Raw genomic sequence first — 185,899 nt, forward strand, 5'->3', positions numbered from 1 at the left:
GGTTCTTTTAGTTATAACCAATATTTGATTAGCCGAATATTACAGCAAGAACAGTCGGGTGTTAAGCTTTGGGCCAAAGCTATTGAATATACCAGCAATCCCGATCAAGAGAGGATTTCACAGAATTTGTTAGAAGCCGCCCGATATCTCAGGCAGGAATCATTTGTGCCTGACAGTGTCATCAAAATGATTGAAGCCGCAGAGGCAGACCGGGCTTCTCAAACTTTTGTGACCCAGGAAATTGTGCTCAGCGAAGATCGTTTCCTGGTTCCACGGATTATTGTTGATGAGCAGGGTGAAATTATTTTCAGTAACCATGTAGATGCAGAGCTTGATCAGGATTTGATCAATCACTATGCCTCCATGAATGATCCTATAGAAGTAAAATTGGGGAGTAATGAGAACACCCAGGTCCAATACGTTTATTACGGAGAAAGTCCAACAGTGCGATATCTGCGCTATTTCCCGTACATACAGCTTAGCCTGCTGGCATTATTGCTTGGTATCGGCTTTGTGAGTTACCGTACGATCAGTCGGTCGGAGCAATCGAATTTATGGGTGGGTATGACAAAGGAGGCTGCTCACCAGCTGGGAACTCCCTTGTCAAGTTTATATGGATGGGTTGAGCTGTTGCGGGAAGAGAAAAAAGAAGACGATTTCACCCAGCGTATTTGTAATGAATTAGAAAATGATGTGATTCGCCTGCAGGGCGTCGCTGAACGATTTAATAAAATTGGGTCAGAACCCGAGCTTAAATACCAGCGGCTGAAGCCTATTGTACAAGAGGTTGTAGATTATATGAAACACCGCCTGCCTCAGCTGGGTGAGCATGTAGATGTGCTGTGTCAGTTAGATTCCGGAGTGCAGGCAAACATTAATCCGGATCTTTTTCAGTGGGCCATGGAAAACCTCATAAAAAATGCAATGGATGCTATCAAAACGTCGGCTACCAAGGCTCAGGTTTCCGTAAAACTGCATCGGGTAGAAAATGAAGTGTTCTTGGATATTATAGATTCCGGAGTAGGGATAGAAAAGAAATTTCAGAAAGAAATTTTTAAACCGGGCTACAGTACTAAAAAAAGAGGCTGGGGCTTAGGGTTGAGTTTGACTAAACGGATAATAGAAGGGTATCACCATGGTAAGCTGACGATCCATGAAACCGAAGTGGGCCGGGGAACAACGATGCGTATTATTCTTACGGTAGACATGAGCGAGCTTGAAGGAGAAGATCTTGCCGCATCAAATGCTTAGCAGTCTGTCGAGGGGATGATATAGCTTAGAAAAAAGGGCCAGACCAAATCCAAGAATGAAACTTGGTTACTTGGCTGTTAATCCGGCTGGTAACCGCGCTGTTTGGCATATTCCATGAGCTGAGATTTCAACAGGTTTCGTCCCCGGTGCAGACGCGAGCGGATTGTTCCGATAGGTACGTCCAGCATATTGGATATTTCCTCGTACGTAAAACCCTCTACATCACAAAGTAAGACGACCGTCCGAAAATCTTCGGGCAGCTCATCCAGGGCATTGGAAATGTCATCGTCAATAAGTTCGCGGAACATTTTATCTTCCAGATCCGAAGTATCAGTGCGTTCTGCTCGGATGGTCTCATAAAAAGTTGCTACTTCGTCGTAATCAACTTGGTTGGGTTTCTTAGACTGCTTCCGGTAATTATTGATATACGAATTTTTGAGGATACGAAATAGCCAGGCTTTGGCATTGGTTCCCTTTTCGTAGCTGTCGAAAAAGCGGAAGGCCTTTACGATAGTATCCTGCACAAGATCCTCAGCATCGCTGGGGTCTGATGTTAGACGTAACGCAAAATTATACATAGCATCCAGATGTGGAATAATTTCTTCTTCAAAATCTTCCTGCTTCTGAACTTCTTCTCTGGTTAATTCGGGCATCCGATTTTGTCAGCTTTAGATTGCCAAACTCATTTAAAGTCAACTTACTTCTATTGACTACATCACTGCCATATATCTTACAAATCGCAGATACGATTTTTCCTTTAAATCAATGTTTAAATATTATATAGATTTTGTTCTTAAAATTATAATCAGTTTAGCTGATCACCCTCATAGCTAAAGCAAATATATTATAAACATACCGAGAATTATGGAAGTTTCCTTAAAGAAAATATTACCTTTTGCTTTTAAAATACGATTCCACCTAAGAAAGGTTGCAAATTGATAGAAATAGTTGCCTGTGAGGGGCTTAGAATGCTATTACCATCAAATCATAGATAGCATGCGTCCATGCAGCCATACCGAATCCGCGCCATATATAAATGGCATTGAGGGCCAGGCCAAAGAGGAAACGAAAGAGGAACGATCCGAGCGTGAAAGGGTCACCCATGGATCCTATAAAATGGAGCAGGCTGAAGATCGCAGCGGCCAGTAAAATAGCGGTGATATAGGCACTCATTTGTTTAGAGAAAAGAAGCTTGAATAGCCACAAAAGTCCAGAAACTAAAATAACTCTAAAGAACAACTCCTCATACAAACCCGCTCCAAGCGATAAGGCCATTTGTTGCAGTAGGGTCAAACTCTCAATTGGAGAGGATTGCACAATCTGCAAAAGATTGCTCACGGCGGTGGAAATTAATATAGAGAGTACGAAGGCATAAAGCGTAGCTTCAAAGAGCATACCACCGAAATACGATAACCGGAGGGAAGTAAGCTTTTTATGCTCTCGATAGAGAACATAAATACCAATGAGGGCTACAAAGATCAGGGTGATGGAAATGACATCCTGGCTGAAGTTAGCAAATAGGGTTTTGATCCATACATCAACCGAAATCCGGACCACTTGCTCACTATCTGGTTGCGCAATAAAGATCAACACCTCATACAAAAGCAGGAGGGGAAGGCTAATCAGATAGCTATACAGCAGTGTCTGGGTGGTAGAAAAATACCGCTTTATCGATTGATTAATCTTGGCCATTTAGTTTTGATAGATAGTAGCAGCCGCTGTTGTTCCCGATAAATCTAAAGCATTCCAGGCAGCAGCTGATAATTTAAGTCCATCGCCCGATATTCGGTCATTGATACGCACAAATACACCATGGGGTGTATTAGCCCCCTTTACAAATATTACTGACCCAAGCGCAATATTAGCATGAGCTGCCGTAAGAGCATCCGGATTATATAATTCACCGTTGGTTGTTGGCGAGGCTTTATCGGCATCTTGATAATGAGAAACGCTGACGGTCCCCAGGCTATTCATTGAAGAAGGAGAACTTTTTTTGACATACGGATTTTTAAACGACTTACTGGGTGGTGCTAAAACAGTTACCTGCTGACCATTTCGAAGTTGGGAAGAGCCAATGCCCGGATTTAGTACCCTGAATTCTTCTTCATCCATCCGAAATTTTTCCGTCAAATCAGCTACTGTCGTTGATCCTCTGCTCACCCGATGAGTCATAAATTTACCCTGTGCCGATGATGTTTCAGCAGAGGAGATCGACGGCGTAGAGGATACGGAACGAACCGTCAATTGTTGGCCTACACGGATGGTATTAGAGGAAAGGTTATTTAGCTTTTTAAGCTCACTAACCGACATTCCGTGATTACGGGCAATCTTAAACAGGGAGTCATTATTCTTGACGACGTAATAGGTGTTTTGCTGAGTCTCCTGGTTGGTCACAATAGATTGTTGGGGCTTGTCGACCACCGTAGAGGGATAGATAGTTAATGTTTGCCCAACACTTAGATTATTGGCTGCAAGGTCGTTCCAGGATTTTAATTCCGCGATGGAAACCTGATACTTTTTTGAAATAGAGAAGAGCGTCTCTCCACTGGAAACAGTATGCGTTTGAGCCTTTCCGGTAGTCGATTCATCGGCTGTTACTGTACCCTCTTTACGCACGATGATAGACTGGCCTACCGACAACTCGTTGGCCGATAGGTTATTCCACTTTTTAAGCTGTTCTACCTCAACGTTATATTTTTCTGCGATGCTGAACAGCGTTTCCCCCTTCTGAATGGAATGAGTAGTGGTTTGCTGCGCAACCGAAGAAAGAGGCACACTGATAATAAGAGCTAAGCCCAATAGACAAGATTTAACGTTCATAGAATTACTGCTCCTCTATTTCGATTTTGACATTGAAAAGAGCTTCCTCCAGCTCTGACTGAGTCCGTTTCTTATTCATTTTTTTAGCTTTTGGGATGCCCTGCTGATACATTTTTCGGGCATCTTCGAGGCGATCATGAAGTTCGTATAACTTTCCCAGGTGATAATAAACGCCTATATACTCTGGATCGCTTTCAAGAATATCTTCAAACAGGATACGCGCATTTTTGTACTCTTCCTGTTTTTGGAATTCCAGAGCCAAGGCAAACTTTGAAAAAGAATCACCGGGATTCTTCTTTATCTGCCGTGCAAGCTGTTTGATTTTTGATTTATTATCACTGGCCATGATTGATTACTTAGAATATATTTAATGGATGTAGTTTTGTTGGATTAGCCTATAATGGCTAACAGGGTAATTCCCCGCATCCACACCAAAGAGCAATTAAAACAAAGTTCTTATTACCCTGAACGACTAAAACATAATTAAATTATAACTCTGCAGCGAGTATTTGGGCGATAATATCCTGGCAACCCCACCCTAATGCTGTTGGTATCGTTCTTCAATTTCTTCCACAGAGTCTCCGCCGAATTTTTCTAAGAAGGCATTTGCCAAAACAGGAGCGATGACGCTTTCCATAACCACAATAGCCCGAGGAAGAGCACAGACATCCGATCGTTCGTAACGGGTATCTTTCTCTTCTTTTGTGTTCATATCTACGGTTGAAATAGGGGTGAGCATGGTTGGAATTGGTTTCATAACGCCACGCACTATCAAAGGCATCCCTGTTGAAATGCCGCCTTCAATGCCTCCCATGCGGTTGGTTCGACGTTTAAATTTGCCATCTTCATGGGTGATCTCATCGTGCACTATTTGACCGTGCCGGCGACCAGACTCAAAGCCCTGGCCAATTTCTACTCCTTTCATAGCCTGCGTGCCCATCACGGCTTGTGCCAGTTGACCATCCAGCTTGCGATCCCAGTGCACGAAGCTGCCCAAACCCGTAGGCAATCCGGTAACCAGAACTTCCCAATGGCCGCCCAATGAGCTGCCCTCTTTACGCCGGACGATGATCTCATCCCGCATCTGTTGGGTCAGTTCTTGATCCAGGCAACGGACTTCGGATTCATCTGCTGCACGGAAAACCGATTCGGCTCCATCATCCAGCATTGGGTCAACAAGGTTACGCACGTCTTCCCAGGGATCTTCATAGCCAATACTGCCAATGCAGGTAACATGGCCACCAATTTCAATGCCAAAATGTTTTAAGAGCTTGCGTGCAATGGAGCTACATGCTACCCGCATGGCCGTTTCACGGGCACTGGATCGTTCAATGGAGGGACGGATATCATCATAACGGTATTTCTGGACCCCGGTGAGGTCGGCATGGCCCGGGCGGGGCACCGTAATAGGATCTACATCGCTGCCATCACCTTCTTTGGCCATCACTTTAGGCCAATTCGCATCATCTTTTTCAAAGGCACGGTTGGGCATTTGAAGGGCTATGGGTGCGCCTGTGGTTTTGCCGAAACGGACCCCCGATAGAATTTCAGCGCGGTCTTTTTCAAAAGCCATACGTCCGCCGCGGCCGTATCCTTTCTGGCGGCGAGCCAAATGTAAAGCAATTTCATCTTCTGTGATAGGGAGTCCTGCTGGGATTCCTTCAATTATTCCTGTCAGCTGTGGTCCGTGTGATTCGCCAGCTGTTAAATATCGTATCATGCTGAGTTAGTCTGTTCTTGGTGTGAATTTAAATGTTCGGTGAATTCATGATGGGAGACCCGTTCCGATAGGGATCGGTAATCGTCGCATCCTTCTTCGCGCAGATGTTTGATGCGTTCAACGTCTCCCAACACTATAAGAGAGTCGCCCGCTGAAATATGATCTTTGCTCCCCGGATTAAACCGAATGTTATCACCGTTATCCGGGATAATAGCAATAATGACAACAAAATACTTTTGGCGGATCTGAGCTTCAGCAAGGGTCGTTCCGTCAAACTCGGAACCTTCAAAGACTTTAACCTCATCAAAAACATGATCCTGAACCTGGTTGGCCGAGGAGCCACTCTGGATGCGGTTTATAAACTGGTCTACATTGGGTCGCAAGATGACATTGGCCATGCGATCGGCACCAATTTCATAGGGCGAAATAACTTTGTCGGCTCCGGCCCGAATAATTTTTTTTGTATTTTGATGCTGATTGGTGCGCACTAAAATAAAGATATTCTGATTAATTTCTCGCGCAATGAGGGTTACAAAAACGTTATCTTGGTCGCGTGAGAGTGTGCAGATGAGCCCGCGAGCTCGCTCAATACCGGCCTCTTTTAGTACGGTCTCATCCTGGGCATCCCCGGCAACATAAAGAAGCTGATTGTTACGGATACGTTCAATGCTGCTTTCCCTGTTTTCAACGACAACCAAGGGAATGCCTGCTTCTTGCAGTACCTCTGCAATTCGGTGGCCAATACGTCCATAGCCCGCTACAATATAATGCTGATTCATCTTTTGTAGTTGCTTCTTCATGGCTCTTTTCCTAAAAATTTCGCTTTCAAATATTAACTGTGTGGTCTGAGAGGCGATATATGAGATAACACCAATACCCATCAGGAACAGAATCATCGTCAAGACACGCCCGCCCGCTGACAAATTAGTCAGCTCTGAAAAGCCGATGGTTGTAATAGTAATAAAAGTCATATAGAAACCATCGAAAAAGTTCATACCTTCCACAAAATGATAGCCAACGGAGCCGACGAAGAAAATAATGGCCAAAATAATAAACGCCAGCACGATGCGCAGTGCTATAAAATTATCGATGACGTCACTATAAAACTTCTGCATAAAGCTCATACCATTGAGAATTCTTTCATGCTCGTAATATAGTTTAAAAAATAAAGCGCACGAAATGACAACCACCGAGAAATTTAATAGTTTCCATCGTTGATTTAGCAAAATATATAAAATGGAAGCACTCGAAAAATTAGGACGATATAGCTTGCTCTTGTATCGCTCGTTGCGGTCGCTGGGTGAGGTAAATACATATAAGAAGAATTTAGTGCATGAACTGCTCAAGATAGGTTACGAGTCGGTTCCCATTGTACTTTTGACCGGCGTTTTTACAGGTGCTGTGATGACCATCCAGACAGCCTACCAGCTTGATATTGCCTTTATCCCCATTTCTATTATCGGCGCTATTACTTCAGAGTCACTGCTGATCGAGCTGGCAGCAGTTATTACCAGTTTGGTGTTGGCCGGAAAGGTAGGCGCACGCATAGCCACTGAGCTGGGAACTATGCGCGTGAGTGAACAGATCGATGCTTTAGAGTCCATGGGGTTTAACTCGGTTTCCTTCTTGGTACTTCCCCGTGTATTGGCAGGGCTCGTCATGTTTCCCATCCTGTATATTTTTGCCAGTGTGTCCGGGGTGATCGGGGGCGTTGTCGCCGGATATTTGTCCGGGGCCGTCTCTCCGGCAGAGTTTATGACAGGCGCTCGTGAATTTTTCTTCCCCTGGGATGTCACCTTTGGTATCCTGAAAGCCTTTGTATTTGGTTTTGTAATTACATCGGTATCCTGCTTTAAAGGGTATTATGCCAGCGGTGGCGCTGAGGGGGTAGGCAACAGTACTACACAGGCTACGGTTTTAAGCTGTATTTACGTATTATTAGCAGACTTCGTACTTGCAGCGGTGTTCTTATAATCTTGTAAGCATTTATGATAGAGATACGCAATCTCAAAAAAAGTTTTGGTTCAAACCTCATCTGGGAAGATATTTCTTTCAGTATTGAGGGAGGTGAGACGGTTGCCATAATCGGGCGTTCCGGTTGTGGGAAGTCTGTTCTGATGAAACACCTGAATGCCTTGATGTATCCCGACTCAGGAGAAGTTATCATCGATGGAAAAAATATCTTTGACCTGGAATATCTGGAACTTCGAAAGATGCGCCAGCGTTTTGGCGTGCTCTTCCAGGGGTCGGCGCTGTTCGATTCGCTCAATACCTTCGAAAATATTGCGTTTCCGCTACAGTATTTTTCTGACTTGGACCAACAGAGTATCAAAAAGAAAGTTGAAGAAGCCCTGAAGATGGTAAATCTGGAAGGCACCGGTGATCGGTCTACGGCCGAACTTTCGGGTGGTATGCGTCGGCGTGTAGCTCTTGCCCGGGCCACAATATTGCAGCCGGACTTTTTAATATATGATGAGCCGACATCCGGACTTGATCCACAGACATCCGAAGAAATTAATCAGCTCATTATATCGATGGCTGAAAACTTAAGCATTACTTCAATTGTTGTAACCCACGATATCCACAGTGTTTTGAAGATTGCGGATACCGTAGCATTTTTGGAAGATAAGGGCCTGTGCTGGTATGGCTCTATTGAAAAAATGCAGGAGAGCAATAATCAACAATTGTTAGATTTTGTAACTGCCAGCGAGTATCAAATTAGAAGATAACAGGTGATATTTTGAAAATGAGTAATGAACTAAAAGTTGCACTAACCATTTTAGCAGCCATCATTGTTGGCTTTTTTGGGTATCGTATAATGGGCGATATGCCCTTGTTCAGGCAATCCAAAATTATCAACACCAAGTTTGCCCAGGCCGATGGTTTAACGCCCGGTGGGTACGTGTACATTAACGGAGTAAAAGTAGGATCCGTGAAAAGCATGAGCCTGACGGAAGGCGACAGCGTACAGGTAAAGATGAGCTTTGACCTGGGAATCGATATTCCCAGAGACTCAGAGGCTCACCTTCAATCTTCCGGCTTGCTCGATGAAAAGGCTATTGTTCTCGAACGCGGAAACTCCCGGGAATACCTGGACCATAACGACCGGATAAAGGGCATTTATGACGGCGGTATGATGGAGACGCTCAAGCAGGAAGGAGAGCAGCTAAGCGAGGATGTTTCGCAGTCTTTTCAGAAGCTCAACAGTCTGCTTGAAGAGCTGAATCATATGTTTGATGAAGAAGCCCAGGGACGTATCGATACCACATTGACGAACCTGCAATCTTCTACCGAAGAAGTCACTACTATGCTCCGTAACAAGCGGTCGGACCTCGAAAAAAGTATCGGGCACGCTCAACAGTTTCTGGCTAATATGGATACGGTAAGTGCACGTAATAAGACGCGCATTGATTCAGTTATGGTCGGGCTTGATCGATCTATCGGTGAGCTTGAAATTTTAAGCCGCGATTTGACTAAAACCAACCGTCAGCTGCAGCAAATCCTGACAAAAGTGAACAATGGGGAAGGCAGTCTTGGGAAATTAGTCAACGACCCCGGTCTGTATGATAATCTGGAGAGTCTCTCCGGTGAAATGGATCTCCTGATCAAAAATATCAATGAAGATCCCGGAAAATACCTTAAGCACATGCGGTTGATCGAGGTCTTTTAAACAAATAGTGACACGCTGGAAGTAATCATATCAGCTAAAATAGCTTATAAACTTTTGTAGAACGCTAAATTGCTCTTAGCATAGGCTTCTTGTATATTTGGAGGTTTATAGGCAGATGATTAATTCTGTACTGAATAGCTTTTTTGAAAAAAATTTAAGACGATATACGAGGTTTTACTTATGGGTGTAATGGATAAAATGAGGAAAAGTACCGGAGTCATTTTGTGGGTGCTTATCTTCTCATTTGGGTTATTATGGATGTTGGCGGACACGAACTTTTTTGATGTGCTCCAGCGCGGATCCCGAACCCTTGGCGAAGTGAATGGCGAAACGGTATCACTGGAAGAGTATAATAGCCGAATTAATTATTATACAGAACAGTATTCCCAACGAACCGGCAATTCTGTTAACGCAGAAATGCGGGCTAATTTTGAGCAACGGGCGTGGGACGAAATTGTTACCGGTAAGCTGATGCAGCAAAAGATGGATGAGCTGGGTATCAAAGTGACGGATCAAGAAGTTATCAATATGATTACCGGTGAGAACCCCGATCCCTTTATTCGTCAGCAATTTCAACGGGAAGATGGCACCATTGATCGCGTAGCGCTTAAGACCGCCATCGAGTCGCCGGAAAATAAACAGCTTTGGATTGCTGTTGAACAGCAGATGCGCCAAAAGCGCCGCCAGCAGAAGATGAACAGTTATCTTCAGTCGTCGATGGAGATCAGTCAATATGAAGTTGAGCAGCAGTACCTGCGCGATAACACCATGGCTGATATCTCTTTTGTGCGTTTCCCTTATGCGGAGGTTTCAGAAAGTGACATCTCAGTAACGGATGACGATCTTAGGAGCTATTATGATAATCATCAGTCAAAGTTCGAGCGCAAACAGTCGTATCGGTTTAACTATGTGAGTTTTGATAAGAGACCAACCAAAGAAGATACCGCTCGCACCTTAAAAGAGATGAAAACCTTGCGGCCCGACTTCGCCAGTGCAGAAAATGATTCTCTTTTCTTAAATCAGTATCAGTCAACGACGCCCTACAGCGCACAAATGGTCGCCAAAGAGGAAGTTCGGGAGCTGTTTAGCCCCGTTCTTGAGTTAGAAGACGGCGAAGTGAGTGAGGTGATAACGAACCAAGGACGTGTGTTTTTGCTCAAAAAGCTTGAAGAAACCGGATCGGAAGTTAAATTCGTGACCTTCAGTATGGATGTCACGGCAGATCCCATTGCAACGGTAGACAAGCAAGCTAAAGAAGCAGATGACTTTAGTTTCTTTGCCGAAGAAGATGGATTTGAAACGGAGGCAGAACGCCGTGAATTAAATCTGCAGGAGGGCTTTGCCACTAAGGGAACCAACTTTATTTCTGGTATTGGCCAAAGTCGTCAAATTATGAATTTCCTTGAGAGTGCTGATGAAGGAGACATTTCAACACCACTCGAACTTTCTCAACAGTTTGTGGTATTGCACGTGGAAGAGGTTTCTCCAGAAGGTGTACAGCCGTTTGAAGAAGTCAAAGAGCAAATACGCAGTACGGTCATCAGCAATAAACGCAAAGAGCAGGTCACAAAGCGTGTTGAGGACCTGCTGGCCCAAAATAGTGACTTGTCTGCTTTAGCAAGTGCTGCTGGCAAAGAGGTGGCTTCAGCCGAAGGGTTGGCCATGAGTGTTTCTACCATTCCAGGAGCAGGGCGTGAACCTTCCGTGATTGGCGCAGCCTTTGGGTTGGAAGAAGGCCAGCAATCAGGGCCGGTTGAAGGAGTTAGTGCTGCATTTGTGGTACGTGTTGATAATTTACAAGAAGCTGATATCGTCAACTTAACGACCTCCCAGCGAAGTGAAATCCGGCAGTCGCTGCAGCAGCAGAAGGGCGCTGTGTTTATGCAGACTTGGGTTGAGCAGCTTAAGAAGGGCGCGGATATCGAAGATAACCGATCGCAGGTGTTAAGAGGTTAAAAGTTTTATTTACATAAAGAGTATTAGGGCAAGAGGGAATGCTTCTTGCCCTTTTTTGTTTTAATAGGCAAAGAGATCTAAGCTGCTGATTGATATATGACAGAAGTAGATAAAAAATGGATGCGACTGGCACTCGAGATAGCAGAGCGGGGGGCGGGGCATGTATCCCCTAATCCCATGGTTGGGTGCGTGATAGTCTCCGAAGAAGGAGAAAAAATAGCTCAGGGATATCATGAGCGCTATGGTCAGGCTCATGCAGAGCAGAATGCGGTGGATGCCGTCAAAAATCCGAAATTATTAGAGAATGCGACGGTCTACGTAACGCTGGAACCGTGTGCCCATCAGGGCAACACTCCGCCCTGTTGCGAAATGCTTGCTGAGTTGCCCATCAAACGCGTGGTGGTAGCAATGCAAGACCCAACGCCCAAAGTTGCAGGTAAAGGGATTCAACACCTGCGCAATCATAATATTACAGTGGATGTCGGCCTGTTGACTAAAGAGGCCAAACGACTTAATGAATTTTTTCTGCACCATCAAACGTTTAACCGTCCATTTGTTACACTCAAAATAGCACAAACACTGGATGGCTATATAGCGGCCCCGGATGGTAATTCAGAATGGATAAGCGGGGAACATGCACGAGCGATGGTGCATCAATGGCGCAGCCGGTATGATGCGGTTATGGTAGGGCGAAATACAGCCTTATTGGATAATCCCCGCCTTACGGTTCGCCATGTGGAGGGGCGACAGCCCCGGCGCATTGTGATTGACGGCCCCCTTGAACTGCCGGATGATCTGAATTTGTTCACCGATCAGTATGAAGATAAAACGATTGTCTTAACGCACAATGAGGAGAAATACCGTAACGAAGCTGACCCGATGCTCAATATGCTGAAATCGGACTACTTCCGGGGACAGACGTTGCTTGTCGAGGAAAAAGATGGCCACACTGACCTCAAGAAAGCATTGCGGGAGATCGGGGGGCTGCCCCTTACGTCCGTTTTAGTGGAGGCAGGCCAAAATCTTGCCTCGGCACTACTAAGAGAAAAACTGGTTGACAAGGTAGAGTGTTTTATTGCCCCTAAGATGCTGGGGGGCGGTACAAAATCCGTCTTGGGAGTGGGCATTAACCGGATGGAAGAGATTATGGAGTTTCGAGATGTCCAGTGGAAGAAAGTAGGACAAGACCTTTTGTTTAGGGGCTATTTTTAAACCGATACAATAACGAACAGACAGATGTTTACAGGAATTATTAAAGACGTTGGTAAAGTGATAAGCATTCACCCGCTGGATGGCGGCAAAGAGTTAACTGTTGCCAGTAATTTTGCCGATGAGTTAGCCGTTGACCAGAGTATTAGCATCAATGGGGTTTGCCATACCGTAACCGACTGCAGCGACACTACCTTTACCGTGCAGAGCGTGGAGGAGACGCTGCGAAAGACCAACATTGGGGCTTTGGAAGAAGGTGATGTACTCAACCTGGAACGCTCATTGCGACCCGATCAGTTGTTAGACGGCCACTTGGTGCAGGGGCATGTAGATGCGACCGGAACCATTGAAGAGATTGAGCAGGAAGGCACCGACTATCTTATTACCATATCCTATCCTGCAGAGCACCAGTCGCTGATTGTAGGCCGCGGAAGTATCGCCCTGGATGGCATTAGCCTGACGGTGGCCCGAACGGAGCAAAATCAATTTACGGTTGCTATTATTCCTTATACCTATGAACATACTAACCTGAAAGCCAAAAAAGCAGGTGACACGGTAAATCTGGAGTTTGATGTGTTGGGCAAGTACGTGGTCAACTACCTGCAAAACCGCGGCGAATAAATTCTTCAGCGGCCCCAAACTTTTGGGAAATAGTCCGAATGGAATAAGGTTCCGCGAGGGCAGGAGCTCAGTTTTACGGGGCAAACACTATGAAGCTATGTAACAAAGGACCATCCTCATCTTTAGCACGGGGATTCGAGCTGGTTCATACTCATCCGATGAGTGGTAAGCCTGGCTCTCATTTGAGATTCCTTGTCACCATTACTACTTCTCCCGTACACGCAGCAAAGTCTGAACTTTGATAAGCGAAATGAATTTGGCTCTACAGTCCGGCTATCCTTTTTTCTGTTTTTCCATACCCCTGACACTTTAAAGTTGACCTCCATGGCTGTTGGAGATACTAATAACCATTGTACCCATTAACCAATAACAACACTTAATAACCGCCAAAACCTCGGGGTGGGCGCCGCCCTGTGGAGGTGGAGCTGCGTTCCAGGTTGTTAAGAATAGGAAGTTTCTGGATAATCCCTTGCAGGCGTCCGGCATTGATTCGCAGGGAGAAGAAGTAATATTGGCTGTCACCAAAGGGGTTCATGGTGAATGAAAGATCCCAGCAGTGCAGGTTACGGCTGAGCGAGAATTGAGAAGGCGTGAGTTCCTTTCGCACAAAATCGTAACCCACCTGGGTACGGAAATCCCACTTCGGAGTTAATTTAAGATTGATGTTACTGGCATTGATCGTCGCCGAAGTGCGATTGTTCCCCGTTGGATTTAAATTCCACCGATAGCTAAAATTGACGTTGAATGAAAAGGGAGAGTTAAAGTCTTGTACCGGTTGGGTGCCAAAGTGAGGATCCACCGGGTGGAACATACGCTGATTGAGCGGATCATAGGTCGCGGGGAAGTATGTTTTTTGATCTCGGGGCTGTAGCCCGCCGCTTTTTCCCCAGCTAAATGAATAGCTGGTGCTGGCGTTAAAGCTCGTCATTTCAAAAGGTTTACCGGAATTGGTAAGTAGATAATCGTCAATCTTTCGGCCGTCTTCGTCGCGTTCATAAAAATTAAAGTTCGCACCAGCCCGGATACTCAATCCTTCAATAATTCGGGCTGAAAAAGAGGTATTAAGGTCGGAAAGCTTGATACTGTCGGCGGCAAAGTTATAATTGGTGTTCATGCTAAGCTGGTCAATAAGCCGAACGACTTCTTCTTGCTTTTCACCGGTGGAATCTCGACTCACCTTTTTGGCTTCAAAAGTGTTGTTGATGCTGATGCCCAGCGAGCGTTGCTCTCCCATTCCCGGGCCTCTAAAGACTTCGTTTTCAAAAATGGAGTAGCGTTCTTCTGGAACGGTGCCATCTTCTCGTTCAGGACCCGTCTGCACCGTGCGGTAGAATCCCCAGAAATCATCACTAAAGTCAGGGCGATAGCTGAGCGAGAGGGAGGGCCGAAGGGTATGCCGGAAGGCCTCCAGCTTGCCGATCTTGGCATTGGCCATCCCATAGACGGTAGTAGAAAAGCTCAGGCTGGTAGAAAAGTCACGGGCGGTGTTAAAACCTCGAATCTTGTGTTCAACCACTTCGTTGGAGTCCGGTAAAAACACTTTACGAGTGCTGGTAGGAAACCAGTATTCATTATAGTTGGCATTTGCGCTCAGATTTAAAAATGGGCTTGACAAAAGCTGTCCCAGGCTAAAGTCAACCTGTTGCTGAAAGCCATACTGAATATAGTCATCATCGTCAGTCGCCTGGCGATAAATATTAGGATCCGTAAGAGCCTCGAACCAGTTATAACGGGCCGAATCGCGGCGAGTAGGTTGGTAGTTGAACTCTGAGTCAAACGAATTTTTATAGCTCACCGATAAGTTCTCGTACCATGCACTCTCTTCGGCCGTGGTCTGTTCATTTTCAAAAGGAGAAAACCGTTTCAGGCTAAAATTGAAATTGGGACCTGTCAGGCGTGTAGTATTAGTCTTAAAATTTTGATTCTGGCGTATGGAAACATCAAAACGGTAGGTATTTTCCGGGTGCTGGTACCGGTAATTAACGTTGGAACTGGTGCTGGTTTCAGCTCGGTCATTCGGATCGTAGGAATTCTGCTGAAGGTAGTCGGCTGTGCGCAGGTTAATGTTAGCACTCAAACTGGCATAAGGAGAAAAATCCTGCTGATGGTTGAGCCGCAATTGTTTTTGCACCGTCGTTTGATAGCCCGGATCTGTAGGTTCAAGGCCAGAATTATCATGGGAATACCCAATCTGAACATTGCCACTGTACTTATCTCGATTTCGGTAATTGAGACGTGAGTCTACAAAGTAGGAGCCGGAGGTAAAAATATCGAAAGAGACCTGGCCGGTAAGGTAGTCATTGAAATATTGAAACCAGCCAATATTCTGCAGGCCAAGTCCGCGCGTTTCCTTCTGCTGGAAGGCATAGGTGGCTTCCAGAAGCCCCGATTGTTTTTGGTCAAATTTACCCGGCAGGTATCCAAAAGGAAAGACAAGTGGGTAGGGAATATCCAGGATGAACAGCCGGGCTCGTTCGAAGAAAATCTTTTCCTGATCCACTACTTTCATACGGTCGGCCCGGATGTAGTAGTGAGGGTGGTCAAGCATGCAGGTTGAGTATTTGGCATCCTCCAGGAAGACCACATGAGGGGCCGTTTTTTTAACTTTTGTGCCAATGATATTACCATCCTGAATATTGACGCGCGCCACCTCGAATCGTCCTTTTTCGGTCTGATAATTATAATCAATACGGTTGCTGCGGACCTTGTCATTCTCACGAATGAGTACGGGGTGCGAGAGTGTATCTTCAGGACTGGGAGAATTAGCACTCACAATATTGTTGTCGATATTCATCGAAACTTTTCCGGCCTTCAGCTGCCCGGATTGGTGAGCGACCGAGGCTGAGCCATGTAATGTAGCAGTACGACTGGTATCGAAGACAAAAACGAGAGAGTCTGAAGACTGGAAGTTAACCTGTCCCTCTTGTTCGGGTGTTGGAGCTACTCCCTGTGCTGAGGTCCCTTGCCCTGCTCCCTCCGGTATTCCCTGTGTAGAAGTTGGCCGGTTACGTTCCTGTCCGGTATTGGGTTGATCCAGAATTTGAGCATACGAAGAAATATGTACGCCCAGGATAAGCACTAACAAGATGCCGCTTTTCCAGCAAAAAAGACGGCCTAAATATGTTAAGCAGTTATCCATTAGAAAAGTACAGAAACAGGGGTTACGGTTGGAGTATATCGCTTAAATAATACAACATCATAAAAGCCTACTTAGTATAAGGCAGAAGTGATAAGAAATGAAGTATTAAAATAAGAGTAAAACTATTCTACTTCTTTAATTTTATATACTGTTTCGCCCTCTTTTTTCATGCCGTATTCTTCCCGGGCAATACGTTCCAGCAGGGTTGGGTCATTTTTTAAGTCTTCAATCTTTTCTTTGAGGATCAGTGTCTCTTTTTGGAGTTTTTCCTTTTTGGATTGAAGTTCATCCATCTGGTAGTTGAGCTGGATGCGTGTCCACAGGCTGTATGTATCGATAAAGGCAAACCAAATGAATATAAAGCCTCCCAAGATGAGGGCCAGGAATGACTTTCGCCAGCGCAGGGGATTTAAATTCTGAAGATTCATATAGCCTCTATCCGATAAATTAGCAACAATAACCTGTTAAGAAAATACGACAAAAAGTAGTTGAATCGCAATAAGCGGCACAGAATAACTTAAGCAGGTTACTGTTTAGTTGCGTCCGGGGGTAAAAGCTTCTTCAAAGTGTTTGATTTCCGGTGCTTCCCCAGAAGCCTGCAAAACAGAAATTACATCAAATCGGATAGGAGCGCCATCCATTTTACGCTCATAAACCCAGGCTTCGGCGGCTTTATAGACGTTCTGTTTCTTCTCTTCATCAATGTACTCTTCCGGTTCTCCATACTGGTTGGATGAGCGTGTCTTAACCTCTACAAACACAATGCAGGAGGCATTATCATAAGCAACAATATCAACTTCTGCGTGTTCGAAATGATAGTTGCGTTCGAGGATGGTATATCCATTAGACTCCAGAAAAGCTACGGCAAGGTCCTCACCTTCGTCGCCAATTTCGCGCGTCGTTTTATTACTCATGATCTTCAGGTTTGATGGAAGGAGATGAGGGTTCACGGCCGGTGATGGAGTGTTTCATTTCTGCAAGCTTAACAAGATGTTTAAGGAACTTAAGGTTGCGCTTATTAATGTAGGGCAGCAGCGCTTCGGTAAAGCGTTCAAACATTTCCAGGAACTCGGTAAAGCTTTCGATGCGCTCACGGAAGTCTATCTCTTCTTTCGAAAGCGACTCCTTATCTTCAAAGAGCTGCAGGCATTCATTTAAATTTTCGCGGATAGGAGCTACTTCGCGCTGTTGTCGTTCCCGAATGATGGTAGCCACAATATTCCAGACTTCCTTTTCGGCGGTGTAATAATCCTTGCGGCTCCCCTTGAAATGTACTTTATGGATGAGCTGCCACTGCAGCAGGTTCCGCAAATTCATATTGGCATTGCCGCGGCTAATATCCAGCTGGGCCATAATGGCATCCGTATCCAAAGGATCGGATTCCGCGTAGAGCAGGGCATGGATCTGGGCCATCGTCTTGTTGATGCCCCAGGCCGAAGCCATCTCACCCCAGAGCAGCACAAATTGCTCCAATGCTTCTTCATGGGTATGGGATCGTTCTTCGGGCACAATAAATAAAATTTCATTTAGGATTTTTGTACAACCACTTTGTCATCCTGAACGAAGCGGAAAGCCCTCCGTTGAAATGATGATTGTATTCAATATAACACTTCGAAAAGCCTCCGTTAGTCTGCTGTAGCTTTATCAGTGGATTTCTTCGCAGTGCTCGCACCATTCGTCTTGTCGGCAGCTTTAGCTCGTTTTTCTTTACGGTCACCGTCTTTATAGTCGGTTACGTACCAGCCGTCGCCTTTATAGACAACACCGCCGCCACCCGAAATAACGCGTTTTACTTTCTGGCCGGTCTCGGGACATTGTTCCAAAGCATCATCATTAATGCTTTGTTTAATTTCAAAAGTGGTTCCGTCTTCTCTTTTGTATTCGTATGTGGGCATAATGTTAATATTTTACCATAATAAATCGTGAGTTACATAAAAGGGAAAATCCCTTAAGGGGTTCCCTAAATGAGGTGGTTTATACCTCATGAGTTGGATCTCAATATAGCATAAAGTGTGCCAAACTTTATGATTGGTCATATTTTCAGGCCAAGTCAGCCAATCCGTTCGCCAATCGATCCATAGCTTCTTCCAGATCCTCCATTGCCGAGGCGTAGCTAAGGCGCATCCCATTAGGCTCCCCAAAAGCATCACCGGGGACGGCTGCTAAGCCTTGCTCTTCAATCAGGTACAAGCATAGATCAGTGCTGGTCTTGATGCTGTCACCGCCTTTGGTGGTTGTGCCCAGATAGTGGGAAATGTCGGGGAATACGTAGAAAGCACCGGACGGCTTAAAGCACTTAACACCATCGATAGCAGAAAGACGTTCAACGATAAAGTCGCGACGTTTCTTGAAGGAGGCTTTCATTTTATTGACCGCAGAAAGATCCCCGCGGTAGGCTGCTTCACCCGCCTTTTGGGAAATGCAGGAGGGAGCCGATGTTTCCTGGCTCTGGATTTTGGCAACGGCATCCACAAACTCCTGTGGACCGGCCATATAGCCCAGGCGCCAGCCCGTCATAGCAAAGCCTTTAGAAAATCCGTTGATATACACCGTTCGGTCTTTCAGGTCCGGGGCTACATTCAGGATGCCGACATGATCGCCGTCAAAGACGATATACTCATAAATTTCATCCGTAATGATATTCACTTCCGGATGATCGCGTAGTACTTCGGCAATAGCTTCCAGCTCTTTGGCCGTATAGCAGGTGCCTGAAGGGTTGGAAGGCGAGCAGAGGATCAGCGCCTTGGTGCTATCAGTAATGGCTTCTTCGAGTTGTTCGGCACTCATCCGGTAGTTGTTTTCGAATGACGTTCGTACCGTTACGGGCGTACCATCCGCCATCTTAACCATCTCGGGATAAGAAACCCAAAATGGAGCCGGGATGATTACTTCATCTCCTTCATTGAGCATCGCCAGCAAGCTGAAACCCAGCGCCTGTTTACCGCCATTGGTACAGATAATTTGTGACGGATCGTACGAAAGATCGTTATCGCGCTGCAGTTTGATAGAGATGCTCTCACGCAGCTCTGGGGTTCCGGTATTCATTGTGTAGCCGTGAAACCCATCCTTAATGGCCTGGATAGCTGCATCACAAATATGTTCCGGCGTTTTAAAGTCCGGCTCGCCGGCACTTAGCGAAATGATAGATTTGCCCTGCCGTTTGAGCTCCTTGGCTTTGGAGGAAATTTTCAGGGTTGCGGATGGAGCAACGGCTTGAGCGCGATTAGAAATCATTGGTTTAATTCTTCAATTTTGATATTCAATTTAATAAGAGACTGAAAATAGAAAAAAGTGGGCTCTAATTCTAAAAGGACTTTGGGATAGTATTGTTTCTTTTTAAGGCTATTGTTTGTTAAGTCGGAATGTAAAAAACTTTCATTCCTCGGTCGTTAGGTATCTTACGTTGGATGGTATTATCACGCTTCGGCTTTGGCCATTTGTTGTAGCAAAATTTGTAAGTCCGGGATGTTGAGGGAGAAGGGAAACCATTCGCTGCATCACAGCTTAACAAAACGAGAGACATGGTCTGATAATTCATGGCACGAAGCTCAAAGCCTCGTGCCATGAACATAATACAAATAGAAAGGGAGGAGAAGGCTTATTCTGCTTCTATTTTAACTTCTTCCTCTTTCTCTCCCAAGAACGGGTAGTCGGTATAGCCCTCTGCTCCGCCGCCGTAAAAGGTCTTCTGGTTCGGTTCATTAAGCGGGGTATTCTGTTTGAAGCGCTTTGGAAGATCCGGGTTAGCCAGGAACAGACGAGCAAAAGAGACCAAATCCGCCTTTCCATATTCCACCAATTCAATGGCTTCCTCACGGTTATAATTGCCGTTAGTCATAAGAAGCCCGTCATAAAAGGAACCGTAATACTCCAGCACATTTTGTGCCAGGTGGGGATGTCCACTTAAGTCAGCCAGTGGTTCTACGAGCTCCAGATAGGACAACTCATAGTCTGTGTTTAACCTGCGGATGATGTATTCATACAGCTCTTTAGGTTGGGAAATCAGATTATCCCTGTCATAAAAATAAATTTACTCATTGTGGGTGATTTCATAGATTGATTAGAGTGAGATGAGAGGTACGGCTTTGTAAGTTAGAATAAATGAGGGAGTCTATGAATAACGAAACCACGGAAGAATATTCGCTGCAAGAACAGGTTGAGGATCACGAGTCCACAATACAACAAAAGTACGGTACCTTTGGGGGTGTATTTGTTCCAACACTGTTGACCATCTTGGGGGTGATCCTGTTTTTGCGGCAAGGATGGGTGATCGGGAATGCCGGCTTGCTGGGCGGATGGCTGATTATCACCCTGGCCTTTATCATCGTTACATTTACAGCGCTGTCGATGTCGTGCATTACCACGAATATACGTATAAAGGCTGGCGGAGCCTATTCCATTATTTCGCAGTCATTGGGACTGGAGGTGGGGGGCAGTGTAGGCCTGCCGCTGTATCTGGCACAGACCTTTGCAATTACCATGTATATCTTTGGTTTCCGGGAGGGTTGGCTGTATATATTCCCAGGTCATTATGCCCTTCTCGTCGATATCATTGTCTTCGGCTTGTTATTTACGGTGGCCTATCTGAGTGCTCAGCTGGCTTTTCGTATCCAATATTTAATTTTGGCAGTCATTGCCGGTGCCCTTATTTCAGTGATAGCCAGTGTCTTTTCGGGGGCAATGGAATACAACATCCAGTGGTGGGGAACTTTTCCCGGGGCTCCGGACGATAATTTCCAGGGAGGAAGTTTTTGGGTAGTATTTGCTGTTTTCTTTCCAGCCGCAACTGGTATTATGGCCGGGGCCAACATGTCGGGCGAGCTCAAAAATCCCAAAAAAAGTATCCCGCTGGGCACGCTCACAGCTATTGGTATTAGTTATTTAGTATATATGGCCTCCGGTTATTGGATGGCCCGGGTGGCCCCGGTGGATGAGCTGGTGAGCAACTATAATGTGATGATCGATTATGCCTTTTGGTCGCCTATGGTGCTGTTCGGGCTGCTGGGTGCCACTTTTTCATCGGCATTGGCTTCTATCGTGGGAGCACCTCGAATTCTGCAGGCGCTGGGCGATCATAAAATCTTTCCGCGAGGGGAGGTCTTCTCAAAGCTGGCAGATAATGGAGAACCACGCAACGCGATTATGATGACCGGAGGGCTGGTATTGGCAACCTTGATGGTACGAGATCTGAACACCATTGCACCACTCATTACGATGTTTTTCCTGATCACCTATATGATGATTAATCTGGTGGTCTTCATCGAGCAACGGATGGACATGATCAGCTTTCGACCGACGTTCAAAATACCCAAGTTTGTGCCGTTTTTGGGCACCGTGGGGTGCCTGTTTACCATGTTTATCATCAACTCTACCTTTGGACTCATTGCCCTCGGCTTTGTCATTATTACCTACCTGTACCTGACCAACCGTGAGCTGCATGTGCCACACGGCGATATGCGGAGCGGTCTTTTTGTATCTCTGGCCGAATGGGCGGCGAAGCGGGTATCCGGGCTCCCGGAAAACAACGAGCGCGCGTGGAAAGCCAACCTGCTGGTGCCGGTACGCAGTGCTCGGGAATTGCGGGGCAGTTTCAGCCTTATCCGCAATCTGGTGTATCCCAAGGGATCGGTAAAGCTGGTGGGCATGAGCGGCAATAACGAAAGCAGTGCGTTCCGGGATTCGCTGATGGATTTTGCCATCTCCTTTAGCCGAGAAAATGTTTATACCCAATGGAGTATTATCGACTCCGATGATTTTAAGGATGCCGTCCTTAATTCCCTGCAGACGCTGCAAGGCACCTTCTTTAGGCCCAATATCCTGTTTCTCCGTTTGCCAACTTATAAACGATATGATGAAGAGCTCTACGCCATCATCAACGAAGCCCGGAATAACAATATGGGGATACAGCTTTACGTAGAAGACCCTATTGCACAGCTGGGAAGAAGTTCCTCCATTAATGTGTGGGTCAGGGAACAGAGCCCAGAATGGGATCTGAGCATGGAGCTGGGCAACATGGACCTGGCCCTGCTGACGGCTTATAAGCTCAAGGTAAACTGGAAGGCTGAGATGCGGATTATCACTGCAGTTGAGCAAGCACAGGTTAAGGAGGCCTACCGCTATCTCAAAAACCTGCTGGAAGCAGCACGCCTTCCCGATGTGCAGGCTCATGTTCAAATCGGTACCTTTGCAGAAGCTATACAGCATGCCCCCCAAGCGGACCTTGACCTCCTTGGCTTACCCAAAAATCCTGATTTGGATGAACTCCGTTCCTACGTAGAGCAAACGCAGTCGGCCTGCGTATTTGTGGCCGACTCGGGCAATGAGAATATTTTGGCGTAGGGTTTGTTGATTAAGGAATAATACCCGGTTTCAGGCCACACAAAAAATCCCCGCTGCTTCTTGTCTTGTTGAAGGAAGAACAAACGGGGATTATCGATCTAAAGCCTTAGAAATTAATAAGAATAGAAATTTAGTTGTTACTCATTACTACTCATCTGTTCCATCGGCATGGCTTCAGAAACGGCCAGGTATGAGGTGCTGTTGTGAACTAAATCCAGGTATTTTTTCATAACGGCCATGGCTTTGTCCATTCCGCCTTCCTGCTTCGCCATTTCAGCCCACCATTTTTCGTCATCAGGCGTTACCTCCCAGTCCATATCGCTGATGTTATCCATCTTCCAAATAAACATCATGTCCCATTCTCCGGATTTGAATTGCATCATTTGGGGACCTTCGGTCTCTGATGACATACCGGCTTTCATAAAGTGGTCATGGATAAGACTTTTGGCTTCATCCATACTACCGGGTTTGAATTTTACCATTACCACCTGGTGCCAGGTGTGGCCTTCCATTTTCTTCGCTTTGGGAGTTTCCATTTCCTGGGCAAAGCCGGATAGACTGGACATTGCCATAAAACATAGGAAAAGCGTCCCTGCAAGTAATTTGTTCATGTTGTTTACCTCCCTCTTTTATTTATGGGTAAGTTATATAAGAACAATAATTTATACGTTAGATAATTAATTATTCACAGGCAATAAGATTAATAATTATTAATGGAAATAGGGCCTGTTTTAATTGCCATGATAGACAAAGGATTTCCGCCATTTACGGGATTATTGCTGGAATAATTTTCGTCCTTTGGGGGTAAGTTGGTCCTTAAAGACAGATTCGGGTACAAAAATATCAAAAGAGCCGGCCGCATATGCTGCCACTTGGTAGGGGGGAAAGAAAATTTGGAGCCCCGTGGGATGTCCATTAGGGCCGGGGCGAGCCAGCAGGAAGTGTTGGAAAAAAGGGAAGTCGGGCGCTGTGCCGTCGTTGATCCAGCCCAGGGAACTCATTGAAAGTTCTTGGGTGGAATCTGCGGAGTCGGTGAGAACAGATATTCTTTGTGTAAGCTCGGATACAATTTTTTTGCGGCTATACTCGCTGACCGGATGTAAGGCCGTAGAATCCGCAAAGAGGTCGGTTAACCGGATGAAGTGCTTACCGGAGTTATCGTAATTTACCGTTTTATAAAAGTGGTTCCCGTGGGCGCCACCGGTATAGGTGTAGCCTTGCCCGAGAATACTGGTAAACCGTTTCGTGGAATCAAATACCGTAAAGTCAAGGCTCAGCTGCCAGGGATAAATAGGCCCATCAGGAATGGAATCCTGTTGAAAGAAAGAGATGAAATCTGTTCGTTGGCTTTGGGCATATCCCTGGAGTTCCCTTCGGAGCATATCATTATAACGAATGGCTGCAGGAAACCGCACCTCGTAAATATAGTGGTCGGTAGAATCCTGCACTTGTAAAGGCAAATCTTTGTTGATTGGATCGGGCGCCGGTTCCTGGTCACATCCGCTGGTTATACAAATAGCAAGGATAAGCATAAGGGAGCAAAGACAAGAGGTGATATCAGAATGGGAATTGGTCATAGTAACATATTTTGGAGTTGTCATCCGGATGAAGATTGCGATAAGGTACATAATAGCGGGGAAATTCTCAGTGTGTAGCTCAGATATTTGCCTATTAAGCAATGCAGGAGGATAAGATCCATCACGATTGACTGTTCCATTTTAGGAACAACTCAATAATGGGATCTATAAACCTCAGCAAGGGAATTTATTCCGCGTATCGTTGATGCGGGCAATAATATACAGGTGCATTCGTACAAAGAGGCAAGCACTGGCAGAGCGTTTTTGATCACTATTTATCATATATTAAAGACAAAATTATGATATTTACCACTCACCGACTTTCTGTTATTATGTTAGCGTTGTTTATTGGTTTTGTTACGAACTGTAATAACAACTCAGGCCCTGATAATGAAAGTCCACATTATTTTGAGTTTACTCACCAGGGAGAAGAAATCAACTATACTTTTGTAGCTAAGACCTCCAGCCCGGAGGTAATCAGCAAGGTAGAGGATGAATTATCGAAGCCGATGGATCAACGTAATCTGCATATCCATGGGACGATTGCCCGCGGAAGCAAGGAGTATAACAGTCGTTGGAGTTGGCATTTTGTGCCCGGACAGTGGGACCTTGTTGAGGTTTCAGCCGAAGTGTGTGACGGCCGGCCCGGAATGGTAGAAGAAGACCTTGACTATTGGGTGGATCAAGTCGGTACTTTTTGCCCGTGGTCCTCCGTTGTTTCTGCGGAAGCTAAGGTAGAGTAAGTCGTCTATTACTGTATTATGATCGTTTCAAAATCCGGTTGAGTATGGAAATGATATACCGCCCCCTTTTCCTCAGAAGTACGACTAAATAATACCGCTTCACCATCCACATTGATTTCTTCTGGTTCAAAGGGCAGGCCAATAATATTAATTTTAACCTCGCGATAAGGTGGGGCATAGGAACCTTCGCGATCAGCTGTTAGTTGTAACGAATCCTGCTCCTCATCCGGATACAGGTTAAATTTGGTATAGCGATAATACCCTTTGGCATAGTCATATCCTTCTTCGGAATCCTCATACAGCTCGCTGGTTGATGGCTGGTGTCCATAGTAAATGTTGAGATCCAATGTTTTGGGATCTCGCTCTTGGGTATATTGCATGACCTCACGGAGTGGGAGTACGGTTCCAGCCTTAACGAAGAATGGGATATCAGTGATGGGGGCATCAATATTATAGCTGTGTTTCCCTACATAGGGTTCATTGGTGCGGTAGTCGTACCAGAGTCCATTGGGAAAGTAAGTTTTCACCACTTTTTTACCTTTGGCAAGCACCGGGGAGACGAGGATATCCGGTCCAAACATAAAAGCGTCGGTTTGATGGATAGACCGAGCGTCAGACTGATCCTCGTAGGCTAATGGGCGAAGGATAGGCGTACCTTTATTGATATGGTCGTAAAAGGTAGTATACAGATAGTGCAGTAACCGGTAGCGAAGCTCAATAACCGATCGGTTGATATCGGTATATCTTTCTCCGTAAGCCCACGGTTCTTGGTCAGAGGTGGGTTTTCGTTTCTTCTTTTGTTCTATTTCCTGTTCATCAACGGCAGCGGACCCATCCACATTAAAGCCCATAGTATGATTGCGGAAGAGTGGGTGAAAGATACCCAACTGCAGCCACCGGGTAAAAAGCTCAGGGGTGGGATCATCTACGAATCCCCCGATATCCGTTCCCACAAAAGAGTAACCCGAAATGCTGAGGCGCTGGCACTGTTCGTTAGCCAGCTTTAGATGATCCCAGCTGGCTATGTTGTCGCCGGTCCACAGGGCCGCAAAGCGTTGGCCGCCCGCAAAGTTGGCTCGGGTAAGCAGAAAGGGACGTTTTTCAGCATTATGCTGTTTAATTCCCCGGTACGAGGCACGGGCCATCTGCATGCCATAGATGTTATGAGCTTTCTTGTGGCTGCAGGCATGGCCATCGTAATCATGGCGGATGTTATCGGGAAATGTTTTATGGTCCACCTCAAAGACGGCCGGCTCATTCATGTCATTCCAGATACCGCTTACCTTTTTTGCTGCAATGTGATCTTCATACAGATCGGCCCACCAGTCGCGTACTTTGGGATGGGTAAAATCCGGAAAGGCGGATGTGGAAGGCCAGACCGGTGCCAGGATTGTTTCCCCATCGGGACGTTTGCAAAAGAAATCGTTTTCCTTACCCTGCTGGTACACAAAATAGTCCTTGTCGGCTTTAATACAGGGATCAATCATTACAATGGTCTCAAAACCCTGTTCTTTAAGATCCTCAATCATGGCTTTAGGATCAGGGAAATGGTCATTATTCCAGGTGAAACAGCGGTAGCCATCCATATAGTCGATATCAAGGTATAGGGCATCGCATGGAATTTGTTTACTGCGGAAGGTGTCGGCAAGCTCTCGTACACGCGATTCGGGATAGTAGCTCCATCGGCATTGATGATAGCCCAGTGCCCACATCGGGGGCATATCGGGCGTTCCGGTTAGCTGAGCATAGCGTTCTGAGACGGTTGTCAGCTCGGGACCATAGATAAAGTAGTAGTTCATAATACCGCCTTCGACCGAGAAGCTGGTCGTCTTTTTCTTCTTCTTGCCGAAGTCGAAACGGCTACGGTAGGTATTGTCAAGGAAAATACCATAAGCCTGACCGTCATTGAGTGCCATATAAAAGGGAACGCTTCGATAGAGCGGATCGTCGCCACGTTTATATTCGAAGGCATCGGTATTCCAATTTTCAAATGCCTCTCCTTTTAATTTATCTTTACAGACTTTGTCACCGAGACCAAAGTAGTGGATGTTCTCGGAATGCTGCTTGGTAATTTTTATTTCCCGGATGCCCTTCATAATGCTTTCCCGTCGATAAAAGCCCGCTTTATCCTGGCAAAGCGCATTGCCCTCGGTATCATAAAAATGGACCAGCAGGTTTTTCTTGCTAACGCGACAGACTAAGGCCTTGGTAGTAATTATGAAGGTTTCTTGTTGCTCTTCGAGGATAAAATTGGGCTCCGGGGGGGTAAATTCTGGATCTACTGCATAAGAAAAGTCGGATCGAAGATCGCCCTCCAGGTAATACTTCAGCTGAATGATTTCCGGGGTGTGAACGGTAAGGTGTAGTTCGATCCCATTGGCCGTGGTAAAGGTAATATGGGGTCCTTTTTGATCAACATTTTCAATTTGATCCGGACGGTGTTTGGAGATGACATCGGGTTGGCGACCGTCATCCGCTTCTTCTGTAACAGTTGATTCTACAGGTTCTTTTTTGGCCATAAAGCAAGCAGTTAGTAGTGGTAATTACATAGAATATTGTTTTGATAATGTATCAGGGAGACAGAAAATAGCCTTTAGCAAGCTCCGTATAAGTTTCTACCTGATTGGTGACCCATTGATGGTCGTAATTTAGTTCTCTTGCCATCAGCTTTGCTACGGGCTCGGCTATCTCTATACTTGCCCGTGCATCCAACAAGAGGGCCCGGGTTCGGCGGGCAAGCACATCTTCTACGGTACGGGCCATTTCACTACGGGCCGCCCATATTACCTCGGCCGGTGTGTAAGGCAGGTTTGGATGCAGTTGTGGGTTACCATCGGCTTGTTCAGAAGCAATTTTCTTAAGGGCAAGAGCATCCGATCCGTAGAGTTCAAAGGGATCGGCCGCATCAGAATTTTTTAGCCAGCCATGCAGGCGAAGGTTATCCGTAATAGATTCCCGTTCATCAAGTCCGGCTACCATAGTGGCCTCGTCGATGGTGTCTTCAGCCATTTTGCGGTATGTAGTCCACTTTCCCCCGGCAATGGTCACTAACCCGGAGGGATCTATAATTAGTGAATGGTCCCGAGAAATGGAAGAAGTATCTTTGCTATTTTTATTGGCGACCAATGGACGAATACCGGCAAAAACACTTAGTACATCCTCGGGTTCTGGATCCTTGGTAAGATACCGGGCGGCATGAGTGAGCAGGAATTCGACCTCCTCTTCTTTAGCACGCGGTTCCAGTGAGGGAGCCTCAATGGGCGTATCGGTAGTGCCGACAATAATCCTATCGTGCCAGGGTACGGCAAACAGCACACGCCCGTCATCTGTTTTTGGAACCATAATCGCGCTTTCCCCCGGCTGAAAGGATTCATCCAGCACAATATGTACGCCTTGACTGGGACGTATCAACTCGCGATTATCGGGGTCGTCCATCTTACGTATGCTGTCGGTAAAGATTCCTGTGGCGTTAATAACCGCACGGGCCTGTAGTTCAAAGGTATGGTTGCCTTCCCTGTCTTCTGCCTTGACGCCGGAAATCAGGCCATTGGCTTTTAGCAGGTCGGTTACTTCCATATAGTTGATCCCAATGCCATCATGGTCGAAAAGTGTTTGTAGTAAATTGATGGCCAGACGAGAGTCATCGAATTGAGCATCGTGATAAATGACGCCTCCGTTCAAGTCATCTGGTTCGAGCGTCGGTATTTTGGCTAAGGTCTCTTCCTTCGACAGGTTTTCGGATGGACCGAGCCCGAGGTCGCCGGCCAGTTTATCATATATTTTTAGTCCAATACCATAAAACGGGCCTTCCCACCAGTCGTAGTTTGGGACAATGAACGATTGATTCTTGACGAGATGCGGAGCGTTTTGGCGCAGTAGTCCCCGCTCCCGAAGCGCTTCCAGCACCAGGGATACGTTGCCCTGTCGCAGGTAGCGAACCCCGCCGTGGACCAGCTTGGTACTGCGGCTGGAGGTGCCTTTGGCAAAATCATGTTGCTCCAGCAGAAGGGTACGATAACCGCGTGAAGCTGCTTCTACGGCAGTTCCAAGTCCCGTGGCTCCTCCCCCGATAATGATGAAATCCCAAATCACGGGGTCATCCTGGAGTTGTGTGATAAGCTCGTCTCTATCCAAAGTCATAAATATTCTGGTCTATGTTGTGGCTTATCATAAAATAATCCCGCTATATCAATTCCTTTGCCCTTAAATTATATCGCAATTAAAGATTTAGATTTTAAAAAAGAAAATGAAAAATAGGTAAGTTCATAATTTCATCAATAAATCGGAATAGGATTCAGCTACCAGATCCTTATTTGAAATATTGAGCAGCTGCATGTATTTGCGGCACTGTTTGTGCAACTTTTTTTTGCCTATGGTGTTATCTTCGTCGATGGCTTCAATTTCTACAAAGTGACCCAGCTGCTCAACGTCATCAATATGGAACTTCACGTTATCGATAAAGTAGATCTCGCGCTGCTTATCGACGATGGTTTTTACATCCAGCGCATTTTGAAGTAGTTCTTTGAGTGCTTCAGGATGTTCGGCGGGCACCAAGTCGATATCCGAGGCTTCGGGAGCTTTGGAATCAGAACGACGATAGAAAATGAGGTTCTGTTCGATGGTTCCCTGCCGTAGCTTTAGCCGTCCATCGGGTACATCAAAATAGGTGTCTATTTGGTGGTCCTTGCCTTTGTACTCAGCACCCTGTAGTTCGAGCTTCTTACGGATCATGGCCGGATATTTACAGCGTGCTTTAATTTCTATATTAAGGAGTGACATGCTGTGAGTTCTAAGTGTTAATTTGAAGATACATGAGGTAGAATCAAGAGCTTGGTTCTCGGATTGTTTTCTCGGTAATCGGTCCGTTATAAAGATACAAAAGCCCCATCACAATACCCCACTGCACTACGATGGTGGCTACAGAAAAGGCACTGAGAGGATTATACCAGGTATCTGGTGCGTAAGCTGTAATACTTAAATAGATCCACCAGATGAGTAGCGAGATTACTTCTACTGGGACCACATATTTGATGATGACCTGCCACCAGCCACCGAGGGTGTATTTTTGCTCGCCATTATTGACGATTTCGTTTCGGAATCGTTCGGGACCAAAGCGGATGATAGCGAACGACATAAACGCCCCGGAAACCAGCAAGCCGACGCCCCAAACAAAATCCTGATTAGCCAGGATATCTACGGATAAAGCCGAGGGCATTCCGAATAGGAAACCAGCGATACAGATAAACACGGTCGCCTTGTTGCGGGAAATGCCCATATCTACAAATACGCGGCTTGCCAGTTCTATCATGGAGATGAGGGAGCTGAAGGCGGCGAAAGTGAGTCCAAGGAAAAATAAAATTGCAAAAACAGGTCCACCGGCCATCTGGTTGAAAAGCTGGGGCATCCACATAAAGGTTAATCCGGTGGATGCCGGACCGGAAGTGCGCATGACTTCAAGGATTTCGCCATTGCCCATGCTGCTGCCGAGGGTCCCGAAGACGGTGGCAAAAATAGTCATGGCAGCCAGCAAAGACACAATGTTGTTGCCAATGCCCGTTTGGAAAGCACTGATAGTAATGTCATCCTGCTTGCGCATATAAGCTCCGTAGGTCAGGATAAGTCCCCAGGCGGCGCCGGTATCCCAAGCATTCTGGGTGAGCGCTTCGAGCCATAGGCTGGGTTGGGAGAGGGTAGACCAGTCGGGTGTAAAAAGATACTCAAGCCCCTGCATGCTTCCAGATAACGTAACAGCGCGAATTAATGAAATGACAACGACGAGCAGTAGCGAAGGGATGAGGATTTTGTTAATACGTTCGATGGAAGAAATGCCTTTGACAACGACAATGCCCCCCATAATCATCATCAGCGCATGGAAAACTGAAGGCCACATTGACCCCTGGAAGCCATCCCATACTACTTGGGCCTGGTCTACGCTGGTAGGCAGATTAGAACCAATGGATTCGACCAAATAAAAGAGTGACCATCCGGCCACCACACTATAGTAAAACATGATGGCAGTGGCCACACAGCCGATAAAGCCGCCCATCCAGCCAAATTTACGGCCCACCAGTTTTATGAATGAACCAATTACGCCTTTTCGCCCGTGCCGGCCGATACCATACTCAGCGATGATCAGAGGAATGGAAAAGAGGAAAAGGCAGCTGATCCAGGCGATCAAAAAAGCCCCGGCCCCTTCTGCCCCCCCGTTTTGTGCGGCAATACGGGGGAAGCGCCAGATATTACCGGTCCCAACGGCAATGCCCAAGACACTTAAAATTAGACCCAGTTTCGATGAAAAAAGGTCACCCTTCGATTTATTGGAACTCATAAAAATAAGTGGATAGTTAAGGTTGCCATGATATATGTAGCAGTAAGCTTCTATTTTTAATCATTTTTTTGACGAGTGGCAACCGTAAGAATGAAAGAATTACCAGATTTTAAAAGTTGGTTTCAATCGATAACCGCATTACGTATAATAGAAATGTTTTCTGAGGCCAGATTATAAATTGTTGTAAACATTGGCATCCTCTTTTGGAAATAGTCCGGCAGGCAATTATCCTATTAAAAATAGTTAGATATATCTAACTGAGCATAGATACGTAACGAACATCAAAAAATGATCAACTACCATGCGGTTATTGTCATATTCACTAATTAAAAGCTTGGCTTCTTTCGTCGCTCTATTCAGTTTAGTAATGGTTTATACCACAATCAGCTGGGCGCAGCAGCGAACATTACCCGCCGATACGACGATTGTCTCCACCGATGAAGTGACGGTCAAGGGAACTGAAGTGCCTTACGAAGTGACGGTTGGCACACAGCCGGTGTTTGGGGATGACGGTAAAACAGATGCTTCATTATTTTATACCTACTACCGACGCACAGATGTAGAGGACGATGATAACCGTCCGATATTTATTTCCTTTAACGGTGGCCCCGGGGCTGCCTCGCTATGGATGCACTTGGGCTATACCAGTCCCAAGCGCCTGAAGGTAAGTGATGAAGGATACCCCGTACAGCCGTATGGCGTGGAAGACAACCCGCAGTCGATTATTGACGTAGCCGATATTGTGTACGTGAATCCGGTGAACACAGGCTTCTCTCGTATCCTGAATGATGGCAAGCGGGAGCAGTTTTTTGGTGTAAATGAGGATATTGATTACCTGGCCGACTGGATTGACACTTTTATCTCTCGGCAAGAACGATGGGAATCGCCCAAATACCTGATTGGCGAAAGTTATGGTACGCCACGAGTATCAGGCCTCGCCGGCGAACTGCAGAGCCGGCACTGGATGTTTCTGAATGGAGTGGTCCTCGTTTCCCCAACCGGGCTGGGCATGGAGCCGGCAGGCCCTTCGCCGCGCTCTTCAGTGCTAAAACTGCCTTACTACACCGCAGCAGCATGGTATCACAATCAGTTGCCGCAGGATTTGCAGCAGAGAGATTTGGATGACCTGCTACCCGAAGTTGAGGAATATACGATTGAGGAATTTTTGCCGGCCCTATCCCGTGGAGGCTTTATCGAAGAGAGCCGTAAACAGGAAGTGGCCAGCCAGGTAGCACGTTATGCCGGCCTCAACGAATCGTTTGTGCTCGATCATAACCTTGCTGTCCCTGCCATGGCTTTTTGGAAAGAACTGCTTCGAGAAGAAGGTTATACGATTGGTCGTTTAGACTCCCGCTACAAGGGCATCGATAAGACGGACGCCGGCGACCGCAATGATTATTGGCCCGAATATTCTTCCTGGAAGCATTCCTTTACGCCGGCTATCAATTATTATTTGCAGGAGAAACTCGGTTTCAAGACCGATTTACAGTATTATGTGGCTGGACCTGTGCATCCGTGGAATGACGATGGAAACCGAACCGGCGAAATGCTGCGGGGTGCTATGGCTGAGAATCCAAACCTGGAGGTTTTAGTACAGTCAGGTTACTTTGACGGGGCAACGGATTACTTCTCCGCCAAATATGTGATGTGGAACCTGGATCCCAGTGGTAAAATGCGGGACCGATTGCAGTTTGAAGGCTACCGCAGCGGACACATGATGTACCTGCGAAGCGAAGATCTGGAAACATCCAATGAAGATATCCGGGAGTTTGTGCGAGAAAGTATCCCTGAGGAGGGCGTGCCTGCTCAGTACGGAAATTAAGGGTAGGGGATAGGTTTAAACAGGCTTGGCAAAACCTAACCATCTTGTCGTTTTGAACTCGTTTCAGAATCTCACATACCCCAAATAGCTATTCAAAAGAGATCCTGAACTAAATTCAGGATGACAAGCTTGTTTTGCCAAGCCTGCATGAAGGGAATCCCAATCCTATACACTTTTTCAACTCATCGTAAAAAAAGAGAGCCTGCAAAAGGCTCTCTTTTTCATTGCAAACGTTAGAAATAGGCTTTTGGAAATAGATTTTAGCGGATAAAAACGGGTTCGTTCTTATCTTCGGTATGCTCTTCACTGTAGCTGTAATCGTTGCCGTTAAAGCCCAGCAGACCTTCATAAGAATCCACATCATTTTCAATGAGGTAGCGCGACATCGTACCGCGATTCTTTTTAGCGTAGAAGCCAATGACTTTTAAATCTCCGTTTTTGAAGTCCTTAAACTTCGGGGTTACAACATCTACTTTTAAGTTGTGGGGTTGCAGCGCTTTAAAGTATTCCTTGCTGGCCAGGTTGACAAACAGCTCATTATCTTCAAGTTCGTCATTTAATGCTTCGGTCAGGCTGTCTCCCCAGAAGTCATACAGCCGGTCATGACCGTTGACTTGTAACTTAGTGCCCATTTCCAGCCGATAAGGTTGCATCAAATCCAGTGGACGTAGAAATCCATACATTCCAGAAAGGATACGCAGGCTATTTTGAAGGGTGTCGATATGCTCATTATCAATAGAATAAGCGTCCAGCTCTTTGTAAGCCGATCCGTCAAAGGCATAAATGCAGGGGCGCGCATTGTCTTTGGTAAAAGGTGTGGAAAATTTTTGATAGCGCTCGTAGTTGAGGTTGGTGAGTTTCTCACTGATGCTCATCAGATCCGCAATCTCATCTTTTGATTTGTCGGCCAGCACATTATTCAACGTTTCTGCTTCCTCTAAAAACTGTGGCTGTGTGGCCTCATCAACAGGAAGCTCTCGTTCATATTCTAATGATTTAGCTGGTGAAATAACGATTTTCATGGTACAGAATTAAAATTGGATAGATTAAAGGAGTTAACATTTCATGGAAGGTAACCCTTCTGAGGACAGGTGTAAAACAGAGGGAAGAATTAAATCGTTCTAAAATCTACATACGACCCGGGATGAAAGTCTGTAACTTGTGTCGAAGCCAAAGATAACTGGTCCAAGTTACAAACTTGAACCAGTCTGAAGATTCGCTTTTGGGTAGCTATAGGGGCGCAGACTCAAGCCTGAGACTTCCGGAAGGGCCTGTTCAAAACCATTGAAAATACGGTTTGTCATTGTCCCGACGGTTCGGGAAAGCAATCTCCGAATTGAGGCTTTAAAAGGAGGTTGCCGCACTTCGTTCGCGATGACAGTGAGGTTTTGTAAAGCCCCTTCCATAGGATAAGCTTATTTTAAGGTAATTCTTTTGCCCGTTTTTACGGATTCATCGCAAGCCAGCACCACCTGGAGGGTCTGAACGGCTGCCCGCATGTGATCGGTCAGGTCCAGATCTTCCCGGATGGCGTTGATAAAATGCTGTTGCTCAAAATAGCAGAGTTCATCATGACCCGGTTCATCGGGGGTTTCTAACAGTTCATCTTCTTTGGTCAGTTTACTGTTTTCATCTACATCAGAGTGATGTACAAGCAACGTATTGACTTGGGTATGTTCTTCGATATCAGCCGACTTACCGCGAGGGTCGCCCTCGGTACTTTTCGTAATACTGACGCTGCCGCCCGGCCCCATCACATCTTTGATAAAATAGGCCGTTTCGCTGATCATGGGTCCCCATCCGGATTCATACCAGCCGACGGATCCATCGGAGAAGGTAACCTGGAGCTGCCCATAATTGTACATATCTTCGTCGATCTCTTCAGTTAAGCGCGCGCCTATGGCATGGACGGCCGTGGGATCGGCTTCCGTCATTTGGCACATCATATCCACGTAGTGAACACCGCAATCTACGATTGGAGACATCGCTGACATGAGATTCTTATGTACTTGCCACTCGGGCCCGGTGCTTTGTTGGTTGAGATTCATGCGCATCACCAGGGGTTTGCCCAATTTCTTGCTTTCAGCCACGAATTGCTTCCACCCGGGATGGTGGCGCAGAATGTAGCCTACCAGCAGTTTTTTGTCTGCTTTCTCAGCAGCATCTACAACGGCCTGGGCTTCCTCCACCGTTTCCGCCAAAGGCTTTTCCACAAATACATGAGCACCAGCCTCTAACCCTTTAATAGCATATTCGGCATGGGTCCCCTGGTAGGTGTTGATCGAGACGGCATCCGGTTGCGTTTTTTTAAGTGCTTGTTCATAGTTATCAAAGGTGGGCAAGCCTCCGAGTTCTTCGGAAAGTCGCTTTCGGCTTTCAGGTCCCCGGCTGACGAGCCCCACGATGGTTACGTCATCCAGCCTGTGATAAGCTCTTGCATGGGAAGTCCCCATATTGCCGCAACCGACAACTAAAACGGAAATGGTGTCATTTCGCATACTAAAAAATTTTTATTTCAATTTTGATTGAACTGTATCAATCCATTCCAAAATGGCTGATCAGAAGATAAACATATAGGCTTTCAAAAACATAATAAGTAACAAAAAGTAAAAGCCTGAAGATTTATTTATCGTTTGTTGAAAATAAATTTATTTTTCACTTCATTACTTATGATATGGGATTAGTTTATGAAATGAAATAGTAGGAGCTAACTCATTCAATTCTTTTTAAATTCTTGATAAGGTCAAAATCTAAAAATATCTGGATAATTATCTATGGATGATAAGCAAAGTCGCCGCGAATTTCTTTCTACAGCAGCCTGGAGTGCTGTAGGCACGATAGGTGCTGCCGGTCTTCTAACCAACTGTGCCAGTACGAATACGGTACAAGGTTTGCGTGAAGAGAGTCAACTTTCCCTTCTGAATGAAGCTCCGGCAGGAGAAACGCTGCGCGCTGGTTTGGTTGGCTGTGGCGGTCGTGGTACCGGTGCAGCTGTTAATTTTGTAGATGCCGGCCCCAACCTGGAAATTGTTGCTTTGGGTGATGTTTTCGAAGATCAGCTAACGAAATGCCGCACTCGCCTGAAGAAAGCCCGGGATATTAATGTGCCGGAAGAAAATTGTTATGTCGGCTTCGACAGCTACCAAAAAGTGATCGATTCCGGAGTAGATATTGTGCTATTTGCCACGCCCCCACATTTTCGGCCCATGCATGTTGATGCGGCGATTGAAGCTGGAAAGCACGTTTTCCAGGAGAAGCCCGTAGCCGTAGACCCCGTGGGAGCGCGAGCGATGATGGCAACCACTCAAAAGGCCCGAGAGAAGAATCTTTGTATGGTAAGTGGTACCATCCGCAGGTATCAAAAAGACTTTATGGAAACGCAACGAAGAGTCGCCAATGGCCAAATAGGTGAGGTGATCAGTGCCAACATTTTACGCAATGGTGGAGCTATTTGGTGGGTAGAACGCCAGCCGGAATGGTCCGATATGGAGTATATGCTGCGTAACTGGCAGAGTTTTAGCTGGCTGTCCGGGGATCATTATGTAGAGCAGTTTATCCACGAGCTGGATGTCATGAATTGGCATATGGGCAGCTGGCCGGTTAAAGCCTCTGGTTATGGAGGATCTAACCATCACGCCTCCGGTGATAAATTTGACCATTTCAGCGTTTCGTATATTTATGAGGATGGACGACGGGTCAACTGTTCAACCCGCCAGATTAATGGATGTGATAACTCCAAGATCCAGCATATTACCGGCACCAAAGGATATGCCGATGCAACGGGCTCGCTCTACAATCATGACGGGGAGCTTATTTGGGAATATCCTTACCCGGAGCGTGATGCTGAAGATGCAACTTGGAAGGTTAAGAATCCTTATGTACAAGAGCATATAGAATTGGTTAATGGCATCAGAACCGGAAACTATATTAATGATTCTGAGACCATGGTTAAATCTACGCGGATGGCGCTTATGGGACGGATGGCTGCTTACACCGGAGAAGATATTACGTGGGATGAGGTGGTCAAATCTAATCTTCGACTGGGTCCCGAGACCTATGAATTTGGTCCGGTGGAAGGTATTTCCGCCAAGCCCCCAACCGTAGGATCTTCTCCTTCTTCCGTGCAACGCTACACGTAGAGTAATAATATTTGATTTATGGATAGAAAAGAATTTGCCAAGCAGGCTCTGTGTGCAACCGCTCTATTTTCTGCAGCACCGGCACTGGGTGTTGCCAGCAAGCAGCCATCGCCCCTGGATGAAGCAGTACCTTCTTTTAAGCCTCTGTTTAACGGTAAAAACCTAGATGGTTTTGTGGATGTCAATACCTCTGAGGATACCTGGTGGGTAGAAGATGGCATCCTGAAAGCAACCGGCCAGCCTATTGGGGTCATACGTACTGAAAAGCAGTATCAGAATTTTATTCTGGATGTTGAGTGGCGCCATATGGAGCCCGGAGGTAATTCCGGGGTCTTCGTGTGGGCCAATGGTACCCCTCATGAAGATAATCCGTATCCCAAAGGAATGGAAGTCCAAATGCTCGATACGCAATGGGCAGAAATTCATGACCGCCCGATAGAGTATGTGCACGGACACCTTTTCCCGGCCATGAACCTTGAAGGAACGATCCCGGATAATCCCTCCGAAATTGAAGGTCGAAGCTATGCGCTGGAGAATAGAGTGAATGCCACGGGAGAGTGGAATCGATACATTGTGGTTTGTGTGGATGGGACCATAAAACTATCCGTAAATGGAAAATTCGTCAACGGTATTCGGTCAACAAAGCGGAAGAAGGGATACATTTGTCCCGAGTCGGAAGGGGCGGAAGTCCATTTCCGAAAGATGGACATTATGGAACTGCCCGGTGGAGTCATTTCCCCCGATCAAGTGGCTCCGGTTGTTGGATAAAAACAGTAATAATGTTTGTGTAAGGCCACAGAGAATTATTTAATAGCAGGAATCTGCCCGCGTAACTCTCCTTTTCTGTGGTCAGCACTTATGATATTTATAAACAGTTCGCCATTCTTTAAAAGTGGTTTCTGTGCCTCACTAAGCGTATAGGTATTGGCCTTCTTTTTGAGGACGCCTCCGGTTCGTTCATCATTCAGATCAACCGTTAAGCGGAAAAGCATATTGCCGTATTCTCCTTCTTTGCCGATCATGATATAAGCACCTGTATACGTACTGGTAAGATCAGAAAACTCGCCGTTAACCCAGAGTGTATCGCCTTTGGCAGAAACGGTGATCAATCCTGAACCCGAGGTTGCTACTGAAGGTGAGTGTTTGTATCCGGCAAGAATAACCCTTTTGGTCTGTTGTGCTTTGGCAGGCTCTGGCTGCATCCCAAAGTATACTACTATTATCAACAACGATATGGATAAAAAACGAATAGCTTTCATAATACTACGTTTTTTATTGCTGAGGTAATAGTATAACTAATTACTTAGGCAAATTATTACCATGAATAAGTTACTTATTTTGGGATAAGGTTAGCAAGAAGCTTTTTTAATAGGGGGGTAGAGAAATACCCTACTTTGGAGGGAAAATAACGGGAATGGAATACATTTGAGCATTCTCAGCTTTCCCCGAGGGATTTGCCCGCTCGAAAACCAGTCGTCCCCGCTGGTCGTCAGGAGCATCATACGTTAAGGTCGCTTCAAAAGGGACAAACTGTTCGGTCATCCAGTCTTCCTTTGCCTGGGCTGCTGTCTCGGCTAAAAGGTTATTGTGGGCATCGTATAATTTTATGGTAAAGCTGCCTTCAAAGTACCAGTACCCTTTGGCTTTACCAATAACCGTTAGTGGTGAAGTGACATCCATATTTGGGAGTGGTTTTTTCACTTCAATCATATCACGGGCCGTCTCTTTTTCCCCAATTTCCTCAAGCGTCAGGTTTCCTAACATGTGGTGGATAATTTCGGCATCATGATTATTAAGGGTGCCTTTTCGAACAACTTTATCGCCTTCCAGGAAGTCACACTCTTCCATGGACTTCTGTTGGTCCACCTGCTCATCATAGCAAAGGGTTTTCGAATTCGTCATCCTAATTTGAGCAAAAATAAATCCATTCTTAGACCAGTTGGCAGGAGGCGCCTGGGGGACGATAAAATAAGCCCAGGGAGTACCATCCGCTAAATGCAGAATTTTTGATTTTGTTGTATCAACTTCAAAAGAGAGAGATGGAGCATTATTTGCTTTGGTAAAAGAGGTGTACTGACTATTAGGCAATTCGGTGCCAATACCTTTGGGCCAGATGGTAATGTAAGAGTGCTGAGGTTCTGCATGGACATTGATTGGAAGTTGTCCTTCGGGCTCTGTGTTCTTACTGAAGATGTTAATCGCAAAGTCGCCTACCTTTAAATCGGACTGTTCAACTACAACCCATGATGTTGGGATTTCCAAGCGTAGGTTATAGGTAGCATTGGAGTATGTTTCCATTGCCGGGGAAGCATCTTGAGCTTTTTTAGAGGAAGAACATCCTAATAGAAGTGCGCAGCAAGTAAATAATAACGAATAGCATGAAACCCTATAACTCATAACGATAGCTGTTAGTTAAGGTTGTGTGGCATTATAAGCGCATTGGCACGGTTAAGTTCCCATAGGAATTTATGGCCTTATAAGTTTATAAAAACAACTATAGATAACCAGGCAGGTTATCTATAAGTCTTAAAGTATAGACTCTTAGGTTTTAAAAATCTATATTATCTGATCTTTATTAGGATAGCTTGAAATAGCGTATCCTGTATCTCAAAACGAAAGCATATTAATGATTAAATAACTATTGAATGAATTGGATTGTATTAATTGCGCTTTTTGCATGGCCCCTTATTTGGATTTCGTCGGTAATGATGTTTGGCGGCCCGGGAGCCAGTAATGAAATAAGCACCTATATTTCAGTTATCGTTGTCTTAAGCTATCCCATTGCGATATTTGGCCTCTATTGGCTATTTGATCGGTCGTTTTTTGGCATAGCAGGAAGACAAATGTTTTTAGTCAGCTTGATTGTTGTGCCGACACTACTCTACATGAGTGGCTACCTACAGGATGCATGGAACCTTTCGCAGGGGATACGCAATGAAGGCTATTCCAACGTTCAGGAAACCGTATATTTTAATGGTCAGGAGTTGAAGGAGGCCGATAGTGAGAGTTTTGAGATCTTGAGAATGGCGTTGCCTGCTATCCGAACAACTCCTTATGCCAAGGATAATGAACATGTTTATTATGACGGCGCGAAGCTTGAGAACGCAGAAGCTTCCACATTTGAAGCCTTGTCGCAAAGTACGGGTAGTATTTATTTTAAAGATCAGCATAATGTATTTTATGCTGAGGACCTCTACCAGAAGCCTGCCGTGGTAGAAGGGGCCGATCCGGCCAGTATTGAGCTAATAAGGGAGGAGCATTCGGATTACTGGCGAGATAATGAAAAGGTTTTTTATGCTGGCAAGGAGATAGTTGGGGCAGATCCCGTAAGTTTTAAGCTCGCACCCCGCGCCGATAACCATTATTGGCAGGATAATTCTTCCGTTTATTTTAATGGTAAACCACTGGCTCATGCAGATCCTGAAAATTTTAGCTCTTTTAAAAAAGAACCTTATCATTTCACCCGATCTTTAGGGCAAGATAACGATGGTTATGTTTATTGGCGCGGCCGCCTGTTGCCGGGAGCAGATGCAAGCTCTTTTAAGGTGTTGAACCATGAGATTGGCATGGATGATGATCACTTGTTCCGCCAAACAGAGGTGATGCTGACGGATTATGATGCCTCCTCTTTTAGGTTACTGGAAGATGATGCCTATCTCGGCAAAGATGTAAACCATGTTTATAACTTAAGTAAGGGACATGCAGGGATTATTGAAGGAGTTGATCCCAATACCTTTGCTGTCTTAGGCAAAGGGTACCTTAAAGATCATCAGTATGTTTATTATCGAAAGGACTATGAATCTAAAGTAGTTGTAGTGGAAGAGGCTGATGCCAGCAGCTTCGTTATTGCCACCGATGTAAAAGGAAAAGCTGATGCCCGGGATACTGATCGTTACTTCCACCAGGGAAAGCCATTGCCAGCATCAACAGATTAGTCGTGGCTTGCCATCCTGTCCGTCGGTTGACGCATCAGAATGACAAGGTGGGATAATTTTATAAGGATCGTTTTTGGGATTATAAAAACATTACTCTTTATCCCTAAACCACTGGGCCAGCTCATCCGCAGATTTAGTATTGAGGATGCGCTCCTTCTCAAACTTTCCTTTTCGGGCAATGCGTACGCCATAGGGAATGTCATCAATACCATCAATGCTGTGGGCATCTGGATTAATGGAACTCATCAGCCCAACTTCTTTGGCTTTATTCCCATGTCGCCAGTCGAGGTCGAGACGCCAGGGGCTGGCATTGATTTCGATAGCGGTATTATGCTCTGCAGCTAATTCGATGAGCTTGTTTATATCCAGGTCGCTGCCGTCTCTTTTAAGTAACAAGCGGCCGGTCGGATGTCCTACAATGCGCGTGTAGGGATTGGTGATGGCATTCTGAAAGCGGGTCATCATCTTATCGCGATTCATTTCCAGTCCCGAATGCACACTGGCAATCACAAAGTCAAAGCCTTCGAGCAGCTCATCGTCATAATCAAGGCTCCCATCACTCAGGATGTCGGATTCAATACCCTTAAAGATGCGGAAATTTTGTCCCTCATCGGCAAACTGTTCGTTTAGCTCATCAATCTCTTCCCACTGCTGTTTCACTTCGTCCGCCTTCAGTCCACCGGCATAAGCAGCAGTATGCGAGTGGTCGGTAATGCCCAGATATTCGTATCCCCGTTCCATGCAAGCCTCGGCCATATCCTTGATGGAATACTTGCCGTCGCTCCAAGTGCTGTGTGCATGAATGACGCCCCGGATGTCATCATCCGTGAGCAGGTTCATCTCTTCATTATTTTCAAAGAAATCAATCTCCCCGCGGTCTTCCCGAAGTTCAGGGGGCACAAAATGCAGGTCTAATTTTTGATAAATATCCGTTTCTGAGGAATAGTCAATCGGTGCATCAAAATTGGTATTACCTTTATCATCCAGCTCAAAAAGGCCGTATTCATTTAGCGAGAGACCGCGTTCACGGGCTCGCTGGCGAAGTACTACGTTGTGTTCCTTGCTGCCCGTAAAATACATCAGTGCCGCTGGAAATTGTTCGGGCTTCACGATGCGAAGGTCCACCTGTCGTCCATCCTGGGTACGGATAGAGCTTTTGGTGTCGCCGCGTCCCAATACATCTACCACCAGTTCATGGTCAACAAAAGCATCAAAAAGATCAGAGATATGTTTCTCTTTGGCCCCAATGAGAATATCAATATCACCAATGGTTTCATTGGAACGGCGGAGTGAACCCGCTACTTCAATGGCTTCTACACCTTCCAGGTCCTTAAGGAAATCATACATGGGACGAGCAATTTCGGTGGCCTGATCCAGGCGGCAGCGTTCATCAAACTGTTCCATCCATTCAATAGATTTCAGGATTTTCTCCGCCGATTTCTTCCCGAGACCATCCAGTTCGGCTACCCGACCGTCTTCACAAGCTGCTTTCAGTTCCTCAAGCTCCGAGATCCCCAGTTCTTTATGGATTTTAGCGATATTTTTAGGTCCCAGACCCGAGATATCCAGCCACTTGATGACGCCCTCCGGAATACGCGAGCGCAGTTCTTCGAGTACTTCAATAGTACCATTTTCCGCATACGATTGAATGTCTTCCGCAATAGATTTACCAATGCCCTTGATGTCAGTCAGGTTGCCATCCTCAATATAATCATTAATATCGTCATTAAGCGATTCAATGGTCTGAGCAGCACGATCAAAAGCAATAGCACGGAAGCGGTTTTCGCCGGCCAGCTGCATCAGTTGATAAATTTCACGCAATCGTTCGGCAATTTCCTGGTTGGTTACGGACATGTAAATGATTTTAGTTCATTGAAGTATGTGAGCATCGGCAAACAAAAAAAGAATTGAATCATTCCCTTTTTACTTGCATGTTAGAGCACTAAAATTAACAAATTTAGGCCAAGGTATCGTGAAAAAATCTGCTGTTTTTAATAAAATTCTGCTGCTGATCATCGGCATCGTAGGGCTTCAACAAATAGCTTTCGCTCAAGAAAGTACGGCCGCTGAACATTATTTGTTTTCCTATTTCGTAGGCAATGGTGAGGATGGGCTGCATCTGGCCCATAGCACCGATGGGCTAAAATGGAAGCCACTGAACGCAGGGGAATCGTTACTAACTCCTCGCGTGGGCGAAGATAAGCTGATGCGGGACCCGTCCATCGTGCAGGGACCGGATGGTACTTTTCATATGGTATGGACGGTCAGCTGGGGCGAACAAGGGATTGGTTATGCCTCTTCGGAAGACCTTATCCACTGGTCAGAGCAACAATTTATTCCCGTGATGGAACACGAGCCCGATGCCTTAAACTGCTGGGCGCCGGAGCTATTTTATGATGAGCAGAGCGATCAGTTTGTTATCGTTTGGGCCACTACTATTCCCGGAAAGTTCCCCAAAACAGATGGGCAGGATGGCGATAAATACAATCACCGGCTTTATGCGGTAACCACGAAAGATTTTTCTACCTTCAGTGATACCGAATTATTCTATGACCATGGATTTAATGTGATTGACGGTGCCATTTTTAAGGCAGGTGATCAGTATGCCATGCTCTTAAAAGATGAAACGAATGAGCCTTTTCCGGTACAGAAAAATATCCGCCTGGCGTTCAGCGACCATGCTACAGGGCCATGGACAGACGCTACGAATCCGATCACCGGTGACTACTGGGCTGAAGGCCCGACGGTTCTTAAGATTGATGGAAAGTGGCACGTCTATTTTGACAAGTATATCGAAGGTCAATACGGACTAATTGTGTCGGATGATTTAAAGGAGTGGCAAGACCTTTCTTCTGAGCTTCAGATGCCAGAGGAAATGCGTCACGGTACGACTTTCAAGGTATCCACGGAAGTTGCTAATAAACTACTAAACCAGTTAAATTAAGACCATGAGTAACTATAAGAACCGATGGATAGTTGGGGTTGTTGCACTCGTGCTGCTTGGAAGCTGTAGTGCGCAACCTGAGGTTAAACCATCCAAGCAAAAGGTGTCGGCTATACTTAATGGGTGGCATCAGGCGGCTGCGCAGGCAAACTTTGATCAGTATTTTAGCTATTTTTCCGGTGACAGTGCAATTTTTATGGGTACGGATGCCACCGAGCGGTGGACCATAACCGAATTTAAGGAGTATGCGAAGCCGCATTTTGAGCGGGGACGTGCCTGGAATTTTACTCCGGTAGAACGGCATATTTATTTTTCCAATGATGGAGCAACCGCTTGGTTTGATGAGTCACTGGACACCCCGAATTTAGGGCCGGCACGTGGGACCGGGACATTGGTTAAGCAGGATACAACCTGGAAGATTGCCCACTATAATTTATCGATCCCGATTCCTAATGCTATCGCTGATACGGTGATAAAACAGGTAGAAGAGGCATTGAAGGATACGAGTAGCAAATAAAAATCTACCTTAGCTGTTCCAAGCGTCCACGCTTGGAACAATATATAATGGTGATAAGCGTGGACGCTTATCACAGCAGGGGCAATTATTAATATTTTTATCGGTTTTTATGTCATATCGTAAATGTTGGCTTGTTTTAATCTTTATTTTCCTGAGTATTTCTGCACACGCTCAGTTGCAATCTCCTTCTGAATTTTTGGGATATGAGTTGGGCAGTGAGTGGACGCCCCATCATAAAGTGATGGATTATTTTTGGCATGCAGCCGAACAGTCGCCCTTGGTTGAAGGAGAATCGTATGGCGAAACATACGAGGGTCGGCAGCTGATGGTAGTATATATCGCCAGCGAAGAAAATGTAGACCAGCTGGAGCAGATTCGCACCGATAACTTAAAACGAACCGGATTAATCGACGGGGAGCCTGCCAATAACCAAACGGCTATTGTATGGTTAAGCTATAATGTACACGGCAACGAGACTTCCAGCAGCGAAGCAGCCATGAAGACGCTTTATGAGTTAACCCGTCCGGATAACGATCGCACTAAGCAGTGGCTACAAAATACGGTCGTCATTATGGATCCCATGCTTAATCCGGATGGGCGGGATCGCTACGTACACTGGTACAAAGAAACGGTTGGGGCGGATCCGAATATCCATGAAGCGGCCCGCGAACATCACGAGCCCTGGCCCAATGGACGAACGAATCACTATTATTTTGATTTAAATCGCGACTGGGCCTGGCTAACGCAGAAAGAAAGTCGACAACGGTTGGCTAAATACCAGCAGTGGATGCCGCACATCCATGTAGACTTTCATGAGCAGGGACACAATGCACCCTATTACTTTGCCCCGGCCGCCAAGCCCTTCCACAATGCCATCACTGACTGGCAGGAAGAATTTCAGTATACCATTGGCAGAAATCATGCGAAGTATTTTAATGAAAACGGCTGGCTTTATTTTACCCGCGAAGTCTTTGATCTGTTTTATCCCAGCTATGGCGATACGTATCCTATTTTTAACGGGGCCATAGGCATGACGTACGAGCAAGGCGGGCAGGTAGGCCTTAGTATTAAGCTGCAGGAAGGGGATACCTTAACGCTGGATGACCGGCTGACCCATCATCACACTACCGGTCTTTCAACCGTTGAAACAGCTTCTAAACATGCGGGCGATTTGGTTCGTGAATTTGAGGAATATTATGAGCAGTCAAATACAGAGCCTGCAGGTAAATACAAGACGTTTATAATCAAAGGCGATAACAATCCAGACAAAATACGCAGTCTCTTTGCGCTGCTGGATCGCCACCAGGTACGGTACGGAAAAGCAAAAACAGACCGTTCACTGGAAGGCTATAACTATGCGACCGGCAAATCAGAGGATATCCAAGTTACAGAAGATGATTATCTTGTGAGCGCCTTTCAGCCTAAATCCGTACTGGCACGGGTGTTGTTTGAACCACAGCCACAGCTCGAAGATTCTGTAACCTACGATATCACTGCCTGGGAGCAGCACTATGCTTTCGGGTTGGAGGGATATGCACTGACCGAGCGACTGGAAGTTGAAGTTGCTGATACCCCACAACAAGCCAATCCTGATCCGGTTTCGGTTACCGGCCAGCCGTATGCCTACCTGTTGCCGTGGAAAGATATTGCAGATGCCAAGGCACTGGCAGCATTACTCAAAGAAGATATCAACGTTCGTTTTACGCAAAAAGAGATTAGGCTGGATGGGGAAACCTATCAGCCTGGTACGCTCGTGATTCCACGGGCTGACAACCAAAATCTGAATCCACAATTTGATCAGCTTGTTCAGCAAGTGGCTACGGAACACCATCGCGACCTTGTTACCGTATCAACCGGATTTGCAGCCTCGGGAGTCGACTTTGGATCTTCTTCGGTCCGCTACCTGGCAAAACCTCATGTAGCATTGCTAAGCGGCCGGGGAACATCATCCAACAGGGTGGGAGAGGTGTGGCACTTTTTTGATCAACAGGTCGACTATCCATTGACGATGATCAATACGGATTATTTTGAAAATATTGATCTTGATAACTATGATGTGCTTATTTTGCCAGCTGGTCGGTATAGCGATATTCTGGGTGAGGGTAAGATGAAAGAGCTGAAGGCATGGGTTTTATCCGGTGGAAAGTTGATTGCACTGGGTAGAAGTAATGCCTTTTTAGCCGGAAAAGAAGGCTTTAAACTCAAGAAAAAAGAGATTGAGACCGATTCCTTAGATCAACAAAGACGTAATACTTATGGTGGGAATCAGCGTAAACGTATTTCCGAGTTCAACTCCGGTTCCATCTACAAAATTGCTATGGATCCAACGCATCCACTGGCATTCGGCTATGGCGACGATTATTTCTCCTTAAAACGTAATGCTGCCGCATACGGCTTTTTAGAAAACGGCTGGAATGTGGGCTTCGCAAAAGAAGATGCCCATATGAGTGGTTTTATAGGCTATAAAGCCAAAGAAAAGCTTCAAGATACGCTTACGTTCGGCGTACAAGAGATGGGTGAAGGCTCCATAATTTATTTGGTAGATAATCCCTTATTCCGGGCTTTCTGGCACAATGGAAAGCTGCTCTTTGGGAATGCGGTGTTTTTGGTTGGGAATTAGTCTGTGGGTTATGAGTAGTGAGTCTTGAGTGTCATGCGATTTATATTTTTAGGCCATGAAGAAATAACGTAAACAAGATCCCAAGCTATGGAGAGTTTTGTGAACTTTGTGCCTGCTGCGTACCATTTTGAAGTGTTGGATTATATTATTTCTGGAGTAAGTTTATTGTACAGAAGTAGAATGGCTTGTTGAATCCAAGTGGATAATAAAATCGTAACTTTTAGGCAGAATAGTTGGTCTATAATAGATTGTTGGGTTGCCAGCGTAAACACCTCCTATTTGCAGGAGTCCATGTACTTTAGATAACCAGTTATTTAGAGCCGAGTTAGGTTCTAAAGCATCTATATTAAAAATAAAGTTGTCATCCTGACCCAGAGAGAATAAGTGATTAATGGAACCTTGGGTCGGGGAACTCTCTATCGCGTGAAACTCAAGCCCGGTTCGCTTATTTCTGACAAAATCAACTCCTTTAGCCCTAAAGGTTCCTTTGTTAAAACTAAAGCCAATACTTGTGTAGTCGTCTCCCATTTTTTTGTCAAGATGATAACCCATGATCGGAATAGGCGGAATGAGCGTTAAGAGAGACTTCGATTCTGATATATGTCCATTATGGGCCCATACCGCTATTTTGGTTTTCTCACCAAAGAGTTGGGAAGCCCAAATAGCATTTTCAGCCATATACTTATCCCGCAGACTGCGGTCATTACGTTTTTGACGGGCGTATAAATTTTGGTGCACTTGTTGTAAATTTCTTACCAACCGATACATAGTTTGATATTTAAAATCGGAAGAAGCCAGGATCATTTCTTCTTTCACGGCCTCCATCTTTCGCATAAGGTAGTCCAGGGTATCTGATATAGCTTTCCGTTGGTTTTCCGTCATTTCCTGATAGCTGTTCCTTGTTTGGCTTCGTGATCCTGCCGTCAGTTTCTTAATGTTCTTCAAAACCGATTGTGTCTCCACAGTGAGTTCAGGCCGGGCTGCTTTGATGTATCCTTCAATAAGAGTTGGCTGGTATGACATATAATTCGTGTTCAAACCAATAATATGCACTCGTTGTGAAAGTGGTTTTCCTTTATTAAAAGAGCGCATCCACGTTAGTAATGCCTCGACCTCCTTTGTTTTCCACGTCCAGAAATGCATTTTGTCTGCCATAATTTGTGCAATGTCTCCCGACCGGCCCTGCACATAATTATTAAGGTAAATAGCCTCCCCCATATCAGCTTCAAAGGCAAATATTCTGAAATTGTGTTGCTCTGCCAAGTACCGGAAAATTTTGTGTTTCAACTGGAAAAACTCTTTGGTTCCATGTGTGGCTTCTCCCAGGGCAACAATTTTACTGTGCCCCGCCTCACTTAGGGGAGCGAGATCGGAAAGCGAAGATGTAGGTACCGGGCTTTCAAGGGGATGGGTGTGATCGTTTAACTGCTTGACCAATTTGTCCAACTGCTGGTCTTTTTCGGGAGCAGATTGTTGGCAGGAAACGATAAAAAAGAGAAGTAATACCCCAACCGGTAATAGTTTTTCAATCATGATATGATTTTAGCAGTATAACATTGAATTAACACGCCGTATGGCGTAGAAAACGGGGCATTAAACGTATGGACTCATAACTCAAGACTCCCCACTCACTACTCAAAACTCATAACCAAGCCTTTTCAGATCCATTTCTGCCGCTATGTATCCAAAGGCATTCCATTGGTCACTTTCATAGACTTCCCGGAACAGTTCTTTAGCACGCTCTTTGCGTCCGTTAATGTAGTGCCAGTTACCCAGTCCATATTGCAATGTTACTTTTTCAAGGGAGGTCCCATTTTGCAGCTCTTCCAACAGCATATTGGGACTAAATACGCCTTTGAATACCAGTAGCAAGCGATGGTAATTTTCGTTTTCTATGATATCCATTTCCTCAGATATTGGTTCCAGTATATCGCCCGCTAGATCATCCAGGCCGGCGCGTCGAAGCGTCATATAAAGCCAATAAGAAGCGGCTACATCCATGTCATCGTTTGGAGACAGCCGCAGGCACTCCTCAAAAGCATTTTTAGCTTTCGTATAGTCACTTTTTAAGTAGTAGGCCAGCCCCAAGTGATACCAAATATTCGTATGGAGCGTACTCCGGGGATTATCTTGATCATTAGGGATGCCATCGGGCTCAACCTGATCTTCTTCTCCATATACTAATTCCCCTGCCCGTTTAAGATCTTCAATCGCTTGATCAAATTGCCGAATCGTGATGTAGCGATGTCCCCGGTGTCGATAAAGTCGCGCATCTTTGGGATGTGTTTCAATGCCTCCGGAAAATATCTGAATTGCTTGTTGGTAATTTCCCAGGTAGGCAGTTCGGCGTCCATACCAGATGATATTTTCAATATTATCCGAATTCGTTTCATAATTCGATCGGGCCGTTTTGAGATTGCTCTCAAACCTGCTTTTAGTCTCAGGGGTCAGGGGAGGGGCATACAAGGTATCTCCCAGGGCTGTAATAGCTTGGTATTTTACATGTTGGCTATTTGGAGTTGATGGTTCCTCGGATGAACAGCCGATCGTAATAAAAATACAAATGAAAAGAGCAAAGCTAAGATATTTCATAGTCATGGAGAATAGTAATGGAATAGTGTTCTTCATTATGGATAATTTCACGATGAAGATCAAAAACAGTTTTATGTGCTTCTGATAAAGATGAATGTAAAGTAGCCTTTGCACGGCACATTATGAATTAGGGAGAGCTATTCTGCTTGGTCAATCTCCCTAAATCCCTCTTCTCCAAGAGGGACTTTCCTATTGCCAACTCGAAGCGTAATGCTTTTTATAGTTGTTAATTCTTGAGTTCCTCCTTGGAGAAGGAGGTCAGGAGGATTGATAGTTAGTATTTTTATACCATAAGAGGCCTATATAAGATTTTCTACCATGGTATGGAGGTTTTGCAAAACTCTATATTATCCGTTGTGAAGGAGTTCCGTTCCTGAAACTCATATCTTGCAACCTGCCTCCTGCAACTTTCTTTTGAAGGTGAAGGGCCTCCGCAGGATTAAAATACAGCAGACCCAGCATTTTGTATTGAAGGTCAACATAACAGTCCTTATCTTTGCGGCACACAATTGAACCCACGGTTGGGGGTGCTTGCAACAGCAGGCTGAGATCATACCCTGAGAACCTGACCCGGTTAACACCGGCGTAGGGAAACCCGGCAGCCTTTTGCTGCCTGTGATCAGCATTTCTTGCAAGTTCATCTCCCGCTCTTATCATTTCAATAAGACGGAGGAACTTATGTTTACGAAACAGTTACTACGCACAGCCTTTCTGTGCACTTTTATGGCGATGAGCACGATGCTTATGGCCCAGCAAACCATCACCGGAACCATTTCGGACGCCCAAACGGGGGAGCCGCTCCTGGGAGCTAATGTCCTGCAAATGGGTACTTCAAACGGAGTATCAGCAGACGGTGAAGGAGCTTTCAGGCTTACGCTATCTGATAGTGGACGAGCACAAATCAGGATTACGTTTGTTGGCTATCAAACTCAGAAGATTGCTCTTGAGGAATACGAGTCGCCGATCCAAATTGCATTAAAGCCGCGAGCTATCATTAGCAACGAAGTTTTTGTTGAGGCTCTACGTGTTGATGAAGGATCGCCTATGGCGTATGAAAATATCGACCGCACGGAAATCCAGGAGAAAAATTTAGGCCAGGATATGCCCTACATGCTCAGTGGCACCCCCTCGGTCACTACCACTTCGGATGCCGGTGCGGGCGTCGGTTATACGGGGCTGCGCATACGCGGTGTGGACCAGGGGCGTATTAATGTGACGATCAACGGTATACCCGTTAATGATGCCGAATCACATGGCGTTTGGTGGGTCAATATGCCGGATTTGGCCTCATCGGTTGAAAATATCCAGGTGCAGCGCGGAGTGGGAACGTCCACGAACGGATCAGCGGCCTTTGGGGCAACCATGAATATCCAGACTTCCCAAATGCAGCCCGAAGCCTATGGCAAAGTTAATACTTCGGCAGGATCTTTTAACACAAAAAAAGCTAATGTGATGTTGGGATCCGGCCTGATGGACAACGGCTGGCAGTTCCAGGGGCGCTTATCCAAAATTACTTCCGACGGATATATTGATCGGGCGGCATCAGATTTGAAATCGTTCTACCTGTCAGCCGCTCATAACGGAGATCGTAGCTTATTGCGGGCGGATGTGTTTTCCGGGCAGGAGGAAACCTACCATGCGTGGAACGGCGTTTCAGAAAGTAGACTGCAAAGCGGTGACCGGACCTATAATTCAGCCGGTACCGAAAAGCCAGGGGAACCGTACGAAGATCAAACAGACAACTATCAGCAGGACCATTATCAATTGCACTACTCCTACCAGTTGGCTGATAATTGGAATGCTAACGCTTCGCTGCATTACACCTATGGAAGGGGATATTACGAGGAGTATAAAGCCAATCAAACCCTTAGTGATTACAGTATAAATCCTATTCAATTACCGGATACCACAATTGCTCAGAGTAACCTGGTACGTCAGTTATGGCTGAAAAACCATTTTTATGGAGGCGTATTTTCAACGGATTATGAGAAAGAAGATCAGTGGTCCCTTACCTTAGGTGGTGGATATAATGAGTACGATGGCGATCACTATGGAGAAGTCGTTTGGTCTCAATACATAGGAGATAGTGAAATTGATGAACAGTATTATCTTAACAATGGGTTTAAAACCGACTTCAATACCTACTTAAAAGGTCAGTTTTATCTGACGGATCAGCTTACCGCTTTTGCCGATGCCCAAATTCGGCGCATCACCTACAAGTTTTTGGGTAAGGATCGCCAGCAGGGACCCAATGGCAGCGAGCAGGTTGTTGATGTACAACAAGCTGATGAACTGACGTTTTTTAACCCTAAAGTAGGGTTAAGCTATCATTTTTGGGAACACCATCGGGCGTATGCTTCCTTCAGTGTCGCTAATAAAGAGCCGACGAGGGATGAATACGTAAACTCTACTCCCGAAAACCGTCCGCGCCATGAATCGCTCTACGACTGGGAGGCGGGTTACAAAGGGTCGTTTGAGCAATTTTTTGTTGAGGCCAATTTTTACTACATGGATTACAAAGACCAGCTTATTTTAACCGGAGAAATAAATGATGTGGGATCTTACACCCGTCAAAATGTGCCGGACAGTTACCGGGCGGGGATTGAATTGCAAGCCGGCGTACAGCTGTGGCCTTTCCTGGAATGGTCGGGCAATGCAACCTTGAGTCGAAATAAAATCCAGGGCTATACCTATTACCTGGATAACTACGATACCGGCGGGCAGGAATCTATCCGTTATAAGGGTCCCGATATTGCCTTTTCTCCAGATTTTATAGGGAATTCGAAACTACGGTTCAATTATGATCAGTTTTCCGCCGAATGGTCCACCAAATATGCTTCGCGGCAGTATCTGGATAATACGCAGAACCGTGGTCGGTCACTGGATGCTTATATCCTCAATGATGTCCGATTAGGCTATAGTTGGAATAACACTCCAGTGCTGGAAAATATTGAAGCTACGTTATTGGTCAACAATGTGTTGGATGAAATGTATGAGTCCAATGGATATACTTATGGATATATCTCCGGAGGGGAGCAGCAATTCTTTAATTATTACTATCCGCAGGCTGGACGCAATTTTTTACTGCAGCTCTCGTTTAATTTTTGATAGATATGTGTGATACCTCTGACAAGCACAAAAAGGGCAGGCCATCTCGGTCTGTCCTTTTTATTATTTGTTCAGAACCTGAGTTAGTCAGGAGCAGGAGGGAGTTAGCTTGAAGGTACTGTTAATTATCTTGCTTGGTTGAGGCAACCATGGAGAGATCTTCCTCCAGGCGTTTTTGGGATTCCAGATCCCGGCTTTTTCGGGCATCAATAACCTGTATAAAGATGGCGCCGCTTATGATAAACAGGGCAGAAACAATTTCAAGAAATGAAGGGTTCTCGCCAATGCTAAGCCAGGCTATTAGTAAGGCGGCAATGGGAACCAAATTCCCATAGAGTACCACTTGGGTAGGACCTAACTTCTTAAGCGCTCGTACTTTAATCCATTGTCCCATACCGACGCCTATTCCGCCACCGGCAATAATAGCAATCCAGGTCCAGAAGCCAAGGGAAAGCCATGCTTCTTGGATGAGAGCAGGAGAGGCGATGAGCAGGTAGAGCGAACAGCCGATAGCGGTACGTATCGTGACAATGGGAATAGATCCATATTCTCTGGCTAGTGGTTTGATGAGGTGAAGCTCTATCACTGTCAGTATTAAGGCTATAATCAGGATCAAGTCTCCCAGCCAGTAACCCTGGTTAGGCCGAATGCCATCCCATGCTAAGATTATGGTACCTGCTACAGCCAATATAACGCCGGCATAGCCAAACTGCCCCATTCGTTCCGTGCCAAACAGGTAGCCCCAAACCGTGCTTATGGCCGGTCCTAGTGCCAGCCAGAGCGAAGCGCGCGCTCCGTGGGTAAGCCCCAACCCTTCAATGCCCAGCCAGGGGGCGAGGGTGGCTCCTATAAAAGAGATGAGGAGTAGCCGGGGCCAGTGTTCTTTTTTTATACTGGGGATAAAGGGAATGGGTCCGCCGTTACGCCGACAATCCGAACGATACTTACAATACATGATCAGCAGCATTGCCATGCCTCCCACGGCAAATCGCGATACACTAAAAGAAATGGGAGCCATCTCTTGCAAAGCAAGCTCTGCAAGAATGAAGTTGGCTCCCCAAATAAAAGTAAATAACACAAGCATACCATGATGAGAGACAGCCCCACCATGGACCCTGGTTGTATGCTGATGTTTTGAAGAAATGGTTATACCTTAATGGTGAAGGGCACTTTTACATCATCCCAACGTAAAACGGCCGTGCCAGAAGTTTGGGTTATATCGGTAAAGTAGAACATCATCTGTTCCATCATTTCTGCTTCCATGGGTTCTACCTCTACCTGTATAACATCTTGGTTCTCATCGTATTGTGTGCCCCAGGAAATTTTTTCATTGAAGATGATCGTCCATTGATCTTCTCCGGGAATGGTATAAAGTGAATACGTTCCTGCAGCCAACGCTTGGCCTTCAATTGTTACATCTTCGGAGAAGGTTATGGTAGTTGATTCATTAGCTCCTGTTCTCCATACTTCGCCAAAGGGAACCAGTGATCCTCCGAAAACCTCTCGGTCGTTAACCGAGGGCCGACTGTAACTGATGGATATTATATTTGTACCAATGGTTTGGCTTACCGTTGCATTAGGACTGACACGAGCTTCTTCATTACCCCGCTCCTGAGCTAAGACTGTATTATTAACTCCTGTTAACAGTACAGCTAACAGTCCAATTGCGGTTAGCATGCTTACCTTTTTCATAATCATCACCTATCATTTTAAGTAGTTAAGTTTCTTTATATACGGCCCTGTAACTAAAATACAGAAAGATTATTCACCATTGATTAAAAAACGTAAAAGAAATTACCGTTCCAAACGGCTTGGGAAGGCTTTGGCTTGTAACTGGTACTGGACAGATGACAAGTTCGGTTTTGCAAAGCCTCCTACAAAAAGAAATATGCCGTTGTGATCCACCACCCGAGGTGAGAAAGCTCTTATATGAGAAGTGGATCCATGATCTTAAAACAAGAAGATTAAAACCTTAATACTTATTTTGAGATACCCCGTCGTTATATCTCTCGAAGCAGCAAGTTGAGCGGAATTTTTTATTTCTTGCTATCCTTTAGCATATCCGAAAATTCTTTACGGAATTTTTTGAGCTTTGGAGCAATGACTACCGTACAATAACCGGCGTTAGGGTTATTTTCATAGTAATTCTGGTGGTAATTTTCTGCCTTGGAATAGTTGCTGAGGGGTTCTATTTCTGTGACAATCGGATCTTCCCAAAGGTCAGAGGCATCTGTTTCTTTGAGCGACTGCTCAGCAATTTTTTTCTGCTCTTCATTATGATAGAAGATTACGGATCGATATTGAGGCCCTACATCGGCTCCCTGGCGATTTTTAGTCGTTGGATTATGGGTGTGCCACAAGACCGTCAATAGCTCGTTATAAGAAACAACCGAAGGATCAAAAGCAATATGTGTAACTTCGGCGTGGCCGGTCGTTCCGGAGGATACCTCCCGATAGGTTGGGTTTTTAATCTCGCCACCGGCATAGCCCGCTACCACACTTTTCACTCCTTTTAATTCTTCAAAGATAGCTTCTACGCACCAAAAACATCCCGCACCAAAGGTGGCTTCCTGTAGGTTGGTATTTTCTGTGGATACAGGTTCAGCAGATTCAGTGTTCTTCATGTCCCGTTGATCTTGTGCATTACAGTTAGTGATGGCAAATAGCAGTAGGCCGGATAACAAAAAAGGATAAAAATTCTTCATGGTAACAATTACGTTGTGAGTACTACGTCCAAATATCTACTACGTAAACATACATTAGATGGGTTTTATTTCATCACATTTGTATAACAAAAATATCACAATATATTCTCAAAATATGCACAAAAATGAAAGGCTGAAAATATCCTGCCCAGGTAATCTTTGAATAAAGGGTAGCTGGATTAGGAGATTCGGGACGACCTCAAGAGCTACCCCTGTTCTTTTTTAGTCATCAAATTCGATAACGTCTGCCCGAACGGATACCGTCGGTTTCGTATATAACAAGAGATTAAGGGATTCCGTGTCGTAGCGGACGTTGATGAGTGCCAGGTTACGACCTTCTACATCACCATACTTTTCTCTGAAGTTACCCCATAAATCGTTGATTGCTTCTCCATAGAGCATACCACTACCTGATACACGTGCTAAGGCAAACGTTCGGACTTGCTGGTTAATGTCCCCGCTAACTCCCAAAATATAGCCAGCGGATGACTGGCCGGTTATATCCGTAGCCACAATGTTATAGTTATCTTCCGATAGTTGTGTTTCAGTAATGTTAGCGGTATTAAAAGCTCCAGAAGAGGCGCAACCGATGACGATGCTTAACGAAATTATAACAAGTAAAATGTGAGTATATAATCGTTCCATTTTCTCAACCTTTTGAACAGGATTATTTTATTTCAAGTTTCAAATAATTCCAATAACTATCAATAGAATAATTATGTTGAGACCATAAAAAAGAGAGGTAATATTGATAAAATACAAAAGGCCCCGCTATGGTCGACGGAGCCTTTTGTTTAAATGCAAGTAGTGAAGAAGCCTTACGTCTTCAATTTATTGCGATTTATTTGTCCATCAGCTTGCGGAACTCTGAAAGCACAGAGTGCACATGATCGGCTGATGTATCCATAAGTTGTTGTTCTTCGTCGTTTAAGTCAACCTCAATTATTTTCTTGATTCCGTCTTTGCCAAGCTTAACGGGAACGCCTAAAAAGAGCTCTTCATGCCCATATTCGCCATTTAGGTAAGCTGCGCAAGGGAAAACGCGGTTTTGGTCAAGGATAATAGCTTCTACCATCTGTGCAGCAGCAGCACCGGGAGCGTACCAGGCTGAAGTACCCATCAGGTTGACGAGTTCGCCGCCACCACCTTTGGTACGTTCGACAATTTCATCCAGCTTGTCTTCATCAATAAACTGGGTTACGGGCATACCAGAAATAGTAGTGAAGCGAGGAAGGGGAACCATGGTATCTCCATGTCCACCAAGCAGTAACGCTTGGATATCCTTAGGAGAAACATCAAGCTCTTCGGCTAAGAAGGAGCGGTAGCGGGCGGTATCCAAAATGCCAGCCATACCCATCACACGATTAGAATCGAGTCCGCTGGTTTCATAGGCAACCTGTGCCATCACATCGAGCGGGTTAGATACAATAATTAAAATAGTATTTGGTGAATGCTTGACCAGCTGCTCAGTAACGGAGCCTACAATGTTAGCATTGATTTCAAGCAGATCGTCGCGACTCATTCCCGGACGACGTGGAACACCGGCGGTGATAACACATACATCTGATCCGGCTGTGTCTTCATAGTCAACGGTTCCGGTTAGCTTGGTATCAAACTTGTGGATAGGCGACGATTCCCATTGATCAAGGGCTCGTCCTTTGGATGGGTAAAATTTTTCTCCGTCTTTTTCTTTAACGATATCAACCATTACCACTTCTTTGGCAAAATCGCGTTGGGCGATAGACATAGACACCGTAGAGCCAACATTACCGCCAGCACCGACTACTGTAACTTTCATAGGATTAATCATTTTTGAGAATTAAAAATTTCGCTTAAAGATAATGATTGAAAGTTGAAAGTATAAATTTTGGAAGGGGAAAAGTGGGAAGAAGTGAGTGAGAGGCGAAAAGTGAGAAGTCAGGACGAGGCAGTGTTTATAAATGTTTCATATCCATCTTCTTGCTTCTCACTTAGCTTCGTTCTTCTCTCGAATCCATGCCCCACATCAGTTTGTGGCGGAGGGTATCAAAATAGCTCTGGTTGGGCAGTTCAATTAAATCAATGGTAAAGTTGGAACGCTTGATATTTACTTCAAAAGGATAGGTGTCAATTTTTTTAATCAGTCCGTCGTAGGAGAACAAGACCTCATGCTGTTGTTTCTCTACGGTAACTTTAAGTGACTTATCCGATGGTAGTACCAGCGGACGGGTTGTAAGCGTATGAGGATTGATAGGAGTAAGAACCATAACATCACTGTTTGGCATAACAATAGGCCCACTGGAGGATAAGTTATAGGCCGTAGAGCCGGTAGGCGAGGCGACAATAAGTCCATCAGACCAGTAGTTGTTGATAAACATATCATCATACTCTGCACTCACATTGACCATGGAGGTCGAATCTTTCTTAGAGAACAGAAACTCATTAAGTGCATGGTAAATCTGCCCCTGGTTATCTTCAGCCTCCAAAAGGTACCGTTTGTCAATGCGGTAGTTGCCTTCTACCAAATAATCTAAAGCCTGACTTATATTTTCTTTCTGGGTATAGGCCATGAAGCCAAGGCGTCCACTGTTAACACCCAGGATAGGCTTCTGGATACTTTTCATCAGCCGAGCAGTGTAAAGCATGGTTCCATCGCCCCCAACAGCTATAACGATATCAGCCTGATCAATGGCTTCTTTTTCACTGTCGGTTACCACCGCCGACTTATGGTCTTCTCCATCATAAAGCGCCTGTAACTCTGTACAAAATACAATTTTAACCCCGCTTTTATCTGCCCAGCGCAGGATATTCACAAAGGACTCTTTTACTGAATACTTCTGGGGATTTGCTACAACTGCAAATTTCATGAACGTCAATTTATATTTTCAAGAGCTGGAATCTCAGTGCTTCGGAGATTAATCCACCACGGATACTGGTTCGTGCTGACACCTTCAACGGCCTGATGTGCCAGTGTATAGGGCTGAAGCGTAAAACTCAGGATAACAGGCTGTTCTTGCCAGGCTAAGCTTGGAATAAGTGGCATAGTCCGAGTGAAAAACAAGCCCGTTTCTTTGGTTGGGATATGAAGGTCACTGATAGCAAATTGAACGCCTTGTTCTGCAAGCGCATTCCCCAGGTGCTGTAAGACTATCTTTTCAAAAGGTCCCTCTGGAGCTGTTGCTCTAATTTGTAAGTTAGACATAGAAGCCACCTTGGAGTCATCGGTAACCAAGGATGGGTTACTAATAACTGAACTTAGGTTTGCAAAAAGAGAATCCAGGTTGGGTTGTACTTGTTGTGCAATATCAGTTCCAGTATCCTGAGAAATATCAGAGCCGGTATATCGGCGGAGATTAAATTCCGTGCTGGCATTTGATCGCGAAAGGCGGTATCGGCCGCTATAAGAGGAGGCAAGTTCATTATTTTCCGTTAGCAGTTGTTGGCTAAGGCTGGGACCAAGTTCCGATAAGTAATGGATGTCTCCGGCTTCCATTGCTTGCCATAATCCCGATTCGTTGTCGCTTGTAACCATATCGATTCGATTGAGTTCGATATCGGAAGCTGTGTGATAGTTTTGGAATTTTGCAAAGATAAAAGTGGAATCGTTAGTCTGCTGAGAGAACGAAAAGGGTCCGGAACCGACAGTCTCAAAATTATTTTGACCATTGATGGCCTCTTTGGGATAGATAACCGCAAGAGGAGTCGCTAATTTCTGCAGGAAGTCCGGATCTGATTCGTTAAGGTTAAAGACAACCGTTGTATCGTTGGGAGCCGTAATTCCGGAAATATCATCCAGCTTCCTGGATGAAGAGTTATACACGTAGTGCTGTTCTCGAAAATAGGCTTCAAACCCTTGAATATTCATAAAAAGGCGGGCAGCGCGATCGGATACGCCCGGCTTGGCCATTCTCTTAAATATAAATTTCACGTCACCAGCAGTGAGTTTGCGACCGGTTCCGCTGCCAAAGATATCGCTGTCGTGGTAGAATATATCTGGTCTGAGATGAAAAGTATATTGATAACTGTTATTGGAAGATGTCCATTTGCGTGCAACGGCGGGGACAATATCTCCGCCTTCATCAAAGCGAACCAAGCCTTCATAAATAAGTTGTATGGCATGCATTTCGGATGTGGTTGCCGCCAACAACGGATCAAGTGAACGGATAGGAGTTAGTTCTCCAATATTAAGCTGGTGGAAACTGGCATCTTGCTGGTCGGGCACGGTCTGTTGGACCGTATCCTCGGTTACGGCAGTATCAGGAGTTCGGTCCACGACAATAGTTTCGGGCTGTTTACAAGCAACTGCGATCCCGAGAATAAAAAAGAATGTAAGTAACCGTTGAGTAGAATATAAGAGGCTTATCATCGGATAACGTGATTAATGGACGTTATAATGTGACAATATCTGTTCAGATGTTAGGCTTAATATACGAGGAATCATTTTTTTGAGTTTTATAAAAGCACTGGATCAATGCCTATGAAGATTCCTGTTTGGTTCCCTTTAAGCCTTTGATACCCTTCATTGCCTTTTCGCTTAACAAATTGGTATCATATGATCGTATACGACCTATTTTCTGTTGATGCTGCTTTAAGCCGATTTCAATTAACTTTAGCATTAATTCGCGCATATTCATTCCGCTTTCTTCCCAAAGATAAAAAGAAAAAGAGCCCGGAATGGTGTTTATTTCATTAAAATAAATATCTTCGGTCTCCGCATTTACTAAGAAATCGAGGCGGGCCACTCCGCTGGCACGGAAGGTCTTAAAGATTTTCCGGGAGAGCGATTGGATTTTATCGGTTAGTTCATCAGAGATATCTGCGGGAATAATACGATCGGCCGAGGCCATTCCTTTTTGTCTGCTACCGTCGCTCTGATATTTATCTTCAAAGGAGAGCGTTTCTTCCTGCCCCAGTGGACGCTCACAGACACTGTGCTGCATATCTTCGGGAGCCCCCAATATTGAACAGTTGATTTCCATAAGTGGTGAGACGGCCTTTTCAACCATCAGGTTGTTATCAAAGCGGAAGGAAGTTTCTACAGCTTCGATCAGGTCCTCTTCATCATCAGCTCTGGCAACGCCGATGCTGCTGCCCAATGTTACCGGCTTAATGATAAGCGGGTATCCTAATTGTTGAGCCTGACTGGTAATAGCTTGCTGGTCTTTGGCCCACTCGGCTTCATCGAAATCAAATCCTTCTACCACAGGAATGCCGTGGGCCCGGCACAGCTCCTTGGCTTTTACTTTGTCCATCCCCAGGCTGGAGGCGAACACACGACTGCCGGCATAGGGAATGTTGTACATTTCGCAGGCGCCCTGGAAGGCTCCATTTTCTCCTTCTGAACCATGGAAAGCAGGAAGGACGGCATGGATGGGGTACTGTTCCCGGGATCCAAAAAAACTTTTCTTTTCAGTCTCCTGTAACACCGGCTTGCCCAAATCATTATGAGCAAAAGTACAGGGCGTAGCTTGGTTGATCAGGGCATCAAGGTCTTGGTAATTTTCGAGATCAAGGAGGGGAGCACCTGTTAACCAGCGACCCGACTTGGTTACATAGAGGGGAACAATATGATACTGGGTGTCTTCCAGTGAGGCGATGGCCTGCATGGCTGATAATACGGATACTTCATGCTCGGGGGAAACGCCTCCAAAAGCAACAATGATATTTTTACTGCTCATAAATAGCGGTACAATTTGGTGTTAACTCTTTTCCGAATGATAAGAAAAGATCACCTTAGATGTAGGCCTGATATTATATCGGCTGGGAGAGGATAGTTCATCCTTTGATTTATTTGAATTTTGTGGTTTAAAGCAGACCTCAGTTGGTCTTGGAAAAAAACAGGTATTTGGATACTATGTAGATAATATTTAGATTTTCTTCTCTAACAGAGTCAAAATTTTAAGATCGATATCTTGATATTAATTATTAAGTAAGCCCTCAATAAGAGTATGAGGGCTTTGAATCTTACCAATCATTTATGCGATATTTCTATTCATCAGTAGTACTCTGCATATTACTTTTTGCTTGTTCCGGTCAGAATGGTCCTTCAAAATCAGGAGAAAAAGTAACTACCATTGAGGTTGATATAGATGAGGCAGAGCCTATTCGAATGTCCGAATACTTCTCGGACATCAATTACTTTTACCTGGAATCACCGGATGAGCGGCCTATCGGCAGAGTCTGGAAGATGATGTTTCAGGATAACTATATTGCTTTGTATGATCGAGCAAGGGGGAGTATATGGATTTATACTAAAGAGGGGGAATTTGTAAATGAAGTAGAAATACCGGTAGGGAGGGGGCCCGGAGAATTAACTAATCATGAAGACGTTATTTTTACTAAAGATCATAAGTTTCATATTCTGGGACAACTTAAAATTGTAGTATATGGCATAGAGGGTAGCTTTGTTGAAGAGACAGCGTATCATTTTTGGGCTTATGATTTTACCTATAACCCATCGACGAAAGAATATATAGGTTATGCCAGTAATTCCTTGAACCGGGATCAATTGAATAGGCATGGTGGAAAAAACTTGCTCTACTTTGATAAAAGTGGTGAAATAACGCAAAGTTTTCTGTCTATAGGAAAGGGAAAAGAGCAGATCGGGTATAATATTCCTAATAATTTTCCAACCTATAATGGTGATCAGCTTTTTATTTCGCACTTGGTTGATACCGTATATTCAGTGCATAAAAATGGAGTAATTCCTAAATATGCGTTAGACTATGGTGAATATGCTATCCCTCAAGAAGTATTTGGAAGGAGGTATGATTATCGGAAGAATATGTACAATTGGGGAGAGTTCTTAGAGAAAGAAATTGAGAGTAAAGATTATATCGCCTATCTGTCATATTTTAATGAGACAGATAAGTTTATAAATTTTGATATAGGTACAGGCGAAGAGAATTTCGTTGTATTTTATAATAAAAACACATGTGAGACTCGGGTTGCATCCGATAAAATGATCAATGATATTGATTACGGTTTGGCGACCTACATATACGAAGCCCATGACAATGTTTTATATACAGTTATTGGGGCAAATACCCTGCTTAGGCATTTGAATGATCTATATGAAAATGAGCCCCAAAAATATAAAAGTCCCAAAATGAAGGAACTTAGAGAGCTGGCCCATTCTATTGATAAAAATCGCAATCCCATTTTAATGGTTATGCCTTTTAAAGAGAAGAATGGGGAATAAAGTTATAAAGAGGTCAAACAGTACTTTCTGGATTGCGATTTGCGGTTTGCTGGTTCTCCTGAACGTGCATAGTTTTTATCAAAAAAGAGCATTATTCAAGATTTCGAAGTATCAAAAACATCGATAATTGAAAATCAGGAAAAAGTTCACAAGCGTTTGTTGGAAATGTTATCGACAGGGAGATGCTCTATTATAAAAGCGAAGGTAAACGTATTAATGAACAGTTAGTTAGTACTGTCTCGGGAGGTCAAGTCCAATTCACAAGTTCTTGTAGAAGATTTTCTCTCTAATAAGTGGACACTTGTTTTTGATTTAGCAAGTATAACCTGTACCAAGTGTACCGAGGGGAACTTAGAAAATGAGATAGATCTGGTGGAAGAGGTTGCTAAGAAAGTAGGCCAAGACAGGGTTTTAATCTTGGCCCGATATCGTAATCCGGAAGATATAGACCTTTTTAAAAGGTTGAATAACTTTGATTTAAACATATATAAAAAAGAAAACAATATTGGTCTTCCGGTCGAAAAAGAAGGTGTACCCTATATGTTTTTGGTTGGCCCGGACTTGAAGGCTCATTATCTATTTATTCCCGATCAAGAATTACCAATCTTATCTGAACGATATTTCCATTTGATAAAACAAAAGTTTTAGTAAATAGAATTCCCCGACGCTTTGCATCGGGGAGCGAAAAGATGTCATTCCAAACCCCAAAAGTAGTCGGGAGAGGCTTTATTTATAGTCTCTATTTCTGGGCCATATAATAGAGCTGCATGACGCGGAGCTCGCTGTACCCAACGGCCTTATCCAGCTTGTTGTAGACAATGCGCAGCATGTGGGCACCGACGTCATCCATAACTTCAAGCACTTCATCCTGTTTGCGCATAGAAAGGTCGGAAGCCGCAGCAATGCCTTCGGGACGCAACTTGTTGCCTTCTTTCAGGTAGGTTTTCAGGTGCTTAATGATGGTAACCTGCTTCACCCCGTGTTCTTCAGCCAGATGGTCGATGGATTGTCCATCATTGAAAGCCTGGCCCACTTGTTCAAAGGTTTCCCCGGTATATTTTTTCTTTTTGTTATGCAGCGACTTTTCCTGTTCCTCCAAGTCGTGCTCCTTACAGTACTGGCGGATGAGTTTAAGAAAATCCAGCCCGTATTTTTTCTTCTTGACTGATCCAACGCCATAAATCGGCATTAGATTATCCTTGCTTTGGGGAAAGTAATACGCCATCTCCATGAGGGTGGTATCCGGGAAGATAGCATGCGGTGGTACAGCCTGTTGGTCGGCCAGTTCTTTACGTTTATCCTGAAGCTGTTCAAACAGGTCTTTATCAAAGTTTTGTTCCACATCTGAAGAGGTACGCTCTATGGCCTCATCGCCAACCACCGTGTCGCTGCGATCTAAGGCACCAAAGACGTTTTCTTTGCCGTTGAGTACGGCCTTGGCCTGTTCGGTGAGATGTAGCACTCCGTGGTTTTCTTGTTGGGTCAGGTATCCTTGTTTGACGAGCATACGGCCAAGTAAAATCCATTGTTCTTTGGCCCACTCGTTCCCAATATTATACGTAGAAAGTTCATCATGGCCTTTTTCAACGATCTTATCTTTGGATGATCCCCGCAGGATATCAGCAATATAATAGGCATCGTGGGCTTGGTCCGTCCGGGCAATACAGGATAAGAACTTTTGAGCGTGAACCGTTAGGTCTTCCACTTCAGCATCGAGCGACAGACAGTTGTCGCACATACCACACTCATCCCGCTCATAGGTTTCACCAAAATAATTCATGAGGGGCACCCGGCGGCACTCATCATGCTCTAGGAAGTTCATCAAATCTTTGAGGTGTTTTTCGGCTACTTCTTTTTCTTTGCCTTCCTTCTGGTTGATGAAATACTGAATCTTCTGTTTGTCGGAGCGGCTGTATAACATCAGGCAGTCCGAGCGCAAGCCATCGCGACCTGCCCGGCCGATTTGCTGGTAATAGGATTCAATATTTTTGGGCATGTCGTAGTGCATCACAAAGCGTACATTCGGCTTATCAATGCCCATTCCGAAAGCAATAGTCGCTACAATGATAGAGATATCATCGCGAATAAACAGTTCTTGGTTACGGGCACGTAGCTTCTTGGACAACCCCGCATGATAGGGTTTTACGGAATGTCCTTCTTTCTTTAGTTCTACATACAGCTCTTCCACCTGCTTGCGAGAAAAGCAGTAAATAATGCCGGACTGCTTTTTGCGGGTATAAAGAAAATCGAGGGTCTGCTCTACAGGATCTTCCTTGTCAGCCACTTTCAGGAAGAGGTTGTCGCGATCAAAGCTGGCCAGGAATGTTTCCGAATCACCCAGCTTCAGGATTTCTTTGATATCTTGCCGAACCCGGGGTGTTGCGGTAGCCGTCAGTGCCAGGCAGGTGGCACCCGGAAAGTCTTTGCGAACCTCCGTAAGCTGGCGATAATCCGGACGAAAATCGTGCCCCCATTCCGAGATACAATGGGCTTCATCAATGGTGAACAGGTCTACTTGCTGGTTTGAAAGCAGTTCGCGCGTGCTATCCATCAAGAGGGTTTCAGGAGCTAGGTACAGCATTTTAACTTCTCCCCGCTTCAATTTTGCCACATTCTCCTCGTATTCATCGGGCGTAAGAGAGCTATTCAGATAAATGGCGGGAATATCATACTGACGAAGCTGTTCGACCTGATCTTTCATCAGCGAGATGAGCGGCGATACAACAATCGTCAGCCCATCGAAAAGAAGCGCCGGTATTTGATAGCAAAGTGATTTTCCTCCGCCTGTGGGCATAATCACAAGGGCATCTTCATTATTTAACACCTGCGATATTACATCCTCCTGAAGCGGTCGAAAATCTTCGTATCCAAAAACGTTGTTAAGTTTATTTCTGGCTTCTTTAATCATAGATCGCGGATAAAATTGATTAATCTGATTGCTCAGATATTCTATCTGAAATTACTATTAATAAAACGCTTAAAATTCAGGCTATTTTCACCAAAATTAATAAGCAATCCAATTTCTAATTGGAAAGCAGTAAGGTAATTCAGAATTTGATTATAGTGGGTTTCATTGATTTCTGATATAGCCTTCAGTTCAACCAATACTTTCTCTTCGACTAAAAAATCTGCTCTTCTTTTACCAACAGATTTTCCTTTGTAATACAAAGGCATCGAAACTTCTCGGTTAAAATTGATTCCATTGTTTTTTAATTCAATAGCCAGGCTGCGTTGGTAAATAACTTCTGGAAATCCATTTCCTAAATCAGAATGGACTTCCATCGCACTACCAATGATAGCACCTGTAATATCGCTGTATTTATAATTCTGACCCATTGATGACCAATTAAACAGATTGTGATTTAATAGTAAGAGACTTTAATCATCAAATCCTTACATAAAAAATCACTTAATCTGCTTAATCAGTTCAACCTGTGGTCCTATTTGCTTAAGTACAGGTTTTTAAACTCAAAGGGCTTCTTAAAGTGTTCATCATTGAAGTCCTTCATAAAGTAGATTGACTCACCGGTAGACTTCATTTCAGGCCCAAGTTCCTTCTTGACTTCAGGAAACTTGTCAAAGGGAAATACTGGTTCCTTAATGGCCCACTGGTCGAGCGTAGAGGTTAGCTCTTGCTCGCTGAAGTCGCTCAGCTTAGCTCCGAGCATTACCTTAACTGCAATCTGAGCTTCGGCTCGTCCAGTGGCCTTAGCTAAGAATGGGATGGTTCGCGTAGACCGTGGGTTTGCCTCCAGGACAAAGACTTTGTCGCCCTGTACGGCATACTGCACATTCAGGAATCCTTTGATGTTCATATTATCCGCAATCTTTTTGTGATACTCCTTAATCTTGTCAACGGCAGTATCGCTTAGCGAATAGGTTGGGATGACGGCCGTTGAGTCTCCAGAGTGTACACCGGCTGGCTCAATATGCTGCATGATACCGGAGATATGGAGCTCTTCTCCATCATATACGGCATCCACATCCACCTCTACGGCGTGTTCTAAAAACTTATCGATGAGGAAGGCATTCTCCGGATGCGTCTTCAGTACCCGTTCGGTATAGAACTCAAGCTCATCCTGTTTAACGGCAATACGCATTCCCTGTCCGCCGAGTACATAACTTGGACGGATAAGTACCGGATAATCAATACGATTTGCAATTTCGATCGCTCCATCCACATCCTCGGCCGTACCATAGGGAGGGAAGGGGATATCCAGTTTTTTCAGGAACTCAGAGAACGATCCGCGATCTTCTGCAAAGTCAATCATCTCAAAATCAGTACCGAAAATCTTGATGCCTTCTTCCACAAAGCGCTTGCCCAGCTTCAGGGCCGTCTGGCCGCCAACCTGCAGGATGACACCCTCGGGCTGCTCGTGCTCATAAATATCCAGCACACGCTCCCAGAAGACCGGCTCGAAGTAGAGCTTGTCGGCAATGTCGAAGTCGGTAGAAACCGTTTCGGGGTTACAGTTAACCATGATGGCCTCGTATCCCATATCCTGGGCGGCTTTCACGGCATGGACGCAGGAGTAATCAAATTCAATACCCTGACCAATGCGATTGGGACCACTGCCCAGAATCATCACTTTTTTCTTATCGGAGACGTCACTTTCATTCTCGCCTTCGTAAGCAGAATAGAAGTAAGGAGTTTCAGCGGGGAATTCCGCGGCGCAGGTATCAACCACTTTAAAGGATGGCTTCAGCCCAAGCTCTTTACGTCGGTCGCGCACTTCATTTTCCGTTACCTTTCCATTGCTCTGGCTGAGCATCCAGGCGATTTGTTCGTCGCCAAAACCAGCCTGTTTGAGTTCAAAAAAGTCCTCTTTGGAGATACCTTCGAGATTTTGTCCCTCTGTACGGTTTTCAAGGGAAACCATGTAGCGGATCTGCTGCAGGAACCAAGGATCAACTTTGGTAATATCAGCGACCTCTTCTACCGAGGCGCCCAGTTTGAAGGCGTTTCGGATATTCAGCATGCGATCCCAGTAGGGCTTGATGAGTCGCTCGCGAACATCTTTGCGATCCAGCTCTTCGTAGCCGTCGGCACCGAGACCGGCGCGACCAATTTCGAGTGACTGGAAAGCTTTATTAAGGGCTTCTGGGAAATTCCGTCCAATCGACATAGCTTCGCCCACCGCTTTCATCTGGGTGGTCAGTTCTTCATCCACATTAGGGAACTTCTCGAAGTTGAAACGAGGGGTTTTTACAATTACGTAGTCAATGGATGGCTCAAAGCAGGCTGAAGTGTTGCCTGTAATGGGGTTGGGCAGTTCATCCAGGTTGTAGCCTACGGCCAGCTTGGTTGCAATTTTAGCAATAGGATAACCGGTGGCTTTGGAGGCCAATGCAGAAGAGCGGCTTACCCGAGGGTTAATTTCAATAGCCACAAAGCGGTCGCTGCCCGGTTCAACGGCAAACTGAACGTTACAGCCCCCGGCAAAAGTCCCGATTGAGCGCATCATTTTGATGGCCGCATCGCGCAGCATCTGGAACTGTTTGTCGGTGAGCGTCTGCGATGGTGCTACCGTCACCGAATCGCCGGTATGTACGCCCATCGGGTCAATATTTTCAACGGTACAGATGATCACTACGTTGTCGTTCGGGTCACGCAGCAATTCCAGCTCGTATTCTTTCCATCCGAAGATTGATTCCTCGATGAGTACACGGTGTACGGGACTCATCTCCAACCCACGGCGGACTTTGCGTTCAAACTCATCTTCGCTCCATACGATACCGCCTCCGGCTCCGCCCATGGTAAAAGAGGGACGGATTACGATAGGGAGGCCACCAAGTTCTTCGGTAATTTCTTTGGCTTCCAGCAGCGATTCAGCAGCACGGCTTCGGCATTGCGGGATGTCAATTTCTTCCATCAGGTCGCGGAACTGCTGACGATCTTCCGTAATATCCACGGCATCAATATCAACACCGATAATCTGGATGTCGTGTTCCGTCCAATAATTCTCCTGCTGCAGGTCGCGAACAAGGTTCAGCCCGGTTTGTCCACCCATGGTAGGGAGTACCGCATCCGGATTTTCTTTTTCCACAATTTCCCGGATGGAGTCGAGTGTTAATGGCTTCAGGTAAATTTCATCGGCCATCATAGGGTCGGTCATGATGGTCGCCGGATTGGAGTTGATCAATACAACTTCATAGCCGTCTTCTTGCAAAGAGCGGCACGCCTGTGAGCCGGAGTAATCAAATTCGCAGGCTTGGCCAATAACGATAGGGCCTGATCCGATGATAAGAATTTTGTTAATGTCGTTGCGTCGTGGCATTGCTTTAGTAAGCTATTTTTATTCGAATTTTTTTGGATCTGATTTGTTGGGGCGTATGTCGATACGCCCGCACCCAATATTTTTTACGCCAGTTCTTTTTTTCCTTCTTTGATCATATCCATGAACTGGTCAAACAGGTACCGCGAATCATGCGGGCCGGGCGATGCTTCCGGATGATACTGAACCGACATGCCTGGGAAGTTTTTGAATCGAAGACCTTCGATGGTATCGTCATTTAAGTTTAGATGCGTGACTTCTACCTTTGAGTCATTCAAGTCGTCTTCGTCAACCGCAAAACCGTGGTTTTGAGTCGTGATTTCGACGAGCCCGGTCTCCAGATTTTTCACCGGATGGTTGGCACCACGGTGACCTACAAACATTTTTCTTGTAGAAATACCTTCCGAAAGAGCCATCAGTTGGTGCCCGAGGCAAATACCGAACAGGGGTTTACCGGTGCTTTTGGCATATTTTACCACATCCAGGGCATACTCACTGGTGGCATCCGGATCGCCGGGACCATTGCTAAAGAAAAATCCATCAGGGTTCCATTTCTTTAACTCTTCCTTGTAGTCGCCTTTGGCCGGGAAGATGCGCAACGTGCAGCCCCGCTTCACAAAATTGTCGATAATACTTTGCTTTATTCCGTAGTCAAAAGCGGCCACTTTAAAGGGACCATCGCTGTGTACGGTTTCAGGCTCTTGGCGGGTTACTTCGGTCGCCAGTTCGAGCCCAACCATGTCGTCCCAGTCTTTCGCTTTTTGGACGAGCACATCTTCATCCAGCTCCTCGGAAGAGATAACCGCATTCATAACTCCTTTAGAGCGGATATGGCGGACTAACTTTCGTGTGTCGACGCCGGTAATACCGACAATGTTGTTGCGCTCCAGGTATTCCTGGAGGTTGCCGTCGGCCTGTGGGTTACTATGCTCCCAGGAGAAAGATCGTACAATAAGTCCTGATATCATAACCCGCCGCGCTTCGTCATCGCGACTCATGGTTCCGTAATTTCCAATGTGGGGGTAAGTCATCATCATTAGCTGACCATAATAGCTGGGATCGGTAAAAATTTCTTGGTAACCAACCATACTGGTGTTAAAACAGAGTTCTCCGCCGGTTGTACCTTTTTTGCCAATGGCGAAACCATGTTCTACGGTGCCGTCGGACAGCGCAATGATGGCTTTATCTCTGGGATTCAGTGACATAGTAGAGAGTAGATCGTTTTGAAGGGGTTAAAATTTAGATATAAAAAAAATCCGACAACAGAATTGATGTCGGATTGATTAAAAACAGAAGTGTGCTGACCATTCGAATGATGGTCAAATATTTTTGGTAACAAGGGGAAAGCAAAGATGCTTCCGTATGACTTAACAAGTTTGTGTGAACAGGCCAAAAGTTGTTTACTAACTGCCTTTCATTAAGATTTTTGTGCGTCAAAATGTAATTTTAGCGCAAAACTGCATTAAGATACAAAGCAGACGATGTAATTACAAAGATAATTTCGTGGTATTTGGATTATTGGGTGGGGCTGGCCTGAATGATAAATTCTTTGTTCCACTTGTCGTAGGAGATAGACAGATCGTTAGGGCGACAGCAGATCTGGCAGTCCTCGATATATTTCTGGATTTTACCTTGCGAAGGGTCGACAAAGGTATGGTTAAATTCTCCGCAGTAAACACAACGAAAGGCAGGTGTGTGATTGGTATTTTTTGATTTCATGGCAGTCATACCATCCTCCATACAACGGCTGATAATTACTTAATAATAATCTACATTCTTTGGAGATGAATTAAAAATTCATTGTTGACCTATTTAAGAAATGTTGTCCTGAACAGGTAGCCTGTTAAGGTAGCAAGTCCCCCTGTCAGTCCGCCAATAATGACGGTGATTAAAATAACTAAGCTGGGGTGGGGAAGGCTGAAAAGGTCGGCGATGCGTCCTGTAAGGATGCCATCATTTGCAATATGTATATACAAGGTATGGATGAGCCACCAGGCGCCGATACCGAGTGCGCCAAACCCAAATGAATGTCCTCCTGAAGTACCGAGAAGAGCACCCAATACAACAGCCGGGATGGCCAGCGACCACCAGGGAAGAACAAAGCTTAGCAGCCAGGCAGAAAGAGCAAGAAGTATAGCCAGGATCATTGGTTAATGGTTATTCGTTATTGGGAAATCATATGCTTGGACTGCTGCCTCTATGGTTGTGCCACAAAGTTTGGCAAAGAGTTTCTTCGTGATTCTTTGTGTAGCCTTTGAGAAGCTTCGTGAAATAGCCATGAGAAAGCAGTTTATACTAATTTTTGATTATTATCTAATGTAGCACTATAGAATATCTCACCGAATCGCGTTCGGCAGGTGGCTGCTTCATAAACCATAGTGGATAGAGTTTTCCTTCCGCCCAGTCGTCAATCATGTTGTCGTAATATTTTGATCCGGGATTGCCAGACTGCCCGCCCGGGTAAAGGCCATATGCTTTGACCTCTGGCCCCAGTTCAACGACCATCCGCCAGGAGGGACCATGACTCCCCCGCACGGCATTGATGGATTCAGCACCACCATCAGTAAATACATCCGGTTGACCCATGCCGGGCATTCGTCCAAGGTGGCCAATATTTGTATTGTTTACATAGCCCCACTTCCAGGTATCACCATACGAGCCTAACGATTCTTCCAGCTGTTGAAAGGCCTGATGAAATGATCGATTGATAAGATCCGAGAGCGTTTCTTTGTGGGTGGTATTGATATCATCATACCATTGCAGGGTCGAATCACTTAGTATGAGTTGAGCCGTTTGGTCACGGGCCGGCCGTTGCAGAGGGACCTTAGCTGATTGGTATTCGTCACCCCAGATTTCATTGTTTAGAGTATCCCACCAGTAGTCAAAAACCGATGGGGCAATTTGATTGCCTTTGTTGTAGTAGTTCCAGTTGGCAAGCCCGGTAATGGCCTGCTGTTTATCCGGGGAGAGTGTATCCGTTAACAGGGTCTCCAACAATTTGGGAAGAACCGTTTTAGCGTGATAGTTAAAGGAGTCCATTTGCAATCTTTGCATATCCTTGACGGTAATATCATCCATGGAAGCCAACCGTTCGTTGATGCGTCGTCCCCGTTCATAGGGAGCAAAATCATCATCCAGGTAGTAGGGATAAGCATCGCCGGTAGGATCTTGGTTGGCGGAACTCACAAATCCCCGATCCGGATTTTTGACAGAGGGTATTTGATCAAAAGGGATCCAGCCTTGCCAATCGTATTTAGGATTGGAGCCATCACCAATATACCGGCCCTGGTACTTCCATTTCAGGGGGTATTTGCCCGCCACGGTGAGGGCAATATCCGAACGGTCTGCAAAAACCCAGTTTTGAGCCGGACTTTCGAAATGCCGCAACGCCTGCCGGTACTCTTTATAGTCGTTAGCTTTGTTGATCTCCAGGAAATACTGGAGCTCATTCGACTTCTCATATGCGATCCACCGCATGGCATGAAACTTTGGAATATGTGTTCGCATGGACTCACTCCCCGAAGTCTGTACCACCGGACCGTGATGCGTATAAGTTACCGTATCAATAATTGTTTTAGTGCCTTTTACCTTAATTTTTTCTACCCGTTGTAGGGTCGATTTCCACTGTCCGTCATAGCGATATTCGGATAAGGTTGAATCGCGGAAGGTAATTTCGTACCAGTCCCAAACGTCGGCACTGACGTTGGTGGTGCCCCAGGCAGCATCTTCATTGAACCCAACGATGATAGACGGCGCTCCGGGTAAGGAAACGCCCATTACATTTTGTTCAGGACTGTGCAGTTGCATTGCATACCAGATAGAAGGCAAGGTCATGCCCAGATGTGGGTCGTTGGCAAGAATAGGATAACCGCTGGCCGTTTTAGATCCACTGACGGCCCAGTTGTTACTTCCATTATTAGGATTGGGCTGAAAGGGAGGAATGTCTTGGGCGATGGATGGTGTAAATGTTGAGTCAGGCTGCCGGGTTTGTAAGGGCGTAAAACCCCACTTTTTACTATCTGGTATGACCGGATCGTTCAATGCTGGCTGCACGTTCAGAACGTTTTTTATGAATTCATCACCCAGAAGGGCGCGGGTATTACTCATCCGCAGGTCTTGGTTACTGCCAGCCAGCGTATAGGTCATATTTTTAAGGAGTAGAGCGGTTTTGAGAGGCGTCCATTGTTCTGGGCCGTAATCCAAAATCTTGTACTCCAGTGGGTACTCCCGTTGATCCAGAGAGGTAATCCATGCGTTAACCCCGGCAGCATAGGCTTTGACGGCCTGGGCGGTTTCAGGATTTTCCATCATTCCCTCCAGGGCCCGTTCGGCGGCGTAGGTCATGCCAATTCTTCGTTGGTATCGGTCAAAGGCGACCGTTCGGTTGCCCAGGATCTCCGAAAGTCTGCCTGCAGCGGCATGGGTTTGAAATTCCATCTGCCAGAGTCGCTCCCGGGCGGTAATGTAGCCCTGTGCGAAATAAAGATCCCGATCATTTTGGGCAAAAATGTGAGGAATCTGTTGGTCGTCAAAAACGACTTGGACCGTATCAGAAAGAACATCCGAAGAGAGTGATATCGATTTATCGGGGGGAGCGTTGACAGGAGCATTGGTCCAAAAACCGCTGGATGGACTTAGGAAGCTTCCCAAAGGAGGGGCTGGACCTAATGAAGTGGATAAAAGCCAAAAAAGAGCTGTAGTTGAGAATACTGTAAATAGTAATTGAGCAACTTTTTTGGTCATACTCTTTATCAAATATTTGCCAAATGCCATTCCCCGGATTCGTCAAAGACGAACCTTCCCCCTTCAAAAGGGGATATTAACTTGTCTTTAATTTATTCTGTTACCGTCACTACAAATTCACTACTTCTTAATCATCATTCAAAATTTGACATTTCTCATTCAATCGTTACCACAGCATCTGTTTCATGCAGAAAACGCTGCCGCCACTTTTTAAGAACTCATAAGTGCTTACTTCATGTACCGAAAACCCCGCATCGCGCAAATTTTTGTTGACATCGGTACAGCCTTGTTGAATAATGACGTTGCGTCCATCGGGGCAGCAAGCATTACAGGCAAAAAGTTCTTCTGCCTCGTACTGAGAAGCCTCGATCACTTTATCAAACAGCGTATTGATCAGTTTTAATCCCTCGTCGGTAAAGGCATCCGGATAGATAAGGACTGTTTTTTCATCCAGCACACAGAAGCAGGTGTCAAGATGATAGAACGCTTCATCAACCAGCTCGAGTGCGATAACAGGGATATCGAACAGCTCAGAAATTGATTCATAGGCTGTCAAGGAGGAGCGATATCCATAACCACCCCAAAGCATCCGTTTACCGGTGTGCCAAATGGCATCGCCGCACCCTTCGAAGTCGTCGATTTTCGTTTCATCCAGAAAGTGGGCTTCATAACCGTTCTGACGGTACCACTGTTCAATGTAAGGGACTTCACGCTTACGCTGGTCAGCATGCATAATACTCATGAGGGCATGGCGATTGCCCTCTTGGTCGATATAGGGTAAACTCTGGTTGGCACAAAACACCATATCGGGGAGTCCATCATGATCTTCCAACAACCGTACATTGAGGCCAATTTGGTCAAATAGTGCCCGCACCAAGTCCCACTCATTTTGAGCTTCAATGGTATCTACATTGCCCACTTGGTTGGCCATGTGTGGATTGATGACATAGTCCACGGTATAATGCAAAGGCCGAACCATGAGTACTTCAGTCGGCAGGGGCATGGATGGAAGGTCGGTAATGCTAAAATCGAGCTGGTCGGCAGATGCTATAACGTGCGCCATAGTTTATTCAGTTGATTGGGTAAATTCGAATAGTAGTTCTTTTAAGTATTCAAAAGAATATAGATGCCAAAGATAACCATTTGTGGGAAAGAATAAACTTTTTTGAGCAGATAAAGCAGGATTCAGAGAGGATAAATTATTAGCTTAGCAGAGTGAAATCAATTCCGGGCTGGTTATGATTTGCAATGGTTTGAGGACAAAAATTTTTGATGATAGTTAGCCTGTAATATTTGAAATGCCATCGTAAATGAACTGGATGGAAAGAGCCGCCAGCAGTACGCCCAGAAATCGACTCAGGATTTCGTCTCCCGTTCGGCCAATGATTTTTTTCAGGTAGCTGGAGAGAAACATCAGGATAAGCGTAAGCAGGTACACGGTGAGGATAGCAATAAGAACAGAAACATTGCCTTCGGTCGTGGTAGTATTAGAAAAGAGTAAAATGGAGAGCGTGAGTGCACCGGGACCCGCAAGCAGCGGAATAGACATCGGGAATACCGAAATATCTTTCTTTTCGGTAGCATCTTCGTATTCGGCGTCTTTGGTAATCATGTTAAAAGCCGTGTAGAAGAGCAGCAATCCACCGGCAATACGTAATGATTCGATAGAAATGCCCAGCTGATGAAGCAGGGCCTCGCCATAATTGCCAAAAATGGTGAGTAAGAGCGAAGAGATGAGAATAGCTTTTAATGCCATAACCTTGCGGTGGCGTTTTTCGCCATCCGGCACCAGCGAGTGAAAGATAAGGGCTGCACCGATGGGGTCTACAATGACAAAAAGCCCGGTTAATGCATTCAGATAAATAGCAAAATCCATAGTAGTAATTATTTAGGAAACGTCCTTAGGTAACGTCTGATTTAAGCAAGATTTTATTCAAGAGGTTAGGCGCCCACCGTTTGAGGTAGATACCGGCAATTTCTTTACCCCCGATATAAATTTCGTTCTTCTTTTTTTCAATTTTTGGAAGCAACTTTTCCGCAAAGGCATCGGGAGGCATGCCGTGCTGTTGGCCCTGGCCCATTTTGTTATGCTTGCTGCCGTCACCTTCCAGGGCATTTTTGGTGACATCCGTTTTGATAAAGCCGGGGCACACCAGCGAAACATTAATGTTATGCTCTTGAACTTCTTGACGCAAGCAGTCGAAGTATCCATGCAGGGCATGCTTGGAAGAGGCATAGCTGGAGCGAAGCCGCGTGCCGAACTTTCCCATTACGCTGCTGGTCACCACAATATGTCCCGATTTGTGCTTAATCATGGATGGCAGCAGAGCTTTTGTTAAAGCTACCGCCCCAAAGAAGTTTACTTCCATCACTTTACGGATAACCTCCATTTCTGTGTCAATTGCCAGTGAGCGCTGACTAATGCCGCCGTTATTGAACAGGTAGTCAACAGAGCCACATTGGTTCAGGGCCTGCTGCGCTTTAGAATCAAGAGAGTCGGTATCCGTGAGATCAAGTGGCAGGATGTGAATAGCTGAAGGATCTCCGCCGCAGCTTTCTTTTACTTCCTCAAGCTTTTGTTCCCGGCGCGCCGAAAGGATCAGCTTGGCCCCTCGTTCATGGAGGGCATAAGCCAACGCTTCGCCAATACCAGAGGAGGCTCCGGTAATCCAGGCTACTTTGTCGTGAAATGCCATATTAAGTACAAGGCTTAAAGTCCGTTTAAATGATTCATGTAAAGATGTTGAAACATGCAGAGCATGACAAGAAGAGTTTTAAACTTTCCGATGGATTCAGATACTCTTCAAAGTTTGGTATCTTAGGGTCCCAACGATTTTAGCATCAACAGTGTTGACCCTGTTTACCGTAACTAAAATTATTTGTTGTGAAACCCAGACATAGCATTTTATTAGTAGAAGATGAAGAAGAATCAGCTGAAATGCTGGCCAATTTCCTGGAGATGAATGATTATGAGGTGCTGGTTGCCCATGAAGGGAACCGGGCACTGGAACTCATTGAGCAGCACGCCGGTGAAATTCATCTTGCTATCTTGGATATTATGGTTCCCCATGTAGATGGCAAAGAAATCTGTCGCCATATACGCAAACATCCGGTGCTAAATGATATCCCGGTCATTTTCCTAACGGCAAAGGATGAGGAGCAGGATGAAATTGAAGGCCTTGAGTTGGGGGCTGATGATTACATCCCCAAACCCGCGAGCTTAAATCTTGTTAAGGCCCACGTAGAATCACTGTTACGACGGCAGAATCCCCAAAAAGCGAACTGGTTGCAATACGGCCAAACCTATCTGGATACTGATGCCAAAGAGCTATTCGTTGATAACGAGAAGGTTGAGCTTACCTCCACTGAGTACACACTCATCGAACTGATCTATAAAAATCCCAAACGGGTATATACGCGGCAGGAAATTTTGGAGCATATTACAGAGGAAGATCGATTTGTATTTGACAGAACGGTAGATGTGCATATCAAAAATTTACGGTTAAAGATGGGCAAGGCGGGCAAAGTCATTAAAACTTATCGGGGCATTGGCTACGGGTTGAACCGTGAAATTGTGAAAGTGTGACCGCTGATGAATCTGATGGCCCGGATTAATAACGTTGATTTCAGAATCAGTTTAATCAAACAATCTGCTTAATCAGTGATATGAAGATTCGTTCAAAACTGGCATGGACATTCATTCTTTTACTGATTTTCGGCATAACCTCCATCAGTAGTTATGCTATTTTGTTTATTCGGGATTACCTGCTGGAAGAAGGCCGCCGTGAGATGAGTAAAGAAACGCGATGGCTGGCGGTAACAGTTGCCAATCTGGATGAAGGGAGCCAGTTTACTGCTCATTTTGAACAGGCCGCCCGTATTTCCGGTTACCAGCTTGCGCTTTATGACTCTTCCGGGCAGCTGGTCACTTCCTATAAACCGAATGAATCCGACTATGCTCCTTACCAGCATTTACCTGAGGGTATTATGGCAAGTTTAAAGGCACGGGATAATCTCGCACTCTTACCCCGGAATAGCGATTCAGAGTATTTGACCAGCTATATTCAACTTGTCAGTAATACTGGTACTCGACAATATTTGCAGGCAGCACAATTAAAAGATGAAATTTATGCTCCCATAAAAACGATCCGGTGGATTATCTATTACGGAATGTTCATTTCCATTGGACTGGTCATCGTGGTGAGTATTTGGATGTCTCGTTACCTCACCAAACCCATTACCCAGATTAAAAATGCGGCCCAGGATATTGCCGAGGGCGAGGTAGATCGAGAGATTGACCTGAAACGTGGAGACGAGTTTGGTACACTGGCAACCTCCCTGAATCAAATGGCGTTTAAGCTTCGTGAAGATACGCGCCAAATTAAACGATTTGCCGAAAAACAGCGCCAGTTTTTTGCTGATATTACCCACGAAATACGGAATCCGTTACATACTATTTCTGCTGCACTTGAAATGCTTGAGCTGGAAAAAATATCTGCCAACCAGAAAGAAAAATATATTCAGACGGCCAAAAAGCAGACGGATCGGATTTCGCATCTTTTTAAAGACCTAAAAACGCTACAGCGCTATGATTCGGATGAATACTTTATTGAACCTCAGCGGTTTGAATTGTCAGAAATTGCAGAGCATATGATTGAATGGCATGCAGATAGCGCCGATCAAAAGAGTATCACCCTCCAAATTGATCAACATTCATGTGTGGCCGTTGGTGATCCCGGTAAAATAGAACAGGTAGTGGATAACCTGATTTCCAATGCCCTGAAATACACAAATAGCGGAACGGTGAGCCTGCATTATGCGCAAGAGGGGGATGGGGTCAAAATTGAGGTGGCGGATACCGGGATCGGCATTTCAGAAGAACACCTCGATCGGCTATTTGACCGGTTTTACCGAACCGACAAGGCACGATCACGCGATAAAGGCGGCACCGGGCTGGGACTTGCGGTCGTTAAGAGTATCCTTACCGCCCATGGCACTGATATCAAAGTCGAGAGTAAAGTGGGTAAAGGTACAAAGTTTTGGTTTGAATTGGCTAAAGGATGAATTCAGCATGTAGATTTGTTCTAAATAAAATGGAGCGGCTTTTCTTCAAATTCTCTTCACAAAGGATTGGTTTCTTTAGCATGATATGTTGGAAGCTATGCAAAACAGATTTGTATGGTTGTTGCTTCCTGATAAATAAAACGCAAAAGATCAGTTAAGATGTCCACAGAGGAACGACGTATTGGTATTGTGTTAATGAATTTGGGCGGACCGACAGCCGATTATGCTGTCAGGCCTTTTCTTTACAACCTATTTAGAGATGAGGATATCATAAAAATGGGGGGCGGAAAAGTGCAGGACCTGTTTGCCAAACTGATATCCAAATTCAGGGCGCCAAGTGTTCAGGAAGATTATGAAGAAATTAATGGATGTCCGCGGGGTTGTATGGGCAGCAAGCACTGCCTCAATCGGAAAAATAGTGTTAAGTCTACCTGCTGCTCGCCAATCAACAGTCTTACAGAAAAGCAGCGACGGGGAGTAGAAAAGTATCTGAAGAAAGAGCTGCCAGATGAATCCGTTAAGGTATATACGTGCATGCGTTATTGGTTGCCCTTTGCGGACACCACGATGGATGATATGGTGGCAGATGGCATTACACACGCTGTTATGGTGCCGTTGTATCCACAGTTTTCATGGACAACCACAGGCAGTAGCTTTCGGGATTGGGAGACAAAGCGCGAGGAAAAATTTGGAAATCAGACTCCGTGGAAAGAATTCCATGTCAAGAATTACCACCTGAACCCTCAATATCTGCGATCAATGAATGAGCGGATTGATGAGGCCCTGGAAGCGATGGATGAAGAGACCCGCAATAAAACACATTTTATCTTCAGTGCCCACGGAACACCCAAGCTGGAAGTGCGAAGCGGAGATCCTTACACTGCCGAAATAAATCAAACAATGGAAGCTATTATGGAGATGCGGGGCTATGATCATGAGTACTGGCTTGGCTACCAATCCAAAGTAGGTCCCCAAAAATGGACTCAGCCCAACACAGCAGAGTTGGTTGAACGGCACCTGGAATATGGGATTAAGAATTTTCTGATGATTCCTGTTGCCTTTGTCACCGATCATATTGAAACGCTGTATGAATTGGGTGTTGAGCTCAAAGAAGATTTGGAAGAAGAAGGTTTTGAATTTGAGAACCTTAAAGTTATGTCCGGTATAAACGATCATCCTGCTTTTATTCAGGCGTTGGCCGATGAGGCCCTTGATAAATTGAATCACATACTGGATGTGAATACGAAATCAGAGACAGAATCAAAAAAGGTTTCAGCTTAGTTGATGTCCGTTAATCCTCCTAAAATATCAGACTTTTGTGTGGTCGGTGTAAACCACTGGGAAGCCACTATTGATATTCGTGAGCGGTTTAGCCTGAGTGAAATTCAGAAGAAAGAGCTCATTGAAGCAGCGCTCCGAGAAGGGCTTGAAAGCTTGTTTGTGGTTTCAACATGTAACCGCACCGAGATTTTTGCTCAGAATGTATCTCCCCAGGAATTGATCCGGCTACTGGTAGCTTATTCAAATGCCAAACTTGATGAATTTCATAATTATGGATTTGAAAAAGAAGGTCGCCCTGCGGTACAGCATCTGTTTCAGCTAAGCGTAGGGCTCGACTCGCAGATTTTGGGCGATGTCCAGGTCGTTAATCAGGTTAAAGAAGCCTATGAGTTTGCCAGTAACCTGGATGCGGTAGGCGGTGAGCTGCATCGCCTGATGCAGCATATTTTTCGGGCACACAAACGATCTCGGAACGAAACTTCACTGGGCGAGGGCGCTGCTACAACCGCCTATGCTGCCGTCAAATTTGCTGTGGAAACATTCGATAACCTGGCCGATAAAGATATCCTGCTGGTAGGAACCGGAAAGATCGGCAAAGTAACATGCAAAAATCTGATTAACCTCGGTGCCCGGAAGTTGACGCTGATCAACCGGACCCGCGACCGTGCAGAATTTGTGGCTGATAAGTTTGACCTGGAAGTGGCTGACATGGAGAAGCTTCCAGAAAATATTGCCGAAGCTGATCTGATTATTGTGGCAACGGGAGCACAGCAGCCGGTAGTCACCCTCGATGATATGAAGCCGTCCATCCTGAATCCATCATTTAAGGTGTTGGTAGATCTGTCAGTGCCCCGAAATATCGATCCGGAGATCGGAGATTTAAAATTTGTGGATTTGGCAAATATGGACTTCCTTACGGATGTTACCGACGAAGCCTATCGCCGGCGAGAAGAGACCATCCCGATCGTGAAAAAGATTATTGATGATGAGCTCACGGACTATCAGAATTGGCTCAGCAAACAAAAAGTGGTGCCTACTATTAAGGCACTGACTTCTAAGTTCGATACCATCCGGGAAGATGAGTTCGAGTTTTTTAAGAATAAAATTTCGGATACGGATAAAGACAAAGTCGAAAATTTAACCCGACGCATTGTGAACAAGATTGCTGCTTATTCTATTGAGCACCTGCGCGACCATCATGAGTCTGAGCAGGTAACGCAGGTTGTGCACGATATGTTTAAACTTGAGACGCAGAAAAAAGATAATGAGTAAGTCTCCAATTCGTATTGGTACCCGGGATAGCCAGCTGGCGACCTGGCAGGCAAAACAAGTAGCAGGAAAGCTTCAGAAGCAGGGTCATGAAACAGAGCTGGTTTTTGTAAAGTCAGAAGGAGATCTGGACCTTTCCACGCCGCTTACTGAGATGGGAGGCAAAGGCGTTTTTACCAAAGCTCTGGATGAAGCTCAGCTATCCGGGCAGGTTGATATAGCGGTTCACTCTTTTAAAGATTTGCCTACCGAAAACCCACTTCCGCTAAAAGTAGGGGCCATTCTTGATCGTGCAGATCCGCGTGATACTTTGGTAGCCCCCGGCGGTACCGATTTTTTGGATGACACCTCATACCAAGCAACGATTGCAACGGGCAGTAATCGTCGCCGCGCCCAATGGCTGCACCGCTATCCCCATCACGAAGTGGTCGATATTCGTGGCAATGTGAACACGCGTCTTAAGAAAGTGGAGGATAACGACTGGGACGGAGCGATTTTTGCAGCGGCAGGCCTACAACGGATTGACCTCGGACATCATATCAGTCAATATCTCGATTGGATGGTATCGGCTGCCGCACAGGGGGCCATGGCCGTGATGATTCGTGAAGAGGATGAAAATATGCAGGAAATTATTGAGGCACTCAATCACGATGAAACCGCACTTTGTACGACCATTGAACGAGACTTTTTGCACGATATGGAAGCGGGATGCAGCGCTCCGGTCGGTGCGTATGCTTTTATTGAGGATGGTCAGGTACACTTTAAGGCGGTTGCACTCACCCTTGATGGAAGTGAACGATACGACTATGAGGAAACAGTAGCCGTCGGTGAAGCCAGTGACTTAGGTCACGCTGCCGCGCAAGACTTGCTCAGCCAGGGAGCCATCAAAGTTATTGAAGAGATGAAATCTGACCGCAGATGAATCAGATTACGCTGATATAGCTGATTAATTTCAGTGAAATCAGAGATAAACAGTGAAATCGATCAATCAGGTTAATCAGCGATCAATGAGACAACACAAACAGAATATTTTAGTTACGCGACCTTTATCTGCGCAGCAACTTGAATATGCACGGATTCTGGGGCTGGAACCGATCATTGAACCAGCATTATCCTTTAGCTTCCCCAATTACTGGGATCAGGTTTTAAAGACTATCACTGATAATCCCAAATCGGATTGGGTGTTTACCAGTGCCAACGGGGTTAAAGCCCTGGCAGAGCTTATGGAAGCGGGACTACAACCCCGTCCTGAAACGCAGCTTTTTGCGGTAGGGGCCAAAACCCGGGATGCACTTCAAAAGTTAGGACTTAATGCCCAGATTCCTCGTACCCAGGATGGCAAGCATTTAGCAGAACTTATTATCCGGGAGGGAAAAATTGACTCGGTGATCTATTTCCATGGCAACCTGAGTCGCGATGAAATGACGAACGGGCTCTCAGAGGAGCATATTGAAGTGATTGAACTGGAAGTGTATGAAACGATTATTAATGCGGTTCATATGCCTGAAAACCCCATAAGTGGAATCCTTTTTTATAGTCCCAGTGCGGTAGAAGGTTTTGCCCGTGGTCAAGGCTTTAAAGATGAGTTGCCCCCCTTATTTGCAATCGGCCCGACGACGGCCAAGGCATTGAAAGAGCAAACTGATCAGCATATAGAAATTGCCAAACAACCGGATACAGAAGTGTTGTTGCGAACGGTATCAGACTACATTTTTAATAAAACAGAAAGTGTTTAACCATATATTTCCACAAATAGTACGGATTAATCAGTTTAAATCTGTGTAGATCAGTGGCTTAAAGAAAAGTATTTATGAGCAACGATTTTCCCGAGTTAAAGAATGATTTATTATTACGAGCCCTTCGCGGTGAAGAAGTTGAACGCCCACCGGTGTGGATGATGCGGCAAGCGGGACGGTATCTTCCGCAGTACATGAAACTTCGTAAAAAATATACCTTCTTTGAACGCGTGGAAACGCCTGAACTGGCTTGTGAAATTACCATCCAGCCTATTGATGAGTTAGAACCGGATGCTGCCATTATCTTTTCGGACATCCTAACCGTGCCGCAAGCATTGGGTATAGATGTTGACTTGGTTAAGGGCAAAGGGCCTGTGATGGACAATCCCATCCGAAGCGTAGATGATGCTTTTGCAATTTTGGCGGAAGATGTTCCGCAGAAGCTGAATCATGTGATGGAAGCCATCACACTGACTCGTCAAGAGCTTAACGGGCGCGTTCCACTGATTGGTTTTGCCGGCGCTCCTTGGACGCTCTTCTGTTATATGGTGCAGGGACAGGGTTCAAAAAACTTTGCCAAAGCCAAGGCGTTTATGTATCAGCATCCTGATGCGGCGCGGCACGTAATGAAAGAACTAACTAAGGCCACCATTGATTACCTTAAGGCACAGATCAAGGCGGGGGCACAGGCCGTGCAGCTGTTTGATTCCTGGGCCGGACTGTTGAGTCCCGAGGATTTTAACGAATGGGCAATGCCGTATTTGATGGAGATTTGCGATGCCATTGATGAGGTCCCCATGATCCTGTTTGCAAAGGGCAGCTGGTATGCACTGGAGCGGTTGAGCTTTAAAAGTAAGGCCGCAGCACTTGGCCTTGACTGGACGATCACTCCCGAGTATGGTCGAGAAGCCACGCGCGGAGATATCGTGTTGCAGGGAAATTTTGATCCCTCAAGACTGATGATGCCTACATATGAGATCCAGCGCCAGACAACACGAATGATAGATCGATTTGGCGTTCAGAATTACATTGCAAATCTCGGGCACGGTATCCTTCCGAATATTCCGGTTGATAATGCCCGCGCCTTTGTAGATGCCGTTAAAGAATATGAATCTGAATAGAACACGAAATTTGTCCCCCTTTGAAGGGGGATTAGGGGGATGACCCAAAGCAAATGAGATATGTCAGTTGAAAACAATAACTACGGTTACAATAAAAATCTAAAAGAGCTTGCAAGAAAGCTTCGAAAGGACTCTACAAAAGCTGAGGTTCGACTTTGGGCTGAGTTGTTACGAGCTGGTAACATGTTGGGGTACAATTTTTTACGTCAGAGACCAGTGTTGAGCTATATTGCTGACTTTATGTGCAAAGAGCTTCAGCTCATCATTGAGGTTGACGGATATACTCATGAAAAGGAGCGGAAGTGGTACAAAGATTTAGATCGACAAAAAGAGCTCGAAGAAAAGGGGTTTACTGTTCTACGGTTTACGGATGATGAAATAATGAATGACCTCAAAAATGTTGAGAGATCTATAAAAAAATGGATTGAAGATCATCCCCCTGCGCCCCCTTCGAAGGGGGACTCTAAAGAGCCTTCAATCAAAGAACGGTTTGAATCGTACATCCAAAACCTGCAGGACGAAATTTGTGATAAATTGGAGGAATACGAACAGGGCGCCCGGTTTCGTCATGACGACTGGAATCGCGAAGGCGGGGGAGGAGGACACAGCCGCGTCATCGAAAAGGGCAGTGTTTTTGAAAAAGGGGGAGTCAACATTTCTGCTGTGCATGGAGAGCTGCCCGCTGTGATACGCAAGCGGTTCGACGTAGAGCAGGGCTGGTTCTGGGCCGGAGGAATATCGCTCGTCTTGCATCCCCTAAATCCTATGGTGCCAACGGTTCATGCTAACTTCCGCTATTTTGAGCTTTATGATGATGCAAGCATGAACGAAGTGCGGGACTGCTGGTTTGGTGGAGGTGCTGATCTGACGCCGTACTATTTGTGGGATGAAGATGCCGTGCACTTCCACAGCGTGCTTAAAGCAGCATGTGATGAACATGGCTCTGACCTATATCCCAAATTTAAAAAAGAGTGTGACGACTATTTTTACAATGAGCACCGGTCTGAAGGGCGGGGTGTCGGTGGACTGTTTTTTGATTACCTGCGTCCAACGGAAGAGCGGTCAGCAGAAGATTGGTACCGGTTTACGACCGAAGTGGGAAGTGCTTTCCTCGAAAGTTATAGTCCGATTGTTGACCGCCGTAAAGATGAATCTTATACCGAAGAACAGCGCTATTTTCAGGAAATTCGGCGCGGCCGTTATGTAGAGTTTAATTTGATCCACGATCGTGGTACCTTGTTTGGCCTTAAAACAGGAGGACGGACAGAATCTATTTTAATGAGTTTACCGCCTCGCGTTCGGTGGGATTACGATTTTATTCCCGAAGAGGACAGCCGGGAAGCGTACCTTATAGATCGGTTGGAAAATCCCATCGACTGGATCGAATATGGTGAAAAAGAAAATATTTTAAATTAATACTATAAAATTTATGGGCGTATCGCGATACGCCCCAACGGTCAAATAATTATGGCACACGGACAATTTCCATATATTCGCGGGCGACGGCTCCGCACAACTAAGGCATTACGAGCAATGGTAGCCGAGCATAATCTTAAGCCTGCTGATTTTATTGCTCCTGTTTTTGTGATGGAAGGTAAAAATGAGAAGGTAGAGATTCCTTCTATGCCCGATTACTATCGCTATACACTAGACCTGTTGCTTGATGAAGTTGATGAATTACAGCAGGCAGGAATTCAGTCGGTCCTGGTTTTCGCTAAAGTCCCCGATGAAAAGAAAGACAATAAAGGTACAGAGGCCCTTAACCCGGAAGGCTTGATGCAGCGGGCCGTAGGTTCGATTAAAGAACAGTTTCCGGAGATGTTGGTAATGACCGATATTGCCATGGATCCCTATTCCAGCTACGGGCATGACGGTATTGTGGAAGACGGAGAGATCCTGAACGATGCCTCTGTTGAGGTATTGTCAAAGGTGGCGGTAAGCCATGCCGAGGCTGGTGCCGATATGGTGGCGCCTTCGGATATGATGGATGGGCGTATTGGCGCTATGCGCGAAGCTCTGGATGAAGCCGAATTTACTCACACCGGTATTATGGCCTACAGTGCAAAATACGCCTCCAGCTACTATGGTCCATTTCGTGATGCCTTGGATTCGGCTCCGGGTTTTGGTGATAAAAAAACATACCAAATGGATCCGGCGAATGTTCAAGAAGCCATCAAAGAAGCTAAGCTGGATGAGCAAGAGGGGGCCGACATCGTTATGGTAAAGCCAGGCCTGCCATATATGGATGTAATTCGAGCCGTCAAAGAAAACGTATCAGTACCCGTATCGGTGTATAATGTTTCTGGCGAATATGCTATGTTAAAGGCCGCTGCTGAAAAGGGCTGGCTGGATGAAGAAGAAGTAATGCTCGAAACATTGATTGGATTTAAACGAGCCGGCGCGGACCTGATTGCTACCTATTTTGCGAAACAAGCATCGAAATTATTGAATAGAAAGTAAATAAAAGAATAGTCATCTCGACCAGAAGGGAGAGATCTTTTATAAAACGGATCAGCATTGTAAAAGATTTCTCGTTGCCCTCGAAATGACAATGAATGAGTTATTAGAAACCATTATGTTAGAAACCAGTGAAAAACTATTTGAACGAGCACAGCAATTTATCCCCGGCGGTGTTAACTCTCCGGCACGCGCCTTTAATTCCGTCGGCGGATCGCCGGTCTTTTTTAAGAAGGCCAAAGGTTCCATCCTGACCGATGTTGACGGCAAAGAATATATCGATTATGTGGGCTCTTGGGGACCGATGATTTTAGGACATGCCTATGAGCCGGTGATTAAGGCGGTGCAAGAAACGGCAGCACAATCCACTTCGTTCGGCGCACCCACAGAGATTGAGGTAAAGATGGCAGAATTAGTTAAACAGATGGTGCCCGGCGTTGATAAAATCCGCATGGTCAATTCCGGTACGGAAGCTTGCATGAGCGCCATCCGTGTAGCCCGGGGATATACCGGCCGGGATAAAATTATCAAGTTTGAAGGAAACTACCACGGTCACGCCGACTCTTTTCTTATCAATGCAGGCAGCGGTGCACTGACGCTTGGCACGCCGAGCAGTCCCGGGGTGACCAAAGGTACGGCCAAAGATACACTCACCGCAGACTTCAATGATCTGAACTCGGTGAAACAGCTGCTGAATGAATATAAAGATGAGGTAGCGGCTATTATCGTGGAACCTGTGGCTGGTAATATAGGGTGTATTCCTCCACGTGAGGGTTTTCTTAGCGGACTTAGAGAACTTTGTGATGCCCATGATACGGTGCTTATTTTTGATGAAGTGATGACCGGATTTCGCGTATCCAAAGGGGGAGCCCAGGAACGTTATGGGGTTTCAGCAGATCTTGTGACTTATGGCAAAATTATTGGCGCCGGCTTGCCGGTAGGTGCTTTTGGCGGAAAGAAAGAAGTGATGCAGGTTGTTTCTCCGGATGGTCCGGTTTACCAGGCTGGAACCTTATCGGGCAATCCCCTGGCTATGGCTGCCGGCTATGCTTTGCTTTCTGAATTGCAGGAAAACCCGCTCCATTACGATGAGCTGGAAGAAAAGACCACCTACTTATATACGGGCTTGCAAGAGCAGTTTGAGGATCATGGTGCTTCGGTTCATATCAATCGCGTAGGTTCTATGATTAGCGTCTTTTTTACCGAAGAGCAAGTTGTAGACTTCACTACAGCCCGAACCACCGATGAAACGCTATTTAAGCATTTCTATCACAAGATGTTGGAGCAAGGTATCTATCTACCTCCATCACCATTTGAGTCATGGTTTTTAGCAAATTCACTGACAGAAGAACAGCTGGATGATACGATACAGGCTGCAGGCCAGTCGATAAAATCTGCATTAAGCAACGGATAGATGAGCAACTTAATTGAAAAATTGATGAAGCGGTGGGGCGTGCAGACTTATGGCGGCCTGCTGCTTATCTTATTTATTTTTTCCGTGACGGGGATGTCCGCACTGTATGTACGTAAATGGGTATTTGTCTGGCTGGGATTTAATGCAGAGACTCCTCTTTGGATCGAAGCAATTGCATGGGTATTAGTCGTTTTTCCCTCTTATCAACTGCTATTCTTACTGTATGGATTTATTTTGGGGCAGTTCGATTTTGTATGGAATTTCGAAAAGAAGAGTCTCCACCGTATTAAAAGTTTGTTTGTAAGGGGAGAAAGCCTTTAATCTTTGGCCATTTTTTCCAGTTTTTTCTGTTTTTTGCGAGGCAGATCTTCTACCACCAGACTGTAAGAATCTTTAATCCACTCTTCAATAAGCTCATCATCAAGGGCCCCCTTGGGATCAACCGTATTCCAGTGGCGTTTATCCGTATGCTGACCGGGTTGCACTTCTTTATAAAGGTTCCGGAGCATAGAAGCCTTAACTGGGTCGCATCTTAAATTAATGCCGTCAAAACTATCTTCATCGGCGGTTGCGAAAACCTTGTCCATCACTTTAAATGCAACAATATTTTCTTCATCAAAGGGATAACCTTCAGATGTACCGTCGAATGAGAGACAAAATTTTCGAAATTCTTTTAAGTTCATGTATATCTGTGTTTCTAAAAGTTATTGGCTTTGGTTGTTACTGAAACAACATCTTGATAAACTATCGGTTGATGTTGTTATAGTCGGTAATAAATTCGTTAAGTAAGCCTTCCGCCGCTTCAGGTATTAGCTGTAACCGATCGTAAGAGGCAATACCAAGAGTACCACTCTCCCATGTGCTGGCTGTTGTTCGTAAGTCTCGGTTTAGTACAAGTTTAATAGGCTGATAAAAATATAGATTGATAGAAAATGGAACCAGCCCGCGACCGACATCCATAGCATTAATATGCATATGAAGCAGAGGGTATTGATCGGACTGTTTCAGCTCTTCTGTCGATATAAGCGTAATTTCTCCATCTTTTAGCGCTTGTTCTCCCATCTGTTGCAGAGAGGTAATTTTAATTTCGCCCTTCTGTGTCAACGAGACGTTTGCTTCATAATTAACTGAAAAACCCATGGCCTGGATACCCTTGAGTGAGTTTATTTCTCGACTCACTTCATTTTGGGCATTTAAGAATATAGGGCACAGCCATAACAATACTACAAGCAAAAATTGTTTTTCTTTTTGAATTATTCTTCTCATAGTTCGCAAATTCCATTCAACCAAGAAGTATTAACGTCCAAAATGAACGAATCGTGCCTGTAGAATAAAAAAAGCCCTCTTTTACAGCTTAGGAAGTCTTTTTATAATTAATGTTAAGTTATAATAATGAATGGAAACTGCAAGTATGAATTTTGTAGTGACAGGAAGCTCTAAATGGTTACATACTCTTCCAGATAGCAGTTGCGAAGAGAATCCAGGAAGCTATAAAACAGAGCCCGCCAACAGGTGTGACAGCACCGAGCCAGCGAATACCGCTTATGGAAAGCAAATATAAGCTTCCGGAAAAAATGAGGATGCCGGCGACCATCAGCCAACCCGACCATGAAAGTAAGCTTGAGGCCGGAAGGAAACGTGCTGCCACCCCCACAATTAACAAACCGATGGCATGGTAAAAATGATAGGAAACACCCGTTTCAAAGATGGTGAGCATTTCTTCGGATAATGTTTTTTTAAGTCCATGTGCACCAAAAGCACCCAGAGTAACAGCCAATGCCATGGCAATAGACCCAATAAATAGAAATATTTTGTGCATGGGATACTTTTTTTATACCACCAGTTAATTTAGCCTTTAAAGTCGATATCTTTATGTGTGCCGTCACAAAAAGGTTTGGAGGTTGAGCCACCACAGCGACATAAAGCAATATTTTTGGAACTGCGGGCTGGTTGTCCTGCTATTGAATAGACCTGGTAACTGCCCTCCACCAGGGCCGGACCGTTTTTCATCAGTTTAATTACCAGGGCCCCCTTATGCTCTTCACCATCTACAGGCTTCAGTTTTTCTATGTCGAAAGCAGCCGGGGCATCAAAAGAGATGTCTTGATGCGAATTATCACACAGCGGCTTGTTTTGTGATTCGCCACAGCGGCATAAAGCCAAGCGCGTGTCTTTCAGGAGCGTTTCGCCGCTGGCATTTTGTACTTCTATATCCCCACGGAGATAGACAGGACCATCGGGTGAAATAATAACTGCATTTTGCGGTTCTGGCTGTTCATCATGATCTGTATCCTGGAATTTTAAGGCTCCTGTAGGACAGTGGCGGACAACCTCCTGGATTTGAGCTCTCTCTGCGTTTTCAGGCTGTATCCATGGCCTTTTATCAGGATTAAAAACCGAAGGTAAACTTTTGACACACTCAGCAGCGTGGATGCAGCGCTCCTGATCATATTCAACGGTTATATCGGCGGCTTCGTAATGACGTATTTTGGATTTCATAATATATATTTTTTGCGTTGGCTTGCTGGCAGAGGGGCCGGAGCAGATTAAATATCCATCGGATTGGGATACTTGAATTCGTAATTAAGCTTATCTTTTAATTTTTGATTGGATACCAGCTTATAGTCTTCAATATCCTCATCTTTAAAAGTGGGCTTCTCAAGTCCCAGAGCTTCTGCCATAGCCGGATAGAATAATTTTTTAGGCGGATGTCCATCGGTGACTGCATTAAAAACTTCGCCGGTAATATTTTCGTCAATAACCTGCTGTATAATCTGGATACAGTCGTCTCTGTGAATAAAATTGATAGGGGCATTTCCCTTATCCAAATTTTTGCGTCCCGACATGTAGCGACCAGGGTGTCGATCATATCCATAGAGTCCGCCAAATCGAAGAACAGTAGTCTTGAAGCTGGACTCTGACATGAGGATGCTTTCAGCCTCGATAAGCGCATTTCCTGTTGATCGAACGGCCTTACCAGCAACGGTGTCGTTTTCTGTAACAACTCCGGGACGCTCGGGGTAAACCGATGTAGAGCTTACAAAAATGACGAAATCAATAGGGGACTTTTTGACTTTTTCTATTACAGCAGCAATCTGCTTCGGATGGAACTCTTCCACATTGTCTCGCCTTCGGCCGGCCGGGATGTTTAAGATAAGGAGGTCGGCGTCCCAGAAACCGTCATCCGCATCTTCATTAAGGGTTGGTTCCAGATTAATAAAATAGGGATCAATCTGTTTTCCTTTTAAAATTTCCAATTTATCAGGATCTGTGGTGGAGCCTTTAATAATATGGCCTTTATTACGGAGTATTTCTGCCAGTGGCAGGCCCAGCCATCCGCAACCTAAAATGCTAATAATCATAGTCTAAAATCTAATTGTAAAGAGGACTCTATGTTACAAAAAAGCAGCTAAAATTATAAACTTTTAAAGATGGAACATCTATTATGATTTAAAGTTACAGGGAATAACGAATGGAGTATTTGTTGCATTCAATAATTTTAATAAATCAGTTAATGATATGAATCGGATAACATGTGCAGTTGTTATGCTAATGGTGGGAATTGTATTTTCATCTTGTAGTCAAAAATCGCAGGATGAAATGAATAAGATGCAAGAAAGTGCTGAGCAGACAACCGAAAATGCTATGAATTCTGCAGAAGAGGCCTTGAGCTCTATGCAGGAAGAGTTTGTCAGTACAGTGGGTGAGCAACAGCAAGCATTAAATCAGGAAATGGAGGAGGTGCAGCAGGCCATAGATAATCAATCTGAAGAGCTTGAGCCTGGGCTGCAGGAACGCTGGAATGACCTGAAAGACCAAAAAACGCAACTTGAAGAAACCTATCAAAAGGTGAAATCAGGCTCTGTTGAGAATTTCGAAGAAATAAAAACGGACCTTCAGGATCAACTGCAGGATTTCAAAGACAATTTGGCCCAGCTTAAAACAGATCTGGGGATTGAAGAATCGTCTAACTAATTAACTACTGAGCGTAATATTAAAAAAGGCCCGGTCGTAAAAGATCGGGCCTTTTCTTATTACTTAGCTGTAAAGAATGGCTTTTATTCTTCCCCCATGTAAGGATAGGTCCAGTCTTTGGCCGGAACCGTGGTTTCCTTAATTGACCGAACTGAAAGCCAGCGCATAAGGTTGGCAGCACTACCGGCTTTGTCGTTTGTTCCGGATTTTCGTGCCCCGCCAAAAGGTTGCTGGTTAACAATGGCGGCCGTGGGTTTGTCATTAATATAAAAGTTACCCGCTGCCTGACGTAGATAGTCAGCCATCTGCTTTAGTGCATATCGGTCTTGAGAAAAGATCGCACCCGTCAGTGCATAGGGTGAGGTGGTATCACAAAGCTCCAGGGTTTCTTCGAAATCTTCATCCTCATACACATAAACGGTGAGGACGGGACCAAAGATTTCTTCTTCCATGGTTTTGAAATGAGGGTCCTTCGCCAATACCAAGGTAGGCTCAATGAAATACCCCTCAGAGTCGTCATAGTTACCACCAAAAAGGATCTCTCCGTCATCTGATTCTTTGACGTAATCGATATAGGAAGAGATATTGTCAAAAGCATTTTGGTCGATAACAGCGCCCATAAAGTTACTGAAATCTTCTATATCACCGTATTTTACATCTTTGACTTCATCCAGGAATTTTTCTTCAAACTCCGGCCATATAGACTTCGGGATATACATTCGGGAGGCCGCAGAGCATTTTTGTCCCTGGTATTCATAAGCGGCCCGAATAGCTGCTATGACCAAGGCGTCTACATCGGCGGAATGATGGGCAAAAATAAAATCCTTACCACCGGTTTCTCCTACAATGCGGGGATAAGTGTTATAGGTCTCAATGTTTTCCGCAATACTTTTCCACAAGTGTTGGAAGGTTCCGGTAGATCCTGTAAAGTGAAGGCCTGCAAGGTGTTCATTTTGGATTACAGGATCACCCACATCGGCCCCTTCTCCAGGTAAAAAGTTTATAACGCCATCCGGCATACCGGCTTCTTTAAGAATTTTCATGATATAGTAACTGGAATAGACCGAAGACGTTGCTGGTTTCCAGAGGGCAACATTACCACAGAGGGCGGGGGCAAGCGGCAAGTTTCCGGCAATGGCGGTGAAGTTGAAGGGGGTAACGGCAAAAATGAATCCCTCCAGCGGACGGTATTCCATCCTATTCCACATGCCATCTGGGGAGTAAGGTTGATCGCGATAAATTTCTTGCAGGTAGTACGCATTAAAACGCAGGAAGTCAGCGAATTCACCGGCCGCCTCAATATCCGCTTGGTGCGGCGTCTTGGATTGCCCCAGCATGGTAGAGGCATTCATGGTGTTTCGGTAGGGACCAGCGACAAGATCAGCTGCTTTCAAAAAAATAGAAGCCCGTTCTTCCCAGGGGAGATCGGCCCACTTTTGGCGAGCTTCGAGGGAGGCATCAATGGCCATTTGTACTTCTTCTTCTCCACACAAATGAACAGTAGCCAGCTTGTGCTGATGGTTATGAGGCATCACCACATCCTGCTGATGATCTGTCTTAACCTCTTTACCCCCGATGATGGCTGGAATTTCTACTTCCATATTTTTTAATCGGTCGATTTCTGCCCGGAGCTCGTCACGTTCAGGAGTGCCTGGGGCAAATGAGAGATACGGTTCGTTCTCAGGTTCACGGATTTCAAAAAAAGCGTTGGCCATAATGCGTAAATCAGTTTATTGCGATTATCGTAACAAAAATACGTTGAATGTATCAGGCCTGAAGGTACGAATTTTTTGAGGGAATTCGGAGTTTCCCATGCATAAAAACAGGCTATTATTTTAAATAATCGGCAACCTTATTTGCGGTGTCTAAACCTGAGAAGATACAGTCAGGGACTGATACACCGCCTCGAAAATTTCCATTAATAAAGAGGCCGGGGGATTTCTTTTCGAGGTTTTTGATAGCCGATAAATATTGCTCATATCCTACATTATATTGAGGGATGGCTTTGGGCCAAAAGGTATGATGGGTAAAAACAGGATTACCCTCAATGCCCAGAAGCTGATCCAGTTCCGGAAGCAGATATTTTAACAACTCAGCCTTTGATTTTTGAGCCAGATGAGGATACCGGGCTCCCCCGATAAAACAGGTGAGCAAGTGATGGTTCTCCGGGGCCCGATCGCTGAAAAGAGTGGATGAAAATAATACTCCAAGAGTTTGGAAGGGTTCTACTTCCGGTATGAGCATTCCAAAACCATCCAGTGGGTGATGTATTTGTTCTTTTTTAAAACCAAGTGCAACTATGCTTAGGGGAGCATAGGGGATGTCCGAAAGTGGGGTGAAGGATGAATCATCAAAAATAGAAGCAAGCTGGTAGGCCGGTAAGGTTGGGATAATGATGTCATGTTCTGCCTGCATAGGGGTACCTTCCTCGCGACCGTTAAGCTGCCACACAGCGTCTCTTTGGTTAGCTGAAGTTATCTCACAGGAAGTCTTTATATTGGGTAACACACTTGCCAATGACCGGGGAAGGGTTTGGTTCCCATCCTTGAATGACAATAGCTTCCTCTTGATAGTGTCCGGTTGCTTTTTCTTTTTGATGATCCCCTTTAAAAGTGAACCATGTGTTTGCTCCATTTCCCAGAGGGAGGAGAAGGTGTGTCTGATGGAAAGTTTTGCGGGATCTCCGGCATAGACGCCGGAAACAAAAGGATTGATTCCATAATTAAGCGGTTCTTGTCCCAGTCTTCGGGAGATAAAGCGGGCAATGGTTTCATCATCATCTTGGGAGGGAGAGATGAAAGGTTCTTTGAGAAGCCTCACTTTAGCCCCAGTGGTAAGCAGAGAAGTTCGCAATAAGGCAGAAATAGACGATGGGAGTGCCACTGGCTGACTATCTTTAACAATGAACCGACGTTTAGCCTTTGTATTTGCTTCAATAATTTGGTTTTGAAGGTCCAGCTCATCCAATAACTTCCACAGTTGTTCCGATTTAACCATGAGGGTATTGGGACCTTCTTCAACAAGCCAGCCATCTTCCTGGATCGTCTTAATGGCTCCGCCAACCTGGTTAGATTTTTCATAGACCGTAACGGGTATACCTTTTTTATGAAGACCATAAGCTATTGAGAGTCCCGTAATGCCTGCCCCAAGAATGCCGATAGGTGTATTTTTGTTGGTCATTGTATAATTAATTCGATACTTTCGCTTTCTTAATTAGAATGAATCTAATTAATTTGCAGGAGGTGTTACTGCTAAGGTTGAACATTAATAGCCAGTAGATCATACTGACAAAATATAAATGACAAGTGAATATTGTTATATGAATATGAAAATCCATCTTTCAAAGATAGTGGCATTATTGGGAATTGCTATTTTAACCAGCACTTGTTCTCAAAGCAATACTGATCAGCTGATTGTTTATTCGGGAAGAAGCCAGGCATTAGTCGATCAGCTTGTGACTGATTTTAAAGAAGAAACAGGTATTGATGTAGAAGTTCGCTATGGCAATGACGCTGAATTATTGGCAGTTCTTAATGAGGAGGGCGACCAAAGTCCGGCCGATTTATATTGGGCCAATACCACCGGGGCGCTGGCTACTGCTTCAAAACAGGGGCTGCTTGAAACACTGCCCGATTCACTGTTGAATAAACCGGATAGCTTTACGTCAACATCCGGAAAGTGGATTCCTATAACTGTTCGATACCGCGTTTTGGCATATAATCCCCAAACAGTTGATAGTACTGAGCTTCCTTCTTCGGTTATGGATATAAACGCTTTTAAGAAGTTTGAGGGCCGGATCGGTTGGACGCCTACCTATTCCAGCTTTTATGATTTCCTGACTACCATGCGGTTAACGAAGGGGGATGAGGTAGCACGCGCATGGCTCAATAATATGAGTGAACTCGATCCCAAATCATACAGTTCGAATACCCCTATGGTGCAGGCTATTTTAGGCGGTGAAATTGATGTTGCCCTCACTAATCACTATTACGTGATACAGACTAAGTATGGTGGTAAGGAAGGATATTTTGAGGATCATGAACATTACGGAGAAGATGAACCTAATCCGGATGCCAATATTGAAACTTATCATTTTGAAAATGGAGATATCGGTAATTTAGCACTCGTAACGGGGGCTACACAGCTAAAAACGGCTGATGATCCAGAGCTCGTGGCAGAATTTTTGAGTTTTTTGCTTTCTAAACAGGCCCAGGAATATGCGGCCCAATCGGTAAATGAGTATCCCGTCATTGAGGAAGTGGCACTGCCGGAATATATGTTGGAGTCTAAGAAAGCATTGAAGTTAAGTCCTGATTATGATTACGAGCAGCTTCAACAGCTGGAGGGGACGTTAAACCTTCTGCGAGAGGTAGGCATTATTTAGTAAATAGATCATTAATTCTTGTTTTTGGGGGGCTGGTGGCCTGTAGCCGGTATGTTGCCAGGCATTAGTTTGATTCTCAAACAGTCTTATCTACTGAGCCCTTTCATTATTTATACTGATTATAAATAGTCTTACATGGCGTACTGACTTCTATTATTTTTATCCAGTCTAAATAAATAATTATAATCAGTTACATTCCATGCTTCTGTTTAAGAAACTATCTTTTTTAGCGGCTATTCTATTATTCAGTCAATTTGCAAATGCACAAACCGGTTCCATAAAGGGAACAGTTACCGACCAGGAAACAAAGGAGGTGATTCCCGGCGTTAATGTAGGTATCGAGAATACTACACAGGGGGCCGCTACAAATGCGGAAGGGATTTTTGAAATAACAGAAGTAGCTCCGGGTAATTATACACTGGTGATTTCAGCAGTGGGCTATGCCCAAAAAGAACTCATGGTGTCTGTTAATGCTAATCAAACAACCACAGCAGATGTAGCTTTGACCAAGATGTACACCGAGCTGCAGGAGGTGGAAATCATTGGCCGAAGTGAGCAATCATATGAAACAGATGTCAGTTATGCGAGCACGAAGGTTGCTACCCGTCTTAAAGATGTTCCACAGGCTATCAGCTATGTATCCAAAGAGCTTATTGCAGACAAACAGGCCTACCGGGTCAATGATGTGGTCGAAAATATCAGCGGAATTAACCAGTTTTCGTACTACAACGATTTTACTATTCGGGGATTTCGATCCGAGCAAGAACTTATTAATGGAAAGAGGGTGATCAATCTTTTTGGTCCACAGACGCTTCTTGCGAATTTGGAACGGGTAGAAGTCATTAAGGGACCAGCATCCGCTGTATTTGGGAATGCATCGCCCGGTGGAACGATGAATAGGGTAACGAAAAAACCGCTGGCCGATGACCGTAAAGCTATTTCCTTCACCACGGGTAGCTTTAATACGCTGCGTTCTACTCTGGATTTTACGGGTCCGCTCAATGAAGATAAGACGCTACTCTACCGTCTGAATGTGGCTTATGAGAACTCCGATTCTTTTCGGGACCTTCAGCAGTTCAACTCCCTGATGATTGCCCCTTCGATATCCTTTTTACCAACGGATAAAACGCGCCTGAACTTTGACTTGGTTGTCACTAAGTACGATGGACGATTAGATCGAGGTCAACCAATTTTTGGTGCTTCGGCAGGAACGGATCTGAATTCTACCCCCATCTCTTTTGCCATCGGGGCCGCTAATGATTACCACGAAACCGATGTGGTGTATGGGACGCTGGCCCTCAATCATGAGTTTACCGACAATCTTTCTTTCAATGCCTCCTACATGCGCTATGGGTTTCAGGAAGATTTGTTAGAGCATCGAACTTCCAACAGTTTTGCTGTTGATAGTTTAGGCAACGAAATCCCGAGCTTGATGGGCATACGTATTGGCACCCGTGAACGGGAGCGTATTAATGATAATGTGAGCACTTATTTTGTGTGGGAAACCAACACCGGGGATGTAGAACACAAGATTGTTGCCGGGTATGATTTCATTCAGTCTATCCAGCCCGAAGGTTCGGCCGCTGCAGGTTCCAGCAGTGGTGCCATTTATCGCACCCGTGACGGTGGACTGGCCCAGTATGATCCTGAAAATCCACAAAATTATTACTTTGGTGACAATGGAAATCCGGTTCCCAATGTCCCGCACTTTAACTTGGAAAATCCTGAGTATAACCTGGGTTTTCTGAGTGATTACATCCTGCAAAAGAGAATTTATGCGCCCGAGCGTTACTACACCCAGGGCATTTACCTGCAGGATCAAATAAAGTGGAACCGTTTGCAACTCTTGCTGGGTGTGCGCCAATCATTTTATACGGATGTAATAAATTACCAGCAGGCGGATGAAAGTACCGAACTGCAGCAGAAGTTTTTGCCTCGCCTTGGCGTGGTTTACGGCATTACGGACCAGATCAACCTCTATGGCACCTATACGGAGAGTTTCCAGCCTCAGAATCCCACAGATCTACAGCCTGAAAATGGAGGCCCTTTTGATCCCCTTGAAGGCCAGATGATTGAGTTCGGTGCAAAAGGAAAATTTTTCCAGGATCGGTTATCCGTCAATATTGCAGCTTATAATATCAACAATAAGAATAAACTGGTTCCTGTTCTGGGTACAGATTCGCTGGAGCAGCGAGGAGCAGAAGAATCGAAGGGCATTGAATTAGACATTAACGGACAGGTGAACCGAAATCTGAGCCTGACGGCCAATTATGCCTATAACGAAGCTAAAATTACCAAAAGTGATGACGAATCCCTGATCGGGACGATCAAGGAAAATGCACCGCGCCACTCTGGTGGATTTTTTGCAAATTATGCGTTTTACAATAACGCCCTTAATGGTCTCAATATAAATGTGGGTGGTAATTTTGTGACGGAGCGCAATACCTTTGAACAGACGCTCCAGCTGCCGGGATATATGGTTTGGGATGCCGGTCTTTCTTATAAAATGAATAAGGTAAAGGTTTCGTTTACGCTTGATAATGTATTCGATAAAACGCACTGGGTCGGAGGCTATAGCTATGTGCGTCTTTATCCGGGTACACCCAGAAATTATTTGATGAGCGTAGCTTACACTTTCTAAATAGATCGCTAAAATCCGTCGGACGACTGGCATTGTCGTCTGACGGATTAATAACATTATAGATGCTTGACAAGCATGAAAAATAAATATCCATATTTTTCAAATAAATGAAATGGATCTCCAATAAAACACTCTTTAGCATCCATGGCTGGCTTGGACTCAATTTAGGCCTGCTGCTTTTTGTCATATGCTTTTCGGGTACCTTCGCGACCCTCTCCAGTGAGGTAGACTGGCTTTTAAACCCCGATATCCGGGTTGAGGAACAAGATGCCCCCGTGCAGTGGCAGGGGATATATAAATCCTTAAAGCAGGAATTTCCAGACGGTCGAATTCTGGGTATTTATAAAAATTCCTACGCCGGGCACGGAGATCACTTTGCCTCGTTAGCATACGTCAGGCTACCCAGTGATCAAACACGCAAGGTTTATCTGAATCCCTATTCGGGTGAAATCCAGGCAAATACCAGCTTTTTTAACGTTCAGCGGTTTTTCCGTTCTTACCACCGGCGTTTTTTTGATGGAACACGGGGCATCCTTGTTGTGACATTATCCTCCTTTTTTCTGCTCTTTTCGGCCCTTACAGGCTTTCTATTTTACAAAGGATGGCTGAAAAATATTTTTAAGTTGAGGATAACGAGAGGGGTCAAAACGCTCTTTTCAGATGCCCATAAGCTGACTGGCATCTGGGCTTTGGTCTTTACCGTGCTCATTGCCTTAACCGGTATTTTCTATTTTGCAGAAGAAATAATCCAGGAGACCGATAATGGTCAATTGTTGCTGCCTGAAGAACCTCCGAAAATTGAGAAAGCCGAAAGGGTAGCGTTTGGTGAAAACCCAACTTTCCTGCAGCTGGATGAATATGTGGACAAAGCGAAACAAGCCTTTCCTTCATTGCGTGTAGCGGGTATTCGGCTGCCTCATAATCCAGACGACTATGTTTATGTTGATGGGCAGGCGGGTAATCCAATCTCCCGGGACCGTGCGAATAAGGTTTATCTGCATCCATTTACCGGGGAAGTGGTTCATATCCAGCGTTCTTCGGAGCTTGATACAGCTGAATTTATCACCGATATCGCCGATCCGTTGCATTTTGGATACTTTTGGGGATTATCAACGAAAATAATTTGGTTCATTTTTGGTTTAGCTCTTTCTTTTGCGATCCTTTCCGGAACCTATCTTTGGTATATCAGGGGAGCACAGAAAATGGAGCGGAAGCTTAAGCGGATGGCATCCAGAGAGCAAGTGGCACGTACAAAGGTTGTGACTGCAGGATTTATGAGTCAATATTTGACGCTTTCCAGAGGGGCCATTATTTCTACGGCAATCATCCTGCTCTATCTGCTTACCACTGCTATAGGTGTTATTCGAGAGGGCATTCCTGCTTATGGATCACTGCCGGAAGAACGGCTTGTTAAGATCGAGACGTTGAATTTGGATCCCTGGAGCGTTGACCTCATATGTGAGTATCCTTGCACAATGGAAAAAGGCACTAAGCTGGTTGCTTCTTTTAACAGTCCCGGGTTACCAAATTATGAATCGCTAAGCTTAACGGCTATATCATCAGCTACGGAAAATTTGTCTTTGCCTTTTTCTGGTTCAGCAAAGCAGCCATCACTTGTATTAGATAATAAAATTGAGCAGATAGGTCCGGAAATGTTAGCTATCAGTATAAAGAATCTGAAGGGAAGCTTAGTTCGTGACTCACTGGCGATGCCTGCATTCAAAAAGGCCCAAACGAAGGTACAAGCTCAATTTAGTAACTTTCCCAAGCGCATAGCTCCAGAAGTTCCATCCGGCATTTATGCCTATATCTTAAGCTGGGCTCTGTTAACCGTTTTAGTGATTGTGGCCTGGACTTACTTTTTGGTTAAGACCACCAATAAGCAGCAAAAGCTTTTGAAAGCTGGGCTTGGTTAGATTGTCCTGCTGCTCAGCACGACAGAAATATTTTCTTTGCTTATTACCGAAGCAGGACAATTAAACTTTTTGGAATTTTACTAAAAGAAAAATACTATTAATCACAATTTACGGATGGATCAAAGAGATAAATATCAAGAATAATTCTAAGGGGATAACTTTTATGCCACAATTTACTTTTGCTAAACTTTCGGTAACACTCTTATTTCTGCTTGTTTTTACAGGTGCTTGCCAGCAAAGCTCGGAGGAATCACAAACAGAAAATGAAACTGCCGCTGATTCTACCACCACGCTGACATCGACCATGAGCGATACGCTTGACGCCATTTCGGAGCCTTTGGTCAACCATATGTATACGGCCGATCCGTCAGCGCACGTCTTTGATAGCACGCTTTACATTTACCCATCGCATGATGTAAAATCCGGAATCCCACAGGATGATATGGGCAGCCATTTTGATATGCGTGATTACCATGTCTTTTCGTTGGACAGCGCAGGAGGTGAGGTTACCGATCATGGAGAAGCGCTGCATGTGGATGATGTGCCCTGGGCCAGTCGCCAGATGTGGGCGCCCGATGCCGCTAAGAAAGGCGATCAGTACTATTTCTATTTTCCGGCTAAAGATAGCAGCGATATATTTCGTATTGGAGTAGCTACCGCAGATTCTCCCACGGGGCCCTTTAAGCCAGAAGAGCAGCCTATTGAGGGTAGCTATAGTATCGATCCCGGGGTGTTTGAAGATTCAGATGGCGAATATTATATGTATTTTGGCGGTATCTGGGGCGGCCAGCTGCAGCGTTGGGATACAGGCGAATATGTGGAGGAAGATACCTATCCAGCGGATGATGAGCCTGCTCTGACCCCTAAAGTTGCTAAATTGAGCGACGATATGCTCAGCTTTGCCGAAGAGCCCAAGAATATTCAAATTCTGGATCAAGAGGGCAACCCGATTACAGCCGGTGATAACGAACGGCGCTTTTTTGAGGCGGCCTGGGTCCATAAATACGATGGGAAGTATTATTTTTCGTATTCAACCGGCGATACCCACTATATTGCTTATGCCATCGGCGACAGTCCGTATGGGCCGTTTACATATCAGGGAATTATTCTAGAACCAGTTATCGGGTGGACCAGTCATCATTCCATTGCCAAATTTAATGGACAATGGTACTTGTTTTATCACGATACGGAACTTTCTGGGGGACAAACTCCACTGCGTAATATTAAGATGACGGAGCTTACTCATAAGGCGGATGGCACCATAGAAACGATCAGCCCATATCGAGATTAAATGAGCTGAGGTTCAACAAAGATAAGGAGGTGTCCTTCTTGGAGCTTTTATAAGGCTGCCTCCTGATAAATTAACTCTTGGAAGAGGTGATCCTGTTGCTTCGGCTGGAAAGAAGCTCCATAAGCTGGTTGAGAATGCTATTGCCAAGAATTGAAAGGCGTTTGCTGCCATCCATGGAAAGGACTTTAAGCAGCTGTCGGAGTGAGTTCAGCATATACGGAGGATTGGTAACTAACGTATCGTTGGCGATGATGTGATCCCAATCCAGCTTTTTTTGAAACTGTACGCCATGCTCTTCCATGGTTTCGTAATAAAGGTGGGCCATCAACCCATAACCAATGGTCGTGGGATGAATGCCATCCAAACTGAAGATGCCTCCTTTATAAACCTTGCCGGTATCGCGATGGACTCTCAAGTATTCGGTCGAAAGGACGGGGTCTTTGGGGTTTTCCAGCAGATGTTCGGTTGCAGGGTTCCGCTGAATAGCGTCAGCAAATGCCCGGGGATAAGGGATATGTAGCTTCCCTACCCGACGCCGTCGGGCAATGCCGCTCACATAGGTGTTAATAGGTACAACGCCCCATCCATATTGGGCGGCAACGTTGCGGATGCTCCTGTTATATTCATCCACCGTTTTATCCAGCTGAATGGCTTCTTCTTTGGTAAGGTGGGGATGTTTTCCGGGATCAAAGTCGCTATCCCAAATCCAAAACCGGGTATAATAGTCGAAATATCCCTGTACGGGATCTGATCGGTCTTCATTAACACCGCGAGATACGGGAGGAATGGTCACATAAGGAATGGTAGGCACGAAAACACGTTCTGCTCCAATATCGTTAACTTTGCTGGCAAGCTTACGGTATTCCTGCTCAAAGTGTTCCGGACGATAAACGGTGTAATCCCGGTCTGAAGGAAGGGCTCCCAGATCATCCGGTTCAGAATATTTAAACCGTAAATCAGTTACAGCACCGATAATATTGTTATGGCCCATGGTGACAATGAGGTTCTCGATCCCCCCGTCTTCCTGGAGGGTCATTACATTGTCGAATAAGGTGGAATCCAGATGCTGTTTCTGTTGAGCAGGATTTAAAACAATGCTGGCGGTGGTATACATGGCGTGGTCCGGCAGTACGTCGAAGATGGAGTAAGACTCCGGATAATTTTCAATCAAATACCGGCTTTTAGCATCAGTGAGAAGCCAGGCGTCGTTGGCGGCAAACCCCCAGACCGATTGGTTATGAAAGGGTCTCTTTTGACTTTCTATCGCAAGGCTTTTGTACTTGCCTTCCCAATACTTTTTGATACGTCTTAATGTTTTATAAAGATGGGTGGCAGCAGGAATATACTCGGTCCACTCCAGGCTGTCGCCATATTGATCAGAGAGGCCCCGGGTAAGGACTTCCAGGTTTAGCGGAATACCACCTTGAGCGGTAAATACCGGTTGATTAAATTCAGGCTCGGGTTCAAAGCACTGTGCAAGGAAAGCCGGAAAGTTGAGGTCTGTTCGGTAAATACCTCCGTTTTGAAAACCTTGTCCAATGCTGTCTCCAAGGACGACTAATTTATGTTTGGGGGAAACGTGCTCTTTCACAAATTCAAATAGCTATCCGTTAATCGGATTATAGTTAGAGTTCCTGTGAATATGTGCTATCTTTGGGACCACATCAAATTGAATGTATCAAAATGATGAGTACAAACGAAAAAAATCGGTTAGACGAATTTCGCCAAGCGCGTGCTGAAGGAAATGATAAAGTTCTTGACGCCGATCATCTTGGTATTAAGCGGTTTTTTAACCTCGATACAAACACCTATAAAGATGGGGCTCTGACTGGGAAAACCAAAGAATTACTGGGACTTGTAGCCTCAGCGGTAATGCGATGTAATGATTGCATAGATTATCATCTGGAACAATGTGCGGAGGCAGGTTATAAGAAGGACGAAATTGTGGATGCCCTCAACGTTGCGTTGGTCGTGGGGGGGAGCATTGTAATCCCCCATATGCGGCATGCTATGGAAACGCTTGAGCTGTTGCAGCAGGAAGGGACCCTCGAGACAAAATAAATTACCTTGCATAAACAACTATTTTTTTCGGCTGCATTTATATTCTTCTGTTTCTCTTCTGCATATGGGCAGATGTTGACCAAAGAGGTAGCGGTCGATTCAATAGAAAATACCATTGTTCCGGCCGTCAGCTATGGGTCCGATGAAGGGTTGATCGGCGGTATTTTGTACGACAGGAAAAATTATAAGGGGCAGATAAATCCATATAAAAATCGATTGAGAGGTAAAGCCTTGGTTTCTACCCAGGGTTTTATAGAAGTGGAAGCCCAATACGAGCAAACCCAAACGTGGAATGGTTCCATACGATCGATCATAGACCTCTATTTTCATCGATTTACGGCCGATAATTATTTTGGGATTGGAAATGCCACACCCTTTTCTGATGAGGGATGGAAGAATGGTTATTATGATTTTCAATCGCTTGGGTGGGAGCTGAGTTATGATGGCTACTATCCAATTTACCAGCGAGGAAACCGACAGCTGGATCTACAATTTGGAGCGGGTATAGAGTTTGAAAATCCTCAAGCTAAAAATGACTCTACCTCTTTTGTTATCTATCCTCCGAATGGTCAAAAAGGGGGCTGGACCAATTATCTGTCAGCAGGACTCATTTTTGAAAATCGTGACCGGCCATTTGACTCCCGACATGGAAACCGAACAGAAATAAGATTTAGCTATGCCCCCTCATTAATCAGTGACTATGGGTTAGTCACTGCACAGGGACAGTTTCGGCAGTATTTTCAGCCTTTTAGCTTTTTGACGATTGCCAATATGTTGAATATCCGCTATGTGGGAGGCGATGTACCGTACTGGAAAATGTCTACCCTGGGAGATGATAACACTTTGCGGGGCTATCCGCTTAATCGGTTTCAGGGGAATGCTTCGGTGGCGTATACCTTAGAGCTGCGAAGCTGGCTGTTGACGTTTCCACAGTTCTATAATTTACGGTTAGGCGGTCATTTATTTACTGATATGGGCCGTGTTTTTACGGATGAGGATAACTTCAGCGATACCTTTCGTAACTATCATCAGACTTTTGGCATAGGTGGAACGCTATCGGTATTGCAATCTGACTTTATATTAAGAGGTGAGCTTGGGTTTTCGGAAGATACCTCCCGTATTTATATTGGGTTAGGCTATCTTTTTTAAGCATTTAATTTTTAAGAATAGTAGGAGCAAAAGTTTTTATGAGTCTGTCAGTATTATTAACGGCTGCTGTTGAAGATACGGAGTGGTTCCGTGCTGAATTACAGCAGCAAGACGTTTCTTTGTTACACTGTCCGTTGGAACAATATGAAGCCCTTGTAAAGGGGAGTACTATTTCGGATACACTTAATAATCTGGATCAGTTTGAGAATATTGTTCATGGCAGTAAACGGAATGCGCGCTTTTTCATAGAAAAAGTGAAAGAGCTCGACCAACTTGAGGTGGCCCGGGAGCAGCTTAATTTAGCCCTCAATCAACAGGCCGCAGATTACCTCGAGCAGCAGGGCATACCGGCTATACACCCTCAAGCCGAAGGGAAAGCGATAAATCTCATGGAGTTTATGCTGCGGGTACGCCGATTGGGCGAGACCTTATACCCATGTGGAGATAAGACCAGCGAAGATTTACCGGGCTTCTTACAAGAACTTGACATTCCGGTACAAGAGTTGGTGCTCTTCACGCTGGAAGGCCCTGAAGAAAAAGATCTTCAGAACTATCAAAAACAGCTTGGAGAAAACGGGCCGGAGGTGATTATTTTTCATTCTCGTCGATCTGTCAACCGAATACTGGCTGCTTTTTCCAATCTGAATTATGAGCAGGCGCATATTATAGCTGGTGATCAGGCTGTTTCAGATAAGCTTAAACAGCAAGAAATAGAGGTGGATGCCCAGGCCAAAGGAAGCTGGGGGTCTATTTTGGAGGAGCTTATTTCATTGTAGCTCAACAAGGAAATCATTATAAGTTGTTTAAAGATATTACTGATGGTTTCATTACAGCACTAACCACACTGCTACGATCAGCAGCATGAGGCCAAAGGCTATATTCTGGATTCTGATAGCTCGTTTGGAAACGATGAAGTGGGATAATAGCTGTCCACCGGCAACCCAGAGGGCGTTACTCCCAAGTCCTGTAACCAAAAGCAGAGATGTCATCAGCCATATCTCCAGGTAAGTACTTTGATTTCCAAGCATCACGGAGTACATCAGGATGAGCATAGTAAGCAGTTTGCCATTTAGAGCAGACAGGATGAACCCTGATCGGAAGCCCAGTTGAGGCGGGGTTGCTCTGTCTGCTGATTCTTGTTTTTGTGGGCGCAAGAATTTTACTGCCAGATAGAAAACATAACCTGCTCCTGCATATTGAAGTCCATCTACGATGAAAGGGTAAGCGGAAATTACCGTGTTAGCACCCAAACCAATAAGCATGGAGTAAACCGTTGCAGGCAGCGATAACCCTGCGAGAAACAGCAGTGATTTTTGGAACCCCTGGGTAGCGCCTAAGGAGGCCGACATGATATTCGCTGGTCCGGCACTTAGCGTCATGGGCAGCATGAGTAAAAACCATTTTGCGTAGTTAAATTCGTCAATCATTATCCAATAATTCTTTTATATGGGAGGGAAGAGGACGGGAATCAGTATCGGGAGCATGTTCTTCCGGAGGTCCAAATTGTTGTTGAAGAGGGATAACGCCTGCCCAAACAGGCAAAGATTGGTCAGCACGGTTATCATTAGGCGGTCCTGAGCGCTGCTTGGCCGAGGCCTCCTTGATATCAAATCCCAAGATTTTTGTGGCATTGAGTTCATGGCCGGTAGGTTTCCTGATTTCTTCCCATCGACCGGGGATTAGTTTTTCAGTGAAGGCTTTGAGCACTTTTCGTTTTTTCTCTTGCTCTTCTACAACAAAGGTGTTTGCAAATAGAATGACAGATCGGTAATTGAATGAATGCGATAAGCCCGACTTTGCGAGCACCAGTCCATCCATAATGGATGCTGAAATACAGACCTCTTTTTCAGGGATAAGCTGTGTTAAAAAGTGGCTTTTGGCAGAACCATGAACAAACAGCTGATGGCCCAGACGAACATGGCCCGTTGGGATGGCGAATGGTTTATTTTCTTGACAAAAACTTATCACACAGTACATTGAGTGGTCAAGGATACGGTGGATCGTTTCAGAATCATAGCTTCCCCGATGAGCATCACGGGATATTTTTGTTTTATCAGTTTTAGGGTATCGCATCTGGATATTTTATTTATTTAAATAAGTTGCTGGATAATAGGTATTTTCCGGTCTGCCTAAATAGTCCGTTTTATATTAATTAGATAGTCCGGTTATGGTACCTGTAAAATCAATCATCCAGATAGATAGAGATTCTCAGCAAGCTGTTTTTCTACAAATAGCGAATGCCCTGATCAGGGAAATAAAACGCGGGCGCATCCGCCCCGGAACACGGTTGCCCGGGACTCGGAACCTTGCCGATTCGCTAGAGATCCATCGAAATACGGCGGTATCGGCGTATGATGAACTTGCCGCCCAGGGTTGGACCGAAACACGGGCCTCGAAAGGAACGTTTGTAAAGACTTGTCTGCCCGATTTGTCCCCCCATCCACTGAAAACAGACCAGATGGATAAACCGGAGATGGTCCCGGAATCAGGGTATGAGATCAGCGAGTTACCTTTTGAGCCGCGCAGCAGTCCAGATATTCCAGCAGGATTTCTTGCACTTAATGATGGCTCTCCCGATGTGCGGTTGACGCCCGTCAGTGCACTGGCCAAAGCATACCGCCGGGTGATGCATCGAGGCCTTAAGCTTTCTTATGGTGATGAAGCGGGAGATATCCACACGCGAAAGGTATTTGCTGACTACCTGAACGAAACGCGCGGCCTTCAGGCAAAACCGGAAAATCTGCTCATCACCCGGGGCAGTCAAATGGCACTTTATCTTGCTATTATGGCCGTTGTGGATGCTGGTGAGCACGTAGTGATGGCGGAGCAGAGTTATCACAGCGTGGAACATGTATTTAACTGGGCGGGGGCTGTTATCCATCGGGTGCCCATTGATGATAAGGGAATTGATGTGAATGCGCTCGAGAAACTTTGCCAGAGGACCCAGATCAAAGCGATTTATGTGGTTCCGCATCACCAGTATCCAACGACTGTAAGTCTTGTTCCACAGCGACGGATGAAGCTGTTGGATATGGCTAAAAAGTACGGTTTTGCTATTATTGAGGACGATCATGATTTCGATTTCCACTATAAAAGCAGTCCCATCTTGCCTTTGGCCAGCTCCGATTACCGGGGACAAGTCATTTATACCGGCTCTTTTAGCAAAACAATCGCTCCTTCATTTCGGATTGGATTTATGACTGCACCGAATAACATTATCCAAAAGGCCCGTAAAATTCGCCGGATCGTTGACCGGCAAGGCGATCAAATCCTGGAAAAAGCCCTCGCTGAACTTATTCAAGAGGGGGAAGTAAGACGACATCTGAGAAAAACACTTAACATATACAATAAGCGCAGAAATATTTTTTGCCGTCTCTTGCGTGAAAAGCTAAGCGATTACCTGCATTTTAATATTCCAGATGGGGGAATGGCGCTGTGGTTACAGTTTGATACGCCACTGAATCCCGACCGCTTTTGCGGAGAGCTGGAGGATGAAGGAATCTTTTTATCGCCCGATAACTTGTATGAAATGACGAACGGGAAATATGCTGTGCGTATCGGTTTTGCCTCGCTCAATGAAGAAGAGATCGAGCAGACTGTGGAGGCGTTTGCAGAAGTCTTGAAGACAATGTGACTTGGGCCTCATTATCTTACAGGGAAATATGCTTTCTTGCAATAGATCCATTTCCATTCTTTCCAGGAATCTACTAATTTGGCTTTAACGGGATTTGATAAAATATATCGAATAATATTTTCTCGTTCTTCGTCACCTCTGACCAAGTGATCATAACTTTCATGTTGCCAAAAAGAACCTGTTTTATTAAGTAGTTTATTAGCTTGATATGCAGTTGAGCCCTTGATGAGTTTAAGAATGTTAGTTACTGGATATTGGGAGTCTGTAGAGCGAGATTTATCTCGCTCATATAATTTGAATAAAAGGTGAACATGGTTTGGCATTATACAGTAGCATATCAATAAATACTTTCGGTTGTCAAAACTATGGAGTTTATTCGCTACTATTTCAGCTATTTTATCCTCTTTTAACCAACAAACACTATTTTTAGACTGATCAAGAATGCGGTCGAATTTCGCAAAATATTTTTCCTGCTGAGCTTTTTTAGATTCAGATACTGCATCAGAGTTTATTCCTTCAGACAATTTATAATATTCGTCCCTTAATTTTGCTACAGCGTCTTTAGGAAGGGAGTTAGCTAATCGGAAAGTTATAAAAAATTCGCCTTGTGGAGGTTGATAGTGCGGGAGATTGCGTCGATAATAATTACTCATGATGAATAGATTTTCTAGTCTATTCAGCAAATAAAGAAAAGTTCTAAAATAAAGCAAAGTATGTAGCTCGAGATGAGTGGATTATATTACTTTACAAAAGTGTTCGAGATGAATCTCGAACTACATAGAACTGCGGCTTGAATCAATAGCTCATTTAAACTCCACCACTGTACAGCCGGCGCCACCTTGTTGGATGGGAGCCATCCTGTAACTCTTCACCTCTTTGCGCTTATCCAGGTACTCATGAACCAGTCCTTTAAGAATACCTTCTCCCTTGCCGTGGATAATCTGCACTTCGTTACGTCCGGCAGCCACGGCATCGTCAATATATCGCTCCACTTTTTTCATGGCCGGGCGCCCCCGCATACCGCGAATTTCAATTTGGGGCTGCACTACCTTATAGCGGCTACCGCCCTCAATATTCACCTTTATTCTCTGTTTAGCCTTCTTTTGGGAAGCATCCTGAACCTTGATAAGGTTCTTGTATTTCGTTTTGAGTCGCAGTCCCCCGGCTGAAACAACGGCATTATTCCCATTTATTTCCTTCAGTTCACCGGTTGTCTGAGCATCCTGCAGGCGTACTTTGTCTCCTACCTGTGGCCTTTCAGAGGCATCTTCATAGTCAGGCCCCCCACCTTCAACTTCTTCGAGTTCAGAAGCTACTCTTTGCTTAAAGTCTTTCACTTCTTCCCGGGCCTGGCGTATGGTCTCATCATCTTTTTGGCCCCTTTGGACAATTTTCTCAACGGCCTGTTCAATTTTTTGATTGGCAGAATCCATAATGGATTTTGCTTCATTGAGTGCCTTTTCCCGAATTTCCTTCTTTTCCTTTTCAATGGCTGATCGCTTTTCTTCATAACGGTGGCGCTCTTTTTCGGTATCCGCTTTCAGGGAGTCATATTTTTTCTTCAGCTGGTCGGCTTCCTGAGTCTTTGCTTCCAGCTCGGCAATGAGTGTTTCCATATCCCGCTTGCCCTCACCAAGCAAAGTTCTGGCTTTCTGCAGCAGGGATTGTTGTAGCTGCATTCGTTCGGCAATTTCGAAGGCATAGCTGCTGCCGGGCACTCCTTTTTTAAATCGATAGGTCGGGGATAACGTCTCTTGGTCAAATTCCATAGAACCGTTAACCGTGTACTCATGATCATGGGCAAAAACCTTGAGCGAGCCATGATGGGTCGTTACAATCACTTTGGCGCGGCGTTCAATCAGGATTTCAATAAGCGCCTGAAACAGGGCCCCGCCTTCCTCCGGGTCGGTTCCGGCGGCCGCCTCATCAATGAGTACCAGGCTGTGCTCGTCGGCGTGAGCAATGGTGTGCTTCATCCATTCCAGGCGAGAAGAAAAGGTGCTCAAGTCATTTTCAATAGACTGGTCGTCGCCCATATCCACAAAGATGTTGCTGAAGACCGGAAGTTCAGAACTGTCGCGGGCAGGAATGGCAAAGCCGGACTGCATCATTATGGAACAAAGTCCAAGCGTTTTAAGTGCTACCGATTTACCACCCGCATTGGGACCCGTAATCATCAGGCAGCGTTCTTCCTCCGAGAGTTCCATATCCAAAGGTACAACCTTTTCCTGTTGTCCCTCCGAAAGCTCTTTGTTTTTCAGAAGAAGTTGGGGATTATAGGTCTCTTTCAAATAAAGATGATTGGTTTCTGAAACGACCGGCACAAAGCTATCCAGGTTGTTGCTGAGCTGGGCTTTGGAGGCAATAACATCGATGGTGCCCAGAACTTCCAGGTTTTGATGAATAGACGACCGATGACTGCGGATTTCACCGGTAAGTTCTCGCAAAATGCGTTCAATTTCACGCTGTTCCTCTGATTCTAACTGGCGTATTTCATTATTGATATTCAGCGCTTCGACCGGTTCCAGGTACACGGTTTGACCCGATGAGGATACATCATGAATAAATCCTTTAACCTTACGTTTGTATTCGGCCAGCACCGGAATCACCATGCGTCCATTTCGGATGGTGGGTCCTTCATCAGAGGCCCGTCCCTGTTTGGATACACGACTCATCACCCGGTTGATGGTGGTTCGCAGGTCATTACGCTTATTGTTGAGTCTTTTCCGAATAGATTGCAGCTCTCGACTGGCATCGTTTCGCAGCTCGCCGTTATCGGTTAATACCCCTTTAAGTGTCTCTTCTAACTCTTTAAGCGGAATGAGTCCGATCGAAATTTTTTGAAGCTCAGGATAGTCTTCTACCCGGTCATCCAGATAGGCTTTAATACGCCGGGCGGTAATGGAAACTTCCAGTATTTCAAGGAATACGGGAAGGGGCAGAATTCGGTTTTCAGCGCGGGCTTTTTTGAGCTGATCTCGGACGTCGTGCAGATTATTGAGAGGGAAGGCCGTGTCGTTCAGGAGCAAGTCCATCATCTCTTTGGTCTGTTGGAGCCTGCGCTGGATGACTTGCCGGTCGGAATGGGGCATCATGGACGCCAGCTGTTCCCGGGCCATTTCTGATCGCGCGTGTTTAAGGGTTGCGGCGCGGATGGTCTCAAAGCCAATTTTATCCGTTAACTGATCCGGAAATAGATGCATGAAGAAGTAGAAAGTGTATTTCGTTTTAAATCAATCAAAATATAAGCTTAATTCGGCGGAATGATGAATGATAATTATGAGGAGAAGGTCTTTTAGATTAATATAGGGTTGACTTAGATTGTACCGGGGTATATGAGCATGATTTGCAAAGCTTTAATAAGTTGCCTAAGATGAAATTAATATTGATTTCAAGGAACAACCTCCAAAAGACATTGATATCAATCAGTGTTAAGGATAGTTATATGCTTAGCTGTATTTAATTTTCACCTTAAATGAGGGTAGGTATGAATACACAAATATCAATGAAGAAAGTTGTATTGCCAGTATTGGTAACGGTGTTGAGTTTTGGTTTGCTTACAGGATGTGGAAACTCAGACACTGATAAATCCAATGGCGAGGATATGTCTATGACGGGCGACCAGACCATGACACAACAGCGGATGAGTGAGGGAGACACCGAAGCGGCTATGAACGAGCCTCAAACATTTGAGGCAACCCTGCAGGGTTCAAACGAAGTTCCGGAAGTGAATACTGATGCAACCGGAGACGCAATGGTTACTCTTAATGGTGATAGTATTCATGTGCAGGGGCAGTTTTCCGGGTTAAGCAGTGTATACACCGCTTCTCATATCCATGAAGGAGCCAAAGGAGAGAACGGAGGACCTATCCTGACGCTGAAACCAGAATTGGGGAACGATAAGATGTCTGGAATGTTTGATGGATCCTATCAGTTGGATGATACTCAAATAAAGGCCCTTAAGGAGGGAAGTCTATATATAAACGTGCATTCAGAAAACCATAAACCGGGTGAAATACGCGGACAGCTTACCGCCACCGATGACGGTATGTAGGTATTTGCTTATTTAACATCATTAAAAGGCAGGTCTGGCATTCAGGGCTGCCTTTTTTATTGGGATGTTTTTATTTATTAGTTCCAGCACTGATAATCCACCCCCGGTTTGGTGAAAATGATAGCAGTTCATCACTATGGGTGGGAACTATATATTCTTACATAAATTTACAGTACCTTAATTCGTTCAATGAATTCAGATATATATTTTAAAGCGATACACAAATTTTACGGACATTATTTTTATGAATAACTTTAAAGCAATTCTTCTCACCTTAACAGCAATTCTTCTTCCATTTACCGGATTTGCTCAAACAACGAATGTACCGGATGATAGTCCCAAGCTTGTTGTCGGTATCGTTGTAGACCAAATGAGGTATAATTATTTGCCACTGTATTGGAATAAGTTCGAAGAGGGAGGCTTTAAACGATTGATCAATGAAGGGTACAGCTTCAAAAATAACCACTATAATTATTTTCCCACCTATACCGGCCCGGGACATGCAGCTATTTATACGGGCACAACGCCTTCGGTTAACGGCATCGTAGGCAATTCCTGGTATGATCGTTCGATTAATAAAAATATGTATGTCGTATCTGATTCATCCGTTATGCCGGTTGGTACAAATAGCGCTGCCGGTAAGATGTCTCCGGCTAATCTGATAAGCTCAACGGTTACGGATGAGCTTAAGACCGCAAAGAGAAATAGCAAGGTGGTAGCCGTTTCCATCAAGGACCGCGGAGCTGTTTTGCCTGCCGGACACTTAGGCGATGGAGCTTATTGGTATGATGGAAATTCAGGAAAATTTATCACCAGTTCCTGGTACATAGATGAGCTGCCGGGATGGGTAAAAGAATTCAATGAAGAAGGATTGGCTAAAGAACTCAACAGCCGTACCTGGGAAACGCTGTTGCCGATCGAGCGGTATACCGAAAGTAATCCTGATAATACGCCTTATGAGGGCACCCTGGGAGATAAAGAAAATCCGGTATTTCCGTACGACCTTGATGAATATGCCGGTAAAGATACCTACAATATTCTTAAAAGCACTCCTTTTGGGAATACGTTGGTTCAAGCCTTTGCCCGGCGAGCATTAGATGCCGAACAGTTGGGAAGTGATGAGATCACCGATTTCTTGAGCATAAGTTTTTCTTCGACCGATTATGTAGGGCATAAATTCGGTCCTCATTCCATAGAGCTCCAGGATACCTATATGCGGTTAGATCGTGAATTGGCAGAGCTCTTTAATTATTTGGATCAGAAGGTAGGAGAAGGAGAATATGTGGTGATGTTAACATCGGACCATGGCGCGGTTGATGTACCTGCCGAACTCATGGATAAAAAACTGCCGGGTGGTTATTTCAACAGTGACGTTGTGATCGATGTGTTGGGGCGCTACCTGGATAATACCTATGGCCAAGCCGATTGGATTGAAGCCTATGCCAATCAGCAGGTTTATTTGAACCATGAACTGCTACAAGAAAATGAGATTGATTTGAAATCGATGCAGCGGGATGTGGCTGATTTTCTGCGCCAGTTTGAAGCGGTACAATCTACCAATACGGCGTATAATTTCCAGTATAAAAACTATAGCGGAGATTACCAGGAGATGTATCAGCGGGGGTATCAACACGATCGGTCGGGGGATGTGTATATACAGTTGAAGCCCGGCTGGCTGGATAGTAGCTATGGAACGGGAACATCACATGGCTCGCCCTATAACTATGACACCCACGTGCCGTTGCTGTTTTACGGATGGAATATTCCACATGGGGCAACCAATCAAAAGACTGTTATTCCACAGATAGCTCCAACGATCTCTGCTATCCTGAATATTGGGTTTCCCAATGGATCTGCGGCCGAAGTGTTGAAATTTGAGCAGTAAATTAATGCTTGTATCTATTTTTCCGGTACACTTAAAAGTGCTGGGGAAGTAAGTCTATTTTTATTCTCTCAACGCGTTATGCGGTTAACATTGATTGGAATAAAAGACAATCTATCAATTTAGTGATTAATTTTGTCTTAAAGAGTCTCTTCCCCTGCGGAGTAGGGGAAGAATAAGATGGGGTCAACAACAAGATGTTCATAAAAGCCAAATGGGGTGATAAAGTCTTCCAATTCGAACAGCACAAGGGATTCTCTCAAATAACTTTCCCAAAGTGAAAGCCGAGCCATACAAAAAGAAGTCCGAATACCAGGCTGCTGCCAGCATAGAGAAAGGCATATCCGGTATGCTCATGTTGTAGCAGGGAGAAGAACTCAAAAGAAAATGAGGAAAAGGTGGTGAAGCCCCCACAAAATCCTGTGGCCAACAGTAGACGAGCATTTTGATTAAGGTGTTCGGGGAGCGTAGCAGCAATGATAATGCCAATCAGTAATGAGCCCGCTAAGTTAACGATGAATGTCCCTACAGGGAAAATCGGCGACCAGTTTAACTTGATATAGTAAGCTATCAGGTAGCGGAAAATGCTTCCGAAGAAACCACCGATTCCCACAAAAAGGATAGATTGCAGCATACGGACTATTTACTTTATTAATCAAATTTAAATGTTCTTGTGTCAGGCCGAAGGCATCAGCCAATCCGGAGTTATAGGAAATAAAACTCCACTGACATACCATAAGACATTACTTATTGCTGCACTTTTACCGGCACTCGGATAGAATGTGTGCCCACTCGGTTAAAAGTGATGTCAACGTCAATGGAGTCGCCTACAGCCAGGTCTTCTTTCAATTTCATAAGCATAATATGAAGTCCATTGGGTTTAAAGTACAGATCCTCGCCAGAGGGAATAACCTGTCCGGGAGCAGGCCGCATCCCAATGATACCATTTTCGCCTTTATAAGTCTCATGAATGCCAGCATTTGCAGCTATAGGACTTGCTATGTTGCTAATACTGTCTCGGGAAGCGGTTCCATTGCTGATGCTCATATAGACCGCACTGGATTGTCCCTGGGCAGCAGGCCGGGCCCATCCGTCAGATAGTTCAATCTTTCCAAGGATAACGGGCTCTTTCTCAGGATCACCAGAACTGCATCCGATAAGAAAAGTAGTAACTAAAAATACGGTTAAGCAGAACAAACGGGTAGAAAACATAATCAGCGAATTTTTTGAAGATCTTCAATAACGTTTTCCGGCGGTACCACATTGGCGGGGTATTCTTTTCGAATACGGCCCTCTTCGTCCATAATATAGATGGTATTTGAGTGTTTCATGGCGTACTCACTACTATCCCGATGGAGAGAGTCAACCCGGGTTTTAATAGCTGTAATTTCTAACTTCGAAAGCAGGGAATCAACCTCTGCCGGTTGACCGGTAAGCAGTGAAAACTGCTCATTCAATTTATACAACTTTTTGTATTTGGCAAGTACCGAAGGCGTATCCCGTTCCGGATCAAAGCTAATTTCGATAAACTGAATACCAGTCGTATCGGCCAGCTGGCTCTGGATATTTTTCATATTAGCCGTGATAACCGGGCATACGTCCGGACAATGGGTAAAGATAAAGGTAATGACGGACGTCTGACCTTTAAAGTCCTCCGGAAAATTGACAGCAGAGCCATCCTCATTAACCAATGAAAAGTTCGTGTCTTCAAAATTAGGAATAACATCCGGATTGCTACAGGCTGTAGCGAGGCAAAAAAGCCCGGCTAACAGCATAAATACGATTGGTCTATTTTTCATAACCATTAAATATAGTGCTCTGTGCAGTGGTTAAAAAGTAAATTGCAGGTCAGCGAAGAATACACGTCCGGGTTCAGGGATAGGCTGACCAGAAAACGGATTCTTGGCATTCAGATGGTTAACATACTGAACATCCGTAATATTCTTCACACCGGCTTGCAGGGATAGCTGCTTCCAGATAGTTGCTCCAACTTGGAGATCAGCCGTGATATAAGCATCGGTAGTGGTTTCACCTTTCAGGATAGCCACTCGATCCTGTTGATCTACGAAATGGACTGTTCCTTCAATAGAAAGAGGTAGTTGTGTTGCTTCATAGCGCAGGCCGGCATCGGCGGTGAATGGAGAAACACCAAGAGCGGGCTGTTCAAGTTTCTTGTCTTCTCCCCAGAGGTAGCTTAAGCCTGCTTTTACTTTGAGAGGCTCCACCAGTCGGTAAGAAGTGGTTGCGTCAAGTCCCCAGAACTGTGCTGATCCATTTGTGTATTGAAAGACCGTTTCGGGGCTTAGGGGAAGTCTTTTGGGAAGGTCCGTTGACCGGATGGTGATATAATTATCCATTTGACGTGCAAAAGCGTTCAGGGAGAAGTTCCATTTGGGATAGGCCGCACTAATCCACATATCGGCTTGGGTGCTTCGCTCCGGATCAAGACTGGGGTTGCCGACAAATTCAGCACTGGTCTGGGCTTTGCTGGCGGGCGTACGATCGGAGTACCGTTCGGTGGCATCAGCAGTACGTACCACAGATCCAAATCCTGCTCCTAAGGTCCAGTTTTTAGCAGGGATGTAGCTTAAAGTGAAAGATCCACTGAGGTTTGCTTCTGATGAACTTAAGCCGGTGCTGACATTTTCTTTGAAAAAGCTACTGGATGTATCTGCATCGGCATTTACCACATCCAGCCGCACCGTTCCACTGGCACTCAATCGATCGGTAAAAGAGTGACTCAGCTGCGTGTATAACCCCACATCCATGATGTTGGCATCGGGCCACATTAAATCCGTGAGCGGGAAAGCAGGAGGCTTCATCCCTTCATCACTCCGGTCGATTGTACGAATGGCCTTGCGATTGGTGTGATAGAAATCGGCACCTATTTGCCAATCCCAGTTATTGCCGGTGGTAAGCGTAGTAGAGAGCTTTCCGCCGGTCGCATACATATGAGCATCTACGCCGACATCGAGTCCGAAAGGAGGCATACGATCGGGATTTGGCTGAGCGGTGGGTTTGTCATCATTGTCCATGCCGTGATCGACCGTATTGCGGTATAGCGATGCTTCTACAGTTTGAACAGTTGCGTTTTCGGGCGTCCATTTCCAGTTTGCAGAGAGGTTGTAGGTGTCAAAATAGTCGGCATCCAGCAGTCGGCCTGGGTAGTCGATATTTTCTTGGTTCTGATATCCGAAGGATACATCTAGGTAGGAATTGGGAGTAAGGGCATAACCCAGTTTGGCTCGAATCTCTCTGGAAAGAAAATCGGCCGGTATGGCTGTTCCATTACCAGATTCATAACTGTTGCCTTCTCGCCAGGCACCGTGTATCCAGTAACCGAATTTACCGGTACTTCCATGCAGGGAGGCTGCTTCTTCGACGGCATTATAGTTAGAGTCGTATCCACTGGAAAGGGTTCCGCCAAATGGGTTGCTAAGGGTGTTAAGCGGTTGTGTTTGCACTCGGACAGCACTCATGGTACCGGCGCCCCAGGTTAAGGCATAGGGACCTTTAACGACATCAATGGTTTTGATGGCTGAGGGATCCAAGTGACTTAAAGGAGAATCCATGCGAGCGGGTCCGCCGGGAAAGATACGGGTGCCATCGAGGAAGGTGCCCACTTCGGTTTCGCGTAATCCGCGAATAACAGGATCGAGCCCAACCGGGCCGCGGCGAACGGCATCAACGCCATCCACATCGCGCAAGAGTTCACCCGAATCACGTGGGTTTGCCTGCTGGACCTCTTCTTCACCCAGTTGTGATCTTTTCAAGTCGGGTTGCAGGGCGGTAACCTGGATGCCTTGCAGACTTAGGGCTTGCGGCTGAAGCCTGATCTCTAACGAAATCGTTTCTGTATCGTTTATGGTGATCGATTTAGTCTGTTTTTTATAACCTATGAAAGAAAAAATAAGCTCATGAGTGCCGGAGGGTACATTGTTTAGTATAAATGTACCGTCGGCAGCCGAAGTAGTGCCAAGAGTTGTATAGGATAGGACAATATTGGCATCAGCAATGGGGTGGTTGGTTTCCTGGTTTAAAATGGTACCGGTTACCGTTCCACGTTGTTGGGCAAACGCAGAATAACTACTGCCCATGAAGGCAACAAAAGTAAAAAGTACGAAATAGTGTGTAATCTTGTTCATAATAATGCTTTGATAATTTCTAAATGCTTAAAGTGCGATTACACGCAGTGGATGGAAAAGCATGTACTTGCTGGTTGATTCCATCATATAAGCGTCCTGCATTACAATAGCTTATGTTTCAGGTATGGGTGATCAACACATCAAGGGTGTGAGAATCCCAGTCACGGCATGTAGAAAAAGGCGAAGTCAGCGTAGGTCTGAGAAAGACAGATACTGCTCCAGAAATTATCCGAGCTGGGGAGGAGGAGAGGAGGGTTCGGCGTACCAGAGGGCCTTGAACTGATGTTCGTCAACCGAAAATATCTGAGGATGTGAGAGAGCGGAGTGGTGAAGAACGACTGTTGTCTGGAAAAAGAAATCAACTTTAGGAGCCCGATCTACATAATGTGATGCCACATCTTTTTTCTGCTGATGCTGACGATGGAACATCTCATCAAGCTGACAGGCCCCATTACAGTCTAACTCTGGGTTATCCTGATTGACACACAGCTCGGTAGCAAAATAGTGGAAATTAGCATAATAGCTCACATACGGTACGGTAAAGTGAAATACCGCCATTAGATGTGCACCAATTAATATGATGGCTATTCCTTTCTTCATCAGAAAGGAAGGTAAGGAATTTCAGGTTGTTAATCTAAACTGTTTGTTTTGTTGATAAGTAAGCAGCTTCTGTACTAAATATGTCCCAGTAGCCAAAAAATAAGAAGAATAACCAGGATGGTGCCGAGCAAACCACTGGGACCGTAACCCCAGCTGCGACTGTACCGCCAGCTTGGTAAGGAACCGATGAGTATTAGAATGATCAGGATAATCAGAATAGTACCTAACATAAACGACCTCACAGTTAGTGATGGGTGAACTATCGGGTAGCTAATTATATTCTTTAAATTCGGATGAACTTAAGTTGTTCCCTTTCTTGTATTAGAAATTTTAAGAGGCTTTGAAATACAGGGATATTTCGACTTCACTCCTCCGCCGGTTGGCGGATTCATTGCGCTCAGACTGACGTCATATTGAGAGCAACGAGCACAGATGTAATATCGGGCGAATGAAGTCGAAGAGTGAACGCCAGATTCTTCAAGGTCCTCCTAAAATTGGCACTTTTATCAGAAGAGGTTTTCTTACTGAGCATTACTATTACTTTTTTCCCATTCATCTAACAGTTTACGCATAATAATTTGAGCTGCTTCTTGGGAAACTCTTCGGAGTTTTTGCCGGTCAGCGCGATCATCCACTTCATAGGTCACAGCATCGGCTCCGAACGTATGAAAAATCCAGTTTTTAGCAATGGGAGAGCTGGTGTCGAAAGGTTCTACGGCAAAGTGTGTGGCTGGAAATACTTTTTCCAGATCTTCAATCCACCGGTAGGTAAAATCATCGGGGAAAGTGGTAATGTCCCTGTTGATAGGATAAAAGATATTTTCGTTTGTTGAGTGAAAATCGATACCGTAGTAAACGCTTCGGTTGGCATCATCCTTCAGGGGCAAAAGATCATCGCGGATAGCCCGGGTTTCCGGTTGATTGAAAGCCTGCCAGTCACGATTCAGGTCAACGCCGGCACCATTATGTCGCCAGTGTCCCCCTTGCACGCCATCTGGGTTTACCAATGGATAGGCCCGGATTTCAAACTCTTCCCGAAAGCTGTTGGCAAGAGGGGTATCGGCGGCCAAGGTTTCAATAAATACCTGGCTGGCAAGTCCGCCGGTTACTTCCGGCGGATGCTGGCGACCAGTAATAATGAGAACGCCCTGGGGTTGAGTGGAGGCTGCTTGACCAATGGTCATTTTTACAACAGGTCGTTGCTGGTGAGAGTAGCCGACCGTATCCAGTTGGGTTGGGGAAGTGGACCGGATCGAATCAGCCCAGTACAGCATATTGTTATAGGTGAGCAGTTCCTGAGCAGAAATCCAAAGTGGTTGGCCGTCATCCAGAGAGAGACGAAGGGTAGCTGTGCCCGAGGTATCCACCTGGATGTTGGAATCAGCTATAGGTTGCCATTGTTTGCCGTTACTGCTGAGTTTGGGAATATATCGGTGGTCTCCCTCTTTGTAACTAAGTTGGAGGTCAATTTCCCGGGTAGAGTCACTATGGATTTTGAAGGCATACCACGGACTGTTATTTACAGGATAATTTTCGGCTTCGATGATCAGCCGATACAGCGAGTCGTTAACCTGGTAGAAGTTGCTCATTCGGGCGCCATCAAATTCGTTACTTACCCAGATGCCGTCAGCAGATATCCCAATGGTACGTTTATGCTGCAGCTGAATCTTCTTGTCGGTCGTGACGGTAGCTCCTTCCGGGTCGTAGGAAAAGCCTGAAAACTCTTCACCGCTTTTACAACTTTGGATGATGAGACACGTTAACAGAAGCAGAAATAGCGATCGATAAGGAACCATAGCAGGTGATAGATGATAAAGTTAATAACTCAAGGAGTATAATATATAAAAGGCGAACAGAGTAAAAAGAATATCGGCGCGAAGGCATGCGATAATATAACGATGACGAGACTTAAGCTTTTGATGGTTCATCCTTAACTATTATTATTAATCGCTTAATATAAGACGACTATTAACATTGCAACAGAAGGAAATTAGTGGTCAATAATTATCTCAAAAGGTTTTGTATTCTGTGCCTGTTATGGAGTTGGAGTTATCCTGCTACTTCATTGGCAAAGGGAGAGGAGTTGCCTGAGGAGAAGGCCAGTCAGGTCTGGAATTTGGATATTGAGGGAAATGAGGCCTTTTCGGACATTATTATTAAGGATCAGATAGCCACCGACGCCTTTTCATTTTGGGAAAAGCTAAAGTTCTGGGATCGATCCGGTCATGAGTTAGATCAGCTGGAAGTGAAGAAGGATGTCATCCGTATTCAAAATTATTACAGTCGGCGTGGCTTTCCCAAAGTAAAAGTCCGTTACCGTATTGAGGAAGGAAACAAATCATGGAAGAAAAAGGTCGTTTTTGTTGTTCGGGAACAGCAGCCTATACGAATAGCAAGTATTGAATTTAGTTTTCAGGAGAAAAAGTACCAGGATAGCGTCTTGGAAGATCATCGTTTCCAGCGGACCGAAGCCCGAAGTGAATATCAGCCAAAGGGGATCTACGAAACGATTAAAAGGGGAGAGGTCGTAAGCAGTTATGTGCAAACGCTCCAAAATATGGGCTTTGCTTATGCCGAAGTTTCGGTTAACGCCCGGGTTGATACTGCTCGTTTTTCCGCCGATCTAACCATCGACTTGGATCTGGGTCCCTTGACCTATTTAAATGATGTATCTGTAGGGGGTGATAGTACGATTAGTGATGGATATGTAGTTCGTGAATCTGGACTGAGAAAAGGAAACCAATATAGTCTTGATGCCATACAAGAAGCACAGCGCGAAATTTTTAACCATCACTTATTTCGTTTTGCAACCATTAATATCCCGAAGCAAGAGCAAGATTCTACCCTGGATCTTTCTATACAAGTACACGAAAATAAATTACGTACCATTGAGGCTTCGGCAGGTTTTGGAACCGATGAATATTTGCGTGGGCAAGTAGGATGGACCCATCGTAATGTCTTAGGCAAAGGGCATCAATTTACCAGTACCCTTAAGGCCTCATACATCGAGCAGACTATTAACCTGGATTATCTTTTGCCTTACGTTTTTAATACGAAGAGCAGCTTTGTTATTTCACCTTTTGCCCAGCATCTGTTGGAGGAAAGTTATGAACTCTCACGTATGGGAATCACCAACAGTTTAATTTATCGGTATAGCCGTAATGTAACCGGTTCGCTATCCTACCAGTTTACCAGGAATACCGAACTCTCCCAGCAGCAGGATGAGAGCCTGCCCGACACCACACAGAATTATAATCTGTCCTCCATCCAGCTAAGCGGCTATTATAATCAAGGCTTTGGACGGCGCAGTCAGCAGGGATGGGTGGTACAGCCTTATGCCGAAATATCGGGTTTCTTGGGGACTTCTACCTTTCAATTTCAGAAGCTATCGCTTGATATCCGTCGGTACACTCCACTTACATCCACAACAACGCTGGCAACTCGGCTACAGGGAGGTAAAGTGTTTGCAGCGCAGGAAGACTCGCTCCCCAATAATATCCGTTACTACGTAGGCGGAACCAACTCAGTGCGTGGATGGAGCCGCTACCAACTGGGGCCCAAGCGCATAGTAACTGATAGTATTGACACGGGCAATGGAGAAGCCGATAGTACGTTTTTTAGCCGGTATATACCCACCGGTGGACGCACTTTTGTGGCATTTAATGTTGAGGTCCGCCAGGATATTGATCCCCTTATTAATAATTTTGGGCTAACGGCTTTTTTGGATGGAGGACAGGTATGGCGAAAACATCCGGATATAGACTCGCGACCGCTGCAGTTTAGTGTCGGAGGCGGCGTGCGGTACGAATCACCTATTGGACCAGTCAGGCTGGATGTCGGATATAAAATTAATCCCTCAGATGCTGACCTTAACAGGTATCGGGGACGTAGTCATGGCAACGCCTGGGATCGTATTGGCATTCATGTAAGTATTGGGCAAGCATTTTAATGAACAAAAAATCGAAACATAATTCGCAGAGAAACACACGCCGCAAGTGGCCGTGGATATTGCTGTGTAGCCTGTTAGTTGTAGTGGCCCTGGCCCGCCTGGCCCTGATGACCGATCCCGTCCACCAATGGATTAAACAGGCCATCGTCAGTGCTGCCGGAGAACAGCTCGCGCCCGAACTTTCGATTGGTAATATCTCAGGGGATCTCTGGAAAGGAGCTACGCTGAGCGATGTGCAGCTGAGGGCGGATCGCCCCATTGCATCCATTGATACCGTGCAGGTAGAATATAACGTCTGGAGTTATTTTGGTGAAGCCCTGGAGATAAAGAAAGTCCGAGTGGTAAATCCTTTATTAACGCTGAGGCAGGAAACAGACAGCAGCTGGAATGTTCAGCACTGGATGAAAGATACAGGTACAGCGCAAGATACTACAGGAGGAACATTCCCCTTTGTTCTATCAGATCTGTTGATTGAAAAAGGGAAGTTTGAGGTGGGGATGCTTCAGCTACCCCAGGATTCTTCGATCCTTATTGATGAATTGAACTTATCCAGCCGAATAGCCAATTACGGAAAGAGCTACGAAGCAAGTCTCCGTTCCCTGACTTTTAATGTCCAAAATACCAACATTGATGCACCGATCACTATTGAAACCGCGGCAGAAGCAGATTCTTCATCAATAACACTGGAAAAACTGGCGGTTGCCACTGGTCACAGTCTGTTGAATGCTTCGGGTCAGGCCCATTTGGCTGATTCTACCGCGCATTTTCAGGCAGAAGCCTCTCCCGTGGGGTGGCAGGATCTCGCCGCTTACGCCCAGACGCTCCCGATTCGCGAAGACATTAACATGTCGATAGACCTTAAGGGGACGGTCCCTGATTTTGAATTGGCTCTTAGAGCTCATGCAGAAGGTATTGAAAATGTTTTTCTGCAAAGTCATTTTGAATATGATTCGACCCTAACACTGACCACCTTTCAGTTATCAGCAGGGCAACTTGACCTGCAATCATTTACCGGCGATACGTCGATGCCCAGTATCAGGAACCTTCAGTTTCAGAGTCAGGGTCGTATTCCGTTAGAAGCGTATCAAGAATCCCAACTAGAGGGGACTCTGTTAGTGGAAGATATAGGACTGGCTGAGTACCACCTGGATCGGCTCCAAGGGTCGTTCAATCTTCAAAACAATCGGGCCACTGTGGAGTTGATGCCTGCCAATGGCAAAGAGCAGCTAACTTTTTCTGCAGATATTTTCCGACTTTGGGATGAAGATCCCTTGCTTCAGATGAAGGCCGGGGGAACGAATCTTCATCCCCAAAATTGGCTGCCGGGAGAAACTTATACGGGGCGTTTATCATTTGAGGCCGCCATCGATGGCAACGGTTGGGTCCCAGAGGAGGAGTTATGGAAATACCAGCTGAATATAGAAGAAAGCCAGTTGATGGATCAGCAGATCGAGAGGGCTTCATTCAGCGGATTTTTTAACCAAAACAGGCTGACCAACCAATCCAAACTTACTGTGGGTCGGAGTAGGATCGGCCTGCAAGCAGAGGTAGGTAGGCTTCAGAACACTCCTGAATTCAACTATTCATTAACTGCGGATAGCGTGAATTTAGCTGATTTCACGGGCCTTGAAAGGTATACGTCTTCCATTACAGCAGAAGTGGAAGGGCGAGGCAGCGGGACATCACTTGAGGATCTTGATATGAAAGCCGGCCTGAAGATGGGTCCTTCCATCTTTAGGGGAGAGCGTATCCAAAAGATGGCGCTGGATGTACACATTGCCGACTCGGTGGTCTCCGTAAGCCAGGGGGTCGTGGAAAGCGATATTCTGGCCGGAACATTTACCAGCCGTATTCACATGGAGAATTTGTATGCTCCGGCGAATGTGGTAGATCTGGATATGCAACTGAAGGATATATCTTCGCTGGCGGCTATTGCAGAGGTAGATAAGTTACAAGCTGCGGGTTCCATACAGGGACAGTTAATACCCACGGGGCAGGATTCCGTAGCTTTTGAAAGCACGGTTGATATAACTGACTTCAATTATGACAATCAATTTTCTGCCCCCAAAATAGCTGGAGATTTACGTATTGATCTGGGGGAAGAACCCCAATATTCACTGGATGTTGAGGTGCAAGATCCCACTGTGGCTTCAATGGAACTGCAAAATATTAGGCTCAAAACTGATGGCCAGTTTGCAGAACATATAAGGGGCTCTTTTGACCTTCAGCTGGCCGGTCGGGGGAAAGACCAGATTAGTCAGGCTGGTAATTATTCACTGGGTGAGGATACAACGGCTATATCGTTATCCAAATTCGATTTAACCACCGATTTGCGAACGCTTTCCTTGCAACGTCCATTTCATGCGATGGTGGAGAAGGGGGTTATTCAGACAGATACACTGCACCTGAGTACTCCGGATAATTCAGCCTTCATGGAACTGGCCGTTCCCTATGCCGATAGTTTTCACCAAAAGGGATATTTTAAAGCGAAGGAATTAAACCTAAAGGCTATTCAGGATGGTATTTTACATGAGTCATATTTTACGGGCATCCTCTCCGGGGAGTTCCAGGTGGATCGTACGGATACCAGCATGACGGCCTCCAGTGACGTCGTGATGTCTGACTTGATGTATGAGGAGACAAAGCTGGATACCTTGCGATTGCAGGGGGATATTGAGAATGAAAACCTTGTCGGTATGATGGCATTACATCAGCATGGAGATTTGATTGCCGAAGGGAACCTGGATATTCCTTTTAAAGTCAAGGATCCGGATCAGTTACGAGACAACTTTTTCGAGCGTCCGGTGAGCGGAGCCTTACAGCTTCATGCGGTTAAATTGAGTCGTTTTAGTACACTATTAGAACAATGGGGTTATGAAAATACGAAGGGGACATTGCAGTTTGATGGTCAGTTGAAAGGAAAAGCTGGTCAGCCGGAACTTAATGCCGCCCTGAAGCTTAGGGAGGCCGAACTTTCGGGAGTGCCTATCGATTCGCTGATCGCTTCTGTAGAATACGACCACCAGGAATCGAGCCTTGGGTTAAACGCCACGCTCACCTCACTCAAACAGAAAGCCCTTGAGGCAAATGCCCTAATGCCACTGGAGGTTGATCTGCGGAAATGGGCGGTAGGATTACCCGATCCTCAGGATAGTATTTCGGTAAACATCCAAACTAATCAGTTCAATCTACGGGCCTTAAATGACTTTTTGGATCGTAGTGTGACCCGCGATTTAAAGGGAGAAGTGAATGGTCAGGTTCAGATCAGCGGTCCCCGTGAAAACCTGCAGGCTGAGGGCAATATTACGCTTGCTGGTGGAGCAGTTCGAGTTGTTGATGCAGGCATACGGTTAGAAAATATGCAGTCTGCGATCCAATTTAAGCCAGATCGGGTAGAGTTGACTAACCTGCAAATAAACAGCGGTAGAGGAAGGTTGAATGCACAAGGAGTTTTGGCCCTGGAGCAATTAGTCCCCGGTGATATTGACCTCAAGATTCAGGCCGAAAACTTTAAGGCAGCCAACACCGAAGAATATAATGGCATTGTTAATCTGGATCTGGAGGTGGATGGTGAAGTTTCTAAACCACATTTGAGTGGTTCCGTCGATATTGTCAATGGATTCGTGAAGCTTGATAACTTTGGCGAAAAATCGGTGGAAGAAGTGAGCTTGGATACTACATTAAATGCTGAGCCTAACATCAGTCTGTATGATTCCCTCAGCATGGACATGGACATCAATTTTAATAGACGATTCTGGGTACGGAACCAGCGTTATTTAGAAATGGAACTTGAGCTGGATGGCCAGATTGATGTGCTCAAAGATACGGGTAAAGATTTGCAGATCTTTGGAACCTTGACGACGGCTAATGGATATGCTGAACCCTTGGGCAAACGATTTGAGCTGGAGGAAGGGGTACTGGCTTTTTCAGGTCCACCGGATAATCCCCAGGTAAATGTTCGAACGCTTTATGAACCACCACAGGCGGAGCAGGAAATTAAGATTTGGTATGTCATTGAAGGCACGGTGGAAGAACCGAAATTTAAATACGAGAGCAGCCCGCAGATGGACTTGGCCGGCATCATCAGTTATACGCTCTTTGGGCAACCTTTTTATAAGTTGAATCCTGCTGAGCAGTCGGTAGCCAGCACCAGCAGTAACAATACCGCCGCTGATTTTGCAGTAGAAGTGCTGTTGGATAGAGTAGAAGCCTTGGCTACACGTCGGCTGGGTATTGATGTAGTGCGTATCGAACAGACCAGGATAGGCGGGGAGAGTGGTACATCCATCACAACCGGATGGTATATTAATCCCAAAGTATTTTTTGCCATCCAAAATGTGATTACGGGTTCAACGCCAACGACGGGCTTCTTCCTGGAATATTACTTGAAACAAAACCTAAAGCTCATCCTCAGCCAGGGGAATGACAACCGCCAGGGCGTAGACGTGCAGTGGGAGCATGATTATTGATGGAGCTATGAGTTTTGAGTAATGAGTTATGGGTAGGTGAGTAGTGAGTATTGAGTTTCAAGGAATGAGTTTTAAAATTATGCTGGTACCACCTCCGTCGGGGATGGGTGGATAAATATTAAGTAGAAAGTTTTAAGTATTAAGTAGAAATCGAAGTATCTTGTCATTCCGAACTTGTTTCGGAATCTACGTGCCAAGAAAAACAGATAGTATAATGTACAGTAACGAAGATCAACAGTTAGCAAAGAAAATATTAAACTATAGCTGTGAGCTACAAGAAGGCCAAAACGTGATGCTCCAGCTGGTAGGGTTGAACGGAATCGGTTTATTGCGGGCACTCGTTGAAGAGACCCGCGCCATGAACGCCCATCCGTTTGTTCAGATTGAAGATACCGAGATTCAACGTGTACTCGCTGAGACGGGCGACAAAGCTTTTTGGAAGAATCAGGCAAAGGTCGATCAGCTGCCACTGATGAAAAATATGGATGCCTTTGTAGGTATTCGCGCTTCGCTGAATATCTATGAGCAGGCCAACGTAAGCAAAAAAGCCAATAAGGCCTACGCCGATTATTTTGCCGATCCGGTGCATTTTAAAGAGCGGGTCAACAACACCAACTGGGTGGTGCTCCGTTACCCTTCAGAGGCTTTTGCCATGAACGCCCGGATGCCAACACAGAAATTTCGCGAGTTTTATTACAAGGCATGTTTGCTGGATTACAGCGAACTGGAGGAAGCAATGAAGCCACTGCAGTCCCGACTGGAAGAAACAGACAAAATTCAGCTCAAGGGCGAAGGCACTGATATCGAGTTTTCGGTCAAGGGACAAACCTGGATTCCCTGCTTTGGCAAGCGAAATATTCCGGATGGAGAGCTTTTTTCATCCCCCATCCGCTCCTCAGTTAATGGACACATTAGCTATGCCCCGAGCGTATACCAGGGCAAGCCGTTCGAGTTTGTGAAACTGGAAGTGCGCGACGGGGTGGTCATCGATTTTGAATCATCCGACGATGAATCTCTTGAAGAAATCCTGGATACCGATGCCGGGGCTCGCCAGTTTGGAGAGTTCAGTTTTGGCTTGAATCCAATTATTGAGGAGCCGATGTACGACATCCTGTTTGATGAAAAAATATATGGTTCCAATCACCTTACGCTTGGTAATGACTACGAAATTGCGCCCAACGGAAACGAAAGCAACATCCACTGGGACCTGGTTTGCATTGGTGCCGATGTGTACCTCGATGGCGAGAAAGTGCGCGAGGGGCGTACGTTCATTGCTGATGACTTGAAAGGATTGAACCCGGAAAAGCTGTTGCAGTGAACAGTAAGGCAGTAATTTAAACTGATCACTGCCTACTGCTAACTGTATACTGCTTTAATCCGCCCAGGCTTCGGCATCATCAAATACTTGGGCAAATTCAATATGGCTGCCGTCGCTGGCGAGGGTAGCTTCATACTCTACGGGATCCTCTTCTTCACGCTGAATCAGTTTTGTAGCCAGGCGGTTGGTAATCTCCGTCTGAATGAGTCGTTTCAACGGTCGTGCACCATAGACCGGATCGTATCCGCGTGTGCTCAGCCAGTCTTTGACTTTGTCGGTCAGGTTGACTTTTACATTGCGCTTGCCCAGCATCTCATGGACACGCTTAAGCTGGATATCCACAATTTTGCGCAGATGCTCTTGACTCAGCGGATGGAATACAATGATATCATCCACGCGGTTTAAGAACTCGGGACGTATCGTCTTTTTGAGTTGATCAATGAGCTGGTCTTGCAGCTTGTTATACACCTCGTCGGTGAAGTTGCCACCCACTTCTTCGATCTTGTCAGAAATCAGGTGTGAGCCAATATTACTGGTCATAATGATGATGGTATTGGTGAAATCTACAGTCACACCTTTATTATCCGTCAGACGGCCCTCATCAAGCACCTGCAGCAGGATGTTAAACACATCCGGATGGGCTTTTTCAATTTCATCCAGCAGGATGACTGAATAGGGCTGGCGACGGACGGCTTCCGTCAGTTGTCCACCTTCATCATATCCCACATATCCCGGAGGGGCACCCACCAGCCGGCTGACGCTATGCCGCTCCATATATTCACTCATGTCAATGCGGACCATAGCATTTTCGTTATTGAAGAGAAAGTCGGCCAGCGAGCGGGCCAGCTCTGTCTTCCCCACACCGGTAGAGCCGAGGAAAAAGAAAGACCCAATCGGTCGGTCTTCATCCTGGAGTCCGGCGCGCGAGCGGCGTACAGCATTGGAGACGGCTTCAATAGCAGGGTCTTGTCCGACGACTCGTTTGTGAAGCTCTTCCTCCAGGTGCACCAGCTTTTGTCGTTCACTCTGCAGCATTTTGGTAACCGGGATGCCTGTCCACCGCGAGACAATGTCAGCTATATCTTCACCTTCGACCTCTTCTTTGAGCATGGCGCGTCCTTCCTGGATTTCAGCCAGCTTGTTTTCGGTTTCCTCAAGGTCCGTTTCCAGCTGATTGATCGTGCCATAGCGCAGCTCGGCGACTTTCTCATAATTGCCTTCACGCTCTGCCTTTTCAGCTTGGTTGCGGGTGGTTTCTATTGCTTGTTTGAGCTCGCGCGTTTTCTGGATATGTTCGCGTTCAGTATCCCACTGGGCCCGCATAGAGCTACGCTGCTCTTCAAGATTGGCCAGTTCTTTATTGATGCCTTCAATTTTAGTTTCGGCATTATCGCGTTTTAGCGCTTCTCGCTCAATTTCTAACTGACGGATTTGTCGCTCAATGCGATCGAGCTCTTCCGGCATAGAGTCAATTTCAAGACGTAGTCGCGAGGCGGCCTCGTCAATAAGGTCGATGGCTTTATCCGGAAGAAAACGATCAGAGATATAGCGGTGTGACAGTTCGGCTGCGGCTACAATAGCACTGTCTGTAATACGAACGCCATGGTGCAGTTCGTACCGCTCTTGGAGTCCACGCAGGATGGAAACCGTATCTTCCACTGAAGGCTCCTGGATTTTTACGGTCTGCAGCCGTCGTTCCAGGGCTTTGTCCTTTTCGATGTATTTACGGTATTCGGCCAAAGTGGTGGCACCTATGGCATGCAACTCGCCCCGAGCCAATGAAGGCTTCAAAATGTTAGCAGCATCCATCGATCCTTCAGAAGCACCGGCCCCAACCAAGGTGTGGATTTCATCAATAAAAAGGATAATCTGTCCGTCGGAATCCTGAACTTCATTAACAACTGCTTTCAGGCGTTCTTCGAATTCGCCACGGAACTTGGTTCCGGCCATCAAGGCACCCATATCGAGTGCTACAATACGTTTGGATTTGAGCCCTTCTGGAACATCACCACGGTTGATACGAAGCGCCATCCCTTCAGCGATGGCGGTTTTACCGACACCGGGCTCGCCAATCAGTACGGGATTATTTTTCGTTCGCCGCGAAAGAATCTGCATGACACGACGGATTTCCTGGTCACGGCCAATGACCGGATCCAGTTTGTTTTTTTCGGCTTCTTCGTTCAGATCGCGGGCATATTTTTTAAGAGCGTTGTACCGACTTTCAGCATTGGGATCGTCCACTTTTTGAGAGCCGCGTACATCCTGCATTACTTCCAGAACATGATCTTTAGTAACGCCCTGCTGTTTCAATTCCCGGCTGGCTTCGCTGTTGGTCGTAAGCATACCTACAAGCAAATGTTCGGAGCTAATGTATTCATCACCGAGCTCATCAGCGGATGATTGAGCGTGGTCGAACAACTCTTTGGAATCATTTGATAAATACTGTCCGGAGACGGACGCTCCTTTTACAACAGGGAGCTTCGAAATGCGTTGCTCCATTGTTGTTTTAAGGTGAGGCAGACGCACGCCCACTTTATTAAGAATCGTATTAATTACATTTTCGCTATCCGCCAGTAGTGCCAGCAAAATATGGGCAGGCGCCACCGCTTGATGGTTGTTGTTGGAGGCGAGCTCAACAGCGGCTTGCACTGCCTTTTGAGCTTGAAGGGTAAATTTATCCAAATTCATAATGCTGTAATCCCTGCGTTAAATTTCATAGTTTGTATTTTCTGTTATTAAAGAAGCTAATATCATACCGCATTGTATATTATGTCTATTTTTCAGTGTTGGTCTGCCATAAAGATGATGGTCGGATCTCAGGGCTGCAACAATGATATGAAGTCTGACATTTCTGAGTTGGTTTTGGCATCTTTGACAGCCTTTTGAAGTAATAGAACTATGAATTGAATCCTTGTATTGATAAAGGTATTAAAAAAGGGGATATATGAGAAAGGTAACGATTAATGATGTGACGCTCGAACTAAGCAAGGGCGATATTGCCAGTCAAAGCGATATTGAGGCCGTAGTCAATGCCGCTAATGCGCAGCTTAGGACTGGGGGCGGGGTAGCCGGAGCTATCCATCGGGCAGCCGGACCTGGTTTAACGGAAGAAACACGGTCTATGGCACCGATTAAGCCCGGAGAAGCGGTTATATCCGGAGGGCGTAACTTGCCTAATAAATATGTTATTCATTGCTTGGGTCCGGTGTATGGACGGGATAAGCCGGAAGATAAACTGTTGGCTTTTTGTTATAAAAATGCCCTTAAGGTAGCCGAAGAGCATAAAATAAAAAGCATAGCTTTCCCGGCTATCTCAACGGGAGCTTTTGGATATCCCCCAACAGATGCAGCAGAAGTAGCCATTAAAACTATCCGAACTATAATCCCCAAATTACAATCGGTACACCTCATCCGCTTTGTGCTATGGGGTGAAGATGCGATGCAAACCCACCAGGATGTGATGAGGCAAGTTTTTAAATAACCAATACTCAACAGGGAGGGATCAAATATTTGGGTGTTTATTCTTCTTAATGATTATCGATTAAAGATTCCTCTTCCTAGAAAACGGGTCATTGGGATGATATATACAGCAATAACAGGCTTATTTAATAACCCATCTAAATTGTTATTCGATCTTACCTATCCATAGATCTGGTTAAGCACATAAGCCAATCGTACGCCCGCTTTAAGAAGTTGTTGATCTATTGTTTCCCTATGTAGATACATATACCGGTAGCCAATCTGTTTATCTTCAGGTAATGCATAAGCCGCGTCACGGAGTTCTCGCGTTTCATAGGCCCAACCTAAGACATCCCCTTGCTGCCACTGTTCCAGTTGCTTTTGGGAAGGGTGATTGATGGCGTTAGAAAATTCCGTATAACTTAATTTCGTTTCATCAATCATTTCTGAATCCCACACCCGGTGCAGGTTCGAAGGTTCGTAAAACCACTCTACCCGGGTATCATTACCACCGCGGTCTTTGCCCGTGCCAACGTGCATCGGCTGGTGAAGGTCGCCAATCAAATGAACCAGCATTTTAAGTTTCTCAGCTTCTTCCTTAGCTGGAAGGTCTCCCATTTTTAACTCCTCAATAATCGTTCGAAGTGCTTTGATGAGGTCGCCATTGGGATTTTTTTCCGTCTCGTCGTAGCTCATGCCATCAGGAAGCGTAACCCAATGCCAGTCATGGGTATGGTCATAGTGGTCGTCCGAACGAATTTTATCCATCCAGGTGCTGGCAATGGCCAGTGATTCGTGGCCCAATACCCTATCGAGCTCATTTTTTGTCTCTTCATTAAGATAGTCAGTCGCAATATCTCCAACAATTCTATGTCCTGTTTTGCCCCATTTTTCAGAATTTAGATGATTTGGTGTAGGAAAAATTAACAAAAAGCTCAGAATGAGAAGAAAAGTCATAAGTCGATGTTAAGCGATGGTTTTGAGTCAATTTCTAATATCATACATTACCTTTAAAAGGTAAATAAATTCTAAAATTTTTAACACCGGCTTAATACACAGAATGTACGAGCTGCTTGATATATTTTTTCTATCATTCCATACAGCTTTAATTCTATTTAATCTGTTGGGTTGGATCTGGAAAGTAACGCGGCGGTGGAATTTGTATTCCCTGCTTGCCACAGCGTTTTCATGGTTTGTCCTTGGTATTTGGTATGGATTTGGATACTGTCCCTGTACGCACTGGCACTGGATAGTACGGCGTCGGTTGGGACACACGGATATGCCAAGCTCGTATATCAAATTTTTAATTCAGGAGTGGACTGGATTCAGCATTGAAGCAAATATTGTGGATGCCGGAACGGCTATTTTCTTTTTCCTGGCATTAGGTATTTCGATATATCTGAATATTAAAGACTATAAGAAAAAGTAGATTTATTTAGAATTATAGCATGAGTTATCGCATGGATATGTGATGGACTTCTTCTCCTTTCTCCATTAACTATTTGTCTGACAATTCATTAAAAGCATATCAGTATGAAATATACAATCGCTACGCTCTCATTTTTGTTACTTTTTACCGGTCTTACGATGGCTCAACATACAACCGGTTTTTCGGACCCGGATGATATTCAGCAGCTGCTGGAGTACCAGCTGCCCGATTGGGGATATTCCAATTTTTTGTTGGATTTTTCTTCGGGCGGATCATTTATGAATTCATTGGATAAGGATGCCGGACCAGACCAGGAACTCAGTCGACGTGATGTCAACTTTATAATTAATCCCCAATATAATTTATACCGTGAATCGGAGAGACGTATTTTAGAGTTTGATAGTAATGTGGAACTCAATTATGGTGCAAGAAAAGATGAATCATTACCGGAAGATCAAACGGTTACAGACAGGAGCTGGGAAAGTAATCTTGGTTTTGATTTGGCACTACGAGAATATATTGCTCCGAGTATTTTTGTGATAGGCAGGGAAGATCTGGGAGTTGCTTACAGGTCGTTTTCTGAGGAAGAACGAATAGGTGAATCACTAAATCAGGATGAGGAGCGCTTTAGACGAAATATATCATCGGAAACACGGTTGGGTATCGGTATCGGACGCGTCCGTAATGTAAGTCCGGTGATTCGGGCGTTACGGCTCAAAGAACGATACGGAGTGCTAACGAATAGTAACCAATGGAATAATGAAGAGATAAGAGCAACAGCCGATATCTTTACCAAGTACGATGGGTATCAGCAGCGGTACGAGCGACCCGAAAAGCATTTTTGGCAGGCCATGGATGAGGCTACCAGTGGTTCTATAAGTGCTTTAGAAGCATTCGATATGTTTTATTTAACGGATGTTCTTGACGAAAGTATCGGCCAGCGATTAGAGGGTTGGGAATTATCTGGTGGTGGAGTTTTTGATTATAGAAACTCATTAAGTCGTATTGACACTCCCTTTCAGGATCCATCCTTTGAACGGTCAATAAGTATTTCTAAAAATGCGGGGGCATTTATTGAGGGACGATGGTTTAACAACCTTTCGCTTAATCATCAGCTTGGTTTTTCTGCTGATGCAAGTCGAACCTATCCACTCGATGCAAATGCAGTTGCAAAATGGAATACGGATGTAAGAGCGGAGCTAAGCTGGCTGTGGAATTTGGCTGACCGTTTTCTCATGAATACCCAGCTCAGTAATTTATATAATACATTCAAGAGAGAAGACGATGGATTTCTGGATGGAAGAAGATCCTGGTATAACAGATCTCAATTGAGCAGTAGTTTTATTTATTTCATTGAAAACCGTCTCGCTTTCAATGTAGCAGTACGCTATTCTCTTAACTACAACAGCCTAAATTTGAGCGAGGAATTCTACGACAAGCGAGATACACGGTTAAGTTTTTCAGCCGGAGTAAAATACTACTTCAGCCGGAACCTGTATTAACTGCTTTGCCAGTTGAGTCATAATTGTTAGAAACCGAGTAGAATGTATTACATCTTTAGCTCGGGAATTAATTCCCGCGTTCGCGATAAACGATGATAGTATAACTCAATGGATCACATACTACCAGGGGGGCGATCTCTAACTGGTAACCGAGCAACACGGCTTTTTTTATAATTGCGACAATTGCTCAAACAGCTCTTTCTGTTTGTCAGATAATTTTTCGGGGACTTGTACCTGGATGCGAGCAAAAAGATCTCCTTTTTGAGAAGCAGATTTAAATTTGGGCATGCCCATACCGCTCAGGCGAAAGAGCTTACCGCTGGAAGTGCCAGCCGGAATGGTAATCTTAACTTTTCCACCCAGAGTGTCAACGACGGTTTCGCCCCCCAATACGGCCGTGTAGAGATCCACCGGATGATCCAGATAAAGATTGTCTCTCTTGCGCTCGTAATGGTCAGGCATGTCTATCTTGACGGTTAGAACAAGGTTGCCACGGGCGCCCCCCGAAGGACCGGTCAACCCTTTTCCCTTAAGCTTCAGCTTCTGTCCATCACTGATGCCAGCCGGTATTTTAACCTTCATCTTTTCGCTGCCAACCCTTACCGTGCGCGATGTCCCTTCATAAGCCTGCTGTAATGAAATTGTTACATTGGCTTGTATATCTTTTTTAGTGGCGCTTTTCTTGCCTCGGTTACTTCGGCTATAAGTACGTGCCTGTTGCTGTTGGGCTTGTCCAAAGGGGCTTCCTCCACCGCCAAACAGTGTTTCAAAGAAGCTGGAAAATGAATTTCGTCCGCCTTGACCCTGCTGGGCTCCTCCCTCAAAGATATCATTGATGTTAAATCCCCGCTGATACCTTTGCTGGCCACTAAACCCGCCTTCCTGTCCATGTCGCCGGGCGTAGGTTGACCAATTGAAGTCTTGGGCACTGCCGCCGGCACGTTGATACTGTTTCCAGTCTTTCCCGGCTTTGTTATAGAGATTTCGTTTCTCCGGATCGCTTAAAACTTCGTAAGCTTCTCCCACTTCCTTGAACTTATCTTCAGCAGATTTATCATCCGGATTTTTATCGGGATGGTATTTGGCCGCTTTTTTACGGTATGCCTTCTTAATCTCATCCTGAGAAGCATTCTTGGAGACACCTAATATGTCGTAATAATTTTTGTATTCCATCTCTAAAATATAGCATCATCACAGGTTAACATTCTACAATGTATAGAAAAGCAAATAAAGTGCCATAGCTAAAAAACTAACGAATTGACAAAATGGAACCTATATTTCGTCAGCTTGTCATAAAAAAAGCCCCTCCGATCAATTCGGAGAGGCCATCAGGGGTTAAAGCCGTGTTGGGGATACTACAATTCGAAGGCAACAAGTTGTGAATTACCTTGGCGGATAACGCGAAGTAGAACGACGCCATCCTCGGAATCTGCTGCTTCATTGATAGCAGATCTGAAATCGGAGACATTCGTTATGGGCTCGCGATTGATTTCAGTAATAACATCATACTGCTGCAATCCTTGTTCCTGGGCTGAACTGCCGCTTGCTACCTGTGTAACAACAACACCTTGCTGTCCAGCATCGAGGCGTAGCTGTTGTGCAATTTCGGGATTAAGGTCACGCACTTTGAATCCTACACGATCATCCAGTGATTTATCGGGTCTGGTTTGTTGGGTGCCGGCCACTTCGCTGGGCTCTTCACCAAGGGTAACCGTTATTTCTTTGGTTTCTCCATCCCGGTTGATCGTGAAATCGATCTCCGTTCCGGGTGCCGATGTTCCAATTTTCGTTCTGAATGCATACCAGCTTTTAATGGGCTCGCCATTGATGGATTGAATAACATCATCTTCCTGGATACCAGCTTCTTCTGCAGGTCCGTCTTCCTGGACGGAACCAACAATAACACCATGAGCTTTATCCAGTCCTAACGCTTTAGCCATCGTGGCATCCACATCGCCGCCGTGAGAAATACCGAGGAACCCGCGAACAACGCGACCGTTTTCGATAATGGATGTCATAATGCGTTTGGCAATATCGATAGGTACGGCAAAACCAATGCCATCGTTACCACCCGAGCGGGAGGCAATGGCTGAATTAATACCGACCAGTTCGCCATCCATGTCTACGAGCGCGCCGCCGGAGTTTCCGGGGTTAATGGCGGCATCAGTCTGAATAAAGTTTTCATATCCGGCCTGGTCGCGCAGAATGCCAATGGTTCGGTCTTTAGCGGAGACAATCCCCATGGAAACGGAGTGAGCTAAACCGGCTTGTAGTGGACTTCCGATAGCAAGCACCATCTCGCCCACGCGCAGCTTTTCGCTGTTGCCCAGTGGTATAACATTCAAGTCCGGGGCATCAATTTTAAGGACCGCAATGTCCGTCCGTGGATCGGCGCCCACAACTTCGGCCGTATACTTTTGATCGTTGTAGAGCTTCACTTCCACTTCATCGGCATCATTTACAACATGATGGTTCGTCAAAATATAGCCTTCCTTAGCAACGATAACGCCAGAGCCTAAGCCCTCTCGCTGATATTCTCGTGGTTCGGCACGGGGATTTCCAAAGAAACGAGACAATGGATTTTGACGTGCTTCTACTGTTTTCTTTACACTGACTGTAACGACCGTTGGATTCGTCTGATCAGCAATATTTACAATGGCATCATTGAAATCCTGAAGCGTAGGAGACGCTTTTTGCTCTGACTTAGGAACTTCAGTTGTAGCGGTAAAGTCAGGAGTTGGTAGTACAGAGGCTTGTTTCGAATCAAAGTCTACCGTCAAAAACCCTAACAGTACCACGGCAGCCACTATCCCAAGCAGGTGTGTTAAACGAAATCTCTTCATATCAAACTCCGGTTTAAATAAAAGTTAATAATTTTGTATTTCCTGATAGTTCAGATAACCATTTAAGGCCACTTATTATTGTATAGAAGTAGAAAATTTTGTTGGAAATAAAAAAGACGGAAGCTGCTTTTCAGGCAGCTTCCGCCAGTGGGATAAAAAGTTAGCTTATTTCAATCTGTTTTTTCACTTTCTCTTCGTTTTTGTCGATGGTAATATTCAAGAGTCCATCTTCATACGAAGCATTTATCGTTTTCTCATCAACATTGTCTGGTAGTTCAAACGAACGGTTGAAAGAGCCATAGTTGGTTTCTACCCGGTGGAAGGTTTTACCTTCTTCTTGGTTTTTAAACTTCCGCTCACCGCTAATAGTTAACCGGCTGTTTTCCAGGTTGATCGAGATATCATCTTTTTTCATGCCGGGCAGTTCAACAGAGATATGGAATTGTGAGTCCGTCTCTGAAATATCGATTCCCGGTGTGAAACTATCACGGCGCGAATTCACAGCATCATTGAAAAATTCGTCCATTATATCAGAAAATCGTTTTGATGCAAGGTTACTTTTGGGTCGATTATATCGAACAAGTGTCATAGTTAATACCTCCAAGAGGATTTTTTTAAAAGTTAGTTTTTTAGTCAAACTCACTTTTAATGGAGCAATACCTATGCCAATGGAGGTTAGAGATGGTGAATATGACATTCAGCCAGCGGTGAACTGCGCTTTTTTCAGAAGAAATATGACAGACTTAAAAGTTGTCATTTGTCAAATAGACAAAGCGACAGCCTCACTGTTTTTGTGGCAGGAGTTAGTAAATTGGTTATCAATTCTTGGTGATTTGCGGTAAAACTCAACAACCAACTTATTTACCAGTAATGGATAAGGGGCATGCTCTATATAAGAATTCAATCTCCCTAAATCTCTCTTCTCCAAAGCCTGTCCCGATCACTTTCGGGGAGGGAATCAAAAGGGTTTTTATGGCATCCTGAGCGAGATCGTAATCCAAAAGTTCCTCCTTGGCGAAGAGCCTGTCCGCCTACCGGCGGAAGGACAGGAGAATTGACCTATCTTATTGGACCCAATCAGCTCTTTTATGTGCTTGAAGTTGTTAGGAAGTTTCATGCCTGATGGTAAACTCTTCGGGAGTTCAACTCCCTCAAAAGCAATGGGTTGGTTATTAGTGTAGTGGATGTCTGAAATAGAAACCACTAACTAATAACCAGTAACAATTAACTAACTAGGCATAGCTTTTTTTCCATTCTTTGGCTACGAGAAATGCCATTTCGAGGCTTTGCTCGTAGTTGAGACGAGGATCGCAGTACGTTTCGTAATTATGGTGCAGTTCGCCTTCGTGTAATCCTTTGGCACCACCAACACATTCCGTGACGTTATCGCCGGTAAGCTCGAGATGCACACCGCCGAGGTAACTACCCTGGTCGCGATGGATAGCAAACGTTTGGCGAATTTCCTTAACCACATCGTCGAAATTACGGGTCTTGAAATCGTCATCGGTGGCAAAAGTATTGCCGTGCATAGGGTCGCATGTCCAAACGACGGGCATACCTTCGTGCTTAATTCTATGGATAATATCGGGCAGTCCTTTTTCGACCTCATCCTTGCCAAAGCGGCTGATAAGCACAATTTTACCCTGTTCATGGGTCGGATTCAACCGGTTGATGAGGTTAAGCATTTCATCCATATCGTAATTGGGCCCAATCTTAATGCCAATGGGGTTACGGATGCCGCGGAGGTATTCAACATGAGCGCCATCAATATCGCGCGTACGATTCCCCAGCCATATCATATGGGCACTCAGATTGTACCAGCCTTCACGACGAGGCACTTTACGTGTTTGAGCAGAATCATAATGCAGGTTCAGTCCTTCGTGCGAGGTATAGAGATTTACCTTCTGGGCCGTATCAAACTGGTTAGGCGTAATAGTTTCCATAAAGCTTACCGCTTTCTGGATGGAGTTAACCATCGCCTCGTACTCTTTGTAGTACTTATTTTCTTTCATGAAATCCAGCTCCCAGTATTCGGGGTGATGCAGATCGGCAAAGCCTTCATCAGCCAGCCCACGCAAAAAGTTGAGCGTCAGGGCCGCTTTATTGTAACCGGTGAGCAACCGCTGAGGGTCGGGCATGCGTGCCTCACGGGTTGGGGTAATGCTGTTGATCAGGTCACCGCGGTAGTTATGAATTTTTTCGCCATCTACTACCTCATAATCTCGGGATCGGGGCTTGGCATACTGACCGGCAATACGCCCAATCCGTAATACCGGAGTTTCCATCTCATGGATCATGATGAAGCTCATCTGCAGGAGAACCTTTAACAGGTTAACAATCTTAGGAGATTTACACCCCGCAAAGCTTTCAGCACAGTCGCCCCCTTGCAGCAGAAAGCTCTTTCCGGCTGCTACATCAGCCAACTTATTTTTTAGTGCTTTGACTTCCCATGATGTGATAAGCGGCGGATTATTATGAAGTTCCTCATAGACCCGTTCCAGTTCCTGTTGATCAGGATAGGTTGGGAGTTGTTTAATTGGAAATTCTTTCCAGGATGTCGGAGACCAGTCTTTGGGATTTGCCACTTCGGGAGCTACGGTTTGTTCAGAAAACATGATGTTGTTAATTCACAGTAAAATTATAAACTGTAGAAAATACATAAAAAAGGGAATGTGAGCAATTCCAATAGATAAGTCTCTTGTTTGGCTCACAAAGACAGATATATCGGCTACTGAGTGGGTCCAAATACAAAAATGCCTCGCTTATTGATATATCCATATTTGTTGCTGAGCTGAACGAGAGCTAACCCATCTTTGAAAGGCCAGGCCCGGTCATAAATTGGGTCAATCACAAGATTGCCCTGTGGGTTCACATAGCCGAATTTTCCATTTTTTTGGATGAGGGCTCGCCCTTCATGAAAGGCATAGGCCTCTTCGTAAGAGGGGGAGACGATGAATTGTCCTTCTGTGTTGATGTACCCGTACTTTCTTTGATCCAGATTGGTGCTGTTTTCGGGCATAGCGACGGCTGCAATATCTTCAGAAAAGGGATCAGCTTCGATAAACTTCGAGGCAATGATTGTTTCGCCATCGGTATCAATATATCCCCATTGGTGGAATCCAAGCTGTACGGGGGCGCGGCCATCAGAAAAGGATTTGGCATCGCGGTACTGCGGCTCGATTACCATTGCTCCGGCACGATTGATATATCCCCATTCGCGGTGATCAGCGGTCTGGATCAGTGCTCTTCCATCCGAAAAGTTTTCAGCGGCACTGAATTGGGCTTCTATCACAAATTCTCCATTCCTGTTAATGTATCCCCAACTACCTCCGGATGTTTGCTGAACGGCCGCCCGTCCATTTTTAAAGCTGTGTGCTTGGCTGAACCGGGGATCAATGACAAAACGGCCGGAGCCGTCAATAAATCCGTATTGACCATTGGATTTAACCAGGGCTCGACCCTCACTAAACGGATGTGCTTCTTGAAAGCGAGGCTGAATAGCAATATTTCCTTCTTTATTGATGTAGCCTGCCGCTCCGGATAAGGAAACGGCGGCCAGTCCTTCAGAAAAAGTGTAGGGCCACATGCCGGTATCAAGCAACTGGAATTGGGGCTGAATACGGGAGGTCATCTCTGCATCCACGAATCCAACTTTATAATTTTCTACATAAGGGTATAAAGTAACGCCGGCATTGGAGGAGTCACCGTCAGAAAAGGGAGCTTCCAATACTTTGCAAGAGATTGCCAAAAGACCAATGGTTAGGACTATGGCAATATTTCGAAGCAGTGATTTCATGAACTCATAATGATTGGGAAATTGCAGTGACGTATTTTAAAGCCGGTTGAGAAGATTTGTTCCCACTTGGGTGGAGAAAGCTATCGTTTGTATTAGCTTTCCAGCTGATATTGTTCGGAGGGGATGCCTTCAGTCTCATTCACAAGGCTTTTGAATACAACAGCGGTAGCCATCGTAGTGAGGGGATAGGTAAAAAGGATGCCAATGCCAAAGAGAAGCGCCCCAACTATGTTAAGGGTAATGACGACGATGCCAAAAAGAAAAAGTTCCACCGTCATTTCCTCGCTCAAATAATAACTTTTTTGAAGGGCAACAAAGGAGGACTGGTTTTCTTCCAGTATAAAATAAGGATAGAACATAAATCGGACCGCGATAAAAATGCCGGGCAGCACAAATAGGAAAAGTCCAAGTATAATGCTCAACATATATAAAAAGTAGCCCACAAAATAACTTAGGAAATTGCGAAAGTTGTTAAACATATCGCTGACCTGAACATGCTCATCATCGACGAGACGTAACATCACGTTGATAAAGCCAAGGCTCAGAAAAAGTTGAGTTACGGTTATAATACCCGAAATCACCTGGGCCTCGGTGGATGGATTTCCCCAAAAGTACTGGAAGTAATAGATCTGAGGTACGATAGCCAGTACATAATAGGTAACCATGATGCCGATGACGAAGGAGGTGTACCGTTTGTACTGCTGGAAGCTATACTTAAATAGGTGAACCAAATCGATTGAGGGTTGCTTCATGCCGGCTGAATGAATACGAAGATTTTTTAGTTATTAACGATGGCCTCAGGGCCAGAAGCCTATATAATTTAAAGCTTCAAAAGATACGATTTATCTGTATCTTTAAAAGTTTAAGTGAACTTAAAGATTGTACCACCCTTGCGAGAAAATATTGTAATTCGTGGCGCGCGTGAGCACAACCTAAAGAATATAGACGTTAACATTCCCCGTGAGCAACTGGTCGTTGTAACGGGAATATCCGGATCGGGAAAATCATCTCTTGCCTTTGATACGATCTATGCCGAGGGCCAGCGACGTTTTCTGGAGTCGCTATCGGCCTATGCCCGGCAGTTTCTGGGGATGATGGAGCGCCCGGAAGTTGACTTCATCGATGGGCTTTCGCCCGTCATTTCTATAGATCAGAAGACAACGAACCGAAATCCAAGGTCTACCGTGGGCACGGTGACGGAAATCTACGACTTTCTCCGGCTGCTCTACGCGCGAATTGGTATTCCATATTCCTGGAAGACAGGCAATGAGATGTCCAAGCAGACCGCAGACCAGGTGGTGTCGGCGATTATGGATATGCCGGAAGGGACCAAAGCCTACTGTCTTGCGCCCGTCGTTCGTGGTCGCAAAGGGCATTATCGGGAGCTTTTTGAGCAGACCATGAAGCAGGGCTTTGTGCAAGTCCGCGTGGATGGCGAGCTGATGGACCTGGAAGAGGACATGAAAGTAGATCGGTATAAGACGCACAATATCGAAGTAGTCGTTGATCGATTTGTGATTAATGACAAGAGCGAAAAGCGTATTGCCGAAAGTGTTCGTCTGGCACTGGAGATGGCCGAAGGTAATGTGGTGTTGTCCGTTCCCACCGATGAAGGCTTTGATGATCATCTCTATTCGCAAAACCTGTTTGATCCGGAAAGTGGTCTGGCTTATGAGGATCCGGCCCCGAATATGTTTTCGTTTAACTCCCCATACGGAGCCTGCCAAAATTGTGATGGCCTCGGCTATACCTATGATGTTAATCGCGACTTGGTCATTCCTAATAAAGAACAAACCATTGAAGAAGGCGCCATCCGCTTTTTAGGAAAGCCGCGCGATATCTTTGCTTTTAAACAGTTGAGGGCGGTACTCAAGAGTATTGACCTGGATTTCGATACGCCCATCACGGAATTTACCGAAGAGCAACTGGATCTTATTTTTGAAGGAGGCGGTGATACAAAATATGACGTCAGCTACGACTTCCGTCAGGATAATGTAACCTACAAGCACTCTTTTGATGGCTTGCGGGATATGATTCGCAGCCAATACGAGGAGAGTAAATCCAACAAAAAGCGGGACAAAGCCAAAGCCTATATGAGCAAGATCGCCTGTCCTGAATGTGACGGTGGTCGGCTGAATAAGGAAGCACTTTCGTATAAAATTGATGGCCACTCCATTGACAAGCTGGTCAAGATGGATATCAAGACACTACGGAACACGCTCAATAACCTTGATTTGAATGAACGCCAGCAGAAGATTGGCAGCCAGGTGCTCAAAGAAGTTCGGGACCGCGTGGACTTTCTGCTGAATGTAGGTCTCAACTATTTAACGCTGGATCGTGAGGCGCAGACCCTCAGCGGTGGTGAAGCGCAACGCATTCGCCTGGCCACCCAAATAGGTACACAGCTGGTAGGCGTGCTGTATATTTTAGATGAACCCAGCATCGGGCTCCACCAGCGCGATAATATCAAGCTGATACGATCGCTGGAAACGCTGCGTGATCTGGGCAACAGCGTGATTGTGGTAGAACACGACCGCGAGACCATCGAGCAGGCCGATTATGTGCTTGACCTCGGACCCGGGGCTGGTGAATATGGCGGTGAAATTGTCACCGAAGGTGCACCTGATGAACTCGACCCGGATTCCATGACGGCCAAATTCTTGAAAGATGAAGAAACCGTTCCTTATCCGGATACACGGCGCGAGGGTAGTGGCGAAACCGTACGTTTGGAAGGCGCACGTGGACATAATCTAAAAGAAGTAGATGTAGATATTCCACTGGGTAAATTTATCTGTGTGACGGGGGTAAGTGGCAGTGGCAAAAGCTCACTCATCAACCAGACGCTGGAGCCTATTTTATCATCCGAATTTTATAATTCGAAATCAGTGCCACTTCCTTATGATGAAGTTCATGGTATTGATAACCTGGATAAGATTATTTCCGTCGATCAGAGCCCCATCGGTCGTACGCCGCGCTCCAATCCGGGAACGTACACCAAGGTTTTTGACCATATCCGGAAGTTGTTTGCTGAGCTTCCCGAGTCAAAAATTCGTGGATACGACCAAGGACGATTTTCGTTTAACGTGAAGGGAGGACGCTGTGAGGCCTGTAATGGAGATGGCGTTCGCAAGATTGAGATGAACTTTCTACCGGATGTCTATGTGGATTGTGAGACCTGCAACGGCAAGCGTTATAATCGGGAAACACTCGAAATCTATTACAAAGGCAAAAATATTTCGGATGTGCTGAACATGTCCATCCAAGAAGCGCATGATTTTTTTGACTCTGTGCCGGCCATCAATCGTATTCTAGGCACCCTGGTTGATGTTGGTTTGGGTTATCTGCGATTGGGGCAGCCCAGCACGACCCTCTCTGGAGGGGAGGCCCAGCGGATTAAGCTCGCTCGGGAGCTTTCGAAAGTAGGCACTGGTGATACGCTGTATATTATGGACGAGCCTACAACAGGCCTCCATTTTCAGGATGTGCGCCTACTGGTAGATGTGATCCAGCAGCTGGTAGATAAGGGAAATACCGTGATCGTCATTGAACATAACCTGGATCTCATTAAAGCTGCAGACTGGATTATTGATTTAGGTCCGGAAGGAGGCAATGAGGGGGGACAAATTATTAGCCAGGGAACTCCTGAAGAAGTCGCAAAGTCCGAAGCGAGCGTTACCGGAGACTTTTTGGAAGAAGAGTTTGAGCGCGAAGGCCAGAAAAAAGTAACAGCCTGAGTCAGCTATACTGAATGGTTGGTAAGCTTCTTTCGTTTTAGTAATACTCTTTGATTAAAAACGGAGGAGATATGAAATATGCCATCCGGTGTATTGCCATATTTATTGTCCTTACCACTTTGCTTACAGTGGGTGCTATTTACCTGCTGGAAATCCAAATGCCGTTGAACGGGATTATATTTTTCAGTGCATCCATTAGTTTATTTGCAACCATTATATACGGCTGGATCGACGCTGTGTATATCAAAAAACGCCAACCTGGCTTGTAGAAAGTAGTAAGGGAAGGTTTGCTGAGGGGGGCAGATATATAAGATAGGTAAGAACAGGAGCGTTGGGTTGTTCCAACGTTATAAATAAGGTGTGGGGAGATTAACTATAGTATGGCAAAAGAAATGATAGGCTGGTTAAAGATTGGACTCTTGGTTTTAGTTGTCGGTTGCGCATCTTCTGGGCTTTCTGTAGAAAAAGACAGTAACAGAAATGATGCCTCAAGCATGACTGTTACTGATTCATCGCTTACGCTTGCGGATTATCTAAGAAAAGTGGCAGGCGTAGACGTCCGGGGGACGGCTGAAAATATCCGTGTATATATACGTGGTATAAATACGATTAGTGGCCGGAATGAGCCTCTTTTTGTTGTCGATGGGAGTCGTCTCGGTCGGTCTTATCAACGAGTAAGTAGCTTGGTTGCTGTTGACGATATTGACAGGATACGGGTCTTAAAGGGATCCGATGCAGGGGCGCGATATGGATTGGAGGGGAATGCAGGAGTTATTGAGATTGAGACCAAAAGAAATTAATAATATTTGTCCCAATTGCACCCAAGAGCCTTCTATTAGGGTAAGAGATCAAAACCTTATGGTGTCACGAATGGGGATTATTATAAATTCATTTTTGAATTTGTTCCGTTCTATGTTTCTGACTATTTTCAGCCACTGATGGAAAAATTTCGTACACATATCGCACGCTGGCTGGTAGCCTTGCTTGTCATTTCGGGTTTCAGCTTTTCTCTGGTGCAGCCCGCACAGGCACGCCAGAATACCGATGCCTTTGCACGCTGGCTGGATATGATGGCTAAATCATCAGATACTGCTGCCTTGCAAGAAGAGTTGAAAGATCTACAAGCTTCTGGTGAGGCTCTGTCAGTGATGATTCAGGAAGCCTCGAGAATTGTCTCGCAAAACAATGAGAATTTCGACTTCCCTTTTGCTAAGGAAGAGGCCCCGAATCAGCTGTATCAATTATTGTTAATTGAGTGGAATCAGTTTCAAACGGGGGACGCTATGGCGGCTGTCCCTGCTACACAAAAGAGCATAAAACAACTGCTTCCCTGGCATACCGACAAGCTAAGTCCTCCGGGGTTCCTGGGTATGCGATACGAATTATTCCAGGTAGCTGATAACCGAATCGTCGTTGAGGTTATACCTGGGTTTCAAGAATCTATTTCACTGCAGCCGATGAGCAGTGGCGTAGCTATAGGTGCTCCCTAGCCGTTTTTGCCTATCCTTACTACAATTCACAATACATTTTTTAAATACTGGCTTTCCTCGGTTAGAGGAGGGTTAGCCGTTGTTAAATGCAATTCCTAAACTTTTAAATCGATTTATTATGCAAGGTAATGGAACTAAAATTGGATTTATCGTAGCCTTCCTGGCTATGTCAATCTATTATCTGTGGCCAACAGTGGCGAATACGCTTGAGCAGAATTATATTCAAGATCTGCCAGAGGCTGAACGTACTGAATACAGAGAAGAAAACGCTCAACGACTGCAAAACTTACGGGAAGAATCTCTTTCTCTTGGTCTTGACCTGCAGGGCGGTATGCACGTTACGCTGGAAGTAGGAACAGCTCAGCTTGTCCGTGAGCTGGCCGGTGAATATGCCGACACAACACTCAGTAACGTAATTGAGACTGCTCAGCAACGTGCGCTTCAGAACGATACCGACTTTATCAATGAAATGGTGCAGGTATTTGAAGAGCAAAACCCAAATGGACGGCTGAGCCGTTACTACCGGTCGGAAGCGGAGAACATTACCCGCCGATCTACGAACGAAGAAATTCTGGCATACCTGCAGTCGCAACGCGACTCCGCGGTGGACCGGGCTATGGAAATTATCCGTACCCGTGTGGACCGGTATGGTGTAACTGAGCCAGCTATTTTTGTGCAGGGCAATAATCGTGTAGTCGTAGAGCTACCCGGCGTTGCAAATAAAGAACGAATCCGGAGTCTGTTGAAAGGGACAGCCCGGCTAGAGTTCCGTTTAGTAGCCGAGCCTGATCAAATCAGTACAGCTCGACAGCAAATTGTAGGTTACTATAATCGCCAGGTTGCATCAGATACCTCTGATAGCGTACAGCAAAGTAGCGGGCAAAATAATCCACTGGCCGAAGTATTGAGCACGCAAACACGTAGTGGCTATGCGTTTGGATATACTACAGGCCGCGATACGGCCCGTGTAAATGAACTGCTGCAAAAACCTGAAGTTCAGGAGCTGATACCACGCAATATGACCTTGATGTGGGGAGCCAGTCCATTTCAAACGACCCAACAAGGACAGGAACTGTTTGAACTTATTGGCGTTCGTCCCCAGGTAGAGATGACCGGTGAAGTTATTGAAGAAGCCAGCGTCAACTTCGACCAGGCCACCAATCAGCCTCGGGTATCCATGAACATGAATTCGGAGGGCGCTCGACGATGGTCACGTATTACCGGTGCTAATATTGGTAAACCCATCGCGATTGTGCTTGATGGTTACGTCTATTCATATCCCAATGTGGAAAGCAAGATTGCCAATGGCCGTTCTTCCATTTCTGGATTGGAAAGTCAGGCAGAGGCTCAGGATTTGGTAAACATTTTACTCTCCGGTGCACTGCCCGCTCCGCTTGAAATCATTGAAGAACGAACGGTAGGAGCAACCCTTGGAGAAGCCTCCATACAGGCGGGTTTCTATTCTACGCTCATTGGATTAGTAATCGTAGCCATATTTATGATTATTTACTACCGTGCTGGCGGAGGAATCGCTGACTTGGCCCTGCTTCTAAATATCATATTTATTCTGGGGATTTTAGCGGCCTTTAAAGCCACCCTCACGCTTCCCGGTATTGCTGGTATTGTACTGACTATTGGTATGGCAGTGGATGCAAATGTACTGATATTTGATCGTATCAGGGAGGAACAACGAACCGGGAAAACGCTACGAGCTGCCATTGAAGGCGGGTATGCTAACGCTATGAGTGCTATTGTAGATGCTAACGTAACGACCTTCTTTGTAGGGATTATTCTCTACAGTTTTGGAGTTGGCCCGATTAAAGGTTTTGCCGTTACGTTGATGGCAGGTATTGTAGCATCACTGTTCAGCGCAATCGTAATTACCCGTGTGGTCGTCGATTACCTGACACGTGAACGGTCTGCTGAACTCAGCTTCGGTTAATCAAAAAGATTATAAACGTTAAATCAAGGATTTAATACCATGAGATGGTTCGAAACACCCGACTTTAATTTTTTAAAAGCTCACAAGATTGCCTATGTCGTTTCCGGCATTTTGTTAGTGGCTTCAATCATAGGAATTGTAACCAAAGGCCTACAGTATGGTATCGACTTTAAGGGCGGTAAAGAGTTTGTCCTTGAGTTTGAGCAGCCGGTAGAGGTATTGGATATACGCAGTGAATTAACAGGTCCCCTTGGCGGTGCCCCCGAAGTTAAACTCTTCGGATCTCCAAGTGATGTACTTATCCGTACCGATGATCCGGGTAACATTACGGAAGTACAGAATACCATCACTCAAGCGATGGCACAGCTTTATCCGGATAACTCGGCAGACGTCATAAAGACCGACATTGTTGGTCCGCGTTTCGCCGAAGACCTTAAGGCTGGTGCACTTAATGCCATTATCTTTGCCCTCATCGTGATCTTTATTTATATACTCATTCGTTTTAAAGACTGGACCTTTTCGGCAGGAGCCGTTGCGGCCCTCTTTCATGATGTGATGATCGTATTGGGTATATTTACAATTTTTGGAGATTTGGCACCCTTCAGTATGCAAATTGACCAAGCTATTATTGCTGCCTTTTTAACGATTGTGGGTTATTCGCTAAACGATACGGTGGTTGTATTTGACCGAATCCGTGAAAATAGTACCTTGTTTAAAACCATGGAGCACGATGAAATGGTTAACAAAAGTCTTAATGATACGCTTAGCCGAACCGTTATAACATCGATAACGACCTTGTTTGTGGTAACCGTGCTATTTATCTTTGGCGGTGAGGTCTTAAAAGGCTTTTCCTTTGCATTGATGCTTGGTGTGGTTATTGGTACCTATAGTTCACTATTTGTTGCCAGTTCAACGGTCGTCGAATTACAGCGCAGAAGGCAAAATGCATAAGCAAAAAAGTCTTCGATAAGACGGATGATGTTTCAAATAAGTGTAACAACTTAATGCAGTAACCGTAATAGTGGTCCAGGGCATATAAATTAGCATCAAGATGTGCTATGAGCCTTTATTAAAATACTATAACTCCAAAATAAACAGGAGATTTGGCTATGACTTTTAATGTATCGGAGCGTTATAATTGTGTGGTTCTTCAATTTAAAGGTAATGTGATGGGGGGACCCGATGCGGTAACCTTGAATGAAAAATTACACGAACTTATTGAAGAAGATAAAACAAATGTAGTTGCGGATCTGGGGAAGGTGAAATTTATGAACTCATCCGGCCTTGGGATGCTGATCGGTGGCTTGACAACCATGCGGAAGGCTGGTGGTGATCTTCGGATTGCCAATGCGACTGACAAGATTGAGAGCCTTCTGGTGATTACAAAGCTTATTACCGTATTCAATCACTTTAAATCACTTGAGGAAGCAGTCGAATCATATTCGGCAAAGGAAGAAGAATAAAGTAAATTTAAATTTTTAATAGAAAAAGGGGGTGATGTGCCCCTTTTTTTGTGTCTAATTATTACTATGTCTATTCGTGTTGTTGTAGGTGCCCAATGGGGTGATGAAGGAAAAGGAAAAATTGTAGACTTGCTTAGTAAAAAAGCAGACTACGTAGTGCGATATCAGGGGGGAGCCAACGCAGGCCATACTCTTGAGTTTGATGACAAAAAAATTGTATTACATCTCATTCCTTCGGGTATTTTTAACGGGGATGCCACCTGTGTGATCGGTAATGGAGTGGTTATCGATCCCCATGAACTGTTGGAAGAAATAAAGGAAGTAGAAAAACTGGGTGGAAGCCTGCAGCATCGCCTGAAGATAAGCAATGCTGCCCATGTTATACTTCCTTACCATCAGTTGTTAGATCAGGTAAAAGAAGAACATCGCGGCGATGATGCCATCGGTACAACCGGTCGTGGAATTGGACCTGCCTATGTCAGTAAGGTATCGCGTGTAGGCATTCGGATGGCTGATTTAGCGCATCCGGAGAAGCTTCGAGAGAAGGTAGAGGCCAACATCAAGGATATCAATGAAGCCCTGAAACACATCTACAAGAAGGAGCCGATTAAGGCTGGGCCCATTATTGAAGAACTACTGGAAGCCGCTGAGAAACTGTGTCCATATGTAACGAATACGGCAGATTTGCTGCATGAAGCTATTGGTGACGGCAAAGAGATTCTCTTGGAGGGAGCGCAGGGCAGCCTCTTGGATGTAGATCACGGCACCTATCCATTTGTGACTTCTTCTTGTCCTACCTCAGGTGGCGCCTGCACGGGCTCTGGCGTTCCTCCTACTGCTATTGATAAGGTTATGGGTATATCCAAAGCCTACTGCACACGTGTGGGTAACGGACCTTTTCCCACGGAACTCTTGGGGCAAGCTGGAGAAGAACTGCGCGAGGCAGGACAAGAATTTGGAGCTACCACAGGCCGGCCCCGCCGTTGTGGATGGATTGACCTTGTAGCTTTAAAATATGCCGTTCGCGTAAATGGCATGAACGAGCTGACGATCAGCAAGCTGGATATCTTAAATGATTTCCAGGAGATCAAGCTATGTACAGCTTACAAGGTTGATGGTGAAGAGACCGATGTCTTTCCCTTAGATCTACCGGATATTGATAATATAGAGCCCGTTTACACCACTATGGCGGGTTGGCAACAGTCGCTCGAAGATTGCGATACGGTAGATGAGTTGCCATCCAAGGCTAAGGAGTATCTGGAGTTCATCCAGGATTACCTGGGGGTAGAACTGACGGTGCTTTCTAAGGGGCCCAAACGGAATGAAACCATAGTCGTTGGATAAGCTTACTTTGGATAGGTTGTTTTTCTATATCATGATAGGTCTGCAGTGAAAAGATTCCTAAACTTTACCTTATAGATAAAAATATGGCCACTTTTGCTGTTACCTATCTGTTGGCGGTCCAAAAGGGAGAAGGCGTTGATAAAAAAATAGAACAGATTTGCTTGGAGCAATCAGCTGAATTGCCTCGTAAGGTCTTATCAAAAAGTATTATTGATGAGGTTGTGGGAAGACCCCGCGGCCGGGAACAGGTTGCGGATGGTAGGTTCAAAGTAGTGATTGAATGGCCGTTAGCAAATATCGGCAAAGAAGATATCATCCAGTTTTTAAACCTGCTATATGGTAATGTTTCTTTACAGCCGGGCATACAAGTGGTAGATGTTGAGTGGTCGGCATTATCTGAGTTCTTCGCAGGACCACAATTTGGTATTGAAGGCATCCGCAGTCGATATCAAATTACGGGTCGTCCAATGAGTGCTACAGCCCTTAAGCCACTTGGGAGTTCTTCTCAAAAGTTAGCTGATCTCGCACAGCAGTTTGCAAGAGGCGGCATTGATATCATCAAAGATGATCATGGGATTATGGATCAAAAGTATGCTCCTTTTGAGGAACGACTCACAAGCTGTGTATCTACCCTGAAAGAAGTAGCACAAAAAAGAGGTCGAAAAACATACTATTTTCCCAATATTACAGCCGAAGCTTGGGAAGCTGAAGAACGGTATCTTCGGGCAGCAGAATTAGGCGCCGATGGAGTTCTTATTTGTCCACATATCACGGGATTGGCAACTATGCACCGTTTGGCAAGGAGGGAAGAACAGTTGCCTATCATGGCTCACCCTGCCTTTTCGGGTCAGTTAACAATGAATGAATTACAGGGTTTTGCTCCGTCTTTTCTATATGGACAGCTTTGGCGGGCCCTGGGAGCTGATTTTGTTATTTATCCCAATACAGGGGGGCGTTTTTCGTACAGTCTTGCACAGTGCAAGGCTATAAATAACTGCTCTCGAAGTTCAGACTTGCCATTTAGCCCCTCTTGGCCGACTCCGGCGGGTGGCATTTCGGTAGAAAAAGTACGCCACTGGCGGAATGAGTACGGCCCGGATACCTGTTTATTGATTGGGGGAAGTTTGTATAAATATGCTGGTGGTCCCGAAGAGGCAGCTAAAGTATTCAGTAAACAGTTGATAGATTAATATGGAAGCAACATCAAAAGTTATAAAGGCAGACGGTTATTCATGGAAGTCCGTAGAGCGTAAAGATTACAAAAGCGATACCAGTTGCTATAAAGGGGTACATCGGTATTCGTTGTTGGGCGAAAAAGAGGATGAGCAACAGCTTAACTTCCAAACGCGCTACTTTGAAGTAGAAACCGATGGATATACCTCGTTCGAGTATCACCGTCATCCCCACTCCGTTGTCATTATTCGGGGGAGCGGCACCGTTATTTTGGGAAATGAGCTCCATGATCTTGCCCTGCATGATGTAATTTATATCACTCCTAACACGTTACACCAGTTTCATGCCGATCGTGGTGAACCTCTCGGTTTCATTTGTATCGTGGATCGCTATCGCGACCGGCCCACTCTGCCGAATGAGGCTGATATCCAGACGTTAATCCGGTCAGAGAAGGTATTGGATAAGATTAAGCGTTAAATCGTAAGTATCTGTGGAAGAATTTTGAAATTAAAGTTGAAAAGAATAGGCCAATAGCCTTATATTTGGAACTGTTTGAAAAGCGGGAGTAGCTCAGTGGTAGAGCATCACGTTGCCAACGTGAAGGTCGCGGGTTCGAATCTCGTCTCCCGCTCTCGATTAAAGCCTTTGCAGGTGACTGCAGAGGCTTTTTTATGTTGGATATGTTTTATACCTATATCATATATAGCCCATCAATTGATCAGTATTATACTGGATATACCTCCCATACGGTTGAGGAGCGATTGAGAAGGCACAATGCTGGATCGAGTTCATCCACGAAAGCCGGCATACCCTGGACCATAAAATATGTGAAGAGTTTTGAGGCTAAGTCGGAGGCTATCAAGTGGGAGAACTTTATTAAACGTCAGAAAAGTCGGCGGTTTATTGAACGGTTGATACACTCTGAAGAGAATGAATGGGCATAACTCAATGGTAGAGCCCCGAAGTGTCGGGGCCAAGGTGAAGGGCGTCCCGAGGCTTCGGGAAATCTCGTCTCCCGCTCTCGATTAAAGCCTTTGCAGGAATCTGCAGAGGCTTTTTTTATTTTAAGGATATGTTCTATACCTACATCATCTATAGCCCATCAATTGATCAGTATTATACCGGTTATACCTCCCATGCGGTTGAGCATCGGTTGATGAGACATAATAGCGGATCTAGTACTTCTATAAAGGCGGCGTCCTAATTCATGTGGTCGTACCTCTCCTCTAGGCCAATAAGGGTGGATAGATAAGTTGTCAAAATGGATCTATCTAGATCCATTTTGGGATTAGCATTCCACCCGTATTTTGCCAAATATCCACCCACAAAAGATAGTGCTAATTTATTTACTAATTCGTCATCTATTTTCTTAACTTTATAAGCACTAAAAATATTTTACCATTTTAATAGATTCATGATCGATAAGCCTCGAGATTATTGCGGTATCTTTGGGATTCAAAACCATCCGGATGCAGCTCTCCTTTCCTACTACGGATTACATTCTCTTCAACATCGCGGGCAGGAATCAGCCGGCATTATAACCTCCCATTATGATGATGAGAAAAGCCGCTGGGTGATGCCGGCGCACCGAGATTTCGGATTGGTGTTAAATATATTCGATGATCCAAAGATTTTTGAGAACGAACTGAAAGGCCGGGCCGCGATTGGCCACAACCGGTACTCAACAACCGGGGCAGCCAAAAATCCAGCGAACATTCAGCCTTTTCGGGTTCATTACCACGAAGGGAATATTGCGATCGGCCATAATGGGAATCTGGCCAATGCCAAGCAGCTGCGCGATCGGTTTCGGGAAGAGGGCGTTTTATTTCAAAGTACCTCGGATACTGAACTTATTTTGCACCTCATTTCGCACAGCCAGAAAGATACACAGATAGAGCAGGTACTGGATGCTCTCGAACAAATTGAAGGCGCCTACAGCTTGGTCATGCTTACGGATGATAAGCTGATTGCCGTTCGCGATCCCAATGGATTTCGTCCATTAGCACTCGGCAAAGTAGATGGAAGCTATTGCGTATCCAGTGAGACATGCGCCTTCGATATTATTGACGCCGAATATGTGCGTGATATTAAACCGGGGGAAGTCTTGGTCTTGGATCAGGATGCCGGCAGTGATGCTGAGCCCGTCTCCTATCAACTGGAGCCGGAGCATGGAACGGGGACCAGTCAGTGCATCTTTGAATACGTCTATTTTTCTCGCCCGGATAGCAAGATCTTCGGCGAAAATGTAGATAAGGTACGCCGCAACCTGGGCAAGTACCTGGCTAAAGAACATCCGGTGAATGAAATTATCCAGAAAGACACCGGGGATACAAAACCTATTGTAATTTCGGTTCCCGACTCAAGTAATACGGCTGCATTGGGATATGTGCATGAGAACCAGAAGTTTGGGAATGAATGTAAGTATGAGATCGGGCTGATTCGAAATCATTATGTGGGGCGAACATTTATCTCTCCCGGACAAAAATCGAGGGAGCAGAAAGTTCGTACCAAGTTTAATACCGTAAAAGGGGTTATTGAAGGTCGTTCGGTTATTATTGTGGATGATTCTATTGTACGGGGGACAACCTCGCGCTATCTTGTGAATATGATTCGTCAAGCCAATCCCGCGGAAGTACACTTCCTGGTGAGCTCACCACCGATTATTAGTCCCTGTTATTATGGAATGGATTTCCCGACCCCCAAAGAGCTGATGGCTAATCGGTTTGATCGTGATATTGATGCCATGGCCAAAGAAATTGGGGTAGACAGTCTGCGCTATCTTTCTGCTGATGGATTGGTGAATTCGGTCAAAGAGGCGAATCTTTCAGGTGACGATTATTGTACCGCCTGTTTTACGGAGAACTATCCGGTGCCGGTAAACTTTGGAGTTGAGAAGGAAGAAAATGAGATTGTTTGATGAAGTTTAAGAAAGCTCATTTTGTTACGGGCGCCCCTTCACTGGATGTCTGTCCAGAGCCGTACTATCCGGAAATATGTCTAGCCGGTCGGTCCAATGTGGGAAAGTCATCGTTGATTAACGCCATGCTTAACCACAAGGGATTGGCCCGCACCAGTAACACGCCGGGGAAAACCCAGGAAATGAATTATTACCTGGTAGATGATAAAACGTACCTGGTCGATCTGCCCGGCTTTGGATATGCCAAAGTATCCAAAAAAGAGCGAGAGCGCTGGGGCCGGGATATCAGAGATTATCTGCTGGAACGCCCTACGCTTCACTTGGTTATTCACCTTGTGGATATCCGCCATAAGCCCAGTAAGCTGGATGAAGAATTTTTCTACTGGCTGGGAGTGAACAGGCTGCCCTTTATTGTAGTATTGACCAAAGGCGATAAGCTTTCTCATAATAAGCGGCAGCAATCCAAAGCCCGAGTGAAGAGAATTTTAGATGAAATGAATATTGAAGTACCGATTGTGATTAGTTCCGTGAAAGACAAGACCGGAATTAAAGACGTCAAAAAATTGATTACTGAATTTACTAAATAAACCTAACACCATAACTAACTCTCCATGTCATTTAACATACTCATTCTGGATAATGTCCATCCCCTTGTTGAAGATGCTTTTAAAGAGCGCGGTATCAACGTTACGCGCAATCATGATCTGAGTGGGGAAGAACTCCATAACGAAATTAAGAAATATGAAGGTATTGTCGTCCGTAGTTCGACGACCGTAAGTGCCGATTTACTGAAATCCGCTGAAAACCTGAAGATTGTTGGTCGAGCGGGCGTTGGTGTTGACAATATCGATATTCCTGCAGCAACGGCCAGCGGCGTACTGGTTATGAATACGCCCGACGGAAATACGATTTCTACAGCAGAACACACCTGTGGGATGATCCTTGCAATTGCCCGTAACATTCCCCAGTCGGTGAATAAAGTAAAAGCCGGCGGCTGGGACCGAAAGAAGTATATGGGTACCGAAGTGCACAGTAAGACACTGGGAATTATTGGATTAGGTAAAATTGGTGCTGAAGTAGCCCAGCGAATGCATGAGTTTGGAATGACCATTAAAGCATACGATCCCTTTGCTTCTGTTGAGAAGGCCGATCGCCTGAATGTAGAGCTGATGGAGCTGGATGAACTCTTGGGGGAAGCTGACTTCCTGACGGTTCATACTCCGCTGACTGAAAAAACTAAAGGGCTTGTCTCCATGGAAAAAGCAGATAAGCTCAAAAAAGGCATGTTCTTAGTGAACTGTGCTCGTGGCGGTATCTACAAAGAAGAAGACCTGGGCAAGCTGATTGATGAAGGATATGTTGCGGGTATTGCACTGGATGTATATTCGCAAGAGCCACCCAGCGAAGAACTTTGCGAGATCTTGAAGCACCCCAACATTATTTCTACGCCACACTTAGGAGCCTCAACCGAAGAAGCACAGGAAAAAGTGGCTGTGCAGATTGCCCACCAGATGGCCGATGCGCTCGAAGAGAAAAGTTTCAAAGGCAGCCTCAATGGCAAGTCGATTTCTCTTATCACCAATAAAGAGGTACAGCCTTATCTGAAGCTGGCTGAAAAGCTGGGCAAAGTTGCTATACAGTTGGCGCCCGAGCACGCCAATAATTTCTCTTTTGAATATAGCGGTGCATGCGCTCAATACTCTGATGTACTGACGGATTCCATCCTGAAAGGCATCCTTACTGAGCATGTCAGCGAAGCTGTTAACCTCATTAATGCCCGGCATTATGCCGAAGATCGCGGCATCAAAATTCGGGAAACCAAAGCGGCCGAAGCGAAAACATTTAACGACTTGATTACCGTAAACCTTGATGGTGATGCTGCTGAGTATCAAGAAATTTCAGGCTCTGTATTTGGAGATGATGACTTCCGTATCGTCAAGATTGATGGTTACGGAATTGAGCTTCGTCTGGAAGGTGATATCGTGATGTATCAAAACGAAGATAAGCCCGGTATGCTGGCCAGTGTAAGCAGCGCCATGGCGAAGCAGGATATCAATATTGGCTCCCTGAGCTTGGGACGAACCAATAAAGGATCCAACGCTATTACCGCCGTTTCTGTGGATAAAAAGCTGAGTAAGGAAGAGCTGGAGCCTATTTATGCACTCGACGGTATTAAAGCACTAAAATACATTAGCCTGCCTAATGGCGAAGAATAGGTAGTAGTTAATACGAATACGCATTACGCAATACTTGGAAGTTGATTTATGTTATGTATGGTGTAGTGCGTATTTCGTATTACAAAAACCTGTAATTAAACAACTTCATGAAGCATATCGATCATGTCGGCATAGCAGTTGAAAATCTGGAAGAAGCGATTTCTACTTACGAACGATTGCTTGGAACACCATGCTACAAGCGGGAAACGGTGCAACAGCAGCAAGTAGAAACGGCTTTTTTTAAGACCGGGGATAACGCCAAGGTAGAACTTTTAGGCGCCACGGATCCCAATTCTGTTATTGCCAAATTTGTTGGCAAACAGGGCGAGGGTATGCATCATATAGCTTTTGAAGTGGATGATATTGAGGCTGAGCTTGATCGCCTGCGTGAAGAAGGCTTCACGCTCTTATCTGAAAAACCTGCAGAAGGCGCTGATAATAAACGGGTAGCCTTTGTCCATCCAAAAGACAACCATGGCGTGTTGATAGAGCTGTGTGAAAGTATGGATTGATCGGTTTATTCTAATCTAACAGCATTCATTGGGATACATTCACTTTAATTTGGATCTAGATCCAAATTGTTAGAATAAAGTAAACTATTTTTAAAACTTCCTCTTTCGTATTTTACGTCCTTTTCCGCGCATGAACAATTCTATGGTATACCTCTTCCGAAGGGCAGAGCCAGACAAGCTGGAGGAATGCTTTATTAAATCTTTACCCTAACTTTCTATCACCTTTTGGCTTGACCCAAAAGGTTAATAAAAGGTCAAGAAGAATTTAACTCCTCGGTGCTGTTCTAATACACTACCGTTGTTAATGGTTTGCAGGCAGCCCCCTCGTCAGACAGAAATTCTTCCGGTGGGTCTTGTCTCTTCTTTTCACTAATTAAAAACAGCAAATTATAAGAATTATGCTTTTGGTTACTTTTTTGTCCATTCAAAAAAGTGATAGAAGTATGTCATTTTTTTAAAAGTGAAGTAAGCAATTGCTATTCATTTAGACTTAGTCATGCTCTCGAAACTTTCCCGCGAGATGGATCGGAGCGGACGAAGATTGGCAAAATGTAACTAAAAGGGCAATATTGATATTAAAAGTTAGGCTTTTAGTGATCGTTAGAGTTAACGCTCAACAGCAGGTCCAGCCGAGCTGATTCTATGCGTGGAGTATTCTCCATCTCTTTGAAATTGACGCCCCGGAAATATACCTTAACTTGCCACTGACCATTGCTGGCTTCAATTGCCATCTCTTCCGGCGAAAGTCCATAGCTTTCAGAAGGAGACCTCTGAAATAAAGTATCAGCCAGATTTTTAACCGGTAGCGTTAGGCCTTGTTGCGACTCATCCTCAAGTGATAACCGAAGGTTTAAGGAGTCTTCTGCCAGGCTAAGGAAAAAAGTCTGGTCTCCAATTTGAAGACTATCAGTGTGTTGATGAGGATGGATCTGTATATTTTGTGCCAGCCAGTCATAAGGCTGTATTTCAATAAGCCGCCGTGACTTGGTATTAAAATTTCGTATTACAGGACTGCTAACATTATGCGGTACGGGACTCAAGGTATACTCAATGCCCATCAGTTCTCTGGCAATATGTGCGGGTCGATTGTAGATTGGGGGCTGATGGCTTGAGTCCGGATTGGCAGTGAAAGCTGAAAGATCTTCTTCAAACCAAGGCTGAATACCCGCCAGGCCATGGGTATTATCCAAGTAGCGTAAGATGCTACTTATTTCCCGGCGATCTTCCCAGTCTACGGAGGCCGATGTTTTGTGGATGCGACCTTCTTTCAGGATGTTATTTTCCTGTAAATACCCCTGTAGACGATGTATCTGGCTGCGCTCGGCAACTGAAAAAGCTCCCCAGGGACCAAAGGAAATAAACAGGGCTACCAAGGTCAGGGAAACAGGGATTACTTTAATATTTTGCTCCTTGCTGAAAATAAAATAGCCAACGATGCCCGCCAGCCAAATACCTAAACTAAGTACAAAATACCGGTTAACGGTAAAGCTATATTCATCAATACGAACCCAAATTGCCAGGAGAAGAAGGATGACCAAGGGAATGAGGGCCCTGAAGTAACTGTGTGAAAATCGTTTGATCCATCTATTTTCCACATTCTCACGAATGGGATGTAGCAGCAAAAGAGCCAGTATGCCGACGATAGAAAAACTTAACACCAGGTATGCCACCAAGCCCTCCGGCCAGCTCCATTCCAGGATAATTTTACCCGTATAGCTATACAGGATCACCAGGTATACAATGACCAGCGGTATAAGAATATACTGGGTGAAGATTTTTAACCCCCGGGGATAGGTCGTCTGCCGCTCCAATTTATCCAGGGGTTTAGGAATGCCCGCCAAAAAGAACCATGTATTAAATACCCCTCCAAGAAAGAAGAAAAGCTGTAGGTAGGTTTCTTCATCAATAGCGGCATTGAACAGCATTTCAACGGAAGCAAGGGCAATGGCAAGTCCCAGGAACAGCACCCCGGAGAATAGGATGGCCGTCAGGAAACGCAGAAACAGGGTTTTGTTATACTGCCAAAACCCATTCATTTTCCCTCTTTCCCAAAAAGGACCGATCGCTACCATCAGGTGGACTGCAATGAAATAGAGCACATAGCGAAGCAGATGTTTATAGGGAGCTTCGTACAGATCATCGGGTAGCAGCAGATAATAGCCCACTAGGAGCAGCCCCCCGACTCCATTAACCAGCAGTGGATTCCACTTTTTCTTTTCGGCAACCAGCGTCAGACCGGTAAACAAAGCAATACCGAGCACCAGTACCATGATGGCATTAAATAAAAAAGGAACGTCTTCTACCTCTTGGTAAGGTAATTCCGTGAGGTAGATAGCGATACCAGAGGCCAGTACCGCAGAGGCCAACACGAAGGGGAAGCGCAAAAGGGTAGACTGGGATTGGTTGAGTATATAATCCAGAGAAGGTAACTGCATATAGTAAAGATCTTCTTGATATCAAGTTATAAATTATAATATCCGGTAAGTTGATGAGAGTTACAATAGGATAACGGGGCAAAGCGATTACTTATAGGGTGGGGGCAGTAGAATAGCAATAATTGGAGTTGAGTTTTGCCATGAATGATGATATCTTTGCATTCACTAATTCGGGACATGGCGCAGCCCGGTAGCGCGCACGACTGGGGGTCGTGAGGTCGCAGGTTCAAATCCTGTTGTCCCGACTTATGAAGCCTTCTGATAGCTTACAAGAGCTGTTAGGAGGCTTTTTTAGTTTATGGCTTTGCTTGGTTGACAGCTTCCAGGATGTAGTAACTGTTATCCTATTGTTATATGGTATGGATAGTGCCTAAACCGTAAGGCAATGACCTGTTACTCACCCGTGAGTATTGTGACCCATCCTCTAACTCCTTCCCTGTAAGCAGGGAAGGAGGATTCTTGTATGCACTACCGTCTCTTTGTTGTTTCATACTGGCGGGAGTTAGTTTTTTTGTCACTCTGAGGAGTCATGGTAGCGATGGGGAAGAGTTTCAAGTGTAGAAAGCACTATATCATGAAATGGCCTCAAAAAGATATGAGAAAAGTCATAATTTTAGGTTCCTAATTTTTGGGACTGATAATAATTCTCCGATAGCTAGTCAGGTTGTGCGTTCCGTCATCCGTTACTTCTAATATAACATGGAAGCTCTTGCCGGCCGCGTCGGACGGTATCTGCACGGTTACCTGCTCGGAGCTTGGGGCAGATAGTGGGATTTCCTGCTGGTAGCTGCCCGCCTCTGAGAGTACCCACCACGAGAAGCGCAGGGAATCTCCATCAGGATCGGAGCTGCCGGATCCGTCGAGGGTGAGGGTAGTCCCCGGCTCGGGAGAAAGGGTGATAGCTGGCAGTCCTCGGTTTCCATTGACCACTGCAACGGGATTACGATTGCCGGTACCTTCAGCTGCCCAGTCCATGCGGGCGGCAAAGTTGTTGAAAGTGGCCGGGTAGAAATGCTCCGAATATTTTGTTGAGGTGGCATGGGCATCTATTTCTTCATGATTGGTATAGGCATAGGTTTCCTGGTCGGGTCCCATCGCCCATTTAAAATAACCACCCCAGCTGCCCCAGTCCTGCTGCTCGGGATTGTTCAGACCGTTCGGAAGCACATACAGAAAGGAGGGGGTATCGCCTTCCACGCCATATTTGTACTTGGGATACATGCTGCCCAGGGTTCCATGACCTTGAATATGGGTGGCATACTGCTTCCAATTGCTTTTACCGGTACCATTCTGAAACTTCCACGCGCTTTCATCCCAGATAAAAAACAGATCCTTTTTAAACGCCCGGCGCATCCACTGGTGGGAGCTGATGTTGTAGGGCGTGCCGTCTTTGTAGCTGCGATCCTGGTCGGTAATGGTATAGGCTCGTAGGTTACGCAGGAAGTCGGTGAGCTCTCTATCCGTTCGCTCCTGTTGCACTTGCCAGATGGCTTGGGCCAGGGTGTTGCCTCCGCCCCAGACTAATACCCAAAGAGGACGAGGATCTTCTTGATCTGCCATTTTGATGATGAGATTACTGCCGGGTGACTCATTCCCCTCACCGATATGCTCCATCCCTCGAGTTTGGCTTCCCACGACGGTTCGAGCCCGCAGGTAGTCCGGACTGGGCCAGTAGCCGATGTTCTGTTGAGACTCATCCTGCAGAAACTGCCTTTGCCCGGACCGTTTCTGCAGGTTGGCCAAATCTTGCTCGTAGCCGTCGATGGCATTGTGAATCAGATGCACCCAATCAGCATTATCACCACTACTGCTCCAGCCGGTGGTTGCCACCAGCCCTTCAATTTCAAACAGGTCGGCATGCACGAACAGCCGGATGATGGATTCCATGTCATCGGGCTCCACATCGTTGGGTGAGATGTCCGTCAGCACAAGGATTCGTGGTTTAAGGGAATCTGCCGGGGAGGTAGCATATAGAACTGAGGGTAATAACAGCAACAAGGTCGATAAAAGAAGTTTTTGCATACACTTATACAGTTGAGTGGTGGAAAAAGTCTCGGCTCCTTTAGGTTTGAAGAATGTCGTTATCATAATCTACTCTTATTTATCCGTTATCTATGGTACAGATGGAGTGGCTTATAATCAAACAGAAGAATAAGACAGCTTGAGATTTAGACACACACAGGCGCCCTGGATTTGGCGAGGCAATTTGGATCAGTATCAAGCCCGTCATAGATCAATAGATCATGAGTCTAAAGTTTTGGTCCTAAGTTGCAAACTTGGACCAGCAGGGTTAGAGACGGTCAGGTATATTGTTAATATTTATATATTTTACTCACCAACGTTAAACCTATTAAAGACTATGGCTAATAAACCCGACAGAAACGATCCGTGCCACTGTGGGAGCGGACGGAAGTATAAGAATTGTTGCCTTGGTAACGACGACTCTTCACTAAAATCAAAGCTTCAGATGGTCGGCCTTGTTATCGTGGTTATTCTGGGTCTGGGTGTTTTGGGAATGGCTCTTTTCGGTGGTTCGGATAACCCGGATTGTCCGCCGGGAAAAAGCTGGTCGAAAGCACACCAGCACTGTCATTAACGATCCGGTTTAAGGTGGTCTCTGTCAGAGATGTCTTTGGGCTCGTTAGCAGAAAAGCACTTCACTCATCCGATGAGTATTAGGCTCTGATGACTACTCATGATCTGTTATAATTTATATATTGCCCGTCTAATGTATTAACAACATCATGGCCATTATGGATAACCGTCGCCAACATCTTTCCTTTGATTCTCATCACTTTGCAAAGAAGAAAGAGGGAGGTGAAGGGCTATCGATGCAGGATACCTTTAAAGAAATCCATCAGAACAATCACTGGCAGGGAGAGGAGTCGCTATCGGGGGAGGGCTCCAGCCGGCAACAGACCGCAAAGCTTTTTACTAAGCTTCCGGAGCTTCTACGGAAGTACAATATAAATTCTATGCTTGATCTGCCCTGTGGTGATTTCAGCTGGATGCAACATCTGGATCTCCCGGTCACTTCCTACATCGGGGCTGATATTGTGCCGGAGCTTATTGCTGATAACAGGGTGCAATATGCTAATGCTCAGCGCCGATTTACTACACTGGATATTACGACCGATCCGCTGCCCGAGGTTGATCTGTTGCTGTGCCGCGATTGTTTGGTCCACTTTTCGTTGGAGCACATCCGGAAAGCCCTGCAGAATATTAACGCCCACAATATTGACTATTTCTTGACCACAACTTTTCCCTTATGCAAAACCAATGAAGATATCACCACTGGAGATTGGCGGCCGCTGAACCTGCAGGTAGAACCTTTCAATCTGCCCGACCCCCAACTGATAATCACTGAAGGCTGTACAGAAGGCGAGGGGCTCTACCAGGATAAGAGTCTGTGCTTGTGGGAAACATCAAGTGCTTTCTCATAACTTATATCCAAGAGATATACCAAAGGCTATGTTCCGTATAGTGTCTTCCGGGGGTGAGCCATCGATATTGGGCTCTATGTTTGCCAATCCTAACTGTAGATTGAACTGGGCCGAAAATCGATCGGCAAATTCATATCCGGCTATAATAGTGGCACCATAATCCCAGGGCTTTCCATATAAGTAATCACCGAACTCTCCATCTGCAATATCCTTTTTAAAATTGACATTCCCATGATCGTCATGAATAATATCGCCTATCACAATATTTTCATCGGCCTCCCACTGGCCACCTGTTCCATATCCGAGGTAGGGTCCCGCGCCAATTAGTAATCGTCCGTTACCCAGTGAAGGTTTATATAGCACGTTGAGAGGCAGTTCTATATAGTTAGCAGATACTTTAAAGTCATTACCGGTACCGGCAAACCAGCTGTCATCATGTGTAAAGCCTTTCCGGGCATAGAGTAGATTGGGTTGTAGGTATAGAGCAGAGCACGGCCGAGGGGTATATCAACGGCGATCCCAACCTGCCAGCCGGGTTTAAATTGAGTGTCTTGACCATCGCCCGAGGCGTCTTTGAAAATTATATTTGAGTAATGTGCACCGGCTTTAATACTTACTTCTGTTTGGGCGTGAGCGGGAACAGTGGTAAGGATCAGCAAAAGGAGAAGTAGTGGGAGGTATTGGTTGGGGATGGTCATAGTGGTTATGATATGTAACTCGTTGGGATGTAGTTGAATAATATCAATGATGGTGCTCTATGATATACTACACCCAGAATAAGGGAGATAACTAATGATGACCTGTATGATTGTTTTTGAGGGTTTCATCCAGTCAACACAGCTTTTACCATAACACCCAGAAGAAGATCAGCAGGATGATCATCACCCACACCATGACCTGCATGCCGGTGGACTGTTGGGGAAATTCGTAGCCACAGATCGGGCACACCTCTGCATCGCGATCAACCATCATGGCACAGCCGGGACATTCTTTTTGGTTATCACTCATTGTTCTGGATCTTGATTATATCTATTGATCAGACGCCAGCTTCTTCAATGACGTTCAGCGTTTTGCGGAGTCCGGTCTCTGCTACCTGCTGTAAATCCTGATCCCAGTACTTGGGATTATAAAGCTCCAGTGAAACACAGCCGCTAAATCCAGTTTGTTTGAGATCTTTCAAGATATCGGGCAGGGGGAGCACGCCATCGCCGGGAAAGACGCGATGTTTATCTTCAAGCTGGTCTATAGATGGTGCGTTCGGAGCATCAGCGAACTGAAAAATGGCAATGGCATTGCCATTGAGCATAGACAGTCCCTCAAAACCACCCTTGCTGATATGCATGTGATACGTATCGGGGATAACCCGCGCTTCGGGGTGGTTGGCATTGAGCGCAACTGCGGTAGCTTCGCCCAGCGTTTTAAGGGGGAAAAACTTTACAAAGACCAGTGCGGGTTTGACGTTGTAATCATTGATTCCAATTTCAATGATATCATAGTAGCGATCGGCCACCCAGCCTAAATCATAGTCTTCGCCCACAGTGTTGGGTATTGTTTGGATATGATTTGAGCCGATATCTGCAGCCATCCGCATGCGTCGGCGGGTACCTTTGAGGGATTTTTCCCACTCTGAACGAGTAGGAGGGAGCGCATTCCAAAGGCCAATAACGCTGGGTACAAAAAGCCCCCGGTCTTTAATTTCCTGTCCCAGTTCTTTTAGGTCACCGCCATTCTTTTCAAATTCTTCCAGCTCGCCATCCCATGGCTCTATAGCATCGAAGCCGGCTTCGTCAGCGATAGCAACTTTTTCTTTAAGTGAAGCAGGGCGTATAGTAGCTGTATCCAGGCAGATGGGCCAGGGGCTCCGTCCGTCTTGGTACCGCTTATCCGCGGAGGGTGGCGAGTCGTCAGAGGGAGAGGTATATTGAGAAAAAATGCTGCCAATAAGTCCTGCTGAGCTAAGAGCAAAGAAGTTTTTGCGGTCCATAGTTTTCGAGTCGATTATAGGTTAGGCTTTAAGCGGATCCAAATGCTTGGTCTTGCTAAATCCCCTAATCACAAGTTTAGCTCTTGTATCCGTTACTGCAAGTATATAATTTCCAATGAATTCAAAAGCAAATTCTTTCATGCAGCATGAAGCAACAGACAACGGTAGTTATTACGAAGGTGGAAATTGATGGAGAGGTCTGGCCGCTGGACGAGCCGGAAGATATTGAGCTCGAATTTTCAGCTATTGATACCGGGGGTGGCTTCCACGACCCTATTCTTGATTTTGCTTATGAGCTATCTGCAGAAGAACAGGCCGCCTATCTGCAGGAAGACCTGTACGATATAACACTGTACCTGCAAGATCCTGCGCATGAGGAGAACAGCTTAGAGGTTGCCTATGAAGGGCGGTTAAAACTGACCGATAACGATCGGCTTGAAGGTACGGGACGGTTAAAAGATGAAGATATGAGCCGTGATATTGTCAAGTTTGTGATACGCAGCGTACGGCGATAGATTAAGAAAGATATCTTTTATTCTTCTTCTCCCGACTGTTCAATATGTTGCTGCCATAAATGTTCGGCCTGGTGTTTTAGATAACGATCTTCCACAAGGTGAGAGTCGCGTGGATTCATATCCAGAATATGCTGCAGTTGGGTCTTTGCTTCCGTATTGCGGCCAAAGTGCAGGAGCATGCGAGCATAAAATAGCTGGTTAGCGTGATTCTTGGGAGCGACTTTCATAGCTTTCTGGATGAGTTTAAGGGCTTCATCTTTGGATGGCCATCCCTTAACAAGCAGTATGCTTGGCGTTTCGTAATGAATTTGGGCCAGCAGACGGTAGCCGCCACCCTCCTGGTAGGTGGAGTCGAGCGCTATTACTTGTTGGGCGGCATTACGCATTTTGCCATCGGTACGGTCGATGCTCGTTTGCCATAGGTTGTGCATGCGGTCCCACTCAATCAGGTTTTTACAATACCAATACCAGATGGCGGCCGATTGGGGATATTGCTCAAGCATCTTTTCGCCCAGGGCGCGAGCTTTATCAAAAGCTCTCTTTTGCTCGCTCCCATCTATATCGGTATAAATACCTTTAAAATAATAGGCCTGCAGGAGGTTGATAGCCGGCTGTGGAGTGTATCCGTCATCTTCTTCCTGTTCAGTAGATTCGAATGCTGTTATTGCTTTGTCAATATTAGTTGAAGAGGTGCGAAAAGAATCAGCTCCAGATGCCCGCCGGGTGTACCAATCCTCACCTTCCTTAAAAAGCGATTGAGCAGTCATCGGGGGTATCCAACAGAAAATGAGAACCCCGAGCATACTCCAGGTAATCAGTTGGTTGTAAACTAAACGTTGTTGTTCGTAGCTATCTGGTCCAGCCTTCATCACCCGAGCCGATTTTGTGAGTTACCTATATCAACAGGTAATTTATTTTTTAGTTTTGTTATATCAAACTTAATCACCATACTAATTGTTAGTATGCAAACGTAAAGGTTATGAAATTGTTTTAATTAAAAATTAATTTTCTCAGGAACAGTTGGACATGAAAATATTAGGTATTGTCGTTTCAATTGTAGGGCTGGTTGGATTTATTTATTCAGGAATTAATTATATTAATAATTCTGAAACATTCAGTGCGTTCGGAGTAGACGTTGCTGTAAGCAAGGGAGATCCGGTACCCATCGTTGTATCGGTTGTTGTGCTCATTGCAGGTCTTCTAATTACACGTGCTGCGAAAAAATAAACATACATAAATTATTTGGAGGGGATTATGCTACGCTGGACGATCACTTTTCTTGTTATTGCCATTATAGCTGCTATTTTAGGATTTGGAGGCATCGCCGGGGCCGCGGCAGGTATTGCTGAGATTCTATTTTATATCTTTCTGGTCTTATTTGTTATCTCTCTTATCTTTGGCAGAGGGGGACGTGTATAGAACGTATGCGAAGTTGTTCTTTATTTTGGGAACAAAAAAAGCATATTATTAATATAAGCCCATAGAAATATCTGGGTTATTGAATAGATGTATCCACAGGTGGTTGTATTGGGCCATTGCATAACCAATATATATTGTGATTGGCCATAAAGAGAGTGCCAGGATAGGATGAGGTATTATTATGTACATTATAGATCATAACAAACAGCTTTCGTTAGTTAAGGAGATGAAGCAACTTCGCAGAAACACACAAAGTTGCGAGGTGTATTATCATCATCCTTTTACCAATCAAATGTGGAAAAGTTTTTTTCCACGTGCCAAAGAGGATAATCTGGGACCAAAGTTGTTGCGTCATGAGCCATTGCCGAATACTATTGAAGCCTGCCTGGATATCTGCTTAGCCGAAGATGCTCCGGAAAATGCCATTGGGCTTGGTATCGAATGGTCAACAAAAGCAACGTTATGGCCCGAGGTTATCAAAATTCTGGAAGAAAATTATTCTGATTATTTGAGAGGGCAACTGAAACTTTTCTTAAAACATCTGGATATGGAGGAAGCTGAGCTTGGAACAATTAAAGAAACCTCATCCAAGCCAACTACTGGCAACAACGATATAAGTGGTGAGGAGATCGATAACCTGATCTGGCGATCGCGCAAGATCAGGATGAAACGATTTTTTGTATTAGGATAGTCCGGTTAGCTCAGCACTTATCTTCCAAAGTCGTTCAGACTTTTGCCTGTCGTAAGCAATAGAAGCTGGTTTAGTCACCTTTTTGTTTTTAAAGTATTTACCACTTATTTCCTTAACCTCATCAGAAGTAGCAAGGTAGATAGATGTTTGCGCACCCCGCTTAGCCGATTTCATAAAAGGTGTTCCAAGGAAGTAAAAAGCCTTCATCAATAAGCTGGCTTCTTCAGCTAACTGGGTACGAACAACACCGGGATGCAGGCAGTTTGCCGTAACGGAATTATGTTGTGCGCGATTAGCCAGTTGATGCGTAAACATGATATTGCAAAGCTTGGACAGTCCATAAGCTTTCATCGGGGCAAAGTGTTCTTCCAGTTGAAGGTTCTGGAAATCAAAAACAGGAGCTCCGAGTCGATGGGCCTCCGAAGAGACCGTTATAACTCGACCTTCAGCGGATTCTTTGAGATGATTATACAGTAAGTTTGTGAGCAGGAAAGGTGCAAGGTGGTTGACGGCCAGGGTCTTTTCGATGCCGTCGGCTGTTTCTTGTCGTTTATGGGGTATAAAACCGGCATTGTTTACCAGAATGTCAATATGATCGAATTTGTCTTTGATCGTTTCGGCCGCTTTTCGAATATCATACTGTAAGGCCAAATCTGCCAAAACAATTTCCAGCCCCGTGTGATTAGTATCTTCCATAATTTCCTGGCGTGCTTGTTCAGCACGCTGTTCATTCCGGCATATCATAACAACATAAGCTCCCTGCCGGGCAAAAGCCCGAACGGTTTCTTTGCCAATACCAGAGTTAGCGCCGGTAACGACACACAGTTTGTTGGATAAATCCATATTTGGTCGGCTTTGCGGATGAAATCATTAGTTCAGATTGTTCTGTAAAGAAGTTAACTTATGGTATTCATTATATTTGTTTCACGAAATTGTAGTACGAATGATTCAAGAATACCTTAACTCTGTTGATAAATTTGTTGTAGTCGGTGACCGTGTGCTTATTAAGCCACGTGATATGGAAGCCCGGACAAAAAGCGGACTTGTATTACCGGCAACTGTACAAGAAAAAGAGGATATCCACAGCGGATATGTCATTAAAACGGGACCAGGTTATCCTATTCCCTCAAATGAAATTGACGAATCCTGGAAAGATACCAGTGAGACCAAATATATCGGCATGCAGGCAACAGAGGGAGACCTGGCAATTTTTCTGAAAGGTCAAACCCACGAGATAGAGTTTGAAGACGAAAAATATCTTATTTGTCCTCATAATGCCATCTTATTACTTATTCGGGATGATATGGCGGTATAGGTATGATTTTGTGCCCGGTTGTTATTATTATAGCATCCAATAAAGACGTTGGCTTTACACAAATCGGGATACAAAATATAACTAATCCAATCTACTATGGACCGGAGACAATTTTTAATTCATTCATCTTTTTTAACGGCAGGGCTCGCTACTCCTCTTAAGAACCTCTGGGGGAGAACAACCGGTAATTTTACTCCCCTCAGGCGTAATGTTGGATATTTTACGGAACGTGGCGGTACCATCGGCTGGCTTGCCGCCGATGATGGCATGGTGATTATAGATTCCCAATTTCCAGAGACAGCTAAAAACTGTTTGAACGGTCTTCGTAACCGATCCGACCATCCGTTGGATTTATTGATTAATACCCATCACCATGGAGATCATACCTCAGGAAATCCGGTCTTTAAAGGCGTAGCCGAAAAGATGGTAGCGCACGAGAATGTTCCTATGTTGATGGCACAGTCTGCCGAAGAAGGTGAAGGGAATCAGGAGTCCGCTTATCCTACTACTACCTTTGCCGAGCGTTGGCAGATGGATGTGGGCGATGAAACAGTTCATGCTCATCATTTTGGTCCGGCCCATACCAGCGGAGATGCCGTTATTTATTTTGAGAAAGCTAATGTCGTGCATACCGGTGATCTTGTCTTCAATCGGATGAATCCCTATACCGATCGTCCGGCAGGCGCCTCCATCCAAAATTGGATTAAAGTGTTGCAATCAATTGAAGAAGAATATCCAGCTGATGTACAGTATATCTTTGGACATGGGAAATCCGATTTTGGTGTAACCGGGGGCAAGCAGGATATCACCGTAATGCGTAACTACCTGGCTGCACTGGTAGAGCACGTTCAGCAGGGACTGGAGCAAGGTAAATCCAGGGAAGAGATTACAAGTGTTGAGGTGCTAACTGGCTTTGAGGAATTTCTCTATGCCGATTTTTGGACATTGCCGGATAATCTAAATTTGGTATACGAAGAATTAACGCAATCTTAAGATGAGCAAGCAAACCTCTTCTTCACAAAAACAGGAGCAGGCTACTGCACGTCGCTGTCAGTATTGTGGCTCTGAAGCTCCACTTATTTGGGTTCATGGTCATGGGCAATGTGCAGCCTGTGGGATAAACGTTCAAGAGTGTTGCCAGGGAGAGCAATGTAACTTGGAAGAGGGGCAAGATAGAAATCGATAAGGACTTAGGAAACTTCAGAAGGGGATTTACCAAAAGTGTTTTTAAAGCTGGTAGAAAAGTAATTGGCATCCGTATAGCCAACAGCCCGGGCAGCCTCTTGTACAGAAAACTGTTCTTCAATAATTAAGGCACGGGCTTCATCCATACGCACTTTGATGATAAACTCATTTAACGTAAAATCACTTACCTTTTTCCACTCCCTATATAGTTTGGAGCGACTTTGATAGAGTGCATCGGCTATCATCCCGATGTTTAAATTGGGATTGCCCAACTGTCGAAAAATGATTTCCCGCACTTCTTTTTCCAATTCAGATTCATTAGCTGCTGGCGCGGCTTGGGCATCTTGTGCCAGTATGTTTTCGCGGCGGAAGACGGCAGCTATTTGAGAAAGCAAGGTTTGGCTTCGGATAGGCTTTGTAAGATAAATGTCGGCCCCGGTTGAGAGGCCTTTTTCAATATCCGGATCGGTATTCTTCGCGGAAAGAAAGATAACCGGCAGCTGTTTAAATTTGGTACTGCTACGTACTTTTTCTACAAACTCAAACCCATTCATTTTTGGCATCATAATGTCAGAGATGACAAGGTCGGGTGTTAGATCATCCATCAACTGCAAGGCTTCGCGACCATTTTGGGCCACAGAGGCACGGTACTTCTTAGCGATGACGGATTGCAGGTAATTCCGGAAGTCGAGATTGTCTTCGGTGATTAAAATATGCTTTGTATCTTCAATATCTGGCTGCTCTTCATTGATTGCTGAGGCCGGGGATGACTGGCTGTCAGAGTTGGGCTTGTGTATGGTAATAGGCTCATGGATGATGTTAGTCGTTTCTTGTAAGTGAGTAGTGCCTTTTCTAAGGGTAATAATAAACTCTGTCCCTTCGCCGAGCTCAGAATTTAGTTCAACGCTTCCACCCATCCTTTCAGTAAGTTCCTGTACTAAAAATAAGCCGATACCTGTTCCACCTGCCTGGGCATTATCACCTGCCTGGTATAAATAGTCAAATACTTGTTTCTGTTCGTGTTGGGCAATTCCCTGACCAAAATCGCGCAAATGTATTTGTACAGACTGCTCTTTTTCATGAAAGGAAAGAACGATTTTGTTCTCCTCAGGGCTATACTTGATAGCATTAGACATCAGGTTTATAATGATTCGCTCCCAAGCTTCAGCATCGATATAGACCGGCTCTGTCAGGTTCGATTCATTGATCTCCAGGGACATTTTCTGCTCATCGAGCATGGACTGGAACTGTCCAACGATCTGCATGGTAAAGGCTTCCAGGTCAGCAGGCTGCATTTTTAATTTAAGAGCCTCAGCATTAACCTTGGAAACATCCAATATTTGATTAATTAAATTTTTGAGTCGATTTCCATTTCGCTGCATCATCTCCAGGTAATACTGGTTCTTGGATGCGGGTAGGCGGCCATTAGCTTCAATAAGATTATCAAGCGGTCCAAGGATGAGAGAAAGGGGGGTCTTAAGCTCGTGGGTGATGCCCGTAAAAAAACGCGACTTTTGTTCTGCCGCTTTTTTCAGTTCCTGAGTTTGACGGTTAACTTGCTTCTGCAGGATGTTTTTCCTTCGTTTAAGGGCGCCCACTCGGTATCGATACCCTCCATACATCAGGGCGCCTGCAGCGATTGCTATTAGTAGAAAGAACCACTTGGTCTCATAAAAGAAGGGCGGGATAGTGACAGAGACCGAAGAAATAGATCGATTCCCGTTAATGCGTTCAGCAGCAACCTCAAAACGGTAGGTGCCGGGATCCAGGTTAGTATAACTTGCTTCCATCCCTTGGTTACTGGTCTGCCAGTGTTGGTTGATCCCCGAGAGCCTGTATTTGAATTGCAGTCTATCGGGATTGGCAAAGTTGGGAGCGGTAAATTTAAAGCTAATATTTCGTTCTCCTTTTGGTATTAATTGTTCGGAAATAGTGCTTGCAACGAAGACAGTATCTTGAACATTAATTCGTTCAATTATCGGCTCAGGAGCCTCCAGGTCGGCCTTAAGGCTGGCAGCATCGGGATCGATAACGGTAATGCCCGTTTGATTTGGAAACCAAAGTTTATTTTCAGCCGTTAAAATACCAGCAGATTGCACTCCGCCGTTTGCCTCTCGGTTAAGCATGCCATCGCGCTCATTGAAACTGATGAGCGGGAGTGAATTTGAGCGGCCATCTGCAAACCTATTGAGTGCATCCTGAGCGATACGCATAATGCCGCCATTTGAGCTAATCCACAAATAGTCAAATGGTCCCTTGATGATGCGATGCAGCGAATTACTGATTAATCCATCATTGGAGGTAACACGGGCCATAGACTGTATCTCATAGCTATCGCTAAAAATAATACGGCTTAGTCCCTTATCTTCTGTGGCAACCCATACCGTATCCCGCGATTGGGGGTAGATATCCCGGACATAATTACTGCCGAGCCCATCCCTTTGGCCAATTGAATTAAAGGTTCCATTGCGTGGTAGTAAAACCAACCCATCCCCATTGGTGCCCAGATACAGAGTGCCTTTATGATCTTCACGTATTACTCGAGCGCCTTTTAATTTATTCCCGGCCGCATCCCGGAGCACCTTAAAGGTGTCCTGATTGTGTTCCCGAATACGGGTAAAGCCAATCATGCCAAGGAGGAATCTTCCCGATTGGTCACGATACATGGCATTAATAATAGATTTGGGATAGGGTATATCCCGATCAGATAAACCAATTTCTTCCCATTCTTCATCAAAATATTTCCACAGTCCCCGTCCACCCAGCGCTGCATAAACGGTACCATCAGTATCTTTAGATAAGGCTTTAGTGAATCCCAGGCTGGGCATGCCTTCCGGGGGGGGTAAGGAAGTGACGGTTGAATCTTTAAATTGAAAAATCCCCCCGCGCATACTGGCAGCCCAAATAGTGCTATCGGCGGTCTGGATAATAGGATATACATTGCTTACAGGATGCTTGAGTGTAGATGAGATGTTTTTTATAAAACTTTTTCGAATTTGGAAGACCCCTTCCGTCCTGGATACGACCCATAAGGATCCCTCTCGATCCAAAAAGCCAGCCTGAATTTCTGTCGTTCTAAATACGGCTTGACCGTCTATAACAACCTCATCGTCACCAATAAAAATCGATTCTTTTGATTCTCTTTGGAATATATGTGGAGGATTTCGGGGCAGCGTATTTACAGAAATGGGAAGCTTGTTAAGTTTTTGCTGCTCTATATCTATGTTGTAAAATCCACTCAGAGCAGAAAGAAAAATCTCATCATTTTCTTTAGCGTCGATACTTAATCCTTCAAGCTTTTCTCTTTCCTTGTGAAATATGACTTTGGGTTGGTCAACCGATGGGTTTAAGCAAAATAAGCCGTCATTTCCTAATATCCATAGCCGATCGTTTTTGTCAATTGTTAGTTGTGTAACAGATTCTACAGGAATTGGAAAATCGGCAGCAGCTAATACAAGTTGTGTCTTGCCATCTGCCGAGTATATTAACCCTTGCTGGTTAACTAACCACATTGCCTTACCGGTAACCGGTTCAATGGAAAAAGCTTCGACCGATATCAAGGAGGATTGGCGATAGTCGAATTGATCTTTGGAAGGGTTATATAGGGCTATACCGGAATTGCTGCCAAGCCACACTTCTCCATCGGGACTTTCTTCAAGGAACAATTCCCTGCCTATACTGTTGGGGGCGGGCTGGTATGTTTTAAACTGATCTTGACGGTAAGATATTAAGGAGCCATTCTCGCCGACCATCCATATTGTGCCCGACTTTGTCTTGAGCATATCAACCAACCGGTTGTTGTTGATGCCGGGACTGTTACTTGAATTAAAAGAAACAAAGTCATACCCATCATATCGGACGAGACCATCCATAGTAGAAAAATATAGATAGCCATTATTATCCTGAACAATACCATTAACCGAATTAACAGGTAATCCATCTGCTACCGTGTAATTACGAACTAAATATTCCGATGAATCGGCAGAAGGAGTAGGTATAAAACTCCCCAATAGCATACCTATTACAAGTAGCAAGGTCCCCATGTAGCCGTCTAATTTATATAAATACCTTTATTTATTAATAAACTAAATATTTTTTTAAGCCCTTCAAAGGATAAAATAAATAGTAGTAGAATATTATTTATATCATGTCATGAAAAACTATTAGCCGGAGCTTTTGCAAACCCCCACTGTCATCGTCCCGAGTAGTCACGGACAATGACAGCTTTTTTCAGAGGTTTTGCAAAGGCCTCAAACAGATTGTAGAGTTGTTACTTACCCGAAGATATAAAGTATTTGGATGGTTGGTAAGCTGTTAAATACGCTGGGTTAAGTATATCAACAATGAGAGACGTTCAGTTAGGTTGTAGCAATTCGTACCCTTATAAATCGGCAAAAGTCAGGATATAATAGTAATATCATAGTTTTGGGATGTTTTTAAAGATTATTGAAACAATATAAAAGATTGAAATAGTTAATATTTTTTTAGAAATAATTGAAAAAATATAAGAGGTATATGAGATACTTATGTATATAATGATGAAATAAATAATATCATATACAGACATTGAGCTAAGGTATTAGTGTTAGTACAAATATGTAGTTCTTTTGTGTTGACATTAATTGTGGAGTTCAGAACCCACACAAAAAAACGGGGCGTAATTCCGAAAAGCCATAAGAGTAGGAGATGAATCAAATATAATTATTATGGGATACCCTTTGGTGAAAATTTCAAATAGTACGAGGCATGTTATCCGCGGAAAAGTAGAGTATGCATCAGTCTTTTGCTCAAATGATGACTATGAAATTAATCCTGGACAGGAATGGGAAGCTGAGAGTCGGGGAGTTTGTCTATTGACAAAAATTACAGCAAGAATATTTACGGATGACGGTGTAATTGAGGCCTCGCCGTATGAATCTTCTGGTACTTCTTATAGTCAATTTGCAGTGGTCAAACGTGGAGAGGATTATGTAGTTACTCGAGTTGTGAATCTTAAAGATGATGTGGGCGATGTTAAATACGACGAACCTACTGAGAAGCAAAAATAAAAATATATAATGTATTTTTATTGATTTATACCTGTTGACCCATCTGCTTTTGCCAAATAGGGAAAGAGTGGGTCAACTTTAAATAATGGAGGCAAAGTTTAAACTTTGTATAGAGAATGGGGTACCCAAAAATTAAGGATCTTTGGGAAGGATTATCTTCTGCCTTGGTATTGATAAGCCAACTATAAACTGATAAAGGAATTTGGGGTTTACAGCAATTTTTGGGGCTTGTGACAACCAAATAATAAAAACTACATGATCATGCGTTGATGAATACACCTCAAAAACAGACTTTTAAATCGTCATCTAAACAGAATAAGAAAACAACGGCTAAGCGACTAATACTCCAATTAATCATTACAGATCATGTTTATACTACATATTACTAATAATTATGCAGCAGATATTGAGTTCGACTCGACTACCATTTCTGCTAAAGGGGGAACCCATTCTACAGGCAAAATAAAGGGCCATCATGTTATAGACGGAAAGGGACTTACGGTTTTCAATATTTTGGACCTGGCAAAGAAAAAGATTCCCGGTTATCCATCCTTAAAGGAAACGTGGGGCGTACTTTTTGAATACCAGGGGAATGAAATATATGCCCGCTACGAAGGTAACGGAGAATTCAACATCACCTTCAATGAATTTGGCAATGCTGAGGTCAAAACCATAAACGGTGAGGCTTTAGATATTCTTTTGCCGGGATTAAAACTGGCGAAAGAAAAGCCTGAAGACAATTAATAGAATGCTTTGCAACTGCTTTTAATAGAAAGAATTCAAACGATTAAACAACAAATATTATGTTAGATTTTTTAATTAGTTCAATTATCGGTTGGGGGCCAAGCTGGGCTCCAAGAGGCTGGGCAGTATGCCAAGGACAAATGATCGCCATATCTCAGTACACGGCTGTTTTCTCATTAATTGGAACAACCTACGGAGGTGATGGGCGTACAACATTTGCGCTGCCTGATTTGCGAGGACGAGCCCCTATTGGATATGGGCAAGGCCCGGGTACCAAACACTATCCTCAAGGTACTCGCACGGGAACCGAAGAACAGAGGCTAACGGTATTGGAGATGCCAGGCCACACCCATGCCGCCAACACACAAAATTTGAGCTCTTCGGTTGCAGCAAGCAGTGAAACAGAAGGGGATACCAATGTACCCGGACCGAATAAAGTGTTAGCAAAGGGAGTTATTGATAAATCAGGCCCTGGTAATAAACCAGCCAAAACCTATGTCGAATCTTCCAAGGCTGACACAACGTTACATGGGGGCGATGTTACCGGTAATATTACTAATTCCACAACGGGTGGCGGACAGCCATTTTCCATTCTTCAACCGGTAACGGCTATTAATTACATCTTCTGCATGCAGGGGGTATTCCCTTCCAGAAGTTAACGGTACTGATGTAATCATAATAGTCCTGGGGAATATTGCATCCCCAGGACCTTTGAATTCAGATCTTACAAACTATCTCAGTATGTTTCAGAAGCAGCAGATCAAAATTGGGTTTCTCAATCCCTATTCAAGTTTATATCCCAATTATTCGCAACACATATTAGCCGGTTTGTTCTTAGGGATGGGAGAGGATCCTTTAAAGCAAGATAAAATTAAGTTTGTACCGCACTACACCGATACCGGGAGCGTGCAAAAAACAAAGGATGCTGTACGAAAGCTGATAAATTTTGATAAAGTGGATATGCTCTCGGGACTCATCAGCTATGCGGTGCTGCCGGAGATCGTACCCATGCTGGAAAGTCGTGACAAACTGGGGTTTTTCTTCGATTCGGGGGAATATATCCCTTATTTCGATTATCTGAGTCCCAATACGTTTTTCTCTTCCAACCAATTGTGGCAATCAGAGTTTGCTTTAGGACAGTGGGCCCGCTCGGAATACGGAGAGGGCGGAATGATGATCATGCCACTACTGGAATCGGGGTATCATTTACACAGTGCCTTCCAAAAGGGATTTAGTATGGGCGGCGGGGGAGAGGTGCTGCTCTCGGTACTTCCGTTTGATGAAGAAAACCCTCATGATTTAGATATGGACGCCCTTTTTGAAAAAATAAAGGATCAGGCCCCGCCATTTGTCCATGCCATATTTACGGGTGAAGGGGGCAATGATTTTTTGACCAGATGGGTGGAAGAAGGACTCAATGGTCAAATTCCACTGATTGTTGCCGAACATATGATGTATGATGAGTGGCTGCAGGATGTTAAAGATCTTGATATTCAATGCTATTCTTCTTCATTGTACGATCCTGCCCGAAATTCGAAACCAAATAAAATATTTAAACAGCAGTTCCAGCAAACTACGGGCCAGCCGGTAAATATTTTTGCATTGCTTGGCTACGAAGCGGGAATGATGTTCAGAGAAATCTACCCCTCCATGAAGAAAAGGGACTGGGGAAAAGTACAAACCCTCTTGCAGGAAGAGCATGTCATAGGTCCCCGGGGAGAGCGAGATTTTTACCCTGATTCAGGCTTTACACTGCCGGAAGTCAATATTACCAGGGTAAAATCATCTTCAGGAACCATTGCCAAAAATATTGTCGCTAAAGGAAAACGCTTAGCGTATAACCACCAGATATTTAATGACATCCGTAAAGCAGTACCGTCAGGATGGTTCAACCCCTTGTTTTGTGTTTAATCCTGATTAGAATATATCATTTTACTGCACTGATGCCTGTATTAAAGTACGTTGGTAGGGGTATCTGTTTAAAAAGTTGATACAACCGATGACGTCAAGATTATTTTACAGACGGGGCTTGGCGGACAATCGCATGATTCACAAAAATAGTTCAGATCTACAGGCTAAATAATATCAATCCATCATGAAACGAATAGCCACGCTTTTAACGCTTGTATTCTCAATTGCTTTAACTCAAGCGGCATTTGCCCAAACCACCATCAGTACCGGTAAATATACTACCGCAGCTACCCTTGATGCTGATGCTAATATCTATGCCCTTCAATATGATTCTGACAATGATCATTATGACGTGGTGAAATATGATGCTCCCGGCTACTCCAGTTCAACCGTTTTATATCATGGAGTCTCTTATAGTTCATATCCCACTGATATTGAAATTGCTTCTAATGGTGATGTGTATTTTCTCGATGGTTTTGATGGAGGGCCTACTAATGGGCAAATTATTACATTAGACGCTTCTAATGGTTATTCCTCCACGGTAATCGCATCCGGAGATTATTATTCTGCTTTGGGTATCGATTCCAATGATGACATTTTTGTAGCGCAATATGATGGCTCTTCAACATATGAAGTCGTAAAATACGATGTATCGAATTCGTATAGTACTACTGTTATCTTTAGTGGTCTGGGAATGGAATCTCCTTACTCCCGGGGACTAACCATAGATCAAGAAGACAATATCTATGTTGTATCGGATCTTTCCAGTAGTAGTAACGATGGTACTATATATAAGTTGACGAGCCCTGGATATAGCTCTTCTGTAATTGATAGCGGAGAGTACTACACAGGCTTGGCAGTAGATGGGCACGGTGATCTGTTTGCCATGGCTTATGATAATCAAGGAACACCGAGTGATTATGATGATGATGAATATGATGTTGTCAAGTATACCGATGGCTCTGGTACGCCAACCGTTTTCCATGATGGTTTGGTTATTGGAATTGGACTTGATGAGTATCCTTTTGGGTTAGGTACTAACCGAGAGTTGGGAGATCTCGTGGTTCCAGACCCTTTTGCATCTGGCAATGGAGCCTTGTATTACTATGACCGGGCTGAACCTGCTCCTTCCGCGCCTACAGCAAATATATCCGGCGGCCTCTATACCACCGATCAGACAATAACGCTTAGCGGAGAAAGTGGTGCATCCATCTATTACACCCTGGACGGTAGTACCCCCACCACCGCCAGTACGCTGTATGCTGGATCTATTACTATCAGTTCTACCACCACGCTGAAAGCCATCGCTGTGGATGGTGCCGGTAATGCGTCCCCAGAGCTTACCGAAACATACACCATTGACAAAGAAGCACCGCTCATTTCCCTGCTGGATGGAGATACGGTGGATTTGGAAGCAGGTGATCCTCCGAAAAGCATAGACGAAGGAGGAAATACAACGGTAAGTGATATGGATTCTCCTCACTTTAACGGTGGATATCTCGAAATAGTTGACAGGGATGCAAATAATACGGCTAATGGCAATTTTAGCGTAGATGGGACCAATGTTACTTCCGGTGGAGATGGAACTATAGCCGCCGGCGAGACGATTGCTGTGGGCGGGACGTCCATTGGAACGGTTCATGCTACTGATGACGGCCAGGGCGGGAATAACCTGACCATCAACTTTAATACTTCGGATACCACACCGGCGCGTGTCCAAGCGTTGATTCGCAATACAGAATGGACGGCCCCTTCGGGTGAGGGGGAACAGACCTTTGCCCTTACGCTGGCTGACCGTGCTGGGAATACTCGAGCCCCGGCTCAATTTACGATGAGCCTGTTTGCCACGGGGCCCGATGCCAATGGTATTTTGTATGTGGATCAAAATGTAAGTGGCGGGCAAGAGACCGGGGATAGCTGGGCCAACGCCCTGCTGACCCTGACCGAAGCGTTGGCCTATGCCCGTGATGAGTGGGTGTCGGCCAACGGTCCACTCCAAATTTGGATTGCTGATGGAACTTACAAACCCACTGATGGTACGGACCGGTCGGCCAGCTTCCGCCTGACAGGCGCCGAGGACGGTCTCAAAATATACGGCGGTTTCGCCGGAGGAGAGTCGACTCTCAGTCAACGTGATCCGGCCACCAATGTGGTTACGCTGTCTGGGAACTTAAACGGGGATGACAGTGATGGCGATGGGGACGGTTTCCCGGAGACCAACCGCGGCGATAACAGCTACCACGTGGTCTATCTGGATGGAATAAGTAGTCCTATTACTTCAGCCACAGTACTTGATGGTGTTACCATCAGTGGGGGGCAGGCCGATGATGGTAGTTTTCCTGATAATTCGGGCGGCGGCTTGTTTTGCATTGGCCAGGGAAGCACCTGTAGTCCTACACTTGCCAATAACACCTTCCGCTATAACAGCGCTTCCAAACTGGGCGGCGCAATGTACAATTCTGGAACCGCAAGTGGAGAAAGTAGTCCCGTTATTACCGATGTCCATTTTATTCAAAATCGTGCCGCCAGCGGTGCGGGAGTCTTTAACGATGGCGATGGTGGGGCCAGTAATCCCATATTAACCGATGTGAGCTTCCGGGACAACCGCAGCCTGTTTGACGGTGCCGACGGTAATGGGGCGGCTATCTACAACAATGGAAGCGGCGGCCAGAGCAGCCCGGTCATCACCAACGCCACCTTTTCCGGCAACCACGCCGAACGGGATGGCGGGGCTATCTTTAACGACGGACGAAGTGATGGAACCAGCGATCCTCAGATTGTGAACGCGGTGTTCACCGGTAATAGCTCCGACTCCAACGGGGGCGGAGTCTATAGTATAGGCGGTGGAAGTAGCGGAGAAAGCAGCCCAACGATCATCAACGCCACCTTTATGGGCAATTCGGCCAGCGCCGATGGAGGCGGGCTGGTCAATGATGTTGTTAACGGCGGAGCTGTAACAACTACCCTTCAGAATACGATTTTACATGGCAATAGTGCGGGCAATGGCGGACAGCAGATTTACAACCGGGGCAGTGGTGCAAATCCGGTTATCGGCTACACGCTTGTAGAAGGAGGAAGCGGCGGCATTACCAACAGCAGTAGCTCTTCTACCACCTATACCGACGACAGTGGCAATAGCGTCAATTTTGCGAACAGTACGAATATCGTCGCTGATCCCAATTTTGCAGATAGCAGCGATCCCGACGGGGCTGATAACCAGCTCGGAACCGCTGATGACGGGTTACAGCTTACCGCCGCAAGTGGGGCCGTGAATGCTGGTGATCCTGATACAGATCTGGCATTATTCCCTAATGGACCGGCCTCGCCGCTGGATTTGACTGGAGCTCCACGCGTATACAGTGGTACTATCGAGCGTATTGATATGGGCGCCTATGAATTGCAGGCCGAGCAGGACATTAATGAAGCGCCCTCCTTTACCTCTTCGCCGGTTACAGCAGCCGAGGAAAATGCGTCGTATTCATATCAAATAACTACTCAAGATCCTGATGGTGACGGGCTGACTATTACGTCCATACAGATCCCGGACTGGGCAACACTGACGGATAATGGTGACGGTACAGGGACGCTGGAGGGGACGCCCGCTTTTGATGATAGCCAGGATTATACGGTAGAACTTGAAGTCTCCGATGGTGAACTATCGGCCACGCAGTCCTTTACGATCACGGTGGATAATACGAACAGGTCCCCGGTCTTTAATTCCAGTCCGGTGACGGGGGCCAAGGAAGGAGAGGCATATAGCTACACTATTGAAGCCTCTGATCCTGATGGTAACGGGCTAACTATTACGTCCGTACAGATTCCAGACTGGGCAACACTGACGGATAATGGTGACGGTACGGGGACGCTGGAGGGGACGCCCGCTTTTGATGATAGTCAGGATTATACGGTAGAACTTGAAGTCTCCGATGGTGAACTATCAGCCACGCAGTCCTTTACGATCACGGTGGATAATACGAACAGGCCCCCGGTCTTTGATTCCAGTCCGGTGACGGCGGCCAAAGAAGGAGAAGCTTATAGCTACACCGTTGAGGCTTCGGATCCGGATGGGGACGGACTTAGTTTTTCGGTGGTGCAGATCCCGGACTGGGCGAGCTTGCAAGATAACGGCGACGGCACGGCGACGCTGAGCGGTACGCCCGCTTTTGATGATAGTCAGGATTATACGGTAGAACTTGAAGTCTCCGATGGTGAACTATCGGCCGCACAGTCCTTTACGATTACGGTTGGTAATACGAACAGGCCCCCGGTCTTTGATTCCAGTCCGGTGACGGGGGCTAAAGAAGGAGAGGCTTATAGCTACACTGTTGAGGCTTCGGACCCGGATGGGGACGGACTTAGTTTTTCGGTGGTGCAGATCCCGGACTGGGCGAGCTTGCAAGATAACGGCGACGGTACGGGGACGCTGAGCGGTACGCCCGGTCCGGAGGATATGGGTGAGGCTGATGTCGAGCTGGAGGTCAGCGACGGCACCGATACTGCCAGCCAGTCCTTTACGATCACGGTGGATAACACCAACCGAGTTCCGGCCTTTGATTCCAGTCCGGTGACCGAAGCCAAAGAAGGCGAAGCCTATAATTATACGGTTCAGGCCTCTGACCCGGATGGGGACGCAGTGACAATTACCCCCGCACAGCTTCCAGATTGGGCCAGTCTGAGCGATAATGGCGATGGCACAGGAACCTTAAGTGGCACCCCCGGCCCCGAGGATGCAGGCAATGTAGCTATCGAACTCACCGTTTCCGACGGGAGCCTCTCGGCCACGCAATCCTTTACGATTACGGTGTCGGGTACCAACCGAGCTCCGAGTTTTGACTCCAGCCCGGGGACCAAAGCGCAAGAAAACAAGACGTATTCTTATACCATTACCAGCTCTGATCCGGATGGCGATGGGCTGACGATTACGGCCTCGACGGTACCGAATTGGGTTACGTTCACCGACAATGGCGATGGGACCGCCATCCTTGAAGGAACGCCGGGCCCGGAGGATAGCGGGGACCATGCGGTGGAGCTGCAGGTTAGTGACGGGGCGGCCACCGCCTCCCAATCCTTTACCATTACCGTGGACCATACGAACCGCGCGCCGAGTTTTGACTCTTCTCCGGTGACAAAAGCCCAAGAACAACAAGTCTATCAATATGAGATTATTGCCTCTGATCCCGATGGTGATGGGCTGGCAATTACAGCTACGCAGATCCCTGACTGGGCCTCCTTTACCGACAACGGTGACGGCACGGCGACCTTGAGCGGTACCCCCGGCCCCGATGACATGGGCGAGGTATCGGTAGAACTGGAAGTCAGCGACGGTACGGCTACGGCCAGCCAATCCTTTACGATTACGGTTGGTAATACGAACAGGCCCCCGGCCTTTAATTCCAGTCCGGTCACAGGGGCCAAAGAAGGCGAAGCCTATAATTATACGGTTCAGGCCTCTGATCCGGATGGTGAGGCAGTGACGCTTACAGCCCCCACGATTCCAGATTGGGCCAGCCTGACCGACAACGGCGACGGCACCGCCACCCTGAGTGGCACCCCGGGTGTAGAGGCGGAGGGCCGCTACCCCGTGGAGCTGGTTGTGAGTGATGGAAGCGCCGACACCACCCAGGTT

General features: G+C 45.3%; 157 protein-coding genes, 2 tRNA genes, 1 pseudogene and 1 riboswitch (1 of these 161 cut by a window edge). Of the genes and pseudogenes, 79 read left to right on the plus strand and 81 right to left on the minus strand.

The genetic code is table 11. From position 1 onward, the window contains the following. Positions 1-1,251: the 3' portion of a sensor histidine kinase gene (locus J6I44_RS08995; protein ID WP_265765747.1), read on the plus strand. Its footprint begins 69 nt before the window's first position; the window shows 1,251 of its 1,320 coding nt (coding positions 70-1,320); its start codon lies beyond the left edge, outside the window; it ends in the stop codon at positions 1,249-1,251. Positions 1,252-1,328: 77 nt separating this feature from the next. On the opposite strand, the gene J6I44_RS09000 is transcribed toward J6I44_RS08995, so the two are convergent. The 6 genes from J6I44_RS09000 to J6I44_RS09025 all read right to left on the minus strand — a co-directional run bounded on the left by J6I44_RS09000 (position 1,329) and on the right by J6I44_RS09025 (position 6,906). Further along, positions 1,329-1,904 carry a sigma-70 family RNA polymerase sigma factor gene (locus J6I44_RS09000; RefSeq protein ID WP_265765748.1) on the minus strand — a complete coding sequence of 192 codons (576 nt, stop codon included), beginning with the start codon at positions 1,902-1,904 and terminating at the stop codon, positions 1,329-1,331. Positions 1,905-2,214: 310 nt separating this feature from the next. Further along, the gene (locus tag J6I44_RS09005; RefSeq protein WP_265765749.1) at positions 2,215-2,943 is read right to left on the minus strand and encodes a CPBP family intramembrane glutamic endopeptidase; all 729 of its coding nucleotides are present in this window, start codon (positions 2,941-2,943) and stop codon (positions 2,215-2,217) included. Further along, positions 2,944-4,071, minus strand: coding sequence for a LysM peptidoglycan-binding domain-containing protein (locus tag J6I44_RS09010; RefSeq protein WP_265765750.1), 1,128 nt, complete (start codon positions 4,069-4,071; stop codon positions 2,944-2,946). It lies immediately after the preceding gene. Positions 4,072-4,075: 4 nt separating this feature from the next. Further along, entirely contained in the window at positions 4,076-4,417 is a 342-nt protein-coding gene (locus J6I44_RS09015) for a tetratricopeptide repeat protein (RefSeq protein ID WP_265765751.1), read from the minus strand. A 192-nt stretch (positions 4,418-4,609) separates the two neighbouring features. Then, a complete protein-coding gene (aroC, locus tag J6I44_RS09020; RefSeq protein ID WP_265765752.1) occupies positions 4,610-5,791 on the minus strand; it encodes a chorismate synthase in 1,182 nt (393 codons plus the stop codon). Next, positions 5,788-6,906: a potassium channel family protein gene (locus J6I44_RS09025; RefSeq protein WP_265765753.1), complete on the minus strand. Its 1,119-nt coding sequence runs from the start codon at positions 6,904-6,906 to the stop codon at positions 5,788-5,790. The genes aroC and J6I44_RS09025 overlap by 4 nt, the downstream gene beginning before the upstream one ends. Positions 6,907-7,027: 121 nt before the next feature. Here J6I44_RS09025 and J6I44_RS09030 point away from each other — a divergent pair, with 121 nt between their 5' ends. The 6 genes from J6I44_RS09030 to J6I44_RS09055 all read left to right on the plus strand — a co-directional run bounded on the left by J6I44_RS09030 (position 7,028) and on the right by J6I44_RS09055 (position 13,247). Beyond that, entirely contained in the window at positions 7,028-7,765 is a 738-nt protein-coding gene (locus J6I44_RS09030; protein ID WP_265765754.1) for an MlaE family ABC transporter permease, read from the plus strand. 14 nt (positions 7,766-7,779) lie between these two features. Beyond that, positions 7,780-8,520 carry an ABC transporter ATP-binding protein gene (locus J6I44_RS09035; RefSeq protein WP_265765755.1) on the plus strand — a complete coding sequence of 247 codons (741 nt, stop codon included), beginning with the start codon at positions 7,780-7,782 and terminating at the stop codon, positions 8,518-8,520. A gap of 17 nt (positions 8,521-8,537) precedes the next feature. Next, positions 8,538-9,461 (plus strand): MlaD family protein, encoded by a 924-nt coding sequence (locus J6I44_RS09040; protein WP_265765756.1) that lies wholly within the window; start codon positions 8,538-8,540, stop codon positions 9,459-9,461. 198 nt (positions 9,462-9,659) lie between these two features. Continuing rightward, on the plus strand, positions 9,660-11,417 hold the full coding sequence (locus tag J6I44_RS09045; RefSeq protein ID WP_265765757.1) for a SurA N-terminal domain-containing protein: 1,758 nt from the start codon (positions 9,660-9,662) through the stop codon (positions 11,415-11,417). A gap of 96 nt (positions 11,418-11,513) precedes the next feature. Then, entirely contained in the window at positions 11,514-12,629 is a 1,116-nt protein-coding gene (gene ribD / locus J6I44_RS09050) for a bifunctional diaminohydroxyphosphoribosylaminopyrimidine deaminase/5-amino-6-(5-phosphoribosylamino)uracil reductase RibD (RefSeq protein WP_265765758.1), read from the plus strand. A 24-nt stretch (positions 12,630-12,653) separates the two neighbouring features. Then, positions 12,654-13,247 (plus strand): riboflavin synthase, encoded by a 594-nt coding sequence (locus J6I44_RS09055; protein WP_265765759.1) that lies wholly within the window; start codon positions 12,654-12,656, stop codon positions 13,245-13,247. A gap of 376 nt (positions 13,248-13,623) precedes the next feature. On the opposite strand, the gene J6I44_RS09060 is transcribed toward J6I44_RS09055, so the two are convergent. From J6I44_RS09060 to J6I44_RS09090, 7 genes are all read right to left on the minus strand, one after another. Next, positions 13,624-16,386 carry a putative LPS assembly protein LptD gene (locus J6I44_RS09060; RefSeq protein ID WP_265765760.1) on the minus strand — a complete coding sequence of 921 codons (2,763 nt, stop codon included), beginning with the start codon at positions 16,384-16,386 and terminating at the stop codon, positions 13,624-13,626. Positions 16,387-16,508: 122 nt separating this feature from the next. Further along, entirely contained in the window at positions 16,509-16,814 is a 306-nt protein-coding gene (locus tag J6I44_RS09065; protein WP_265765761.1) for an FtsB family cell division protein, read from the minus strand. Positions 16,815-16,919: 105 nt separating this feature from the next. After that, positions 16,920-17,300 carry a YraN family protein gene (locus J6I44_RS09070; protein WP_265765762.1) on the minus strand — a complete coding sequence of 127 codons (381 nt, stop codon included), beginning with the start codon at positions 17,298-17,300 and terminating at the stop codon, positions 16,920-16,922. After that, the gene (locus J6I44_RS09075) at positions 17,293-17,895 is read right to left on the minus strand and encodes a GbsR/MarR family transcriptional regulator (RefSeq protein ID WP_265765763.1); all 603 of its coding nucleotides are present in this window, start codon (positions 17,893-17,895) and stop codon (positions 17,293-17,295) included. Before J6I44_RS09075 ends, J6I44_RS09070 begins: the two co-directional genes overlap by 8 nt. 116 nt (positions 17,896-18,011) lie before the next feature. Beyond that, positions 18,012-18,281: an FmdB family zinc ribbon protein gene (locus tag J6I44_RS09080; RefSeq protein WP_265765764.1), complete on the minus strand. Its 270-nt coding sequence runs from the start codon at positions 18,279-18,281 to the stop codon at positions 18,012-18,014. A 145-nt stretch (positions 18,282-18,426) separates the two neighbouring features. After that, complete coding sequence (locus J6I44_RS09085; protein ID WP_265765765.1) at positions 18,427-19,620, minus strand: pyridoxal phosphate-dependent aminotransferase; 1,194 nt, start codon at positions 19,618-19,620, stop codon at positions 18,427-18,429. Between the two features lie 364 nt (positions 19,621-19,984). After that, positions 19,985-20,416, minus strand: coding sequence for an oxidoreductase (locus J6I44_RS09090; protein ID WP_350356689.1), 432 nt, complete (start codon positions 20,414-20,416; stop codon positions 19,985-19,987). Between the two features lie 83 nt (positions 20,417-20,499). On the opposite strand from J6I44_RS09090, the gene J6I44_RS09095 reads away from it, so the two are divergent. Further along, positions 20,500-22,725, plus strand: a complete 2,226-nt coding sequence (locus tag J6I44_RS09095) for an amino acid permease (RefSeq protein WP_265765766.1) — start codon at positions 20,500-20,502, stop codon at positions 22,723-22,725. 137 nt (positions 22,726-22,862) lie between these two features. Here the strand turns inward: J6I44_RS09095 and J6I44_RS09100 are convergent, their stop codons facing one another. After that, positions 22,863-23,336 carry a hypothetical protein gene (locus J6I44_RS09100; RefSeq protein ID WP_265765767.1) on the minus strand — a complete coding sequence of 158 codons (474 nt, stop codon included), beginning with the start codon at positions 23,334-23,336 and terminating at the stop codon, positions 22,863-22,865. 162 nt (positions 23,337-23,498) lie between these two features. Next, positions 23,499-24,302, minus strand: coding sequence for a DUF3298 and DUF4163 domain-containing protein (locus J6I44_RS09105; RefSeq protein ID WP_265765768.1), 804 nt, complete (start codon positions 24,300-24,302; stop codon positions 23,499-23,501). Positions 24,303-24,601: 299 nt separating this feature from the next. On the opposite strand from J6I44_RS09105, the gene J6I44_RS09110 reads away from it, so the two are divergent. Continuing rightward, positions 24,602-25,045 (plus strand): BP74-related protein, encoded by a 444-nt coding sequence (locus J6I44_RS09110; protein WP_265765769.1) that lies wholly within the window; start codon positions 24,602-24,604, stop codon positions 25,043-25,045. Positions 25,046-25,053: 8 nt separating this feature from the next. Here J6I44_RS09110 and J6I44_RS09115 read toward each other — a convergent pair whose 3' ends face one another. The 4 genes from J6I44_RS09115 to J6I44_RS09130 form a co-directional block, all read right to left on the minus strand. Continuing rightward, positions 25,054-27,564, minus strand: a complete 2,511-nt coding sequence (locus J6I44_RS09115) for a glycoside hydrolase family 31 protein (protein WP_265765770.1) — start codon at positions 27,562-27,564, stop codon at positions 25,054-25,056. Between the two features lie 52 nt (positions 27,565-27,616). After that, on the minus strand, positions 27,617-29,179 hold the full coding sequence (locus J6I44_RS09120; protein ID WP_434084231.1) for a glycerol-3-phosphate dehydrogenase/oxidase: 1,563 nt from the start codon (positions 29,177-29,179) through the stop codon (positions 27,617-27,619). 129 nt (positions 29,180-29,308) lie between these two features. Then, positions 29,309-29,824: a class IV adenylate cyclase gene (locus tag J6I44_RS09125; protein WP_265765772.1), complete on the minus strand. Its 516-nt coding sequence runs from the start codon at positions 29,822-29,824 to the stop codon at positions 29,309-29,311. A 43-nt stretch (positions 29,825-29,867) separates the two neighbouring features. Continuing rightward, positions 29,868-31,373: a sodium-dependent transporter gene (locus tag J6I44_RS09130; RefSeq protein ID WP_265765773.1), complete on the minus strand. Its 1,506-nt coding sequence runs from the start codon at positions 31,371-31,373 to the stop codon at positions 29,868-29,870. Between the two features lie 367 nt (positions 31,374-31,740). Here J6I44_RS09130 and J6I44_RS09135 point away from each other — a divergent pair, with 367 nt between their 5' ends. Next, positions 31,741-33,195 (plus strand): S10 family peptidase, encoded by a 1,455-nt coding sequence (locus J6I44_RS09135; protein WP_265765774.1) that lies wholly within the window; start codon positions 31,741-31,743, stop codon positions 33,193-33,195. 260 nt (positions 33,196-33,455) lie between these two features. Here the strand turns inward: J6I44_RS09135 and yaaA are convergent, their stop codons facing one another. Both yaaA and J6I44_RS09145 read right to left on the minus strand, forming a co-directional pair. Continuing rightward, the gene (yaaA, locus tag J6I44_RS09140) at positions 33,456-34,217 is read right to left on the minus strand and encodes a peroxide stress protein YaaA (RefSeq protein WP_265765775.1); all 762 of its coding nucleotides are present in this window, start codon (positions 34,215-34,217) and stop codon (positions 33,456-33,458) included. A 393-nt stretch (positions 34,218-34,610) separates the two neighbouring features. Continuing rightward, positions 34,611-35,693 (minus strand): Gfo/Idh/MocA family protein, encoded by a 1,083-nt coding sequence (locus J6I44_RS09145; protein WP_265765776.1) that lies wholly within the window; start codon positions 35,691-35,693, stop codon positions 34,611-34,613. A 276-nt stretch (positions 35,694-35,969) separates the two neighbouring features. Here J6I44_RS09145 and J6I44_RS09150 point away from each other — a divergent pair, with 276 nt between their 5' ends. Both J6I44_RS09150 and J6I44_RS09155 read left to right on the plus strand, forming a co-directional pair. After that, positions 35,970-37,334: a Gfo/Idh/MocA family protein gene (locus J6I44_RS09150; RefSeq protein ID WP_265765777.1), complete on the plus strand. Its 1,365-nt coding sequence runs from the start codon at positions 35,970-35,972 to the stop codon at positions 37,332-37,334. Between the two features lie 18 nt (positions 37,335-37,352). Further along, positions 37,353-38,102: a 3-keto-disaccharide hydrolase gene (locus J6I44_RS09155; protein WP_265765778.1), complete on the plus strand. Its 750-nt coding sequence runs from the start codon at positions 37,353-37,355 to the stop codon at positions 38,100-38,102. Between the two features lie 35 nt (positions 38,103-38,137). On the opposite strand, the gene J6I44_RS09160 is transcribed toward J6I44_RS09155, so the two are convergent. After that, positions 38,138-38,593, minus strand: coding sequence for a CHRD domain-containing protein (locus J6I44_RS09160; protein WP_265765779.1), 456 nt, complete (start codon positions 38,591-38,593; stop codon positions 38,138-38,140). A 130-nt stretch (positions 38,594-38,723) separates the two neighbouring features. Then, complete coding sequence (locus J6I44_RS09165; RefSeq protein ID WP_265765780.1) at positions 38,724-39,632, minus strand: Gmad2 immunoglobulin-like domain-containing protein; 909 nt, start codon at positions 39,630-39,632, stop codon at positions 38,724-38,726. A 347-nt stretch (positions 39,633-39,979) separates the two neighbouring features. Here J6I44_RS09165 and J6I44_RS09170 point away from each other — a divergent pair, with 347 nt between their 5' ends. After that, on the plus strand, positions 39,980-41,269 hold the full coding sequence (locus tag J6I44_RS09170; protein WP_265765781.1) for a DKNYY domain-containing protein: 1,290 nt from the start codon (positions 39,980-39,982) through the stop codon (positions 41,267-41,269). Between the two features lie 90 nt (positions 41,270-41,359). Here the strand turns inward: J6I44_RS09170 and polX are convergent, their stop codons facing one another. Beyond that, on the minus strand, positions 41,360-43,123 hold the full coding sequence (gene polX, locus J6I44_RS09175) for a DNA polymerase/3'-5' exonuclease PolX (RefSeq protein ID WP_265765782.1): 1,764 nt from the start codon (positions 43,121-43,123) through the stop codon (positions 41,360-41,362). 118 nt (positions 43,124-43,241) lie between these two features. Here polX and J6I44_RS09180 point away from each other — a divergent pair, with 118 nt between their 5' ends. The 3 genes from J6I44_RS09180 to J6I44_RS09190 all read left to right on the plus strand — a co-directional run bounded on the left by J6I44_RS09180 (position 43,242) and on the right by J6I44_RS09190 (position 47,350). Beyond that, positions 43,242-44,213 carry a glycoside hydrolase family 43 protein gene (locus J6I44_RS09180; protein ID WP_265765783.1) on the plus strand — a complete coding sequence of 324 codons (972 nt, stop codon included), beginning with the start codon at positions 43,242-43,244 and terminating at the stop codon, positions 44,211-44,213. A gap of 4 nt (positions 44,214-44,217) precedes the next feature. Continuing rightward, positions 44,218-44,730: a nuclear transport factor 2 family protein gene (locus tag J6I44_RS09185; RefSeq protein WP_265765784.1), complete on the plus strand. Its 513-nt coding sequence runs from the start codon at positions 44,218-44,220 to the stop codon at positions 44,728-44,730. A 109-nt stretch (positions 44,731-44,839) separates the two neighbouring features. After that, entirely contained in the window at positions 44,840-47,350 is a 2,511-nt protein-coding gene (locus J6I44_RS09190) for a M14 family metallopeptidase (RefSeq protein WP_265765785.1), read from the plus strand. 162 nt (positions 47,351-47,512) lie between these two features. Here the strand turns inward: J6I44_RS09190 and J6I44_RS09195 are convergent, their stop codons facing one another. Continuing rightward, positions 47,513-48,883, minus strand: coding sequence for an erythromycin esterase family protein (locus tag J6I44_RS09195; protein WP_265765786.1), 1,371 nt, complete (start codon positions 48,881-48,883; stop codon positions 47,513-47,515). Between the two features lie 102 nt (positions 48,884-48,985). After that, positions 48,986-49,942, minus strand: coding sequence for a tetratricopeptide repeat protein (locus J6I44_RS09200; RefSeq protein WP_265765787.1), 957 nt, complete (start codon positions 49,940-49,942; stop codon positions 48,986-48,988). Between the two features lie 513 nt (positions 49,943-50,455). Continuing rightward, positions 50,456-50,551: riboswitch (TPP riboswitch) on the plus strand. Between the two features lie 69 nt (positions 50,552-50,620). Here J6I44_RS09200 and J6I44_RS09205 point away from each other — a divergent pair. Beyond that, complete coding sequence (locus J6I44_RS09205) at positions 50,621-53,050, plus strand: TonB-dependent receptor (RefSeq protein WP_265765788.1); 2,430 nt, start codon at positions 50,621-50,623, stop codon at positions 53,048-53,050. 121 nt (positions 53,051-53,171) lie between these two features. On the opposite strand, the gene J6I44_RS09210 is transcribed toward J6I44_RS09205, so the two are convergent. The 8 genes from J6I44_RS09210 to J6I44_RS09245 all read right to left on the minus strand — a co-directional run bounded on the left by J6I44_RS09210 (position 53,172) and on the right by J6I44_RS09245 (position 61,412). Continuing rightward, positions 53,172-54,128 carry a DMT family transporter gene (locus J6I44_RS09210; protein ID WP_265765789.1) on the minus strand — a complete coding sequence of 319 codons (957 nt, stop codon included), beginning with the start codon at positions 54,126-54,128 and terminating at the stop codon, positions 53,172-53,174. A 68-nt stretch (positions 54,129-54,196) separates the two neighbouring features. Next, positions 54,197-54,727, minus strand: a complete 531-nt coding sequence (locus J6I44_RS09215) for a DUF2911 domain-containing protein (RefSeq protein WP_265765790.1) — start codon at positions 54,725-54,727, stop codon at positions 54,197-54,199. Between the two features lie 359 nt (positions 54,728-55,086). Continuing rightward, positions 55,087-55,674 (minus strand): peptide-methionine (S)-S-oxide reductase MsrA, encoded by a 588-nt coding sequence (msrA, locus tag J6I44_RS09220; protein WP_265765791.1) that lies wholly within the window; start codon positions 55,672-55,674, stop codon positions 55,087-55,089. A gap of 303 nt (positions 55,675-55,977) precedes the next feature. Further along, positions 55,978-56,400 carry a DUF6567 family protein gene (locus J6I44_RS09225; RefSeq protein ID WP_265765792.1) on the minus strand — a complete coding sequence of 141 codons (423 nt, stop codon included), beginning with the start codon at positions 56,398-56,400 and terminating at the stop codon, positions 55,978-55,980. Between the two features lie 196 nt (positions 56,401-56,596). Next, complete coding sequence (gene mdh / locus J6I44_RS09230) at positions 56,597-57,553, minus strand: malate dehydrogenase (protein WP_265765793.1); 957 nt, start codon at positions 57,551-57,553, stop codon at positions 56,597-56,599. A 172-nt stretch (positions 57,554-57,725) separates the two neighbouring features. Further along, positions 57,726-58,601, minus strand: coding sequence for an NAD(+)/NADH kinase (locus J6I44_RS09235; RefSeq protein WP_265765794.1), 876 nt, complete (start codon positions 58,599-58,601; stop codon positions 57,726-57,728). A gap of 5 nt (positions 58,602-58,606) precedes the next feature. Beyond that, positions 58,607-60,007, minus strand: coding sequence for an ABC transporter substrate-binding protein (locus tag J6I44_RS09240; RefSeq protein WP_265765795.1), 1,401 nt, complete (start codon positions 60,005-60,007; stop codon positions 58,607-58,609). A gap of 202 nt (positions 60,008-60,209) precedes the next feature. Next, entirely contained in the window at positions 60,210-61,412 is a 1,203-nt protein-coding gene (locus J6I44_RS09245) for a D-alanine--D-alanine ligase family protein (RefSeq protein WP_265765796.1), read from the minus strand. Positions 61,413-61,711: 299 nt separating this feature from the next. Between J6I44_RS09245 and J6I44_RS09250 the strand changes: the two genes are divergently transcribed. Continuing rightward, entirely contained in the window at positions 61,712-62,935 is a 1,224-nt protein-coding gene (locus J6I44_RS09250; protein ID WP_265765797.1) for a DUF4934 domain-containing protein, read from the plus strand. A 372-nt stretch (positions 62,936-63,307) separates the two neighbouring features. Further along, complete coding sequence (locus J6I44_RS09255; protein ID WP_265765798.1) at positions 63,308-63,583, plus strand: hypothetical protein; 276 nt, start codon at positions 63,308-63,310, stop codon at positions 63,581-63,583. 91 nt (positions 63,584-63,674) lie between these two features. Here J6I44_RS09255 and recQ read toward each other — a convergent pair whose 3' ends face one another. From recQ to J6I44_RS09300, 10 genes are all read right to left on the minus strand, one after another. Next, entirely contained in the window at positions 63,675-65,843 is a 2,169-nt protein-coding gene (gene recQ, locus J6I44_RS09260) for a DNA helicase RecQ (RefSeq protein ID WP_265765800.1), read from the minus strand. Positions 65,844-65,884: 41 nt separating this feature from the next. Further along, entirely contained in the window at positions 65,885-66,271 is a 387-nt protein-coding gene (locus J6I44_RS09265) for a GxxExxY protein (protein ID WP_265765801.1), read from the minus strand. Positions 66,272-66,375: 104 nt separating this feature from the next. After that, entirely contained in the window at positions 66,376-69,213 is a 2,838-nt protein-coding gene (gene carB, locus J6I44_RS09270; RefSeq protein ID WP_265765802.1) for a carbamoyl-phosphate synthase large subunit, read from the minus strand. A gap of 83 nt (positions 69,214-69,296) precedes the next feature. Next, positions 69,297-70,415: a glutamine-hydrolyzing carbamoyl-phosphate synthase small subunit gene (gene carA, locus J6I44_RS09275; protein ID WP_265765803.1), complete on the minus strand. Its 1,119-nt coding sequence runs from the start codon at positions 70,413-70,415 to the stop codon at positions 69,297-69,299. Positions 70,416-70,725: 310 nt separating this feature from the next. After that, complete coding sequence (locus J6I44_RS20835; protein WP_350356685.1) at positions 70,726-70,950, minus strand: CPXCG motif-containing cysteine-rich protein; 225 nt, start codon at positions 70,948-70,950, stop codon at positions 70,726-70,728. 68 nt (positions 70,951-71,018) lie between these two features. Beyond that, the gene (locus J6I44_RS09280; protein WP_265765804.1) at positions 71,019-71,357 is read right to left on the minus strand and encodes a hypothetical protein; all 339 of its coding nucleotides are present in this window, start codon (positions 71,355-71,357) and stop codon (positions 71,019-71,021) included. Positions 71,358-71,523: 166 nt separating this feature from the next. Further along, complete coding sequence (locus J6I44_RS09285; protein ID WP_265765805.1) at positions 71,524-73,953, minus strand: penicillin acylase family protein; 2,430 nt, start codon at positions 73,951-73,953, stop codon at positions 71,524-71,526. A 166-nt stretch (positions 73,954-74,119) separates the two neighbouring features. Further along, the gene (locus J6I44_RS09290; protein ID WP_265765806.1) at positions 74,120-75,016 is read right to left on the minus strand and encodes a dimethylarginine dimethylaminohydrolase family protein; all 897 of its coding nucleotides are present in this window, start codon (positions 75,014-75,016) and stop codon (positions 74,120-74,122) included. 216 nt (positions 75,017-75,232) lie between these two features. Beyond that, on the minus strand, positions 75,233-75,829 hold the full coding sequence (locus tag J6I44_RS09295; RefSeq protein WP_265765807.1) for a MarC family protein: 597 nt from the start codon (positions 75,827-75,829) through the stop codon (positions 75,233-75,235). A 25-nt stretch (positions 75,830-75,854) separates the two neighbouring features. Then, positions 75,855-76,649: an SDR family oxidoreductase gene (locus J6I44_RS09300; protein ID WP_265765808.1), complete on the minus strand. Its 795-nt coding sequence runs from the start codon at positions 76,647-76,649 to the stop codon at positions 75,855-75,857. A gap of 188 nt (positions 76,650-76,837) precedes the next feature. Between J6I44_RS09300 and J6I44_RS20840 the strand changes: the two genes are divergently transcribed. The 11 genes from J6I44_RS20840 (at position 76,838) to J6I44_RS09355 (ending at position 88,616) form a co-directional block, all read left to right on the plus strand. Beyond that, on the plus strand, positions 76,838-77,539 hold the full coding sequence (locus J6I44_RS20840) for a response regulator transcription factor (RefSeq protein WP_265765809.1): 702 nt from the start codon (positions 76,838-76,840) through the stop codon (positions 77,537-77,539). 80 nt (positions 77,540-77,619) lie between these two features. Further along, entirely contained in the window at positions 77,620-79,017 is a 1,398-nt protein-coding gene (locus J6I44_RS09310) for a sensor histidine kinase (protein ID WP_265765810.1), read from the plus strand. A gap of 159 nt (positions 79,018-79,176) precedes the next feature. Beyond that, complete coding sequence (gene hemH / locus J6I44_RS09315) at positions 79,177-80,298, plus strand: ferrochelatase (protein WP_265765811.1); 1,122 nt, start codon at positions 79,177-79,179, stop codon at positions 80,296-80,298. A gap of 3 nt (positions 80,299-80,301) precedes the next feature. Beyond that, entirely contained in the window at positions 80,302-81,570 is a 1,269-nt protein-coding gene (gene hemA, locus J6I44_RS09320) for a glutamyl-tRNA reductase (RefSeq protein ID WP_265765812.1), read from the plus strand. Further along, positions 81,563-82,489, plus strand: coding sequence for a hydroxymethylbilane synthase (hemC, locus tag J6I44_RS09325; RefSeq protein ID WP_265765813.1), 927 nt, complete (start codon positions 81,563-81,565; stop codon positions 82,487-82,489). Before hemA ends, hemC begins: the two co-directional genes overlap by 8 nt. Before the next feature lie 85 nt (positions 82,490-82,574). Beyond that, entirely contained in the window at positions 82,575-83,303 is a 729-nt protein-coding gene (locus J6I44_RS09330) for a uroporphyrinogen-III synthase (RefSeq protein WP_265765814.1), read from the plus strand. Positions 83,304-83,377: 74 nt separating this feature from the next. Then, positions 83,378-84,424, plus strand: coding sequence for a uroporphyrinogen decarboxylase (hemE, locus tag J6I44_RS09335; RefSeq protein ID WP_265765815.1), 1,047 nt, complete (start codon positions 83,378-83,380; stop codon positions 84,422-84,424). A 60-nt stretch (positions 84,425-84,484) separates the two neighbouring features. Further along, positions 84,485-85,840, plus strand: a complete 1,356-nt coding sequence (gene hemF / locus J6I44_RS09340) for an oxygen-dependent coproporphyrinogen oxidase (protein ID WP_265765816.1) — start codon at positions 84,485-84,487, stop codon at positions 85,838-85,840. Positions 85,841-85,891: 51 nt separating this feature from the next. Continuing rightward, positions 85,892-86,884, plus strand: a complete 993-nt coding sequence (hemB, locus tag J6I44_RS09345) for a porphobilinogen synthase (protein ID WP_265765817.1) — start codon at positions 85,892-85,894, stop codon at positions 86,882-86,884. 112 nt (positions 86,885-86,996) lie between these two features. Further along, the gene (gene hemL, locus J6I44_RS09350; protein ID WP_350356690.1) at positions 86,997-88,295 is read left to right on the plus strand and encodes a glutamate-1-semialdehyde 2,1-aminomutase; all 1,299 of its coding nucleotides are present in this window, start codon (positions 86,997-86,999) and stop codon (positions 88,293-88,295) included. Next, positions 88,296-88,616 carry a DUF6787 family protein gene (locus J6I44_RS09355; protein ID WP_265765819.1) on the plus strand — a complete coding sequence of 107 codons (321 nt, stop codon included), beginning with the start codon at positions 88,296-88,298 and terminating at the stop codon, positions 88,614-88,616. On the opposite strand, the gene J6I44_RS09360 is transcribed toward J6I44_RS09355, so the two are convergent. From J6I44_RS09360 to J6I44_RS09380, 5 genes are all read right to left on the minus strand, one after another. After that, complete coding sequence (locus J6I44_RS09360; protein ID WP_265765820.1) at positions 88,613-88,978, minus strand: MmcQ/YjbR family DNA-binding protein; 366 nt, start codon at positions 88,976-88,978, stop codon at positions 88,613-88,615. The genes J6I44_RS09355 and J6I44_RS09360 overlap by 4 nt on opposite strands. Before the next feature lie 61 nt (positions 88,979-89,039). Then, positions 89,040-89,561: a hypothetical protein gene (locus J6I44_RS09365; RefSeq protein ID WP_265765821.1), complete on the minus strand. Its 522-nt coding sequence runs from the start codon at positions 89,559-89,561 to the stop codon at positions 89,040-89,042. A 178-nt stretch (positions 89,562-89,739) separates the two neighbouring features. Continuing rightward, a complete protein-coding gene (locus J6I44_RS09370; protein WP_265765822.1) occupies positions 89,740-90,114 on the minus strand; it encodes a DUF423 domain-containing protein in 375 nt (124 codons plus the stop codon). Between the two features lie 29 nt (positions 90,115-90,143). Continuing rightward, complete coding sequence (locus J6I44_RS09375) at positions 90,144-90,794, minus strand: CDGSH iron-sulfur domain-containing protein (RefSeq protein WP_265765823.1); 651 nt, start codon at positions 90,792-90,794, stop codon at positions 90,144-90,146. A 47-nt stretch (positions 90,795-90,841) separates the two neighbouring features. Next, positions 90,842-91,657, minus strand: coding sequence for an SDR family oxidoreductase (locus tag J6I44_RS09380; protein WP_265765824.1), 816 nt, complete (start codon positions 91,655-91,657; stop codon positions 90,842-90,844). A 157-nt stretch (positions 91,658-91,814) separates the two neighbouring features. Here J6I44_RS09380 and J6I44_RS09385 point away from each other — a divergent pair, with 157 nt between their 5' ends. Beyond that, positions 91,815-92,270 (plus strand): hypothetical protein, encoded by a 456-nt coding sequence (locus tag J6I44_RS09385; protein WP_265765825.1) that lies wholly within the window; start codon positions 91,815-91,817, stop codon positions 92,268-92,270. An 83-nt stretch (positions 92,271-92,353) separates the two neighbouring features. On the opposite strand, the gene pruA is transcribed toward J6I44_RS09385, so the two are convergent. Together pruA and hemG are read right to left on the minus strand one after the other, a co-directional pair. After that, the gene (gene pruA, locus J6I44_RS09390) at positions 92,354-93,985 is read right to left on the minus strand and encodes an L-glutamate gamma-semialdehyde dehydrogenase (RefSeq protein ID WP_265765826.1); all 1,632 of its coding nucleotides are present in this window, start codon (positions 93,983-93,985) and stop codon (positions 92,354-92,356) included. A gap of 115 nt (positions 93,986-94,100) precedes the next feature. Next, a complete protein-coding gene (gene hemG / locus J6I44_RS09395; protein ID WP_265765827.1) occupies positions 94,101-95,450 on the minus strand; it encodes a protoporphyrinogen oxidase in 1,350 nt (449 codons plus the stop codon). Between the two features lie 139 nt (positions 95,451-95,589). Here hemG and J6I44_RS09400 point away from each other — a divergent pair, with 139 nt between their 5' ends. From J6I44_RS09400 to J6I44_RS09415, 4 genes are all read left to right on the plus strand, one after another. Next, positions 95,590-96,654, plus strand: coding sequence for an iron ABC transporter substrate-binding protein (locus J6I44_RS09400; RefSeq protein ID WP_265765828.1), 1,065 nt, complete (start codon positions 95,590-95,592; stop codon positions 96,652-96,654). A gap of 199 nt (positions 96,655-96,853) precedes the next feature. Beyond that, positions 96,854-99,295 carry a TonB-dependent receptor gene (locus J6I44_RS09405; RefSeq protein WP_265765829.1) on the plus strand — a complete coding sequence of 814 codons (2,442 nt, stop codon included), beginning with the start codon at positions 96,854-96,856 and terminating at the stop codon, positions 99,293-99,295. A gap of 107 nt (positions 99,296-99,402) precedes the next feature. Continuing rightward, a complete protein-coding gene (locus J6I44_RS09410; protein ID WP_265765830.1) occupies positions 99,403-101,211 on the plus strand; it encodes a PepSY-associated TM helix domain-containing protein in 1,809 nt (602 codons plus the stop codon). Between the two features lie 163 nt (positions 101,212-101,374). Next, a complete protein-coding gene (locus tag J6I44_RS09415) occupies positions 101,375-102,502 on the plus strand; it encodes a glycoside hydrolase family 43 protein (protein ID WP_265765831.1) in 1,128 nt (375 codons plus the stop codon). A gap of 70 nt (positions 102,503-102,572) precedes the next feature. Here J6I44_RS09415 and J6I44_RS09420 read toward each other — a convergent pair whose 3' ends face one another. Further along, positions 102,573-104,093, minus strand: a complete 1,521-nt coding sequence (locus J6I44_RS09420) for a hypothetical protein (RefSeq protein WP_265765832.1) — start codon at positions 104,091-104,093, stop codon at positions 102,573-102,575. A 92-nt stretch (positions 104,094-104,185) separates the two neighbouring features. On the opposite strand from J6I44_RS09420, the gene J6I44_RS09425 reads away from it, so the two are divergent. The 3 genes from J6I44_RS09425 to J6I44_RS09435 all read left to right on the plus strand — a co-directional run bounded on the left by J6I44_RS09425 (position 104,186) and on the right by J6I44_RS09435 (position 106,488). Then, positions 104,186-104,563 (plus strand): carboxymuconolactone decarboxylase family protein, encoded by a 378-nt coding sequence (locus J6I44_RS09425; protein WP_265765833.1) that lies wholly within the window; start codon positions 104,186-104,188, stop codon positions 104,561-104,563. Positions 104,564-104,635: 72 nt separating this feature from the next. Further along, positions 104,636-105,712: a BamA/TamA family outer membrane protein gene (locus tag J6I44_RS09430; RefSeq protein WP_265765834.1), complete on the plus strand. Its 1,077-nt coding sequence runs from the start codon at positions 104,636-104,638 to the stop codon at positions 105,710-105,712. A gap of 38 nt (positions 105,713-105,750) precedes the next feature. Further along, entirely contained in the window at positions 105,751-106,488 is a 738-nt protein-coding gene (locus J6I44_RS09435) for a uroporphyrinogen-III synthase (protein WP_265765835.1), read from the plus strand. A 51-nt stretch (positions 106,489-106,539) separates the two neighbouring features. Here J6I44_RS09435 and J6I44_RS09440 read toward each other — a convergent pair whose 3' ends face one another. After that, positions 106,540-107,139: a LysE family translocator gene (locus tag J6I44_RS09440; RefSeq protein WP_265765836.1), complete on the minus strand. Its 600-nt coding sequence runs from the start codon at positions 107,137-107,139 to the stop codon at positions 106,540-106,542. Next, the gene (locus J6I44_RS09445; RefSeq protein ID WP_265765837.1) at positions 107,132-107,785 is read right to left on the minus strand and encodes a pyridoxamine 5'-phosphate oxidase family protein; all 654 of its coding nucleotides are present in this window, start codon (positions 107,783-107,785) and stop codon (positions 107,132-107,134) included. The genes J6I44_RS09440 and J6I44_RS09445 overlap by 8 nt, the downstream gene beginning before the upstream one ends. A gap of 94 nt (positions 107,786-107,879) precedes the next feature. On the opposite strand from J6I44_RS09445, the gene pdxR reads away from it, so the two are divergent. Continuing rightward, positions 107,880-109,346 carry a MocR-like pyridoxine biosynthesis transcription factor PdxR gene (pdxR, locus tag J6I44_RS09450; protein WP_265765838.1) on the plus strand — a complete coding sequence of 489 codons (1,467 nt, stop codon included), beginning with the start codon at positions 107,880-107,882 and terminating at the stop codon, positions 109,344-109,346. An 11-nt stretch (positions 109,347-109,357) separates the two neighbouring features. Here pdxR and J6I44_RS09455 read toward each other — a convergent pair whose 3' ends face one another. Further along, the gene (locus J6I44_RS09455) at positions 109,358-109,999 is read right to left on the minus strand and encodes a transposase (protein WP_265765839.1); all 642 of its coding nucleotides are present in this window, start codon (positions 109,997-109,999) and stop codon (positions 109,358-109,360) included. Between the two features lie 150 nt (positions 110,000-110,149). Next, positions 110,150-112,549, minus strand: coding sequence for an endonuclease MutS2 (locus J6I44_RS09460; RefSeq protein ID WP_265765840.1), 2,400 nt, complete (start codon positions 112,547-112,549; stop codon positions 110,150-110,152). Positions 112,550-112,833: 284 nt separating this feature from the next. On the opposite strand from J6I44_RS09460, the gene J6I44_RS09465 reads away from it, so the two are divergent. Both J6I44_RS09465 and pafA read left to right on the plus strand, forming a co-directional pair. Next, positions 112,834-113,400: a CHRD domain-containing protein gene (locus J6I44_RS09465; RefSeq protein ID WP_265765842.1), complete on the plus strand. Its 567-nt coding sequence runs from the start codon at positions 112,834-112,836 to the stop codon at positions 113,398-113,400. Between the two features lie 244 nt (positions 113,401-113,644). Then, positions 113,645-115,285: an alkaline phosphatase PafA gene (gene pafA / locus J6I44_RS09470; RefSeq protein WP_265765844.1), complete on the plus strand. Its 1,641-nt coding sequence runs from the start codon at positions 113,645-113,647 to the stop codon at positions 115,283-115,285. Between the two features lie 256 nt (positions 115,286-115,541). Here the strand turns inward: pafA and crcB are convergent, their stop codons facing one another. The 7 genes from crcB to J6I44_RS09505 all read right to left on the minus strand — a co-directional run bounded on the left by crcB (position 115,542) and on the right by J6I44_RS09505 (position 121,823). Further along, the gene (crcB, locus tag J6I44_RS09475; RefSeq protein ID WP_265765846.1) at positions 115,542-115,916 is read right to left on the minus strand and encodes a fluoride efflux transporter CrcB; all 375 of its coding nucleotides are present in this window, start codon (positions 115,914-115,916) and stop codon (positions 115,542-115,544) included. 113 nt (positions 115,917-116,029) lie between these two features. Then, positions 116,030-116,494, minus strand: a complete 465-nt coding sequence (locus J6I44_RS09480) for a copper chaperone PCu(A)C (RefSeq protein WP_265765847.1) — start codon at positions 116,492-116,494, stop codon at positions 116,030-116,032. A 2-nt stretch (positions 116,495-116,496) separates the two neighbouring features. Beyond that, entirely contained in the window at positions 116,497-117,081 is a 585-nt protein-coding gene (locus tag J6I44_RS09485) for an SCO family protein (protein ID WP_265765849.1), read from the minus strand. A 30-nt stretch (positions 117,082-117,111) separates the two neighbouring features. Then, complete coding sequence (locus J6I44_RS09490) at positions 117,112-119,427, minus strand: TonB-dependent receptor (protein ID WP_265765850.1); 2,316 nt, start codon at positions 119,425-119,427, stop codon at positions 117,112-117,114. Positions 119,428-119,652: 225 nt separating this feature from the next. Beyond that, entirely contained in the window at positions 119,653-120,027 is a 375-nt protein-coding gene (locus tag J6I44_RS09495; RefSeq protein ID WP_265765851.1) for a hypothetical protein, read from the minus strand. 74 nt (positions 120,028-120,101) lie between these two features. After that, on the minus strand, positions 120,102-120,257 hold the full coding sequence (locus J6I44_RS09500; protein ID WP_265765852.1) for a DUF3309 family protein: 156 nt from the start codon (positions 120,255-120,257) through the stop codon (positions 120,102-120,104). A 291-nt stretch (positions 120,258-120,548) separates the two neighbouring features. After that, the gene (locus tag J6I44_RS09505) at positions 120,549-121,823 is read right to left on the minus strand and encodes a M14 family metallopeptidase (protein WP_265765853.1); all 1,275 of its coding nucleotides are present in this window, start codon (positions 121,821-121,823) and stop codon (positions 120,549-120,551) included. Between the two features lie 287 nt (positions 121,824-122,110). On the opposite strand from J6I44_RS09505, the gene J6I44_RS09510 reads away from it, so the two are divergent. The 3 genes from J6I44_RS09510 (at position 122,111) to J6I44_RS09520 (ending at position 129,763) form a co-directional block, all read left to right on the plus strand. Beyond that, positions 122,111-123,976 (plus strand): BamA/OMP85 family outer membrane protein, encoded by a 1,866-nt coding sequence (locus tag J6I44_RS09510; RefSeq protein ID WP_265765854.1) that lies wholly within the window; start codon positions 122,111-122,113, stop codon positions 123,974-123,976. Continuing rightward, positions 123,976-128,445 (plus strand): translocation/assembly module TamB domain-containing protein, encoded by a 4,470-nt coding sequence (locus J6I44_RS09515; protein ID WP_265765855.1) that lies wholly within the window; start codon positions 123,976-123,978, stop codon positions 128,443-128,445. Before J6I44_RS09510 ends, J6I44_RS09515 begins: the two co-directional genes overlap by 1 nt. A 214-nt stretch (positions 128,446-128,659) precedes the next feature. Next, a complete protein-coding gene (locus J6I44_RS09520; protein ID WP_265765856.1) occupies positions 128,660-129,763 on the plus strand; it encodes an aminopeptidase in 1,104 nt (367 codons plus the stop codon). Positions 129,764-129,817: 54 nt separating this feature from the next. Here J6I44_RS09520 and clpB read toward each other — a convergent pair whose 3' ends face one another. Continuing rightward, positions 129,818-132,451, minus strand: coding sequence for an ATP-dependent chaperone ClpB (clpB, locus tag J6I44_RS09525; RefSeq protein WP_265765857.1), 2,634 nt, complete (start codon positions 132,449-132,451; stop codon positions 129,818-129,820). A gap of 256 nt (positions 132,452-132,707) precedes the next feature. Between clpB and J6I44_RS09530 the strand changes: the two genes are divergently transcribed. Continuing rightward, positions 132,708-133,244 carry a macro domain-containing protein gene (locus tag J6I44_RS09530; protein WP_265765858.1) on the plus strand — a complete coding sequence of 179 codons (537 nt, stop codon included), beginning with the start codon at positions 132,708-132,710 and terminating at the stop codon, positions 133,242-133,244. A 158-nt stretch (positions 133,245-133,402) separates the two neighbouring features. Here the strand turns inward: J6I44_RS09530 and J6I44_RS09535 are convergent, their stop codons facing one another. Beyond that, complete coding sequence (locus J6I44_RS09535) at positions 133,403-134,179, minus strand: S1/P1 nuclease (RefSeq protein WP_265765859.1); 777 nt, start codon at positions 134,177-134,179, stop codon at positions 133,403-133,405. Positions 134,180-134,282: 103 nt separating this feature from the next. Between J6I44_RS09535 and J6I44_RS09540 the strand changes: the two genes are divergently transcribed. Then, entirely contained in the window at positions 134,283-134,651 is a 369-nt protein-coding gene (locus J6I44_RS09540; protein WP_265765860.1) for a DUF2784 domain-containing protein, read from the plus strand. Between the two features lie 104 nt (positions 134,652-134,755). After that, a complete protein-coding gene (locus tag J6I44_RS09545) occupies positions 134,756-136,153 on the plus strand; it encodes a hypothetical protein (RefSeq protein ID WP_265765861.1) in 1,398 nt (465 codons plus the stop codon). Between the two features lie 168 nt (positions 136,154-136,321). On the opposite strand, the gene J6I44_RS09550 is transcribed toward J6I44_RS09545, so the two are convergent. The 6 genes from J6I44_RS09550 to J6I44_RS09575 all read right to left on the minus strand — a co-directional run bounded on the left by J6I44_RS09550 (position 136,322) and on the right by J6I44_RS09575 (position 143,544). Then, positions 136,322-137,326, minus strand: a complete 1,005-nt coding sequence (locus J6I44_RS09550) for a J domain-containing protein (protein ID WP_265765862.1) — start codon at positions 137,324-137,326, stop codon at positions 136,322-136,324. Between the two features lie 182 nt (positions 137,327-137,508). Beyond that, the gene (locus J6I44_RS09555) at positions 137,509-138,996 is read right to left on the minus strand and encodes a Do family serine endopeptidase (protein ID WP_265765863.1); all 1,488 of its coding nucleotides are present in this window, start codon (positions 138,994-138,996) and stop codon (positions 137,509-137,511) included. Positions 138,997-139,156: 160 nt separating this feature from the next. Further along, on the minus strand, positions 139,157-139,585 hold the full coding sequence (locus J6I44_RS09560; protein ID WP_265765864.1) for an Hsp20/alpha crystallin family protein: 429 nt from the start codon (positions 139,583-139,585) through the stop codon (positions 139,157-139,159). Between the two features lie 643 nt (positions 139,586-140,228). Next, on the minus strand, positions 140,229-141,611 hold the full coding sequence (locus tag J6I44_RS09565) for a 3-deoxy-7-phosphoheptulonate synthase class II (RefSeq protein ID WP_265765865.1): 1,383 nt from the start codon (positions 141,609-141,611) through the stop codon (positions 140,229-140,231). Positions 141,612-141,724: 113 nt separating this feature from the next. Next, on the minus strand, positions 141,725-142,792 hold the full coding sequence (locus J6I44_RS09570; RefSeq protein ID WP_265765866.1) for a WG repeat-containing protein: 1,068 nt from the start codon (positions 142,790-142,792) through the stop codon (positions 141,725-141,727). A 92-nt stretch (positions 142,793-142,884) separates the two neighbouring features. After that, positions 142,885-143,544 (minus strand): hypothetical protein, encoded by a 660-nt coding sequence (locus J6I44_RS09575; protein ID WP_265765867.1) that lies wholly within the window; start codon positions 143,542-143,544, stop codon positions 142,885-142,887. Between the two features lie 114 nt (positions 143,545-143,658). Between J6I44_RS09575 and uvrA the strand changes: the two genes are divergently transcribed. From uvrA to mce, 17 genes are all read left to right on the plus strand, one after another. Then, entirely contained in the window at positions 143,659-146,526 is a 2,868-nt protein-coding gene (uvrA, locus tag J6I44_RS09580) for an excinuclease ABC subunit UvrA (RefSeq protein ID WP_265765868.1), read from the plus strand. Between the two features lie 71 nt (positions 146,527-146,597). Next, positions 146,598-146,795, plus strand: coding sequence for a hypothetical protein (locus J6I44_RS09585; RefSeq protein ID WP_265765869.1), 198 nt, complete (start codon positions 146,598-146,600; stop codon positions 146,793-146,795). A 111-nt stretch (positions 146,796-146,906) separates the two neighbouring features. After that, positions 146,907-147,326 carry a TonB-dependent receptor plug domain-containing protein gene (locus J6I44_RS09590; RefSeq protein WP_265765870.1) on the plus strand — a complete coding sequence of 140 codons (420 nt, stop codon included), beginning with the start codon at positions 146,907-146,909 and terminating at the stop codon, positions 147,324-147,326. A gap of 138 nt (positions 147,327-147,464) precedes the next feature. Next, positions 147,465-148,016: a hypothetical protein gene (locus J6I44_RS09595; RefSeq protein ID WP_265765871.1), complete on the plus strand. Its 552-nt coding sequence runs from the start codon at positions 147,465-147,467 to the stop codon at positions 148,014-148,016. A gap of 118 nt (positions 148,017-148,134) precedes the next feature. Next, complete coding sequence (secD, locus tag J6I44_RS09600; protein WP_265765872.1) at positions 148,135-149,958, plus strand: protein translocase subunit SecD; 1,824 nt, start codon at positions 148,135-148,137, stop codon at positions 149,956-149,958. A 39-nt stretch (positions 149,959-149,997) separates the two neighbouring features. Continuing rightward, positions 149,998-150,909, plus strand: coding sequence for a protein translocase subunit SecF (secF, locus tag J6I44_RS09605; protein WP_265765873.1), 912 nt, complete (start codon positions 149,998-150,000; stop codon positions 150,907-150,909). A 158-nt stretch (positions 150,910-151,067) separates the two neighbouring features. Beyond that, on the plus strand, positions 151,068-151,421 hold the full coding sequence (locus J6I44_RS09610) for an STAS domain-containing protein (protein WP_265765874.1): 354 nt from the start codon (positions 151,068-151,070) through the stop codon (positions 151,419-151,421). A 66-nt stretch (positions 151,422-151,487) separates the two neighbouring features. Next, positions 151,488-152,765 (plus strand): adenylosuccinate synthase, encoded by a 1,278-nt coding sequence (locus J6I44_RS09615; RefSeq protein WP_265765875.1) that lies wholly within the window; start codon positions 151,488-151,490, stop codon positions 152,763-152,765. A gap of 83 nt (positions 152,766-152,848) precedes the next feature. Continuing rightward, positions 152,849-153,955 carry a RuBisCO large subunit C-terminal-like domain-containing protein gene (locus J6I44_RS09620; protein WP_265765876.1) on the plus strand — a complete coding sequence of 369 codons (1,107 nt, stop codon included), beginning with the start codon at positions 152,849-152,851 and terminating at the stop codon, positions 153,953-153,955. Between the two features lies 1 nt (position 153,956). Further along, a complete protein-coding gene (locus tag J6I44_RS09625) occupies positions 153,957-154,415 on the plus strand; it encodes a cupin domain-containing protein (protein ID WP_265765877.1) in 459 nt (152 codons plus the stop codon). 82 nt (positions 154,416-154,497) lie between these two features. Further along, positions 154,498-154,569 (plus strand) — tRNA-Gly (locus J6I44_RS09630). 49 nt (positions 154,570-154,618) lie between these two features. After that, positions 154,619-154,882 carry a GIY-YIG nuclease family protein gene (locus J6I44_RS09635; protein WP_265765878.1) on the plus strand — a complete coding sequence of 88 codons (264 nt, stop codon included), beginning with the start codon at positions 154,619-154,621 and terminating at the stop codon, positions 154,880-154,882. Between the two features lie 128 nt (positions 154,883-155,010). Continuing rightward, positions 155,011-155,142: a GIY-YIG nuclease family protein gene (locus J6I44_RS20845; protein WP_350356686.1), complete on the plus strand. Its 132-nt coding sequence runs from the start codon at positions 155,011-155,013 to the stop codon at positions 155,140-155,142. 210 nt (positions 155,143-155,352) lie between these two features. Next, positions 155,353-156,855: an amidophosphoribosyltransferase gene (gene purF / locus J6I44_RS09640; RefSeq protein ID WP_265765879.1), complete on the plus strand. Its 1,503-nt coding sequence runs from the start codon at positions 155,353-155,355 to the stop codon at positions 156,853-156,855. Continuing rightward, entirely contained in the window at positions 156,855-157,442 is a 588-nt protein-coding gene (gene yihA / locus J6I44_RS09645) for a ribosome biogenesis GTP-binding protein YihA/YsxC (RefSeq protein WP_265765880.1), read from the plus strand. The genes purF and yihA overlap by 1 nt, the downstream gene beginning before the upstream one ends. A gap of 24 nt (positions 157,443-157,466) precedes the next feature. After that, complete coding sequence (gene serA, locus J6I44_RS09650; RefSeq protein WP_265765882.1) at positions 157,467-159,071, plus strand: phosphoglycerate dehydrogenase; 1,605 nt, start codon at positions 157,467-157,469, stop codon at positions 159,069-159,071. A gap of 107 nt (positions 159,072-159,178) precedes the next feature. Then, entirely contained in the window at positions 159,179-159,583 is a 405-nt protein-coding gene (gene mce, locus J6I44_RS09655; RefSeq protein WP_265765883.1) for a methylmalonyl-CoA epimerase, read from the plus strand. Positions 159,584-160,173: 590 nt separating this feature from the next. On the opposite strand, the gene J6I44_RS09660 is transcribed toward mce, so the two are convergent. Continuing rightward, entirely contained in the window at positions 160,174-162,018 is a 1,845-nt protein-coding gene (locus J6I44_RS09660) for a DUF4153 domain-containing protein (RefSeq protein WP_265765884.1), read from the minus strand. Positions 162,019-162,189: 171 nt separating this feature from the next. On the opposite strand from J6I44_RS09660, the gene J6I44_RS09665 reads away from it, so the two are divergent. Beyond that, positions 162,190-162,263: transfer RNA gene (locus tag J6I44_RS09665), tRNA-Pro, on the plus strand. A gap of 105 nt (positions 162,264-162,368) precedes the next feature. Here the strand turns inward: J6I44_RS09665 and J6I44_RS09670 are convergent. Then, positions 162,369-162,509 carry a hypothetical protein gene (locus J6I44_RS09670; protein WP_265765885.1) on the minus strand — a complete coding sequence of 47 codons (141 nt, stop codon included), beginning with the start codon at positions 162,507-162,509 and terminating at the stop codon, positions 162,369-162,371. A gap of 130 nt (positions 162,510-162,639) precedes the next feature. Next, a complete protein-coding gene (locus tag J6I44_RS09675; RefSeq protein WP_265765886.1) occupies positions 162,640-164,040 on the minus strand; it encodes a DUF1593 domain-containing protein in 1,401 nt (466 codons plus the stop codon). Positions 164,041-164,377: 337 nt separating this feature from the next. Here J6I44_RS09675 and J6I44_RS20850 point away from each other — a divergent pair, with 337 nt between their 5' ends. After that, positions 164,378-164,614 (plus strand): SEC-C metal-binding domain-containing protein, encoded by a 237-nt coding sequence (locus tag J6I44_RS20850; RefSeq protein ID WP_350356687.1) that lies wholly within the window; start codon positions 164,378-164,380, stop codon positions 164,612-164,614. Positions 164,615-164,771: 157 nt separating this feature from the next. Beyond that, on the plus strand, positions 164,772-165,461 hold the full coding sequence (locus J6I44_RS09680) for a class I SAM-dependent methyltransferase (RefSeq protein ID WP_265765887.1): 690 nt from the start codon (positions 164,772-164,774) through the stop codon (positions 165,459-165,461). Here the strand turns inward: J6I44_RS09680 and J6I44_RS09685 are convergent. From J6I44_RS09685 to J6I44_RS09700, 4 genes and pseudogenes are all read right to left on the minus strand, one after another. Further along, positions 165,456-165,878, minus strand: a pseudogene (locus J6I44_RS09685) (outer membrane beta-barrel protein); the annotation flags it as partial. The gene J6I44_RS09680 and the pseudogene J6I44_RS09685 sit on opposite strands and share 6 nt — an antisense overlap. Further along, positions 165,839-166,159 (minus strand): hypothetical protein, encoded by a 321-nt coding sequence (locus tag J6I44_RS09690; protein ID WP_265765888.1) that lies wholly within the window; start codon positions 166,157-166,159, stop codon positions 165,839-165,841. The pseudogene J6I44_RS09685 and the gene J6I44_RS09690, both read right to left, overlap by 40 nt. Positions 166,160-166,304: 145 nt before the next feature. After that, complete coding sequence (locus J6I44_RS09695) at positions 166,305-166,469, minus strand: zinc ribbon domain-containing protein (RefSeq protein ID WP_265765889.1); 165 nt, start codon at positions 166,467-166,469, stop codon at positions 166,305-166,307. Between the two features lie 28 nt (positions 166,470-166,497). Then, on the minus strand, positions 166,498-167,445 hold the full coding sequence (locus J6I44_RS09700) for a sugar phosphate isomerase/epimerase family protein (protein ID WP_265765890.1): 948 nt from the start codon (positions 167,443-167,445) through the stop codon (positions 166,498-166,500). A 146-nt stretch (positions 167,446-167,591) separates the two neighbouring features. Between J6I44_RS09700 and J6I44_RS09705 the strand changes: the two genes are divergently transcribed. Continuing rightward, on the plus strand, positions 167,592-167,960 hold the full coding sequence (locus J6I44_RS09705) for a hypothetical protein (RefSeq protein WP_265765891.1): 369 nt from the start codon (positions 167,592-167,594) through the stop codon (positions 167,958-167,960). Positions 167,961-167,977: 17 nt separating this feature from the next. Here J6I44_RS09705 and J6I44_RS09710 read toward each other — a convergent pair whose 3' ends face one another. Beyond that, positions 167,978-168,829: a tetratricopeptide repeat protein gene (locus J6I44_RS09710; RefSeq protein WP_265765892.1), complete on the minus strand. Its 852-nt coding sequence runs from the start codon at positions 168,827-168,829 to the stop codon at positions 167,978-167,980. Positions 168,830-168,986: 157 nt separating this feature from the next. Between J6I44_RS09710 and J6I44_RS09715 the strand changes: the two genes are divergently transcribed. The 3 genes from J6I44_RS09715 (at position 168,987) to J6I44_RS09725 (ending at position 170,070) form a co-directional block, all read left to right on the plus strand. Continuing rightward, on the plus strand, positions 168,987-169,187 hold the full coding sequence (locus J6I44_RS09715) for a hypothetical protein (RefSeq protein WP_265765893.1): 201 nt from the start codon (positions 168,987-168,989) through the stop codon (positions 169,185-169,187). A 27-nt stretch (positions 169,188-169,214) separates the two neighbouring features. Next, positions 169,215-169,379 (plus strand): DUF1328 domain-containing protein, encoded by a 165-nt coding sequence (locus J6I44_RS09720; protein ID WP_265765894.1) that lies wholly within the window; start codon positions 169,215-169,217, stop codon positions 169,377-169,379. 181 nt (positions 169,380-169,560) lie between these two features. Further along, a complete protein-coding gene (locus J6I44_RS09725) occupies positions 169,561-170,070 on the plus strand; it encodes a hypothetical protein (protein ID WP_265765895.1) in 510 nt (169 codons plus the stop codon). Here J6I44_RS09725 and J6I44_RS09730 read toward each other — a convergent pair. Next, entirely contained in the window at positions 170,062-170,913 is an 852-nt protein-coding gene (locus J6I44_RS09730; RefSeq protein WP_265765896.1) for an SDR family oxidoreductase, read from the minus strand. The two genes, J6I44_RS09725 and J6I44_RS09730, sit on opposite strands and share 9 nt — an antisense overlap. Positions 170,914-171,013: 100 nt before the next feature. On the opposite strand from J6I44_RS09730, the gene J6I44_RS09735 reads away from it, so the two are divergent. The 3 genes from J6I44_RS09735 to J6I44_RS09745 all read left to right on the plus strand — a co-directional run bounded on the left by J6I44_RS09735 (position 171,014) and on the right by J6I44_RS09745 (position 172,571). Next, complete coding sequence (locus tag J6I44_RS09735; RefSeq protein WP_265765897.1) at positions 171,014-171,385, plus strand: co-chaperone GroES; 372 nt, start codon at positions 171,014-171,016, stop codon at positions 171,383-171,385. 96 nt (positions 171,386-171,481) lie between these two features. After that, positions 171,482-172,378, plus strand: coding sequence for an MBL fold metallo-hydrolase (locus tag J6I44_RS09740; RefSeq protein ID WP_265765898.1), 897 nt, complete (start codon positions 171,482-171,484; stop codon positions 172,376-172,378). A 1-nt stretch (position 172,379) separates the two neighbouring features. Continuing rightward, complete coding sequence (locus tag J6I44_RS09745; protein ID WP_265765899.1) at positions 172,380-172,571, plus strand: hypothetical protein; 192 nt, start codon at positions 172,380-172,382, stop codon at positions 172,569-172,571. A gap of 4 nt (positions 172,572-172,575) precedes the next feature. On the opposite strand, the gene J6I44_RS09750 is transcribed toward J6I44_RS09745, so the two are convergent. Continuing rightward, the gene (locus tag J6I44_RS09750) at positions 172,576-176,613 is read right to left on the minus strand and encodes a hybrid sensor histidine kinase/response regulator transcription factor (protein WP_265765900.1); all 4,038 of its coding nucleotides are present in this window, start codon (positions 176,611-176,613) and stop codon (positions 172,576-172,578) included. 663 nt (positions 176,614-177,276) lie between these two features. On the opposite strand from J6I44_RS09750, the gene J6I44_RS09755 reads away from it, so the two are divergent. From J6I44_RS09755 to J6I44_RS09775, 5 genes are all read left to right on the plus strand, one after another. Further along, positions 177,277-177,618: a hypothetical protein gene (locus J6I44_RS09755; protein WP_265765901.1), complete on the plus strand. Its 342-nt coding sequence runs from the start codon at positions 177,277-177,279 to the stop codon at positions 177,616-177,618. A gap of 366 nt (positions 177,619-177,984) precedes the next feature. Continuing rightward, entirely contained in the window at positions 177,985-178,362 is a 378-nt protein-coding gene (locus J6I44_RS09760; RefSeq protein WP_265765902.1) for a hypothetical protein, read from the plus strand. Positions 178,363-178,421: 59 nt separating this feature from the next. Next, on the plus strand, positions 178,422-179,021 hold the full coding sequence (locus J6I44_RS09765; protein WP_265765903.1) for a phage tail protein: 600 nt from the start codon (positions 178,422-178,424) through the stop codon (positions 179,019-179,021). 82 nt (positions 179,022-179,103) lie between these two features. Beyond that, positions 179,104-180,273, plus strand: coding sequence for an ABC transporter substrate-binding protein (locus J6I44_RS09770; protein WP_265765904.1), 1,170 nt, complete (start codon positions 179,104-179,106; stop codon positions 180,271-180,273). A gap of 184 nt (positions 180,274-180,457) precedes the next feature. Further along, positions 180,458-185,899 (plus strand): putative Ig domain-containing protein (locus J6I44_RS09775; protein WP_265765905.1); only part of this gene is annotated, 5,442 nt, incomplete at its 3' end.

The organism is Fodinibius salsisoli, assembly GCF_026229185.1.
In the GTDB taxonomy this organism is placed as follows: domain Bacteria; phylum Bacteroidota; class Rhodothermia; order Balneolales; family Balneolaceae; genus Fodinibius; species Fodinibius salsisoli.

What these genes read in the sequence shown, in the direction of transcription:
- J6I44_RS09765 (WP_265765903.1), top strand. Translation starts at nt 178,422, where the DNA reads ATGTTAGATTTTTTAATTAGTTCAATTATCGGTTGGGGGCCAAGCTGG.
- J6I44_RS09595 (WP_265765871.1), top strand. Translation starts at nt 147,465, where the DNA reads ATGGAAAAATTTCGTACACATATCGCACGCTGGCTGGTAGCCTTGCTT.
- J6I44_RS09225 (WP_265765792.1), bottom strand. Translation starts at nt 56,400, where the DNA reads ATGGAACGATTATATACTCACATTTTACTTGTTATAATTTCGTTAAGC.
- hemB (WP_265765817.1), top strand. Translation starts at nt 85,892, where the DNA reads ATGGCACACGGACAATTTCCATATATTCGCGGGCGACGGCTCCGCACA.
- J6I44_RS09735 (WP_265765897.1), top strand. Translation starts at nt 171,014, where the DNA reads ATGATTCAAGAATACCTTAACTCTGTTGATAAATTTGTTGTAGTCGGT.
- J6I44_RS09385 (WP_265765825.1), top strand. Translation starts at nt 91,815, where the DNA reads ATGAATCGGATAACATGTGCAGTTGTTATGCTAATGGTGGGAATTGTA.
- J6I44_RS09245 (WP_265765796.1), bottom strand. Translation starts at nt 61,412, where the DNA reads ATGAGCAGTAAAAATATCATTGTTGCTTTTGGAGGCGTTTCCCCCGAG.
- mce (WP_265765883.1), top strand. Translation starts at nt 159,179, where the DNA reads ATGAAGCATATCGATCATGTCGGCATAGCAGTTGAAAATCTGGAAGAA.
- pdxR (WP_265765838.1), top strand. Translation starts at nt 107,880, where the DNA reads ATGGTACCTGTAAAATCAATCATCCAGATAGATAGAGATTCTCAGCAA.
- J6I44_RS09190 (WP_265765785.1), top strand. Translation starts at nt 44,840, where the DNA reads ATGTCATATCGTAAATGTTGGCTTGTTTTAATCTTTATTTTCCTGAGT.
- J6I44_RS09360 (WP_265765820.1), bottom strand. Translation starts at nt 88,978, where the DNA reads ATGAACTTAAAAGAATTTCGAAAATTTTGTCTCTCATTCGACGGTACA.
- J6I44_RS09680 (WP_265765887.1), top strand. Translation starts at nt 164,772, where the DNA reads ATGGATAACCGTCGCCAACATCTTTCCTTTGATTCTCATCACTTTGCA.
- J6I44_RS09170 (WP_265765781.1), top strand. Translation starts at nt 39,980, where the DNA reads ATGAATTGGATTGTATTAATTGCGCTTTTTGCATGGCCCCTTATTTGG.
- J6I44_RS09590 (WP_265765870.1), top strand. Translation starts at nt 146,907, where the DNA reads ATGGCAAAAGAAATGATAGGCTGGTTAAAGATTGGACTCTTGGTTTTA.
- J6I44_RS09770 (WP_265765904.1), top strand. Translation starts at nt 179,104, where the DNA reads ATGTTTCAGAAGCAGCAGATCAAAATTGGGTTTCTCAATCCCTATTCA.
- J6I44_RS09585 (WP_265765869.1), top strand. Translation starts at nt 146,598, where the DNA reads ATGAAATATGCCATCCGGTGTATTGCCATATTTATTGTCCTTACCACT.
- J6I44_RS09625 (WP_265765877.1), top strand. Translation starts at nt 153,957, where the DNA reads ATGGAAGCAACATCAAAAGTTATAAAGGCAGACGGTTATTCATGGAAG.
- J6I44_RS09495 (WP_265765851.1), bottom strand. Translation starts at nt 120,027, where the DNA reads ATGAAGAAAGGAATAGCCATCATATTAATTGGTGCACATCTAATGGCG.
- J6I44_RS09200 (WP_265765787.1), bottom strand. Translation starts at nt 49,942, where the DNA reads ATGAAATATCTTAGCTTTGCTCTTTTCATTTGTATTTTTATTACGATC.
- J6I44_RS09700 (WP_265765890.1), bottom strand. Translation starts at nt 167,445, where the DNA reads ATGGACCGCAAAAACTTCTTTGCTCTTAGCTCAGCAGGACTTATTGGC.
- polX (WP_265765782.1), bottom strand. Translation starts at nt 43,123, where the DNA reads ATGTCCGTAACCAACCAGGAAATTGCCGAACGATTGCGTGAAATTTAT.
- J6I44_RS09065 (WP_265765761.1), bottom strand. Translation starts at nt 16,814, where the DNA reads ATGAATCTTCAGAATTTAAATCCCCTGCGCTGGCGAAAGTCATTCCTG.
- J6I44_RS09540 (WP_265765860.1), top strand. Translation starts at nt 134,283, where the DNA reads ATGTACGAGCTGCTTGATATATTTTTTCTATCATTCCATACAGCTTTA.
- J6I44_RS09295 (WP_265765807.1), bottom strand. Translation starts at nt 75,829, where the DNA reads ATGGATTTTGCTATTTATCTGAATGCATTAACCGGGCTTTTTGTCATT.
- J6I44_RS09530 (WP_265765858.1), top strand. Translation starts at nt 132,708, where the DNA reads ATGAGAAAGGTAACGATTAATGATGTGACGCTCGAACTAAGCAAGGGC.
- J6I44_RS09165 (WP_265765780.1), bottom strand. Translation starts at nt 39,632, where the DNA reads ATGGAAACATACTCCAATGCTACCTATAACCTACGCTTGGAAATCCCA.
- J6I44_RS09135 (WP_265765774.1), top strand. Translation starts at nt 31,741, where the DNA reads ATGGTTTATACCACAATCAGCTGGGCGCAGCAGCGAACATTACCCGCC.
- ribD (WP_265765758.1), top strand. Translation starts at nt 11,514, where the DNA reads ATGACAGAAGTAGATAAAAAATGGATGCGACTGGCACTCGAGATAGCA.
- J6I44_RS09310 (WP_265765810.1), top strand. Translation starts at nt 77,620, where the DNA reads ATGAAGATTCGTTCAAAACTGGCATGGACATTCATTCTTTTACTGATT.
- J6I44_RS09485 (WP_265765849.1), bottom strand. Translation starts at nt 117,081, where the DNA reads ATGAAAAATAGACCAATCGTATTTATGCTGTTAGCCGGGCTTTTTTGC.
- hemH (WP_265765811.1), top strand. Translation starts at nt 79,177, where the DNA reads ATGTCCACAGAGGAACGACGTATTGGTATTGTGTTAATGAATTTGGGC.
- J6I44_RS09150 (WP_265765777.1), top strand. Translation starts at nt 35,970, where the DNA reads ATGGATGATAAGCAAAGTCGCCGCGAATTTCTTTCTACAGCAGCCTGG.
- J6I44_RS09565 (WP_265765865.1), bottom strand. Translation starts at nt 141,611, where the DNA reads ATGTTTTCTGAACAAACCGTAGCTCCCGAAGTGGCAAATCCCAAAGAC.
- J6I44_RS09160 (WP_265765779.1), bottom strand. Translation starts at nt 38,593, where the DNA reads ATGAAAGCTATTCGTTTTTTATCCATATCGTTGTTGATAATAGTAGTA.
- J6I44_RS09480 (WP_265765847.1), bottom strand. Translation starts at nt 116,494, where the DNA reads ATGTTTTCTACCCGTTTGTTCTGCTTAACCGTATTTTTAGTTACTACT.
- J6I44_RS20850 (WP_350356687.1), top strand. Translation starts at nt 164,378, where the DNA reads ATGGCTAATAAACCCGACAGAAACGATCCGTGCCACTGTGGGAGCGGA.
- J6I44_RS09380 (WP_265765824.1), bottom strand. Translation starts at nt 91,657, where the DNA reads ATGATTATTAGCATTTTAGGTTGCGGATGGCTGGGCCTGCCACTGGCA.
- J6I44_RS09740 (WP_265765898.1), top strand. Translation starts at nt 171,482, where the DNA reads ATGGACCGGAGACAATTTTTAATTCATTCATCTTTTTTAACGGCAGGG.
- J6I44_RS09030 (WP_265765754.1), top strand. Translation starts at nt 7,028, where the DNA reads ATGGAAGCACTCGAAAAATTAGGACGATATAGCTTGCTCTTGTATCGC.
- J6I44_RS09555 (WP_265765863.1), bottom strand. Translation starts at nt 138,996, where the DNA reads ATGAAGAGATTTCGTTTAACACACCTGCTTGGGATAGTGGCTGCCGTG.
- J6I44_RS09375 (WP_265765823.1), bottom strand. Translation starts at nt 90,794, where the DNA reads ATGAAATCCAAAATACGTCATTACGAAGCCGCCGATATAACCGTTGAA.
- J6I44_RS09095 (WP_265765766.1), top strand. Translation starts at nt 20,500, where the DNA reads ATGAATAACGAAACCACGGAAGAATATTCGCTGCAAGAACAGGTTGAG.
- recQ (WP_265765800.1), bottom strand. Translation starts at nt 65,843, where the DNA reads ATGATTAAAGAAGCCAGAAATAAACTTAACAACGTTTTTGGATACGAA.
- J6I44_RS09080 (WP_265765764.1), bottom strand. Translation starts at nt 18,281, where the DNA reads ATGCCCACATACGAATACAAAAGAGAAGACGGAACCACTTTTGAAATT.
- J6I44_RS09545 (WP_265765861.1), top strand. Translation starts at nt 134,756, where the DNA reads ATGAAATATACAATCGCTACGCTCTCATTTTTGTTACTTTTTACCGGT.
- J6I44_RS09060 (WP_265765760.1), bottom strand. Translation starts at nt 16,386, where the DNA reads ATGGATAACTGCTTAACATATTTAGGCCGTCTTTTTTGCTGGAAAAGC.
- carB (WP_265765802.1), bottom strand. Translation starts at nt 69,213, where the DNA reads ATGCCACGACGCAACGACATTAACAAAATTCTTATCATCGGATCAGGC.
- J6I44_RS09445 (WP_265765837.1), bottom strand. Translation starts at nt 107,785, where the DNA reads ATGCGATACCCTAAAACTGATAAAACAAAAATATCCCGTGATGCTCAT.
- J6I44_RS09195 (WP_265765786.1), bottom strand. Translation starts at nt 48,883, where the DNA reads ATGATTGAAAAACTATTACCGGTTGGGGTATTACTTCTCTTTTTTATC.
- J6I44_RS09265 (WP_265765801.1), bottom strand. Translation starts at nt 66,271, where the DNA reads ATGGGTCAGAATTATAAATACAGCGATATTACAGGTGCTATCATTGGT.
- J6I44_RS09300 (WP_265765808.1), bottom strand. Translation starts at nt 76,649, where the DNA reads ATGGCATTTCACGACAAAGTAGCCTGGATTACCGGAGCCTCCTCTGGT.
- J6I44_RS09440 (WP_265765836.1), bottom strand. Translation starts at nt 107,139, where the DNA reads ATGATTGACGAATTTAACTACGCAAAATGGTTTTTACTCATGCTGCCC.
- hemF (WP_265765816.1), top strand. Translation starts at nt 84,485, where the DNA reads ATGTCAGTTGAAAACAATAACTACGGTTACAATAAAAATCTAAAAGAG.
- pruA (WP_265765826.1), bottom strand. Translation starts at nt 93,985, where the DNA reads ATGGCCAACGCTTTTTTTGAAATCCGTGAACCTGAGAACGAACCGTAT.
- mdh (WP_265765793.1), bottom strand. Translation starts at nt 57,553, where the DNA reads ATGAAAGTTACAGTAGTCGGTGCTGGCGGTAATGTTGGCTCTACGGTG.
- J6I44_RS09105 (WP_265765768.1), bottom strand. Translation starts at nt 24,302, where the DNA reads ATGACCAATTCCCATTCTGATATCACCTCTTGTCTTTGCTCCCTTATG.
- J6I44_RS09635 (WP_265765878.1), top strand. Translation starts at nt 154,619, where the DNA reads ATGTTTTATACCTATATCATATATAGCCCATCAATTGATCAGTATTAT.
- J6I44_RS09705 (WP_265765891.1), top strand. Translation starts at nt 167,592, where the DNA reads ATGAAGCAACAGACAACGGTAGTTATTACGAAGGTGGAAATTGATGGA.
- purF (WP_265765879.1), top strand. Translation starts at nt 155,353, where the DNA reads ATGATCGATAAGCCTCGAGATTATTGCGGTATCTTTGGGATTCAAAAC.
- J6I44_RS09760 (WP_265765902.1), top strand. Translation starts at nt 177,985, where the DNA reads ATGTTTATACTACATATTACTAATAATTATGCAGCAGATATTGAGTTC.
- J6I44_RS09370 (WP_265765822.1), bottom strand. Translation starts at nt 90,114, where the DNA reads ATGCACAAAATATTTCTATTTATTGGGTCTATTGCCATGGCATTGGCT.
- hemE (WP_265765815.1), top strand. Translation starts at nt 83,378, where the DNA reads ATGAGCAACGATTTTCCCGAGTTAAAGAATGATTTATTATTACGAGCC.
- J6I44_RS09330 (WP_265765814.1), top strand. Translation starts at nt 82,575, where the DNA reads ATGAGACAACACAAACAGAATATTTTAGTTACGCGACCTTTATCTGCG.
- J6I44_RS09620 (WP_265765876.1), top strand. Translation starts at nt 152,849, where the DNA reads ATGGCCACTTTTGCTGTTACCTATCTGTTGGCGGTCCAAAAGGGAGAA.
- J6I44_RS20845 (WP_350356686.1), top strand. Translation starts at nt 155,011, where the DNA reads ATGTTCTATACCTACATCATCTATAGCCCATCAATTGATCAGTATTAT.
- hemC (WP_265765813.1), top strand. Translation starts at nt 81,563, where the DNA reads ATGAGTAAGTCTCCAATTCGTATTGGTACCCGGGATAGCCAGCTGGCG.
- serA (WP_265765882.1), top strand. Translation starts at nt 157,467, where the DNA reads ATGTCATTTAACATACTCATTCTGGATAATGTCCATCCCCTTGTTGAA.
- J6I44_RS09145 (WP_265765776.1), bottom strand. Translation starts at nt 35,693, where the DNA reads ATGCGAAATGACACCATTTCCGTTTTAGTTGTCGGTTGCGGCAATATG.
- J6I44_RS09010 (WP_265765750.1), bottom strand. Translation starts at nt 4,071, where the DNA reads ATGAACGTTAAATCTTGTCTATTGGGCTTAGCTCTTATTATCAGTGTG.
- J6I44_RS09365 (WP_265765821.1), bottom strand. Translation starts at nt 89,561, where the DNA reads ATGAGAAGAATAATTCAAAAAGAAAAACAATTTTTGCTTGTAGTATTG.
- hemA (WP_265765812.1), top strand. Translation starts at nt 80,302, where the DNA reads ATGTCCGTTAATCCTCCTAAAATATCAGACTTTTGTGTGGTCGGTGTA.
- J6I44_RS09205 (WP_265765788.1), top strand. Translation starts at nt 50,621, where the DNA reads ATGTTTACGAAACAGTTACTACGCACAGCCTTTCTGTGCACTTTTATG.
- J6I44_RS09280 (WP_265765804.1), bottom strand. Translation starts at nt 71,357, where the DNA reads ATGATCCTGGCTATACTTCTTGCTCTTTCTGCCTGGCTGCTAAGCTTT.
- J6I44_RS09045 (WP_265765757.1), top strand. Translation starts at nt 9,660, where the DNA reads ATGAGGAAAAGTACCGGAGTCATTTTGTGGGTGCTTATCTTCTCATTT.
- J6I44_RS09185 (WP_265765784.1), top strand. Translation starts at nt 44,218, where the DNA reads ATGAGTAACTATAAGAACCGATGGATAGTTGGGGTTGTTGCACTCGTG.
- J6I44_RS09235 (WP_265765794.1), bottom strand. Translation starts at nt 58,601, where the DNA reads ATGAAATTTGCAGTTGTAGCAAATCCCCAGAAGTATTCAGTAAAAGAG.
- J6I44_RS09035 (WP_265765755.1), top strand. Translation starts at nt 7,780, where the DNA reads ATGATAGAGATACGCAATCTCAAAAAAAGTTTTGGTTCAAACCTCATC.
- J6I44_RS09500 (WP_265765852.1), bottom strand. Translation starts at nt 120,257, where the DNA reads ATGTTAGGTACTATTCTGATTATCCTGATCATTCTAATACTCATCGGT.
- crcB (WP_265765846.1), bottom strand. Translation starts at nt 115,916, where the DNA reads ATGCTGCAATCTATCCTTTTTGTGGGAATCGGTGGTTTCTTCGGAAGC.
- J6I44_RS09405 (WP_265765829.1), top strand. Translation starts at nt 96,854, where the DNA reads ATGCTTCTGTTTAAGAAACTATCTTTTTTAGCGGCTATTCTATTATTC.
- J6I44_RS09730 (WP_265765896.1), bottom strand. Translation starts at nt 170,913, where the DNA reads ATGGATTTATCCAACAAACTGTGTGTCGTTACCGGCGCTAACTCTGGT.
- J6I44_RS09755 (WP_265765901.1), top strand. Translation starts at nt 177,277, where the DNA reads ATGGGATACCCTTTGGTGAAAATTTCAAATAGTACGAGGCATGTTATC.
- J6I44_RS09000 (WP_265765748.1), bottom strand. Translation starts at nt 1,904, where the DNA reads ATGCCCGAATTAACCAGAGAAGAAGTTCAGAAGCAGGAAGATTTTGAA.
- J6I44_RS09725 (WP_265765895.1), top strand. Translation starts at nt 169,561, where the DNA reads ATGTACATTATAGATCATAACAAACAGCTTTCGTTAGTTAAGGAGATG.
- yaaA (WP_265765775.1), bottom strand. Translation starts at nt 34,217, where the DNA reads ATGAAAATCGTTATTTCACCAGCTAAATCATTAGAATATGAACGAGAG.
- J6I44_RS09670 (WP_265765885.1), bottom strand. Translation starts at nt 162,509, where the DNA reads ATGAAACAACAAAGAGACGGTAGTGCATACAAGAATCCTCCTTCCCTG.
- J6I44_RS09720 (WP_265765894.1), top strand. Translation starts at nt 169,215, where the DNA reads ATGCTACGCTGGACGATCACTTTTCTTGTTATTGCCATTATAGCTGCT.
- J6I44_RS09710 (WP_265765892.1), bottom strand. Translation starts at nt 168,829, where the DNA reads ATGAAGGCTGGACCAGATAGCTACGAACAACAACGTTTAGTTTACAAC.
- J6I44_RS09560 (WP_265765864.1), bottom strand. Translation starts at nt 139,585, where the DNA reads ATGACACTTGTTCGATATAATCGACCCAAAAGTAACCTTGCATCAAAA.
- J6I44_RS09750 (WP_265765900.1), bottom strand. Translation starts at nt 176,613, where the DNA reads ATGGGGACCTTGCTACTTGTAATAGGTATGCTATTGGGGAGTTTTATA.
- msrA (WP_265765791.1), bottom strand. Translation starts at nt 55,674, where the DNA reads ATGAAGAACACTGAATCTGCTGAACCTGTATCCACAGAAAATACCAAC.
- J6I44_RS09550 (WP_265765862.1), bottom strand. Translation starts at nt 137,326, where the DNA reads ATGGAATACAAAAATTATTACGACATATTAGGTGTCTCCAAGAATGCT.
- J6I44_RS09055 (WP_265765759.1), top strand. Translation starts at nt 12,654, where the DNA reads ATGTTTACAGGAATTATTAAAGACGTTGGTAAAGTGATAAGCATTCAC.
- J6I44_RS09015 (WP_265765751.1), bottom strand. Translation starts at nt 4,417, where the DNA reads ATGGCCAGTGATAATAAATCAAAAATCAAACAGCTTGCACGGCAGATA.
- J6I44_RS09410 (WP_265765830.1), top strand. Translation starts at nt 99,403, where the DNA reads ATGAAATGGATCTCCAATAAAACACTCTTTAGCATCCATGGCTGGCTT.
- J6I44_RS09290 (WP_265765806.1), bottom strand. Translation starts at nt 75,016, where the DNA reads ATGGCGCACGTTATAGCATCTGCCGACCAGCTCGATTTTAGCATTACC.
- J6I44_RS09435 (WP_265765835.1), top strand. Translation starts at nt 105,751, where the DNA reads ATGAGTCTGTCAGTATTATTAACGGCTGCTGTTGAAGATACGGAGTGG.
- J6I44_RS09155 (WP_265765778.1), top strand. Translation starts at nt 37,353, where the DNA reads ATGGATAGAAAAGAATTTGCCAAGCAGGCTCTGTGTGCAACCGCTCTA.
- J6I44_RS09520 (WP_265765856.1), top strand. Translation starts at nt 128,660, where the DNA reads ATGTACAGTAACGAAGATCAACAGTTAGCAAAGAAAATATTAAACTAT.
- J6I44_RS09285 (WP_265765805.1), bottom strand. Translation starts at nt 73,953, where the DNA reads ATGACCAAAAAAGTTGCTCAATTACTATTTACAGTATTCTCAACTACA.
- J6I44_RS09690 (WP_265765888.1), bottom strand. Translation starts at nt 166,159, where the DNA reads ATGACCATCCCCAACCAATACCTCCCACTACTTCTCCTTTTGCTGATC.
- J6I44_RS09745 (WP_265765899.1), top strand. Translation starts at nt 172,380, where the DNA reads ATGAGCAAGCAAACCTCTTCTTCACAAAAACAGGAGCAGGCTACTGCA.
- J6I44_RS09070 (WP_265765762.1), bottom strand. Translation starts at nt 17,300, where the DNA reads ATGAGTAATAAAACGACGCGCGAAATTGGCGACGAAGGTGAGGACCTT.
- J6I44_RS09115 (WP_265765770.1), bottom strand. Translation starts at nt 27,564, where the DNA reads ATGGCCAAAAAAGAACCTGTAGAATCAACTGTTACAGAAGAAGCGGAT.
- J6I44_RS09400 (WP_265765828.1), top strand. Translation starts at nt 95,590, where the DNA reads ATGAATATGAAAATCCATCTTTCAAAGATAGTGGCATTATTGGGAATT.
- J6I44_RS09040 (WP_265765756.1), top strand. Translation starts at nt 8,538, where the DNA reads ATGAGTAATGAACTAAAAGTTGCACTAACCATTTTAGCAGCCATCATT.
- secF (WP_265765873.1), top strand. Translation starts at nt 149,998, where the DNA reads ATGAGATGGTTCGAAACACCCGACTTTAATTTTTTAAAAGCTCACAAG.
- J6I44_RS09100 (WP_265765767.1), bottom strand. Translation starts at nt 23,336, where the DNA reads ATGAACAAATTACTTGCAGGGACGCTTTTCCTATGTTTTATGGCAATG.
- J6I44_RS09110 (WP_265765769.1), top strand. Translation starts at nt 24,602, where the DNA reads ATGATATTTACCACTCACCGACTTTCTGTTATTATGTTAGCGTTGTTT.
- J6I44_RS09615 (WP_265765875.1), top strand. Translation starts at nt 151,488, where the DNA reads ATGTCTATTCGTGTTGTTGTAGGTGCCCAATGGGGTGATGAAGGAAAA.
- J6I44_RS09355 (WP_265765819.1), top strand. Translation starts at nt 88,296, where the DNA reads ATGAGCAACTTAATTGAAAAATTGATGAAGCGGTGGGGCGTGCAGACT.
- J6I44_RS09570 (WP_265765866.1), bottom strand. Translation starts at nt 142,792, where the DNA reads ATGAAATCACTGCTTCGAAATATTGCCATAGTCCTAACCATTGGTCTT.
- J6I44_RS09415 (WP_265765831.1), top strand. Translation starts at nt 101,375, where the DNA reads ATGCCACAATTTACTTTTGCTAAACTTTCGGTAACACTCTTATTTCTG.
- J6I44_RS09215 (WP_265765790.1), bottom strand. Translation starts at nt 54,727, where the DNA reads ATGCTAACCGCAATTGGACTGTTAGCTGTACTGTTAACAGGAGTTAAT.
- pafA (WP_265765844.1), top strand. Translation starts at nt 113,645, where the DNA reads ATGAATAACTTTAAAGCAATTCTTCTCACCTTAACAGCAATTCTTCTT.
- J6I44_RS09005 (WP_265765749.1), bottom strand. Translation starts at nt 2,943, where the DNA reads ATGGCCAAGATTAATCAATCGATAAAGCGGTATTTTTCTACCACCCAG.
- J6I44_RS09610 (WP_265765874.1), top strand. Translation starts at nt 151,068, where the DNA reads ATGACTTTTAATGTATCGGAGCGTTATAATTGTGTGGTTCTTCAATTT.
- J6I44_RS09455 (WP_265765839.1), bottom strand. Translation starts at nt 109,999, where the DNA reads ATGAGTAATTATTATCGACGCAATCTCCCGCACTATCAACCTCCACAA.
- J6I44_RS09490 (WP_265765850.1), bottom strand. Translation starts at nt 119,427, where the DNA reads ATGAACAAGATTACACACTATTTCGTACTTTTTACTTTTGTTGCCTTC.
- J6I44_RS09085 (WP_265765765.1), bottom strand. Translation starts at nt 19,620, where the DNA reads ATGATTTCTAATCGCGCTCAAGCCGTTGCTCCATCCGCAACCCTGAAA.
- J6I44_RS09430 (WP_265765834.1), top strand. Translation starts at nt 104,636, where the DNA reads ATGTTGACCAAAGAGGTAGCGGTCGATTCAATAGAAAATACCATTGTT.
- yihA (WP_265765880.1), top strand. Translation starts at nt 156,855, where the DNA reads ATGAAGTTTAAGAAAGCTCATTTTGTTACGGGCGCCCCTTCACTGGAT.
- J6I44_RS09460 (WP_265765840.1), bottom strand. Translation starts at nt 112,549, where the DNA reads ATGCATCTATTTCCGGATCAGTTAACGGATAAAATTGGCTTTGAGACC.
- J6I44_RS09535 (WP_265765859.1), bottom strand. Translation starts at nt 134,179, where the DNA reads ATGACTTTTCTTCTCATTCTGAGCTTTTTGTTAATTTTTCCTACACCA.
- clpB (WP_265765857.1), bottom strand. Translation starts at nt 132,451, where the DNA reads ATGAATTTGGATAAATTTACCCTTCAAGCTCAAAAGGCAGTGCAAGCC.
- J6I44_RS09675 (WP_265765886.1), bottom strand. Translation starts at nt 164,040, where the DNA reads ATGCAAAAACTTCTTTTATCGACCTTGTTGCTGTTATTACCCTCAGTT.
- J6I44_RS09465 (WP_265765842.1), top strand. Translation starts at nt 112,834, where the DNA reads ATGAATACACAAATATCAATGAAGAAAGTTGTATTGCCAGTATTGGTA.
- carA (WP_265765803.1), bottom strand. Translation starts at nt 70,415, where the DNA reads ATGTCACTGAATCCCAGAGATAAAGCCATCATTGCGCTGTCCGACGGC.
- J6I44_RS09130 (WP_265765773.1), bottom strand. Translation starts at nt 31,373, where the DNA reads ATGAGTTCCAATAAATCGAAGGGTGACCTTTTTTCATCGAAACTGGGT.
- secD (WP_265765872.1), top strand. Translation starts at nt 148,135, where the DNA reads ATGCAAGGTAATGGAACTAAAATTGGATTTATCGTAGCCTTCCTGGCT.
- hemG (WP_265765827.1), bottom strand. Translation starts at nt 95,450, where the DNA reads ATGACCAACAAAAATACACCTATCGGCATTCTTGGGGCAGGCATTACG.
- J6I44_RS09505 (WP_265765853.1), bottom strand. Translation starts at nt 121,823, where the DNA reads ATGGTTCCTTATCGATCGCTATTTCTGCTTCTGTTAACGTGTCTCATC.
- J6I44_RS20835 (WP_350356685.1), bottom strand. Translation starts at nt 70,950, where the DNA reads ATGGAGGATGGTATGACTGCCATGAAATCAAAAAATACCAATCACACA.
- J6I44_RS09715 (WP_265765893.1), top strand. Translation starts at nt 168,987, where the DNA reads ATGAAAATATTAGGTATTGTCGTTTCAATTGTAGGGCTGGTTGGATTT.
- J6I44_RS09695 (WP_265765889.1), bottom strand. Translation starts at nt 166,469, where the DNA reads ATGAGTGATAACCAAAAAGAATGTCCCGGCTGTGCCATGATGGTTGAT.
- J6I44_RS09025 (WP_265765753.1), bottom strand. Translation starts at nt 6,906, where the DNA reads ATGCAGAAGTTTTATAGTGACGTCATCGATAATTTTATAGCACTGCGC.
- J6I44_RS09125 (WP_265765772.1), bottom strand. Translation starts at nt 29,824, where the DNA reads ATGTCACTCCTTAATATAGAAATTAAAGCACGCTGTAAATATCCGGCC.
- J6I44_RS09575 (WP_265765867.1), bottom strand. Translation starts at nt 143,544, where the DNA reads ATGAAGCAACCCTCAATCGATTTGGTTCACCTATTTAAGTATAGCTTC.
- J6I44_RS09425 (WP_265765833.1), top strand. Translation starts at nt 104,186, where the DNA reads ATGATGAGTACAAACGAAAAAAATCGGTTAGACGAATTTCGCCAAGCG.
- J6I44_RS09660 (WP_265765884.1), bottom strand. Translation starts at nt 162,018, where the DNA reads ATGCAGTTACCTTCTCTGGATTATATACTCAACCAATCCCAGTCTACC.
- J6I44_RS09515 (WP_265765855.1), top strand. Translation starts at nt 123,976, where the DNA reads ATGAACAAAAAATCGAAACATAATTCGCAGAGAAACACACGCCGCAAG.
- J6I44_RS09250 (WP_265765797.1), top strand. Translation starts at nt 61,712, where the DNA reads ATGCGATATTTCTATTCATCAGTAGTACTCTGCATATTACTTTTTGCT.
- aroC (WP_265765752.1), bottom strand. Translation starts at nt 5,791, where the DNA reads ATGATACGATATTTAACAGCTGGCGAATCACACGGACCACAGCTGACA.